The sequence below is a fragment of the Leucobacter tardus genome (assembly GCF_017583045.1).
In the GTDB taxonomy this organism is placed as follows: domain Bacteria; phylum Actinomycetota; class Actinomycetes; order Actinomycetales; family Microbacteriaceae; genus Leucobacter; species Leucobacter tardus.
Genome location: NZ_JAGFBF010000005.1, coordinates 1,084,597 through 1,280,327, shown reverse-complemented (window position 1 = coordinate 1,280,327; position 195,731 = coordinate 1,084,597). Strand labels below are relative to the sequence as shown.

Below are 195,731 nucleotides of genomic sequence, written 5' to 3'. Positions count from 1 at the left end.
GTTACGGTGGTTATAGCGTCAGGGAAACGCCCGGTTACATTCCGAACCCGGAAGCTAAGGCTGACAGCGCCGATGGTACTGCACTCGGGAGGGTGTGGGAGAGTAGGACACCGCCGGACCTCTTCACCGAAGGGTCGTGCAGGATACTGGTACCAGAGACGGTCCAGCGTCCCGCACGGCCCTTCTTTTATTTTCAGCAACTTTCATAGAGCCCCGCGCAATCTGCGCCGTAATCGCCGAGGAGGCACTCATGGACGACCGTTCACGGGAAGACGGACGCTCCGAGCGTCCTCGTCGCGACGATCGCGGAGGCAGCGGGGGCCGAGACGATCGACGCTCCTCGAATGATCGTCCGCGTCGTGATGGTGATCGTCCGCGTCGTGATGGTGATCGTCCTCAGCGTGATGGTGGCTACCGTCGGAATGATGATCGTCCGCAGCGTGATGGTGGCTACCGTCGGAACGATGATCGTCCGCGTCGTGACGGTGATCGCCCCCAGCGGGACGGTGGCTACCGTCGCAACGATGATCGGCCGCAGCGTGATGGTGGGTACCGTCGCAATGACGATCGGCCGCAGCGTGATGGTGGCTACCGTCGGAACGATGATCGGCCCCGTCGTGACGGTGATCGCCCCCAGCGTGACGGTGGCTACCGTCGCAACGGGGATCGGCCGCAGCGTGATGGTGGGTACCGCCGAAATGATGATCGGCCGCAGCGCGATGGTGGCTACCGTCGCAACGATGACCGTCCGCGTCGTGACGGTGATCGCCCCCAGCGTGACGGTGGCTACCGTCGCAACGATGACCGTCCGCGTCGTGACAGTGATCGCCCCCAGCGGGACGGCGGCTACCGTCGCAACGATGATCGGCCGCAGCGTGATGGTGGGTACCGTCGCAACGATGACCGTCCGCGTCGTGACGGTGATCGTCCGCAGCGTGATGGTGGGTACCGTCGTGACGGTGATCGGCCGCAGCGTGATGGTGGGTACCGTCGTGACGGTGATCGGCCCCAGCGCGACGGTGGTGCTGGCGACCGGGGTCGTGGAGGCACCCGCGGGGGTGGCCGGAGCGACCGCGGTGGCATTGGACGCACATTCACCGAAGCGGAGCGTCTGCAGCACGAACTGCGTCCCGTCCGGAGTGAGCACACCGATCCCGAGATTCCGGACTCGGTGCAGCCGAAGGACCTCCACCCGGCCGCTCGCAACGAGCTGAAGACGCTGCAGGCCGACGTGCAAGAGCGGGTCTCTCGTCACCTCGCAATGGTCGCCGCCGTAATCGATGACGACCCGGAGCTCGCACACCAGCACGCGATATCGGCGAGCCGGCGGGCCGGCCGGATCCCGGTGGCACGTGAGACTCTCGCGGTGACCGCATACCGCACCGGAGACTACGCGCTCGCGCTGCGGGAGCTCCGCACCTATCGGCGGCTCACCGGTTCGAACGCTCACGTCGCACTCATGATCGACTGCGAACGTGGTCTCGGGCGTCCGGAGAAAGCGATCGAGACCGGAGCCGAAGCCGATCCGTCGCAGCTGGACCGCGAAGAACGCGTGCAGGTCGCGATCGCCATGTCCGGTGCACGACTCGACCTCGGACAGACGCAGCAGGCGCTCTTCGAACTCGAGATCGATGAACTTGATCCCGACCGTGCCTACTCATGGAGCCCCGATCTTTTCGCCGCCTACGCGACGGTGCTCGAAGACCTGGGCCGCGACGCGGAGTCGAAGACGTGGTTCCAGCGCGCCGATCGTGCTGCCAACGCGCTGCAGGAGCACTACGGTGCGCACGACCTGTTCGAAGTGCTCGAGATCGAGGAGATCGAACCGCCGCCCGCCTCCGGCCCGGTCGCGGGCAGCGACGCATCGACGGACGGCGAGCCCGACGCCGAACCCGAGTCCGAGTCCGAGCCCGACGCCGAACCCGTTGCCGAGCCTGATTCCGTCGCGAGCGAGGAGGACGAGGATGGCACTGTTCGGTAAGCGCTCCGCCGCGCCCGGGCCGTCGCCGCTCGCGGGGAAATCGCTGCTGCTCGCCGACCTCGACGGGGTGGTGTATCGCGGTCCAGGCGCGATTCCCGGAGCCGTGGACGAACTCAATCGCGCCGCGGAATCGGTGCGTCTCGGGTACATCACGAACAATGCCTCGCGCACGGATCGCGCCGTCGCCGCGCATCTCCGCGACCTCGGACTCGAGGCCGACGCCGCCGATGTCGTCACCTCGCCGCAAGCCGCGGTCGAGCTGTTGCGCGACACCGTGGCGCCGGGATCCCGCATTCTCGTCGTCGGCGGCGACGGCATCGTCGACGAACTGACGAAGAACGGGTTCGCGACCACCCGGAGCGCCGATGACGCACCCGACGCCGTGCTGCAGGGCTTCGCCCCCGACGTCGGGTGGGAGCACCTCGCGGAGGCCTCGTTCGCATTGGCGGAGCAGCCGGGGCGTCCACCGTTGCCGTGGATCGCCACGAACACCGACTGGACGATCCCCGTCGCCCGCGGGCTCGCCCCGGGAAACGGCACGCTCGTGTCCGCGGTGCACACGGCGGTGCAACGACTCCCCGTGTTCGCCGGCAAGCCCGAGCCCGCGATCTTCGAGACCGCGTTCCGCCGCTTCGATACCCGGAACGCGCTCATGATCGGCGACCGGCTCGACACCGACATCAAAGGGGCGGTGGCGGCTGGGATCCCTTCGCTGCACGTGCTCACCGGCGTGGATCGGCCGAAGCAACTCGTTGCTGCGTCGAAAGACATGCGCCCGGATTACATCGTGCCCACGCTCGCCGGACTGCACGAGCCGTACCCCGAGACCACGATCCAGAAGGATGGAACCGCTCGGGTCGGGTCCGCCCGGGTCCGCATGGACGGGCACATCGCTCGCGTCATCGACGAGGGGGACTCCGCGATCGACCTGCTGCGTGCCGCGTGCGCCGCGATCTGGAAGTCTGGCCTCGCGATCTACGGGCTGCAGGTGCCCGAGATCCTGTATGAGGATCACTGGGGCTGAACGTCGCGGGACGCGAGTACGCTGGAGACATGAGTGAGCATGACACCGAGGACGTCGCGGACGGACTGCTCGACCGCGTCGAGCTGATCGAGTCGCAGCCGCTCGCAGAGCGCGCCGCGCGCTACCAGCAGGTGCACGACGAGCTGATCGCCGAACTCGAACGCAGCGATCGCGAGGGCGGTCACGCTGAACGCGTCTGAGCTCGAAGCGCGTTCGGCCGAGTGGGTCGGAGCGGCGTCGCGACTCGATCGCGCGCTCTCCGAGCTCGGCCTGGCCCGGTCTCGCAGTCAAGCCGCTGAACTCATCGCGTCGGGCGCCGTCGTCGTCGACGGTTCGGTCGCCACGAAAGCGGGGGTTCGGGTGGGCCCGGGCGCGCGCCTCGCGGTGACGAGCGACCGATTCGTCAGTCGCGCCGCTCACAAGCTGGATGCCGCGCTCGATCGGTTCGGCATCGCCGCATCGGGCCGCGTCGCACTCGACCTGGGTGCATCGACCGGCGGATTCACGCAGGTCCTGCTCGACGGCGGAGCCGAGACCGTGCTGGCCATCGATGTCGGGCACGATCAGATGGTGCCGGAACTGCGGACGGACCCCCGTGTCCGTCTCGTGGAGGGATGCAACGCACGGACCTTGAGCGCGGCGTCGCTCGCCGAGGCGACCGGTGAGACGCGCGCGCCGTCGCTCGTGGTGGCCGACCTCTCGTTCATCTCGTTGACGCTGATCCTGCCGGCGATCGCGCAGGTCGCCGGACCGGACGCCGATCTGATGCTCCTCATCAAGCCCCAGTTCGAGGTCGGGCGTACCGGCATTCGCGAGGGGATCGTGATCGACGCGGCGCAGCGGGCCACGGCACTGCGGACCGTGCTCGCGTCAGCGGCGGCGCACGGATTCCGCGCGGAGCACCTCGACCGCTCGCCGATTCTCGGCGGACACGGCAACATCGAATACCTCGCGCATTTCGTGCGCGATCCCGGGTGCGATCCGACACAATGGGAGGGGCGTGTGGTGGAGCTGGCCAGCGGCCAGTCGGAGACGAGTACGGAGAGGGCGGATCAGGGATGAGCGGCACAGACGTCGAGCGCTCGGGCGAGCGTCGGATCCTGGTGGTCTCGCACACGGCTCGACGCGAGGCGATCACCGCAACCGTGGAAGCGGTCACGGCGCTCCGCGATGCGGGTGTGACGCCCGTGTTCACCCCTTCGGATCGCAGCGAATACGCCCCGCACCTCGATATCTCGCTCACCGAGGAGCTGGGGGAGGACTGCGCGGTCTCCGACCTCGAGATCGCGATCGTGCTCGGCGGCGACGGCACGATCCTGCGCGCGGCGGAGGTGCTCCGCGGTTCGGAGTGCCCGATCGTGGGCGTGAACCTCGGCCATGTCGGATTCCTCGCCGAAGCGGAGCGCACCGACCTGCAGACGACCATCGAGCTGGTGCTCGCACGCACCTACACCGTGGAAGAACGCGTCACCCTCGACGTGCGGGCGACGCTCGGCGACCGGATCATCGCCGAGACGTGGGCGCTGAACGAGGCGAGCGTCGAGAAGTGCCGTCGCATGCTCGAGGTCATGATCGGCGTCGACGGCCGCGCACTCTCCTCGTTCGCCTGCGATGGTGTCGTCATCGCGACGCCCACCGGTTCGACGGCGTACGCCTTCTCCGCGGGCGGGCCCGTGGTCTGGCCCGGCGTGCAGGCGATGGTGCTCGTGCCCATCGCGGCGCACACGCTCTTCGACCGACCCATCGTCGTCGGCACCGACTCGACGCTCCGCGTCCGCATCCTTCCCGAGAACGTCGGTCCCGGCGTGCTGTGGTGCGACGGCCGTCGTCGCACCGAGCTGCCGGCGGGCAGCACGATCGAGGTGCGTCGTTCGCCGCGCTCGGTGCGCCTGGCGCGACTGAACGAAGCGGTCTTCACTGACCGACTCGTGCGCAAATTCCACCTCCCCGTCTCCGGATGGCGGAGGCAGCCGGGGGTGCCGCATGCTTGAGGAGATCAGGATCCGCGACCTCGGCGTCATCGCCGATACGACGCTGCCGCTCGGTCCCGGGTTCACCGCGATCACCGGTGAGACCGGCGCGGGCAAGACGATGGTCGTGACCGCGCTCGGTCTGCTCATGGGCGAGCGCAGCGATGCGGGCGCCGTCAGGTCGGGTGCTGCGCAGGCGCGCGTCAGCGGAGTCGTGCACACCGACGATGGCACGGTCGCCGAACTCGTCGAGGATCTCGGCGGTGACGTCGAGGACGGGGCGCTGGTGCTCGCCCGCACCGTCAGCTCGGAGGGACGCAGTCGCGCGAATGTCGGCGGCACGAACGCGCCCGTCGGAAGTCTCGCGAAACTCGCCCACCGGCTCTTCGCGGTGCACGGGCAGTCCGAGCAGCTGCGCCTCAGGAGCACCTCGGCGCAGCGGGACACCCTCGACCGATTCGGCGGGCAGGAGCTCGCCGACGTGCTCGCCGCCTATCGCGCGGCGCACCGCGAACGCCGTGAGCTCGCCGCCGAAGCCGAGGCGATCACCGCGGCGCGCGACGAACGGGCGGCCGAAGCGACGCGACTGCGCGCCGAAGTCGAAGAGATCTCCACGATCGATCCCCAGGCCGGCGAAGAAGGCGAACTGGCGCGCCGCATCGAGCTGCTGTCGAACGTGGAGGAGCTGCGTGCCGCCACCTCGACGGCGCACGAGGCCATCGCCAGCGATTCGGACGACCCGTTCAGCCAGGATGCCGCAACGCTCGTCGGCACGGCGGAGCGCGAACTCGAACGGGTCTCCGCGCACGACAGCAGACTCGCCGAGGTGCTCGAGACGCTGCGGCAGACGAGCATGCAGCTCGGCGATGCCGCCCGCGAACTGGCGGCCTATGCGAGCGACCTCGATGAGGAGGGGCCCGGCGAGCTCGCGAGCGCGAACGAACGTCTCGCCGCCCTGAACGGTCTCTTCCGCCTCTACGGCTCCGACTCGGCCGCCGTCATCGCGTACGCCTCGGATGGCGCCCAGCGTCTGGCCGAGCTCGAGGGGGACGACGAACGCGTCGAGCACCTGACCGCCCGTGTCGTCGAGGCGACCGAGCGGGAGCGCGAACTCGCCGAGCGCCTGACGGTGCTGCGCACTGCGGCGGCGACGGCCCTCGGCGAACTCGTCACCCGCGAACTCCAGGAGCTCGCACTTCCGGACGCCCGATTCTCCGTCGGCCTCGAGCCCTCCGACTTCGGGTCTTCGGGGGCCGACGAGGTGCGATTCCTGCTGCAGCCGCACCCCGGATCGGATCCGCGGCCGGTGGCGAAGACGGCCTCGGGGGGCGAGCTGTCCCGCGTGATGCTCGCGCTCGAAGTCGTGGTGGCACAGGTCGATCCCGTTCCGACGTTCGTCTTCGACGAGGTGGACGCCGGTGTCGGCGGGGCCGCGGCGATCGAGATCGGTCGTCGGCTGCAGCGCCTCGCGCGCAGCTCGCAGGTGATCGTGGTGACGCACCTCGCGCAGGTCGCGGCCTTCGCGAACAACCACCTCCGCGTCGTGAAGGACTCGGCCGGAGGCTTCACGGAGTCGAGCTGCACGGCTCTGGCGGGCGAGGATCGCCTCGCCGAGATGGCGCGCCTGCTGTCGGGGCTCAGTGCCTCAGACAGCGCGCTCGACCACGCCGCGGAACTGCTGGAGCTCGGCGCGTCGCAATAGCCGACGTCGGTGCTACGCTCGCACCATGATGAGGATTCGGCGCCTGACTCGGCGGGTCTCGGGCGAGGCCCAGGAGGGGCGCATCCCCTCGGACGGTCGCTCCACACCCGCCGAACGGGCCGCCTATCTCGACACCCACCCCGAGGTCGTCCACGCCGATATCGAGGCGATGGATGCCGAGACGCGCGCCATGTACCGCGATGCGCGCGAGGCGGCTGCGGAGGCGGCGGACGACGCCGCGAGCGAGCGCGCGGCCCGCCCGTTCTGGGTGCGCAACCCGTTCCAGCTCGGGTTCGTGATCACCCTCGGCGTGCTCATCGCGCTCGTCGTGGGCGGCATGATCGCCGAGCTGAGCGCGGTCATCATGTACGTGGTGGCCGCCCTGTTCATCGCCCTCGGGCTGAACCCCGTCGTGAGCTGGCTCGAACGACGGCACGTGAAGCGCCCGTTCGGCATCGCCATCGTGTTCCTCAGCTTCATCCTGATCATCGCCGGAGTGATCGCGCTGATCGCTCCCATGATCGCGCGGCAGATCTCCCTGCTCATCCGCAGCGCTCCGAGGCTCGTCGGCGACATCAGTGCGCAGGAGTGGTTTCGCGATGTGAACCAGCGCTTCGGCCAGTTCATCGACTTCGACGGCCTTCTCGACATGGGGCAGGGGCTGCTCACCGATCCCGACAACTGGGCGCAGCTGGTCGGCGGCGTCTGGCAGGCGGGGCTCGGCATCGCGAACGGGGTGACCGCCGCGATCATCGTCCTGATCCTGACCCTGTACTTCCTCGCATCGCTGCGTCAGATGAAGCGCGGCTTCTACTCGCTCGTGCCCCGGTCGGGTCGTGCGAAAGTCATCGACATCACCGAGCAGGTGACGAAGTCGGTCGGCGGGTACGTCAGCGGGATGGTCATCCTGGCCACCCTGAACGCGACGCTCGGCTTCATCATGATGACCATCGTCGACGTGCCGTTCGCGGGGCTCGTGGCGGTCGTGGTGTTCCTCCTGGCGCTGATCCCACTGATCGGGTCGGTCGCGGCCACCGTGCTCGTGACGCTCGTCGCACTGATCGACTCGCCGTCCGCGGCGATCACCGCAGCGGTGTACTACCTGATCTACATGCAGGTCGAAGCGTACTTCCTCACTCCGCGGATCATGAACCGGGTGATGTCGGTGCCCGGCGCGCTCGTGGTGATCGGCGCCCTGGCCGGAGGCACGCTGCTCGGACTCCTCGGCGCTTTGATCGCGATCCCGATCACCGCCATGGTGTTGATGATCGTGAAGCAGGTGTGGGTGCCGCGCCAGGAGCTGCGGTGATAGCATTGAAGCCCGTGGGAGCAGAGCAGAACGCGGATCAGCGTAAGACGACAAAGCACATCTTCGTCACGGGGGGTGTCGTCTCCTCGCTCGGCAAGGGACTCACCGCCGCGAGCCTGGGCAATCTGCTCACCGCTCGCGGGCTGCACGTCGTGATGCAGAAGCTCGACCCCTATCTGAACGTCGATCCCGGAACGATGAACCCGTTCCAGCACGGCGAGGTCTTCGTGACGGACGACGGGGCGGAGACCGACCTCGACATCGGGCACTACGAGCGCTTCCTCGGCATCAATCTGTCGCAGGCGGCGAACGTGACGACGGGGCAGATCTACTCCACCGTCATCGCCAAGGAGCGCCGGGGCGAGTACCTCGGCGACACGGTGCAGGTGATCCCGCACATCACGAACGAGATCAAGCGCCGCATGCGGTTGCAGGCCGAAGAGGACCCGCGCCCCGACGTCATCATCACCGAGGTGGGCGGCACGGTGGGCGACATCGAGTCTCAGCCGTTCCTCGAGTCGGCGCGTCAGGTGCGCCACGAGCTCGGACGCAACAACGTCATCTTCGTGCACGTCTCGCTCGTCCCGTTCATGGGGGCATCGGGCGAGCAGAAGACGAAGCCCACGCAGCACTCGGTCGCGACGCTGCGGTCGATCGGCATCCAGCCCGACGCGCTCGTGCTCCGCAGCGACCGTCCCGTCACCGACGACAACCTCCGAAAGATCGCGCTCATGTGCGACGTCGATGAGGGCGCCGTGGTGAACGCCGTCGATGTGCCCAGCATCTACGACCTGCCGAGGCTCTTCAACGATCAGGGACTCGACCAGACTGTCGTCGAGCACCTCGGCCTCGCCGATCAGGCCCCCGCCGTCGACTGGACCAACTGGCAGCCCGTGCTCGACGCCGTTCACCAGCCGCGCGGCGAGATCACCATCGGACTGGTCGGCAAGTACATCGACTTGCCCGACGCGTACCTGTCGGTCACCGAGGCCCTCCGGGCCGGCGGCTTCGCCCACTCCACGAAGGTCAACCTGAAGTGGGTGCCGTCCGACCTGTGCGAGACCCCCGAAGGGGCGCTCGAGCACCTCAGCGACCTCCACGCCATCTGCGTGCCCGGCGGTTTCGGGGTGCGCGGCATCGAGGGCAAGCTGGGCGCACTGCGCTTCGCCCGTGAGAACGGGATCCCGACACTCGGCCTCTGCCTCGGCATGCAGTGCATGGTGATCGAGTACGCGCGTAACATCGCCGGACTCGAGGGCGCCTCGTCCTCCGAGTTCGACCCGGAGACCCAGGTGCCGGTCATCGCGACGATGGCGGAGCAGGCGCAGCACATCGACGGCGGCGATCTCGGCGGCACCATGCGGCTCGGCCTGTACGAGGCCGCGCTCGCCGAAGGGTCCCTCGCCGAGGAGCTCTACGGCGCGTCGACCGCGAGTGAGCGTCACCGGCACCGGTACGAGGTGAACAACGCGTACCGCGACGAGATCGCGTCAGCGGGACTCTCGTTCTCCGGAACGAGCCCCGATCGACAGCTGGTCGAGTACGTGGAACTGTCGCGCGACCGCCATCCGTTCTACATCGGCACCCAGGCGCACCCCGAACTCCGGTCGCGCCCGGGCACGCCCCACCCCCTCTTCGCGGGGCTCGTGGCAGCGGGCATCGAGCGGCGCGAAGCCGCTCGGCTGTTCAACGACTAGGAGGATCCCGTGACCGACGACGCAGCCGATCGCCTGCTCTCCGACGCGCCCGCACCCGAGATCGAGGTGCGGGAGTCGGAGGTGATCGCCCACGGCGCGGTCTGGGATGTGCGGCGGGATCGCTTCGCGTTCGGTGAGACGGAGCTGGTGCGCGACTACGTGGACCACACGGGCGTCGCGGCGGTGCTCGGGATCGACGATGAGGATCGCGTGCTCCTGCTGCGTCAGTACCGTCACCCCATCGGTGCGCGGGACTGGGAGATCGTCGCCGGGCTGATGGACGTCGACGGCGAGTCCGCACTCGCCGGTGCGCAGCGGGAACTCGCCGAGGAGGCTGATCTCGCGGCCGATCGCTGGGACCTCCTCGCCGATGTGTGCTCGAGTCCGGGCGGCAGCACCGAAGCGGTCCGGATCTTCCTCGCCCGCGACCTGCGTCCCGTCGCGCACGACTACGTGCGCGAGGGCGAGGAGGCGGAGATCGAGGTGCGGTGGGTGCCGCTCGACGACGCCGTCGCCGCGGTGCTCGCGGGACGCCTGCAGAACTCGACCACCATGATCGCCGTGCTGTCGGCCGCTGCCTCGCGCGCTGCGGGCTGGTCCACGCTGCGGCCGGCCGATGCGCCGTGGGAGCGCCGCGCGGCCGTGCGGGGTGAGCGATCCCGCACTCGGACGTGACCCTCGCGCCTCGCGACGGCGCGGCGCGCTTTCTGCGCCACGTCAGTATCGAGCGCGGACTCTCGTCCCACAGCGTCGCCGCGTACCGTCGAGATCTCGACGCGTATGCGGCCTGGCTCGAGCAGAACGGGGTCGCCGACCTCGCGAACGTGACCCCCGAGACGCTCTCGACCTACGTTCGCGAGCTCGGGGCGTCCGGTGCGCTCGCCGCCGCCTCCATCACGCGTCGACTCTCGACGGTTCGCGGCATGCACCGGTTCCTCTTCGACGAGGGGGTGCTGCCGCAGTACGCGGGCAGCGGGGTGCGCTCGCCGAAGCGGGCGAAACCCCTGCCGAAAGCGCTCCCCATCGCCGATGTCGAGGCGATGCTGCAGGTGGTCTCCGGGGACGATCCGACCGCGGTTCGGGATCGCGCGCTGCTCGAGCTCCTCTACGCCAGCGGCGCCAGAGTCAGCGAGGTGACCGCGCTCGACGTCGACGATCTGCTCGCCGGTCCCGGTGGGGGTGAAGTGTGGAGCGACCCGGTTGGCGCGCTGGGAGACGGCGGCTTCCTGCTCGTCAGAGGCAAAGGGGCGAAGCAGCGCCTGGTGCCGTACGGCCGGTTCGCCGGGGGCGCGCTCGCGGCGTATCTCGTGCGCGTGCGCCCCGATTTCGCGGCGCGCGGTTCGGGGACACCGGCACTCTTCGTCGGCCCGCGCGGCGGCCGCGTGTCCCGGCAGACCGTGTGGCTCGTGATCCGCGCTGCCGCCGAGCGCGCCGGGATCACCGCCGAAGTGTCGCCGCACACGCTGCGGCACTCGTTCGCCACGCACCTGCTCTCGGGCGGTGCCGACGTGCGCACCGTGCAGGAACTGCTCGGGCACGCCTCGGTGACCACCACGCAGATCTACACCCAGGTCACGGCAGACACGCTGCGCGAACGGTATCTCGACGCGCACCCGCGCGCTCGCTAGCACCCGGACGGGGTGGCACCCGCGTCATCCGACCTCACGGACCGCCCGGAGTGTTGGCACGTGTGGGGCGCTGAGCCAACGCTTCCCGCGCACGACCCCACGCTGCACCACCGCGAAAGCACACGCGGAGCCCGTCCAAACGGTGAGTCCGCGTCGAACGCGCGATCTCTAACGTGAATGATGTGAGGTCCTCGGCAGCGAGTGACCACGGCGATCGTCCAGGGGAAACACCCGAATCTCGGGAAACGGACGGTGCGCCGACATCGAAAGGGGATTCGTGTGACGCGCTTCGACATGCCGGTCCGCCGCTCGCAGCTTCGCGGGACCGGGCGGCCCGCCGCCAGGTTCGCGGCGCTCCTGCTCGCCACCGTGCTGATCGGGATCGCCGGGCCGGCGGGCGCCTTCGCGGTCGGCGAAGACAGTGCGACGTCGGATGTGCCGGTCGGCGGAGCTGAGGAAGCTCCCGCACCCACGCCGGAGGCGCCAGACGAGACCGAGCCCGCACCGACCGAGACGACGCCGGAGGCGACGCCCGAGGACGCCCCCGAGGACGCCCCCGAGGCTGATGCTCCCGCTGAGGCGCCCGTGAAGCGAGCGCCGAACGCGCGGGTCGCACCCCTGTCCGTGCCGGCGGCGACCGGCACCAGTGCGGTCATCACGGTCAAGGTCGGCGGCGACCGGACGAGTGCCGCTGCGGCCAACGAGCTCGCCGGAGTGAAGCTGCGCCTGCACGACGGCAACGCGAGCGAGCCGGGCGCGGCTCGGAGCGAGTCGTGGGCGAGCTGCACCTCGGACGCGCAGGGCGACTGCTCCTTCACCGTTCCCGAGACGCAGGCGGCGTCGGGGTGCTTCATGTGGTGGTGCACGTCGCCGACGGGTGCGAATCGCGACACCCAGTTCTGGGTCGTAGCCGAGAGCGCCGCGTCGGGCTGGTACCTCAACCCGACGCTCGTGACCGACGGCGGCGCAAATGCGTACCAGTTCCGCACGGGCACGCAGTTGCGCGCGGGCAGCACCTATCGGCTCGGCACGAGCAGCTTCCCGTCGGGCAGCGGCAATCAGACCTCGGGCGGCACGTGGCAGAGCTCGCGGAACAATCCGCAGCTGCCGATCACGTGCGACTCGGGTCTGCGCGTCGCCCTGATCCTCGACCTCTCGGGGTCCGTGGGCAATGCGGGCGCGACGGGCACGCTCAAGAACGCATCGAAAGGTATGGTCGATGCGCTCGCGGGCACCGGATCCTCGCTCGCCCTGTACACGTTCGCGAGCACGGCACCCCGTGGCAGCGGTGCCACCGGCCAGAACTACGCCGCGATGCCGATCGACTCGGGCACCAACCGCCAGACGCTGAAGAACCGCATCGACGGGTACGCGACCGGAGGCGGAACGAACTGGGATCAGGGCATCTGGCAGGTCGCCAACGATCGTGCGTCGTACGACCTCGCCATCGTGGTGACCGACGGCCAGGCGACGTTCTTCGACGGCGGTGGAAGCGGCAATGCGACCCGCTTCGTCGAGACCGAGCGGGCGATCTTCTCGGCCAACGCGTTGAAGGCGAAGGGCACGCGCGTGCTCGCCGTGGGTGTCGGCACGGGGATCAGCGGAAACCCCGCGAACCTGCGCGCCGTCTCCGGCACCTCCGCGTTCGCCGCCGGCACGGCAGCGAACCGGGCCGACTTCTTCCAGGCGGACTGGGGGCAGCTGGCCGGTGTCCTGTCGAGCGTCGCGAAGGGTGCGACCTGCCAGGCCGACATCTCGATCACCACGCACACCCACGCCTACGGCACGAAAGCTCCCGCGATCGCCGGTACCGGCTGGGAGTATCGAGCCACCGCGACGTCGGGCACGCTCGGCGCCAGCGGCACGCAGCACACGACCTCGTCCGGGCACGTGTCATACGACCTCGACTTCTCGTCGCCCACGGGTACATCGACGGTGCGCCTGACGGAGGTCATGAGCACCGCGCAGCAACGCGACGGCTGGGACCTGACGAAGATCACCTGCACGGTGAACGGAGAACCCGTCGACGTCGCTCCGCCGACCGCGAAGCTCGAGGTCGCCGCCGGGGACCAGGTCGACTGCACGTTCCTGAACACGCAGACGCTGAAGCCGGGGCTGACGATCGAGAAGCGCGCGTGGGACACGCCGTCGCGCGCGGGGCTCGCGAACGCGCAGGAGCTCCTCGACGGCGGCTCGGTGCCGAGCGGGACGCGAGTGACCTGGACCTATCTCGTGACCAACACGGGGCAGACGAAACTCGATGGCGTCACCGTCGTCGACGACCAACTCGCCCGGAACGCCGTCTCATGCCCTGCCACCCAGCTCGACGTCGGCGCCTCCATGACGTGCACCGCTTCCGGTCCCGTCAGCGCGCAGTAGCGCCCCTCAACCACTACGTTCACCATCACCCACCTCGCCTCGGCCGATGCGTCGAGCACACTCGAAGGAGACACCCATGAACAAGAAGACCACCGGAATCATCGCCGGCGCTGCCGGAGCGGCTCTGCTCCTGGCCGGATCCACGTTCGCACTGTGGAGCGACAGCGGCAAGGCGCCCGGCGGTGTCATCACCTCCGGTAACCTCGACGTCGAGATCGTGGGCACGCAGTGGACGGACGTGTCGAGCGACCGCTCGGACAGTCCCCACGGGATCGACCTGGCCTCCTTCAAGGCTGTTCCCGGCGACACGATCCAGGGCGAGTACGCCGTCGACGCCGGCCTCGAGGGCGACAACCTCGTCGCCAACCTGGCGTTGAAGAACGGTGGCGCCCTCACGGGCGCGCTGCAGGATGGCCTGGTCGACGTGACCTACACGGTGCTCGATGCCGACCGGAAAACCGTGGCGACCGGATCCTCCACCGGCGTCGACGTCACCCTCGCGTCCGCGGACAACAGCGCGCCCGGAACCCTGGCGCAGCTGCCCGCCGCCGTCGACGGGACCGCCGACTTCTCGGTCGTCGTCTCGGTGACGTTCGACCGGTCGACGAGCGACCGCGACCTCGTGCAGGCCCAGGCGGATCTCGCCGGCGCCACCATCCAGCTGTCGCAGGTCCGGGCCTGACCACCGTCCCACTGAGCCGGGTGCCGTGACGAGTTTCCCCCTCTCCGGCACCCTTCCCCAGGAGCGATCATGAAGAGCACCGCACAGAACCCCCAGCACACCCCAGGACGCGCGATCCGCTCCGGCGCGTTCGCTGTGGTGCTTCTGGCGGTGCTCGCCCTCGCCGCGGCCGTCGCGGTCGTCCCGCGCGTGCTCGGCGGATCGGCATTGACCGTGCTGACCGGCTCGATGGAGCCCACGTACGCGCCCGGTGACATGGTGATCTCGGCTCCGGCCGATCGGTACCGCATCGGCGACGTCGTCACGTTCCAGCCGGTCTCCGACGATCCCACGCTCATCACGCACCGCATCGTGGCAGTGAGCCAGGGTGCCGACGGCCCGGAGTACGTCACCCGAGGCGACGCGAACGGCAACGACGACGAACCCATCGTCGAGGCACAGGTGATGGGGTCGGTCAGGTACCACATTCCCTACCTCGGGCACGTGTCGATGCTGGCCGGCGAACACCGGGGCACGATCATCATCATCGCCGGTGCCGCCCTGATCGGATACGGCGTCTTCGCCACGGCGAGCGCTCTGCTGCAGCAGCGGGCGTCGCGCGGCCGTCACCGTCTGCACACCAGGAGGATCACATGCTGAATCGCACGCAGTGGCGACTGCCGCTCATCGCTCTTGCCGCGCTCGTCGGCGGCGCAGCCCTGTCGGGCGGCACGCTCGCCGGGTGGAACGCCGCTCAACCGGCGTCCGGGATGACGGTCACCTCGGGTGACCTGGACATCGAGAGCGTCGGGGATCCACGATGGACTCAGACGTCGGCCGATGTCGCACCCGCGCCGGAACCCATCGATCCCGACACGTTCCTGGTGCGCCGCGGAGACACGGTGACCGCGACGTACGACTTCTCCGTCGCCCTCGCGGGGGACAACATGCGGGCGCGGGCGACCGTCGACTGGGCGCGCGCACCAGAATTGCCGGCGGGCGTCACCGGCACCTACACGGTCGTCGGCGGGGACGGCACCCAGCACCCCATCGGCGACGGTGCGACGGCGGACACGTTCGACCTGACCGGCACGGGTCGGGAGGACGGCACAGTGTCCCTCGTCATCACGCTCGATTTCGCGGGGCTCGACGACCGCTTCGGCATGGAGAGCGCCACCCAGATCACCGACCTCGGCGACTTCACGGTCGACCTGCAGCAGACGCGCACCGGAGGAGCATTCCAGTGAGTATCGAGACACCGTCGCGGCCGCGCCGCCTGACCCTCGCCGTGATCGCGGGTGCCGCCCTCGCCGGCATTGTGCTCGGAGCCGGAGGAAGCACTCTCGCGCTGTGGAACGACAGTGCGTCGCGAGCGGGGAGTATCGGAAGCGGCGCGGAGTGGTTCGCCGCCGGACAGCCGGGATCGACGAGTGCCGCGCCGGACGGGACGGCAGCCGTCTCGGTGGGCGCGGCCGAAGCGGAGACACTGCTGTCGCAGGGGAGCGTGGCGGTCCCGTTCCAGACCGACTCGATGAGTCAGGGCAACCTGGGCCTGCGATACACCGTCGCTGAGCCGAAGGACTGGGGCGACGGCGTCTTCGGTGCTGCCGACACTGCACTCTTTCCGGTCGCGTCCGCCGCGGACTGCACGGTGTCCGCCGTCCCCCACGACGGATCCTCACTGACATCGACTCCGGTGCCGGCCGACTACTCGGGGTCCGAGACGCCGACGACCGAGTTCTGGTGCCTCGTGGCATCCGTCGAGCAGCTGCCCGGCACCGGCGCATACGCGAACACCGCGAGCGCCACCGCCACAGCCCCCGATTCGGCGAGCGTCACGGCGCAGGATCGCTGGTCCACGCGGGTCACGACGTCGCTCGATGCCGCGGACGAGATCGACCATGAGATCACGTTCACCTACGAGACGTTCCGGCCGGAGAGGTGACCCCGTGAGCACGTTGTTCACTACTCGCACCGGAGCCGGCACGGTCGCCGCGTCCGCCCTCGCGCTGATGCTGGCGGGCATTGCCGCTCCGGCATTCGCCGCACCACCGGTCGCTCCGGGCACTGACGCGATCGGTCTCGCCTGGGAGGGATCAGGGGACGCCGTCGTCACCGCCGAATCCTTCGTCGGCACGCCCGTCGCGGTGCCGGGAGATCACACGAAGCGCACGCTGCATGTGCGAAACGACGGCCCCACCGCGGGCACGCTCCGCGCATCGATCACCGATGTCGAGCTGCGCGACCCGGATGCAGATGATCGGCGACGCCCCGTCGGCGGCGCGAGCGATGCGACCGGTACCGCCGGTGCCGGGGTCGATCAGGGCAACTTCTACGATGACATCGAGGTGAGCTGGCGCGGAGGATCGGCCAGCCTGAGCGAACTCGCCCGCAACGGCGAGACGCCGCTGCTCGAGATCCCGCTCGAACGGGGCGAAAGCACGGAGATCTCGATCGGATACGCCTTCGATCCCGCAGCCACATCGGGCAACCTCGCCAACGTCGCGGCGCGCGAAGCCTCGTTCGACGTCGTCATCAGCCTCGGAGGCGACGCCGATCCGACGCTTCCGGTGGATCCGGTGGACCCCGGAAATCCGACCGATCTCATGAATCCGGTGACGCCGACGGGGTCAGGTACCGCATCGACGGCGACCGTTCCGCGTTCCGAGGGACTCGTCGATACCGGCGGAACACTGCTCTGGGCGGCACTCGCCGCGGCAGTTCTCCTTCCGCTCGGGCTCCTCGCCGGTCGCGAGGGGGTCAGGCGGAGCCGCAGCGGTCGCGAGTGAGGGCTGCGCCGCGGCGTGCTCCCCGGGATCAGGCTGTCGGCAGTGGCCCGCGCATGACGCGGGACACCTCACTGCGACTCGAGACCTGCAGTTTACGCAGCACATTGGCGACGTGGAAGCGAACGGTCGCCGGGGACACGAACAAGGCCTCGGCGATGAACTTCGTCGAACGACCGTCTGCGAGGTAGCGCGCGATCTCGTCTTCGCGAGGGGTCAGCGCGGCCACCAGGTCGAGGTGTGCAGCGCCTCCCGGCTCCGACAATCGGGCGGCGCGTTCCGTCACGTACGACAGGTACGCGCGTGCGCCGATGCGCGTGACGATCTCGCTCGCGAGTTGCGCGTGCTCCTGCGCCTCGGCGGTACGCCCACGATTCGCGAGGTGCACCGCGAAGTCGGAGCGCGTCAGTGCCTCCACGAGCGGCGTGTTCTCGCCGTCGAGCGCGTCCCGGTAGTGCTGCTCCGGGAGATCGGCGCGGTCGCCGTGCTGCGCCGCGCGGACGTCGGCGACTCGCGCGCGCAGCCAGGCGAGGGAGCCCCAGAGCTCCCACCACGTGGTGTTCCGCCACTGCGCGAGGGCGTCGACGAGCTCCTCGGCTTCCGCGAGGCGCCCGGTGTCGAGCAGGGCGTGTGCACGGTACGTCAGGTAGCCGTGCTGCGTGCCGGTGAATTGACCGGTGCGCGAGATTTCGGTCGCTGCGATGATCGCGTTCGGGTCGCGGTTGACGCGCGCCACCTCGCACTCCGCCATGACGGCGAGGTCAGCGCCGTACCCCTCCCACGGCAGGTGGGGCAGGCGCGACGCGACGATGAGCAGCTGATGCGGATCCTCATGTCCGGTCGTCGCCGCGATCGTTGCGCGGAGTGCCGAGGAGGTGAGCCGCACTCCCACCTCGAGCGACCCGTAGATGACTTCTTCCGCCTCGTTCAGCGATGCGCGAGCTTCGTGCAGCGCCCCGAGCAGCATGAGCGAGTGCGCGTGCACGACCCGGATCGTTCCCGCCGCCCAGGGCGGCGCACCCGTCCCGACCGAGGCGATGGCCTCACTCGAAAGCTCGCGCGCGAGCTCGGGATCGCCGACCGACATCGCGAGCTGCGCGAGGGGAGCCAGCGCGTCGGCTCGGTGCGCTCCCGGCGCCAGCTCGCGTGCTCGCCCGATCAGCGCGACGAGAGACTCGCGAGAACGGTCGATGCTCTGGTGCGCGACCATCTGCGCGGCATACCGGCTTTCGAGGATGAGCGCGTACGCCCGTGGTGCGATCATCCAGGAGAGTCGCGGGTCCGACAGCGTCGCATCGTCTTCCGGCGCGAGCTCCCACAGTCGTTTCGCGCGCTCGACCAATTGGGTGGCCTCATCGATCCGTCGGGTCCGCGCCGTCATGATGACCGCGATCGATGCGAGAAAGGCCCTGAGGGTGCGCGCATCGGCGTCGGTGTCGTCGGCGCTGCGCTCGAGGGCGAGATCGAGGCGCTCCGACTCCGGCGGTCGTTCGAACCGGTACATGCTGATCGCGATCACGACGCACTCACGGAGCAGCGACGAGGGGAGCGCTTCGAGCTCGGGGAGGAACTCGAGGACGGCGAAGCCGGTCTTGTTGCGCAGGTTGAGGAGGACGAGGTCGAGCAGCACGCGCTCGCGTTCTGCGCCCGTCGCGAGCCCGAGGGCCCCGCGCAACGCCTCGTACGCCTGTGCGAAACTGCCGCGCTCGACGGCATCGGCGACGTAGGCGTCCACGGTCCGGGCGAGAGCGGCATCCCACTCCACCGCACCGTCGAGCGCGTGGCTCAGCGCGATGAACCCGTCGGTCACCCCGGCGAGCGCCCCGGAGATCAGGCGCGACCGTTCCGAGCTCAGCCGCTGACGCAGCGAATACGAGATCAAGGGATGCGCCGGCGCGAGGGTCGCACCGAATCCGGACTCCACGATCAGAGACGACGCCACCGCGGCAGCGATATCCACTTCGGTGCCGAGGCACTCCGCGACCGATTGCACTTCTGAGGCGCTGAGTTCTTGCGAGGCGAGGCAGACGATCTCCGCTGCGAGTCGGCCGGCCTCGTCGAGCTCGGTGTACGGCCTGAGGGTGGGATCCTCGTCCATCGGAACCCAGTCCCGGATCGGTATGTCCCACGTGAGGTGGAGCTGGCGCACTTCTTCCGGGGTGAGCTGACTGAACACGCGCTCGACGCCCGAGAACGTCCCTCCCGTCGCTCCGAGGATCTTCTCTGCCGCAGTGGTGGAGATGCCGGTGCCGAGGTGCTCGATGGCGAGACCCTTGATCTCAGGCACTGTCAGCGGCGCGAAATCGAGCCGACGGTGCTGCGGGTTCGCGTCGGTCACTCGGCTGAGGTGGGCGGCGAACGACTCGGGGTGATCGCGATAGCGGGTCGCGAAAGCCAGGATGACCCGCTGCTGCACGACGCGGGGGATGATGTACCGCAGCACCCGCACCGATGCCCCGTCGATCCAGTGCGCGTTGTCGATGAGGACCGTGCGCAGGGCGCCTTCTGGCAGTTCGACGAGCGCGTGCAGCAGGCGGTTCGCCACCTCCGCCGACGGCGTCGCGGGATCGATCTGTGCATTGCGGCTCATGCCAGCGCTCAGGATGCGCTCGATGAAGCTGAACGGGATATCGACCTCGAACTCGTCGGCGCTCACGTAGTGGACGGGGCCGACGTTCTCGTGATCGATGTGCTCGCCGAGCGTGCGGAGGAACGTCGTCTTTCCGGTGCCGGTCAGACCGGTGACGAGCAGGAGCATGCCATCGCTGCGCAGTGCATCGGCGGTCAGCTCTTCGGCCTGCCTCCCGCGGATCTGCGAGACGTTCTGCGGCATGCCGCACCCCTTTCGTGCCAGCGGCACCCGGATGGTGCTCGCCGGGTCCGCGTGTCGACGGTGACACCCTGGGCTCGTCGACAGGCGTTGTTGTTCCCCGCTCAGAATTTTACACCGAACCGCCCCGCGGCACGCCTCCGAAGGTCGCCTGCCGTGCACGATAGGATGGAGCGTCAGCGGAACGAAAGGGGCGAGAGTGGCGACGAACGCGGCGAAACCTGGCCCGACGGGGCGGCCCGATCGGTTCATCCCGGTACCGCCGAAGCTCGACCGTCACGGCCCGGCACGGATCATCGCGATGTGCAACCAGAAGGGCGGCGTCGGCAAGACCACGAGCACCATCAATCTCGCTGCCGCGCTCGCGCGCTACGGCCGCCGGGTGCTCGCCGTCGACTTCGATCCGCAGGGCGCGCTGTCCGCGGGCCTCGGCGTGCCGGCGCACGACGTGCCGACCATCTACGATCTCATGCTCGGCAAGGTGAAGGACCCCCGCGAGGTCGTGCAGCAGACGGAGACGCCGCGTCTCGACGTGGTCCCGGCGAACATCGACCTGTCCGCTGCCGAGGTGCACCTCGTCACCGAGGTCGCGCGCGAGCAGATCCTGGCCGGGGTGCTGCGCAAGATCGCCCCCGACTACGACGTGATCCTGGTCGACTGCCAGCCATCGCTCGGCCTGCTCACCGTCAATGCGCTGACGGCGAGCCACGGCGTGCTGATCCCGCTCGCGTGCGAATACTTCGCACTCCGCGGCGTCGCGCTGCTCATCGAAACCATTGACAAGGTGCGCGATCGCCTGAACCCGATGCTCGAACTCGACGGGATCGTCGCCACCATGTACGACCCGCGCACCCTCCACGCCCGCGAGGTGCTCGAACGCGTCGTCGATACGTTCGGCGACAAGGTCTTCGACACCGTCATCGGCAGAACCGTGAAGCTGCCCGACGCGCAGATCGCGGCGAAGTCAGTGCTCGACTACGCCCCGAGCAACGCCGCAGCCGAAGCGTACCTCCGCCTCTCCCGTGAGCTCGTCGAGCGGAAGCTCTGCGCGTAACGTCCATGGCCGCGCAGCAGACCGACGCAGAGCTGGGTGCGGAGGCCGCCCCAGGGTTCCACGTCACCCTCGACGCGTTCGACGGTCCCTTCGACCTGCTGCTGAACCTCATCGGCAAGCACGAACTCGACATCACCGAGGTGTCCTTGAGCCTCGTGACCGATGAGTTCATCTCGTATCTTTCGGGGCTCGAAGGTCAGGGGCTCGCCGAACTCGATCAGGCCTCCGAGTTTCTCGTGGTCGCCGCGACGCTGCTCGACCTCAAGATCGCGAGCCTGCTCCCGCAGGGAGAAGTCGTCGACGCCGACGACGTCGCCCTGCTCGAGGCCAGAGACCTGCTCTTCGCCCGGCTGCTGCAGTACCGCGCCTTCAAGCAGGCCAGCGAGTGGTTCCGCCGGCGACTCGCGACCGAGGCCGCCAGGCATCCGCGTCAGACCCCGCTCGACCCGCAGTACCGCAATCGTGGCCCCGAACTCGTGTGGACGCTTTCGCCCGACGACTTCGCGGCCATCGCAACGCTGGCGTTCACCCCCCGCGAGATTCCGACCGTCGGCCTCGAGCATTTGCACGCGCCGCTCGTCTCGATCCGTGAGCAGGCGGCGATCGTGGTCTCGCTGCTGCGCACCTCCGGCCGTCAGTCGTTCCGCGACATGATCGCGGGAGTCATCGAACAGGGGGTCATCGTCGCGCGATTCCTGGCGATCCTCGAGCTCTACCGGCGATCCGCGGTCACGTTCGAGCAATTGGAGCCGCTCGGCGAGCTGACGGTGACGTGGACCGGCGAGCACTGGTCCGACGACGATCTCGCAACGTTGGGAACCGATTATGACTGATGACGTGCGCACGCTCGAGACGGATGCGGCCGGTACCGAGACCGAACTGGACCGGGCGCGCGGTGAGCACACGCTCGAGCAGCAGCTCGAGGCGGTGCTGATCGTCGCCGATGAGCCGCTCAGTGCGGTGGCGCTCGCGACCGCGACGAACCGTCCGGTGCGCGAGGTCCGACGCGCGGTCGCCGCACTCGTCGCCGATTACGACGGCGAACCCGGCGGGCGAGTGCGCGGCTTCGAACTGCGCGAGGTCGCCGGAGGCTACCGCTTCTACGTGCGCGAGAGCCTCGATCCCGTGATCGCCGACTTCGTGCAGCAGCAGAGTCCGGCCAAGCTCTCGCAGGCCGCGCTCGAGACGCTCGCCGTCATCGCGTATCGCCAGCCCATCTCTCGCGGTGCGATCGCTTCCATCCGCGCCGTCGGCGTGGATTCGGTGGTGCGCACGCTGGTCGGCAGGGGGCTCATCACCGAGGTCGGTCAGGATCCGGAGACGGGCGCGTTCCTCTACGGCACCACCGATGAGCTGCTGCGACACCTCGGCATCGGATCGATCGAAGAGTTGCCGCCCATCTCGCCCCTGCTCGACGACGGCAGCGACGGGTTCGATGCGGAGGGACTGCACGGCGGGCCCCGCGCTGTGCCCGCGCCCGATGAGGCGGAACGGAGTGACGCATGACGGATGACGCACAGGATCCGAGGCCGCGCCTGCAGAAGGCGCTGGCGCACGCGGGCGTCGCCTCCAGGCGCGCGTGCGAGACCCTCATCGCGAGCGGCCGCGTCGAAGTGAACGGCGAACCCGTCTTCGAACTCGGCAGTCGCATCGATGTCGCACACGACGAGGTGCGGGTCGACGGCGTGGTGGTGCAGCTCGACGTCTCCAAACGCTACTTCATGCTCAACAAACCGCGCGGCGTCGTGTCGACGATGAGCGATGAGCAGGGCCGACCCGATCTGCGGGAGTTCACCGATCGCTTCGAGGAGCGGTTGTACAACGTGGGCCGGCTCGACACCGACACGAGCGGTCTGCTGATCCTCACCAACGACGGTGCGCTCGCCCACGCGCTCGCCCACCCGAAGTTCGGTGTCGAGAAGACGTACGTCGCGAAGGTGCGCGGTCGGGTGACGCCCGCGGTGATCCAGCGATTGCGCGACGGCATCGAGCTCGCCGACGGGCCGATCCACGCCGATCACGCGAAGATCCTGCCCGGGGGGCGCGGCGCGAGCCACTCGCTCGTCGAGCTCACCCTCCACTCGGGACGGAATCGGATCGTCCGCCGCATGCTCGCCGAGGTGGGGCACCCGGTCGTCGAACTCGTGCGCCGTCGGTTCGGTCCGCTCGCTCTGGGCACGCTCGGCAGCGGTGAGCTGCGCGAGCTCTCCGCGGGCGAGCGTGGAGCGCTGCTGAGCGCCACCGAGCCGCGCGACGGCAGGTCCGCGACCGGAGGGCGGCCGGGCGACGGTAGGGGAGCGCGAGGCATGCGCGGAGTCGCGGCCCGAGGCAACCCGCACGGCCGGGGGCCGCGCCCCGATGCGCGCGACGCATCACCCGGCAGCATCCAGGGAGGAGCCGACCGATGAGCGAGATCCGAGGCGGCCGAGCCGCGCGCACCGCGGGTCCCGTGCACATCGTGGGTGCGGGCCTGCTCGGCGCGAGTGTCGGACTCGGGCTCCGCGAGCTCGGTGTCGATGTCACGCTCGAGGATCTTTCACCGACCACCGTGGCGCTCGCGGCGGACTACGGAGCGGGCCGCGTCCGAGACGCCTCCGACCCGGAGCCCGCCCTCGTCGTCGTGGCGACGCCGCCCGATGTGACGGCCGACGCCGTCGAAGCCGCGCTCGCGCGGTTCACCGAGTCCACCGTCACCGACGTCGCCAGTGTGAAGCTCGCCCCCTACGAGACGCTGCGCGCGCGCGGCCTCGACCTCACCCGCTACGTCGGATCGCACCCCATGGCCGGTCGCGAGCGCGGTGGCGCCATCATGGCTCGGGCCGATCTCTTCACCGCGCGGCCGTGGATCATCTGCCGCGACGGCGAGACCCCTGCGGCCTCGCTCGCCGTCGTCGAGGCGGTCGCGCTCGACCTCGGAGCGTCGCCGCTCGAGATGACGCCGGAGGATCATGATCGGGCCGTGGGGGTCGTCTCGCATCTCCCGCAGATCGTCTCGAGCCTGCTCGCCGGTCGGCTGCTCGCGGCGCCTGATCCCGCGGTCGGGCTCGCCGGTCAGGGACTGCGCGATACGACTCGCATCGCATCGAGCGATCCGGAACTGTGGGTGCAGATCCTCACCGCGAACCGCGGTCCCGTCGTCGAGCTGCTCGACGGCGTCCACGCCGACCTCGAGTCGTTGATCGCGGCTCTGCGCGACGTGGACGCTCCCGGAGCGAAACGCGCCATCGCCGGCTTCCTCGCCGACGGGAACCGCGGCGTGGCGCGCATCCCCGGCAAGCACGGATCATCCGAGCGGTTCGTCCGCCTGACGGTGCTCGTCGACGACCAGCCCGGTGAACTGGGTCGCCTGCTCACCGAACTCGGAGAGCTGGGGGTTAACATGGAAGACTTGCGCCTCGAGCACTCGCCGGGCGCCCAGATCGGCTTCGCCGAGATCGCGGTCCTCCCGGAAGTGGTCGAGGACGCGAGGCGAGACCTCACCGAGCGCGGATGGAGAACGCTGTGACCGACGCCCCGATCCTCGTCGCCATCGACGGACCAGCCGGCAGCGGCAAGTCCAGCGTGTCGCGAGCGGCCGCCGAGCGGCTCGCGTTCGGCATCCTCGACACCGGCGCGGCCTACCGTGCCCTCGCGTGGACCGCGCTCGAGACCGGAACCGATCTCGATGATCCCGCTGCGGTCGAGATGCTGCTCGCCGCGTGGCGCTATGAGACCGCCCTGCGCGGCGACGCACGGGTGCTCGTTCGGGTGCCGGGTCACGTCGAGGCCGACGTGACCGCTGCCATCCGCGAGCCGGACATCAGCGCGCAGGTCAGCCGCGTATCGAAGCACCCCGGCGTGCGCGATGGACTGAACGCGATGTTCCGACGGATCGTCGCGGACTCGGGTCTGCCCGGCGTGGTCATCGAGGGACGCGACATCACGACGGTGGTGGCGCCGGACGCTCCGGTGCGCATTCTCATGACCGCTTCGGCCGAGGTTCGCGCGCACCGTCGTGCGGGCGAACTGCCGGGATTGAGCCACGAACACGTACTCGCCGATATCGAGGCGCGCGACGCGAAAGACGCGCTCGTCGTCGACTTCTTCACCGCAGCGCCCGGTGTGACCACGATCGACACGAGCGATCTCGACTTCGACGGATCCGTCGATGCCGTGATCGCAGTGGTCCGCGGCGCCCAGAACGAACTGGCGGACTCCGCGTCCGCCGCGAACGGAGACACCCCATGACCGACCAGCACACCGGACCGGACGGGACCGACGCCGAGCAGGCGTTCGACCCGTCGCAGATCGAGGAGAGCGACGTGATCGTCGGAGGCGAGTACAACGCGGCTCTCGACAGCGATGACGTGACCGACGAGGAGCGGCTCGCCGCCATGCGCTCGAACCTCGACGGGTACGAACTCGAGGACGACGACTCCTTCCTGGTCAATGCCGACGGCGAATTCATCGGCTTCACCGAGCCCGCGGCCGAGGCACTGCCCGTGGTCGCCATCGTCGGGCGTCCGAACGTCGGCAAGTCGGCACTCGTGAACCGGATCCTGGGTCGTCGCGAGGCCGTGGTCGAAGACGTGCCTGGCGTCACCCGCGACCGGGTGAGCTACCCGGCTGAGTGGGCGGGCAAGCGATTCACGGTCGTCGACACCGGCGGGTGGGAGCCCGACGCGCGCGGGATCGACGCCGCCGTCGCCCAGCAGGCGGAGGTCGCGATCGAGCTGTGCGATGCCGTGATGTTCGTCGTCGATTCCCGGGTCGGCCCGACGGCGACCGACGAGCACGTCGTCGGTCTGCTGCGCCGCACGCAGAAGCCCGTGTTCCTCGTCGCCAACAAGGTCGACGACGCCGTGCAGGAGCCGGAAGCGGCAGCGCTCTGGTCCCTCGGACTCGGCGAGCCTCGCCCTGTGTCGGCGCTGCACGGTCGAGGCGTCGCCGACCTGCTCGACGAGATCATCGCGGCGCTGCCCGACGAGTCGGCGGTCGCGCAGCCGAAGCTCGGCGGACCCCGGCGGGTCGCGATTCTCGGTCGGCCGAACGTCGGCAAGTCCAGCCTGCTGAACAAGGCGGCCGGCGCCGAGCGCGCCGTGGTCAGCGACATCGCCGGTACCACGCGCGACCCGATCGACGAGCAGGTGGAGATCGCCGGTCGCGTCTGGACCTTCGTCGACACCGCGGGCATTCGTCGTCGCGTGCACCTGCAGAAGGGTGCCGACTTCTACGCGTCGCTGCGCACCTCGACCGCACTCGAGAAGGCAGAGGTCGCGATCGTCGTGCTCGATGTCTCCGAGTCGATCAGCGATCAGGATCTGCGCATCATCGACCTCGTGCTCGAATCGGGTCGCGCGCTCGTGCTCGCCTTCAACAAATGGGACCTTCTGGACGACGACCGTCGACGCTACCTCGAGCGCGAGATCGAGCAGGATCTGTCGCACGTCGACTGGGCGCCGCGCGTCAACATTTCGGCGCGGACCGGTCGTCACCTCGAGAAGCTCGTGCCGGCGCTGGAGACGGCGCTCGAGTCGTGGGACACCCGTATTCCCACGGCGAAGTTCAACGCCTTCGTCGCCGAGCTCGTCCAGGCCCACCCGCACCCCCTGCGCGGCGGCAAGCAGCCCCGCATCCTGTTCGGCACGCAGGTGCAGAACCGGCCCCCGACCTTCGTGCTGTTCACCTCGGGCTTCCTCGACCCCGGGTACCGTCGCTTCATCCAGCGTCGGCTCCGCGAGCGCTACGGCTTCGAGGGCTCTCCGCTCGTCATCAACATGCGCATCCGCGAGAAGCGGCGGCGATGAGTCAGCCACTGCCCCCGAAGAACTTCGACCCGTCGCGCTTCCGGCAGAAGCCGGTCTCGTTCGTGCGCCGCAGTGGACGGATGACACCGTCGCAGGAGCGCGCGTGGGAGGAGCTGCGTCACGGGTACCTCGTCGACGTGCCGCGCGGACCGGCGGCGACCAGTGTCGCCGATGACGCGGCCACGGATCCCGCAGAGCTGTTCGGGCGCGAGGCGAAACTCGTGGTCGAGGTCGGCTCGGGGCAGGGGCACGCGATCCTGCACGCGGCGGAGGCGCACCCCGAGACCAACTTTCTCGCGATCGAGGTGTTCCGCGCCGGCCTGGCACGCACCATGATCCGCGCGGAAGTCGCCGGTCTCACGAATCTGAAACTGGCGGAGGCGAACGCCCCCGAAGTGATCGATCGATTCCTGCCGTCGGGCAGCGTCGACGAGATCTGGGTGTTCTTCCCGGATCCGTGGGCGAAGGCGAAGCATCAGAAGCGGCGGCTCGTCGCCCCCGACTTCGCGGCGATCGCGCATCGGGCGCTGCGGCCGGGGGGCGTGCTCAGGCTCGCGACCGACTGGGAGGACTACGCCGTGCAGATGCGCGAGGTGCTCGACAGTGCACCGGGGTTCGACCGCGGGTTCGCGGGCGAGTGGGCCGAGCGGTTCCCCGGCCGGGTGCTGACCGCGTTCGAGAAGAAGGGTCAGGATCGAGGCCGCGCGATCCGCGACCTCGCCTACGTGCGCGAGTCGCTCTGACGGGTGCGCGCGCCATGCGCGTGATGATCGCGGGGGTTCACGCCGGCGCGCTGCTGCAGCGCGTGCTCGAGCACGGTATCGAGCACGGCCAGACCGTCGCGGACCCCGCCGGGTGAACCCGGCAGGTTCACGACGAGCGTGCGGCCGGCGAAGCCGGCGACGCCGCGGGTGAGGATCGCCGTCGGTACGTGCTGGGCGCCCACGCGGCGCAGCTCTTCGATGATGCCCGGCAGGTGGATGTCGATGAGCCGCTCGGTCTCCTCCGGGGTGCGATCGCTCGGGGATACCCCGGTCCCGCCCGTCGTCAGCACCACCGCCGGCTGCGCGTCGAGCGCGTCGCGGAGTGCTGCGCCCACCGCTGCGCCGTCGGAGACCACGACGGGGGCCGAAGTCTCGAACTCCCGGTCGTCGAGCCAGGCGCGCAGCACCGGACCGGTCGTGTCATCGGCCTCGCCTGCCGCGGCGCTCGTCGACGCGACGATGACGACGGCGTGCCGCCCCGACCGGTTCACTCGACGCTCCAATCGCCGCTCTTGCCGCCCGACTTCGCGAGCACACGCGTATCGGTGATGCTCGCGTGCTTGTCGACCGCCTTGATCATGTCGTACAGCGTCAACGCGGCAACGCTCGACGCGGTGAGCGCTTCCATCTCGACGCCGGTGACGCCCTTCGTCGTGACGGTCGCGGTGACGCGCACGCGGTCGTCTTCCGCGGTGAAATCGATCGCGAGCTTCGTGAGGGGCAGCGGGTGGCAGAGGGGGATCAGCTCCCAGGTCCGCTTCGCCGCCATGATGCCGGCGATGCGCGCGGTGCCGAGGGCCTCGCCCTTCGGCAGGTCGCCCGTCATGAGCTGCTGCACGACATCGGGGCGCGTGACGAGGACCGACTCGGCACTCGCGGTCCGCTTGGTCGTGGCCTTCTCGGTGACATCGACCATGTGGGCGCTGCCGTCGGCGCGGAGGTGGGTGAGACGGTCTTCAGGCATGGAGCCTCCAGGTGGTGACGGGGGTACCGGCAGGTGCGAACGCGACTCCGGCGGGAATCTGCGCGATCACATCTGCCTCGGCGAGGTCGTGAAGCAGATGGGATCCGGGCGGGAGGGGCGTCACGCTGCCATCCGCCTCGATGCGGCCCCGGCGCAGCTGCAGCTTGTGCTCGGGGGAATGCGTGTCGGTGGCCAGGGGGCGCACGCGCGTGCTCGCTTCGCGGGGCATGCCCGCCAACTCGCGCAGCGCAGGCAGCAGGAAGAGCGAGGCCGACAGGACCGTGCTCACCGGATTGCCGGGAAAGCAGAGCGCGGGCAGGGGCCGATCGGCGCGGGGGAGCTGCAGCGATCCGAGCCCCTGCGGCCCGCCCGGCTGCATGGCGACGCCGACGAAGCGTGCGCCGAGCGGTGCGAGCGCATCGCGCACCACCTCGTACGCGCCCGCGCTGATCCCGCCCGATGTCACGAGCAGGTCGGTGCGCGGCGCCTCGACGGCGATGAGGTCCCGGAGAGCATCGGCGCGATCGGCGCTGTGCAGGAGCCGCACGTCGGCCCCGGCGGCCCTGAGCATCGCAGCGAGGATCGGCCCGTTCGCGTCGTGAATCCGCCCGGGCGGCAGGGCGCCCGATTCGACGAGCTCGTCTCCCGTCGTGCAGATGAGCACCCGCACGCGCCGCCTCACCGGCGCGGTCGCGACTCCGGCGGACGCCAGTGCGCCGATGCGGGTCGGCGTGAGCACCGCACCCGCATCGACGATGGCGGCCCCCTCAGGGAGGTCTTCGGCGGCGCGGCGCACGAAGGTGCCCAGGTCGATCGGGGCGGCGAAGGTGATGTCGCTGCTGACGAGGCGGTCGCCGGCGCGGCTGAGCGCGGGGAAGGCCGGGGGCAGCGTGCGCTCCACGGGCACGACGGCATCGGCCCCGAGCGGGATCGCCGCGCCCGTCATGACCGGTGACGCCGTTCCCGGCACGTGACGCACCGGCGGATCACCCGCCGCGATGGTCACCCCGATCGGCAGAGCGACGTGATGGTCCGCGGATGCACCCGCGAGATCGCGCGCACGAACGGCGTACCCGTCCATCTGCGAATTGTCGAACGGGGGGAGCGGGATGCGCGTGCGCACCGGCTCCGCGACGACGCGACCGCACAGTGCGGGATCGCCGATCGCGACGAGCTCCGGATCCGCCGCGCGTACCCGCGCGATCAGCGGCGCCAGCAGGTCGGCGACGTCGGCGAGGTAGCCCTCGACGGAGACCACGCGGCTACCCGCCCGCGAACGGGGGGAGGACGTCGACGACGGGGGACGCCTCGAGCAGCGCCGCACCGTCGCGCCTGACCGTGCCGTCGACGAGGAACGACCCCGCGCGGAGCACCCGCGCCATCTCGGACCCGTAGCGCTCGGCGAGGTGCGCGCGCAGCCCGTCGAGCGACGGTTCGGGGCCGAGGTCGATCTGTTCCTCCGCGACGCCGGCGGCCTCCGCCGCAGCGGCGAAGTATCTCACGGTGATCTGCGCCATACCGACATCGTAGCTGGCCGATACACTGGGCGCATGCGTTCAGCGACGACTCCGCGGCCCGGTGCGCTCGTGGACCCCGTGGCCGCGCTCACGGAGCAGCAAGCTGCACGCGCGGCCAGGCAGATCGTGCTGCCCGGATTCGGCGACGAGGCGCAGCGTCGTCTCGCCGCCGCCCGGGTGCTGGTCATCGGTGCCGGGGGACTCGGCAGCGCCTGCGTCCCCTACCTCGTCGGCGCCGGCGTCGGCGTCATCGGTGTGGTCGACGACGACCGCGTGGAGCTCTCGAACCTGCACCGACAGATCGCCCACGGCACCGCCGACATCGGACGGCCGAAAGTCGACTCTCTCGCCGAGACGGCAGCGCGTCTCGATCCCGGTCCGCGCATCGTGACCCACGACTGCACGCTGACGTCGGACAATGCGCTCACGATCTTCGCCGACTACGACCTCGTGATCGACGGCAGCGACAACTTCCCGACCCGGTATTTGAGCAACGATGCGGCCCAGTTGACCGATACTCCGCTCGTGTGGGGGGCGATCCTGCAGTTCCACGGGCAGGTCTCGGTCGCCTGGCACCGGTACGGACCGGGGTATCGCGATCTGTTCCCGCAGCCGCCGGCTCCCGAAGATGTGCTCTCCTGCGGCACCGGAGGCGTGCTCCCCGGTCTCTGCGGCACCATCGGATCCCTCCTGGCGACCGAGGCCATGAAACTCATCACCGGAGTCGGCGCGCCCCTCATCGGCCGCGCGCTGCTCTACGATGCCCTCGCAGCCACCACGCGTGAGCTGCCGTACACCCGAGATCCGGAGGCCCCGACCGTGACCGAACTCACCGACTACGAACGTTTCTGCAACGGGCCGGGAGGCGGGCCGCAGGGCATCACGTCGGCCGACCTGACGCGGATGGTGCGCGAGGACGCCACGTTCGCCCTGCTCGACGTGCGCAATCCCGATGAGCGCGCGCGACTGCGCATCTCGGGTTCGGCGTTCCTCCCGCTGCCCGACCTCGAGGCCGATCCGGCACTCACGATCGAGCGCCCGGACGAGTTTCCTGCCGACGCCCCGATCGTCGTCTACTGCGGCGTGCAACCGCGGGCGATGCGCGCCGTCACGCTGCTGCAGGAGCGCGGCGTGGAGAACCTCGTCTACTTGCAGGGCGGCATCACCGAGATCGCACAGGTCGCCCCTGAACTGCTCGAGGCCGGCACCGATGACTGAACGGGGCACCGCACCTCTCGCGCGCATCACGAACGAGCCGATCGACGAAGCGGCCGTGCACGCGGCGGTCGACGCCCCCGATTGCGGGGCGGTGCTCGTCTTCCGCGGCGTGATCCGCAATCACGACGGCGGCCACAGCGTCGCATCGCTCGAGTACAGCGCCCACCCTGAGGCCGAGCGCTTCCTCGCCTCCGTGGTCGCGGAAGAGTCGCAGCGCTCGGGCGTCGCGCTCGCCGCCGTGCACCGCATCGGCGCCCTCGAGATCGGCGACGCGGCACTCGTCGCCGCCTCGGCTGCCCCGCACCGCGGCGAGGCGTTCGCGGCGCTCGAGCAGCTCGTCGAGCGCATCAAGCACGAGATTCCGATCTGGAAGCGTCAGCATTTCTCGTCGGGATCCACCGAGTGGGTCGGGTTGTAGTCACCGCCTCCTCACTGATCGCTGCTCCCTGGGTTCGGTGGTCAGCCAGCACGGCTACGGTTGAACCCGCAATTTGTGCATTTTCCAGGTCTTCAACGGAGTACTCATGAACGGAAACGCGGTCAGCCGCTTTGACAACGTCGCGCTGCTGTCGGTGGCGAGCGTTCTGCCGAGCAGGGTCACCACCTCTGAAGACATCGAGCATCGACTCGGCTCGGCGCTGTCGCGGCTGCGGCTGCGGTCCGGCATGCTGCGCCGTGTGGCCGGGGTGCTCGAACGGCGCAACTGGGCCGAGGGCGAGACCGCCGACGATGCGACCATCGCCGCGGGGCGACGTGCGCTCGATGAGGCGGGAGTGGACGCGTCGCAGATCGGTCTGCTCATCAACACCTCGGTGACGCGGAAGCACCTCGAACCGTCGGTCGCGGTCGCGCTCCACCACGGTCTGGGCCTGCCCTCATCGGCGATCAACTTCGATGTTGCGAACGCCTGCCTGGGGTTCATCAACGGTATGAGCCTGGCCAGCGGCATGATCGAGTCCGGCCAGATCGATTACGCGATCGTGGTGAACGGCGAGGACGCCGACGACATTCAGACGAACACCATCGAGCGGTTACAACGCGAGGACATCGATCGCGACGGCTTCATGAGCGAGTTCGCCTCGCTCACACTCGGCTCGGGATCCGCTGCGGCCGTGCTCGGTCGCGCCGATCGGCACCCGTCGGGCCATCGGCTGCTCGGAGGCGTCACGCGCGCGGGCACGCAGTTCCACGGTCTGTGCGTCGGCAGTGTCGAGGGCATGTTCACCGACGCGAAGGCGCTGCTTGAGGGCGGCCTCGATCTCGTCGTCTCGGCCTGGCGCGAAGCGCTGCCCGAGTGGAAGTGGGGCTCGGCCGATCGCTTCATCACCCACCAGGTTTCCTCGGTGCACACGCGCTCGATCATCGGCGCGACCGGGATCGACCGCAAGCGCGTGCCGACGACCTTCGGCAAGTACGGCAATGTCGGGCCCGCCTCGATTCCCATTACGCTGGCGGAAGAGCAGGCGACGCTGCAGCGGGGCGATCGAGTGGTGCTGATGGGGGTCGGATCCGGACTCAACACGGCGATGATGGAGCTCGCGTGGTGAGTCGCCGCGCCTCGCTGCCGCCCGAGGGGCTGCCCGGTCTCGATGCGAGCTGGAGCCGGATCGTCTCGGTGCCGGGTCGCGCAGACGACGCCGGCCGCACGCGCGAGTGGCACCTGCTCGACACCGGTGCAGAGCTCGAGCGCCGCGGGCACACCCCGCGGGGTACGATCCTCGCGGTGCACGGCAATCCGACCTGGTCCTATCTCTGGCGTTCGCTCGCCGCAGCGACCCTGGACGCGGCGGATGCCGGCGCAGTGCCGTGGCGCGTCATCGCGGTCGATCAGCTCGACATGGGGTTCTCCGACCGCACCGGGCGCAGCCGAACGCTCGCGCAGCGCGTCGCCGATCTCACCGGGCTGACCGACGCGCTCGACATCGCGGGGCCCGTCGTCACGCTCGGCCACGACTGGGGCGGTGTCGTGTCGCTCGGGTGGGCCGTCGATCACCCGGAGCAGACCGCCGCTGTCGCTGTGCTCAACACCGCCGTCCATCACCCGGCCGATCGACCGATTCCGGCCCCGCTCAGGCTCGCCGGGCTCCGGGGCGTGCTCGAGACGTCGACGGTCGCTACGAGCGGGTTTCTCGACACGGTCCTGGGTCTCGCCGAGCCCTCCCTCGACCCCGAGGTGCGGCGCGCGTTCCGCAGCCCGTACCTCACTGCGGACCGGCGCGGCGGGATCGGCGCGTTCGTCGCCGACATCCCCGCGGACCCCGATCACCCCAGCTTCCCGGAGCTCGAGCGCATCGCCGACGGCGTCGCAGCGCTCCGCGTGCCGGCGCTCATGCTCTGGGGGCCGAAAGACCCGATCTTCAGCGACCGGTACCTCGACGACCTGGTGGATCGTCTGCCGCACGCGGACGTGCATCGCTTCGAGGGCGCTGGGCACCTCATCGCCGAGGAGCGCCCGTACGCCGCCGCGATGCTGAACTGGCTGGAGGACCGCCGGCCCGACACGTCGAGCGCAACGCCCGATCCCCAGTTCGCACTGACGGACGATGCTGCCGCGGCGGCGCCGTTCGTGCCCTTGTGGGCGGGTCTCGACGCCCGGGCGGGGGACCCGGACGCGGCGATCATCGACATGTCGGCGCGCGGTGGCCGCGACGCGGTCCGGGTGAGCTGGGCACTGCTCGACACCCAGGTGCGTCGCATCGCCGCCGGCCTCCACCGCATCGGGGTGCGCGCGGGCGATCGGGTCTCCCTGCTCGTGCAGCCGGGGCCGACCCTCACCGCCGTCACCTACGCCTGCCTGCGCATCGGGGCGGTCGTCGTCGTCGCGGATGCCGGCCTCGGCATCCGCGGACTGACGCGCGCGGTGCGCGGTGCCTGGCCCGATGTCATCATCGGCGAGCGGACCGGGCTCGCGGCTTCGCGGGTTTTGGGATGGCCGGGCATCCGCATCTCGGCGGAGCGCCTCGCACGGCCGGTCGCCGCCGCACTCGGCGTCTCCCACTGTCTCGCCGATATCGCAGCGCACGGCATGGCCGACCTCGGCAGCGGTGCCGACACGCCCCCCGAGCCGACCGCCGACGACCCCGCTGCGATCCTCTTCACGTCCGGCTCGACCGGTCCTGCGAAAGGCGTGCGGTACACGCACGGCCAGCTCAGTGCGCTGCGCGATGTCCTCGCGCAGCATCTCGACGTCTGCGCCGACAGCGGGTTGGTGACCGGCTTCGCCCCGTTCGCGCTGCTCGGGCCCGCCCTCAGTACACGGTCCGCCACACCCGACATGAACGTATCGGCGCCGCGCACCCTCACCGCGCGCGCCGTCGCCGCAGCGGTGCGGGAGTGCGATGCGGCGATCGTGTTCCTCTCGCCCGCGGCGATCCTGAACGTCGTCGCGACCGCGAGCGCGCTCACCGCTGCGGATCGCGAAGCGCTCGCCGGAGTGCGCACCGTGCTGTCGACCGGCGCCCCGATCGGCGCAGCACTGTTGACGTCGATCGCGGAACTGATGCCGCATGCGACACCGCACACGCCCTACGGCATGACGGAGTGCCTGCTCGTCTCCGACATCACGCTCGACGGCGTGCACGAGGCCGCTGCGGTCGCCGACGACGGCGTCTGCGTCGGAAAGCCGATCGGAGAGAACCGGGTGCTCATCAGTGCACTGGACGACGACGGCCGAGCGACTGGGGAGCCGGATGACGCCCCCGGCCGGCTCGGAGAGATCATCATCTCCGCCCCGCACCTCAAGCAGGGCTACGACCGTCTGTGGCTCACCGACCGGGAGGCCGTGCGCGGCACCGCCTTCGAGGCTTCGCCGGGCGACGATTCGACAGCGTCTCGCTGGCACCGGACCGGCGACGTCGGCCACTTTGACGAGCGTGGCCGCCTGTGGGTCGAGGGGCGCGTGCCGCACGTCATCGTCACTGCGACCGGCCCCGTTGCGCCCGTCGGGCCCGAGCAGGCGATCGAATCGGTCGCAGCGGTTCGCCGCGCCGCGGTCGTCGGCGTCGGGCCGCGCGGCGTGCAGCAGCTCGTCGCCGTGGTCGAGACCGTGTCGCAGACGCGCCGCCCCGGCCTGGCATCGCCCGAGCTCACGGACGAGGTGCGGGCGGCGACGGCGATGCCGATCGCCGCCGTGTACGCGGTGCCGCAGTTGCCGACCGACATCCGTCACAACTCCAAGATCGACCGCTCGCGTCTGGCCGCGTGGGCCGAGGGCTCGCTGGCGGGCCGGACCACGGGAACACCATGATCGTCCTCATCACCGGCGCATCCGGTTTTCTCGGGCGTGCGGTCGCGGCGGAACTCGTGGCCGCGGGCCATGAGGTGCGCGCGCTGCAACGGACCCCCTCCGGAGTAGCCGGGGTGACGGACGTGCGCGGCTCGGTCACCGACGCCGACCTCATCGCGCGGGCCGTCGAGGGTGCCGATGGTGTGGTGCACCTCGCCGCCAAAGTCTCGCTCGCCGGCGAGGCCGCGGAGTTTCAGGCCGTGAACGTGGACGGCACGCGGACGCTTGTGGACGCGGCCGAAGCCGCGGGCGTCACTCGCTTCGTGCAGGTCTCATCGCCGTCTGTCGCGCACTCGGGGAGCGCGCTCGCCGGCGTCGGGGCCGAGCGCGCCGATCCGGAATCCGCGCGCGGCATGTACGCCCGCACGAAAGCGGAGTCCGAGCTGCTCGCGCTCGCGCGCGACTCGGCGTCCATGCGGGTGGTCGCGGTGCGACCGCACCTGGTGTGGGGTCCGGGGGACACGCAGCTCATCGCGCGGATCGTGGATCGCGCGCGACGGGGCAGACTGCCGCTGCTGAGCGGGGGCACAGCGCTGATCGACACGACGTACGTCGAGAACGCGGCTTCGGGTATTGTCGCGGCCCTGCACCGCGCCGATCACGCGCACGGCAACGCGTACGTGATCACGAACGGCGAGCCCCGGCCGGTCGCCGACCTGCTCGCGGGCATCTGTCGCGCCGCCGGCGCGCGGCCGCCGCGGGTGAGCATCCCCGCCGCCGTAGGCCGCGCCGCCGGCGGACTCATCGAGCGCGTGTGGGCGGTGCGCCCCGGGGCCGATGAGCCGCCGATGACTCGTTTCCTGGCCGAACAGCTCTCGACGGCGCACTGGTTCGATCAGCGGCAGACGCGCAGCGATCTCGACTGGCGGCCCACGGTCTCCCTCGACGAGGGTCTCCGTCGGCTGGCCGCGCACCCCGCGTAGGCGCCGCCGTCAGCCCCCGATGTACGACATCTCGATGCGCTGCGGCCGGGAGCCCTCGCCGCGCGCCGTGAACTCCGCGCGGCGCTCGGAGTAGCGGTCGTCCCTTCGCCGCCAGATGCCGCCGAGCGCGTCGGCGAGGTCGTCGTCGCTCGCGTCGCTGCGCAGCAGCGCCCGGATGTCGTGCCCGGAACTCGCGAAGAGGCAGGTGAAGAGCTGCCCTTCGGCCGAGATGCGCGCCCGCGAGCAGTCGCCGCAGAATGCGTTGGTCACGCTCGAGATGACGCCGATCTCACCCGACCCGTCGCGGTAGCGCCACCGCTTCGCCGTGTCGCTCGGGTGCCGCGGCGGCACGGGCTCGAGCGGGTGCACCGCGTTGATGCGGTCGACGATCTCCTGCGATGGAACGACCTCGTCGAGTTGCCAGCCGTTCGAAGAGCCGACGTCCATGAACTCGATGAAGCGGAGCGTGTGCCCGGTGCCCTTGAAGTGCTCGGCGAGCGGGAGGATCTCGTCCTCGTTCGCCGACCGCTTCACGACGGTGTTGATCTTCACGGGGCCGAGGCCGGCGGCGTCGGCCGCCGCGATGCCGTCGAGCACGCGGGAGACGGGGAAGCGGACATCGTTGATCGCCTGGAAGCGCTCCTCGTCGAGTGAGTCGAGCGAGACGGTCACGCGGCCGAGGCCCGCCGCCTTCAGCGCTTCCGCCTTCACCGGGAGAGCGGAACCGTTGGTGGTGAGCGCGAGGTCGAGGGGCTCCCCGTCGAGTGTGCGGAGCTCGGCGAGCATGCTGATGAGCTCTTCGATGCCGCGGCGCAGCAGCGGCTCACCGCCGGTGAGGCGCAGCTTGCGCACGCCCAGGCCGGCGGCCACACGCGCGAGCCGGGTGATCTCCTCGAACGTCAGCAGTTCGTCGCGCTCGAGGAACTGGTAGTCGCGCCCGAAGATCTCGCGGGGCATGCAGTAGACGCACCGGAAATTGCACCGATCCGTGATCGAGATGCGCAGGTCGGTGAGCGGGCGGCGCATCTGGTCAGTCACGCTGCTGTCGGCGATCTTCCGTGCGGGCACCGGCACCCTCCCCTCGTGAAGCGTTAATTTTCCAGCGTAACACTTGCGGGGAACTCGTGGTGGGTTCGAGCAGGACCATGAAATCGGTCACCGACTCGAAGTGCCTCGGGTGTTGAATTGTATGTGGGCATGTTTCAAAACATGAGTCCGCATTTTGAATGATTCCACAGACATTTCGATCAACTCTGTTTCTGTCTCAGGCGAGCGTTTATGTTCGGCATTGAGTTGCTCTGCAACGCTCTGAGGAGCAACGGGGTCCCCAGGGAAGGAGAACACAATGCGAATGGTGTCTGGTCCGAGATCCCCCAAGATGAGACGGCCACGATCACTGCTGCTCACGGGCGTCCTTATCGCGGGCTTCGCTGCCGTGAACACTCATGTGACCGCAGAGCCAGCTGAAGCAATAGGTATTCACTACAGCTACTACGACAACTACTTCAAGAGCTCGGAGACGTGTAAGGCCCGAGGCAGTGGTCAATGGACATCTACTACGACGAGGGCCTCGGGTGCTACCTCGTCAAAGAGGGCGACCGCAGCCGTGGAATCAGCGGCGACGTTGTGAGTCGGGTGAAACACTCCTGATGTGCACGCATTGCTCGCTGAGTTCGTCGCCTCGCACTGCGGGTCGCGTCGCGGTCACGGGGTGGGTGTACCGCGTATCGACTGATCGGTGGGTACTGAGTCCGGATCGACCGGGAGCGGATTCGCCGTCGTGCCAGGATCGCGGCTCGGTTCGCGGGTTGACGTGGAGCGGCGCGGAACCACCGCACGACGCTGCGGGGGTCCGCGTCGTCGGTGAGCTCGGGGGTTCTGAGCTGACGGTGGGCCACTGGAACGTCGAGGATCCAGCGGCGAGGCCTTTCGGCCGCATGCAGACGGAGTACGCGAACCTGCGAGCCCGTGCGACAATGCTGCTCGCCGGGGAGAGTGCATCGCGGTGCCTCACAGCCGACCTCGATGACTGGGTCGCAGGGCTTGCCGGCGATCCGCGCGTCAGCGTGGTGCATCCCATCGTGGTCCGCGAGACGACGGTCTACTCGGTGGTCTCGACTGCGGTGGAGTCGCTTGCGCAGGAAGTCGACGCGCACGGCTTCGGGGCGCGCGTCCTCGTGTCGCCCGTGCGGTGGTCGGCGGAAGACGTCGACCGTGCGGAGCGCATCATCGGAGCGCTCCCGGACTCTGAGGTCGTGTCCGTTGTCGGCGGCGTCTCAGCGCACGGGGACGATATCTGGCACGTCGTTGTGTTCGATCAGCACCCCGACCTCGCACGTGCCGTCGCTCAGTTACCCGAGGGGCTTCTGGTCGTCGACACCTGGATCACCGCAGTCTGACGCGGTTCAGGGGTGCGCCGGTGCGCGGGGCACCGCGAAGGTGAGGTCGCTCTGCGCGAGTGACAAGCCGACGCGGTCGCCCACGGCGATGTGCTGGTGCACGGCGCGGGAGACCGGGATCTCGGCGACGAACTCCGGCCATTCGGTACAGGTGATCCGGACGCCCGTGCGACTCGCGAAGACCGCGCTCACGGTCCCGAGCCATTCCGCGGCGATCGCTGCGTTCGATGCCGCGGTGCTCGTCGCCGCGGGCGATGTCAGACGGACGGCGGCCGGATCAAAGCTCCCCACCGCGGCAGCGCCAGGGCGGGGCAGTTGGCCGGTGCCCGAGACCTCCGATACCGGTGCGCCATTGAGGTGTATCGTGCCGTGATCCGACGCCCGACCGCGGATGAGCGCGCGGCCCGCGAACTCCGCGGCGAATGGACTCGACGGGGCTCCGAGCACGTCGGCGACGGATCCGAGTTGGCCGATGACGCCGTCCTCGAGCACCAGTACGCGATCGGCGAGCGCGATGAGGTCGACCGGGTCGTGCGTGACCAGGATCGTCGGCACGCCGAGGCGACGGACCTCCGAGGCGACGAGGTGCCGCAGGTCGACGCTACTCGCCACGTCGACCGCTGCGAACGGCTCATCGAGCAGCAGGAGCGCCGGATCGGCCGCCAGCGTGCGCCCGATCGCGACGCGCTGCTGCTGGCCGCCGGACAGCGCCTCGGCACGCGCCGAGCCCCGATCGCCGAGTCCGACGCGCGCGAGCCACTCGCGGGCGATGGTGTCAGCTGCTCGTCTGCCCCGGCCCTGCGCCCGTGGGCCGAACGCGACATTCGCCGCAGCGTCGAGGTGCGGAAACAGCCGGGCGCGCTGATCGAGGTACCCGACCCGCCGCGCCGCGCGCGGCACCGATACCGCAGGTGTTGCTGCATCCGTCCGACTGAGGACCCGGTCGCCGAGTGTGATTTGCCCCGATCGGAGGGGGAGCGTCCCGGCGAGCGCACCGAGCAGCGTTGACTTGCCCGCGCCGTTCGCGCCGATCACGCCCAGGATCTCGCCCGGCGCGACGTACACCTCCGCATCGAGGGTGAACGTACCCCGCCCGACCGTGACCCGAGCATCGAGCGCGCCCGTATCGAGCGACGTCTGCTCCACGTGTCCGCTCACCGCGCGACCCCCGTCACGCGCGACCGCATGCACAGCAGCGCGACGATCGCGACCAGCACGAGTACGAGCGACAGGGTGATTGCGACGTCCTGGGTCACGCCGGCGCCGTTGAACGCCGTGTAGATTGCGAGCGGCATGGTGCGGGTGCTGCCTTCCGCGTTGCCGGCGAATAGCGCCGTGGCACCGAACTCGCCGAGCGCGCGCGTGAAGCACAGGATCGCCCCGGCGGCGAGGCTGGGGGCGAGGAGCGGCAGCGTGATCCGCCGCAGGACCGTCCACGGTGTCGCTCCCAAGCTCTCCGCGACCCGCTCCATCTCGGCGTCGAGACCGCGCAGCGCCCCCTCGACGGCGATGACGAGGAACGGCAGGGCAACGAACGTCTGCGCGATGATGACCGCGGGGGTCGTGAACGGCACGCGGACGCCGAGTTCGAGCAACCAGTCTCCGAGCAGACCACCGCGACCGAGCAGCGTCAGCAGCGCGAGCCCGCCGACGAGCGGCGGGAGCACGAGTGGCAGCGTGGTCAGCGCCCTGAGTACGGTGGCGAGCGGTCCGCGCGTGCGCGCGATCAGGAGGGCGAGCGGCACCCCCAGGATGACGCAGAGCACCGTCGCGATCGACGCCGTGAGCAGTGACAGGCCGAGTGCGCTGCGCGTCGCCGGATCGGCGAGCGTCGCGGGAACCGATGACCAGTCGACCCGCAGCACCAGGGCGGCGAGTGGCAGCACCAGGATCGCGATGCCGATCACGGCCGGAACGATCACGCCGAGGGGGAGGCGTGAGCGGACGGTGCGCGCCAGCGCGACGGCCTCGGGATCCCTCATGCGCGTCCGCCTCAGTCGCGCGCCGGACCGAACCCGAGCTCGGCGAAGAGCTGCTGCGCCTCGTCCGAATTCAGGTACGCGATCCACGCTTCGGCGACCTCGGGCGATGACCCGCCCGCGATGGGGGCGATCATGTACGCACCCGCGGCCTCGGCGGCATCGGTGATATCGACGGCCTCGACCTCGCCATCGGTGCTCAGTACGTCGGAGCGGTACACGAGACCCGCGTCGGCCTCGCCCTTGCGCACCTTCGTGAGCACGGCGGTCACGTTCTGCTCCTCGCTCGCGGGGGTGAGGGAGACGGCGTCGCGCTCGAGCAGCTGCTGCGACGCGTTGCCGCACGGCACCTCGGCGGCGCACACGACCGTGACGGGTGCTGCGCCGTCGGGGCCGGGCGCGGCGAGGTCGGCGAGCGATGCGATGTCGAACGGGTTGCCCGGCTGCACCGCGATCACGAGCTCGCTCGTGGCGAAGGTGTCGGGATCACCCGCCGCGAGGTCGGCGTCGGTGACCTTCGCCATGTTCGGCTCGTCGGCGGACGCGAAGACGTCGACAGGGGCGCCGCTCAGGATCTGCGTGGCGAGTACGGATGATCCGTTGAAGGAGAAGGTGAGGTCCGTGTCGGGGTGCGCGGTCATGAAGTCGTCGCCGAGCTGCTCGAAGGCGCCCTGCAGCGACGCTGCGGCATACACGGTGAGGTCGCCCGAGAGGTCGCTCGTGGGCGCCGCCGTATCGGCGCCGGCGTCTGGCGCACCACCGCTGCAGCCGGCGAGCAGGAGAGCGGCGGTGGCGAGCGCTGAGACGGCGAGCGTGCGCCTGGTGCGGAGCATGGGGCTAGTCCTCGGTGTCGACGGGGCGGGCGGCTTCGAGAATGACCTGGGTGGCCTTCACGATGGCGGTGGCGCGGGATCCGACCTCGAGGGCGAGGTCGCTGCACGCCTCCGCGGTCATCAGGGAGACCACGCGGTTCGGGCCGGACTGCAGCTCGATGACTGCCACGAGGCCCTCGACCTGGATGCCCGTGACGATGCCGGTGAACCGGTTTCTCGCGCTCCGCACGATCGGATCGTCACCGGTGGCGTCGGGGGCGAGCTGGGCGATGCGCGCCGCGAGCGAGCGACCCGTCACCACCTGCACGCCCGCACGATCGCGACTGGCCTCGAGCAGACCGTCGTTCGCCCATCTGCGGATCGTGTCGTCGCTCACGCCGAGCAACTGCGCGGCCTCGCGCATCCGAAAGTGCGTCATAAAAGTCACTGTATCGCCGCAAGTGCGGAGTTCGCAACGCGACGCCGCAGTGCCCGGCTGCACATGACGCGACCCCCGGTTGCGGTCCGCAATACCGGAAGGCCGGTGCGGATCGCAGCCGGGGGTCGGACTGCGCGAGCGAGGGGTCAGACCACTGCGGGCCGTCCCACGCCGACGGGCGTGGTCGACGGCTCGAGTCGCACGATGACCGCCTTCGACACGGGGGTGTTGCTCTCGAGCGCGGCGCTGTCGAGCGGCACGAGGACGTTCGCCTCGGGGAAGTACGCGGCGGCGCATCCGCGGGCGGTGGGGTACGAGACGGCGCGGAAGCCGCGCAGCACACGATCCGGCTCATCCTGCCACTCGCTGAAGATGTCGACGATCTGCCCGTCCTCGATGCCGAGCTCGGCGAGGTCGTCCGGGTTCACGAAGATCACCGAGCGGCCCTTCTTGATGCCGCGGTAGCGGTCGTTGAGGCTGTAGATCGTCGTGTTGAACTGGTCGTGCGAACGCAGGGTCTGCAGGATCAGCCGGCCGGGCGGGCACTCCACTGGCTCGAGATCGTTGACCGTGATGCGCGCCTTGCCGGTCTCCGTGTGGAACGTGCGCGAATCGCGCGGCCCGTTCGGCAGCACGAAACCGTCGCGGCGTCGCGTCTTCGCGTTGTAGTCCTCGCATCCCGGCACGACCCGCGCGATACGGTCGCGGATCCGGTCGTAGTTCTCGGCGAACGACAGCCAATCGATGCCGTAGCGATCGCCGAGCGCCGCGTGCGCCATGCCGGCGATGACCGCGACCTCGGAGCGCGCGTCCGGGGCGACCGGCGGGATCTGACCGTGGGAGGCATGGACGGCGCAGACCGTGTCCTCGACGGTGATGTACTGCGGGCCCGACGCCTGCACGTCGATCTCCGTCCGCCCGAGAACCGGAAGGACCAGCGCCTCTTCACCGGTGATGACGTGCGAGCGGTTCAGCTTCGTCGAGAGCTGCACGCTCAGCTGCGTGCCGCGCATGCCGGCCTCGGCGAGGTTGGTGTCCGAGATCGCGCCGAGCAGGTTGCCGCCCAGTCCGACCCACACCTTCAGCTTGCCCTCCGCGAGGGCGCGGATGCCGTCGACCGCGTCGTACCCGTGCTCGCGCGGCGGCTCGAAGCCGAATTCGGCGCCGAGCGCGTCCATGAAGGACTCGGGCATTTTCTCCCAGACACCCATGGTGCGGTCGCCCTGCACGTTGCTGTGGCCGCGGATGGGGGAGGCGCCGGCACCCGGCTTGCCGATGTTGCCGCGCAGGAACAGGAGGTTCATGATCTCGCGGATCGTGTCGACCGCCTTGCGATGCTGGGTGATGCCCATCGCCCAGCAGATGATGGCGCTGTCGGCCTGGATGTACCGGTCGGCGAGCTCGTCGATCTCGGCGGTGGGGACCGCGGTGGCCTGCTCGACCGCGCGCTCATCGAGCTGCGCGATGTGTTCGGCGAACGCCTCGAAGCCGTCGGAGTGCGCTGCGATGAAGTCATGATCCAGCACGGTGCCGGGCGCGCGGCCCTCGGCCTCGAGTACGCGCTTCGAGATGGCCTGGAGCAGCGCCATGTCTCCACCGCTGCGCACCTGGATGAACTGATCGGCGAGTTTCGTCGCCTTGCCGATATAGCCCTTGACGGCCTGAGGATCCTTGTACCCGAAGAGTCCGGCCTCGGGCAGCGGGTTCACGGCGACGATCTGGGCGCCGTTCTCCTTGGCCTCCTGCAGGGCCGTCAGCATACGCGGGTGGTTGGTGCCGGGGTTCTGCCCCATGATGATGATGAGGTCGGACTTGCCGAAGTCGTTGTACGCGATCGTCGACTTGCCGATGCCCACGGTCTCGACCATGGCCGTGCCCGTCGACTCGTGGCACATGTTCGAGCAGTCGGGCAGGTTGTTGGTGCCGAGCACGCGGGCGAAGAGCTGGTAGAGAAAGGCGGCCTCGTTCGACGCTCGTCCGCTCGTGTAGAACGCGGCCTCGTCGGCGCTCTCGAGCTCGCGCAGGTGCGTGCCGATGATGTCGAAGGCGCGGTCCCAGCTGATCGGCGCGTAGTGGTCGGAGCCCTTCGGCTTGTACACGGGCTCGGTGATGCGTCCCTGCATGCCCAGCCAGTACTCGGTCTTGTCCTCGAGCGAGGTGAGGGAGTGCTCATCCCAGAACGACCGCTGAATCTTCAGCGGTGTCGCCTCCCACGTGACGGCCTTCGCGCCGTTCTCGCAGAACTCGGCCGGCTTGCGTCGATCCGGGTCGGGCCACGCGCAGCTCATGCAGTCGAACCCGTCCTTGTGGTTCATCTTGAGCAGCAGCTTCGCGGTGCGCAGCGGGCCCATCTGCTTCAGCGCGGGCTCCATCGAGTGGACGACGCCCCCCAGACCGGCAGCGTAGTCCTTCGGCTCCGTGATCTTCATATCCTCATCGGAGAAGTCTTCACGAGGGGCTTTCGGGGTCATGGCTGCTCCACTTCGTCGAGGGCCACCTCGTGGGCTGAGGCAGCAAGATCAGAGGGGGTCGAGACCGCAGCCTCGAGCTCGGCATCGACCACCCGGTCAGGGCGACTGTATATGACCATGGAGGGTCCGCGCACAAACCCCACCAGGGTGAGTCCCATCTCCTGGGCCAGGTCGGCGGCGAGCGAGGAGGGTGCCGAGACGGCCGTGAGCATCGGGATCCCCGCCATCAGGGCCTTCTGCGTGAGTTCGAAGCTCGTGCGGCCGGAGACCTGCAGCACGAGTCCGCGGCCCGGCAGCCGTCCGTTCTGCAACGCCCATCCGATGACCTTGTCGACGGCGTTGTGGCGGCCGACGTCTTCGCGGAGCACGAGCATCTCTCCGGTCGCGCCGTCGAAGAGCGCCGCGGCGTGGATGCCGCCCGTGCGCTCGAAGACGGCCTGGCCGGCGCGCAGGGTGTCCGGGAATCCGGCGATCATCGCGGCGTCGATGACGAGCGGATCGTCGGCGACGGTGTATCTGGACTGGGTGCGCACGCTGTCGATGCTCGCCTTGCCGCAGAGCCCGCACGAGCTGTTCGTGAGGAAGTTGCGTTCGACACTCGGGTCGGGCGGTGCGACACCGGGGGCGAGCGCGACGTCGAGCACGTTGTACGTGTTCACGTTGTCGACGGCCCCGGCGCAGTAACGAGCGGTCAGCATCTCGTCCGCGGCGGCGATCACGCCCTCGGAGACGAGGAAACCCGTCGCGAGTTCGACGTCGTGTCCCGGAGTGCGCATGGTGACCGCGAGGGAGCGCCCCTGCACGCGAATCTCCAGGGGCTCCTCTGCTGTCAGGGAGTCCGAGCGGGAGTTGCGGTACTCGCCCACCGTGATGCGAGTGACCCGGCGACGGGCCGCGATACGAGACATACTTCCTGGATAGCATTGAACGGGCGCGTAAGCAATGCCACGCTGAAGACCTGGTGCTCGGTGTGCACGGAACGGGGGATGCGATGACCGAATCGACGCAGCGCGGGGTCCTCGCTCCGGCGCACGTTCAGGCCGACGGGCGGCGGACGACATGGTCGGTGGACGACTGGCTCGCCCGCCTCGTCGCCGATGCCCCCAACACCCCCGAGATCGATCTGCCGATCGGCGCCGCGTTCGGGCACGTGCTCGCCGATGACGTCACCGCGGCGCACGCGCTGCCGCTCTGGTCGAACTCAGCGATGGACGGGTACGCGATTCGCGCAGCGGATGCCGCGGGCGACGCCGCGACCGCGCTCCGGATCATCGGCGAGGTGGCCGCCGGCAGTTCGGCTGACCCGGTCATCGAAGCGGGGGAGGCGGTCCGGATCATGACCGGCGCTCCCGTTCCCTCTTCCGCCGACGCGGTCGTGCCGGTCGAGGAGACGAGCGGTGACGATCGCGGGGCCGGGGAATGGGGCGAGTCGACCGTGCGGGTGCTCGCCCCGGTCCGCATCGGGGCCAATGTGCGCGCCGCAGGTGAAGATGTCGGGGCCGGAGCGGTCATCGCGCAGCACGGGTGGCGTCTCACCGCCGCCGGGGTCTCGGCGCTCGCCGCCGCGGGAATCGCAGCGGTCCGCGTGCATCGGCGGCCCCGGGTCGCGGTGGTCGCGACGGGTTCCGAACTGCTGCCGCCCGGATCCGCCCTCGAGCGCGGACAGATTCCGGAGTCCAATTCGCTGCTCATCGCCGGAATGCTGCGCGAAGCCGGCATCGAGCCCGTCGCGGTGAGGCATTCCCGCGATGATGCCGCGGGCCTCGCGCAGATGCTCGCGCAGCTCGGAGACACCTGCGATGCGATCGTCACGACGGGCGGCGTCGGCCCCGGAACCCACGACATCGTCCGCATCGCTCTCGAACCGGAGCCGGACGTGATCGGCGTGCGCGTCGCGATGAAGCCTGGGCAGCTGCAGCGCGCGGGCCGGCTGGCCGGCGGCGCGCTGGTCTTCGCGCTCCCGGGCAACCCCGTGAGCGCCGCGGTCAGTTTCGAGCTGTTCGTGCGGCCGACGCTGCTCGCCATGCAGGGGGCCGCGCGGATCCATCGGCATCGCGTGCAGGCCCGCGCCGCAACGGGGTGGCGTGGTGCCGCCGGGCGTCTCCAAGTGCTGCCGGTGATCCTCGGTGAGGACGACGGTATGCTGACGTGCGCGCCGGCCGTGCACGCGCGTCGGGTGTCGCACTCGGTCGGCGGGTACGGCGCGAGCGATGCCTACGCCATCGTTGAAGCGGGCCGGGGCGACGTAGCGCCCGGCGAGTGCGTGTCCGTCATCCAGGTCGGCGCGTGATCCCGTTCGACGCGGTCATCCTCGCGGGCGGCAGGGGCAGCCGACTCGGGGGAGTCGCGAAGGCGGATCTGCACCTCGGGGGCGCGCGGCTCGTGGACCGCGCGGCGTCTGCGGCCCGCGGCATCGGTGCGGAGCGCGTGGTGATCGTCGGTCCCGATGGGGCCGCGTCGCGCGGAACGGTGCTCGTCCGCGAGGATCCGCCGTTCTCCGGTCCGCTCGCGGCGGTCGCAGCCGCGCTTCCGGAGCTCACCGGCGAGTGGACCCTGCTGCTCTCGTGCGATCTCGTGCACCCCGATCTCGTGTGCCGCCGTCTGGTCCGCGCCCTCGGTGCGCTGACCGCCGACGACTCCGCCGACGGCGTGGTGCTCCAGGACGACGATAAGCGCGCCCAGTGGCTCTCCGGCGTGCATCGCACCGCCGCGCTCCGCTCGGCGGTCGCCGACCTGGGCGGGGATCTCGCCGATCGCCCGATCCGACGCCTGTTCGCCGAGGGTCGCCTGCGTCGCATCGACGCACCGACCTGGGAAACCGCCGACATCGACAGTGCTGACGATCTCGCCGCAGCGCGGAGGGTGACTAGAGTGGATGGCGGTCGCTGAACGCGGCCCCACTGATCCGAGGAGCTGCCCACCGCCATGGATGACGCCGTTTCGAGCCGTGTGCCGACCGATGCGGAGGTCGCGAACGCGTCGTCCCTGATCGAGCGCATCACCCGCGCATACTCCGCCAAGATGGTCGGCCAGGATCGCTTGCGCACCAGCTTGCTCGTCGCCATCATCGCCGGCGGGCACGTGCTGCTGGAGAGCGTTCCCGGTCTCGCGAAGACGACCGCGGCGAGCACGCTCGCCGACACCGTGCGTGCGAAGTTCAAGCGCATCCAGTGCACCCCGGACCTGCTGCCGAGCGACATCACCGGCAACCAGATCTACGACGCGGCGACCAGCGAGTTCCGCACCGTGCTCGGGCCGGTCCACGCGAACTTCGTCCTGCTCGACGAGATCAACCGATCGAGCGCCAAGACGCAGAGCGCCATGCTCGAGGCGATGCAGGAGCACCAGACCACCATCGGCGGCGAGGTGCACCGACTGCCGAAGCCGTTCCTCGTCATCGCCACGCAGAACCCCATCGAGCAGGAGGGCACCTACGAACTGCCCGAGGCGCAGATGGATCGGTTCCTGCTGAAGGAGATCGTCGACTACCCGAGCCCGAACGAGGAGCTCGCGATCCTCGACCGGATCGACTCGGGCGTGCTCGACGCCGACAATCACGTCGCGAGCGAGGTCACGATCGCGGACGTGCTCGCGCTGCAGGAGGTGGCGAGCCGCATCTACGTCGACCCGGCCGTTCGGCAGTACATCGTGCAGCTGGTCTACGTCACCCGTCAGTCCGCCGACTACATCGGCGAGGAGCTCGCCCGGTTCGTCGGCACCGGCGCGAGCCCCCGCGCGAGCATCGCCTTCCTGCAGGCCGCACGAGCGCTCGCGCTGCTGAACGGCCGCAACTACGTCACCCCCGACGACGTGCGCAACCTGCGCTACGTGGTGCTGCGTCACCGCGTGCTCATGAACTTCGAGGCCGACGCCGAGGGTGTGCGCAGCGAGCAGATCATCGACGCGGTCTTCGGAGCCGTGCCGACCCCCTGACGCGCATGCCCACCCTGATCGAGCAGGTGAAGAGCCGCCTCTTCATCGCCTCCTCCCGGCCGTCGCAAGACGCGCTGGAGGGCGCGTACCCATCGATCCTGCGCGGACGCAGTCTCGACTTCGAAGACCTGCACCGGTACGAGTTCGGTGACGACATCCGAGACATCGACTGGCGGGCAACGGCACGACTCGGCACGCCACTCGTCAAGCGTTCGCGCGCCGAGCGCGCGCAGACCGTGCTCTTCGCGGTGGACACCGGCAGGTCCATGGCGGCGCTCGCCGCCGATGAGGCCCCGAAGCGCGATCTCGCGATCCTCGCCACCGGGGCGCTGGCGTACCTGTCGATCCGGCACGGGGATCGCTTCGCACTCGTGCACGGCAATGCGGCGGGTGTGCAGCGCACGCCGGCGAGGCGGACCGAGGGGGCGCTCGAGACCGCGCTCCGCGCGCTCCGGAGCGCCATCTCAGCCGCGAGCGCTCCGAGCGACCGCGATCGCATGCTGGACTTCGTCGTGCGGACGGTGCGCCGGCGCTGCATCCTCATGGTCGTCACCGACCGCGCCCCCGTCACGGCGGAGACGGCGCGACTCGTGCGCCGTCTCCGGGCGCAGCACGACCTGTTGTGGGTGACGATCTCCGACGCCGACCCGGTGCCGGGCGCGCGACCCGCGCGGGGCTTCCGAGCCGATGTCGACACCGGGTGGCGAATCCCTGACTTCCTCGCGGGCGACGACGACGTCGTTGCCGAGATCCGCGCCGCGGATCGCGCGGAGGACGAGATTCGCGACGCCATGCTCGACGGATCACGCGTGACGCACGTCGCGCTCAGCGGGCAGGCGACCGCGGTGCCGACGCTGCTCGCGGCCCTCGATCGGAGGTCCCGTGTCCGAGATCGATGAGCTCTTCCCGCCGGCGCAGTACGGCGCAGGGTGGGTGCTGCTGGCGTTCGGCGTGCTCGCCGCGCTGTTCGCCGCGGCGGTGATCGTGATGTGGTTCACACGTCCCCGCAGGACCCTGACCCGGCGCGTGACCGGTGCCGCATCGACGGAGCTTCCCGACGATGCGCTCGCCGCGCTGCGCAACGAGTACCTCGACCGGCTGCAGCGCATCGAGGACCGCTACCGCGACGGTGCGCTCGACGCCCGCGCGGCCAACCGGGAGCTCAGCCGGGAGGTGCGCGCGTTCGTGCAGGACTACAGCGGGTTCGAGGCGCCCGTGCTCGGTCTGCAGGACCTGGTGGCTCTCGGGGTGCATCCGTCGCTCGTCGAGGCGGTGGGGCGCCACTATTACCCGGGCATGTTCCGCAGTGCCGCCGACATGGACCCGATCGCAGGTGTCGACGCGGGGCGCACGGTGGTGACCTCGTGGCACTGAGTCAGGGGTGGGTGCTGTGGGTCGCGCTGGCGGTCGCGATCGGGGCGGTCGCCGGCGGGATCCTGCTGGCGCGTCGTCGCGATCGCGGCGCCGAAGCCGAGGCGCCCGCGGCCTATGTCTCGCGAGCGGAGCGCGTGCGCGCGCTCCCGAGTTTCGCGCGTGCGCTGCGGCGTCGCCGCGCCGTCCTCGCCGCGCTCGCGGTGGTCGGGCTCGCCGCCCTCGCGACCGCCGCGATCGTCGCCGCGCGCCCCGTCGCGAAGCAGATCGTGCAGCCCGAGAACACGAGCCGCGACATCATGCTCTGCCTCGACGTCTCGGGATCGATGACCGACGTCGATGTCGAGACCATCGAGGTGTTCGAGGAACTGCTGCCCGAGCTGCGGGGCGAGCGCATCGGCCTCACGATCTTCAACAGTTCGCCGGTGCAGGTGTTCCCGCTGACCGACGACTACGCCTTCATCGAGCGGGAGCTCGCGCGGGTCAAGCAGAGCTTCGACTTCGTCGACGCCTATCCCGAGCACTGGGCCGGCACCCTGCTCGGATCCGGGTCCTCGCTCATCGGCGACGGGTTCGCATCGTGCGTCATGCGGTTCGATCACGAGGACGAGGACCGTTCGCGTTCGGTGATCCTGGCGACGGACAACGAAGAACTGGGGGCGCCGGTGCTCACGCTGCCGGAGGCGGCCGACCTCGCCGCGAGCCGCGACGTGCGGGGCTACTCGATCAACCCGGCTGAGGGCGTGAGTGCAGAGCAGGCTGCGGGTCTCGCCGAGGCGATGGAGCGCACCGGCGGGGAGGCGTACGGTCTGGCGGACACCGTCACCGTGTCGGGGATCGTCGCCGATGTGCAGGCGCAGGAGGCGCGCGCGCTGGAGGGGCAGGCGCAGCTCGTCGAGACCGATGCCCCGAACCTGTGGATCGCGCTCTTCGCCGTCGGCGGGCTCGTGCTCGTCGCGGCCCTCTGGAGGTTGCGACTGTGACGTTCTCACCGGTGATCCACCCGCTGCTGCTCGGACTCGTCGCTTTCGGGGCGCTGGCGCTCTGCGGCGTCGCGCTGGCGCGCACCCGCCGCGGCAGGGAGCGTCTCCTCTGGGGCGGCCGGGTGCTGTTCGTGCTGGCGTGCGTCGCCATGCTCGCCCGACCGGGTGTGCCCGGCGGTGCATCCGAGACGTACGCCACCGACGCCGACGTCTTCATCGTGCTCGACACGACTGCGAGCATCGTCGCCGAGGACTGGGGCGACGGCGAACCGCGGTTGACCGGCGCGCGCGCCGACGTGGAGGCGATCGCCGCGCAGTACCCCGGCGCCCGGTTCTCGCTCATCACCTTCGATGCGACGACCGAGGTGCGTCTGCCGCTCACCACCGACACGGCAGCGCTGCACTCGGCGATGGCGGTCCTCTCGCCCGAGGTGACTTCCCGCTCGGCGGGAAGCTCGATCTCGCAGGCGCAGAGCGTGCTGCGCGACGTGCTCCGCGGTGCCGCGGACAGCGGCCAGGATCGGTCCCGCATCGTCTTCTACCTGGGTGACGGCGAGCAGACCGCGGCGTCCGAACCGGGGTCGTTCGCCGATTCCGCGCAGTTCATCGACACGGGGCTGGTGCTCGGGTACGGCACCGCATCGGGCGGTCCGATGCGTGAGACGACGCCGAACCCTTCGGTCTCCACCGACCCGTTCGGCAGCGACGCCCCGGAGAGCGCCGACGGCTACATCGAGTACCAGGGAGCTCCGGCGCTGTCCGTCATCGACGTCGAGAACCTGGAGCAGATCGCGACTCAGCTCGGGGTCGACACGGAGATTCGGACGGCCGGCGCTCCGGTCGAGCTGCCCGAAGCGCCGCCGGTCACGGTGCAGCAGGAGGCCGGGCAGGTCGGCAACGTCATCGAGCTCTACTGGATCCCGGCGCTCGTCGCGGCGCTCTGGCTCGCGGTGGAGATCGCGCGGATCGTCGCGGCACTCGTGCGATTGCGCGACCCGGCGCCCGCCACGGGAAGGTCCGGTGCCGACGCTGCCGACGCGCACATCGCCGGCGGAGAGCGAGGGCGCTCATGAGCGGGGAACCCATGACGGCCATGCAGGAGCTGCTCGCGCGCAACCGCACGCGACGTCGGGTCCGGTTCTGGAGCGGCATCGCCGCGATCCCGATCGCGGTCGTCGCACTGCTGCTGGTCGCGAAGCTGCTCAGCATGGTGATCTTCGCGCAGCAGGCCATGCGCGCGTTCGCCGCCGAAGACGCCGAGGGGACCGTCGCCGCCGCGCAGTGGCAGCAACCGCTGAACTGGTTCGAACCGTACAAGGCGCACTTCAACCGCGGCACCGGTCTCGCCGAGACCGGAGACCTCGACGGAGCGCGTCAGGCCCTGGAACGCGCGGTGCCGCTCGCGCCGGGACTCGAGGTCTGCGCGGTCCGATACAACCTCGCCACGGTCGTGGAACGTCAGGGCGACGTCGCAACGGAGGACGGGGACGCCGCAGCGGGGCAAGACCTGTATCGCGAGGCGCTCGGCATCCTCGCCGAGAACCCGGAGGAGTGCCGCACCGACGCCGCAGATCCGGAGTCTCCCGACCCCGAACGATCCACTCCGGAGAGCATCGACGAGCTCGAGCGCCGCATCCTCGCCAAGCTGCAGCAGGACCCGCCGCAGGAGGAGCAGCCAGACGACGGATCCGAGAACCCCGAGGACTCCGAGCAGGAGCCGCCCGAGGCCGATGAGGGGCCGAGCGACTCGCAATTGGAGGAGCTCGAGCGCAAACTGGAGGAGGGCGAGCGCGAGCGTCAGGAGCGCGAGCAGGGCAGCTCTGACGGTGCCCCGGGGGGAACGGACAGGCCATGGTGAACGAGTACAGCGATGGCGCGCCGCCACTGCCGCCGCCCGGTGGATACCGCGGGGCGAGTCGTCTCGCCCGGGGGTCGGCACCCACGGACGCGGCTGGTCGACACGATGACACCACCACCGCAGTCGAGACCGCGACGCTGGACCGTCCGAGACGACGGCCGCATTGGCTCGGGTGGCTCGCGCTCGGAGGCGCCCTCTGCTTCGGCCTCGCCCTCGCGGTGCTCGCGTTGATCGATCGCGGCGACCTGGTGTTCACCGTGACTGCCGCAGCGGCGCAGGCACTGGTGCTGGCGGCCATCATCGCCGCACTCATCACCCCGCGAGCGCGACGCCTGGGTGCCGTCGCGCTCGGCATCGCGCTTCTCGGCAACATGGCGACCGTCGGTGGTGCCGCGGCGCTGCGCGCTCCGGATGCCGCGGTGCTCGCCGCCGATCAGACACCCGAAGAGCAGCGGTGGGCCGAGTACCCCGGCGTCGAGGACTTCACTGCGGAGGAGATCCTTGCCCAGCCGTCGCTCGAAACCGAGCGCGCGGCGACGGAGTCCCTCTTCACCGACATCCGCGACGCGCTCAGCGACGAGTTCGGATACACCTGGACGCAGGTCGCCGATGAGCAGCTGCGCCCCGAGCGGAACGGGCACGGCGGAGAGTCGATGCTCGTCGATGCGCAGTTCGGTGCGTGGCGCACGAACGAGCCGATCCACGATCTCACCCGGAAGCGCGAGGTGTACAACGCGATCGACGGCGTGCTCGCCGAACACGGGATGCCCGGCCTTCTGCCCCTGAACGAGGCGGGAGGAACGGTTCCCGACACGAGCCTCGAGAACATGTACGGGAGCGCGGACCCGGAGGAGCAGGCTGTCTGGGAATGGGCGACATGGTCGTGGGCCTCGCCGAGCCAGTACTACGCCGTCATCACCGACCTCTCGCGCGACGAGAGCGGCAGCTTCCGTGCGGCCGCCGAAGCGCAACGAACCGACCCCGGTGATCCGCTCGAGGGCCTCACACTGCAGTCGCGCAGTCGTCCGCTGCTCGCCGAGGCCGACGTCGACGCGTTCACCGAGCGCATGAGCGAGTACTGACACGCGTTGTTCGACGCACGTATCGAAGGAGTAGACATGAGCAATCCGAAGCATCTTCCGCCCCAGGCCCTGGACGCGTGGCTCGTCGAGGCGGCCGAGCACCTCGACCTCGCACCCGACTCCGTCTCGATCGCGACGATCCTGAACGTTGCGAAAGAGGTCGCTCACGGGGTCGCGCGGCCGGCGGCGCCCCTCACGACCTTCCTGCTCGGTCTGGCGGTTGCGCGAGCCGAAGACCCGCGCGCGGCGCTCACCGAGCTCGCGACGCAGGTCAACGAACTCGCCCGGGCGTGGGACGGCACGGATCTCGGGGGATCGCCCGCCGGCGCGCGCCCCTGAGACGCGGCTCGCCGGATCCCAGCCGGTGGCATCGAACCCCCACTCATCGGTAGCCTGAGAGAAACGAGCAGAGCAGCCGACGAAAGGTGGGCATCGATGGTCTATCGAGTGCAGGGAGTGGTGGCGCGCGAGAAGAACGCGCCGGTCACGATCGAGACGGTGCTGGTGCCGGATCCGGGCCCGGGCGAGGCCGTGGTCGACATCATCAGCTGTGGCGTGTGCCACACCGACCTGCACTATCAGCAGGGCGGCATCAATGACGAGTTCCCGTTCCTGCTGGGCCACGAAGCCACGGGACGCGTCGCCGCGATCGGTGCAGGCGTCACCGAGGTCGAGGTCGGTGATCGCGTCATCTTGAACTGGCGAGCGGTCTGCGGCGAGTGCCGTGCGTGCGCGAAGGGACAGCCCCAGTACTGCTTCGCGACGCACAATGCCCAGCAGAAGATGACGCTCGAGGACGGCACGGAGCTGTCGCCCGCGCTCGGCATCGGCGCGTTCATCGAGAAGACGCTCGTCGCGTCCGGTCAGTGCACCAAGATCGACGAGGAATCCGACGCAGCAGCGGTCGGGCTGCTCGGGTGCGGTGTGATGGCCGGTATCGGCGCGGCGATCAACACGGGCGAGGTGCGGCGTGGCGAGTCCGTCGCGGTCATCGGGTGCGGCGGCGTCGGAACAGCGGCCATCGCCGGTGCGCAGCTCGCCGGAGCCACGACGATCATCGCGGTCGACATCGATGACGCGAAACTCGAGCAGGCGAAGCGCTTCGGAGCCACGCACACCGTGAACTCGCGCGAGAACGACCCGATCGAGGCGATCCGGGAGCTCACCGACGGGAACGGCGCGGACGTCGTGATCGACGCCGTGGGCCGACCGGAGACGTACCGGCAGGCGTTCTACGCACGCGACCTCGCCGGACGAGTGGTGCTCGTGGGTGTGCCGACCCCCGAAATGACACTCGAGCTCCCGCTGCTCGACGTCTTCGGTCGCGGCGGTTCGCTGAAGTCGTCGTGGTACGGGGACTGCCTGCCGAGTCGCGACTTCGCCATGCTGATCGATCAGTACAAGCTCGGACGGCTCGACCTCGACGGGTTCGTATCCGAGCGGGTCGGTCTCGGCGACGTCGAGGCCGCCTTCGCCAAGATGGGAGAGGGCACGATCCTCCGCTCCGTCGTCGAGCTGAAGGGAGCGGACGCATGAGCGACGCCCGGATCGAGCACCTCGAGACCCACGGCACGTTCTCGTTGGACGGCGGCACCTGGGAGGTCGACAACAACATCTGGCTCGTCGGCAACGATGACGAGGTGCTCGTCATCGATCCGGCGCACGATGCCGACGCCGTCGTGACGGCGGTGGGGGAGCGCAACGTGCTCGGGATCCTGCTGACGCACGGTCACGACGACCACATCCGCTCGGCCGTCGAAACGGCGCGCAAGCTGGATGCGCACCTCTACCTCCACCCGGCCGACCACATGCTGTGGGAGGCCGTGCACGAGACGCTGCCCGACTTCGAGCTCGCGGATCAGGCGGAGTTCGTCGTGGCCGGCACCCCGCTGACGGTGCTGCACACGCCGGGTCACTCGCCCGGTTCGGTGAGTGTCTACGCGCCGGCGCTCGGCGCGGTGTTCACCGGAGACACGCTGTTCCAGGGCGGACCCGGGGCGACGGGACGCTCTTACAGCGACTTCCCGACCATCGTCGACTCCATCTCGAAGTCGCTGCTGACGCTGCCGGGCGAAACGGTGGTCTATCCCGGTCATGGCGCCCAGACCACGGTCGCCGATGAGGCGCCGCACGTGCAGGAATGGATCGACCGCGGGCACTGATCCCGTTCGGAATCGGCGCCCGCGGTCGCGGTCCTCGAGCATTGGCCCCCGGTGAGGTTAGTCCTCGTCGGGGGTCGGCGTCTTTTCGCCCGACTCGGTGTCGCGCACCAGGCCAGGGTCCTCCATGCCGCGGCGGGGGTTGTCGACGTCGTGCTCTTCAGCAGGGGACTGCGTCGATCCGTCCATGATGGGACGACGCTGCACGTCGCCCTCGGGCGGACCCGAGACCGTGCCCTGCCCGTTCCCGGCATCGAACTCGGTGGCCGCGTGCGGTTCCGCGGACTCTCGCTTCTCGCGTTCGTCTGACATAGTGTCTCCCTCCGCTCGTGGTCGGTCGGTCGATCCGACGACACCCTTCCGAATCTACTGGATGGTCGGGGGTGACGCGGGGTTCGCCTGGCGGGTTGACAGGAACGACCGAGGCTACGCGCGACGGTACTGCGCCGTGATGGGGCAGTCGAACGGGTCGCGCGCGGCCAGGCCGACACGGTTGAGATACTCCACCACGATGCCGTACGACCGCCACAGCGACGTTTCGGTGTAGGGCACGTCGTGCTCGCGGCAGAACTCGCGCACGATGCGCCGAGCCCGCGCGAGGTTCGGTCGCGCCATGTTCGGGAACAAGTGGTGCTCGACCTGATAGTTCAGGCCGCCCATGAGCCAGGTCGCCCACCAGCCACCGCGGATGTTGCGGGAGGTGCGCACCTGCTTCGTGAAGAAGTCGAGCCGAGCGTCTGCCGCCACGACCGGCATGCCCTTGTGGTTCGGCGCGAACGAGGCCCCCATGTAGACGCCGAAGACCGCGAGCTGCACTCCGATGAACGCGAACGCCATGCCGAGCGGGAGGAAGAGGAAGACGGGGAGGAGGAGCACGGTGAACCGCGCGGCGATCATCGCGATCTCGATCCAACGGCCCTTCACCGGTCCGCGGCTCGCCAGGTGCCGCGCGCTGTGGAAGTGCAGATTCAGGCCTTCGAGGGTGAGGAGGGGGAAGAAGAACCACCCCTGTCGGCGCGTGATGGCGCCGCGCAGACCGCGTGCCTCGACCGCGTCCTCCTCGATGAAGGAGATGGTGTCCACCTCGATATCGGGATCCTTGCCGACCCGGTTCGGGTTGGCATGGTGGCGGCTGTGCTTCGAATCCCACCAGGAGTAGCTCATGCCCACGAGAGCGGTGAGCACCCGCGCGAGCCGGTCGTTCGCCGGTCCCGTTGACAGGATCTGTCGGTGAGCGGCCTCGTGCGCGAGGAAGGCGAGCTGCGTGAAGATGATGCCGAGCGCGGCGGCGATCAGAAGCTGGAACCAGGAGCTTCCGAGCAGGACGAACCCGGTGACGGCGCCCCCGAAGGCGAGGGCGATACCTGCGGCGACGAGCAGGTAGAAGACGGGCGTCCGGTCGAACAGGCCGGCGCGTCGCACCTCCTGAGATACGCGGGTGAACGCTTTGGCGACCGGCGGGAAGTCGGTCGCTCGTGCCCGAGTCGGGCGGAAGCCCGTCGATGCCGGCGGAGCGTGTGCGGGTATCGCAGTCGTCATGATCGGCGCCTTTCTTCGGGGAGCCAAAGGCGGGTGCCGATCGCTGTTCCGAGGCTAACGGGGAGACCATGGCGCCAGCTGCATGTATCGACACTTGTGGCCAATCTTGAGTGGCACGGGAATGTGAAATGAGTTAGCATGAAACGTCGGGGATTGTCACTTCGTGAGACGGAGAATCGTTCATGGTGAACCCCGTTCGTGCTGCCCTCAGCTTGTCCCTTGGTGCGGTGATCGTATTGAGTGCCCCATTCGTCGCGGGCGCCGCCGCGGCACCACCCGAATTGCAAGAGATCCAGAAGTTCGGCAGCGGTGTCGAACGCAGCGGCGGCCGTGGCATCGACCTCGTCGGCGACTATGCGGCGGTGACGAACACCGTGGGAACCGCGGTGGACTTCGCGCACCGTACGGAATCCGGCAGCTGGGAGACGCAGACCGTCTCCGCGCCGGCATCGGGGACACAATTCGGCGAGGCCATCGTTTTCGACGATGACGCGCGTCACGCATTCGTCAGCGCTCCGCACGCGCAGAGCATCTACGTGTATGAGCGGTCGGGCGCGAACGACTGGTCCTTGCAACGGACCCTCGAGGCGCCGCCGAAACCGAAGCGCGTCTCGAACTACGGGAGTGCGGATCGTAATTTCGCGGAGGCGCTCGACTTCGCGGATGGGCGACTTGCCGTGGGGGTGCCCAATGCAACCGTCGACGGCAAACCGCACGCCGGGTTCGTCTTCACCGTCGATTGGGACGGTTCAGGCGAACCACGATGGACCCCCCGCATTCCCGAACAGGTGATCAGCAAGAGCGTCACAGGTCAGTCGGTCGCGCTGCAGGGCGACCGACTCGCGGTCAGTGCCGTGCAGAATCGCGAAGACCACCTGGGAGTGAGCCAAGCCAACGTCGGCGGGCTGTATCTCTGGGATCTTGCGAGCGGAACGGAGCCCCGTTTTCGGAGCATGCCGAAGGAGGACCAGAAGGTCTGCATCTCGAACGTCGGAGGTGGCCCGGCATTCGGTCTTTCGCTCTCGTTCTTCGACGAGCGACTGGTAGTCGGTTCGCCGAGCGAGGTCAATTACACTGCCGATTCGGCCGCGGAAGGGTGCACGCCGGCCGCCGTGGAGCGCGGGGAGACGACGCAAGGGGCGGTGTACGTCTTCGACGCCGCATTGAACCAGCTCGGCGGGAAGCTCACGCCTCCGGCTACGTCGATGAGCTTCGGCAACAGCACGGCCGTCGACGGGTCGACGCTGTACGCGTACGCCGAGCATGATCCCGTGTATGCCGGTGAAGTCCACGCGTACGATCTCGACTCGCTCACCCTGTCGGGAACGGGTGACGCGAACGGACGGCAGTACGTCGCCCCGGTGCGCACCTACAGCGCCTCGGACGCGACACAAGATCAGATGTTCGGGTCGCACGCCTTCGGGCAGGGGTTGCGTGCGGACAGCGGGAGGCTGCTCGTCGGGTCGACCGAAACCGGATCTGCCTATCTCTTCGCGCAGGCGGTCACCCCTGAACCGGAACCGACCGACCCGCCCGACCCGGAACCGACGGATCCCGAACCGGAGCCGACGGCCCCTCCCGAGCCCGAGCCCGAACCCACGGAGCCCGAAGAGCCGACTGACGACGGCGCGGTTCCGAGTGATGAGCAACCCGCCGGAACATCGAACGCGCGCCAGCAGGATCTCGCGGGCACCGGAGCGGGCGTTCCGCTCGCACTCGGAGCGGCCGGAGTGATCGCCGCGCTCGCCGGAGGATCGCTGCTGATGCTGCGCCGCAAGCGGGCTCAGCAGGACTGACCAGCGGTGTCACGCGTCTTCGTGAGCACCGTGGCCGTGACCGCCGTGCTCACCGTGCCGATGTTCGCCATCATCGGCGGTGGCCCGCGACCGTTGTCCGCGGTGCTGACGCTCCTCGCGCTGTCGGCTGCTGGAGGGTGGGGCATTGTGGCGGTCCGCGCACACACCCGAGCAGTCGTCGATGCTGCGATCCTCGGGGAACGTGCACGCATGGCGGACGAACTCCACGACTTCGCGGCGCACGACATGTCCGTGGTGATGGTGCACGCTCAGGCGCTCGCCGTCGCCACGGACCCGATCGAGGTCGCGGAGGCACGGCGCGCTATCGCTCGCTCGGCCTCGCGGGCGCTCGGCAGCTTGCGTGCGACGATCGACGCGGTGCAGACCGACGGGGGCCTGCGCGAACGGATCGGAGCGCTCGTGGACGATCTGGAGCTGCTGGGGTACCGCGTCGACTGCACCGCTCCAGCCGCATCCTCGATGCCGCACGCATCAAGCGCGGTGTTCGAGCACGTGGTGACGGAGAGCATCACCAACATCCTCAAGCACGGCGGACGCGGCGGGGGTGAGGTGCGCATCTCCGTGTCCGAGAACGCGGATCGCGACGTCATCACCATTTGGAGCAGTGCTGGCGCGCCGGTGATCGCGACACCAGCGGTCGCTCCGCACGACTTCCCCGCAGGCGGCACCGGCCTTCGTCGGCTCTCCGACCTGTTGACGCCGAGCGGGGGCAGCCTCTCCGCGGGTCCCGCCGGTCGCGGATGGTCGGTGACGGCCGCTATTCCACGGTCGCCGGACACCGGCGAGGTGCGTGCGCCCGTGTCTCGGGGTCGGCGTGCGGTCAGCGGTCGCCGAGCGTCGCCGATGGTGCGGTCAGGTTCACGGCTGACTCGATCATCGATGTCGCGTGCAGCAGCTCACGAGCGAGACCATCCGCACGCCTGAGGGGCAGGGCGTTGATCCCCGGACGCGTGAACGCGCCGGCCTGGATCTCGGACGTGAACGGTCCGACGGCGAACTGACGATCCGCCCCGGCGATCCGTCCACGCTCGACCATGACGGTGCCGCTGCCCGGCAGCTCGCGGATCTGCTCGGTCGCGAGGAGCTGCCGGATGAGCGGGTTGTCGCTGCCGGTCGCCTGCGCGGCAGGCAGCCAGGCGTCGATGAGGGCTCGCGCGCGGACGCGCGTGGACCGCGGACCGGCATCGGTGAGCGCAGTGCCCGTAGCGATGAAGCGACGGAGATCCTCGGCGGACTCGAGCCGAACGTCCCCACCGAGGAAGTGCACGATGCCCGCTTCGGAGAGCGCGAGGAGTTCGCGGAGGCGGTCGCCTGGCGGACCACTGGCTACGTAGCTGAAGTAGGTGTGCCACGCGCGGGGCAGCGTGTGCACCCGGCTGTGCTCGTTCCAGCGATCGAGAGGGATGTCGCTCACCGCCATGTGGCATCTGAGGAGTGTGAGGAACAGTGCCTGCGTCGCGCTGTGCTCGGATCGTGTGCGCTGTCGCAGATCCTGTGCGATGTGCGCCTGCACGCGTGCATGGGCGGAGTGCCCGGGACCCGGCACGGTCAGGGGGCGATCGAAGGCCTCGAGGTCGAGACGGTCGTCGATGGCGGGGACCGCGATGCGGGTGAGCGCGGCGAGTTCGTGCGAGCGATGGCCGTCCGGCTCGTCGAGAATGCGGCGCAGCCGGGGTGCGAACCACTCCCAGTCGGCCGCGACGCGGTCCGGGTGACCCGTGAAGAGTTCGCGGTAATAGCCCGTGAGCATCTCGTTCGCGATGAGCGGCCAGACGTCGCGGGTGAAATCGACGGGGTGCGGGGAGCGCAGCAGTCGGTCGCGCCCGGCATGGTCGAGATACTCGAGTGCGACCGGATCGCCGACGGTACGGCTCGTGATCTTCGAGCGATAGGGCACGCCGCGCCGCGAGCCGAGGTGCAATTGGGGCTCTCGCCCGCTCGGCAGGTACCGGAGCGACCCATCGCCCTGCTCGACGAACCGACCGCCGCGGCCCTCCGTCAGGAGGACGGTCAGGTCGACCGCGGCGAGGCCCATGCCGCGGACGATCACCGGTTCCTCCGCCGGAACCCAGTCGAGATCGACGTCGGCGGTGAAGGCGGGGGCGACGTACGAGAGGTCGTGGCGCGCGGCGAAGTCCGCGAGATGCACCGACTCGGGGGACGGCGCGGAGCCGTTGTGGCCCAGAGCGTGCACGACGATATCCGCGTGCAGGGTCGCTCCTGAAGCGAGCCGGACGGTGAAGGTTTCATCGATGGTGCTCGGCTCGACGGCGACCGCGAGGTCCTCGTGCCACTGCACGGCGACCTCGGGACGCGCGCGGCGCAGCGCATCGCGATAGACCCAGGTGAGGTAGGCGTTCCCGAGCCGCCGGGTCGGGAACGCGCGATCGTCGGGGTCGTCGATCTCGGCGTCCAGGATCGCGTCGCTCCAGTCGGGTCGCGCGATCTCGCCGGCTCTGACGGCGCTGACCCACTCCGCGAGCGTCGGGCCCGGCACCACGGGGCCATCGATGATGGAGGAGTCGTCGGTGTACATGGTGACGTCTTCGCGCATCGAGTTGAGCTTGAGCAGCGGGGATTGGGTGCGCCGCCAGATACGGCCTCCACCGGGCTCGTACGGGTCGACCAGGTGGTACTCGAACTTCCGGTCCGGGGCGTCGCGGGTGTGGTGCGCGATGAACCGTTCGAGCAGCATGACCGCCGCGGGTCCGGCGCCGATGCTCACGATGCGTGTCACGGTGCGTTCCCGCCGAGCGTTTTGCGGAACCCGTGCACGCCGAAGCCGCGGGTGCCGCGCTGCGCATCGTCTTCGGGCGTGTGCAGGTGCGTGTACCCGGTCCCGCGGTAGAGTGCGACGGCTTCGGGCTGCCGCGGGCCGGTCGTCAGGAAGATCTCGGCGTATCCGAGCTCTGCGGCTCGTCGCTCGAGTTCGGTGAGCACGCGCTTTCCGAGGCCGCGACCGCGGTGGTCGGTGCGCGTCCAGATGCGCTTGAACTCCGCCGTGCGGGCGTCGAACCGCATGAACGCGCCCCCGGCGACGACCGAGTCGTCATGCACGAGTACGATGAATGCGCCCTCCGGTGTCAGGAAGCGTTCGGCGGGGTAGCGATTCATCTCGGTCGAGGCGGAGTCCCCGCCGACCACGCCGTATCGGGTGTCGTACTCGCGCTCGAGGTCCGCGAGGAGCGGTGCGGCGATCGGATCGCGGGGGTCGACGATGCGGAACTGAGCGGCGGGCGCCGCCACCGTCCGCACCGAGCCGGACGGAGTCGGATCCGGGGACGCGAGGTAACCTGGAGTGATGGCTGACATGCCACTAGATTATGGATATGTCGCCCGCGGGAGTGATCCTCGTGACGAAGAATGACGCGGTCGGGCCGGGTTGTCGGGTTACGTTTTCTTTCACGGCACGTTGCGGAGGTCGCCAGGGAAGCAAATAACCTCTCCGTATGTCTCCCATAACCACACCCAATGCTCCGGCGCTCGAGCACACCCCTGAGACCGCCGGGAACAGCCGCGGCGTGCCGCTGGATGTCGTCCCGCTGAAGCACTGGACGCGCTGGATCCTCAGTGCGATCGCGATCTTCTTGGTCGCTCAGTTGATCTGGACGTTCTTCACGAACGAGCAGTGGCGCTGGAACATCTTTGCCGAGTACTTCTTCGACCCCGCGGTGCTGCGCGGTCTGTGGCTCACGCTCTGGCTCACCGGGGCGTCGGCCGTCATCGGGTTCGTACTCGGGGCCCTCCTCGCGCTCGCACGCCTCTCCGGTTCACCCCTGCTCAGCTCGTTCGCGTGGAGCTTCACCTGGTTCTTCCGGTCCGTGCCCCTGATCGTGCAGTTGGTGATCTGGTACAACCTCGGCTACCTCTTTCCGACGCTCGGCCTCGGATGGCCCTTCACCTACGACTTCTGGATCGTCGAGTTCGATCCCGTTCGTCTGATCTCCTCGACGGTCGCGGCCATCCTCGGCCTCTCGCTGCACCAGGCCGCATACTCCGCCGAGATCATTCGCGGCGGGCTCCTCTCCGTCGATCAGGGGCAGCTCGAAGCGGCGAAGGCGCTGGGGATTCCGCGTGGTCGACGATTCTTCCGCATCGTGCTGCCGCAGGCGGCGCGGGCGATCCTGCCGAACGCCTTCAACGAGGTCATCGGACTGCTGAAGGGCACGTCCGTCGCCTTCATCGTGGCGCTGCCCGAGCTCTTCTACACCGTCCAGGTGATCTACAACCGCAACAGCCAGGTGATCCCGCTGCTGCTCGTCGCCGCCGTCTGGTACACGATCTTCACCACGATTCTGAGCATCGGGCAGTACTACCTCGAGCGGTACTACGCCCGCGGCACCGCCCGCGAGCTGCCTCCCACGCCGCTGCAGCGCGTGCGCCGATCGATCGGTCGGCTGCGCGGCGGACGTCAGACCCCGCCGCCCGCCCAGACGCCAGAGTCCGTCATCGCCGCGATCAACGCCGAGCAGCGCTGAGCCCGGCCCGCCACTCGCCATCCCGTCCGAGGAGAATTCCATGACCATCACCGCACCTCCCCACACACCCGAGACGTCGACGCCGCGCACCACCGAGCAGACCGCGGGACTGGTCGAGATCGTCGGCGTCCACAAGTCCTACGGTGCTCACGACGTGCTGCACGACATCTCGCTCACGGTGCAGCCGGGCGAGGTGGTCGCACTGCTCGGGCGATCGGGCTCCGGAAAGTCCACGTTGCTGCGCGCCATCAACCACCTCGAAACCGTCGACACCGGGTCGATCACGATCGACGGCGACCACATCGGGTACGAGCGACGCGGTGAGCGCCTCTACGAGCTGCGTGAAAAGGACGTGCTCGCGCGGCGGACTCGGGTCGGCATGGTGTTCCAGAACTTCAACCTCTTCCCGCACCTGACGGCTCTGGAGAACATCATCGAGGCCCCACTGGCGCTGAAACGCGCGACGAAAGCAGAAGCCGAAGCCCAGGGCCGGGCGCTGCTGAAGCGCGTCGGTCTGTCGGACCGGGAAGGTCACTACCCCCGCCAGCTCTCCGGTGGACAGCAGCAGCGCGTCGCGATCGCCCGGGCGCTCGCGCTCGAGCCAGACGTCCTCCTGTTCGACGAACCGACATCGGCCCTCGACCCCGAGCTCGTCGGCGAAGTGCTGAGCGTCATCAAGGATCTCGCGCACAGCGGGCGCACGCTCATCATCGTCACGCACGAAGTCGGCTTCGCAGCCGAGGTCTCCGACCACGTCGTCTTCCTCGATGCCGGTCGGATCATCGAACACGGGCCGCCCGACCGCGTGCTGCGCGCGCCCGAACACGCGCGCACTCAAGAGTTTCTCGACTGGGTCATCTGACTCGCCCCCCATCACAGACAGGACAGCAGCACCATGCACCCCTCCACCCGCAGCCACGGACCGCGCACCACGCGGTTCGTCGTCGCCTCGCTCGCCGCACTCGCGTTCGTCGGCCTGACCGCGTGCAGCTCGGCATCGAGCGCCACCCCTGACGACGGGGCGGACACCGCGGCGTCCGAATCACCGTTCGACCTCACCTCGGCGAACGTGGACGACCGCGTGCGCATCGACCCGGTACCGGAAGCCGTGGAGGCGCTCGAGGAGAGCGGCTTCGCGCCGGTGCAGGACGGCAAGCTCACCGTTGCGCACTCGGCGTACGAACCTCCGCTCGGTTTCCTCGCCGAGGATGACAACCGCACGCTTCTCGGCGTCGAGCCTGACATTGCGCAACTCGTGGCAGACGGACTCGGACTCGAGTACGCCCCCGAGAACGTGGCCTGGGCCGACTGGCCGCTCGGCGTCGAGTCGGGCAAGTACGACGCCGTCGTCTCGAACGTCACGGTGACCGAGGAGCGGAAGGACCTCTTCGATTTCGCGGTGCATCGCAACGACGTCATCGCGTTCGCGGTGCAGGCCGACAGCGAGATCACCGAGATCGATGGTCCCGAGGACGTCGCCGGGCTGAAGGTCGCGGTGGGCAGCGGCACCAACCAGGAGAAGATCCTGCTCGACTGGTTCGCGGAGAACGAGCAGAACGGTCTCGAACCGGGCGAGCCGGTGTACTTCGAGGATAATGCCGCGGCGAACCTGGCGCTCGCCTCCGGCCGGATCGACGCGACGTTCGGTCCGAATCCGACGGCGGCCTACCGCGTCGCGACGACCGGCGAGTCGAAGATCGTCGGCTCGCTGAACGGCGGGTTCCCCGAGAACGCCCAGATCGGTGTCACCACCGCGAAGGACAACGGACTCGTCGATCCGGTGTCCATCGTGCTGAACCACGCGATCGAGAGCGGTGACTACGCGAAGGTCCTCGAACGCTGGGAGCTCGAGGACGAGGGCGTCGACGAGGCGCTCGTCAATCCGCCCGGCCTGCCGCGCGAGGACTAGACCGAACCCCGAACCGGGCGGCCCCCGTCCGACGCCGGGCGGGGGCCGCCCGCTGCCCACCCACTGACCGGAGGATTCCCATGTCACACCCCCAGCACACCCCTGCTCGTCTCCCGCGACGACTCAGTCGATGGGCGATGTTCGGCGCCGGTCTCGGCGCGCTCTCGCTCGTGATCAGCGGATGCGGCTCAGCCACGACGAGCTCGGACACGTCCGCGACTACCGCCGCGGGAGACTCTCCGTTCGACCTCTCGACGGCGAACCTCGACGGACGGCCGCACATCGAACCGGTACCCGAGGCGGTGGCAGCGCTCGAACAGAGCGGCTTCGCACCGACGCAGGACGGCAAGCTTACCGTCGCGCACAACGGGGCAGGTGAACCGCCGATCGCGTTCTTCGCGGAAGACGACAGTCGGACGATGCTCGGGAGCGATCCAGACCTGGCATCTCTCGTCGCGGAAGGACTCGGCCTGGAGTACGCGCCGCAGAACGTGGCCTGGGCGGACTGGCCGTTGGGGGTGGAGTCGGGCAAGTACGATCTGGTGCTCTCGAACGTGGGGGTCACGGAAGAGCGCAAGGAGATCTTCGACTTCGCCACGTACCGCGACGCCGTCATGGGATTCGTCGTGGCCGCAGACAGCGAGATCGACGAGGTCGACGACGCCGCAGACATCTCGGGTCAGCGTGTCATCGTCGGCAGCGGCACGAATCAGGAGCAGTACCTGCTCGACTGGATCGCCGAGAACGAGGCGGCAGGGCTCGACCCCGGAGAACCCGTCTACTACGAGGACAGCGCGGCCGGACTGCTGGCGCTCAAGTCGGGTCGGGCGGACGCGTTCATCATGCCGTACCCGCAGGCGGCGTTCCAGACGGAGCTGCTCGGCGAGACGAAGGTGGTCGGCAAGTTCAACAGCGCCTTCCCCGTCGACGGTCAGGTCGGTGTGGCGACGGCGAAGGGCAACGGTCTGGCCGAACCGGTGTCGATCGTCATCGACCATCTGATCGAGACCGGGGTGTACGACGAGGTGCTCGCACGCTGGGGCGAAGAAGAGGAAGCCGTGACGGAGTCGCTCATCAACCCGCCCGGCCTGCCGAAACCCTGAGCCGACGGCGACGTGCACGGCTCGCGGGAATCTCATAGGTTGGTGGGGTGAAGACCCGCATCCGAACTGCGACCCACGAGGACACCCCGCGGGCCGCGGCGACGCTCGCTGCAGCCTTCCGTGCGTACCCGTGGACGCGGTGGAGTCTGCCTGAGGACGAGTACGCGGCGCGGCTCGAGCGGATCCAGGCCGTCTATCTCGCGCACGCGCTCGAACACGGGATCGTGCTCGTGACCGACGACCTCGTCGGGGTCATCGCCGTGCTGCCGCCCGACTGCCCGGCGCCGTCCGCGCATGTGCAGAGCGACGTCGTCGCACTCATGGGGGAGCGCCTCGATGCGGTGTTCGGCGTCGTCCTGCCCGATCGGCTGCCGGGATCCTGGGATCTCGCGACGCTCGGGGTGCGCCCCGACTCCGCGGGACGCGGGGTCGGGGCCGCGCTGATCGCGGAGGCGTTGGACCGCGTGCGGATTTCGCCGTCTCCGCGGGTGTCGCTCGAGACGTCGTCGGAGCGGAACGTCGCGCTCTACGCGCGGTTCGGATTCGAGGTGACCCATGTCACGCGCATTCCCGAGGGGCCGACGGTGCACACCATGGGTGTGGACCTCGGCCCCTCAGATGGCTGACACGCGCCGGTCGTCCGTCAGGCGGCCGTCACCTCCAGCGGTGCCGGCGGTTGCGGCGCGGGCAGTCCGAGGGCGGAGCGGAGTGTCGGTCGCGGGTTTGCCGGCGTCTCGTACGCGGTGCGGTAGACGCCGCGCTCCTGCAGGATCGGCACGACCCGGTCCACGAACGCGTCGAGGCCGGCGGGCACGAGGTGCGGGACGAGCACGAAGCCATCCGAGGCCCCGCCCTGCACGTAGCGGTTGATCTCATCGGCGACGGTCTCGGGAGCGCCGACGAAGGTGTGCTGCGCGGTCTCGGCGATGACGACCTCTCGGGCGGAGAGGCCGTGCGCCTCCGCACGCTCGCGCAGGCGTGCCGCGTGCGCACGGCGATCGATCGCGGTGGAGGTCTGCCCCTGTCGCAGCACCGTCTCGGCGGGTTCTTCGATCGGCAGCGGTCCGTCCAGATCGAGGTCCGAGAGGTCCCGGCCCCAGATCGCCTCGAGCCAGGCCAGTGCGGTCTGCGGGCTGATCTGCGCGTGAGCCACTTCCCGAGACAACTCGAGCGCGTCGGCATCGGTGTCGCCGACGATGAAGGTGGCGCCCGGAAGGATGAGCAGCGAATCGCTGCGGCGTCCGGCCGCGGCGAGACGGGCGTGCACATCCGTGGAGAACGCCAGGCCCTCCTCGAAGGTGCTGTGCCGCGTGAAGATCACCTCGGCGTTCGCCGCAGCGAAGTCACGACCGGCGGGCGAATCACCCGCCTGCACGATCACGGGGTAGCCCTGTGGGCTGCGGGGAACGGTCGGCGTCGTATCGACGCTGAAGTGCGGGCCGCGATGCGCGACTCGTGCGATCCGAGCCGGATCAGCGAACCGCCCGCGTCGCGCGTCGGCGACGAGCGCGTCGTCCGCCCACGCATCCCAGAGGTGCTTCGCGATCCGCACGAACTCCTCGGCCCGTTCGTACCGTTCGGGGTAGGGAAGAAAGCCTCCGCGCCGGAAGTTGCCTCCGTGGAAGGCGTCGGAGGACGTGACGACGTTCCAGCCGACGCGGCCGCCCGAGAGGTGATCGATCGACGCGAGCTGCCGTGCGAGCTCGACGGGCTCGTTGAAGGTGCTGGTGAGCGTGCCGACCACCCCGATGCGCTCCGTCACGGCGGCCATCGCGGTGATGATGGCGAGTGTCGCCGGACGCCCGGCGACATCGAGATCGTGGATCCGCCCGGCGTGCTCGCGCACGCGCAGTCCCTCCGCGAGGAAGATGTAGTCGAAGAAACCGCGCTCGGCCGTCTGCGCGAAGTGCCGGAACGATGCGAAATCGATCTGGCTCCCCGCCGCGGGGTCGCTCCATACGGTCGTGCTGTTGACGCCGGGGAAATGGGCGACGAGGTGGACCTGGCGCTGCGCGCCGGGATGAGCGGTCATGCGTGGACCTCCTGGGGGTCGCTCGAACGGAGTGCGGATGGGCCGGAGTCGGCGGTGCGGGCGGTGGCATAGCGGTTCGGGGCAGTGGGGAGCCCGAAGCGCTGGCGCAGCGTCGGTGCCGGAGCGGCTGACCCGGTCGTGGGTTCGGCGACGAGGTCGCGGCGTCGAAGTTCCGGCAGGAGAGCCTCGGCGATCCACGCGAGATCGCGCGGGAGCCGAGCGGGGCGCAAGCGGATCCCGTCGGCGCCCGCGCGCTGCAGCGCAGCGGCGAGATCTGCGAAGGATCCCGGACCCCGGGTGGCGAGGCGCGCGCCGTCCACCTCGAGGTCGACGACGACGCGCAGCGGAGCGAGCCCGCGCTCAGCTCGGCCGGCGCCGCGCGCGGCACCCTGAACGGCGCGCACGCGCGCGAGAGTGGCGTCGCTGTCTGCTGAAGGTGCGATGAAGACGACGTCGGCGACGCGGATCGCGAGCGATTCGGTCTCCGTGGTCTCGGCGAGCAGGGTGACGGGAAGCTGCCCCTGCGGAGAGCGCGGCACGATCGACGGGCCGGCGATCGAGAACTGATCGCCGACGAAGTCGACGTGATGCACCCGGTCGCGGTCGAGGAATCTGCCGGTGGAGACGTCTCGGATGACCGCGTCGTCCTCCCAGCTGTCCCAGAGCGCACGGGTGACTTCGGCTACGTCTTCGGCCTCGCCCAGGAGAACGTCAGTGGTCAGGGTGTCGGGTGGCCGCCGTCCGAAGGCGGCCGCGTCGACGGGTGAGGGCGAGATGCGGAGCTGCCACCCGGCGCGGCCGAGGCTCACGTGATCGAGCGTCTGCAGGGCGGTGGCGACGTGGAACGGTTCCGTGTGCGTGACGGTCACGACCGGAATGACCCCGATGCGGTCGGTGCGCGCGGCGACCGCGGTGAGCGTGAGCAGGGCGTCGAGACGTCCCTGCAGCACATCCGATCTCGCGCCATCGCTGATGGCCGAGACGCCCTGCAGGTGCAGGTCGTCCTCGAGGGAGACGTAGTCGATGCCCGCGCGCTCTGCGGTGCGGACCAGTTCGGTCCAGTACGCTGCAGTGAACACGGCCGCCGGGTCGGGGAGATCGCGCCAGGCGTTCGGATCCCAGCCCGCACCATCGAGCGCGACGCCGACGGTTAATACGGCGTCATCAAGTTTCGCAATATCTGACATGACCATAGGTTATGTATGTGCCTCGCGACACCGCGAGGTCTGTGACGCAGCATGACAGGAGCCACGATGGGATTCACGCAGTCCGCTCTCGCCGCACCCTCAGGGGTCTTCGATCCGCGCGAGTACCGTGATGTGATGGGTGCCTTCCCATCAGGCGTGACCGTTGTCGCGACCCACGGTCCCGACGGGCCCGTGGGGTTCACCTGCCAGTCGTTCGCGAGCGTGTCGCTCGACCCGCCGCTCGTGTCGTTCGCCGCGACTCGGACGTCGCAGAGCATCGCCGCCGTTCGCGAGCACGGACGGGTGGTCGTGAACGTGCTCAGCGCCGAACAGCAGCACCTGAGCGGGCAGTTCGCGCGATCCGGAACCGACAAGTGGGCGGGCGTCGACTGGGAACCGGACGAGACCAACGGAGCACCGCGCCTGCACGGCGTCACGAGCTGGGTGGCCGGTGAGATCGAGCGCGAGATCGAGGCGGGCGACCACGTGATCTTCCTGGTGCGCGTGTCAGGGATCGGCGCCCACGCGGATCGGGAGCCCCTCGTCTTCCTCCGAAGCGTCTACCGAGAGCTCACAGGAGGTGACCGCCTCCCGTGATCTTCATCCGGTTGACGAGTCCCTTGACGTCTTGCGCGCGACTCTTCGACGTCACGAGCAGGACGTCGGCCGTGTCGACGACGACCATGTCTTCGACGCCGACGAGAGCCACGAGCCGGTCGCTCTCCGAGACGACGATCCCGCTCGAGGCGTCCGAGAGCACCTGAGCTCCGTCGCCCAGCACGGCCAGATCGCTGCTGCGCCCGCGCGTCAGCAGGTTCGCCACCGAGGCGAAGTCGCCCACGTCGTCCCACTCGAAGTGGGCCGCGATGCAGACCATGCGGCCCGCGGCGGCCGCGGGCTCGGCGACGGTGTAGTCGATGGCGATCTTCGGTAGCGTCGGCCACAACCGCTCCCGCACCTGGGCGCCCCGTTCGGTCTCCCAAGCCGCGGCGATCTCGCGGAGCGCCGCCACCATCTCGGGCTGCGACTCGGCCATCTGATCGAGCAGCACGCTCGCCCGGGCGATGAACATGCCGGCGTTCCAGAGGTACTTGCCGCTCTCGAGGTAGCGTGCTGCGGTCGCCTCGTCCGGCTTCTCGACGAACTCCGAGACGTCGTGCACGTCGAACGGGGCGATGTCGTCCCTGGCCGCGCCGCAAGCGATGTACCCGAACGCCGTCGACGGGTGACCGGGGTGGATGCCGATCGTCGCGATCAGCCCGCGATCCGCGGCCTGCACGGCGGTCTTGACGGCGCGTTGGAAGAGGACCTCGCCGCGGATCACGTGGTCCGCGGCGAAGGATCCGAGGATCGCGTCCGGGTCGCGCAGTTCGAGCAGGGCGGCGGCGAGCCCGATGGCCGCCGACGAGTCCTTCGGCTCGCTCTCGGTCACGAGGTTCTCGCTCAGCAACTCGGGCAGCTGGCGGGTCACCGACGACCGATGCGCGGAGCCGGTCACGACCATGACCCGATCGGCCGGTGCCAGAGGCGCGAGACGCATCCACGTGGCGCGGAGGAGGGAATCACCGCTGCCGGTGAGGTCGAGCAGGAACTTCGGCGCGTTCGCACGCGAGAGGGGCCACAGACGCGACCCCACCCCGCCGGCCGGGATCACGCAGGTGAGGCGATCCATGGCGGGCGGGGTGGGGTGTCCGTTTCGTCCGGTACCGCTCGGCGCATCAGTCATGCTCCCGAGTGTACCGAGCGTCGTGCGTCAGACGTTGACCGGTTCTTCCGCCTCGACCTCGCGGGTGCGACGCACGCGCGCCAGTACGCGGTTGAGGACCGCGAAGACCAGGACCAGCGCAAGCAGACCGTAGAGCGTCAGTGAGATCGGGCCCTGCACGAGGACGCTGAAGTCACCGTTGGCGCTCATCGCGGCGTCGCGGAGACTCGTCTCGGCGAGCGGCCCCAGCACCATGCCGATGATGAGCGGCGCGAGCGGGAAGTCGACCGCGCGCATCAGGAACCCGACGAGACCGATCCCGAGCAGCATCAGCAGATCGAAGACCGAACCCGACGACGCGTAGATGCCGAGCGCGCAGAACATGGTGATACCGGCGTAGAGGTACGGGCGGGGGATGAGCAGCAGTTTCGCCCACAGCATCGCGAACGGCAGGTTCAGGATGAGCAGGATGACCATGGCGATGAAGAAGCTGGCGAGGAGCGCCCACACGAGGTCGGGGGAGCGCTCGAAGAGCAGCGGCCCCGGCTGCAGACCGTACTGGCGGAACGCGGCCAGCATGATGGCCGCCGTCGCGGAGATCGGCAGACCCAGCGCGAGCAGCGCGCCCATCGCCATGCCGGTGGTCGAGTTGCCGGCCGCCTCAGGAGCCGCGAGACCACGGATGGCGCCCTTCCCGAACATGGGCTTCTTGCGGCGGCCGTCGAGCTTCTTCTCGAGCCCGTACGCGAGGAACGTCGGGATCTCGGAGCCACCGGCGGGCACGACGCCGAACGGCAGACCGATTGCGGTGCCGCGCGCCCAGGCGGGAGCGGCCTCGCGCAGATCCTTGCGCGAGAGCCACGGTCGGCCGGTGGGCTTGATGAGGTTGCCGCCCTGCACATGACGCTCGAGGCACGCCACGTAGATGACCTCGCCCAGGGCGAGGATCGCGACCGTGACGGTGACGAGCGAGATGCCGTCGAACAGGAACGGGGAGTCGAGGGTGAACCGGGGCGCGCCCGAGACCCCATCGACGCCGACGACCGCGATGCCGAGTCCGATGAAGAGCGAGGCAAGACCCTTCACCGCGTTGTCCGTGACCACGGACGATGTCGCGGCGAAGGCGAAGACCGCGAGCGCGAAGAACTCCGCCGGGCCGAATCGCGTCGAGAAGTCCGCGAGCAGCGGGGCCATGAAGACCACGACGATCGAAGCGATGAAGCCGCCGATGAACGCGCCGATCGCCGCCGTGGCGAGCGCTTGCGCCGCTCGCCCGTTCAGCGCCATCTTGTGGCCCTCGAACGTCGAGGCGATCGCGGACGCTTGACCGGGGGTGTTCATGAGAATGCCCATGGTCGAGTCGCCGAACAGACCGCCGAAGTAGACGCCGGAGAACATGATGAACGCCGCGGTGGGCTCGAGGGCGAACGTGACCGGGAGCAGGAGCGCGACGGCCATCGAGGATCCGAGACCGGGCATCACACCGACCGCGGTGCCGAGGAGACAGCCGACGACGACCCACATGAGATTCTCGAGCGTCAGTGCGCCGGCGAACCCGTCGGCGAGAAGCTGCAGTGTTTCCATGATCAGAACCCCCAACCGAGCAGGCCCGAGGGCAGCGAGAGCCCGAGCAGCATGTCGAACAGAATGTACGAGATCGAACTCGCGGTGAGACCGACGATCAGGCTGTGCACCGGACGTTTCTCTCCGAACCCGCGGGCGACGCACCAGAACAGGGCTGCGGCGCCGACGATCCAGCCGAGGAACGTCAGCAGCAGCGCGAAGGCCAGGAAACCGCCGACCACCCAGGCGAGCGAAACGGGATCGAGACCGACGCGGCGCTTCGGAGCGCCGGTGCCGAGGTGGACCTCATCCTCGTCGACCGCGGGCAGCACGATCGCCCCGGTCCGGATCGCGGTGACGGTCCGCAGCTTCTGCTTGACCGCGCCGATGATGAGCAGGACCGCGAAGAGGGTGAGTCCGCCGGCGATGATCGACGGGAAGAACTCGGGGCCGGGGAAGTCGGTGCCCTCGGGAATCGCCATCGTGACGATGCCGGTGAAGAGGTACCCGGCGAACGCGAGCAGCACCGCGGGCATGATGAGCTGCTTGAGCAGCTCCAGCGTGCCGTTGTCGGCGGGGCCGATCTCGATCTCTTCACCGAGTGTTGCCGAGAGCGACGTCGGATTGTTGGCCGCCATGTCAGAGAACGTCACTGTCCCATCTCCTCATACAGTCGTGCGATGCGCTCGTGCTCCTCTGCGAGGAAGGCGTCGAGCTCGTCGCCGGTCAGCACTTTCTCGGTCCAGTGGTAGCGCTCGACGGCGTCGCGCCACTCCGGGGTGTCGATGCTCTCGGCGATCAGCTCGTCGAGTCCATCGATCTCTGCATCGGTGAGCCCGGCGGGCGCCGAAAGGCTGCGCCAGTTCGAGAGGGTGATGTCGTAGCCCTGGTCGCGCGCCGTCGGGATGTCGATGCCGTCGACTGGCTCTTCGGCGACGAGCGCCAGCGCGCGCAGACGGCCAGACTCGATCTGATCGATGTTGTCGGGATACCCGCCCGAGGCCGCCGCAGCGGTGCCGTTCAGCAGCGCCTGGATCGCCTCACCTCCGCCGTCGGACGAGATGTAGGTGGTGTCGACTGGGTCGATGCCGGCTTCGAGCGCGAGGTCGGTGACCACGAGCTGATCGAACGAGCCGCCGCCGGTCCAGGGCAGCGCCTTCGGGTCTTCCTTCCAGGCGGTCACGAGATCGTCGAGCGTCTCGTACGGGGAATCAGCCGGAACGACGATCACGTCGTACTCCTCGAAGAGCACCGCCAGGTTCGTCACGTCGTCGAGCGTCGCGGCCGACCCGTACTGGATCGTCGCAGCGAGCAGCCCGGTGCCGCCGACGAGCAGATTGTTCGCGGTGCCGTCGAGGGCGGATACGTTGCCGAGTGCGATCGTGCCGCCGGCGCCCGGCATGTTCACGACCTGCACATTATTGATGAGACCGTTCGCCTTCTGAGCCTGCTGCAGCTCGCGCGCCACGGTGTCCCAGCCACCGCCGGCCGCGGCCGGCGCGACGATGGTCATCGACGCGTGGATGTCTTGGCCTGCGGCGGCGGAGGTGATCGAACCGAAGCTCGCCGCCCCGATCGCGGCGACCGCCACCGCGCCTCCGATGACCCTGGCCACGGTCTTCCGGGCCTTCGACCCGGTGTGCTGCGGAGCGCCGTCTGCGGCGTCCACGGATGTCTCCGTCATTACTGTTCACACTCCTTCGTGCGGACGTCCTCGTCCTGTTTCCGCACAGCGTACTCAGGATGACAAGAGAGAGTGGGGGGTGCGGGTGCCGGAGCGAATTGTGCTCATTGATGCTCACGGCTGCGCGCGAGTCGCTGAGCGTCGTCGCGCCGGAGTCGCATGCGATGGGACTCCCGGTGTGGCCCGAGGCAGCCCAGAACAGTGACATAATGGTACGGCAGTTCGATCTGAGGAGGATGTCGGTGTCAGCCCAAACGGCAGAAGTCGCACCTGCGGCGCCCAAGCGGAGCCGCCTCGGCGGCACGCTGTACCGCGGTAACGAAGGCATGTGGTCCTGGGTGCTGCATCGCATCACCGGAGTGTCGATCTTCTTCTTCCTCCTCGTGCACGTGCTCGACACGGCGCTGGTGCGCGTGAGTCCCGAGGCCTACAACGCGGTCATGAGCGTGTACAAGACGCCCATCATGGGACTCGGCGAGGCCGTACTGGTCGGCGCGATCGTCTTCCACGCCTTCAACGGCCTGCGCGTGATCCTGGTCGATTACTGGCGCAAGGGCGCTCAGTACCAGAAGGTCATGTTCTGGGTCGTGATCGCCGGCTGGGTCGTGGTGATGGCGGGATTCCTGCCGCGCCACCTGATGAACGTGTTCGGACACTAGGAAGCGGGCGACAGACATGGCTATGACAGTGGAAGCCCCCCGGTCACCGATCGCGGCGCGCAAGAGCACGAACTGGGAGAAGTGGGGCTGGATCTACATGCGCGCGTCGGGCGTCGTGCTCGTCGTGCTCATCTTCGGGCACCTCTTCTCGAACCTCATCGCGACCCCGGGAGGGGTGCACGCGATCGATTTCGGCTTCGTCGGCGGCAAGCTCGCGAACCCGTTCTGGCAGTGGTGGGATGTCGCGATGCTGTGGCTCGCCCTGATCCACGGTGCGAACGGCATGCGCACGATCGTGAACGACTACATCTCGCGCCCCGGCCTCGCGAAGGGACTCAAGCTCGCGCTGTTCCTCTCGGCCGCGATCCTCATCATCCTGGGCACGCTCGTCGTGTTCACCTTCGACCCGTGCCCCGCCGGTGCGGACCCGTCGCTCGTCGCCAGCTTCTGCCCGGTGCCGTAACGACCGTCCGATCCGCGAGCCGAACATACTCTTCTGACCTGAGATAGGACCAACGTGACCACCAACACCCATGAGGGCGAGGACATCACCGTCAAGGACGGCGTCACCTACCACCAGTTCGACGTCGTGATCGTCGGCGCCGGAGGCGCCGGCATGCGGGCGGCCATCGAGGCCGGGCCGAAGGCGAAGACCGCGGTGATCACCAAGCTCTACCCGACGCGCTCCCACACCGGAGCGGCGCAGGGCGGCATGGCCGCCGCGCTCGCCAACGTGGAGGACGACAACTGGGAGTGGCACACGTTCGACACCGTCAAGGGCGGCGACTACCTCGTCGACCAGGACGCCGCCGAGATTCTCGCGAAAGAGGCGATCGACGCCGTCATCGACCTCGAGAACATGGGTCTGCCGTTCAACCGCACGCCCGAAGGCAAGATCGACCAGCGTCGCTTCGGCGGCCACACCCGTGACCACGGCAAGGCGCCCGTGCGTCGGGCCTGCTACGCGGCCGACCGTACCGGTCACATGATCCTGCAGACCCTGTACCAGAACTGCGTGAAGCTCGGCGTGAACTTCTACAACGAGTTCTACGCGCTCGACCTGGTCATGAACAACGGCCGTCCCGCCGGCGTCGTCGCGTACGAGCTGGCCACCGGCGAGCTGCACGTGTTCCAGGCGAAGTCCGTCGTCTTCGCGACCGGCGGCTTCGGCAAGATCTTCAAGACCACCTCGAACGCGCACACCCTGACCGGTGACGGCGTCGGCATCATCTGGCGCAAGGGTCTGCCCCTCGAGGACATGGAGTTCTACCAGTTCCACCCGACCGGCCTCGCCGGCCTCGGCATCCTGCTGACGGAGGGCGCCCGCGGCGAGGGAGCGATCCTGCGCAACGCATCGGGCGAGCGCTTCATGGAACGGTACGCCCCGACGATCAAGGACCTCGCCCCCCGCGATATCGTCGCGCGATGCATGGTCCAGGAGGTGCTCGACGGCCGAGGCGCCGGTCCGCACAAGGACTACGTCTACCTCGACTGCACCCACCTGGGAGCCGAGGTGCTCGAGACGAAGCTTCCCGACATCACCGAGTTCGCGCGCACCTACCTCGGCGTCGACCCGGTGGTCGAGCCCGTGCCGGTGTTCCCGACGGCGCACTACGCGATGGGCGGCATCCCCACCAACATCAAGGCGGAGGTCCTCTCGGACAACGACACCGTCGTCCCCGGCCTGTACGCCGCGGGCGAGTGCGCGTGCGTCTCGGTGCACGGCTCGAACCGTCTCGGGACGAACTCGCTGCTCGACATCAACGTCTTCGGCAAGCGTTCGGGCAACGCCGCGGCCGAATACGCGCAGACCGCCGAGTTCGTCGATCTGCCCGCCGATCCCTCGCGCGAGATCCGCGAGCTCGTCGACCACTTCCGCACCGGTACCGGGACGGAGCGCGTCGCCGACCTGCGCCGCGAGCTGCAGGAGGCCATGGACCGCGGCGCGCAGGTGTTCCGCACGGAGGAGTCGCTCACCGAGGTGCTCGGCGTCATTCACGATCTCCGCGTGCGCTACACGAACGTCGGCGTGCAGGACCGCGGCAAGCGCTACAACACCGACCTGCTCGAGGCGATCGAGCTCGGGTTCCTGCTCGACCTCGCCGAGGTGCTCGTGTTCGCCGCCCGGAACCGGAAGGAGAGCCGTGGCGGTCACATGCGCGACGACTACCCGAACCGCGACGACGAGAACTACATGCAGCACACCATGACCTACCTCTCGGGCGACCCGCACTCGGCCGATCCTGAGGACCACATCCGTCTCGACTGGAAGCCCGTCGTGATGGTGAAGAACGATGAGGGCGAGCTGAGATACCCGCCGATGGAGAGGAAGTACTGAGCCGTGAGCACAGCAACCGCTGAAGTCGATCAGACCCCCGGCGCGCCGGACGACGCTCCGAAGCCCTTCACCGTCACCCTCCTGATCCGCCGGTTCAACCCGGAGAACGATCGGGGCGTGTACTGGGAGGACTTCGACGTTCCCATGTACCCGACCGACCGCATCCTCGACGCGCTGCACCGCATCAAGTGGGACCAGGACGGCACCCTCGCCTTCCGCCGCTCGTGCGCGCACGGCATCTGCGGGTCCGACGCGATGCGCATCAACGGACGCAACCGCCTCGCCTGCAAGACGCTGGTGAAGGATCTGGACATCTCGAAGCCCATCTACGTGGAGGCGATCAAGGGACTGCCGCTCGAGAAGGACCTCATCGTCGACATGGAGCCCTTCTTCGAGTCGTACCGCGCGGTCCAGCCGTTCCTCGTCGCGAACTCCGCGCCGGAGCCCGGCAAGGAGCGCGTGCAGGACATCGCTTCGCGCGAGCGGTTCGACGACACCACGAAGTGCATCCTCTGCGCCGCGTGCACCTCGTCGTGCCCGGTGTTCTGGACGGACGGCCAGTACTTCGGCCCCGCGGCCATCGTCAATGCGCACCGGTTCATCTTCGATTCGCGCGACGACAACGCCCAGGTGCGCCTCGACATTCTGAACGACCGCGAAGGCGTGTGGCGCTGCCGCACCACGTTCAACTGCTCCGAGGCCTGCCCGCGCGGGATCCAGGTCACGAAGGCCATCGCCGAGGTCAAGGCGGCGATCCGGACCGGCAAGACCTCCTAGAGAGGCGCGCCGAACAGACCCCACATGACGACGCCCCGGGAGCGCCGCGCACGCGCGGACCCCGGGGCGTCGTCCGCGTCCGGGCCGTCTGACCCGCTCGACGCCAGACCGCCGCACGACCAGGAGAGCTCTCCCCGTCCCCGCGCGTGGGTGCAGCGCGGTATCCACGTGTTCGAACGCGCGCGTCTCACGCGCGTGTGGCGAGCCGTGTCTCGATTCACCCAGGTGGGCGGGGGAGTGCTCTCCGCAGGCATGAGCTACCAGGCGCTGTTCGCCGTCTTCGCGGGGCTCTGGCTCGGCTTCAGTGCCATCGGCATCTGGCTGCGCGACCGGACCGAGCTGCTCGACTCCCTCGTCGACCAGATCAACATGTTCGTGCCGGGACTCATCGGTCGCGAGCAGAACAGTCTCGTCTCGCTGCAGGATCTGCTCGGCGCCTCAGCGGTGAGCGTGGGCGGCATCATCGCCAGCATCTCGCTCGCGTTCGTCGCCGTGCTCTGGTTCACCGGCACGCGCCGGGCGATACGGATCACCTTTGACCTGGAGGTGAAGGAGTACCGCAACTGGTTCCTGCTCAAGCTCCGCGACCTCGTGCTCGCACTCGGCTTCTCGCTCGCCATCGTCATCTCGTCAGCGTTGACGCTCGTGAGCACCAACGTCTTCGACACGGTGCTCGACTGGCTGGGCTGGGGGCACGACAGTTGGATCGTCGGCGGACTCGGAACCGTCGCCCGGTACGCCGCGATGTACGCCTTCGACGTCATCGTGCTGATGGCGATGTTCCGCTATCTCGCCGAGGTACGGGTGCCGCGCACCCACTTGCTCGCGGGGTGCGCGCTGGGCGCGGGCGCCACGTTCCTGCTGAAGATCGCCGGCGCGGCGCTGCTGAGCAACGTGACGAGCAACCCGCTGCTCGCGCCGTTCGCGGTCGTCATCGGCCTCCTGCTCTGGTTCAATTTCATCTGCCGCACCCTGCTGCTCACGGCGTCATGGATCGCGACGGGCGAGGATGATCAGCTCGGCCTGCCCGAGGCCGGTCCGCTCGCCCCGACTCCCGGTCCCGTCGCGTGACGACGCGGCCGTCGACCCACACCGTCGCCACATCGGCGGGCGTGCCGAGCGCGAAGAGCTTCGCGAGCGCATCGTCATCGCCGGAAGCGTGACGGAACCCGATATCGAGCGGCTCGCCCGGCGCCGGGCGCACCCAGATGGCGTCGAAGCGCTTGCCGACCGAGAGGTCGCCGATCTGATCGGCGAGATCGAGCGCGTCCGCTCCCGCTGAGGTGGCGAGGTGCAGCAGGTGCGCCGCGCTGAGCGCCACGCCGCCCTCGGGGGCGAGCTGCTGCATGAAGTACGCCTGGACTCCCTCTTTGAAGAGGGAGAACCCCGTGCCGGCGCCGACGTCGGAGCCGAGCGCCACGCGGACCCCGTGCGCGTGGTGTCTGCGGAGCGGGAAGAATCCGCTGGCGAGCGTCGAGTTCGAGGTCGGGCAGTGCGCGACGGCGGTTCCGGTCTCCGCGAGACGCACGAGTTCGGCATCGGTCGGGTGCACGTTGTGCGCGAGCACGGCCCGGGGCTGCAGCAGTCCGGCCCGGTCGTACGTGTCGAGATAGTCGCGCGCCTCGGGAAAGAGATCGGCGACGGCCGCCACCTCGGCGAGGTTCTCATTGATGTGCGAGGTGAAGAAGGCGCCGCCGAGAGCGGCGAGCAGCGCCGCGTCGCTCTGCAGCAGGGCCTCGCTCGAGGACAGGGAGAATCTCGGGGTGACGGCGTAGCGCAGGCGTCCGGTGCCGTGCCAAGCGCGGGCGAGAGCCTCGCCCTCCGCGAAGGCCCGGTCGGGCGTGGTGAGCAAGGGCTCAGGCAGGATCCGGTCGGCCGTCACGAGCCCGCTGGTCACCCGCAGCCCGACTCGGTCGGCCTCGGTGAAGAGCGCGTCGACGGCCGTGGCGAAGTGGGACCCGAACACGAGCGCGGTCGTGGTGCCGCTCGAAGCGAGTCCCGTCACGAATTCGCTCGCGACCTCCCGGGCGTACCCGGTGTTCGCGAGGCGAGCCTCTTCGGGCAGGGCGCACTGATCGAGCCACTCGAGGAGCGGTGTACCGAGGTACCCGATCGCGCGGATCTGCGGGAAGTGGACGTGCGTGTCGACCATGCCGGGCAGCAGGAGCCCGTCGCGGAGGTCGACGAGGTCATCGTCGGGAAGCCGTCGGCGCGCCTCATCGGGCGCACCGCGGAACACGATGGTGCCGTCGGTGTCGACCGCGATGGCGCAGTCGGCGTCGCCGCGGAGGCGTCCGCCGAGGAAGGGGTTCTGCGGGGTGTCGAAGACGCGTGCGCGATAGATGGTCATGAGTGGACTCCTGAATCTGTGGTGCGGAGACTGCTGAGGAGCACGGCTGCGACGCCGACGGCGATGGTCGCCGCGCGCTTCCCCGGCAGGTCCGGAAGCCCGATGGGGCAGGTGATGGTGTCGACCAGGTCGGGCGCGTGCCCGGCCTCGGTGAGGTGTTTGCGAAAGCGCTGCCACTTCGCCGATGAGCCGATGAGGCCCACCGACGCGAGGTCGGGGTGGCGCAGCGCGGCATCGCAGAGGTGCAGATCCTCCGCGTGGTCGTGCGTCATGATGAGCACGTGGCTGCCGGCGGGGAGCTCGGCGACGACCTCTTCGCCGAGCACGGTGTGCCGCAGGTGGATCGTCGCGTCGCCGGGGTCGAGGGCGGCTGCGGCCTCGATCTGCTCGGGACGCGAGTCCGAGAGGAACAGATCCATGTCGTGCCGCGAGAGAATGCGGGTCAGCTCGAGTCCGATGTGGCCGACGCCGAAGATCGCGACGACCGGAGGCGCCGGCAACGGTTCGAGGAGGATCATTACCTCGCCGCCGCAGCACTGCCGTCCGTGCTCTGCCGGTGCGCGGTCGTTCAGCCGCAGTTCGAGCGTCTCCGGCTGCTCCGCGCCCATCGCGATCATCTCGCGCGACCGCGCGACCGCGGTCATCTCAAGATTCCCGCCGCCGATGCTGCCCGTCGTCTCCGTCGCGGCGACCACCATCTTGGCGCCGGCCTCGCGGGGCGCATGCCCGCGCACGGCGATCACCGTGAGCAGCACGCCCGGCCGTCGCTCGGCGCGGAGTCGAGCGACGGCGTCCGTCCAGCTCATGGCGTGCGGGGTGCGACCGACTCGATCGCCCAGAACACCGCTTCGGGTGTCGCGGGCGAGGCGAGTGTGGGGCTGGCCGATTCGGGGCCGAACGCGGCGACGGCCTGCCTGATGGCTTCTCGGACAGAGAACGCGAGCATCAGCGGGGGTTCGCCGACGGCCTTCGAACCGTAGACGGCCCCCTCCTCGTGCGCCTGTTCGAGGAGCGACACGTTGAAGGTGTCGGGCATCTCGGAGAAGCTCGGCAGCTTGTACGTGCTCGCCGCCTGCGTCGCCAGACGCCCGCGCCGCGGACCCTCGCCCGTGTCCCAGCGCAGATCCTCGAGCGTCAACCACCCGGCGCCCTGCACGAAGCCGCCCTCGATCTGACCGATGTCGATGAGCGGCGACAGCGAGTCTCCGACGTCGTGGACGATGTCGACCCGGAGCGTGCGGTACGAACCGTCGAACCGGTTCACCTCGACCTCGGTCGCCGCGACGCCGTAGGCGAAGTACTTGAACGGCTCGCCCTGCATCACCGTGGCGTCCCAGTACAGGCCCTCGGTGCGGTAGAAGCCTGACGCGGAGAGCTGGACCCGCTGCAGGTACGCCGCCCGCACCACTTCCGCCCACGTCAGCGTCTCCGTGGTGCCGAGGCCGAAGACGACGCCGTCGGCGAACCGCACATCCGGGGCGGGTACGCCGAGCAGCGTCGCCGCGACCCCGGCGAGTCGCTCCGAGATCTGCTCGCACGCGTCCTTGACCGCCCCGCCGTTCAAATCGCTGCCGGAACTCGCGGCGGTGGCCGAGGTGTTCGGCACCTTGTCCGTGCGCGTCGGCGCCAAGCGGACGGTCTCGAGCGGTACGCCGAGCGCCGTGGCGGCGACCTGCAGCATCTTCGTGTGCAGACCCTGCCCCATCTCGGTGCCGCCGTGCGTGATGAGCACGGAGCCGTCTTTATAGATCAGGACGAGCGCGCCGCCCTGGTTGAAGGCCGTGAGGTTGAACGAGATGCCGAACTTCACCGGGGTGAGCGCGAGCGATCGGCGCGCGTGCGCATGCTCACGGTTGAAGCGTGCGATCTCGCCCTCTCGGCGCTCGACCTCGGCGCGGTCGAGCAGTTGATCCCATGCCGCACCGAGCCGCTGCGCGTGGCGGACTGGCTGCCCGTACGGTGTGGTCTGGCCGTCTCGATAGAAGTTGCGCCGCCGTAGCTCGCGGGCCGGCACGCCGAACCGGGGCGCCGCCCGACCGAGGATCTCCTCGATCACGAGCATGCCCTGCGGCCCCCCGAACCCGCGAAACGCGGTCTGCGAGGTCTTGTGGCACTGCGCGATCCGACCGTGGACCGCGATGTTCGGGATCCAGTAGGCATTGTCGACGTGGCACATGGCGCGAGCGAGTACGGGTTCCGACAGGTCGAGGCTCCATCCGCCATCGGCGGTGAGGGTCACGTCGAGCGCCGTGAGCAGCCCCTCGTTCGTGAACCCTGCGCGCCAGGAGGAGTGGAACCCGTGGCGCTTGCCCGTCATCGTCATGTCCTGCGTGCGGGTGAGGCGCACGCGGACCGGCCGACCCGTGCGCTTCGCGCCCAGCGCGGCGACCGCCGCGTACCCGTGCGGCTGCATCTCCTTCCCGCCGAACCCTCCGCCCATGCGGAGGCACTGCACCGTCACCTCATGGGCAGGGATCGCGAGCACGTGCGACACGATGTCCTGCGTCTCGGTCGGGTGCTGCGTGCTGCACTGGATGAACACCTGACCGTTCTCGTCGATGTGGGCGAGCGAGGCCTGGGTCTCGAGGTAGAAGTGCTCCTGCCCGGCGAACTCGAACTCGCCCTCCACGATGTGGTCGGCTTCGGCGAAGCCCGCGTCGAGGTCGCCCCGGCGCATGGTGGGGCGCACGCCGTGGAAGCTCTCCGCGGCGATGGCCTCGGGGACGGTGACGAGGGCCGGCAGCTCCGCGCACTCGATCTCGACCGCTGCGGCGCCCTGTCGCGCGGCTTCGAGCGATTCGCCGAGCACCCAACAGACCGCCTGACCGAAGAACATGATCTCGTCCACCGGGAAGAGCGGTTCGTCGTGCTTCGCACCGGCGTCGTTGACGCCGGGAACGTCGTCCGCCGTGAGGACGACCACCACCCCGGGAATCTCGAGAGCCGGTGCGGTGCGCACCTCGAGGATCCGCGCGTGCGCGTGCGTCGACTGCACCGGGTACGCGTGCAGCGCTCCGGGCATGCGGCCCACGAGATCGTCGGTGTAGAGGGCGTGTCCGGTGACGTGGAGCGCAGCGCCCTCGTGCGGCACCGAGGCGCCGACGACCGGGGCAGGGGGACGTTGAGACAGGGAGCTCATCGCGACACCGCCTTCCGGCCGGTCGGGCGGAATCCCGGGGGGAGTGCCCGACCGTCGCGTGCCGTCTCGTCGGTCTCCGCGAAGAACCGCTCGAGCGAGGTGCCGAGCATCGCGGAGCGGTACCGCGCGCTCGCGCGATGATCATCCATCGGTGTGCCTTCGGCGACGAGCGTCGCGGACACCGCGCGTGCGGTCTCCGCCGACCACGGCTGTCCTTCGAGCGCACGTTCCGTCTCGCGAGCACGCAGTGGGGTGGCGGCGACACCGCCGAGTCCGATGCGTGCCCGCGCGACAACGCCGTCCTCGACGCTCAGCGCGTACGCGACGGCCACACTCGAGATGTCATCGAAGCGCCGTTTCGCGACCTTGTGGAAGCGGGTGAGCGGCGCCAGCGGCAGCGGGATGCGGACCGCGGTGATGAGTTCGTCGTCGCGCCGCACCGTCTGCCGGTACCCGGTGAAGTACTCGGCGAGGGGGATCTCACGCTCGTCGTCGGCGGACGCCAGGACGAGCGAGGCCTCGAGTGCGAGCAGCACGGGCGGGGCGTCGCCGATCGGGGATCCGGTACCGATGTTGCCGCCGATCGTCGCGCTGTTCCTGATGAGACGCGAGGCGAATTGCGGAATGAGTTCGGCGAGCAGGGGGAGGCGTCCGGTGGTGGCGCGTTCCAGCTCGGAGAGCGTCAGAGCGGCCCCGAGTTCGATCCGCTCGTCCGACCAGTCGATCCGGCGCAGTTCGGGGAGGCGGTCGATGGCGAGCATCGAGGTGGCGCGCTTGCCGCCGACGCCGACTTCGACGCCCCAGTCCGTGCAGCCGGCGACGACCTGCGTCTCCGGTGCGTCCTGCAGCACCTGCAGTGCCTCTGCCAGCGACTCCGGACGACGGTAGCGGGCGGTGCCGTCGCTGACGTCGATGGCTTCGGGTCGCGGTGCCTGGCTGTCGCGTCGCTCGGCGATCGTGTCACCCGACTCCGGAAAGCCGAGGGCGAAGGCCGCGTCGCGGATCGGTCGGTACCCGGTGCAGCGGCAGAGGTTGCCCGAGAGCGCGTGCAGGTCGAAGCCGTTCTCGCCCTCCTCGACCGGCGGGCCCTGTTCGGCGTGCGTGAGCCCCGACTCCGGGGGTTCGGACTCGTGTCCGTCATCGCCGGCGTGGGCGGCGCGACGATCGGGGCGGTAGTATTCGGCAGCCATGCTGCAGATGAAGCCCGGGGTGCAGTACCCGCACTGGGATCCGCCGCGCTCGGCCATCTCGCGCTGGACGGGGTGCAGGTCGGTCGGGCTTCCGAGGCCCTCAGCGGTGAGGACCTCCTGCCCGGCGAGCGCCGGCGCCGGGACCAGGCAGGCATTGATCGCGGTCCAGCGCGTTCCTTCCTCATCGGGTCGGGCCACCAGGACGGCGCAGGCACCGCACTCGCCTTCGGCGCAGCCCTCCTTGCAGCCGGTCAACCCGAGGCTGCGCAAGAAGTCGAGGGCGCTCGTGTGCACGTCCCCGTCGATCTCGCATGACGTTCCATTGACGGTAGATTTCATCGTTCACCTCTGTGACACATCACTGGGTCACGCTCGGCATGGTTCGTACTGAAATCTCGGCGCCAGGTTATCCATGCGAACAGGTGCCTGAGATTGATGGTAGCGGACGGAGGCTCAGCCGCCTAGGAGTGCGGTGAGGGGCCCGCGGACGAAGTACAGCAGGAACCCGACGGAGACGACCCACAGCAGCCAGTGCACCTGCTTCGCCCGCCCGGTCATGGCGTGGATGACCGCCCAGGAGATGAAGCCGACGCCGATGCCGTTGGCGATCGAGTACGTGAGCGGCATGGTGACCATGGTGAGGAAGACGGGGAGCGACACGCGGAAGTCGGTCATGTCGATCTCGCGGACCTGGGTGACCATCATCGCTCCGACGATGACGAGTGCCGCAGCGCCCGCCTCCATGGGGATCACGCCGATGAGCGGCGCGAAGAACATCGAGAGCAGGAACAGCGCTCCGGTGATGCAGGCGGCGAGGCCGGTCCTGGCGCCCTCGGCGATTCCGGCGGCCGCGTCGACGAAGACCGTGTTCGATGACGCCGATGCACCGCCGCCCGCGACGGCACCGATGCCCTCGACGATGAAGGCGCTGCGGATGCGGGGGAAGGTGCCGTCTGGCTGGGAGAGCCCGGCATTGCGCGCGAGACCCGTCATGGTGCCCATGGCATCGAAGAAGTTCGTGAAGACGAGGGTGAAGACGAGCATGACCGCGGCGAGCATCCCGATGCGTTCGAACGCGCCGAACAGGTCGAACGCACCCACGAGACTGAAGTCGGGGAGCGCGACGATCTGACCGGGGAGTTCGGGGGCGCCGAGGTTCCAGCCCTGGGGGTCGGGGTTCTCGGGATCCCCGACGGTGCCGAGGTGGGCGAACGCCTGGATGACGATCGCGAGGACCGTGGCGACGACCATGCCGATGAGGATGCCACCCGGCACGCGTCTGGCGACGAGCACCCCGATCAGCACCAGCGCGAAGATGAAGACCAACGTCGGGAGTGAGCTGATGGATCCCCCCTGACCGAGCTGCACCGGGGGTCCCTCGGGCGTGCGCGTGACGAAGCCCGAGTTGACGAAGCCGATGAACGCGATGAAGAGTCCGATGCCGACGGTGATGGCGACCTTCAGCTGGGCCGGGACAGCGTGGAAGATGGCGGTCCGGATCCCCGTCGCGCCGAGCACGACGATGATGACGCCGTTGATGATGACGAGACCCATCGCTTCGGGCCAGGTGACCTCCTGCACGACGGCGACCGCGAGGAAGCTGTTCATGCCGAGACCCGCGGCCAGTGCGAAGGGGAGGCGCGCTACGACCCCGAACAGGATGGTGGTCACGCCGGCGACGAGACCGGTGACGGCGGTGAGCTGGGCGAAGTCGAGGCCGTTGCCCTCGACGTCGGCCGACCCGCCGAGGATGAGCGGGTTCAGGACGACGATGTACGCCATGGCGACGAAGGCGACGATGCCTCCCCGGAGCTCTTGGCGCACGGACGACCCGCGATCGGTGATCTCGAAGAAGCGGTCGAGTGCGGATCGACGCCGGTCGGGGTCCCGAAACGTCGTGTCGGAAGCTTTGGAGACATCGGACATCATTGACCTCAGTTCTATTCCATTGTGCGGAAATTTCTTTCTGATTGTGCACTTCGGAGTGAAGCATGAGGTATGAAAGCTGTCAAGAGACGCAGAAAGTTAGAATAACTAACTAGATTTTCGAACTACTTCCGCTACGGTAGCTCTGTGACCGATACCCGCCCCGTGCTCCACGCCGTCCAAGAACTCTCGGACGCCCTCGACCGGATGTTCGCCGGCATGCGCGAAGACATGGACATGCGGCCGACCGACCTCAGCGCGCTCCGCATGCTGGCCATCCGCGAGCGACGTGCAGAAGAGGTGACCCCGCAGTCGCTCGCCCGTCACATCGGCATCACGACGGCGTCGGCCACCGCGCTGCTCGATCGTCTGACGCAGCAGGGGCACGTCGACCGCGTCGTGCACCCCGACGACCGGAGATCCCGGCTCGTGACGCTGACCCCGCACGCGCGAGAGACGTTCTTCGCGCACTTCTGGCCGCGCATCAGCATCATGAACACGGTCGCCGAACGCTACGACGACGCCGAACTCGCGGTCATCACCGATTTCATGCACCAACTCGCCGACGCCGTCGCGCGTCCGACAGACGGAGAACCCCATGCCGCACCCGCACGCTGAACAGACCTCCCGGAGACCGGGAGTCGGCCTGCGCCTCATCATTCCGGCCGTGCTCGCGATCCTCTGGCTCTCCTGGACCGCCTGGGGCGGCCAGGTGTTCGGGGTGATCTCGGAGGTCACCACGAACGATCAGGCGACGTTCCTGCCGGCGGACGCCGAGTCCACGCGCGCGCTCGAGGCGAGCGAGCAGTTCACCGACACCGCGTCGATCCCGGCGACGGTGATCGCCGCCAAGGACGCGGCGCTCGCGCCCGAGGATCTCGCCGAAGCGCAGGAGTTCGCCGACGGTCTGACAGACATCGCGGGCGTGGATCAGGTGATCCCGCCGCAGCCGTCCGAAGATCAGGAGGCCGTGCAGATCCTCGTCCTGCTCGCCGAAGACGCCACCGAGACCGGTGCGCTCGACGACCTGCGCAGCGCGGTGGCGGACGACTTCACGGGTTCGTGGACCGCGCACGTGACCGGCCCGGCTGCGCTCACCGGTGATCTCACGGAGGCCTTCGCCGGCATCGATGGGCTGCTGCTCGTCGTCGCGCTCGTCGCGGTCTTCGTGATCCTGGTCGTCGTATACCGCTCGATCCTGCTGCCGATTCTCGTGCTCCTCTCGTCGATGGCGGCGCTCTGCGCGGCGATCTCGGTAATCTACCTCATGGCGCAGGCCGACTGGATCCAACTCAACGGACAGGTCCAGGGCATCCTCTCGATCCTCGTGATCGGGGCGGCGACGGACTATTCGCTCCTGCTCGTGGCGCGGTATCGCGAGGAACTCCTGGTGGAGCCCTCCCGCTTCACCGCCCTGTGGACGGCGCTGCGGCGCTCGACGCCTCCGGTGCTCGCCTCGGGCGGCACGGTCGCGATCGCCCTCCTGTGCCTGCTGTTCTCCGACCTCAACTCGAACCGCGCGCTCGGGCCCGTCGCCGCCGCAGGAATCGTGTTCTCGATGGCGGCGACGCTGAGCTTCCTGCCCGCCCTGCTCGCCCTCATGGGGCGCTGGGTCTTCTGGCCGCGAATTCCGCGCCCCTCGGGGGCCGCGAACACCGCGGCAGTCGAGACCGCGCACGCGCGGCACGGGTCCCGCCCGGGGCTCTGGGGCCGTGTCGCCCGCGGTGTCGAAGCACGACCGCGTGTGATCTGGATCGTCGTCACGGTGCTGCTCCTCGCGGGCGCCGTCGGTGTCACCGATCTCAAGGCGAACGGCATCGCGCAGTCCGACGTCGTGCTCGGCGAGACCGAGACGAAGGCCGGGCAGGAACTGCTCGAGCAGCACTTCGACGCGGGCACCGGGGCGCCGGCCGACATCTACGCCGATTCCGACTCGGCCGAGCAGGCGCTGGACGCCGTCGAGAGCGTGTCGGGGGTCGCGAGCGCGTACCTCGTCGGCGACTCGGGCGCTCCGGCGCGGAATGCCGACGAGGCCCGGGTCGAGTCCGGCCGAGTGGAGATCTCTGCGACGCTCGGCGACCCGGGCGACTCGCTCGAAGCGGAGCAGACGATCATCGATCTGCGCGACGCCCTCGCGGACGTCGACGGCGAGACACTCGTGGGCGGCACCACGGCGACGCAGCTCGACACCAACGAGACCGCGCAGCGGGATCTCCGCGTGATCATTCCGCTCGTGCTGCTCGTGATCGGCGTGATCCTGGTCATCCTGCTGCGTTCCCTGGTAACCCCGCTCATCCTCATCGCCACGACCGTGCTGTCCTATCTGACGGCGCTCGGCATCTCGGCGTGGGTGTTCAACCACCTCTTCCAGTTCCCCGGCGCCGACCCGACGGTGCCGCTCTTCGGGTTCATGTTCCTCGTCGCGCTCGGGGTGGACTACAACATCTTCCTGATGACGCGCGCTCGCGAGGAGGCGGTCGTCCACGGGGCGGCCGAAGGTCTGCTCCGGTCGCTCGTGGTCACCGGCGGCGTGATCACCTCGGCGGGAATCGTGCTCGCCGCGACGTTCTCGGCGCTCGCGGTGCTCCCGCTGATGTTCATGGTGCAGCTCGCGTTCCTCGTGGCGCTCGGCGTGTTCATCGACACCTTCATCGTGCGCACCCTGCAGGTGCCCGCCTTGGGCGTCGACATCGGCCGCCGCATCTGGTGGCCGTCGCGACTCGGTCGTGCACCGCACGCGGTCGATGCGAGGCCTGCGCGCGAGCCCGCCGACCACGGGTGAGCGGCTACCCGCCCGACCGCTGGTGACGGCTCCGCGAGGCGGTCGGGCGGGTCGCGCGGAGACGCGCGACCGCCTCGGGCACCGCGGCGATCACATCGGCCGCGGTGATCGGGATCCCCGAGGACGCCGACGCGGATCCGCCGCCCGTGGTCTCGGTGATCGTTCCCGAGGCCAGTCGGGCGGCGACATCGTGCACCACCGCGGCGGAGGCCGCGATCGCTCCGAGCAACTCGGGGTCTTCCCGGATCGCATCGCCCTGCGACGCCGCGAGCGCCCCGAGCACGCCCGCCAGCACGTCGCCGGTGCCGGCGGTCGCGAGCCAGGGCGTCGCGGGGCCCGAGAGGAACGCCTGTCCGCCCGGCGTCGCCGTCACCGAGGTCGAGCCCTTGAGCAGCACTGCCGCTCCGAGCCGTTCGGCGAGCTGCAGCGCCGCGGCGACCCTGGCTTCCGTCTTCACGGGACGGGCACGTTTGCTGCGCGTGCGCGCCGGCCACCCTTCGGGCTTCGTGCCGAGTCCGGCCGCCTGCCACAGGCGGGTGAACTCACCGGCGTGCGGGGTCAGGATGGCGGGCGCCGCCGGACGCTCCCCGGTCACGAGGTCGAGCGCACCGGCATCCACGACGACCGGAGCGGCGCCGCCGAGGATCGCGGCGAGCGCGTCGCGTTCGGCCTCCGAACGCTGATCCGGATCCGTCCCCGATCCGATCACCCACGCGTCGCAGTTCGCGGGGTCTGCGGGGGCACCGAACACCGTCTCCGGATGCGCGGCCAGCACGGCGGCGGCGGGGGAGGGCAGCCCGTGCTCGGAGGCACGATCGTCGACGGCCGGCACGTAGCGGACCATGCCGATGCCCGTGCGCCAGGCGGCCGATACGCTCAGCACCGCGGCGCCGGGGAATACCGCCGAGCCGGTGCGGACCGCCAGTACACCGCGGCGGTATTTGTCGTCGGCGAGCCCGGGAGCCGGCAACCACGCGCCCGTCTGGGAATCACCCCAGGCTTCAGCGGGTACCGATTCGGGTGCCGTCGTGGTCGGCGCGGCATTTCGGCGCGTGCGCCGGGACGACGGCGTCACGAGGCCACCGTCGCATTCAAGAAGTCCTGCACCGCGGTCTCCAGCGCGGCGAGGGCGGCGTCCGCCGCCTCACGTCGTTCGCCCGCGCTGCCGGTATCGCTGAACGTATCGATGTAGACCTTGAGTTTCGGCTCCGTACCGCTCGGACGGATCATCACGCGCGAACCGTCCGCGAGGTCGTACCGGAGCACATTGGCCGGTTCGGCGGCGAGACCCGGAGTGAGCAGGTCGCTGGTGCGCTCGATCGCAACGCCGCCGAAACTCGTCGGGGGAGTCGACCGCACCACCTCGGCGAGCGCTGCGACCGCGTCTGCGGAGTCCAGCCGCACCGTGAGCTGCCCGCTCGAGAAGTGCCCGAAGCGCTCGGTGGCGTCGTCGAGCAGGTCGGCGAGCGTGCGCCCCTCGGTCGCGAGCTCCGCTGCGAGCGCGATCACGTCGGCGCTCGCGGAGATGCCGTCCTTGTCGCGCACCACACCCGGGTGCGTGAGATACCCGAGCGCCTCCTCGAAGCCGAAGACGAGGTTCGGCACGCGCGACACCCATTTGAACCCGGACAGCGTCTCGGCGTAGGCGAGCCCGTAGGCGTCGGCCACCACGCTGAGCGCGGGGGAGGAGACGATGGTGCAGGCGAGCGCGCCCGGCGCGTCTCCGTGGAGGGCGCGGTGACGCTCGGCCGCTCGCCAGCCGAGAACGAAGCCGAGCTGATTGCCCGTCAATCGGCGGTATCCCTCGGGCGCGGCATCGTCGGGGAGCGCGATTGCGAGGCGATCCGCGTCGGGATCGTGCGCGACGATGAGGTCCGCCGCGATATCGAGGGCGGTACGGAAGGCCAGGTCGAGCGCTCCGGGCTCCTCGGGGTTCGGGAAGGCCACCGTGGGGAACGTTCCGTCGGGGTGATCCTGCTCGGGCACCGTCGTGACCTCGGGCAGGCCGGCGAGCTTCCACACCCGTCGAGCCGGGGCGGAACCGACTCCGTGCATCGCGGTATAGGCGATCCGGAGCGAGGCGCCCGCGCGGCCGGTCGCCGGCGAGCCGGCCGAGATCGCCTCGGCAGTGGACGCGACGTAGGCGTCCAGCAGCTCGGGGCCGGCGACGCGGAAGTCGTCGGAGCGTGCGAAGCTGTCGATCCGTTGCGCCGCGGCCGCATCGATGCGCGCAGCGATCGCCGCGTCGTCCGGCGGGATGATCTGAGAACCGTTGTCGGCGTCGCCGAGGTACACCTTGTACCCGTTGTCGCGCGGCGGATTGTGACTGGCGGTGACCATCACGCCGGCGGAGGCGCCCAGATGACGCACCGCGAACGCCAGCGCAGGGGTGGGGACGGGTTCGGGGAAGAGGGTGGCCGAGATGCCCGCACCCGCCATCACCGCGGCGACATCGTGCGCGAACACATCGGAGTTGATGCGCCCGTCGTATCCGACGACGATCGACGGGGGTGAGGCGGTGTCGCCGCGCCGCGCCCGTTCGTTGAGGAACTCTGCGAACCCCGCGCTCGTCTGGATGACGACTGCGCGGTTCATGCGCCGCGGTCCCGGGCCGAGTGCGCCGCGGAGGCCCGCGGTGCCGAACGCGAGACGACCGCCGAACGCGTCGGCGAGTTCGCGCATCGCGTCGTCATCACCCGAGGCGGCCGCAGCGAGGAGACGCTCGGTCTCCGAGCGGGTCGCCGGGTCCGGATCCTGATCGGCCCACTGGCGCACCCGCTCGATCAGCGGGTGGTCGCTCGGATCGAATTCTGCCATGCCGATGCTCCGTCCTGACGTGTGATGGAGCCTACGATACCGCTTCGCGCCCGAGGGTTGACCGGACCGGGGGAGCGGTCAATCCTCCATGTTGATCGACTTGGTCTCTTTCGTCAGGATCAGCGAGATCAGCGTCAGCACGGCAGCACCCGAGAGGTAGATGCCGACGAGTCCCGGGCTGCCCTCGGCGAGGGTCCAGAGCCAGACGGCGACGATCGGCGCGAGGGCCGCGCCGAGGATCGAGGAGACGTTGTACGAGATCGCCGAGCCCGTGTAGCGCACGTTCGTGGGGAACATCTCGGGAAGGAACGCGCCCATGGGGCCGAACGTGAGGCCCATCAGGGTGAACCCGAGCGCCAGGAAGAACATCACGACGGCCGTGTTGTCGCTGCCGAGCAGGGGGACGAAGGTGAAGCCGAACAGGATGATCGCCGAGGTGACGACCATGAGGGTGCGGCGACGGCCGAAGCGGTCGGCGAGCGGACCCGAGACCAGCGTGAAGATGCCGAAGAAGACCACGCCGAACACGAGCATCAGGATGAACGAGTTGTACGTGTACCCGAGTCCCGGCACATCGGCGTCGGTCGGACGCGTGCCGAAGGTCAGGGTGTACGAGGTCATGAGGTAGAAGAGCACGTATGTCGCGAGCATCGCGAAGGTGCCGAGGATCAGGCCCTTCCAATGGAACTTGAACGCCTCGGCGAGCGGCATGCGCTTCACCAGGCCCTGCGTCCTGGTGCGCTCGAACGCGCTCGACTCGACCAGTTTCAGGCGAACCCAGAGCCCGACGATCACCATCACCGCGGAGAACAGGAACGGAATGCGCCATCCCCAGCTCAGGAAAGCCTCCGACGGCTGACCGGGATTCGCCGGGTCGGCGAGCACCATGTTGATGCCGTAGAAGAGCAGGTTCGCGATGATGAACCCGAGCGGGGCGCCGAGCTGCGGGAAGGTGCCGTACCAGGCGCGCTTGCCCTCGGGGGCGTTCTCGGTCGCGATGAGCGCCGCACCCGACCACTCGCCGCCGATCGCGAAGCCCTGTGCGAGGCGCATGAGGAGCAGGAGCATGGCCGCCCAGGCGCCGATCGACGCGTGGGTGGGCAGCAGTCCGATGAGGAAGGTCGCGATGCCCATGGTGAGGAGCGACGCCACCAGCGTCGTCTTCCGGCCGATGCGGTCGCCGAGGTGTCCGAAGAACACGGCGCCCAGCGGGCGAGCGAGCATCGCGGCGCCGAACGTCGCGAACGACGCGAGCAGCGCCGTCGTCTCGTTCTCGGACGGGAAGAACAGGTGCGGGAAGACGAGCACCGCCGCGGTCGCGTAGACGTAGAAGTCGTAGAACTCGATCGTCGTGCCGATGAGGCTCGCGAGAACGACGCGCGAACGCGAGTTGCGGGGTGCGGCGGGCGCGCCGGACGCGGCGGGTTGTGCGGAGGCGGAAGTAGACACGAGGTACCTTGCTGCTTGCGGATTGGGCCGCGTGACATTGTACGCCGCGGCTCCCCCGCGCACGAATCCCGCGTCAGGCGGTCGTCAGCCGCGGCACCACTCGCGCGAGGAACTCGCCCAGGCGGCCCTCGGCGGCCTGTCCGGCGGCAAGCACCTCGGCGTGATCGAGCGGCGGCCCGTCATGGTTCGTCGCCGGGTTCGTCACGAGCGTGAGGCCGAGCACCTCCATGCCGGCCTCGCGCGCGGCGATCGCCTCGACAGCGGTGGACATGCCCACAGCCGTGCCCCCGATTCCGTACAGGTACCGCGATTCCGCCGGCGTCTCGTAGTGCGGCCCGCGCACCTGAGCGTAGACGCCCTCGCGGATCGACGAGTCGACCGATCGCACGACCGCGCGCAGGCGCTCGGCGTACAGGTCCGTCAGGTCGATGAAGTGCGCCCCCTCGATCGGGGACTCGCCCGTGAGGTTCAGATGGTCGTTGATGAGCATGGTGTCGCCCGCGCCGAACGCCGGGTCGAGACCGCCCGCGCCGTTCGTCAGTACCGCGATGCGCGCTCCGGCTGCCGCCGCGGTGCGCACTCCGTGCACGACGGCGCGCACGCCGCGACCCTCGTAGAGGTGGGTGCGCGCACCGATGATGAGCGCGTGCCTGCCGTCGGGCATGCGGACCGTGCGGAGGTCGCCGCCGTGGCCGGCGACGCCCGAGGCGTGGAACCCCGGCACCTCGGCGGCCGGGACCGTGCTGATGACCTCGCCGATGAGATCGGCCGCTCGACGCCAGCCGCTGCCGAGCGTCAGTGCGATGTCGAAGCGCTCGACACCCGCGCGGTCGGTGAGGATGCGTGCGGCGTCGCGCGCCAGAGCGGCGGGCTCGTTCTCATGGCTCATGCCTCCAGCCTGGCCGAGCCCGGCGCGCAAGGCAAGATCAGCCGTCACCCGGCGTGGGCCACCGCGCTCTTCAGCACCCGGTACCCGCGAGCCGGGTCGTACCCGTGGATCTCGCGGGTATCGAGCGCGCTCATGAAGTCGAGGATCTCCGCCGTGACCAGCTGGCCGGGGACGAGCACCGGGAACCCGGGAGGGTACGGGGTGACGAAACCGCCCGAGACGGGCCGCAGTCCGGCCTCGACGCGTCGGCGCAGCTCCTCCGGTTGCACGTGCTCGACCGCTCCGCGTCGTTGCCCGGCGAAGAACGCGGTGCGCAGGTCGCCGTCGGGGAGTCCGTCGCCGGCATCGTACCCGTCCGCGAACGCGCTGAAGTCCGGCAACGGCGGCGTCTCGGTCTCGCGCGCCTGCGCGATGTCGGGATCCCGCTGCGCCTGATCGTCCTCGAAACGCTCCGCGAGCTTCACGAGCACCTCGATGAGATAGGCGATGGCGCTCCGGGTGGTGCCGATGTTCGTCATGAACAGCACGGTGTTGCGACTGGTCTTGTTGACCTGGATCCCGTACCGATCCATGAGGTGCTCGTGCTTGAACGTGTCGCCGTCGACACCGGTGCGACTGATCTCGACGGTGATGCGACTCGGATCGACCACGAACTCGTCGGTGTCCCACGCCCGCCACATCGTGGCGAGACCGTCGCGCAGCGGCATCGGCCGACTGGTCTCGCGGTGCTCGGGGGGAATGAGCTCGGTCGCGCTCAGCACCCGGAACGTGCGTCGCAGCAGCGGGTGCCTGGCGATCGCCTGCGAGAGGCTGCTCGCGAGATCCAGTTGGCGCTGCACCAGAGCGAATCCCTCGAGCTCGACCTGTCGTCTCCCGAGATCGAGCGATGCGAGGATCTGGTAGTTCGGCGAGGTCGAGGTGTGCGTCATGAACGCCTCGTGGAACGGCTCCTCGGCGTCGCGCACCCAGTCCTGGTCGTACACGTGGACCATCGACCCCTGACGGAGCGCCGTCAGGGTCTTGTGGGTGGAGTGGGTGGCGTAGACGCGGATCCGTGCGTCCGGACTCGGGATCAGGCGCTCCTCGACCCACACGGCATCGGGCGCTGCGGCGCCGTGCTCGTCGAAGAGTCTGGCCTGCTGCTCGCGGTAGGCGGACGCGTGCGCTGCCGTCTTGAGTCGCTGCTCGAGCCGATGCGCGGCCGCCATCGCCGTGCGACGACGAGTGACGGGGTGGAACGCGGCGAACGCGAACCACGCCTCGTCCCAGAGGAAGACGAGATCGGGCTTGATGGCGAGGCACTCGGCCATGACGCGCTCGGGGTCGTACACGATGCCGTCGAAGGTGCAGTTCGTCAGCGTGATCATGCGGACCTCGTCGAGGCGACCGGCGGCGCGGTAGTCGAGCAGCAGCTGCTTCACGCGGCTGAGCGGTACCGCGCCGTAGAACGCGAACTCGTCGAGCGGGTACGCCTCGAGGTACGCGGTCCGCGCGCCGGTGAGCATCATCGCGTGATGGTGCGATTTGTGACAGTTCCGGTCGACGAGCACGACGTCGCCGGGGGAGACCAGCGCCTGGTGCACGATCTTGTTGGCGGTGGAGGTGCCGTTGGTTACGAAGAACGATCGTCTCGCCCCGAATGCGCGCGCGGCGAGATCCTGGGCCTTCTTGATCGCACCCGTGGGCGCGAGCAGCGAATCGAGACCGCCCGAGGTCGCGCTCGTCTCGGCGAGGAGCAGGTTGAGGCCGTAGAAGTCGACGAGATCCTTGATCCACTTCGAGTTCACCACCGAGCCGCCGCGCGCGATGGGCAGGGCGTGGAACACGCCGACGGGTCGGCGCGCGTGGTACTGAATGGCGGAGAAGAACGGTGCATCGTAGAGGTGGGAGATGCGTCGCAGCAGGGTGAGATGGAGCTCGAGCTGGTCCTCGCGGCGGAAGACACGGCGGAAGCGCCTCGTGAGCACCCCCGCGAGATCCTCGATGTGAGCCCCGGCGACGAGGTAGAGGTCGAGCTCGGGGCGCAGCGCGGCGAGCGTATCGGCGAGCCCGAGCACGCGCTGCACCGACGCGAGCGCGCTCTTCGACGAGTCCGGGTGCAGGCCGGCCGCCTCCCGGGCGAGGTCGATGGTGTCGCGCAGATCGCGACTCAGCGGCTGGTGCGTGCGATCACTGAACCCGGGACGCACGATGCAGGCGAGAATCTTCGGATTCGTGAGCACGGCCGCGATCGCGTCGTCGGCCGACGGCACGATGACGAAGTCGTAGATGAACGAGTCGGCGGGTGCCCTGAGCCGGATCGCCTCCGAGTGGAGTGCGTCGCGATCGGCCACCGTCGTCTCATCGACGACGAGCACCTCGAAGCGCGGGCGGGGGTCGCTGTCGTCCTGCCACTCGGCGCGCTCGGCCTCGTCGAGCTGGTCCTCGCGCGGGTCGTCGGGCACGGAGCTGCCGCGCATGCGCTGCACGACCCGCCCGATCCGTTCGAGGGCGAGCTGGTACTCGCCATCCTCGAGCAGCTCGGCGATCGCCGCGACGTAGCGCTGGCCGAAACCGGCCCAGTACATCTCGATGGTCTCGAGTGCGCGGAGCGAGCGGAACAGCTCGCTGTCGCGGCCGAGCGCCTCGGGTTCGTCGGTGTGGACCAACCGTTTCACCGCGAAGCGGAGGTACTCCCAGGCGTCGCTCCGCAATCGCCAGCTGCTCGCCGGCATTCCGGGGTCTCGCTCGAGTGTCCTGCGTTCCGCCATCGTGATCCCCTCAGCCGCGCTGCTCGATAGTCGATGCCCGAACCATACCGGACCCGTGACGAGTCTACGGAAGCGTGCAATCGTGCTCGCGCATGAACGGTAAACTGGCGGTCATGGCGAGAGCGAGAGACCGCAAGGACAGGATCGTGGTTCTGGGTGGCGGCCCGGGCGGGTACGAGGCGGCGCTCGCCGGGGCTCAGCTCGGCGCAGACGTCACGCTGATCGAGCGCGAGGGCGTCGGCGGAGCGACGGTGCTGACCGATGTCGTGCCGTCGAAGAGCCTGATCGCGACCGCCGACGCGGTGTCCGCGGTCCGGTCGTCGGACATCCTCGGGGTGCAGTCGTTTCTCCCCGGCAGCGAGGGCAAGCCGGTGCGACCCGAAGTCGCCGTGAACCTCGCCGCGGTGAACAAGCGGCTGCTCGCGATGGCCGGTGCTCAGTCCGTCGACATGCTGAACGCGCTGCAGGAGGCCGGGGTGCGCGTCGTGCACGGCGAGGGCCGGCTCGACGGTCCGAACGCGGTCGTCGTCTCGACCGCGGCGGGCGACAGCGGCACCGACTTCGACCGGATCGAGGGCGACACGCTCGTCATCGCCACCGGCTCACGGCCGCGCGAACTGGACTCGGCGAAGCCGGACGGCGAGCGGATCCTGACCTGGAAGCAGCTGTACGAGCTGCGCTCGATCCCCGAGCACCTCATCGTCGTCGGGTCGGGCGTGACGGGTGCCGAATTCGCCAACGCGTACCGCACGCTCGGCGCCGAGGTGACGCTCGTCTCCAGCCGAGACCAGGTGCTGCCGGGTGAGGACGCCGATGCGGCCGCCGTCATCGAGTCGGCGTTCAAGCGGATCGGCATGAACGTGATGTCGAAGTCGCGCGCCGATTCGGTGACCCGCACCGAAGACGGTGTGCTCGTGCGCCTCGCGGACGGGCGCGAAGTGACCGGATCCCACTGCCTCATGGCCGTCGGCTCCCTCCCGAACACGCAGGGCATCGGTCTGCGTGCTGCGGGCATCGAGCTCACCGAGAGCGGCCACATCTACGTCAACAAGGTCGCCCGCACCTCGGTCCCGTCGATCTACGCGGCGGGTGACTGCACCGCCATGCTGCCGCTCGCCTCCGTTGCGTCGATGCAGGGGCGTACGGCCATCATGCACGCGCTCGGCGACTTCGTCCGACCCCTCAACCTGCGCAACGTCTCCGCGAACGTCTTCACGGCTCCCGAGATCGCGACGGTCGGCTGGAACGAGAAGTCGCTCTCCGAAGCCTCCGACATGGCGAAGGCGGTCTCGCACACCATCCCGCTGCCGGTGAACCCGCGGGCGAAGATGGTCGGCATCAAGGACGGTTTCGTCAAGCTCTTCGCTTGGAAGGTGTCGGGCACCGTGATCGGCGGGGTGATCGTCGCACCCCGTGCCTCCGAGCTCGTCTTCCCGCTCGCGCTCGCCGTCGAGCACCGCCTCACGGTCGACCAGGTGGCCTCCGCATTCGCCGTGTACCCCTCGTTGACCGGCGCGATCACCGATGCCGCGCGGGCGATGCACATGCAGTACGGCGTCGAGGTCGTGGAGTGATGGGACGTCGCGCGTTCGCACGCGGCATTGCCGGGGCCGCGGTGGTCTCGCTGCTCGTCGCGATCACCGGCTGCGCCGCGGGCACCCCCGAGGTCGTGCCGTCGGACGACGACGCCGATGCTGCTGTCACCGTGACGGTGATCGACAACCGCTACGAGCCCGCCGAGGTCGAGATCGCCGTCGGCGACGCTGTGACCTGGGAGTTCGCGGGCGGTATGGAGCACGATGTGGTGGCCGACGACGGTTCGTTCGTGAGCGAACTCACGCGATCGGGCACGTACACCCACGTCTTCACCGCAGCGGGGGAGTATGGCTACGACTGCTCGGTGCACCCCGAGATGACCGGGGTCGTGCGCGTCAGCGAGTAAGCGCTCCCGAGACGGTGTCCGGGTGCCGTCAGACGACGGGCGCCGTTATGCGCACCGATGCCAGCTGCTCGGCGCGCGTCGGAGCGATGTGCACCGTGATGAGCTCGTCCGCGCCCGCACTGGCGGCGAACGACTCGAGCTCGCGATGCACCCGCTCGCGCGCGCCCACCGCGGTGTGCTGCATCATGCCGCGGATCTCGCGCCCGGCAGGAGTGTCGATGAGCGATGCCGCCTCGTCCTCCGACAGCGGCACATCGCGGCCGCGCGAGAGGAAGCTGCGCACGCGACTGACTTCGGCGCGGGAGTGGATCGCCTCCGCCGCCGCATCCGATTCGGCTGCGACCACGTTGACTCCGGCCATCACGTACGGCTCGGGATTGCGCTCGCTCGGCACGTAGTGGGAGCGGTAGTGCTCGATCGCGGAGTGCAGCAGCTGCGGGGCGAAGTGCGAGGCGAACGAGTAGGGCAGTCCGAGCTGGGCGGCGAGGCTCGCGCCGAACATGCTGGAGCCGAGGATCCAGAGCGGCACCTCGGTGCCGCGACCGGGGTAGGCGTTGACCTGCGACCGCGGAATCTCGTCGCTCAGGAACCGCTGGAGCTCGATCACGTCGTTCGGGAAGTTCTCCGCTGCGGCGTGACTGCGGCGGAGCGCCCGGAATGTGGCTCCGTCAGTGCCGGGAGCCCGCCCGAGGCCGAGGTCGATGCGGCCGGGGGAGAGCTCGGCGAGCGTGCCGAACTGCTCGGCGATGACGAGCGGGGAGTGGTTCGGCAGCATGACGCCGCCCGAGCCGAGCCGGATCGTCTCGGTGCGCGCGGCGACGTGCGCGATGAGCACTGCCGTCGCGCTCGAGGCGATCGACGGCATGTTGTGATGCTCGGCGTACCAGACGCGCTGGTAGCCGCTGCGTTCGGCGCTCTGGGCGACGGAGACGGAGTGCGCGAACGCGTCGCGGATGCTGCCGTCCGATTCGACGGTGGCCAGATCGAGGATCGAGAGCGGGGGAAGTGCCATACCCGAGTGCAACGCGCGCGCCGCACCGGTATTCCCGCTCAGTGGTGCTGGTGCAGCGTGCCGTGCGGAACCGCGAACTCGCCCGGTCCGGTATTCGCGAGTGCCGGTGTCGTGACGGCGGAGACGACGAGGGCGGCAACGGTCATCGACAGTGCGAATGCACCCGGGCGGGGTGCGCGAGACGCTGCCGCGTCGTCGGAGTGGCGCCGTCTGATGACCAGTGCGGCGATGACGGCGATCACCCAGTGCAGGCCGATGACGGCGATCGCGGGAACGAATCCGATGGTGGAGGTGAAGAGCAGTGCGAACGCGACGAGCATCGCGACGACGCTCCCCGTGATCGCAGCACGCGGGGCGACGACCCGGCCGGCTCTGAGCACCGCGAGCCCGTACCCGATCTCCAGCAGCGCCAGCACGATGAGGGGAGCGGCCAACCACCACTCGCCCCCGGCGGCTACCGCGAAGAAGATGAGTCCGGAGCCGAGCGACGCCAGAGCCGACCAGATCTGCCCGAACATCAGCGGACGGGTCCGGCTGCGACGCGGTTCTTGTCGGCGCCGATGGCGACACCGAGCAGCACGAGCGCGCTGCCGAGGTGGAGCACGTGGTCGGCGGTGTTCAGCGCGAGGATGTTCGCCGCGGTGTCGGCGATGAAGAAGCCGACGATACCGAGCAGCAGGTACGCCGCGCCGATGACGCCGTTCGCACCCTTCGCGGCGGGCACCGATGCGAGGCCGGCGATGAGCAGCACGCCGCCGATCAGGAGGTGGGCCACGTTGTGCAGCGGGTTGACCTCGAAGATGCCGAGGAGCAGACCGCCCTCGGTCGCGATGAAGTTGACCCCGCCCGTGACGGTGAACCCGAGCAGGCCGACGAGGAGGTAGACGGCGCCGAAGACGACGCCGATGAGGCGGTTCGGTGAGTTCTTCATGGTGAGAGTCCCTTCTGGATGACACGAGCACCACCGGTCAGGTGGTGCATACCCTATGGTTCGGAGCCGCATCTGCACCGGATTGGAATAACCTGTGCGATCGCGCCGAAGGGTCCCCACATGTGTACACCGCGGAAGCGCGCGCACGCCAGCCCTTTCCGTCGCTGTTCTCAACCTGCAACAATCGGTCCATGTCTGACGAGAATGCGCGACACGCGGCGCCCGACCCCGGCGGTTCGCTCAGCGACCCCACCGGCCATGAACCAGCCCTCGTCGCGCAGCGCGGCGCGGACGATGCTGCTCCGCGCGTGCTAGTGCTCGGCGCGACCGGGTATCTCGGCGGCCGCCTGACGCCCCGTCTGCTCAACGCCGGGTATCGCGTGCGGGCCCTCGTCCGCTCGCCCGAGCGTCTCGCGTCCTATCCCTGGTCGAACGAGGTCGAGATCGAGTCCGGCGACGCCAGCGACGGCGACGCCCTCGATGCCGCGCTCGACGGCGTCGACATCGTCTACTTCCTCGTGCACTCGATGTCTGGGGGAAAAGGATTCGCGTCGAAGGACCGCGAGATTGCGGAGGCGGTGGCGGCCGCTGCGGCGCGCGCACAGGTGCGTCGCATCATCTATCTCGGTGGGCTCTTCCCGCGTGACGCGGAGCTCTCGGAGCATCTCGCATCCCGCAAGGAGGTCGGCGATATCCTGCTGAACTCCGGAGTGCCGACCATCGTCCTGCGCGCGGGCGTTGTGATCGGTTCGGGATCGGCGTCGTTCGAGATGGTGCGCCATCTCACCGAGGTGCTCCCGTACATGCCGGCACCCCGCTGGGTGCGCAATTTCATCCAGCCGATCGCGGTACGCGACGTGCTCCACTACCTGCTCGCCGCGGCGCGCGTCGACCCCGGGGTGTCGCGCGGCATCGACATCGGCGGTCCCGATGTCCTCAGGTACGGGCAGATGATGAACGGGTACGCGGTCGTCGCGGGTCTGCCGCAGCGGCGGATCGCGGCACTGCCGGTCTTCACTCCGCGCTTGGCGTCGCACTGGGTGGGCCTCGTGACCCCTATCCCGCGCGTCGTCGCCGGTCCGCTCGTGGAGTCGCTGCAGAACGACTGCGTCATGCACGACCACGATGTCGACGAGATCATGCCGCAGCCGTCCGGTGGGCTGACGCGGTACCGCGAGGCCGTGCGGCTCGCCATGGGGCGCATCGACTTCGATCAGATCGAGACGAGTTGGGTGGACGCCCCCGTACCGAGTGCGCCGAGCGAGCCGCTGCCGAGCGACCCCGACTGGTCGGGGCACCTCGTCTTCACCGACACACGATCCCGTTCGACCTCGGCGTCGCGTGCGGCTCTGTGGGCCGTCATCCAGGGCATCGGGGGAGCGAACGGCTGGTACTCGCCGCCGTTGCTGTGGTCGGTGCGCGGGTGGATGGACCGATTCGTGGGAGGTGTCGGCCTGCAGCGCGGGCGGCGCAGCCGGTCCGCCGCGCGGGTCGGCGATGTCATCGATTTCTGGCGTGTGGAGGCGAGCGACCCCGAGGAGGTCTTGCGGCTCCGGGCCGAGATGCGGGTGCCGGGACAGGCGTGGCTCGAACTCGGCATCGCCGAGGGCGACGAAGGCCTCGAGTATCGTCAGCGTGCCGTGTTCTTTCCGCGCGGTCTCAGCGGGCGACTGTACTGGCTCGCGGTCCTCCCGTTCCACGGGCTCATCTTCGCGGGCATGTCGCGGCGGATCGTCGACCTGGCAGAGGCCGGAGACGAGGACGGTCAGTGACGCGACTGCGGCGCACCTCGCCGGACCAGCCCGGGTGGACGCGCAAGCCGCACGGGCGGGGGTTCTCCTATCTCGATGAGGACGGCAACCGTCTCGCTCCCGACCAGGTCGCGCGCATCCGCTCGCTCGCGATCCCGCCGGCATGGCGGGACGTGTGGATCGCCCCCGATCCCCTCGGGCATCTGCAGGCGGTCGGGACGGACGACGCCGGACGCCGCCAGTACCGCTATCACGACGAGTGGCGGCGGCGGAGGGACGATCAGAAGTTCGAACGCGTGACGCGAGCCGCCCTGGCGCTGCCGACGGCACGCGAGGCGATGCTCGCCGATCTCGGGCAGGACGGTATGAGTCTCGAGCGAGCGGCCGCTGCGGCGGTGCGACTCCTGGATCTCGGATACTTCCGGATCGGTTCCGATGCGTACGCCGAGAACGACTCGTTCGGACTCACGACCCTGCTGCGCCGTCACGTGCGGAAACGCGGTGAGGTGCTCGTCTTTTCCTTCGTCGGCAAGTCACAGGTCGAGCACCGCATCGAGATCGACGATGCCGCGGCGATCACGGCGGTGGACACCATGCGTCGGCGTCGCGGCGGGAGCGATCGCCTGCTCGCCTACAAGCGAGTCAACCGATGGTCCGATCTCGGTGCGGAGGCCGTGAACGAGTATCTCCGCCATCAGCTGGGCGAAGAGCTGACGGCGAAGGACTTCCGCACCTGGCACGCGACGGTGCTCGCGGCGGCGGCGCTGGCGCGCACCGACGAGCACGGAGAATCCGCGGCATCACGGAAGCGCGCCGTCGCCGCGGCCATGCGCGAGGTGGCCGGGTACCTCGGCAACACTCCGGCGGTGGCGCGCAGCTCGTATGTCGACCCGAGGGTCGTCGAGCAGTACGAGCGCGGGGCGACGGTGGCTCCCGCGCTGGCGGCTGCGGGTGTGGAGGACGGGCATGACGCCTCCCAGGCGGCGCTGGAGCAGGCCACACTCGAGTTGCTCGGGATCCGCGCCGATCAGTGATCGCTCGACGGCGCTTCGGCGTCGTCGTGGCAGGAGATCATGCGCGCGAGGAACGCCGCGACGATCGCGCGGTCGGACTCGGTCATCTCATCTGCGACGCGGAACAGTCGATCGTGCATGAGCCGCAGCGTTTCGCGCACCTCGCGATCACCGTCGTCCGTCGCCTCGAGTGCGACGGAGCGTCGGTCGTCGGGGTGCGGGACGCGCCGGGCGTAGCCGTCGCGCACGAGTCGATCGACGAGCACACTCGCCGACGGTGTCGTGATGTCGAGCTTCGCGGCGAGATCCTTCTGCCGCACCGTCACGCTCCGGGCGCGAGCGTCGAGCAGGTAGCGCAGTGCCAGGATGTCTTTCTCGCCCATGCCCATCTCGCCGCGTACGCGGGCGCGCATGCGCACCTCGGCCTCCCGATACCGGCGCATGAGGTTCAGCAGATCCACGGCCGACACCGTTTCGGTTCCCGTGCCGTACCAGTATCCTGAGGACTCATGGGGGATGTTGTGGTGCGACACGGCGATGCCCTCCATGAATGTTGCAGTGACTAACAATGACTGTTAGTTTTTATAACTGTTGAACCTCAGAATAGTAACAGCCGATCAGTGAGGAGCTCAAAGGTGAGCGAATTTCTTGCGGAGCACATCGAACGGAGTCTGCGCGTGTACCCCGAGGTCGCCGGCGCGACCGTGACCGTATCGGACCGGCCGGATGAGTGGGAGCTCGCGATCGACATCACCGTCGGCAGCGCCGGCGTCATCGAACGCGTGATCCAGTCGGTCACCCACGAACTGCTGCCGGCGGTCGAGCAGCTCGCCGGGCGTGCGGCGACCTCGCGACGCGTCGACTTCCATCTGCCCTCGGGGGAGACGGTGCACTCGGAACTGCTGTCCAGACGCGGACTCGAGACGGGCAATATCGTTCTCCCTCTGCATCCCGATATCGACCATCACGAGCCCACGGCCGCGTGAACCCCCGTCCATCCGCATCACACCTCAGGAGCCTGTCATGATCGATCTCTCGTCAGCCGCATCGGCCTTCGCCGCAGACCACGCGTCGGGACGCACACTCGTGCTCCCCACGAGCTGGGACGTGTGGTCGGCGTCGCTCGTCGAACAGGCCGGCTTCTCGGGTGCCACCATCGGCAGCCACCCCGTTGCGAACAGCCTCGGATACGAGGACGGCGAACAGATCGACGTGGACACGTACTTCGGTCTGGTGAAGTGCATCACCGCGGCAGTGGGCATCCCGGTCAGCGTCGACGTGGAGTCCGGATACGGGCTGGACGCCCGCGAGCTGGCGAGCCGCGTGATGGAGGCCGGCGCCGTCGGCATGAACGTCGAAGACACGGTGCACTCGCAGGGCGGGCGCATCCGCGACCGCGACGAGCACGCCGACTACATCGCGGCGATCCGCCAGGCGTGCGATGAGGCCGGAGTCGATGTCGTCATCAACGGGCGCACGGACGCCCTGGTGCACGGCACCGCGGCGTTCGCCGATCCGATCGCGGAAGCCGTCGCCCGCGTGGCGGCACTCGAGGCCGCGGGTGCGCGCGCGGTCTACCCCGTCAAGCTTCCGGACGCCGAGGCGGTCTCCCGCCTCGTGGCCGCGGTATCCGTGCCCGTCAACGTCACCGCGGACCCGCGCACCGGATCGCCGGCGGGCGGCCTCCGTGACCTGACCGAACTCGGCGTGCGACGCGTCACCTTCGGCCCGCTGTGGCAGGCCGCACTCGGCGACACCAGCTCGGACTGGCTCGGCAGCTGGAAGGGCTGACCTACGCGTCGTCGACGATCGAGAGCAGGAGGTGTCCATTGGACACCGTCTTGCCGATCGGCGCATCGATGCCGGTGACAACCCCGTCGCGGTGGGCGTAGATGGACTGCTCCATCTTCATCGCTTCGAGCACGGCGACCAGTTCGCCGCTCTCGACGCTCTGACCCTCGTCCACGGCGACCTTGACGACCGTCGCCTGCATGGGGGCGGTCACCGAGTCGCCGCCCGTGCCCGCGACCGACGTCGACTGGGCTCGGCGAGGAGCCGGACCCCGCGTGATGTCCTGATCGGCGAGCGGCACCAGGGTGGCCGGCATGACCACCTCGAGACGGCGCCCGGCGACTTCGACGACGACGGAGCGCACCTTCTCGTGCTGAGCGGGCTGGGCGATCTGGCCCTCCCACGGCTCGATGTCGTTGACGAACTCGTTCTCGATCCACAGCGTGTACACGCCGAATCGCCCGTCCTCGGCGGTGAACGCCGGATCCCGAACGATCTTGCGGTGGAACGGGAGCACCGTCGGCAGGCCCTGGATCTCGAACTCGTCGAGGGCACGACGCGAACGCTCCAGCGCCTCCTCGCGCGTGCGGCCCGTGACGATGAGCTTGCCGAGCATCGAGTCGAACGCACCCGACACGACGTCGCCCGAGGCGACACCCGTGTCGACGCGCACGCCGGGTCCCGAGGGAGCCGTGAACCGCGCGACCGGCCCGGGGGCCGGGAGGAAACCGTTGCCGGGATCCTCGCCGTTCAGACGGAACTCGAAGGAGTGACCGTGGGCCTCGGGGTCGTCGTAATCGATCGTGCCGCCCGCGGCGATGCGGAACTGCTCGCGCACCAGGTCGATGCCCGTGACTTCTTCGGAGACGGGATGCTCGACCTGCAGGCGCGTGTTGACCTCGAGGAAGGAGACCGTGCCGTCCTGCGCCACGAGGAACTCGCACGTGCCTGCGCCGACGTACCCGACTTCGTGCAGGATCGCCTTCGAGGCCCGATACAGCTCGGTGCGCTGCTCATCCGTCAGGTACGGAGCCGGCGCCTCTTCGACCAGCTTCTGGTGCCGGCGCTGCAGGGAGCAGTCGCGCGTCGACACGACGACCACATTGCCGTGCTGATCGGCGAGGCACTGCGTCTCGACGTGGCGCGGCTTCTCGAGGTACTTCTCGACGAAGCACTCGCCGCGTCCGAACGCCGCGACGGCCTCCCGAGTGGCCGACTCGAAGAGCTCGGCGATCTCGTCGCGCTCATAGGCGACCTTGAGACCGCGACCGCCACCGCCGAAGGCCGCCTTGATGGCGACGGGGAGACCGTGCTCATCGGCGAAGGCGATGACCTCGTCTGCTCCGGACACCGGGTCGCTCGTGCCGGCGGCGAGCGGAGCGTTGACCTTCTCGGCAACGTGACGCGCGGAGACCTTGTCGCCGAGACGCTCGATGGCGTCGGGGCCAGGGCCGATCCACGTCATGCCCGCAGTGATGACCGCCCGCGCGAAGTCGGCGTTCTCTGCCAGGAACCCGTACCCGGGGTGGACCGCGTCGGCGCCGGAACGGCGTGCGGCGCCCAGTACCTTCTCGATGGAGAGATAGGTCTCGGCGCTCGTGGCTCCGTTCAGGGCGTAGGCCTCGTCCGCGAGCTGCGAGTGAAGCGCATCGCGATCCTGGTCGGCGTAGATCGCGACCGACGCGATACCGCTGTCTTTCGCGGCTCGGACGATGCGGACGGCGATCTCGCCTCGGTTGGCGATGAGCACTTTACGAATGCGCGACATGACCACCAGCATATGGGAGGGAGTGCGCGGATTCTTGGAGGAGAGATACAAACCTCGACGCGATTCGTTGCCGGAGGCCACAGTTCGGCGAGCCCCGGTCCGCCGCTGTCCACGGGTCTCGGAGACTAGACTGGCTCCGTGGTGAATCCAGAAATCCAAGGCAGGACGTACCCGTCGACCGCCCCCTACCTCGTCGGACGCGAGAAGGTGCGCGAATTCGCGCGGGCCGTGCTGAGCGAAGCCCCGATCCATGTCGACCCCGAGGCGGCCCGCGCCGCGGGGTATGCCGATGTCGTCGCCCCGCCGACCTTCCCGGTCGTGGTGCAGGAGGCGACCCTGGCGCAGCTGCTCGCCGACGCGGAAGCCGGTGTCGACTTCACCCGCGTCGTGCACGGCGATCAGCGGTTCACGTACTCGCGTCCCGTCTTCGCCGGCGACGAACTGACCGCGACACTGACGATCACTGCGGTGAAGCAGCTCGGCGGCCACTCGATGGTCACCGCGTCGAGCGAGATCGCGGATGTCGCGGGCGACCACGTGGTCACCGCGGTGTCCACGCTCGTGGTGCGCGCCGAGGACACCGATGCAGAGGGGAACGACGCATGACCGCTCCGGACTTTGCGAGCCTCACCGTCGGCGACGTCGTCGCCGAGCGCACCGTGCTGCTGCAGCGCGACGAGCTCGTGCGCTACGCCGGTGCCTCGGGCGACTTCAACCCGATTCACTACCGCGATGATGTCGCCCAGTCCGTGGGGCTGCCCGGGGTGCTCGCGCATGGCATGCTCACGATGGGCATTGCGAACACGCCCGTCGCCGAGTGGCTCGGGACGGCAGGCTGGATTCAGGACACGCAGGCCCGATTCACGCGGCCCGTCCCGGTCGATGCGCGTTCCGGAGCGGAGGTCGGCGTCACGGCGACCATCGGGGCGATCGACGCGGACGCGCGCTCCGCCCGCATCGACGTCACGGTGCTCTTCGACGGGCAGCGGGTGCTCGGCAAGGCGCAGGTGCGGGTGGCGTTCGCGTGACCCCGGTCGCCGATGCCACATTCGCCGAGCTGACCACGATGCGGGTCGGCGGGCCGGCCGACGAGGTCATCACCGCGGAGACGTCGGACGATCTCGTCAGGCATGCGAGCCGGCTCTGGGCCGAGGACGAGCCGTGGATGCTGCTGGGCGGTGGTTCGAACACGGTGGTATCCGACGACGGCTTCCCCGGTACGGTGCTGCTCGTGCGCAATACCGGCATCGAGGTCGTGGAGAGCGACGCGACGCCCGCGGGTCGCGTCCGCCTGCGCGTGCAGGCCGGACACGACTGGGATCAGCTGGTCGAGGCCTGCGTGGAGCGCGGATGGTCGGGGATCGAGGCCCTCTCGGGCGTGCCCGGTCGCGCCGGAGCCGCGCCGGTGCAGAACATCGGTGCCTACGGCCAGGAGCTGTCGGACGTGCTCCACTCCATCACGTTCCTCGACTTCGCGTCCGATGAGGTGCGCCGCATTCCGGCGGCCGAACTCGCGCTCGGCTACCGGACCTCGGCGATCAAGGAGGGGCTCGCCGGGGTCGTTCTCTCGATCGACCTGCTGCTGTGGGCGAACGAGGACCGGAACAACCCGATGAGCGGGCCGGTGGCCTACGGACAGCTGGCCGACGCCCTCGGGGTCACGGTGGGGGATCGGGTGTCGATCCGCGAACTGCGCCGCACCGTGCTCAGGCTTCGCGCCTCGAAGGGCATGGTGCTCGACGCCGACGACCACGACACCTGGAGCTCGGGTTCGTTCTTCACGAATCCGATCGTGACCGAGCACTTCGCGCGATCGCTGCCGCTGGACGCGCCGAAGTTTCCTGTGCCCGGCGCGGAGCCGGCGCCTGCAGTGACCTCCCTCGAGGATCTCGCGGCCGGGGCGCCGTTGCGGATCCCCGACGCGGCACCGGAACGCATGATCAAGCTGTCCGCGGCCTGGCTCATCGAGCGCTCCGGCATCTCCCGGGGGTATCGACTGCCCGGTTCGGGCGCCGCAGTGTCTTCGAAGCACACCCTGGCGATCACCAACCGCGGTGCATCATCCGCAGCGGACGTCGCCGAGCTCGCCCGCTTCATCGTGCAGCGGGTGCAGCAGGAGTTCGGCGTCGTTCTGGCACCCGAGCCGAATCTGTACGGCCTCGAGGCCTAGCGGAGTCGAGCGTGCGCATCCAGATCGTGGGGCGCGGTCGAGTGGGCCGTGCGCTGACTGCGGCCCTTCGCGACGCGGGAGTCGACGTCGCGGCGCAGCCGGGCGGGCGCGGAAGCGACGGGGCGGCAGCCGACGTCGTGATCCTCGCGGTGCCCGACGCCGAGATCGCCTCCTCCGCGGCGTGCGTCGCACCCGGGCGCGTCGTGGCGCACCTGTCAGGAGCGACGCCGCTGGCACCGCTCGCACCGCACGAGGCATTCAGTCTGCACCCCCTCATCACCATCACGGGTGCGGGCGGGTCGCCGTTCGCGGGCGCTTCGGCCGCGATCGCGGCCACGACGCCCCACGCCCTCGCGATCGCCGAGCAGTTGGTGGCGGCGCTCGGCATGCGCGCGTTCACGGTCGCCGATGAGGATCGCGCGGCGTATCACGCCGCGGCATCGATCGCCGCGAATTTCCTGGTGACCGTCGAGGGGGTCGCCGAAACTCTCGCAGCGACGGCCGCGGTGCCCCGCGACGCCCTCGTGCCCCTGGTGCGCGCTGCCGTGGCGAACTGGGCCGAGCACGGCGCCGCCGGAGCATTGACCGGGCCGGTGGTGCGCGGCGACGAGACGACGGTCGCCCGTCAGCGGGCGGCGCTCGCGGCACGTCTGCCGGATGAACTCCCGCTGTTCGATGCGCTGGTCGCGTCGACCCGGACGCTCGCCGCGCGCGTGAATGACACCGGACCGCCCGAACCGCCCGAACCGCCCGAACCGCCCGAACCGCCCGAACCGCCCGAGCCGGAGGACGCATGAGAATCGCACGGACCGTCGCCGAATTGCGCGAGGTGCTGCACGGCGACCCCGACGTCGGACTGGTGCCCACGATGGGGGCGCTGCACGAGGGGCATCTCTCGCTCATCCGTCGCGCGCGCGACGCGCACCGCGTCGTCGTGGTCTCGATCTTCGTGAACCCGACGCAGTTCGGTGACACCGCCGACCTCGACGCCTACCCCCGCGACGAGGCACGCGATCTCGAGCTGACCCGCGCCGCCGGCGTCGATGTGGTCTTCGCTCCGACCGCGCGCGAGATGTACCCGGACGGCTTCGCGACCACCGTGCGCGTGTCCGGGCCGCTGACGGCGTCGCTCGAGGGCGCCGGTCGCGGCAGCGCCCATTTCGACGGCGTCGCCACCGTGGTCGCGAAACTGCTCATCGCCACCGCGCCCCGCGCCGCGTACTTCGGCCAGAAGGACGCGCAGCAGCTGCTCGTGGTGCGACGGATGGTCGCCGATCTCCGCCTGCCCGTCGACATCGTGGCGTGCCCGACGTCGCGTGATGCAGACGGTCTCGCGCGGTCGAGCCGCAACGTTCGACTGAGCCGTGCGGATCGGGGGCGCGCCCGCGCGGTGCCGCGAACGCTCGAGGCGACCACGGCAGCGGTCGCTCAGGGAGCGCACGATGTCGACGATCTCCGCGCTCGCGCGCTCGAGGTGCTGCTCGCCGCGGAGCTCGAGCCCGAGTATCTCGCCTTCGTCGAACCGGATACGCTGGAGCCGGTACGCGAGGTGGTCGCGCCCACGCTGTGCGCGCTGGCCGTCGCCGTCGGCGATGTCCGCCTCATCGACAACACCGTGCTCGATCCCGGACCCGGGTTCGCGGCGCCCGCCCGCATCGAGGAGTGACGACATGACCCGGATGACTCTCACCCGCTTGACGGAGATGCCTGCGCAGGGCGAGCCGATCGTGATGGTCACCGCGTACGACTATCCCGGTGCTCGTGCCGCCGAGCGCGCGGGCGTCGACATGGTCCTCGTCGGCGACTCGGGAGCGCAGACGGTGCTCGGCTATGACAGCACCGTCGGGGTCACGGTCGACGAGATGCTCGTCCTCGCTCGTGCCGTGCGGCGCGGCACGGAGACCGCGTTCATGGTCTGCGACGTGCCCTTCGGGTCGACCGAGGTGTCCGATGAGCAGGCCGTCGAGACGGCGATCCGCTTCGTCACTTCGGCCGGAGCCGACGCCGTCAAGATCGAGGGCGGCGGCGAGGCACGGCTCAGTCGCCTGCGCGCCGTCGTCGCGGCGGGGATCCCCGTCGTCGGACACATCGGCCTCACCCCGCAGACCGCGGTCGCGCTCGGCGGGATGCGGGCGCAGGGCCGCAGCGTCGCGAGCGCCGAACGACTCGTCGACGAGGCGCTCGCCGTGCAGGACGCCGGAGCCTGCTGCATCGTCATCGAAGCGGTGCCCGCCGAGATCACCGAGGTGCTGCGCTCGATCCTCGACGTGCCGCTCATCGGCATCGGCGCCGGGCCGGCGGACGGTCAGGTCCTGGTGCTCCACGACCTGCTCGGGGTCACCGAGGGTGCGACGGCCAAGTTCGTGAAGCAGTACGGTGCGGTCGGCGACGCCACCGTCTCCGCGATCGCCGAGTACGCGTCGGAGGTGCGCTCCGCCGCGTTCCCCAGTGACGAGCACCGGTACGCGGCACGCACGGATGCGCTCGAAGCGGCGCGGAACCGAGCGGGCGTGCTCGCCGCGCACCGCGACAACACCCGCTGACGGAACGCCGGAGACGACCCGGAGCGCCTGAGCGGGCTCGGTCGCCCCGCTCAGACCGCGTCGAGGCCGCGCCGCAGATCGGCGATGAGGTCGTCGACCGTCTCGAGCCCGACCGAGAGTCGCAGGAGTCCCGGAGTGACCCCCAGTCGCTCGCTGATCTCCGGGGCGAACGTGGCGTGCGTGGACGTCAGCGGATGGATCACCATGGACCGGGTGTCGCCGATCCCCGTCATGCGCGAGAAGACGCTGAGGTGGTTCACGAACGCGCGAGCGCCGTCGATCCCGCCCCGCACCGTGAGCGCGAACACCGACCCCGTTCCGGCCGGGTAGTCGCGCTCGGCGATCGCGTGCAGGGGACTCGAGGGGAGGCCGGCGTAGTCGACCGCGACGACCTCGGGCTGCGATTCCAGCCAGGCCGCGATGCGCGCGGACGAGGCGACGTGCCGCTCCATGCGGAGCGACAGCGTCTCCATGCCCTGGTGGAGCAGGAAGCCGTTGATCGGAGAGAGTGACGGGCCGATGTCGTTGACGACCTGCTCCCTGACGGTGCGAGCGTACGCGCACGGACCGAAGCGCTCGAGCAGCGACCCGAGACCCGGCCGCGGCGAAGCGGTGATCAGGGGATAGGACCGGCCGGCGCGTTCGGCGGCCTCCCAGTCGAACCGGCCGCCGTCGACGATGGCGCCCCCGATGGCGGCACCGTGCCCCGTCAGGAACTTCGTCGTGGAGTGCACCACGATGTCGGCCCCGTGCTCGAACGGGCGGATCAGCGCCGGGGTGCCGACGGTGTTGTCGACGACGAGCGGCAGGTGGTGGCGGGCGGCGATCTTGGCGATGCGCCGCAGGTCGGTGATGTCGTTCCGGGGATTCGGGATCGTCTCCGTGTAGATCGCCTTCGTGTTCGGGCGGATCGCCCGTTCCCATGCCTCGTCGCTGTCGGCGTCCCACACGTAGTCGACGTCGATGCCGAAACGTCGGAAGCTGCGACCGAAGAGAATGCGCGTGCCGCCGTAGATCGATGCGGTGGAGACGATGTGGTCGCCCTGCTGAGCGATCGCGAAGAGCGCGGAAGAGATGGCGGCCTGGCCGCTGGACACCGTCACCGCGCTCGTGCCGCCCTCGAGGGACGCGAGACGGTCCTCGGCGACCGCATTGGTGGGATTGCCCTGTCGCGAGTAGATCGGGTCGACGGAGCGACCCGCGAATCGGTCGACCTGGTCGTCGAACTCGTCGAAGACGTACCCCGCCGACAGTGCGATCGGGGGAACGCGCAGGCCGGTGTTCCGGTCGGGGACTTCCCCGGCGTGCACCTGCCGGGTGTCGAATCCGAATCCGTCCCAGTCGAAGTTCGGCGGGACGACGGCGCGGGTGCTGGGTGAGGTCATCGGCTGCGGCTTTCTTCGGGGCGTGACGGGGTCGGCAGGATGCCGGCGATCCGGGAGACGGCTTCGCGGAGGGTGTCCGGCGCGCACGCGAGGTTCACGCGGACGTGCCCGGCGCCGCCGAGTCCGAACGATGCCCCGTTGCCGAGCGCGACGCGGGCGTCGGTCAGGATCCGGTCGTACGGGTCATCGCCGAGACCGGCGTCGCGCAGATCGACCCAGGCGAGGTACCCGGCTCGTGGGCGGTGGTGGCGAGCGCCAGGCAGGTATACGGCGAGCAGCTCGGCGAGCAGCGCGTCGTTCGCCTCCACGGCGGCGACGGTGGCGTCGAGCCACGGACGGGCGTCGCTGAACGCGGCCACGTTGGCGTGCAACCCGAGGATGCTCGCGCGGCACGCGACTTCGGGAGGCAGGTGCGCGAGGAGTGCCGCGGCGCGGGCGTCCGCGGCGACGATAACCGAGCACTTCACGCCGGCGAGGTTCCAGCCCTTGCTCGCCGAGGTGGTGACGACGGCGAGCGCACCCGCCGCTGCGGCGAGCGGCCCGAACGGCACGAACGTCTCATCATGATGGGTGAGCGGTGCATGGATCTCGTCCGAGACGATGCAGACATCGTGCGCCGCCGCGAGCCTGGCGATCTCGGCGAGGTCTTCGCGCGAGTGCAACAGCCCGTGCGGGTTGTGCGGATTGCAGAGGAGGAACGCGTCGATCCCAGCCTCGCTCGCGAACTCGCGCTCGATCGCGGCGAGGTCGAGCCGCGCGGAAGGGCTCCCGTCGGCGGCTTCGGCGGTGAGTAGGGGCACCTGCACGATCTCGACCGGCAGTTCCTCCAGCATCTCGAAGAAGGAGGGATAGACCGGTGTCGTGATGAGCACTCTGCCGGGTCCGGGTCGGGCGAGCCGGAGCGACTCGACGATGCCGGCGCTCACGTCGGTGGCGAGGAAGACGTGCGGCTCCGGCACGTCCCAGCCCCAGCGGTCGGCGGCGAAGCTGCTGAACGCGGTGGCCAATGGCCCGGCCTGGTCGAGGTACCCGAAATCTGATGCCGTCACCCGTTCGACGATCGCGTTCCGGATCTCGGGGGCGACGGCGAAGTCCATCTCCGCGACGAAGAGCGGCAGCACGTCATCGGGGAAGCGGGTCCACTTGATGCTCGTGCGCGTATCGCGGAGGAGCTCCAGGCTCGGACAGTCGGGGAAGTCGGACATGGGACCATGGTCGCTCACGGTCACGACGACGCGCGAACCGACCGCGTAAACCGCCGTCATACGCCGGACGCATGCTTGAATGGGCACATGACTGTGCGGGCCACGAACGATCGGGAATCCCGGCGCTACACCGAGCGCGAGACGTCGCAGCACCGTACGGCGGACCCCGGTGCGGCCGCGCACGAAGCCGAGGCCGAGTCGCCCGCGTGGGGCCCCGAGCCCGAGGAGTACCGGGTCGACCTCGAGCGGATCAGGTTCTCGCCGTACTTCGCCCGTCTCTCCGCCGTGACCCAGGTGATCCCGCAGTCGGGAGTCGGGCCGGTGATGCACAACCGACTGACCCACTCGCTGAAGGTCAGCGCGGTCGCCCGCGTCATCGCGGCGAATCTCGCCGGTCGGCAGGCGCAGCACGAGGCCTACCAGCGGGGTGAGGCCGAGCACGACGACCGCACGGGGGCGATCGTGTCGCGCCTCGGCGGATGCGACACGATCGTCGCTCAGGCGGCGGGGCACGCCCACGACCTCGGGCACCCGCCGTTCGGGCACCTCGGCGAGCAGGCGCTCGACCGCATCGCGCGACACCGCCTCGGTCTCGTCGAAGGATTCGAGGGGAACGCGCAGACCCTCCGCATCCTCACCACCCTCGACACGCTCGGCCGTGACTTCCCGGGTCTCAACCTCACGGCCGCGGCGCGCGCCGCCGTGCTGAAGTACCCGTGGACGCGGGGCGACTGGCGCGGCACGTCGCTCGACGCCGTCCCGGCGAACGAGCGCCCGCGCGGCGTCGGGGTCGACGTCGACGGGGGAGCGGAGAAGTTCTCGGTCTACGCCTGGGAACTCACGGAGTTCGCCGAGGCCCGTGCCGCCTTCCCGAATATCGAGGACGGACAGCAGACCGTCGAGTGCGCGGTCATGGACCTCGCCGACGACATCGCCTACGCGATCCACGATCTCGACGACTTCGCGCGAGCGGGCGTGCTGCAGCGCGCGCAGGTCGAGCGCGAACTCGGTACCTGGCTCGGCGACGACGCTCGCCTCGCCGCTGCGGCGCAGCCCGAACTCGAGCGGAACTGGCGCGATCCGGGGGCGTCACTCGAGCTGCTGTGGCGGGGACTCGCGATGAAGGACGGCTGGATGGCGGATCGCGACGTGTTCCGCGCCGCCGTCGAGCGCGTCCACGAGTCGATGGGTGAAGAACTGCTCGCGGCACCGTACGACGGGGGCATCGCGAGCGAACGCGCCGTTTCGGGGTTCACCCGACGGTGGATCGAGCACCTGCGGACCTCGATCGTCGTCGACGAGCACCCAGCGGTACGCGGCGGTCACGTGCGGCTCGGAGAGCGCGCCTGGCACGAGGTCGCCGTGCTGAAGTTCGTGCACGCGCACTTCGTGCTGCAGCGTCCCGAGCACGCGCAGGCGCAGCGCGGCATGGCGCAGGTGATCGAGGGTCTCGCGCTCGGTTTCGACGCCTGGCTCACCGACCCGGACGACCAGGGGCGCGCGCCGCGCGCGCTCCTCGAGTGGGCGGAGGGCGCCACGGAAGCGGCGTTCGTGCTCGAGCGGGAGCGTCCCGGCGTGCTCGGGGGCGACACCAGTGATGCCGGTCTGCGGCGGCAGGGTCGCGCTCGGGCGATCCTCGACTACGTCGCGACCTTCACCGATCAGCAGGCCTACGCAACGCACGCGGCGCTCACCGGCCGCTGAGGTGCGCCGGGTCACCGGATGCGGAGCGCCCCCGGGTGGATCGTCACCTCGAACTCCGTGACTGTGCCGATCTGATCACCGTCGATCTCGAAGGGTGTCGCTGCGGGAAGCGCGCAGTGCACCTTCCGTCCCCGCAGGTGCAGCGTCGAATCCGAACTCTCCGCGGCGCGTCCCGTGCCGACGGCGCCGGTGATGAGGCGCTTCAGGCCGTTGTCCCACACCATGTTGCCCATGGCGTTGAACCACGATGCGGCGTTGTCGGCGCGGAGCACGAGCAGATCGAGCTCCCCGTCATCGGGCTGGGCGGCGGGCAGCAGGGTGATCCCGCCCTGAATCGTGCCGCAGTTGCCGACGAGCATGGTGTGCGCACGCTCCTCCCGTGACTCACCGTCGTCGATGGTGAGGGAGAAGGGCACCACCTCGGTGGTGTTCGCCACGCGCCCGAACGATTCGACATAGGCCAGCCATCCGGCACGGGCCTTCAACTCCTCATCCGTCTCGGCGATCATATGGGCGTCGATGCCGAAGCCGACCATGACCACGAATCCGTGGCGCACCCGCTCTCCCGACTCCAGCGTGGCGGTCACTTCGCCGAGGTCCAGGGCTTTCGACGTGCCCTTCAGTGCGCGGCTGAACGCGGCGGCCGGGCGCACGAGCGGCACCCCGAGGTTGCGCGCGAGCAGGTTACCGGTGCCGAGGGGCACGATTGCGAGGTCGGCCGCGCCGCCCGCGTCCCCGAGCCGTTCGGCGACCGCACGCACCGTGCCGTCGCCGCCGGCGGCGATGATGAGATCGCACCCGGCGTCGAGCGCCTGCGTGGTCATGCCCTGACCGGGGTCGTCCGGGGTCGTCTCGAACCACATCGTCCGCGGCACGAAGCCGAGACGAGCGGTGCGCAACGCCGACTTGAACGCGTTCTTCAGTCGTCCACCATCCGTCTTCGACGGATTCCACACGATCCCGATTCTCTCTGACACAGCCCTATACTCTCAGAGCGCTGCTCGGAACTCCCGCTGCTCGGCGTCGCGTCGCGCCGGAGTCGCCGGCGAGGTCGCGTGATCGCTCAGTCGGAGTCGGACTGCCGCCAGGCGCCGTCGGGGTCGGTGAGCAGCCTGAAATCGTCGTCCGGGGTCGCGGGGGAGCGCAGCAGGAAGAGCGCCGCGGCCTGTTCGATGCTGCCGCGGACGCGTTCGCGCACGTCGGCGAGGGTCTGATCGTATGCGTCGCGGGTACGCTCGGGTGCCGTGTGCACGGCGCCGGGCACGTTCCGGATCGTGCACTGCATGGCGTTCTGCGCCGCGTAGGAGCAGATGTTCGCCGACGAGACGGCGTCGTCCACCATGTAGTCTCGGCCGGGCGCACCCGTGCCGAGATACAGCACCGAGGGCCGGGGACCTTTCGGCGTGGTGTTCTCCGAGATGGTGCGCAGTTCGCCCGCCAGATCGGCCGAACCGATCGCGAACGCCTGGTCGACGAGCAACCAGGTTCCGGGAAACGTGGGACCGCTCAGGTTGACGCGCGCCTGCGTGAGGGCGCCGAAGAAGCGGTCGATGCGCTGCAGGGGTCCACCGGTCGTGTATCGATCGCGCATGAAGTACATCTCGCCGACGAAGCGCAGCGCCGTGGAGTACTGTGCGCCGGGGATCTGCGAGACGAGTTCGGCCGCATCCATCTCCTGCCGCTGCAGCGGACGAAGGCCTTCGATGCCGTCGGGGGAGGAGATGAGCGTGATGCTGCGTACCGTGACCTCGGGTGATGCCGACAGGATCGCCGCGACCTCGAGATTGATGATGCCGCCCATGCTGTACCCGACGAGGTCGAGTTCTCGCTTGTCGCGCTGCTCGGCGAGATCGAGCACGCGCTCCGCAATGGTGTCCGAGGCGAGCGGAGCATTGCCGTAGCTCACCGACCAGGTCTCCCCGCCGTAGAGACTCTGCACCCCCGGGCCGAGCGTCCGCGCCAGATGGTCGGAGTTGTAGGTGCCGAATCCGTCGAAGAAGACGGCTGCGCTGCGGTCGTCGTCGGCGTACTCGGGGTGATCGGCCGCCTCCTGGACTGCGACGCTCACACTGGCATTCGCCTGCGCCAGTCGGTTCTTCGCCACATCGGACTCGTATCCCACGACGAGGATCACGATGAGCGCGATGACGAATTGCGCCGTCCCGACGCGCCGGTGCCTGCGGCGGGAGATCCGGCGCAGCTCGCGCGGTGCGACGTCTGATCCGAGAGCGTCAGGACGGTCGACGGCGGCGGAGTCCCGCGTCTCCTCCAGCGGCCCACCTGTCATCCGTGCACCGGGGCTTCCCGACTCGGATCCCACGGCACGGCCCACCCCAGCTGTTCGAAGAGCGAGGACAGCACGATACCGGTGAAGCCCCAGACGATGCGTCCGCCGAAGCGTTCGCCGAGCACGAAGGCCGGACCGCGATGGTGATGACCGTCCCGATCGAGCACGGAGGTGACCCGGTGCGCCGGGTCGAGCAGCTCGGCGACGGGAACCCGGAAGACGTCGACCGACTCGCTCTCATCCGCGGCGACCTCGCTGGGTCGGCACCACCAGCCGATGACCGGGGTCACCAGGTTGTTGCTCACGGGAATGTGGAGTTCGGGCAGCACGCCGATCACCGAGACACCCGCAGGGTCGAGTCCCGTCTCTTCGACGGCCTCACGCAGCGCCGTCGCGGCGGCATCCGCATCCTCGGCCTCAGCACGGCCACCCGGAAACGCGATCTGCCCGGCGTGGTGCCGCAACGCGTCCGATCGTCGCAGCAGCAGCACATCGAGTTCCGGCGGGACCCCGGCATCGCTCGCGGCATCGATCCTATCGAGTTCGCCGAAGAGGATCAGTACCGAGGAGCGGCGCACCGTCGACACCTCGGGCCGCACCTGCGGGAGGCCCTCGATGACCGTTCCCCGCTCGACCAGTGCTTGGAGGTCGGCGCGGGGGTGCATGCCTCCCGACATCAGTCGCTCAACTGTCGAGGAGGTCGTCGATGCCCTCGGGCACCCGCTGGGAGCGCGCCCACGGCTCGCGGTCGCGACGCGCGACCCACTTCACCTGGCGGGTCTCATCCGAGCGAGCGGCCGTGAGCACCGCGATCACCGCGGCGCGCTCCTCGTCGCTGACGTTCGACGTGAGAAACCGGATGTCCTCACCGTGCAGCGCGTCATCGACCTCGCCGAGACCCTCGCGCTTCGCGGCGTCACGCGCCGCCGCGTCAGGCGGCAGCTCGGTATCGAGGAGCGCGTCGCGCTCCTCGGGATCCTCTGCGATGCGCGCGTGCTTCACAGCGGAATGTTCCCGTGCTTCTTGGCCGGCTGCTCCGTGCGCTTGCCGCGCAGACCGCGGAGCGCCTTGATGACGGCCAGGCGGCTGCCCGCTGGCTCCAGCACGTTGTCGAGCTCGCCGCGCTCGGCCGCGAGGAACGGGCTCGTGACATCGGCCGTGTACTTCGCGGTGAGCTGTGCGCGCAGCGCCTCGACATCCTCACCGCGCTCGGCCGCAGCGGCGAGCTCCTTGCGGTACAGGATGTTGACGGCGCCGGCACCGCCCATGACCGCGATCTCGGCGGTGGGCCAGGCGATGTTGAAATCGGCGCCCATCTGCTTCGACCCCATGACGATGTACGCCCCGCCGTACGCCTTGCGCGTGATGATCGTCACCAGCGGCACGGTGGCTTCGGCGTACGCGTACAGCAGCTTCGCGCCGCGGCGGATGACGCCCTGGAACTCCTGATCGGTACCCGGCAGGTAGCCGGGCACGTCGACGAGCGTCAGGATCGGGATCGAGAACGCATCGCAGAACCGAACGAAGCGCGCGGCCTTCTCGCTCGCATCGATGTTCAGGGTGCCGGCCATCTGCGCCGGCTGGTTCGCGACGACGCCGACGGTGCGGCCCTCGACGCGGCCGAAACCGATGACCATGTTCGGGGCGAACAGCGGCTGGACCTCGAGGAACTCGCCGGAGTCGAGGATGCCCTCGATCACCGCCTTCATGTCGTACGGCTGGTTCGGGCTGTCGGGAATCACCGAGTTGAGCTTGCGATCGGCATCGGTGATCTCGAGTGCCGTGTCGCTGTCGTACACCGGCAGCTCGGCCAGATTGTTGTCGGGGAGGTAGCTGATCAGCGCCCGAGCGTAGTCGAGCGCGTCGTGCTCGTCGCTCGCGAGGTAGTGGGAGACACCGCTCGTCTGGTTGTGCGTGAGGGCACCGCCGAGCTCTTCGAAGCCGACCTCTTCACCGGTGACCGTCTTGATGACGTCGGGTCCCGTGACGAACATGTGGCTCGTCTTGTCGACCATGATGACGAAGTCGGTGAGTGCGGGGGAGTAGACGGCGCCACCGGCGGACGGTCCCATGACGATCGAGATCTGCGGGATCACGCCGGAGCACATCGTGTTCAGGCGGAAGATCTTCGCGTAATTGCTGAGCGCGACGACCCCCTCCTGGATGCGGGCGCCGCCTGAATCGAGAATGCCGAGGAGCGGGGCGCCGGTCTTCAGCGCGAACTCCATCGCCTTCACGATCTTCTCGCCGGCGACCTCGCCGAGCGAGCCGCCGAAGGTCGTGAAGTCTTGCGAGTAGAGCACGACCTGACGCCCGTGGATCGTGCCGGCACCGGTGACGACCGAGTCGCCGAACGGTCGGCTGGCATCCATGCCGAACGACTGGGTGCGATGCTTCACGTACTTGTCGAACTCGACGAACGAGCCCGGGTCGAGCAGCTCGACGATGCGCTCGCGCGCCGTCATCTTGCCGCGGGGGTGCTGCTTCGCAGCGGCCGCGGTGTCGCGGTCGCCGACGGCCTCCTGGTACTTGCGGCGGTGGTCGGCGATGCGCCCGGCCGTGGTCGCGAGGGCGTCGGCGCTGGGGGCGTGCGTGGTCGCTTCTTCTGCAGTCACAGAGGCCAGCCTACCGCGGGGTGCGACGCACGCGTGTGAGGAGACCTCCAAAGGTTCCCGGGAAACTCTGGGAGGTTCCCTCCACACGGGGCCGCGTCGTTAGGCTCGGACCATGCATCTTCCTCGCACGCGCGCCCTTCTCCCGCTCGTCGACTGGCGTGAGCGCGTGGGCAGCACCAACGCCGCGCTCCGCGAGCGCGCCGCTGCCGAACCGGACCTGCCGAGCGGCGCGCTCATCGCCACCGCGGACCAGACCGCGGGTCGCGGGCGCGCGGGGCGCGGATGGGAGCTCCCGCCGGGCAAGGCGGTCGCCGCGTCGATCCTGATCCGCGATGCCGCCGGGCTCGGGATCGGCGCCGGGTGGCTGCCGCTCATCGCCGGTTCCGCCGTGGCGCATGCGCTGCAGCCGTACTTCACCGCAGCGGACGACGACGCCGACCGCGAACCGCGCCGCGTCGTGGTGAAGTGGCCGAACGACGTGCACGTGCGCACCGTCGACGACGCGCAGGCCGACCGGCCAGGACTCAAACTGTGCGGCATCCTGTGCGAACTCCTGCCGAACGGGTCAGTCATCGTTGGAACCGGCATCAACCTGCTGCTCGCGCCCGAGGAGCTGCCGACCGAGCGGGCCGCCTCGCTGCTCTCCGCAGGTGCCCACGTGGACGGGGCGCGCCTGGTCGCCGTGGACGACGCCGCCGGTGCCGCACTCGTCGACCACGTGCTCGCCGACACGGAGGAGGAACTGCTGCGTCTCGTGCGGCTCGCAACCGAGGATCCCGATGCCGTGCGCGCCAGGATCCTGCGCGACTCGGCGACCATCGGCGCCGAAGTCAGGGTGCACCTGCCAGGGGACCGCGTGGTCGACGGTCGCGCACGCGCCCTGGCCGACGATGGCGCACTGGTCGTCGATCTGCCGACCGGTGGCCGGCTCACCGTCAACGCTGGAGACGTCGAGCACCTCCGCTGAGGGTCAGGCGGCGCGGTGGCGCTCCTCGCCGAGCACGAAGGTGCGCTGCACCTTCGCCTCGAGCAGCGCGCTCGGCTCGACCGTCAGCGGGTCGATGTCGAGCACGATAAAGTTCGCGTGCAGGCCGGGCCGGATGCGGCCGCTCGTCTGGTCCATCTCGCCGGCGTAGGCGCTGCCCGCGGTGAGTGCGGTGAGCGCCTCCTCCGCGGAGAACGCGCGCTCGGGGTGGTAGGCGGGAAGCGTCGGCGTGATCGCCGAACCGCCGGTGAGTGCGATGAAGAGGTTCGCCAGCGCCTGGTGCGGTGCCGTCGGCGCGTCGGTGCCGAGCGTGACGGGGACGCCGGCCTGCCGGAACTTGTGCCAGGGGAACCCCTGCTCCTGGCGTTCATCGCCGAGTACGGCCTTCCAGTTGGCGAGGACGGCGGGATCGCTGTGCACCGGCTGGAGCGACGCGGTGACGCCGAGCTCGCCCATGCGCTCGATGGTCGCGTCGGTCACCGACTCCAGGTGTTCGATGCGGTGCCGGCGCGGCCGCAGTTCGCCGGCGCGGATGCAGTGCTCGATCGTGTCGAGGGCGAGTTCGCTCGTGCGGTCGCCGATGGCGTGCATGGCGATCTGCAGGCCGGCGGCGTCCGCCGCCTCGGCCACGGGCCTGATGCTCTCGGCGCTCCAGATCGGATCGCAGTTGCTGCCATCGGCGTAGGGTGCGCGCATGGTCGCCGTGCAGGCGTCGATGACGCCGTCCATGATGAACTTCACACCCGCGATGCGGAACCAGCGGGCGTCCTCGCTGGCGGCCACGAGGTCGCGCAGTGCGGCGACCTGTGCGACTGCAGCGAGATCCTGCGCGGTGTCGCCGGTCGGTTCGAGGATCCGGTGGCCCGTGATCGGGAAGGGCAAGCGCCCGTCCCGAGCGATCAGCGCGCGGATCGCGTCGACGTCGGCTTCGCTGAGCGCCATATCGGTGACGCCCGTCACTCCGGATTCGAGGTAGGCGGCGAACGCGTGCTCCAAGAACCGGACGGTGTCGTCCTGCGTCCGCGCGCGGCTCAAGAAGTCCCAGGCGAACTGCGTCCCTGCGGTCTCGTAGAGCATGCCGGTCGCGTTGCCGTCGGCGTCGCGCGCGATCTCTCCGCCGATGGGATTCGGGGTGTTCCGGTCGATCCCGAGTTCGGCCAGTCCGGCGGTGTTCGTCCACACCGAGTGCAGATCGTTCGCATCGAGGTAGACGGGAGTGTCGGGGAAGATCTCGTCGAGCATCGCCGCCGTCGGTCGTCCGCTCTCGATGGCGTCGAACATCCAGCTCACCCCGAGCACGCGCGGAGCGTCCGGGTGGGCCTCGTGCCACGCGAGCAGCCGCTCCTGAATCTCGGCGACGGAGGTGCAGTCGCGCAACTGCGCCTTGCCGAGCGCTTCACCGAACATCGTGAGGTGGGTGTGGGAATCGATGATGCCCGGGGCGACGAACGCTCCATCGAGATCGATCTCGGCGACACCGTTCGTCTCCGGGTCTCCGGTAACCGCGCCCACGGCGGCTCGAACATCGGTGAGTGAACCCACGGCGGCGAACAGGCCCTCCGTCACGGCGAACGCCTCGGCGGGAGATGATCCGGTTTCGGCCGTGAAGACGGTACCGTTCCGGTAGATCGTGGTCGACATCGGACTGCTATCTCCTTGGAGTGAATGCTGGGGAGCGAGTCGATTCCTCCCTCGCCTGAATTGAGTCGCAGGTGTTGCTCAGCGATACACGGTGTGGAGAAAAGACCGACATCAGAGTAGTACGACTTTCAAGAATCTGCGAACCGCCGCTCGGCCTCTGCAGACCCAGTCGGCGCGCAGTGCATTGGCTGGGTGAAGGCCGCGTGTACAGTGTTGAACCAAGAAGAGCAGCGTCGCCCTCCTGGCCCGCCCCGGCAGTGCGGCTGCATCGTGATGGACGAACGAACCAGGAGACCGCACGCATGTCCGCTTCAGACACGTCGCACGGTGCCGCGATCGAACCCGATCCGGCCCTGCCGCCAGTGGCGCTCACCGATGAGCAGCATCTCGAGGACAGCCGGCGTCGCCGCGGTCTGAAAATCGCCATCTGGATCGGGATCGCGCTGCTCGGTGCGACCGGGTGGACCATGCTCGCTCTGGCGCGTGGAGAAACCGTCAACGCCATCTGGTTCGTCTTCGCCGGTGTCTGCACCTACCTCATCGGCTACCGCTTCTACTCGAAGTTCATCGAGGCGAAGATCGTGCGGCCGAACGACTTCCGGGCGACCCCGGCAGAGTACAAGGCCAATGGAGCCGACTACGTCGTCACCGATCGTCGGGTGCTGTACGGTCACCACTTCGCCGCCATCGCCGGCGCCGGGCCGCTGGTGGGCCCGATCCTCGCGGCTCAGTGGGGCTTCCTGCCCGGCACGATCTGGATCGTGGTGGGCGTCATCGTGGCGGGAGCGGTGCAGGACTACCTCGTCCTCTTCTTCTCCACCCGACGCGGGGGCCGGTCGCTCGGGCAGATGGCGCGCGATCAGCTCGGACGCGTCGGCGGCACCGCGGCGATCATCGCGACGCTCGTCATCATGGTGATCATCGTCGCGATCCTCGCGCTCGTCGTCGTGAACGCACTGGCCGAAAGCCCGTGGGGCGTCTTCTCGGTCGGGCTCACGATCCCGATCGCCCTCTTCATGGGGGTCTATCTGCGGTACCTGCGCCCCGGACGCATCACGGAGATCTCGATCATCGGTTTCGTGCTGCTCATGATCGCGATCGTCGCGGGCGGATGGGTCGCGGAGACTGAGTGGGGCGTCGCGCTCTTCACTCTCGACAAGGTGACGCTGGCCTGGTGCGTCATCATCTACGGCTTCATCGCGGCGGTGCTGCCGGTCTGGCTGCTCCTCGCACCGCGCGACTACCTGTCGACGTTCATGAAGGTCGGCGTCATCTTCCTGCTCGCGGCCGCCGTGATCATCGTGATGCCCGAGGTGCAGGCCCCGGCGCTCAGCGAGTTCGCGTTCACCGACACCGCGCCGGTCGTGACGGGCAGCATCTTCCCCTTCCTCTTCGTGACGATCGCCTGCGGCGCGCTCAGCGGGTTCCACGCGCTGATCGCCAGCGGCACGACGCCGAAGCTCGTGCACAAGGAACGTCAGACGCGCGTCATCGGATACGGCGGCATGCTCATGGAGTCGTTCGTGGCCCTGATGGCGCTGGTCGCTGCGGTCACACTCGATCAGGGTATCTACTACGCGATGAACGCCTCCGCGGCGGCGACGCAGGGCACCGTGCAGGGAGCGGTCGATTTCGTGATGGGCCTCGGCCTCGCGGGTGTCGATGTCACGGCCCAGCAGCTCACCGATATGGCCGCGGCCGTGGGCGAGGAGAGCATCGTCTCGCGCACCGGGGGAGCGCCGACGCTCGCACTCGGTCTCGCGAACATCATGAAGGATCTCATCGGAGGCCCCGCCATGATGGGCTTCTGGTACCACTTCGCCATCATGTTCGAGGCGCTGTTCATTCTGACCGCCGTGGACGCCGGCACTCGCGTGGCGCGCTTCATGCTGCAGGACTCGATCGGCAACATCATCCCGAAGTTCAAGAACAACTCGTGGCGTCCCGGGGTGTGGATCGCGACGGCCGTCATGGTGGCCGCGTGGGGCTCCATTCTCATCATGGGCGTCACGGATCCGCTCGGCGGCATCAACACCCTGTTCCCGCTCTTCGGGATCGCCAACCAGTTGCTCGCCGCCATCGCTCTGGCGATCGTGATGGCCATCGTCGCGGCGCGTAAGAACTTCCGGTACATCTGGGTCGTGGTCGCTCCGCTCGCGCTCACGGCGGTCGTGACCATCACCGCCTCCATGTACAAGATCTTCTCGCCGAAGCCGGCGATCGGGTACTGGGCGAACCACTTCGCGTTCAAGGACGCGCTGGCGGCGGGAGAGACGTCATTCGGCACGGCTGAGGGCGTCGCCGCGATGGAGGCCGTTGTGCGCAACACCTTCATCCAGGGCATCCTCTCGATCGTGTTCGTGACCCTCGCCATCGTCGTGATCATCACCGCCGTGCTGGCCGTGCTCCGCTCGCGTCGCACGACCGAGGTCATCGATGCCGAGGATCCGGAACTCCCGTCTCGCACCTATGCTCCGGCGGGCATCTTCGCCACGCGCAGCGAGAAGGCGCTCGAGCGGCGCTGGGCGGAGGAGCAGCCGGACATCCTGCGCGGGGGCGGGCACTGATGTCCGCGCTCGTCACCGCCTGGCGTCGGCTGCGCTGGTACTGCAGGGAAGTGCTCGGCGATGCCAGCTACGAGCGGTACGTCGCGCACCTGCGACGCACGCACCCCGACGCGGCGATCCCCGACGAGCGCACGTTCTGGCGCGAGAAATATGCCGCGGAGGACCGCAATCCCGGATCGAGGTGCTGCTGATATATCTCTGTCTGCGCACCATTCCCGCGACGGGGTCTCGCTGGTAGGATCGATGCGTCGTGACTGGCGTGCAGATGGTTACCATCGGGAAGCGACAGCTGAATCTATGGCCGCTCGCCTGGGCCGCACTGTCCTTGACCTGTGCGCGTGCGCACTGAAACGGAGCAAGCATTGACTCATCAGCCTGACTTTCTTACCGATCCGCTCGAGGTCGTCGACCCCGAGATCGCCCAGGTGCTGGCCGACGAACTCGGTCGCCAGCGCGGAACGCTCGAGATGATCGCGAGCGAGAACTTCGTTCCGCGCGCCGTGCTCGAGGCGCAGGGCTCGGTACTGACGAACAAGTACGCCGAAGGGTACCCGGGACGCCGGTACTACGGCGGTTGCGAGTTCGTCGACGTCGCGGAGGAGCTGGCGCGCGACCGCGCCAAGAGCCTCTTCGGCGCCGCGTTCGCGAATGTGCAGCCTCACTCGGGCGCGTCGGCGAACGCCGCGGTGCTCTCGACGATCGCCGAGCCGGGAGACACGATCCTCGGCCTCGAACTCGCGCACGGCGGCCACCTCACCCACGGCATGCACCTGAACTTCTCGGGCAAGCTCTACAACGTCGTCTCATACGGCGTCGATCCCACGTCCATGCTCGTCGACATGGACGTGGTGCGCGAGAAGGCCAGGGAGCACCGCCCGAAGGTGATCATCGCCGGATGGTCGGCGTACCCGAGGCAGCTCGACTTCGCCGCGTTCCGCGAGATCGCCGATGAGGTCGGCGCGACGCTCTGGGTGGATATGGCCCACTTCGCAGGTCTGGTCGCCGCGGGACTCCACCCGAACCCGGTGCCGCACGCGCACGTCGTCTCCTCGACGGTGCACAAGACGATCGGCGGCCCGCGCTCCGGCTTCATCCTGTCGAACGACAAGGAGCTCGGCAAGAAGCTGAACTCGAACGTCTTCCCCGGCCAGCAGGGCGGCCCCCTCATGCACGTCATCGCCGCGAAGGCCACCGCGTTCAAGCTCGCCGCGAGCGACGCGTTCCAGGAGCGTCAGCGTCGCACCCTCTCGGGCGCACGCCTGCTCGCCGATGCACTGACGACGGACGCCTCGCGCGAGGCCGGCGTCGACGTGCTCACCGGTGGCACCGATGTGCACCTGGTGCTCGCGGACCTGCGCAACTCGCAGCTGGATGGTCAGCAGGCGGAGGACGCGCTGCACGCGGTCGGCATCACGGTGAACCGCAACTCGGTGCCGTTCGACCCGCGTCCGCCGATGGTCACGAGCGGTCTGCGGATCGGTACCCCTGCACTCGCGACCCGCGGGTTCGGCGACGCCGAGTTCGCCGAGGTCTCGGAGATCATCGCGCAGGTGCTGCAGCAGACGGGTGACACCGAGGAGCAGCGCGGACGCGTGTCCGCGCTCGCCGAGCGCTTCCCGCTGTACGCCGGCCTCGAGGAGTGGTGATGATGGGCGCGCAGGTGCTCGACGGCACCGCCGCCGCCGCGGACATCAAGCGTGAGCTCACCGAGCGCGTCGCCTCCCTCGCCGAGCGGGGCGTCGTCCCCGGCCTCGCAACGGTGCTGGTCGGGGAGGATCCCGGCTCGCAGTGGTACGTCGCTGGCAAGCACCGCGACTGCGCTGAAGTCGGCATCGCATCGATCAAGCGCGAACTGCCGGAGTCGGTGAGGCAGGACGAGCTCGAGGCCGTCATCGACGAGCTCAATGAGAACGATGCGTGCACGGGGTACATCGTGCAGTTGCCGCTGCCGAAGCACATCGACACCCACCGCATTCTCGAGCGCGTCGCGCCCGAGAAGGATGCCGACGGCCTGCACCCGATGAATCTCGGACGCCTGGTGCTGAACGCGAACTCCGAGATCACGTCTCCGCTGCCGTGCACGCCGAGAGGGGTCATCGAGCTCGTGGAGCGGAACGGCCTGTCCTGGGAGGGGAAGCACGTGGTGGTGGTCGGTCGGGGAGTGACGGTCGGGCGCCCCATGGGGCCCCTGCTGACGCGACGCGAGTTCAATGCGACGGTCACGCTGACGCACACAGGCACCCGGGATCTCGGCGCGGTGCTGCGCACCGCCGATGTGATCGTCGGTGCCGCTGGTGTCGAGGGAATCGTTCAGCCCGAGCACGTGCAGGCGGGCGCGATCGTGCTCGACGTCGGGGTGTCGCGCAAGACGGACCCGGAGACCGGCAAGAGCCGTGTCGTCGGCGACATCGACCCAGGTGTCGCCGAGGTCGCCGGATGGGTCTCGCCGAACCCCGGTGGCGTCGGACCCATGACGCGCGCGCTGCTGCTGAAGAACGTCGTCGAGATGGCGGAGCGCGCGGCCGGCTGATCACTGAGTCGACCGCGGACGCCCCGCCCTCCCGCTACAGGGTCTCCTGAGCTTCGGCCAGGAGACCCTGAAGCGTTTCGATGACGCGCGCCAGGCTCTCGGTCGTGACCTCGAGAGATGCGTCGCCATCGATGCCGAGGCTCCACCAGAGCTCGCGGTCGCCATCGCGCTGCCATCGGCCGGTGACGAGCGACGCCTCGACGGTCTGATCGGCCATGCGGCCGTCGACCACCGTGCGCGTCCGCATCACGATGGGAACGGGGACTCCGTCATCGCGATGGGATCGATCGTCGGGGTGATCGTGATCGGTGTGCTCGACCGTGCACCACGCGGGGCACGGTTGCTGCTGCCATTCTGCGGTCTCCAAGGCACCCTCTTTCATGGGTAGGGGTGGCGTGGCACTGCCACACTATCTTGGAGGTCTGACATCACCGCCCGCGCAGGTCGGGCCAGGGCTGGGGGAGGAGTTCGTCGAGGGTGACATCGAGCTGCTGAGCGATCGCCATGAGATTGCGCAGCGTCGGGTTCGCGGGCGTGCCCGGAGCCGATTCGCCCTTCTCGAGCTTCTGGTAGGTGTACCGAGTGATGCCGGCGGAGTACGCCAGGCGCTCTTGACTGAAACCGTGCTCGATGCGCAGACGATGGAGTCGCGATCCGAGGTCTCGGGTGTACGTGGTCCAGTCGGGGCCGGAGGTCTGCTCAGTCACCGGACAAGTATCGCGGGGCTGGGCGACCGATGTGGCCTAACTCATGTGGTAATCGACGAATCATTCATGCATCTTCTAGGAGTCATACCGTGCCCGCCGGAGTGCTCCGCATTTGCATTCCGGCCGGTGCGCGATGCATAATGCAAGTGGCAACCAATCGCCGCACACAACTCTATACAGCCACCATCACCCCGTCGTGGAAAGGGTTCTCTCGACACCCCGTTCGAGGTCTCGCGACTCCTGAGTGCGATATCTCCCCCTCACATTGCACGGATCGCCGTGACCTCGTTCGGGTGGCGTGATGGTCGTGGTCGAACGCCCTGGGTGCGATGGTGGGTGTTCGGCCTCGGTGGGCCTGTCCATGCGGGCCCGAACGGTGGTCGTGCGGTTTCCAGTGCCCGCACGACCACCGTGCCGACCGCACCGGTGTCAACGCAGGCGCTGGCGGCGGCTCAACCGTGCATCGACGGCCGAGAGAATGGCGACGATCGCGAATCCGGCCACGGCGAGACCGAGTGCCAGGGGCCAATTGTCCGCCGGCGCGGCCAGGTCGCGGGCGTCCGACTGCCAGGGCCACAGGGTCCGCATCGCTCCGACCATCACCCCGGTCAGCACGACGAGCGTGATGCGTCGGCGATGGTGCAGCAGCCACTCGAGTCCCTTCACGATCGAGACGACACCGATGAAGAGCCCCAGGGCGAACACGCCGAGGTATCCGAGGTCTCGCTCATCGACGGCGCGGAGCGTCGGTTCGTACAGACCGAAGGTCAGCAGCAGAAACGAACCGGAGAGCCCGGGGAGGAGGAGCGCGCTCACGGCGATGGCCGCGGCGACGATCAGGACGAGGGGCGAGGGCTCCAACGTCGTCGGCGGAATCGAGACGAGCCAGAACGCGAGCGCTCCGACAGCGAGGCCGGCGACAATGTGGGACCACCTGATGCCCGAGATTCCCGCCATTCGCAGGGGGATCGAGATGGAGGCCAGCACCATCCCGAAGAACGCGGCGCGCGTCAGTTCGGGGAAGGTCTCCACGAGATCGGCGACCGGACCGGCCGCGGTGAAGAGCGCCAGCGCCATACCGATGACGACGGGCACGATGAGCTTCCAGTCGACCTGCGCGAGATGCGACTTCATGTTCGCGGCGCGATCGGGACCGGTCACCACGCGTCGACCGGCCGACACCACGTGCGACGCCGAGTCGATGAGGCGCGTGTAGATGCCGACCACGAGGGCGACCGTGCCGCCGGAGACACCGGGAACCGTCTCCACCACGCCGATCATCGCGCCGCGCACGAGATTGCCGACGATCGACGTGCGGCGCTCACCGGCACTGTCGGCGTGCACCCACTCGACGGGGTGCTCGGCCTGGCTCGTGGTGGGGGTCGTCTGCGCGTCATCCATCGCATTCAGTGTAGAGGGGCGCGCCTTCACAGCGGATCCGGGGCGCTGCCCCCGACAATGGAGCCATGGAGATCGCCGCATGACCGCCCTCGCCGGCGTCGCCCCGTTCATCCACGTCGCCGAAGTATCGGGCAGCGGTGAGTACGACGGGTTCATCGGGTGGGTGCTGAGTCTCATGGAATCGATGGGTGAGCTCGGCGTCGGTCTCGCAGTGCTGCTCGAAACCTTCATCCCGCCGATCCCGTCGGAGGCGGTGCTCCCGGGCGCCGGATTTCTCGCCTATGACGGGCGCATGAACTTCTGGTGGGCGTGGGCCCTGGCCACACTCGGTGCCCTCGTCGGTGCGTGGATCTGGTACTGGATCGGGGCGGCGATCGGTCGCACCCGCACCCGCACCCTGGTCGGCAAGGTGCCGCTGATGGACACGGACGACTTCGACAAGGCCGAGGCGTTCTTTCTCAAATGGGGTGGCGCCGCCGTCTTCTTCGGTCGGTGCGTTCCGCTGGTGCGTTCGTTCATCTCGATCCCCGCCGGCATCGAGCGGATGGGGTTTCTGCGGTTCACGCTCTACACGCTGGCGGGATCCGGCATCTGGAACGGCATCTGGATCGGGCTGGGGTTCGCGTTCGGCCCCGCCATCCGCCCCGTCCTCGAGCAGTGGAGCGGCGTCCTGTCGAACGCGGTCGTCGTCGTCATTCTCGCGCTCGTGCTCTGGTTCGTCGTGGCGCGGATCCTGCGCCGTAAGCGGCGCGTCGCGTAACGCGCCCTCAGCTCGTCTGCTTCGCCTTCGCCGCGGCCTTGGCGGCCCGCTTCGTCTCGCGGACCTTGACGAGCGACTCGGGGGAGTCGATGTCGGCGACACTGCGGAACGAGTCCTCTTCGCCGTACGCTCCGGCCGCTTCGCGCCAGCCGTCTCCGGAGAATCCGCACTGCTTCCCGAGGAGGGCGAGGAAGATCCTGGCCTTCTGATCGCCGAAACCCGGCAGGCTCTTCAGTCGCTTGAGCACGGTCGTGCCGTCGGGGTCGCCCTCGGTCCACAGGTGCTCGGCGCGACCGCCCCAGTCGTCGACGAGCGTCTGGCACAGCGTCTGCACACGGCCCGCCATCGAACCGGGGAACCGGTGCACCGCCGGAGTCTCGCGGAACAGTTCGATAAACTCGTCCGGATCCGCTGCGGCGATCTTCTGCGCGTCGACCGCGCCGAGACGCTGTTCGATCTTCAGCGGTCCGATGAACGCGACCTCCATGGCGATCTGCTGGTCGAGCAGCATGCCGATGAGGAGCGCGAGCGGATTGTCGGTGAGCAGCCGATCGGCCGCGGCGTCGTCGGTGAGGTGCAGAGCCATAGGTCCAGTATCGCACCGCATCGACGGGCGGAACAGGACGCCCGCTACTCGAACCCGCCGGTCAAGCGACGGTGCATGTCGCCCCCGCGCGGATCCACCCCAACGAGCTCGACGGCGATGCCCCGATGCGCGTACTTCGTGGTGATGGCGTCGAGCGCGGCGACCGAGGACGCGTCCCAGATGTGGGCGCGACTCATGTCGATGACGACGCGGGCGGGGTCCGCTGCGTACGCGAAGAGCGTGGTGAGGTCGTTGCTCGAGACGAAGAAGAGCTCGCCCGTGACGGTGTAGTGCGCCGTGTCGTCGGCGACGGTTCGGTCGACGGTGACGAAGTGAGCGACGCGTCGCGCGAAGAGCACCGAGGCCACGACCACACCCGTGACGACGCCGATCGCGAGATTGTGGGTGACGACGACGACGGCCACGGTCGTCACCATGACCGCGGTCTCGCTCCGCGGCAGGCGTCGCAGCGTCGACGGTCGAACGCTGTGCCAGTCGAAGGCGGCGACGGACACCATGATCATCACCGCGACGAGCGCGGCCATCGGGATCGCGCTCACGACATCTCCGAGAGCGACGACGAGCACGAGGAGGAAGACGCCGGCGAGCAGCGTGGAGATGCGCGTGCGCGCGCCCGAGACCTTCACGTTCATCATCGTTTGACCGATGACGGCGCAGCCACCCATGCCTCCGAAGCATCCCGACAGGATGTTCGCGACGCCCTGCGCCCACGATTCGCGCGTCTTGTCCGAGTGGGTGTCGGTGATGTCGTCGACGAGTTTCGCCGTCATCAGCGACTCCATGAGCCCGACCAGTGCGACGCCGAGCGCGTAGGGGGCGATGATGGTGAACGTCTCCCACGTGAGCGGCACCTGCGGCAGGAAGAACTCGGGCAGACTGCGGGGGAGCTCGCCCTGGTCGCCGACCGTCGGAACCTGCAGCGCGAACACGACCGTGATCCCGGTGATGACGATGACGGACACCAGGGGTGCCGGAATCGCGGTGGTGAGCTTCGGCATCACGATGATCACCGCGATCCCGGCCGCGACGAGCGGGTACACGAGCCAGGGGACCCCGACGAGGTGCGGCACTTGCGAGATGAAGACCAGGATCGCGAGCGCGTTCACGAAACCCACCATCACGCTGCGGGGAATGAACCGCATCAGTTTCGCGACGCCGAGCACGCCGAGCAGGATCTGGAAGAGGCCGGCGAGCAGAATCGTCGCGATGAGCATATCGAGCCCGTACGCCGGCGCAATCGGGGCGACGACGAGCGCGACGGCTCCGGTCGCCGCCGTGATCATGGCGGGGCGACCGCCGAGCACCGCGATCGCGACCGCCATCACGAACGAGGAGAAGAGACCGACCTTCGGGTCGACCCCTGCGATGATCGAGAACGCGATCGCCTCGGGGATGAGCGCGAGGCCGACGACCAGTCCGGCGAGCGCCTCGCGGGTGAGCATCCGCGGGGAGCGCAACGCCGCGAGCACGGACTGCGCGGACGCAGCGGTCACGGGAGGATCAGCGGATCGGCGAGAGGTCGGCACGAACTCATACTGTACTCGCCCCGGACGCGAGGTCAGACGGCCAGGAGCGCCTCACGCTGCTGGGCGAGCCGACCGAGCAGACGAGTGAGCTGTCCCTCGGGTGCTCCGGCGTGCTCCGGGTGCCACTGCACGCCGGTGAGCGGGGCCTCGGCGCCCACGACGGCCTCGATGGTTCCATCGGGTGCGCGAGCCGCGACACGGAGGGCCCGCGCGACCTGACCGAGTCCCTGGTGATGGGTGCAGAGGATCGGCTCCGTCGCGATGACGTCTTCGACGAGCGAGCGCTCGCCGAACGCGGTCGGATCGAGATACTCCGGCTCCCAGACGATCGATCGGTGCACCCCTCGATGCGTGCCGGGAGCGGTGCTCCGGTGTCGGTCCGCATGCGGCAGGTGCGGCACCAGATCGCCACCCAGAGCGACGTTCATGATCTGCATGCCCCGGCAGATGCCGAGGATCGGGATGGATCGCCGCATCGCGCCGTGCACGATCGCGATCTGCGTGCGGTCCGCGCGCGGCTCGTGTGCGCTCGCCGACTCGTAGTCGCTCGTGCCGGCGTAGAGTCTCGGGTCGACGTCCTCTCCGCCGGCGATCACGATGAGGTCGGCCCCGAGCGCGTCGTCGACCACGCGCTGGGCTCCGACGCGCGCCGCCGGAACCAGGAAGGGGATCCAGCCCAGGGCTGCTGCGGCCCTCTCGATCCGCTCGTTCCAGCGATCGAGCTGCGCCTGGAATGCGCCGTCACCCCGCTTCGCATCGCGCATGTGGACGACTGCGAGTCTCAACTCGTTCGGCACGCCGGCTCCCTCGTTCCCGCGGTGCCGCACGCGGAAGCGCGCGGCACCCCTCACGTTAGGGATCGCGTGAGCCAGACGCGTTTCCCCGCCGTTACGACTCCGAGAACGTCCGTTACCGGGGTGTTTCCCGGGGACTAGCGCCGTGCGGGGGTCAGCTCGGCGCTGCCGGCCGACACATCGGCTGAGATGATCCGCGGCGCCGCCTCCGAGGTCCGCAGACGATTGTCGAGCGATCCGGCGCTCACCTCGGAGCGCACGGCGTAGACCTCATCGGGCAGTTCGAGTGCGAGTCGTCCGGCGCTCACCTCCAGATCGACCGCGCGCGGTGCGGTGCCGGTGAGCTGCGCGTCCGTACGCCCCGCCGAGATGCCGAAGGTCGCTTCGTGCACATCGTCCACTGTGAGGTTGGCGCGCCCCGCCCCGACCTCGGCGGAGAGGATTCTGGCGCTGCCGTCGAACGTGAGCGAACCCGCGCCGACGCTGAGATCCAGCGACCGGAAGTCGCCTTCGGCGTTCGCCGATCCGGCCGCGACCCGCACGTTGCTGTCGAGCGTGCCGTCATTCATGTCGTCCGGCAGCGTGAGCGTGACGCGCTCGTTGCCCGCCGCGCACCACCCGATGCAGAAGTCCCAGAATCGCTGGTTGCTCTCCACGACGAGTCGGTCGCCCGTCGTCTCGATGCTCCAGCGCGCGCGGGACTGACCGACGACCTCGAGCTCGGCCTCGTCGACATCGCCGAACGCGAGCGTGAACGCCGAGGCGCTCGAATCGACATCGACGGACGTCACGTCTGCGACGTCGGCCGTCTGGGTGCCGGGACTCGTCCCGCCCTGCGGTGCGGCGAACGCCTGCACGGCGATCGTGGTCGTCGCGGCGCCGACGAGGACCACGCCGCCGACGATCGAGGTGATGAGCGTCACGGTGCGTGAGGTGGAGGAGAAGGCGTTCATCGCTGCGTTCCTGTCTGCGTGGGGTTGGGGCGGGTGTGTTCGAGATGGACGAGTGCGGCGAGCACGCGGCGATTGCCCGACTCGTCGACGTCGAGCTCGAGTTTCTGGAAGATGGAGGTGATGTGCTTCTCGACGGTCGCCTCGGACACGTGGAGCAGCGTCGCGATCGCCTGATTGGAGCGTCCCTCGGCGAGTGCCGCGAGTACGGTGCGCTCGCGGTCGGAGAGGCGCTGCAGCCGATCGTCCTGGCGGCGGCGCGCGAGGAGCTGGGAGACGACTTCCGGGTCGAGCACGGTCGCGCCGGCATGGATCCGCTCGACCGCGTCCACGAAGTCGGCGATGTCGGCGACGCGATCCTTCAAGAGGTAGCCGATCGCTCCCGATCGGGTGCCGCCCGTCGTGCCGATCAACTCGCTCGCGTACTGCTCTTCGACGTACTGCGACAGCACGAGCAGTGGGAGGGCGGGGCGCGCTCGCCGCAGGTCCAGCGCCGCGCGAATCCCCTCATCGGTGAACGAGGGCGGGAGGCGCACATCGAGGATGCAGAGCTCGGGATCGGTGTGGGCGACCGCCTCGCGGAGCGATTCGGCGTCGGGAAGCGCCGAGACCACCTCGTGCCCGGAGTGCTGGAGCAGACGAACGAGCCCCTCGCGCAGCAGGACGGAGTCTTCACAGATCAGGATGCGCACGGGACGCTCACCTCCACAGCGGTCGGCCCGCCCTGCGGGCTCTCGATTCGAATCGTGCCGCCGGCGGCGAGCACGCGGTTGGTGAGTCCGTCCAACCCGCCGCCCGGCTGCACCTGAGCGCCGCCGATGCCGTTGTCCTCGACGCGCGCCCACAGCACCCGAGCCGGACCCTCCGCAGGATCGGGATCGGTGTCGCGCAGCCGAACCGCCACCCGGCACTCACTGGCACGGGAGTGCTTCGCGGCGTTCGTCAGCGACTCGGCGACGACGAAGTAGACGGCGGACTCGGCGTCGCGATCGACGCGGCCGGTAAGGCGCACGTCGAGCGCGACCGGAATGTGGGATCGACCGGCGAGAGCGGACAGTGCGGCGTCGAGTCCGCGATCGTCGAGCACAGAGGCGTGGATGCCTCGAGCGAGCTGACGCAGCTCCGTGATCGCGGCCTTCGTCGAGGTGTGGGCTTCGGCGATGAGCTCCTTCGCGGCACGCGGATCCTGATCGATCTGCTGCTGGGCGAGACCGAGGGTCATGCCGACGGAGACGAGGCGCGGTTGCACTCCGTCGTGCAGATCTCGTTCGATCCGAATGCGCTCCACATCCGCGGCGCGGACCGCGCCGGCGCGCTGCTGCGACGACTGCTGCACCTGCGCCTCGAGGCGCTCCTCGCGGGCCTGCGACCCGATGATCGCGGTCGCGATCACCCGGTGCAGCAGGGCGAGGCCCACCATGAGGCCGAGCGAGAGCACGGCGCCGCCGATGGCGAGCAGCACCGAGGACGAGCCGTCGCTGCCGGCCGGGAGAATCAACGTGAGCCAGTTCGTAGCAGCCCCTGGAGTGATGAGCAGCACGAGCGAGTCGAGGAGCGTCTGCACGGTGCCCACCAGCAGGGCGCCGAGCAGCACCGACAGTGCGAAGCTGGCAGCCGCCCACCACATGCGACCGTTCTTCAGCTGCGCGAGGAGGGACTTGAGCCACCCCGCGAAGCCGCGCTGCACGGGACGCCGCATCGCGAGCGGTGCGGCATCGAGGCGGTACAGGCCGTTCACGCGGGCGATCTCGAACCAGGCGAGTCCGTAGAGCGCGTAGACGAGCCCGACGAGGATCACCAGCCCGAACCCCAGCACGGGGAGCAAGCCGATGCCCGTGGCGAGGAGCGCGAAGAAGGCACTGAGGATGCCGATGCCGATGGTGCCGTACACGGCAAGGTGGAGCACCGTCGCGACGAGGCGGAGCGGAGGAGCGGAGGTCGTCATGGTTCAACCGTACGAGTCGGAGGGCTCTCGGGGCAGCGAGGAATCCACCGACTTCGCTTCGGGATATCCCTACCTTTTCGACGGATTCGGCCCATCGGCCGAGTTTTCGCGGTCCGATGAACGGAAACCTGCGAGAATCGCAGCTATGTCGAACACGCACGAACCCCCCGAGAACGGACGCGGCGCCGAGGGCGCCGAGTCGGACCCGTCAGTCGAGCCGGGCGTGCGCCCGAACGGTCAGGGGGCTCCGTCCGAGTCGCCCGCGACCCCGGAGATGCCGCCGCAGTACGCGCCGCCGCAGGGCGATGTGCCGCCGCAGTACGCGCCGCCGCAGGCGTACGGAGCGCCGCCGCAGGACGAAGCACCGCAGTACGGCGCACCGGGGCAGCAGTACGCTCAGCCGCAGTACGCGCCGCCGCCGCCGTACGCGCAGGCAGGCGCGGGGACGAACCCCGGTCAGCCGGGCGCCGCGTTTCAGGGATACCCGGGGCAGCCGGGGCAGGGTCCGTACGGTGCGCCGCAGGGACCGCGGGAACCGAAGCAGCCGAACATGGTGGGCCTCATCGGGTTCATCGTGGCGATCGTCGGCTTCGTCTTCGCCTGCATCCCGCCCGTCGTCTGGGCGAGTTGGATCCTGCTGCCCGCAGCCCTCGTGCTCGGCATCGTGGCGCTCTGCCTGAAGAACAAGAAAAAGGGTCTCGGCATCGCCGCACTCGGCATCTCCGTCGTCGGGTTCATCGTGAGCATCGTGGTCTTCTTCGTGAGCCTCGCGATGATGTTCGGTCAGGTCGTCTCCGACACCTCGAACCTTCCCGACATCTCCGAGCTCGAGGAGGAGTGGGGCGACGCTCTTCCCGATGCGACCGAGAGCGACCCGGGTGCGCCGGTCGACCCCGCCGATGCGCTGGCGCTGGGCGAGTCGATCGACGCTGGCGACTGGGCGTACACGGTGAACGCGGTGGACGTCGACGCGGTCGACGAGATCTCGGCGGAGAGTTCGATCAACGGTGAGCCGGACGCGGGGATGACGTTCATCCTGGTGAACATCACCGCTGAGTACACGGGATCCGGCTCCGGTGCCGGCATGTCGGCGCCGCCGCTGCTCGTCTCGTTCGTGGACGAGGACGGCACCCGGTACACCGAGCTGCAGAAGACGCTCATCGCCCCGGATGACCTCATCACGCAGGGACCTGCCGAGTCGGAGGGCACGGTGACCGGAAACCTGGCGCTGCAGGTGCCCGCGGACACGGCCGAGCAGGGCGTACTCGCGGTCGACACGTCGATCGCCGACCCGAACGGTGGCGAGCACTTCGTCGCGGTGAAGTAGCTGACACACTGCGCGGCCCCGAGCAGCACCGAAACCGGTGACGCTCGGGGCCGTGCGGCGTTCGGCGCTCCGCTGGTCAGGTCAGGGGCGTGTGCCCCTCCGGCACGCGCTCGTCGTCAGCGATCGGCTCCGGGGGCGTGCCGTCTCCGAAGGGGGAGCCGCCGAGACGTTCGCGTCCGTGCGGCTCGAGCCAGCTCGACAGGTCGGGCCCGACCGGCACGATCCCGGTCGGATTGATGTCCTCGTGCGTGATGTAGTAGTGCTGCTTAATCTGTACGAAATCGATCGTGTCACCGAATCCGGGAGTCTGGAAGAGTTCTCTGGCGTAGCCCCAGAGATGCTCCATCTCGTCGAGCTTGTTGCGGTTCGCCTTGAAGTGCCCGTGGTACACCGGATCGAACCGGGCGAGGGTCGTGAAGAGCCGCACATCGGCCTCGGTGATCGTGTCGCCGAGCAGGAAGCGGTGCGTGGAGAGACGATCCTCGAGCCAGTCCATCGCCTCCCAGAGCCGCCCGTACGCGGCATCGTAGGCATCCTGGCTGCCGGCGAAGCCACAGCGGTACACGCCGTTGTTCACCTCCGTGAACACGCGCTTGATGATCGGCCACATCTCATCGAGCTTTTCCTCCGGAAGCAGGTTCGGCGCGCCCTCGCGGTGGAACTCGCGCCACTCGGTGGAGAAGTCGAGCGTGATCTGCGGGTAGTTATTGGTCACGACGCCGCCCGTCGGCACGTCGACGATCGCGGGCACTGTGATCCCCCTGGGGTAGTCGGGGAAGCGGGCGAAGTAGTTCTCCTGCAACCGCTCGGTGCCGAGCACCGGGTCCCGGTCGCCCGCGTCGAGATCGAAGGTCCACGACCGGGCATCGTGCGTCGGTCCCGGCCGCCCCAGCGATAGGGCACCCTCGAGTCCGAGCAGGCGACGCACGATGACCGTGCGGTTCGCCCACGGGCACGCCGGAGCGGCGACGAGACGGTAGCGGCCGGCTTCGACGGGCCAGGCCTGCGCCCCCTCGCTCAGTCCGAACCCGAGCACGCCGATCTCCGATTTCGGCGGCGCCGGCAACGCGCGCACCGCGTCGGGGTCTGCCACGATCCGGTCTTCGATGTAGCTCGTGTCGCGGGTGAACTCCTGGCCCTCGGTCACGTACGCGCCCCTCGTCGAGTGGCTGTCGGTCTCAGTCGTCTGCTCAGTCAAGCGGGGCCTCCCGTGCGCGAGTGTCTCCGGCGCGTGCCGCCGAATCATGTGCCCCGAGTCTAGAGGGTGCCCCTGCGACGGATCAGAACCAGCGTCGCCTGCGCGTCGACCGGTTCGATGTCGCCCGACGCTTGCCGCGGGCGCTGAGCGAGAACGGGCCGACCCGACTCGACAGTGCGGTGCGGCGGCGCCCGCGTCCGAGGCTGAACCGCAACCGGTTCCTGCCGCGCCGCCCGCGCGTGATCGTGAATCCCATGATGCGTCTCCGTTCGTCGTCGGGGTTATTCCTCGACCAGGATCCCGTCCTCGTCGCACCACACCATCGCTCCCGGCCGGAACGTCGCTCCGCCGAAGCTCACCGGGACGTCGGCCTCGCCCGCTCCGGTCTTGCCCGACTTCCGCGGATTCGAGCCGAGTGCCTTCACGCCGAGCGGCAGTGTGCCGACGACGACGCGATCGCGGATGGCTCCGTGGATGATGAGGCCGGCCCAGCCGTTGTCGACGCCGAGCGTGGCGATGAGGTCGCCGACGAGCGCGGACTCCAGCGACCCCCCGCCGTCGACGACGAGCACGGCACCCTCGCCGGCAGTGCTCAGGATCTGCTTCAGCAGCGCGTTGTCTCGGAAGCAGGAGACCGTGCGGATCGGGCCGGAGAACATCGTCTTGGCGCCGAGGTCTTGGAACTGCAATGACACGGACTGCAACTCCTCACCTCGCTCGTCGTACAGGTCTGCAGTGGCGATCGGTTCGGTCATCGCGGTCCCTTCATGACGGATGTGCAGAGGAGCGCCGGCGCTCCGGTCCGGCCCAATGTACACGCCACCGATGACCGTGTCGTGAGTCGTTACCGCGGTTGACGACGCGGTCGCAGTCGGGCGTTCGGCAGCTTCGGCGCCGGAAGCGGCGCGTCGGGTTCGTGCGCGGGCAGACCGAACCTGCCGGGTCCGGGCGTGTCGCGTTCCGGGGAGGATTCGACCCCGTGGGTGCTCGGATCCCCGACGCCGACGGCCGCGAGTTCGGCCTGCCACGCCGACCGCGCCTGCGCGACCTCCTCGTGAGAGCGACCCACGAGGTTCCACCACATGATGATCTCTTCGTCGAACCGGGGACCGCCGATCAGGAGGATCCGGCTCCCGGCCTCGCCGGCGGATACGCGGATCGTCCGCGCACCTGGTGCGAGGTAGGCGAGCTCGTGCGGCTGCACCGGGCAGGAGTGCGCGGAGTCGTCACCGCTGCTGCGGACTGCCGCGACGGTGACGGACCCGCTGTCGACGAGCACCCCGTGCTCGAACGCGGCGTCGACATCGAGCGTCAGTGCCGCACCCGGATCGAGCCGGATCTCGGCCCCCACGAGCGGCGTGTGCGTCGCGACGGGGGAGGTGTCGCCGAGCAACGATCCGAGGAACACCTGCGCGCTCCAGTCGTCCCCGCGGAGCACGGGGGGAGCGTAGTGCTCGAACCCTTTCGGCCCGTTGCGCGTCGCATCCGGCAGGGCGACCCAGAGTTGCGCGCCGTGCAACACGCGGGTGTCCGGGGTCGAGCGCTCGGAGTGACTGATACCGGCGCCCGCCGTCATGAGATTCAGTTCTCCGGGACGGACGGTGGCGTGGTATCCGGCGCTGTCGCGGTGCTCGATCTCGCCCGAGAAGAGCCAGCTCACCGTCTGCAACCCCGTGTGCGGGTGCGCGGGGACGTTCATGCCACCGGTGGCGGCGACGTCGTCCGGTCCGTAGTGGTCCAGGAAGCACCAGGCGCCGATCAGCGACCGCGCCCGCTGGGGGAGGGTGCGCCGCACGTTCATGGCGCGCAGACCGCCGAGCGGCACGTCGCGCGGTGCGAGCAGCTCGACATTGTGCGTACCGGATGCTCCGGCGGTGCAGCGCGTCTCGGTGGGGTGCGGATCGGGGTTGCTCATATCCGCACCATAACCGATCGGGTCGTCAGCGCACCCGCACCCGCAGGATCGTGTCGAGCAGTCCCTCGGCCGCCTGCCGCTTCGTGCCGGACACGGTGCGCAGCACGTCGTCGTGCGCGTCGATCAGGTGCAGAGTGTTCTGCTCCTGTTCGAAGCCGGCGCTCCACCCCACCTCGTTGACGGCGAGCAGGTCCACGCCCTTGCGCTCGCGCTTGCGGCGTCCGCGCTCGAGCAGTTCGTCCGTCGAATCCGCGGTCTCCGCGGCGAAGCCCACGATCGTCTGCCCGGGCCAGCGGTCGGCGGCGAGACCCTGCAGGATGTCAGGGTTCTGCACCAGCTGCAGGGTGGGAGCCCCGTCGGGGTGATCCTCTTTGCGGATCTTCTGATCGGACGCGCCGTCGACCCGATAGTCGGACACCGCTGCGGTCATGACGATCACGTCGGCGCTCTCGGCGCGGGCGGTGAGCTCGCGCTCGAGGTCATCGGCCGAACTGACGGCGGTCACGGCGATGCCCGGGTGCGCCTCGACGTCGGCGAGGATCGCCGCGTCGATGTTCGCCGCGAGGAGCGTCACGTCGGCACCCCGGTCCGCTGCGGCAACGGCGATGGCGACCCCCTGCCTGCCGCTCGAACGGTTGCCGATGAAGCGCACCGGGTCGATGGGTTCTCGCGTTCCGCCGGCGCTCACGAGCATCGACATGCCGTCGAGATCGAGGATCGCGCGTGTTTCTCCGGCGTCCGGGGCCGGGGCGGGGGCCGGGGTCTCAGGTTCGGCAGCGACGTGCGGCTCCGGGGTGGCGACGCCGTCGAGCAGCGCGAGCGCGGTTTCGGCGATCCGGTCGGGTTCGGTCATGCGTCCTGGCCCGCTGTCGGTTCCCGTGAGTCGCCCGACCTCGGGACCGATCACGTGCACGCCGCGCGCACGCAGAGTGGCGATGTTATGCACGGTCGCGGGGTGCTCCCACATCTCGGTGTGCATCGCGGGTGCCACGAGCACGGGCGCTCGCGTCGCGAGCAGGGTCGTGCCGAGCAGGTCGTCGGCGATCCCCGCGGTCATGCGCGCCAGCGTGTTCGCCGTCGCCGGTGCGACGACCACGAGGTCGGCTCGCTGACCGAGCGCGACGTGGCGCACTTCGGGAACATCATCGTGCACGGAGGTGGTGACCGGGTTCCGGCTGATCGCCTCCCAGGTCGGGGTGCCCACGAACCGCAGGGCGTCCTCGGTCGGAACGACGTGCACGTCGTGGCCGGCCTCGACGAACGCGCGGGCGAGCATCACGGACTTGTATGCGGCGATGCCGCCGGTGACTCCCAAGACGATGAACACGTCCCTATTCTTGCATCAGGGTCGAGTGCGGGCGTGGTACTGAGCGATCACGCCCGATGGGCGCGGGTGCATCGTGGCGACCGTGGGCACGGTCCACCGCGGCAGGTCGCCGGTGAGCGCCCAGGTCGCCTGTCGTGCCGCACCGATCGCGACGTACTCCGCCTGCTCGGGCACGTCGATCGGTGCGGTGAAGATGTGCCGCGCGACCTCGCGCACCGCGGGGTTGCGGGCGGCACCGCCGATGAGCATGAGCCGGTCGGCCGGGACGCCGAGGCGCAGCAGCGCCGCGAGCCCGTCTGAGAGTCCGCACAGCATCCCCTCGACGAACGCTCGGGCGAGGTGCTCGGGTTGGGTGTTCGCGAGAGTCATGCCCTCGAGCCTGGCGGTCGCATCGGGCAGGTTCGGGGTGCGCTCGCCTTCGAAGTAGGGGATCACGGTGAGGCCGGCGGCACCGGGCACGGAACGCAGCGCGAGCGCGGCGACCTCGTCGTGATCGGCCCGGAGCGCCCGGGACGCCGCGGTGAGCACCCTGGCTGCGTTGAGGGTCGCGACGAGCGGCAGGTGCCCGCCGGTCGCCGACGCGAATCCGGCGACGGTGCCGGTCGGATCCTGGATCGTGCGGTCCGTCGAGGCGAAGACGGTTCCGGAGGTGCCGATGGACACGACGACATCTCCGGGACCGGCGTCGAGTCCGAGTGCCGCGGCGGCGTTGTCGCCGGCACCGGCGCCGACCAGGATCCCGTCGGGCGTCGTGCCCGCGCTCTCGTGCGGGCCGAGGATGCGAGGCAGCACGACGTCATGCGCGTCGGTCGCCGGTGACCCGGCGGCACGGCACGGGCGACCGAACGCCTGCTGGAACAGTTCAGCGTCGTACGCGCGCCCGAATGCCGAGAAGTACGCGGTGCCGCTCGCGTCGGACGCATCGGTGGTGAGTGCCTCGAGATCCGCGCCCCGCGGACTCCCGTCAGGGCCGTAGCCGAGCAGGCGCCACGTGAGCCAGTCGTGGGGGAGCGCGACCGCGGCGATGCGATCCGCATTCCGGGGTTCGTGGGTGCGGACCCACCGCAGCTTCGCCGCGGTGAACGACGCGACCGGGACCACGCCGCTGCGCGACGCGTACTCGTCCGCACCGACCTCGTGGACGAGCTGTTCGGCGCTCTCCCCGCTGCGCGTGTCGTTCCAGAGCAGCGCATCGCGCACGACGCGTCCGTCGGCGTCGAGGGCGACCAGACCGTGCTGCTGCCCGGCGATGCTCACCGCCGCGACGTCGTCGAGTCCGCCGGCTGCGGTGCAGGCGGACGTGAGCGCCTGCCACCAGGCGTCGGGATGCACCTCCGTGCCTTCGGGATGCACCGCGGTGCCGTCGCGCAACCGCTCCCCGGTGACGGGATCGATGATGACCACTTTGCAGCTCTGCGTGGACGAGTCGATCCCTGCCACGTACCGGCGTCCAGCGCTCATGCGAGAGCCTCCTCGGATGTCTGGTCGGTCTCGGCGAGCGCATCGGCGAGCGCCGCGTCCATGATGACGACGTCGAGAATGCCGGCCGCCGCAGCCGCACGCACCGCGGTCGCGCGTTCGCGCCCGTATGCCACACCGACCGTCGTGCCGGCGCGGCGCAGCTGTTCGAGGGTGACCGCGATGACTCGGTCGTCGATCGTGGGCACGGGGCTGCCATCGTGTGCGATGAGTCTGCCCGACGTCTCGGCGACCGCTCCGGCGGCGCGGGCCGCCTCGCGATCCGCCGGCCCGCACTTCTGCCAGACGGAGGAGAGGCCGGCCTCCCAGGAGCCCACGGAGACGACCGCGATGTCGAGGTCGTCGGCCGCCCGCTGAGCGCTTGCGATCTCGGGCAGCGCGACGAGATCGGCGGCGGTCTCGGGCGCCGAGACCAGGAGCGGCGCGTACAGGCGTATGACCTCGATGGCCGGATCCTGCCCGAGTCGTGTGAAGAGGTTCTGGCTCGGCGGGGTGTCGACGAGTTGCAGGGCGCCGGCGATCTGCACGACCGTGCCGCGCGGAAGCGCGGGTGCGTACGCGGCGGCGGCATCGAGGGTGCGCGACCAGGCGATGCCGAGTCGTTGACCGGGACGCGCGTGCCGGTCGAGATACCCGAGCGCCGCCCGCCCCATGGTGACGGCGGTGTCCTCGCGCGCGTCGTCGATGACGATGACGTCCCGAACCCCGAGATCGGCGGCGAGGGCGCGTCCGCGCTCATCCGCCTCGGCGGCCCCGGATTCGATGGAGATGGTCACCACTCCGGTCTCGACGGCCTCCTGGAGCAGTCGGGCGACCTGGAACCGGCTGAGGTCGAAGTCGTCGGCGATCTGGACTTTCGAGCGCCCCTCCACGTAGTAGGCGCGCGCGAGTTGGGTGAGTAGGCGGCGCTGCTGCGCGCTGGGTGTCGCGACCATGCGACCTCCTGCTCGAAGTTGGGGGATCGGGAAGTGATCAAATGATACCTCTTGCACATCTGAGGTCCAGCTGACAACATGGATCTCACTTGAGCGCTTCATCTCAGGTGTGCATACGTGTGAATCCGAGGAGCGCGGCGGCAGCGAGGCCGGGTCCCCGCCGTGGTCGTGCGGACGAGAAAGGTTGGGACATGCAACGCAGGAAGTCGACGGTGGTCGCCTCGGGAGCCATGCTGGGAGTCGCCGCACTCGCGCTGACCGCATGCGGTGGCGCCGGCGGTGCCGGTGGAGGCAGCGGCGACGGGGGAACCGTCAATGTACTCATGGTGAACAACCCTCAGATGGAGGATCTGCAGCGACTCACCGCGGATCACTTCACCGAGCAGACCGGCATCACCGTGAACTACACGGTGCTGCCCGAGAACGAAGTCCGCGCCAAGATGGGGCAGGAGTTCTCCGCGCAGGCCGGACAGTACGATGTCGCCTCGCTCTCGAACTACGAGATCCCGAACTATGCGGCGAACGGCTGGCTGACGCCGCTCGACGAGGGCGTCGCCGACGCGGACGGGTTCGATCCGGACGACATCCTGCAGCCCATGACCGACTCCCTCACCTACGAGGACGAGCTCTACGGCGTTCCCTTCTACGGCGAGGGCTCGTTCCTGATGTACCGCACCGACCTCTTCGAGGAGGCCGGTGCGACCATGCCGGAGAACCCGACCTGGGACGAGGTCGCCGACCTGGCCGCCCAGCTCGACGGATCGGGCGACGGCGTGAGCGGCATCTGCTTGAGAGGGCTTCCGGGGTGGGGCGAGATGTTCGCACCGCTCACCACTGTCGTGAACACCTTCGGCGGCACGTGGTTCGACGAGGACTGGAACGCGCAGGTCGACAGTCCGGAGTTCACCGAAGCCGTCGAGTTCTACGTCAACCTGGTGAAGGAGCACGGGCAGGCCGGGGCGGCGCAGTCGGGGTACACCGAGTGCCTCACGAACCTTCAGCAGGGCAATGTGGCCATGTGGTACGACTCCACCGCCGCGACCGGCACGCTCGAAGCGGATGATTCACCGGTCCAGGGCCAGATCGGATACGCCCCCGCTCCCGTGAAGGAGACCGAGTCGAGCTCCTGGCTCTACACCTGGGCGTGGGGCATCCAGGCCGCGGGCCAGAACCAGGACGAGGCGAAGCAGTTCGTCGCCTGGGCGTCCTCCAGCGAGTACGAAGAGCTGGTCGCCGAGGAGCTCGGCTGGCAGCACGTTCCGGCTGGCAAGCGGCACTCCACCTACGAGAACCCGGAGTACCAGGAAGCGGCAGCACCGTTCTACGCCCAGACCGAGGCGGCGATCGAGTCGGCCGACCCCATCGACCCCGGTGTGCAGCCGCGACCGACGCTCGGCGTGCAGATCGTGGCGATCCCCGAATGGGCGAGCCTGGCCACCGGGGTGTCCGAGAGCATCAGCTCCGCGATCGCCGGCGATTCCTCGATCCCGAACGCGCTGTCGCAGGGGCAGTCCGAGGCCGAGAAGATCGCCGAGAAGTACCGCGACGCGGATTCCTGATCACCTCGGGGGTGCGCCGGGCAATGACCCGGTGCACCCCCGACCCATGGAGGTTCTGATGACCGTACTGTCGAGAGTCGAGTCGCACGAGACCGGCACGCGCCCGGCCCCGACGAGCGCACCGCCGCGGGCGCCCCGTCGGTCCGATGGGCGGGCGCGCTGGGCGCGTCGTCTCCCCATGCTCCCCGCACTGATCTTCGTCATCGTCGTGACCCAGGTGCCGTTCCTCGTGACGATCCTGATCTCGTTCACGAACTGGCACGCCGCGTACCCGAACGACATCTTCTTCGGCACGCTCGAGAACTATCGGACGGTGTTCACGAACGCCAACCTGCTCCGCGCCGTCGGTGTGACGGCCGGGCTCACCGCCGGCGTCGTCGTCGTGTCCGCGGTGCTCGGCATGGGGATCGCCCTGCTGCTCGACCGGAAGTTCTTCGGGCGGGGCCTCGTCCGCACGCTCATGATCACGCCCTTCCTGGTCGTACCGGTCGCCGCGGCCCTGCTCTTCAAGCACGCGATCCTGAACCCGTCGTACGGGCTGCTCAACGGCATGCTCACGCTCGTCTTCGGTGAGAACGCGCCGCAACCCGACATCATGAGCACGCAGCCGCTGCTCGCGATCGGCGTCGTGCTGGTGTGGCAGTGGACGCCGTTCATGATGCTCATCATGCTCGCCGGCCTCCAGTCGCGACCGCTCGATGCCTATGAAGCGGCCGTGATCGATGGTGCGGGGCCGTGGCAGGCGTTCCGGTTCATCACGATGCCGCACATGCGCCGCTACATCGAACTCGCCGCGCTGCTCGGCACCATCTACATCGTGCAGAACTTCGACACGGTGTTCACCATGACGTCGGGCGGTCTCGGCACCGCGAATCTGCCCTACGTGATCTATCAGGAGTTCTTCGTCGCGCAGAACTACGGCGTCTCGTCCGCCGTCGGCGTGATCGTGGTGATCGCCTCGCTGCTCATCGCGATGTTCGCGCTCCGCACCGTCTCGACCCTGCTGAAGGAGGAGCACGCATGAGCGACTCACTGGGAACGGCGACCTCGGTCTCGCTGCGTGTGCCCGGACGGTCGGCGCCGAAGCGGCGCCCCGCGACCGGTGCGCCCGGCCGACGTCGCGTCGGCGGTGCGCTGCTCGGCCTGCTCGCCTGGGTGGTGGCGCTCATCTTCGTCACCCCGCTCCTCTGGATGCTGCTCACGAGCCTCCACGCGGAGACCGACGCCTCCACCAATCCGCCGAGCTTCTTCGCGCCGCTCACCCTCGACTCGTACGCGAACTTCTTCGGGGCGAACGGCGGGGTGAACCCCTGGCCGTTCATGATCAACTCGGCGGTCGCCGCCGTGGTGTCGACACTGATCGTGCTCGTCCTCGCGACCATGGCCGCCTATGCGCTGGCGATCCGCCGCATCACCCGGTGGTCGGACGTGCTCTTCTTCCTACTCTCGACAAAGATGCTGCCGATGGTGGCGGGCCTGCTCCCGGTCTACCTCATCGCGCGTTCGATCGGGATCCTCGATACCTGGTTGCTGCTCATCATCATCTACTCGGCCATGAACCTGCCGATCGCGGTGTGGATGATGCGGTCGTTCCTCGCGGAGGTGCCGGTGGAAGTCCTCGAAGCCGCCGAGCTCGACGGCGCCAGGCTGCCCCGTGTCTTCGTGCAGATCCTGCTCCCGTTGACCGGTCCCGGCCTCGCCGCCACCGCGCTCATCTGCTTCATCTTCAGCTGGAACGAGCTGCTCTTCGCCTCGGTGCTCACCTCGACGTCGGCCGCGACCGCTCCGGTCTTCCTCACGAGCTTCGTGACCTCGCAGGGCCTCTTCCTGTCGCAGGTGTGCGCGGCCTCGCTCATCATCTCGGTGCCGGTGCTGATCGCCGGCATCGCCGCCCAGGACAAACTCGTGCAGGGCTTGTCCATGGGCGCCATCAAATAAGCCACGACCCCTGGAAGGTGCTCATGACCACTCCGCACGCTGCAACGACCGCAGCACCGATCCGGCTCGACTCGTCCGCGCTTCCCGAACTCGAGCGCCGGGGCATGCGCGTGCCGGGCTACGACCGGACCGCGCTCACCCCGGGCATCGTCCACTTCGGGGTCGGCGGGTTCCACCGGGCGCACATGGCTGCGGTGCTGGACGACCTGCACGAGACGGGCGCCGCGACGGAATGGGGGATCGTGGGTGCCGGCGTGCTGCCGGCGGACGCCCGCATCCGAGACGCGCTGCAGAGCCAGGACTGCCTGTACACGCTGACGCTCAAGCACGCCGATGGCACGCGCGAGCGACGGGTCGTGGGCTCGATCATCGACTACCTGCTGGGTCCCGATGACCCGGAGGCCCTGCTCGGTCTGCTCAGCGACCCCCGGATCCGCATCGTGTCGCTCACCGTGACCGAGGGCGGGTACAACGTGCACCCGGTCACCGGTGCGTTCGTCGCCGACGACGCCGCGATCGTCGCCGATGTCGCCGCGCTGACCTCAGGCGAGGCGCCCGGAACGGTGTTCGGGTACGTGACCGAGGCGCTGCGGAGGCGCCGTGCCGCGGGGATCGACGCGTTCACCGTGCAGTCCTGCGACAACATCGCCGGCAACGGCGACGTCGCCCGCACTATGTTCGGCGCCTTCGCGCGACTCGTCGATCCGGATCTGGCCGACTGGATCGCGGATCGCGTCGCCTTCCCGAACGCGATGGTCGACCGCATCACGCCGGTCACGACCGATGCCGACCGTGCGGAACTCGTCACCGCCACCGGCGTCGAGGACGCGTGGCCGGTCGTCGCCGAACCGTTCTTCCAGTGGGTGCTCGAAGACCGTTTCGGCGTGGGGCGGCCTCCGTACGAGCGGGCGGCAGTCCAGGTGGTCGACGAGGTGGAACCCTACGAGCGGATGAAGCTCCGCCTGCTCAACGCCTCCCACCAGGGCATCGCCTACTTCGGCACGCTCGCCGGGTTCGCGCTCGTGCACGAGGCGATGGCATCCGAGGACTTCCCGAGGTTCCTCCGCCGCTACATGCGCGAGGAAGGGGTGCCCTCGCTCGACCCGGTGCCCGGGATCGATCTCGACGACTACGTCGAGACGCTGCTCGCGAGGTTCGCGAACCCCGAAGTGCGCGACACCACCGCGCGGCTCGCCGCCGAATCCTCGGATCGGATCCCGAAGTGGCTCGTGCCCGTGATCGTCGACAACCTCGACAGCGGTGCCCCGGTGGACGTCTCCGCGGCGATCTGCGCCTCGTGGGCGCGATACGCGGAGGGCGTGGACGAGCACGGACACGGGATCGAGATCGTGGACCGATATGCGGACTCGGTGCACGCCGTGGCACGCACCCAGGAGGAGGATCCACTGGCCTTCCTGCGCCAGGAGCAGTTCTTCGGTGATCTCGCGACGAAGCCCGCGTTCACCGAGCCCTACCTGACGGCGCTCGCATCAGTGCACGCGCGCGGCGCGGCGGAGACGGTGCGACGTCTCGGAGACGGCGAACCGCTCTGACCGGGCGATAGACTCGCGGCGTGTGCACGGTCATCGTCGAGGTTCCGCATCGCGTGGACGCGCCGACGCGGGTGCTGGCGGTGCGCGATGAGGATCCGGGACGTGCATGGGACCCGCCGGGCCCGTGGTGGTCGGACCAGTTTCCCGGGGTGGTCGGCGTGCGGGATCGCCTGGCGGGCGGCGCGTGGCTCGCAGCCGCACCCGAGTCTGGGCGGCTGGCCGTGATCCTGAATCGATCGGAGCCGGTGGCGCCGCCGATCGGGGCTGAGCTCGGCTCGCGCGGCGCGATTCCGCTCGATGCGGTCACCGGTCGTCCTGTCGCCCATCCTCCGCTGACCCAGAGTTTCAACCTCGTCGAGGTGCATGCCGGGTCGACGCGGGTGGCCGTGTGGAACGGCGTGCAGATTGCGGCGCGGCAGCTCGCTCCCGGGGTCCACATGCTCGCGCATCACGCGGTCGATGATCCGGGCACGGCGCGCATCCGTCGCTGGCTGCCCGACTTCCGCGCCGTGGCGGGTTTGCCGCCGCACGCGTGGCGCGACGCCTGGGTCGACGTGCTCGCGCGCAGTGCCGAACTGCCAGCCGACGACGACCGCGCGATCGTGCGCGACAATCGGACGCACGGGTTCCCGACGCAGACCCTGCTCGCTTGCACTGCCGAGGTCCGCACGGATGCGGTCGACCTCGGAGTGGTGCTGAGCGGGGATGCCGCCGAGGCCGAGCGGCTCAGCCTGCGGCGATGAGCAACTCGGCGAGTGCCGCGGCGTCGCCGACGATCGCGTCGGGCCGTCGCAGCGCGGGGAACGGCAGATCCCAGGTGCCCGACGCCTCCATGAGCACATTGCCGCCGACACCGGCCCGCCAGCCGCACAGCACATCGCGGTCGAAGTTGTCGCCGACGTACCAGCAGTCGTCGATGGAGAGGTCGAGCGCCGCGGCACCCCGCGACAGCAGATCGGGGTTGGGTTTGCGGAGGCCCGCCTCGTCGCTGTAGATCTGCGCGCCGAACAGGGGAGCGAGCCCCGCGTCGTCGATGAATGCGCGGTAGACGGAGGCGCCGAGCGTGTTGCTCACGATGCCGACGGCGTGCCCGCGCTCGACCGCCATCGACACGAAGTCGACCATTCCGGGACGCAGTGCACGGTCCTCGCGCAGTCTCACGAGGTCTGCGCACAGCGCCTGCGCGTGCGTCACGACCTGCGCGCGCAGCGACGTCGGCCAGTCGGCCGCGATGAAGTCGCCCCACAGCGTCGCGTAGGGGAGCTCGGTCGGGTGGCGCGGTCGCGACATCGCGTTCTTCCAGCGGGAGTCGGCTCGAGTGCCCGCGAGAATGTCGGTACGCACCCGCTCGGGTGAGAGTTCCGAGTGCCCGTCGATGATCGCGAGCCGGTCGCACACGATGCCGGTGAGCTCATCGACCCAGTGCGGCCGTGCAGCGGTTTCGGCGATGACACCCCCGAAGTCGAGGAGGATGCCGGCCGGGCGGCGGAGGACGCGCCCGCTGACGGATCGGTCGTGAACGGGAGCGTGGTCGTCGGTGCTCATGCGTGTCGGTCCTCTCACCGGTTGTGAATGCGCCAGAAGTCGGCCCAGTCCTGAGCGCGGAAATAGTCGCTCTCGAGACTCGCCGAGTCGAAGACCAGGATCTCGTCCCAGACCGCCGCGACACCCGAGGGCTCGTCGTCGGGTATCGGCACCGTCGTGTTCGTCGAGATCTTTCCGTCCGCCACCTGCGGTCCGATGCCCGCCTCGGTGAGCATGTACCTGATGAAGAGCTTCGCCGCGTTGGGCGACGCCGTTCCGGTCGCGATCACGCCGGCCTTCGTGTACGCGAGCCCGGCCCACGGGTCGAGACCCGAGCAGATCGCCAGCGCGTACCCTTTCTCGGCGTTGTCGCGGAACTTCGCCGCGCTCATGATGCCGATGAACGGGTTCTCCTGGCCGGGTGCTCCCACGGCCGCCGCGGAATCGTCATCGTCATTCGTCACGAGCGGCTTCGACTCCGCGAGCCGTTTCACCCACTCGGCCGTCGCGCTCTCCTCCACCGTCTCGAGCGGTTCACCGTATGCATCGGCGTAGGCGTCCGCGACCTCGGCGTCGTGGTTCTCCTCCATCTGGTTGTACCAACTGGTCTGGTACGCGTAGAGCAGCGGGTCAGGAGTGACGAATCGATCGCTGAACGGCCCGTCCGTGAGCTGCCAGATGTTGTCGATCGGACACCCGTCGGGGGAGGCCTCGGTGTTGTAGGCGATAAGCATGGGCTCCTGAGTGACCATGAGGGGTTCCTGGAACTCGGCGGGAACCTCATCGACGAGATCGGGCGGCATCCACGACGTGACGACCTCCTGCGGAATCAGATCGGCGACGGCGGCCTCCGAGGCGGTCATGAGCAGCACATCGGTGCGCACCGATCCGGCCTGCGCTTCGCGCGAGGCGATCTCGACCTGTTCTTGTCCAGTGAGCTTCGTGCCGGTGGTCGGGATGCCGTACTCCGCTTCGAAGGCGGCCGCGATGTCGACGATCTTTCCCGTGGTGTCCGAGACGACGAGCGGTCCCTCGTCCTGCGCCGCCGCGATGAGCGCCTCGAGCGAGTAGTCCTCGTCGGGAATCCCGAGATCGACCGTCCGCACCGAGATCTCCTGGGTCGACGACGGCGCGCAGCCGGAGAGCGCGAGCATCACGATCGACGCCGAGGCGAGCGCGCAGGAGGCATGGGCGCGACCGGTCCGCCGCCTCACGCGCGATCACCCGATCGGTCGAAGACGTGCACGTCGGCGGCGTCGATGCCCAGCCGCACACGCGCACCGACCGGTGCGCCGAGCGGCACGCTCGTGGTGCCGAACACCCGTCGTCCGTCCGCGTCGAATTCGAGGATCCAGCTGCCTCCGGTCGGCAGCACCGCCGTGAGCGTCGCGGGCATCGCGAGGGCTCCCGGCGCGGACTCCGCACCCGCGTCGATCACGCGCACGGACTCCGGGCGGAATCCGATGGACGCAGCATCCGAGACATCGCGGTCGGCGACGCACTGCGCGGCCGCAGCGCGTGCGGCGTCCGCGGTGCCCGTGCCCGCGTCCTTGCCCGCGGGTGCGCTGTCCGGGTGCGCCAGCTCGACGATGTTGATCGGCGGATTCCCGACGAACTCGGCGACGAAACGGTTCGCCGGGCGACCGTAGATCTCCTCGGGGCTGCCGACCTGCTGCAGAACCCCATCGTTCATCACCGCGATCGAGGTCGCGAGCGTCATCGCCTCCCACTGATCATGGGTCACGAATACGATCGTCGTTCCGAACTCGTCGTGCAGCCGTTTCAACTCCGCGCGCATTTCGAGACGCAGACGCGAATCGAGGTTCGAGAGCGGTTCGTCGAGCAGCAGTACCTCGGGTTGCACCGCGAGCGTGCGGGCGAGCGCGACGCGCTGCTGCTGTCCACCCGAGAGCTCAGAGGGGTAGCGGTCTGCGAGCGCGTCGATCCCGAGCGTGCGCATGACCCGCTGCACGCGGTCACCGCGTTCTCGGCGACCGCGGCGCTGCAGGGACAGGCCGAAGTCCACGTTCTGGGCGACCGTGAGATGCGGCCAGAGCGCATAGCTCTGGAAGACGAGACCCATCCCGCGGCGCTCGGCCGGAACGAACACGCCGGCGTCCACGTCGTCGAGCACGCGGTCACCGACGGCGATGCGTCCACCGGTGGGGTGCTCGAGGCCCGCGATCATGCGCAGCGTCGTCGTCTTGCCGCACCCCGACGGACCGAGCACGCACATGAACTCGCCGTCGGCGACCGTGAGATTGAGGTCGCGCACCGCGAGCGGGTCGCGTGCGGATCCGTATCGCTTCGCGAGGCGGGTGAGCGTGATGTCGGGCATGGGAGTCCTTCGATCAGATGCCGTCGGCGAGGCTGCTGCGGGTCAGGCGCTGTCCGAGCAGCGTTCCGAAGAACGCGACCGCAGCGATGATGAGCACGACGGCGTTCGCCGCCTGGGTGAAGCCGTAGTCGACGAGTCGCAGCGAGTACGTCGTGAGGAGGTCCGTGCCCGGCACAGCAAGCACGACCACCAGACTGAGCCCCTTCACGCCCGAGATGAAGGGCATGAGCACCCCGGCGGCGAGCGAGCTCCGCTGCACGGGCACCACGATGCGGGTCATGCGGCGCCACCACCCGGCTCCGGCGACCTGCGCCGCCTCTTCGAGGTCGGTGCCGAGCTGCGTCATCGAGGTGATGCCCGCACGCGACGCGAACGGCATCTGCTCGGCCGTCAACGCGATCACGAGGATGAGCGCGGTCCCGTACAGTGCGGGAACGGGGCCGCGCGGGACCGCGAAGAGCGAGAGGTACGCCACCGCGAATGCGATGCCGGGCACGAGGTAGGGGAGGAAGGTGACCTGACGCAGGAAGCCGCCGAGCAGCCGGAAGGGCGAACGCACGACGACGTACCCGACGAGCAGGCCGAGCAGACCCGCGCTGAGGGAGGCCGTGCCGACGATCCAGAGCGTGTTCCACGCGGCGGCCCAGAGCTCGGGAGTGCGCAGGACGCCCTGCGCGAGGCCGACGGTGCCGATGTCGGTCCCCGCCCAGAAGTCGAGCGTGAAGTTGTCCCAGCGGAACACGCCGGGCCGGCGCATGACCGTCGACAGGAGCAGGGTGAGGATCGGCACGGCGACGCTCACGACGAACACCGCGGCGGCCCAGGCCCCGAGCGGGGCGCGGAAACGGCCGAGGGCGATTCGCCGGTGCTTCGCGCTCTTGCCGCCGATCGTGACGAAGCGCTTCCCTTCGCGCAGCAGGAGGAGATCGACGAGGAGCGAGATCATGCCGATCAGGATGATCGCGCCGGCGAGCACCGCGGACGTGCCGATCTGCCCGGTCGCGAACGCCTGGTAGAGCGAGGTGGAGAGCACGGTGAAGTCCGCCGGGCTGCCGAGCACGTAGGCGACGCCGAAGTCGCCGATGCACTTCGCGAAGATCAGGGTGATCGCCGACAGCAGGGCCGGGCGCATGAGGGGAAGGGTGATGCGTCGCGCGATGGTCGCGGGACGAGCCCCGAGCATGCGCGCCGACTCCTCGAACTGCGAGTCGAAGCTGCGCAGGGCGTTGCCGAGCAGCAGGATCACGAACGGCGCGTAGTGCAGTCCGAGGACCACGGAGATCGGGAACCAGCCGTAGGCGAGCCAGTCGGGCGGCGTGAGGCCGACGGCTTCGAGCCAACCCAGTTGACCGCCGGTCGTGCGGTTCTTGAAGAGCGTGGTCCATGCGAGAGCGAGCGTCCACGAGGGCAGCATGTAGGGCACGATGAGCGCGGTCGAGAACCACCGTCTCCCGGGAAGGTCGGTGCGGCTGAGCAACCAGGCGAGTGACCCGCCGACCGCCAGCGCGATCGCGATGGCCGCGACGGCGATGCCGAGCGTGCCGAGGAGCGGACCCCAGAAGATGTCCGCTGCGAGCGGCGAGGTGAACACGCGGTCGAGGTAGTAGGTCGTGGCGCTCGCGAACTCGGCGCCGGCCCGCGTTTCATCCCGTGCCTGCACCCGGAAGGCATCGCTGAGCATCGCGATGATCGGCACCACGATGAGATAGGTGAACAGTGCGGCGGCGAGCAGGCCGATCACCGTGGTCGGCTGGCTCAGCGCGATGCGGGTGCGGTAGCGGGCGCGGCCGGCGGGTCGAGTCGCCGATGCATGGGGCTGCACGTCGTGCGTCATCGCGCCACCTCTGACCCCACCCGCTCCGCTCGACCGTGATTCCGGGGCCCGCGTGGCCGCACCGGCGAAAACCTCAGCCTACCAAGCGGGCCCCGCGATCCGAGCGGGATCACGGGGCCCGTGAGGGGTCTGGCTAGTCCGTGCGCGTCTGCGCCGGGTGGCGTCGCTCGACCGAGGCGCCCTCCACGTCCACGTCGGGCAGGATGCGCGAGAGCCAGCGCGGCAGCCACCAGGCCGACTTGCCGAACAGGTGCATCAGCGACGGCACGATGAGCATGCGCACGACGAAGGCGTCGAACAGCACGCCGATCGCGAGACCGAACCCGAGCGGGCGCACCATCGCCATGTGCGAGAAGATGAACCCGCCGAACACGGACACCATGATGATCGCGGCCGCGGTCACGACGGCGCGGCCGTTGCGGAGCCCCTCGGTGACGGCCACCCGGGCGGGGGAGCCGTGGGCGTACGCCTCGCGCATGCCGCTGACGAGGAACAGCTGATAGTCCATCGCGAGGCCGAAGAGCACGCCCATGATGATGATCGGCGCGAAGCTCAGCAGGGGCCCGGTCGTCTCGACGCCGAACACCGGACCCAGCCAGCCCCACTGGTACACCGCCACCATGGCGCCGAAGGCCGCAACCAGGGAGAGCACGTAGCCGCCCGTGGCGATGAGCGGGACGAGGATCGAGCGGAACACCAGGATCATGATGAGGAGCGACAGCCCGACGACCACCGCGAGGTAGATCGGCAGCACGTTCGCGAGCTTCTCGGAGATGTCGATGTTGGCGCTCGCCTGCCCGGCGACGCCGAGTTGCGCGTCGCCCGCCTCACCCGCCTCGAGCGAGCCGAGATCGCGCAGGTCGTGCACGAGGGTCTCCGTGGATTCGCTCGACGGACCATCCGTCGGGATCACCTGGAAGAGGAGGAAGTCGCGCGCATCACTGGTGGACGCGGGTGCCACGGCCTGCACGTGCGGCTGCGCGAGCAGTTCATCCGCGAGGTCGGCCTGCACCGTGGTCAGATCGTCCTCGGCGATGGGGGTGTCGGTCTGCGCCGTCACGATGATCGGCCCGTTCTGGCCGGCACCGAACGCCTCGGTCGTCGTCTCGTAGGCGCGGTACTGAGTCGTATCGCTCGCCTCGACGGAGGCGTCGGGCAGTCCGAGACGCATGTCGAGGGCCGGAATCGCCACGATGAGCAGGCCGGCGGCTGCGCCGATGAGTCGGAGCCAAGCCGCGCCGGTGCGCATCGGCTTGGCCTCGCGTGCGACGTGATGAGCGGCGCCGATCTGGGCGCGGGCGCGCCGGTTGAGCAACCGCGTGCCGACGAGTCCGAGCAGCGCGGGTGTGAGCGTCACCGAGATGAGCACGGCGACCAACACGCAGACGGCGCCGACCGTGCCCATGACGCCGAGGAAGCCGATGCCGGTGACGTTGAGCGCGAGCAGGGCGACGATGACGGTGGATCCGGCGAACACGACCGCGTTGCCCGACGTGCCGTTCGCGAGCCCGATGGATTCGCGCACGTCCATGCCCTGCAGCAGCTGCCGTCGATGCCGGTTGATGATGAAGAGGGAGTAGTCGATGCCGACCGCGAGCCCGAGCATGACGCCGAGCACCGGGGTCACCGAGGACATCTCGATGAGGTCGGAGAACGCGAGCGCTCCGGCCACGCCGACGCCGACGCCGATGATGGAGGCGAAGAGCGGCATGAGGGCCGGCAGGATCACGCGGAGCATGATGACGAGCACCAGGAGTGCGACGACCACGCCGATGATCTCGCCCGGTCCGAGGAGACCGTCGGTGGTCTGGTTGATCTCGCTCGACGAATCGATGGCGACACCATCGACCGAGGTCGCGGCGAGGGTGTCGACGACCGAGGTGCGCACCTCTTCGGGCAGGTTGAACTGGTCTTCACTGAAGAGCACCATGCCGAGCGCGACATCGCCCTCGGTGGAGACGGTGCGGATCTCGGCGGCGGCATCGAAGAGGCGCTGCCCGGCATCGAGCTGCGCGGCCTCGGTCTCGAGATCCTGCGCTCCCGATTCGAGTTCGGTGCGGTTCTCATCGATCTCGGTCTGCTGCGTATCGAGCGCGTCGAGCTGCGCCTGCACCTGCGCGGCTGCTTCGGGTCCCGCCTGCTCGGCCTGCGCGAGCGCGCCCTCGAGCTGTTCGCGCCCGGAGTCGAGCTGCTCCTGTCCCGATTCGAGCTGTTCCCGACCGTCCGCGAGCTGCTCGCGCGCGTCGGCGATCTGCTGGGCCCCGTCGTCGAGCTGCTGCGCCTGATCCGCGCGATCCGCCTCGGTCTCGAAGGGGTTGATCACCGATTCGACGCCGTCGAGCGCGGCGATATCGGTGAGGAGGTCGTTGATCCCGGACTGCTGCTGATCGCTGAACTCGCCCCCGTTCTCGGTCTCGAAGACGACAGTGCCCTGCACACCCGCGGTCTCGCCGAGCTCGTCCTCGATCACGTCGCTCACGCGAGTGGTTTCGGTGCCGGGAATGCTGAAGCTGGTCGCGAGCGCCCCGCCGAACGCGAAGAACGACCCGGCGGCGACGCCGAGTGCGAGGAGCCAGCCGACGAGGACGAGCCACGCGCGACGTGCGGAGAACTGGCCGAGTCGGTAGAGGAGTTGTGCCACGCGGGGGCGCCTTTCGGGACGGGTGCGGAGTGCGGAGTCTGCCGGCGAATGCACCGGTCGCAGCGGACCGGATTTGAGACGGTTGTACACTAATGGACGCGTGTCCGAAAACACTGAGAGGGGCCCGGACATCGTGAAAGGATGAGCGTATGGATCCTCGCATTCTGCGCACGCGCGGCGCACTCCAGCGCGCGTTGCTCGGTCTCGTGCGCGATCGGGATCTCGACGACATCACGGTCGCCGATATCGTCGAGCGGGCGGGGGTGACGCGCAGCAGCTTCTATCTGCACTACGCCGACAAAGACGGGCTGCTCGCCGACGCGCTCGACGCGTTCGCCGAGGCGGAGGGCGCCGAACTGCCCGCGCTGCTCGAGCTGCTGGGTGAACCGCCGCAGGCGCTCGAAGCGTACCTGCGCCACTTCGATCAGCACGCCGAGCTCTATCGACGCGTGCTCGGGGACCACGGGTCCGCCGTCGCCGTCGCGCGACTCAGTCGGCGCATCGAGCAGCTCGCATTCGGCGCCCTCGAATCCACCGGCACCGACGCATTCCCCGGGGTGCCGATCGACGTCGCCGCAGCGGGACTCGCCGGGACCGTGGTCGGCGTGCTCCGGGCGTGGGTGGCTCGGGATCCTCGGCCTCCGGTCGAGGAGTGCGCCGAGTGGCTCTGGCAGGTGCTCATCGGTCCTGGCGGGGCGTGGGAGTCGATGGCGGGCGCGCGGGTCTGACCGACCTACTTCGCCAGCACGGCGCGCAGCTCCTCGGTCACGGCGCGGACGCGGGCACTGCGCTGAGACTGGCCGAGTGAGAACAGGGAGATGTTCAACGTCGGGACGGGATCCGAGATCTCGAGCACGACGACCGGGTCGCCGCCGTAGGTCCGGTCCGTGAGCGGGCGTTGATTGAGGATCGAGGATCCGAGCCCCTTCGCGACCATCGAACGGACGGTTTCGTAGTTCGAACTCCGATACCTGACGCGAGGCGTGACGCCTGCGTGCAGCAGCACGCCGAGGAAGTAGTCGAAGCTGCCGGGCAGGTCGAGCAGGATGAGGTCGTCGTCCGCCAGCTCGGCGAGTGCGACCGACCCGCGGCTCGCGAGGGGGTGATCCGCGTGCACCAGCACGTGGGGGCGCGCCTCACCGACCACCTCGGAGGGCAGCCCCTCGCGGTGGGTGTAGTCGTAGTTGATGGCGAGGTCCGCCTGGCCGGCACGGAGCGCCGCGAGATTCTCGGCGTAGTCGCCCTCGGTGATCTCGATCGTCAGTCCGGGGTGACGTTCGCTCAACCGCTGCACGAGCGTCGGCAGGATGAACGGTCCGAACGTGGTGAAGCAGGCGAGGCGCAGCGTGCCGCGCACCTCCTCCTGATCCTCCCTGATGGCATCGATGGACTCCGTGAGGAGATCGAAGATGTCCCGACTGTCCTGCAGCAGCTTCTCACCGGCGCGGGTGAGCACCAGCCCTTTCGAGTGCTGCCGCACGAACAGGGTCGCGCCGAGCGTCTGCTCGAGATGACTGATCGCCGTCGACACCGCGGACTGCGCGACGTGCAACTCCTGACTGGCGGCCGTCATGTTGAGGTGACGGGCGCAGGCGGTGAAGTAGGTCAGCTGGTTCAGGGTGATGGAAAATCGGTCGGCCACGGGGCTCCTTCGCTCGCCGACTCAGCGTACCAACGTCACGCGATGCGGGCCGCCGACCCTTCGTAGGCCTGATAATCGCGCTGGATGCCGATCTGATCGGTGACGTACTTGGCGTCGTGCCACACCCCCCAGATAAAGCTCGAGCCACGGTTCGCCAGCCACGGGAGGCCGACGTAGAAGATGCCGGGTGCTCCCGAGACGCCGCGGTCGTGGACGGGGCGCCCGTTCGCGTCGAGCGCTCCGGGCACGTGCAGCCAGCTGTAGTCCACACCGAATCCGGTGGCCCACACGATCGAGGTGATGCCCGCCCCGGCCAGGTCGAGCTCGCGCACGGGGTGGGTGACGCAGTCGGGGTCCGGTCCGAGGATCCGGGCCTCCGGCTCTTCGGGCAGGTCGAGCCCCCGACTCGCGATGTACGCGTCGGCCTCGTCGAGGACCGAGAGATAGTTCGCGTCGCCGTTGCGGATGTTCGTGCCGAGGTCGTCGCCGAAGCGCATCACGCCGCTCTCGAATGCGTTCGCGCGGCCCACGAGCGTGATGCCGCGGTCGGCGAGATCGCGGAAGTCGATCGTCTCTCCGCCCCGGGCGCCGCTCACGGCGATCGTGACGTGCTCGGCGCCGGCGGGGGGAGCGGAGGCGCCCCACTTGCCGAGTACTCCGAGCCACCACACGTTGTCGCGCCCGCGGTAGCGCCGCGGCGGACGGTCGTGGGGGCCGACGGCGAGGACGACCTCGCGGCCGGCGCTGCGGAGCTCATCGGCGATCTGCACGCCCGAGGATCCGGCGCCGACGACGATCACACCGCCCTCGGGAAGTTGTTCGGGGTTGCGGTAGGAGCTCGAGTGGATCTGGTGGATCCCCGCTTCCTCGTGGACGACGGCCGGGATGGCGGGCTTCTGGAACGGGCCCGTGGCAGCGACCACGTACTGGGCCTCGATGGCGCCGGCCGAGGTGGCGACGCGGAAGCCGGGGCGGCCCTCGAGGCGCGTGACCTCGGTCACCTCGATGCCGCAGTGGATCGGCATCTGAAAATGGGCGGCGTACTGGGCGAAGTACTGGGCGACCCGTTCCTTGGGGGCGAAGGCGTCGGGGTCGACGTCGTCGAACTCGAGTGCGGGGAAGCGGTCGTGCCACGCGGGGCCGTTCGCGACGAGGGAGTCCCAGCGCTCGGACTGCCATCGCTCGGCGATGCGTCCGCGCTCCAGCACCACGTGCGCGATGCCGCGCGTCGTGAGGTGCTCGCTCATTGCGACGCCGGCTTGTCCGGCGCCGACGACGACGACATCGGTGGCGTCGGGGATCTCGGGGTTCGTCATGTGGGGTTCGCTCCGTTCTTCGAATGCGACTCCAGCAAAACCGACGGAAGCGTCCTCGTCCAATAGTCGTTCGCGGTCAACTGCATCGGATAAAACGAACGCAAACCAATGTCGCATCTGAATGACTGATTCGGGCGCCCTGCCGACTGCATCACTTTTCGAGATGCTCAGGTTAGTTTTTGGCTATTTTGCAGATAGCCGACGGGTGCGAACAATGGTGGCTATGACCACGCACACCCGCATCCGCAAGTTCAATACGCAGGACACCTACCCCGAGCAGAATCTCGACAACGATCTCTGCCAGGCCGTCGTCGCGAACGGTGTCGTGTACCTGCGCGGCCAGATCGGGCAAGACCTCGACACCCGCGAGTCGGTGGGCATCGGCGACGTCGCCGCGCAGACGGAGCAGGCCATGGCGAACATCGCGATGCTGCTCGAAGAATCGGGCAGCCGACTCGCCGACATCGTCAAGGTGACGATCTACATCATCGACCCGCGGTACCGCGAAGACGTGTACCGCACCGTCGGCAAGTGGCTGAAGGGCGTCTACCCCGTATCGACCGGCATCGTGGTCCAGGCGCTCGCACGCCCCGAGTGGCTCGTCGAGATCGACGCCACCGCCGTCATCAGCGACCCCGCAAACGATCAGGAGTGATCCTATGACCTTCTCCCTGCTGCTGCGCGACCCGGACACCGGCGAATTCGGCGCAGCCATCTCCTCCTCATCGCCCGCCGTCTCCGCGCGTTGCGTCAACCTCGCGGATGGCATCGGCGGCGCGAACTCGCAGAACGTCACGGACCCGCGCCTCGGGTTCCGTCTGCTCGATGAGTTGCGGTCGGGTGCCGATGCGCAGTCCGCGCTCGACACGGTCGTCGACGGCGCCGATCCCGAGACGATCGACTTCCGACAACTGCTCGTCCTCGATCGCGAGGGTCGCACGGCCGCGTTCTCGGGCGGACGCGCGCTCGGCACGTTCGGTGCCGTCACACGTGACAACGCGGTGGCCGGCGGCAACATGCTCGCGAGCCTCGACGTGCTCGACGCGTTCGTGGACACGGCGCTCTCGGCTTCCGGACGTATCGAGGAGCGGCTCTTCGCCGCATTGAGCGCCGCGATGGACGCCGGAGGAGAAGCGGGGCCGGTGCATTCTGCGGGCATCGCGGTCGTCGACGATGCCGGGTGGCGCGCGACCGACCTGCGGGTGGACTGGGACGATCAGGATCCCATCGCGGCGCTCGGCCGCGCGCTCGACGTCTGGATGCCCCAGCGCGACGACTACATCAGCCGCGGCATCAACCCGGCTGCCGCACCCTCGTACGGGGTGCCCGGGGATGAGTGACGTGTCGAGCGACGTGCAGAAGCAGCGGATCGCAGATCGCCTCGCCGCCGTCGACGGCGACCTCATTGCGCTGTCCACCCGACTGCACGCCGACCCCGAGATCGGATGGCAGGAGCACCGCTCCTCCGCCGACGTCGCCGGCGTGCTCGCAGCGCATGGTTTCGCCGTCGAACAGCCCTACCTCGGACTCGACACCGCGTTCCGTGCCGTCATCGGGACCGGAGCGTTCACCATCGGGTTCCTCGCCGAGTACGACGCCCTGCCCGGCCTCGGCCACGCCTGCGGGCACAACCTCATCTCGGCGATGAGCACGGGCGGAGCGATCGCGCTCGCCGCGGTCGCCGACGAACTCGGCCTCACCGTCGAGGTCATCGGCACTCCGGCGGAGGAGGGCGGTGGCGGCAAGATCGAACTCCTCGAGCGCGGCGCGTTCACCGAACTCGATTTCGCCCTCATGGCGCATCCGGCGCCCGTCGATGTCGCCGAAGCCCGCCCGTTCGCGGTCACCCACTGGCACGTCGAGTACCGGGGGCGTGCGGCGCATGCCGCGGCCTACCCCGAGCGCGGCGTCAATGCGAACGACGCCTTCCTCGTCGCCCAGCTCGCGATCGCGCTCCTGCGTCAGCAGCTGCCCGGGTCGGTGCGGGTGCATGGCGTGCAGACGAACGGCGGCGAAGCGCCGAACGCGATCCCCGAGCGGACGGAGGGTCGCTGGTACGTGCGGGCCGAGACGACGGAGCAGCTCATCGCGCTCGAGCAGCGCGTGCTCCACTGCTTCGAGGCGGGCGCCCTGGCGACCGGTGCCGAACTCACGGTCACGCCCGAAAGCCAGCGGTACGCCGAGATGCGCACCGACGAACGCGCGCTCGATCACTATCGCCGCAACGCCCAGGCGCTCGGGCGCGACTTCGACGTCGACCCGGTCGCCGCCACCATGAATCGCGCCTCGACCGATATGGGCAACGTCTCGCAGCTGGTCGACGCGATCCACCCCTACATCGGCGTGGGCGGTGACGCGAGCAACCACCAGCCCGCGTTCGCCGCGGCCTGCGTCGGTGCGCGCGCCGAGCAGGCGCTCCGCGACGGAGCTCTCGCCCTGGCATGGACGGCGCTCGACGTCGCCCGCGAACGCACCCCGTAACCGACAGCACCCCGAAGGAACCCGTCAATGTCGACACCCGAAGCCCCCACAGAACTCAGCGACCTCGTTGATCGCAAGAGCCTGCGCAAGAGCGTGGTCGCCGGATCGATCGGTGTGCTCGTGCACTGGTTCGACTGGGCCGTGTACGCCTACATGGCCGCCACGATCGCCGTCATCTTCTTCCCCGAGTCCGACCGCACGGCCGGCCTGCTCGCCACATTCGCGGTGTTCGCGGTCTCGTTCCTCGTGCGTCCGATCGGCGCGATCATCTTCGGGCGACTCGGCGACCGCCTCGGCCGCAAGCAGACGCTCTCGATCGTGATCCTCGCGATGGCCGTGTCGACGCTCGTGCTCGGTCTGCTGCCCGGCTACGCGACGATCGGCATCCTCGCACCGATCCTGCTCATCGCCACCCGCGTCGTGCAGGGACTCGCCGCCGGCGGCGAGTTCGGCAGCGCCGCCGCATTCCTCGGCGAGTTCTCCCCGGCGAAGCGTCGCGGCTTCGGCGTCAGCTGGCTCGAGTTCGGCAGCCTGCTCGGCTTCCTCCTCGCCTCGTTCGCGGTGTTCCTGCTGAACCAGGCGTTCACGCCCGAACAGATCACCGATGGGGCCTGGCGCATCCCGTTCCTGATCACGGTGCCGCTCGGGTTCATCGGACTCTACATTCGCCGCAAGATCGAGGACACACCCGAGTTCGAGGCGCTGCAGAAGCTCGAGACCGTCTCGCACGCCCCGGTCAAGGAGGTGTTCACCCGCAACCGGCGGCAGTTCATCCAGACGTGCGGCATGGAGATCTTCATGAACGTCACGTTCTACGTCGTGCTCGTGTACCTCCTCACCTACCAGGAGACGACCGTCGGGTTCGATCCGAGCCGCGCGGCACTGCTCTCCACACTCGCGTCGGCGCTCGGACTCATCATCGTTCCGCTCGCGGGCATCGCCTCCGATCGTGTCGGGCGCAAGCCGGTGCTCTACACCGCCGCGATCGCGCTCACGGTGCTCTCGATCCCGCTGTTCCTGCTCATGCAGATGGGCACCGGCTGGTCCGCGTTCGTCTCGACACTCGGCCTCGCACTGATCCTCGCGATCATCCTCGGCACGCACGCGGTCACGGTGGTCGAACTGTTCCCGACGCGGACCAGGCAGACCGGCCTATCGATCGCCTACGCCGTGACCGCCGCCCTGTTCGCCGGCACCGCCCCCTACCTGCTCACCTGGCTCATCGACCGCACCGGCGACGAGCTGGTGCCCGGGTACTTCCTCGCCGTGGTCGGCGTCATCGGCATCGTCACCGTGGTCTCGATCCCCGAAACCCGCGGGGTGCGACTCATCAAGGAGCAGGATCTCGAGACCTCGACGGTCGAGTTGCCACCCGAGCTGCACCAGCGCTGACGGCCCGTGCCGCGCAGCCGAAACCTTCCCCGTTCCCGACACCCAGACCCCGCCTCAGGAGGTACCCCATGACCCGCACGCGCGACGAGTGGACGTCAGCAGCACGCGACCTGCAGCTCGACGGACGCGCCGTCATCGACGGTGCTCGCGTCGACGCCATCTCGGGAGAGACGATCGCGAAGACGAACCCCGCGACCGGTCAGACGATCTCGCACATCGCCGCGTGCGGCGAGGCGGACCTGAACCGCGCGGTCGCTGCGGCCCGCCGCGCGTACGCGGCGGGTGAGTGGTCACGTGCCGGCGCGGGTTTTCGACGCGAACGCCTGCTCGAGCTCGCCAGGCTCATCGAGGAGCGCGCCGACGAGTTCGCGCTGCTCGACACGCTCGACATGGGGAAGCCGGTGCGCGAGACGACGACCATCGATGCGCCGGGTTCAGCCGCGCTGTACCGCTTCTACGGTGAAGCGATCGAGAAGCACGAGGATCGCATCCCCGTCACCCCACCCGGCTCGACCGCGCTCGTGACCCGCGAGCCGCTCGGTGTCGTCGGGGTCATCGTGCCCTGGAACTACCCGCTCGAGATCGCGACCTGGAAGCTCGCGCCGGCGCTCGCCGCCGGCAACGCGGTGGTCGTGAAACCCCCGGTGGAGGCCTCGCACTCCGCGCTGCTGCTCGCCGAGCTGGCCGTCGAGGCGGGGATCCCCGCGGGGATCGTCAACGTGGTCCCCGGCCGGGGATCCGTCATCGGCAAGGCCCTCGCACTGCACCCCGACGTCGACATGGTCGCCTTCACCGGTTCGACCGAGGTCGCGAAGCAACTGCAGCGGTACGCCGGGCAGTCGAACATGAAGCGTCTCGCGCTCGAAGCCGGAGGCAAGAGCGCGAACCTCGTCTTCGCCGACTGCGACGATCTCGCGCTCGCCGCGCAGAAAGCCGCATTCGGTGCCTTCTACAACCAGGGCGAAGTCTGCTCGGCGAACTCGCGCGTCTTCGTGGAGCGCACCATCGTCGACCGCTTCCTCGAATTGTTCGCGGAAGCGGCGCAGGCGTACCGTCCGGGCGACCCGCTCGACCCTGAGACCGGTGTCGGGTCCCTCGTCTCCGAATCGCACGCGGACACCGTGTGGGCGACGATCGAGCACGCGCGTCGCGATGGACGCATCGTCAGCGGAGGCGAGCGGCCCGAGATCAACGGATCGCGCGCCTTCATCGAACCCACCATCGTGACCGACGTGCCCGACGATCACGAGGTGCACACGCGCGAGATCTTCGGCCCGGTAGCTGTCGTGACCCCGTTCGACAGCGAGGACGAAGCGATCACCCGCGCGAACGAGACGCCCTTCGGGCTCGCCGCCTCACTGTGGACAGGCAGCCTGGCGCGCGCCCACCGGGTCTCCTCGCAGCTCGTCGCCGGCACCGTCTCCGTGAACACGGTCGACGCACTCGGATTCACCACCCCGTTCGGCGGGTTCAAACAGTCCGGTTTCGGACGCGACCTGTCGATCCACGCCCTCGACAACTACACCGACTTCAAGACCACCTGGATGCAGTGGTCCTAGACCACGGAAAGGACGAGACCATGACTCAGAACGGCACCCTCGAGGAGCTGGCGAAGCGCCACCTCGTCATGAACTTCACACCGGCGGGCAAGTATCGCGACGACGAACTGCCCATCTACGTGCGCGGCGAGCACTGCTCGGTCTTCGACGAGCACGGCAAGCGGTACTTCGACGGACTCGCGGGCCTCTTCTGCGTGCAGCTCGGGTACACCCACGGTGCCGAGGTCGGCGATGCGGTGCGCGAACAGCTGACCGAGCTCCCGTTCCAGACGACCTGGAGCGTCGCCCATCCGCCTGCGGCGAAGCTCGCGGCGAAGATTGCGGAGCTCGCCCCGGGCGACCTCAACCGCGTCTTCTTCGCGTCGGGTGGTGGCGAGTCGAACGAGGCAGCGATCAAGCTCGCGCGCCAGTACCACCAGACTCGCGGCGATCACGCCCGTCGCAAGTTCATCGCCCGCCGTGTGGCGTATCACGGCACCAGCTTCGGGGCGATGTCCCTGAACGGCATGACGGGTGTGCGCGCGATGTTCGAGCCGCTGATGTCGGGTGTGCGCCACACGCATAACACGAAGCGCTACCGCCGCCCCGAAGGCGAGACCGAAGAGCAGTTCACCGCATTCCTGCTGGGCGAACTCGAATCGCTCATCGTGCAAGAGGGCCCCGATACCATCGCCGCGATCATCATGGAGCCGATGCAGAACGCGGGCGGCAGTCTCACGCCGCCGAAGGGCTACTTCGCCGGCGTCCGCAAGATCTGCGACGCGCACGGGATCCTGCTCATCGCCGACGAAGTCATCACCGGGTACGGGCGTCTCGGTGCCTGGTTCGGGTCCGAGTTCTACGGCTTCCAGCCCGACATGCTGGTCTTCGCGAAGGGCATCGCCTCCGCCTACATGCCGCTCGGCGGCGTGGTGGCGAGCGACCACGTGGTCGATACCGTACTCGACGGGCCGGTCGGCATGTTCAACCACGCCCTGACCTACGGCGGACACCCCGCGGCTTGCGCCGCCGCGTTGAAGAACCTCGAGATCATGGAGCGCGAGGGCGTCGTGCAGAACGTCGCCGAGCAGAGCCCCTACCTGGCCGAGAAGCTGGGCGAGATCAAGGATCGATACGCGTTCATCGGAGACCTGCGCGGTGAGGGATTCCATCGTTCCTTCGAGCTGGTGACCAACCATGAGTCGAAGCGGTGGGAGAGCGACGGTCTCAGCGCCGACGAGTTCGTCGGCCACCACCTGAACCCGGCCCTGAACGAGGTCGGGCTCCTCGCACGCGTCGCGATCGACGCCGAAGGGAACCCGCTCGTGCAGTTCTCGCCGCCGCTCGTCATGACGCGCGACGACATCGACGAGCTCGCCGATCTCATCGATCGCGCCTTCGCGGCGGCAGCACGAAGCGCCGGCATCTGATCCCCCGGAGTGCGGGGCCCCGCCCCGCACTCCACCCCAGTTTTCCGTTCTGCACGAGGAAGTGACCATGAGCGACTCACCCCCGAAACTCGCCACGTCGACCACGAAGATCATCACATTCGAGCGGCGTCACATCCGCCCGATCCCGCTCGACGAGCGTCAGGGCACGACACGAGGGCTGTTCTTCGTGTGGCTCGGCATCAACATGCTGCCGCTCACGGTCGTCACTGGGGCGCTGGGGCCGTCACTGTTCGGGCTCTCCCTCGGCTGGACGGTCCTCGCCGTCGTCCTCGGCAATGTCGTCGGTGGGATCGGGGCTGCACTCCATGCCTCTCAGGGGCCGCAACTCGGTATCCCGCAGATGCTTCAGGCTCGCGGTCAGTTCGGTTTCTACGGCGGCAGCCTGCTCGCGCTCATCGCTGTCATCATGTTCCTGGGGTTCTTCGCTTCGAACCTGGTCGTCGCGGCCCAGAGCTTCTCGGCGGTGTTCTCATCGATCTCGGTGACCGTCGGCATCATCGTGTGCGCGGCGATCGCCCTCATCGTTGCGATATTCGGGTACGACCTCGTGCGCAAGATGATGGGGATCTTCTCCGTCTTCATCGGGGTGCTCGTCCTTATCTCGCTGATCGTCGTGGTGTCGAACCCGGCGACGTTCGACACCACCGCTGACCTGGGGTACAACACCGCTGGCTTCTTCGGCATGCTCGCGATCGGTGTCACGTGGCAGCTGGCGTACGCGCCGTACGTCTCCGACTATTCCCGGTACATGCCCAAAGAGGGCGGGGCGAAGCAGGCATTCTGGGCGACTTACATCGGATTGGTGCTCGGCACCGTGTTGGTGATGGTGCTGGGCGCCTTGGTCGGCCTCACCCTGGCGGACGGAGACGCGATGGCGACGCTCGGCTCGCTGCTCGGCGGCTTCGGCCCGATCGTCCTCTTCGGGTTCGGTGCGGCTTCAGCCGTCATCAACTCGGCGAACATCTACTCCGGAGTGATGTCGTCATTGACGGTCTTCGAGACGATCTCACCCAGGATCCGCATCGACACCGCCAAACGCGTCGTGATGACGATCGCCTACGCGCTGATCGCCCTGCTCGCCGCGGTCTTCGGCAAGGACGACTTCTTGCTCGTGTTCAAAGACTTCGTCACCATTCTGCTCTACGTGCTCATTCCCTGGTCGGCGATCAACCTCGCGGATTACTTCATCCTGCGGAAGGGGCACTATCGGGTGGACGATATGTTCCGACGCGACGGCGGCATCTACGGGCGATGGGACGCGATCGGCCTGATCGCGTATGCCATCGGACTCGCCGTGCAGATCCCGTTCATGGTGACCGTGATGTTCACCGGTCCGCTCGCAGAGCCGCTCGGACTCGTCGACGTGGCGTGGATCGTCGGGTTCATCGTGCCCGCTGCGGTGTACATCGTGTGGAAGCGGGCGGCTCATCGTGCTTGAGACGCATCTTCAATCGGCGACAGCGCCCGACCTCGTCGTTCTCAGCGCCGGGATCTGGGCGCCAGAGCCCTCGCTCTCCAGCGCCATCGCGGTCACCGACGGTCGGATCAGCGCGGTCGGGGACGACGACAGCATCGCCGCACTCATCGGCCCGGCGACGGAGCGCATCGACGCCGCTGGGGCGGCGCTGCTGCCGGGGTTCCACGATGCGCACATCCACGTACTCGCCGGCGGACTCGGTCTCACCGGGTGCGATCTCGACAGCGCGCACTCACTCGACGGGTACGAACGACTCATCCGCGAGTACGCCGACTCCCACGCGGGGGAGTGGGTCGTGGGTGCCGGATGGTTCGGCGACGTGTTCCCCGGAGGCTTCCCGGATCGGGCGCTACTGGATCGGCTCGTTCCCGATCGGCCCGCCGTGTTCACGAGCCACGACGCGCACGGCGTCTGGGTCAACACGCGCGCACTCCAGCTCGCGGCAATCGATCGACACACTCCCGACCCGGCGGCCGGGCGCATCGTGCGCGATGCTTCGGGTGAGGCGACGGGCATGCTCATGGAGTCGGCCGGGGAGCTCGTCACCGCGCTCATCCCGCCGCACCGACCTGCGGACCTGCGTCGAGCCATGCTCACCGCTCAGGATCACCTGTTCTCGCTCGGCATCACCTCCTGGCACGATGCGATTCTCGGACGCTATCTCACACTGCCAGATTGCGTGCCCACGTACCTGGAGACGATCGGCGACGGTTCACTCCGCGCTCGCGTGACCGGCTCCGTGTGGTGGCCGGCCGGTGCCGGACTCGAGGCGCTCGACAGCGTGCTCGGCACCGTTGCCGAGTGCCGCGCTGCCGGTTTCCCCGTGGACAGCGTGAAGATCATGCAGGACGGCATCTGCGAGAACTGCACCGGAGCCCTCCTCGCGCCGTACACGGGTGTCACGCCGGAGACGTCGGGGGAGTCGGTGATCCCGCCCGAACTGCTCACCGAGATCGTGACTGCGCTCGACGCGAGAGGTCTGCGCGTACATTTCCACGGAGTCGGGGATCGCGCGGTGCGCGAGTGCCTGGACGCAGTGGAGGCCGCGCGTCGACACAATGGTGCCGGAGTTTCGCACCAGATCGCGCACATCGATGTCGCAGACCCGGCAGACCTCCCGCGCTTCGCTGAGCTCGGTGTCACCGCGAATCTCCAGCCGCTCTGGGCTCGAGCCGATCAGGAGATCCTGGAGCGGAAGCTCCCGATGCTCGGCGAGCAGCGTGCACGCTGGCACTTCCCGTTCGGCTCCCTCGAGCGCGCGGGTACCCACCTCGCGATGGGCAGCGATTGGCCGGTCACGAGCCCCGACCCGCTGTGGGGCATTTACACGGCCTGTACGCGGACGGCGCCGCCCGCCGACTCGCACGCGCGCAATCCGGAGTCGCGAGAACCGATGACGCCCTCCGAGCGGTTGAGCCTGGAGAGCGCGGTGCGCGCCTACACTCTCGGGGGCGCCGAGATCGCCGGTGTCGCCGATCGACGAGGACGCATCGCGATCGGGCAGGACGCCGACCTGGTGCTGCTCAGCGGCCCACTTTCCCAGCCTCAGGATCTTCCTTCCCTGCGCGTCGCCAGGACCATTCTTGGCGGCACGACCGTGCACCGCTCCAGCCGCAGCTGATCACCACCCACACCACCCCTACCGTCTCGAAGGAGAGTCCGATGAGTACCGAGCCGCCACCGGTGACCCAAACATTCAAGAAGTTCGAACAGCAGCACATCCTGCCGATCCCCGAAGACGCCAGGACCGGCACGCACTGGTCGCTCGGCGCCATCTGGGTGAGCCTCAACATGATGCCCCTGACCGTGGTGACGGGCGCGGTGGCGAGCGGGGCCTACGGGCTGCCGATCGGGTGGAGCATCGTCGCGATTCTGAGCGGCAACATCATCGGTGCGTTCGGTGCTGCATTGCACGCGTCCCAGGGCCCGCATCTCGGTATCCCGCAGATGCTGCAGGCGCGCGCACAGTTCGGATATCTGGGCGCGAGCATCTTCGCGCTCATCGCGCTCATCATGTTCATGGGTCTCTTCACGAGCATCCTCATCGTTGCGAAGGATTCGCTGCTCGCGGTGTTCCCCGAGTTCAACGGGACGGTCGCGATCCTCATCTTCGCGGCGATCGGCATCGTGCTCTGCATCTTCGGTTACGACCTGCTCAGCAAGACGATGACCTGGCTGTCGATCGTCATCGGGCTCGCCGTCGCGCTCTCGATGGTGCTGTTCTGGGCCGCACCCGATGTGCCGCTCGTTCGTGCCGAAGCGGCATTCAGCTTCGAAGGCTTCTTCTCGATGCTCGCCATCGGCATCGTCTGGCAGCTCGCATACGCGCCGTACGTGTCGGATTACACCCGGTACCTGCCGAAGGACACCGGCCCGAAGGCCGCGTTCTGGGGGACCTACATCGGGCTCGTCGGCAGTTCCGTGTTCGTCATGACGCTCGGCGTGCTGCTCGGCGCCGCCAATCCCGACAACCCGCTCGCGGCGCTCGGGGAGTACCTCGGGCCGATCGGACTCGTCGTCCTCGTGGTGTTCGCGGTCAGCTCAGCGCTCATCAACGGTGTGGAACTCTACTCCGCGGTCATGAACGCGCTCACCGTCATGCAGTCGAACTTCAAGATGATCATCACGTCGGGCACCCGAGTGTGGACGACCGTCGTCGTCGGAGTGCTGGCCACGCTCCTCGCGATCCTCGGCCAGGGTGATTTCATCACCATGTTCGAGAGTTTCTTGACGCTGCTGCTGTACGTGCTGATTCCGTGGTCGGCGATCAACCTCGCCGACTACTTCGTGATCCGCAAGGGCGACTACTCGGTCGGCGACCTCTTCGACCCCGAAGGCGAGCGTTACGGCAAGTGGAACGTCATCGGTCTGGTGAGCTACGCCATCGGACTCGTGGCTCAACTGCCGTTCATGGTGAACCCGCTGTTCACCGGACCTCTCGCCACACTGATCGGCGGCATCGATATCGCGTGGATCGTCGGGTTCGTGGTGACCGCGATCGCGTTCCTGCTGCTGGTGCGCCTGTGGGCTCGCCGGGAATCGGAGGTCGTGACTCAGCGGTAGTCGACAGCGGGGTCGGAGCATGGTTCGCTCCGACCCCCTGCCAAACGTTCAGTGCAAGTGGATCTTGTTGAGTGGAATCTCCACGCCGCAAACGGTTCGTTCCCAGAAATCGAACCTTACGCAGGTCGCAGACCCGAAATGTCTCTCGAGAAGATCGCGCAGGCGAACACCCTCTGCGTACTGCGCCCGGCATAACTCCAGAGATGGCCATCCGGAGTCGGTCGCGTAGTGTTCGTCGAAGACGTCCGACCAAGAATGTAACAGCTCTTCCAGCTCACGGGGGAGCACACCCGCGGTATCGATCATCCCATTTTCGCCCCAGAGAGGCACCGCCGCAGAATAGTCCGCCATAAGCGTCACGTGCGCTCCAACGCTGCGGCTCTCAGTAATCGACTCAGTTGCTGCCACATCGCTTGTCTCTCGGAGCTCATCACCGATAGAAAAGCCCGACGAGTCAGATGAGGCAGCATTCGCGTCAGCTCGATACCGCACTGGCCCGAAGCGACGCTTACGGAGAAACTTCATCTCGCACCCTTGCACTTCCCTGGGTAGGAGGTAATGACAGTCTTGGCGTTCTTAGACACCACTACTGCGGTGAACCATGTCTTCTGGGAGATGATTTTCTTTCCCTTTTTCTTCCAAGATGTCACCTTTGCGCTGTAACAGAGTTTACTGCCCTTCTCGGAGTAGATTTTGTCTGGATGCTTCAGCGTTGCCGCCGTAGTCTGAAGCATAAGGTTGTCCCAAGAACTCGCGCTGCCGCGACCATCCCACGTGATTACCCTCACCCAGTCTTTACTGTGGCGGGAATTGATGTGTCGGTATCAGACGTCCCCGTTACCGCAGAGAAGCTTCACTTTGCCGGAAAATGAGCCGTTGCGCTTCACCGGATACTTCCCGATCTGTCGCTTGACCTCTCCGTAGACCATGCAGTGGAGATGGCTGGAGGGGGAGAGCGAAAAGGTCGATGCGCCACCATTCGGAGCAGAGCCGGAGATTTCGGTTCCATTCACGCGAAAGCCTGTCGTTTCGCCTTCTTGCAGCGGGGAAACGCTGCGGGGAGGATGTAGCGGTGAGGAGACTGAGGTCGTGATATCGCGAGAGTCTTTCAGTTCCATAGTGTCGGCACGTACTGAATTTGATGAGAAGTTTGCGGCAACAAGGCCTGGTGGGAAGAGAAGGACCAGGGAGGTCACCAGACCGATCATGACTCGCAAGACTGATCTCTGCGGCCTCCAATTCATGATGCTCCACGATTTGAATCGCAACAATAATTGCTTAAATAATACATAGGTTTAGTTTACATTCATTTCTGATCATATTTGTAGGTGGAGTATGTCGAGACTTCTCGACGGAGAGAGATCACACCTGCGCCCTACGGCGCTGATTCCGTTGCGATATGCTCCTAGAGCTGGCGTTTTCGCGTCTGAGAGGTGTGACTCCACTGGTCCCTCCGCGGCGCCGGCCCTTCAGGAGTGATACCCGTGACCCTCGCAGGCCACACCCCACGCACCTCGGTGCCCGCCACCCCGTCCGTCACGACGACCGTCACCGCCGCAGTCGATCTGCGCGCGCGCAATCGTCAGCGGACCTTCGCGACGCGGCCGGTGCTGCGACGCATCGTCTACGTCGCCGGCTACGAGGGCTTGAGCGTCCTGTTCACCGTCGTCGTCCTGAGCGTTCTGCTCGGGCACGGCGGCGGGCAGTCGACGGTGACCGCGATCCTGGTGTCGACGACCGCCACGCTCTGGAACTACCTCTGGAATACGATCTTCGAGGCCGCCGAGCGTCGCGTCGGGTCGCACGGGCGCGGCTTCAGGGCCCGCGCGATCCATGCGATCGGCTACGAGGGCGGAGTCCTCCTGTTCACGATCCCATTGGTGGCGTTCCTGCTCGGCGTCTCACTGCTCGAAGCACTCGCGATCGAAGGCGGGCTGCTCGTGTTCTTCCTCGTGTTCACCGTGATCTACACCTGGATCTTCGACCGCGTGTTCGGACTTCCCGCGTCGGCGCAGTGACCCCGGTTCACCGTTCGAGCACCCGCGGCTTCTGGTGCATTGAGCCGCGACGGAGTGCGACCACTGCGGCGGTCACGGCGCCCGCAGCGAGGATCGCCGCGAGCACGATGAGTTGAAACCGCCCGGCCTCGAGCGGTGACAGCCCGCCGAAGATCGCGCCGACGAACGCGCCGGGCAGTACGACGAGTCCCGTGGTCTTCGACTGGTCGATCGACGGAATGAGGGACTCGGCGATCGACCGGCGTGTCAGCTCCAGTGTCGAACGCCGAGGGGTGGCACCGAGTGCGAGCCAGCCTTCCACCTCGGACCAGTGATCGTGCGTCTGACGTCGCACGTTGCGCGCCGTCAGGGTCGCGATACTCATGGCGTTCCCCACCGTCATCGCCCCGAGCGCGAGCACATACCGGGAGCTGAACTCGAGCGCCCCGGTGGCGAACACGATGCTGCATGCGATCGCCGCACCGCCGCCGATCGCGAGCAGCATCAGCGGGGCGTCGCGCATCGGTTCACCCGATCGCTGCGCCGAGACGAGCGCCGCCGCGACGCACATCACCAGGAGCGCCACGGCGATCCAGAGCGGTGAGGCGATGATCCCCGTCAGGATCAGGCTGAGCGCAGCGAGCTGCACGGCCGCGCGGGCAATGGCGACTGCCGGCGCCCATGGGGCCGGAATGCGCAGGCTCGACATGACAGCGGTGGCGATCGCGATGAGTATCGCGACCGCCACCGCTGTACGCAGTACGACGTCCGAGTCCACGGATGCAGCCTACGGCCTCATCACGCCCGGTCGTCGAAGCTACTCCTCCTCTTCGCCCCGCTGAGCAGGGGAGGATGAGACGTCCTCGCCGAATTCCTCGAGCACTTCGCTCTCGTCATCGATGATGGTTTCGACCGAGGTCTCATCCTCGGGGTCGACGAGTGGTCCATCCTGATCGCGAATGTCGGTGACCACGAGTTCCTCGTCGCCGCCGATCTCGTCGGTCGGCTCTCCCAGCTGTGCCATAACGCTGCTCCTCTCGATGGGTGACTGCCCCCAATGATAGGTGCGGCGAAGTCGTCGAGGCGACGGGTTGACGGCGCGCCTCGGCGCGTCGCCGGATCAGGCAGTCTGGCGTGCGAGCGCCCGGTACCGACGGTTTCGAATTCCCAACAGGATCGAGGCCAGCAGCGCCGCGATCACCGAGGCGGTCAGGATCGCCACCTTCGCGATGTCGTGCGCGGGGGAGCCCTGATCGAAGCTCAGTTCCGCCACGAGCAGTGACACCGTGAAGCCGATACCCGCGAGCAGTCCGATGCCGACCATGTCGATCCAGCGAATCGTCGGATCGAGCGGCGCCCGCAGGGCTTTGGTCATGACCCAGGTGGTCGTCACAATGCCGAGCGGCTTGCCGACGACGAGCGCCGCGATGATCGCGAAGGTGAGCGGGTGCGTGGCGGCCTCCGCGATGCCCTCCGCGCCGCCGACGGCCACGCCGGCGGCGAAGAACGCGAAGAGCGGCACGGCGAACCCCGCCGAGAGTGGACGGAACCGATGCTCGAACTTCTCGGCGAGACCCGGCTGGTGGCGGTCGGCGACGCGGTCGGCACGTCGATGCAGAACGGGAATCGTGAATCCGAGGAGCACGCCCGCGATCGTCGCATGGATTCCGGACGCATGCATGAGGGCCCACGCCACCGCACCGATCGGCAGCAGGATGAACCAGGCGGTGCCCGAGTGGAGTCCGAAGAACTTGCGGTACCGCTGTGCGATCAGCCCGTACAGGGCGATGGTGGCGAACGCGAGCACCAATGGCACGACCGCGATGTGGTCGGAGTAGAACACGGCGATGATGCTGATCGCGATCAGATCGTCGACCACCGCCAGAGTGAGCAGGAAGATGCGGAGCGCCGGCGGCAGGTGCGAACCCACGATCGCGAGCACCGCGACCGCGAAGGCGATGTCTGTTGCGGTCGGGATCGCCCACCCCTGCAGCAGTTCGGGGTACTGGCGGACGATGACGGCGAAGATGATCGCCGGGACGACCACACCGCCGGTGGCCGCCGCGATCGGCATGATCGCGGTACGGAACCGACGCAGGTCGCCCGATACGAACTCGCGCTTGAGCTCGAGTCCGACGAGGAAGAAGAAGATCGCGAGCAATCCGTCGGCCGCCCACGCACCCAGACTGAGGCGCAGGTGCCAGGGCTCGTATCCGATCTCGAAGTCGCGCAGCGCGAAGTAGGAGCCTGCCGCGGGCGAGTTCGCCCAGACGAGTGCGATGATCGCCGCGCCTGCAAGCAGAAGACCACCGACGGCCTCGTTGCTGAGGACCATGGCGAATCGTCTGGTGCGATGCTGCGCGTCGCGAGCTTTGGGTTCGGGGTGTGCGGATACGGGGGCCATGGCCTCTCCTCGGGTCGTTCGCTTCAGGGTGTGCCGACTCGAGGGCACGAGAGTGTGCGGCCGAATCGGGTCTACCGAGCGGCGCGTGTGGGCGTCGTGCCTGACAGCATCTCGCCCCAGGTGGAGATGTACCCGTTCGTGCCGGGATGGGTGAGTACCCACCGCACCGGGGTGAACGTCGGCGGGTGCGCCGGAGAGGACGGGATCGATCGCATCGTCCAGCAGGATACCAGGAGCGCGGACCCCGCGCCTGGCCCGTCAGACCGTCGTCGGGATCGCTTCCGCGACCGATACGCCACCGATGGTGACGACCCGCCAGTCCTCGTCGTGGGCGAAGAGCGAGATGGACGTGTTGTCCAACCGCGGCACCTGCTTGTACGGCGTGCGCATCAGCCGTGCGATGGTGCCGCGAATGAGCGACCCGTGCGAGACCGCCAGAACCCGGGTGCCCGAGGGATGCGCACCGACGATCTCGTCGAGCGTGCGCACACCGCGCGCGCCGAGTTCGTCGTCGTGCTCGCCACCGGGGAAGTCGCGGTTCGGCCAGCGGTCGTAGAACTCGGCGACGACCATGCCCTCACCCTCACCGAAGTTCTGCTCGATCAAGCCGTCGACGACGCCGCCGAACGGCACCGCGGTCGCCTCGGCGATGATCTCGGCGGTCTCGCGGGCGCGCTGCAGCGGCGAGCTGAGGATCAGATCCCAGTCCGCCCCGTCGGCGCGAATCAGTTCAGCGGCGGTGCGCGCCTGCTCCCGGCCGGTCTCGTTCAACGGGATATCGGTGCGCCCCTGCACACGCTCGTCAAGGTTCCAGTCCGTTTGCCCGTGGCGGATCAGCGCGAGTTCCATACCCCCAGCCTACTTCTGCCACTTCGCGCGCGGCGGGCGCCACTCGCGGAGGCTCGCGAACAGGCCGGCGGGAGTCTCCGCGACCACGATGCGCTCTCGGAACTCCCGGGCCATGAAGCCGTGCTCGACCATGTCGTCGAGCATGCGCAGCTGCGCATCCCAGAACCCGCCCGAGTTCAGCAGCGCCACCGGACGATTGTGAATGCCGAGCTGCATCCAAGTGAGTGCTTCGAAGAACTCCTCGAGGGTGCCGGGTCCGCCTGGCAGCGCGACGAAGGCGTCACCGAGCGCCGCCATGCGGTGCTTGCGCTCGTGCATGTCCGCGACGACCTCGATGCGGTCGATGTTCGGGTGTGCGAGCTCGCGATCGACGAGCCCCTGGGGGATCACGCCCACGACTTCGCTGCCGCCCTGCCGCGTCGCGTCGGCCACGACACCCATCAGGCCGACATGTCCGCCACCGTAGACCAGACCGATACCCTGCTCCGCGAGGGCGGCACCGAAGTCGGACGCGATCTCCGCGAACCGGGGTGAGGCTCCAGACGAGGAGCCCGTGAACACCGTGATGCGTTGCGGCAGCGCCCCGTCCACGTCTCGACGCACGAGCTCGGGGTAGACGTGCTCCGTGTTGAGCGGCGCCTGGGGGATCGGCCCTGCGTCCGCTCCTGGATCCACCCATTCGAGATGGTCGATCTCGGCCATCGGGCGGCTGACGGCGACGTACGGATGCTCGAATACGTGCGCGACGAGTCGATGGCCGGGTTCATTGGCCGCATCGGTGATGAAGGTGCCCAGCCCGCGCAGCTGCAGCGGATCGAGGTCGATGCCGAGCTCCTCACGGAACTCGCGGATCGCCGTGTCCCGCGGATCCTCGGCCGACTCCGGCTTGCCGCCCGGCAGCATGAGGGCCCGCGTGCCGCGCTTCCGTACGTTGAGCACGCGCCCCGCGCCGTCGCGAATGACAACGGCGCTCACCTCGATCGTGCGGTTCTGCGGTCCGGGGTCTGTTGTCGCGTCACTCACCCCTCCACGCTACCCCGTCGAGGACACGGTGACGCCCGGCCGCGTGCCGCGCCGCGCCTGCCCTTCCCCGCCGTTGAGTGCGGGATTCTGTGCAGTATCCGCTGGTATTCCGCACAGAATGCCGCACTCGAGCGGTGCCACCCGCGGTGCCACCCGCGGCGCCACCCGCGGCCCGGGCCGGTGGTGCCCGCTCTGAGCGTGGGTTAGACTCGGATCCACATGTGAATATCGGCTACCAAGCTGCAGCGGGAGAGTTCGAAGCCCGCCTTCGGCGCCGTAGGAGCAAACCCTCCCCGGGAATCTCTCAGGCACCCGTACCGTTGCAGCGCGGCCACTCTGAAAAGCAGCGCGCGAGCGCTCACCGACGGTGCAAACGTATCGAGCCGAGGCTCGGTGCCGGAATCTCTCAGGTCCCATCACAGAGCGGGGAGGATCCCGACCGTCCGCTGGTCCACCGGCGGCACCATCTAGGAGATCCTCGTGAGTATCACCCCGAAGACCACCACATTCACTGACCGCCACATCGGCGTCACCACCCCTCAAGACCTCGAGCGGATGCTCGGCGAGCTGGGCTACGACGACCTCGATGCACTGGTCGATGCCGCGGTGCCGGCCGACATTCGCGCCGCCGACGCGCTCGATCTCCCGGCTGCGCTGTCCGAGCAGGGCGTGCTCGAAGAGCTGCGCCGGCTCGCGGATCAGAACGTGCTGCGGACGCAGATGATCGGCCAGGGCTTCTCCGACACGATCACTCCACCGATCATCCTGCGCAAGGTGCTCGAGAACCCGGCCTGGTACACGGCGTACACCCCGTATCAGCCCGAGATCTCGCAGGGCCGCCTCGAGGCGCTGCTCAACTTCCAGACGATGGTGTCGGATCTGACGGCGCTGCCGATCGCGAATGCGTCGCTGCTCGACGAGTCGTCGGCTGCCGCGGAGGCGGTGCTGCTCATGCGCCGCGGCAACAAGAAGAAGGGCGACGCTAAGACCGTCGTCGACCAGAACCTGTTTCCGCAGACGATCGCGGTGATCCGCGGGCGTGCCGAAGCGCTCGGCTTCGAGGTCGAGGTCGCAGACCTGAGTGCGGGCCTGCCCGAGGGCGACATCTCGGGCATCGTGCTGCAGCAGCCGGGCAACGACGGTCTGGTCGCCGATCATTCCGAGGTCATTGCAGCGGCGAAGGATCGCGGCGCCCTCGTCACGGTCGTCGCCGACCTGTTGTCGCTCACGCTCATCACTCCTCCGGGCGAGCAGGGCGCCGACATCTCGGTGGGCAGTTCGCAGCGTTTCGGGGTGCCGCTCTTCTTCGGCGGTCCGCACGCCGCGTTCATGGCCATCCGCAAGGGACTCGAGCGTTCCCTGCCGGGTCGCCTCGTGGGCGTCTCCGCCGACGACGCCGGGACCCCCGCGTACCGCCTCGCTCTGCAGACCCGTGAGCAGCACATTCGCCGCGAGAAGGCGACGAGCAACATCTGCACGGCGCAGGCGCTCCTCGCGATCACCGCGTCGATGTACGCCGTCTACCACGGACCGAGCGGGCTGCGCGCGATCGCCGAGCGCACCCATGCCCACGCGCGCACCATTGCCGCCGCACTCGGGGCGGCAGGGGAGGCGGTGCGACACGAGTCCTTCTTCGACACGGTCGTCGTATCGGTGCCCGGTCGGGCGGACGAGGTGCTCGCGCGCGCAGAAGAGGCGGGCATCAATTTCCGGCGCATCGACGCCGACACCGTCGGCATCTCCACCGATGAGAAGACGACCGACGCGGTGGTCTCGACGGTGGTCGGCGTCTTCGGGGCCGGTGATCCGGATCCCGCCTCGCCCGGCGACCTCGCGTTCGACGCGGCGCTCACCCGTGAGAGCGAGTACCTGTCGCATCCGATCTTCAATTCGATCCGGAGCGAGACGCAGATGCTCCGCTACCTGCGACGCATGTCGGGGCGCGATCTCGCCCTCGACCGCACCATGATCCCGCTCGGGTCCTGCACCATGAAACTGAACTCGACGGCCGAGATGGAGTCGATCTCGTGGCCGGAGTTCGCCGGGATTCACCCCTACGTTCCCGAGCACCAGAGCCGCGGATGGCGCACGCTCATCGCGGATCTCGAGGCGCGGCTGGTGGAGATCACCGGCTACGCCGGCATCTCGCTGCAGCCGAACGCGGGCTCGCAGGGCGAGTACGCCGGGCTGCTCGCGATCCGCGGCTACCACGAGGCCAACGGCGACGCCGAACGCGACGTCTGTCTGATCCCAGCTTCGGCGCACGGAACGAACGCTGCCTCCGCAGTGCTCGCCGGCATGCGCGTCATCGTCGTCTCGAACGCCGATGACGGCACGATCGACCTCGCCGACCTGGACGCGAAGATCGAGGCGAACGCGGGTCGCATCTCCGCCATCATGATCACGTACCCCTCGACGTATGGCCTGTACGACGCCGACGTGCGCGAGGTCTGCGAGCGCGTGCACGCGGCCGGCGGCCAGGTCTACATCGACGGCGCCAACATGAACGCGCTCGTCGGGCTCGCGAAGCCCGGAGAGTTCGGCGGCGATGTGTCGCACCTGAACCTGCATAAGACGTTCGCGATCCCGCACGGCGGTGGCGGCCCCGGCGTCGGACCGGTCGCGGTCGCCGAACATCTGCTGCCGTTCCTGCCGGGCGACCCGGTGACCGCGGCCGACTCGGGCGCCTACACGGCGCGCGACGGCGTGCCGGTGGTGTCGACGCTCTTCGGGTCGGCGGGAGTGCTGCCGATCTCGTGGGCGTACATCGCGATGCTCGGTGCCGATGGGCTCACCCAGGCCACGAAGACCGCTCTGCTCAGCGCCAACTACCTGGCGGCGCGTCTGCGCGATCACTTCCCGATCCTCTTCACCGGTCGCGGGGGACTCGTCGCGCACGAGTGCATCCTCGACCTGCGCGAGCTGACGCAGCGCACCGGCGTCACCGCCGAGGACGTCGCGAAGCGGCTCATCGACTTCGGTTTCCACGCGCCGACACTCGCGTTCCCCGTCGCGGGCACGCTGATGGTCGAGCCGACCGAATCGGAGGATCTCGGCGAGATCGAGCGCTTCATCGAGGCGATGGTCGCGATCCGGGCCGAGATCGAGCAGGTCGCAGCTGGCGACTTCACGCTCGAGACCTCCCCGCTGCGCCTCGCGCCGCACACCGCTGCCGCTGTCGTGTCGAGCGATTGGGATCGCGCCTACTCCGTCGAGCAGGGCGCGTTCCCCGTGCCGCGACTCCGGGTCGACAAGTACTTCCCGCCGGTCGGGCGCATCGACGGGGCTGCGGGGGATCGCAACCTGGTCTGCTCCTGCCCGCCGCCCGAGGCGTTCGAACCGGCGGCCGACGCCATGGACGGAGCGGATCGATGAGCGCGACCACGCAGACGCCGCGGCACACCGCGCTGCACGATGAGCACGCGGCGCTCGGTGCCTCGTTCACCGACTTCGGCGGATGGGACATGCCCTTGAAGTACGGCTCTGAGCTCGAGGAGCATCGAGCCGTTCGCGGGGCGGCGGGCCTGTTCGATCTCTCGCACATGGGCGAGGTGCGCGTCACGGGCCCTGATGCCGCGACGTTCTTGAACTCGGCGCTGGCGGGCAATCTGTCCCGCGTCGCCATCGGCCGCGCGAAGTACTCCCTCATCTGCGCCGAGGACGGCGGCATCATCGACGATCTCATCACATATCGTCTGGGCGAGACCGAATACCTCGTGGTGCCGAATGCCGGCAATGCGCCCGCCGTGTTCGCGGCACTGCAGGAGCGCGCCTCCGGCTTCGACGTCACGGTGTCCGACGAGTCGGCCGAGACCAGTCTGATCGCGGTTCAGGGACCGAACGCGGTGGCGATCCTCGCGGAGATCATCCATCCGGATCAGCGTCCCCTGCTCGACAGGCTCAAGTACTACGCCGCCGAGCCCGCGGTGCTCGCCGGAACGCCGGTGCTGCTCGCCCGCACCGGGTACACCGGCGAGGACGGGTTCGAAATCTACCTCGGCAACGCCGAGGCCCCGGAACTCTGGCGCGCGCTGCTCGCCGCCGGGCAGACGCACGGGCTGGTTCCCGCCGGGCTCGCCTCGCGCGACTCGCTGCGTCTCGAGGCAGGAATGCCGCTGTACGGCAACGAGCTCAGCCGGGACATCACCCCGTTCGACGCGGGGCTCGGCCCGGTCGTGTCGCTCACGAAGCCCGAGGATTTCGTGGGGCGAACGGCACTCGAGGCGGCGCGCGAGCAGACGGAGCGGCGCACGCTCGTCGGGTTGCGGGGACTCGGTCGTCGTGCCGGACGCGGAGGCTACGACGTCGTACTGCCCGTCGAAGGCGACGCGGAGCCGACGGTGGTCGGTGTCGTCACCAGCGGGCAGCCGAGCCCGACGCTGGGCGTGCCGATCGCGTTGGCGTACGTCGACGCATCGCACGCCGCTCCGGGCACCCGGCTCGATATCGATCTGCGCGGCAAGCCGCAGCCGTTCGAGGTCGTCGAGCTCCCGTTCTACCGCCGCGGCGCAGCCGGCTGATCCGGTTCGCGTCCGCACCCATTTCCCTTTCTCACCACGCTCTCACCGAAGGAACATCATGGCACTCAGCACCGATCTCAAGTACAGCGCCGAGCACGAGTGGGTCGCCGCGGGCGACCCCGCGACCGTCGGCATCACGCACGTCGCGGCGAACGCTCTCGGCGACGTCGTCTACGTCGATCTTCCCGAAGTCGGTGACACCGTGACCGCAGGTGAGACCTGCGGTGAGATCGAGTCGACGAAGTCGGTCTCCGATCTGTACGCCCCCGTCACGGGCGAAGTCACCGAGATCAACGAGAGCGTGGTCGACGACACGGCTGTCATCAACTCGGATCCGTACGGCGCCGGATGGCTCTTCAAGGTCGCCGTGTCCGCAGAGGGTCCGCTCCTCTCCGCCGCCGAGTACGCCGAAGCGAACGGCGAAGAGGTCTAGCCGGGCTCGCTCCGGCAGGCATCTGTCACCCGAATCGCAGAACAGGACTGAGCAATGGCGATCAGTGTCTTCGATTTGTTCTCCGTCGGTATCGGACCGTCGAGTTCGCACACCGTCGGTCCGATGCGCGCTGCGCAGCAGTACGTGAGCATGCTGCGCAAGAACGGTGTGCTCGGGCAGGTGCGCGGCCTCGGAGTCGATCTCTACGGCTCGCTCGCGGCCACCGGCCTCGGGCACGGCACCTTCACGGCGGTGCTGCTCGGACTCGAGGGATACGAGCCCGAGACGATCCTGCCCACCGAGGTGGATCGTGCACTCGCACGCATCACCGAGTCGGGAACGGTGCGGCTGGGGGCGGAGCTCGCCGCCGACAGCGGGGGAGCGGGCGGTGTCGAGTTGCCGTTCTCCGTGAACGACATGGTGCTGCGTCCGTTGACCGTGCTCGAGCGGCACACCAACGGCATGCGATTCACCGTGTTCGACGAGGCGGGGGAAACGCTCGAGCAGCAGACCTACTTCTCGGTCGGCGGCGGGTTCATCGTGCGCGAGGGGGCGGAAGAGGCCGTGCTCGAGAATCTCGAGACGACCCTCGCCGAGCTGCCGTTCGCCTTCACGACGGGCAGGGAGCTGCTCGCGCACTGCGCTGAGAACGACATGAGTATTGCGCGGGTGATGCTCGAGAACGAACTGACGCTGCGACCCGAAGACGAGGTACGCGCCGGCCTCGTGCACATCTGGGAGGTCATGGAGGAGTGCAAGGACGCCGCGCTCACCCGGGAGGGTCCGCTTCCCGGCGGGCTCAATGTGCGCCGTCGTGCCCCGGAGTGGCATCGGAAGCTCAGCGAGACCGACCCCGACCGCAACCCGATCTTCTGGCAGGAGTGGGTCAACCTCGTCGCGATGGCGGTGAACGAGGAGAACGCTTCAGGTGGTCGGGTGGTGACCGCACCGACGAACGGTGCTGCCGGCATCATTCCCGCCGTGCTGTTCTACGCCACTCATTACACGCCGGGCGCGTACGAGTGGACGCGGGAGGAGCGTCTGCGCGTGGTCGCCGAGTTCTTGCTCGCCGCGGGAGCGGTGGGTGTGCTGTACAAGGAGCAGGCGTCCATCTCGGGTGCCGAGGTGGGGTGCCAGGGCGAGGTCGGTTCCGCATCGTCGATGGCGGCTGCGGGCCTGGCCCAGATTCTGGGTGGCACGCCGTCGCAGGTGGAGAACGCGGCCGAGATCGCGATGGAGCACAACCTCGGGCTCACGTGCGATCCGATCGGGGGTCTGGTGCAGATTCCGTGCATCGAGCGGAACGCGATCGCGGCCTCGAAGGCGATCAATGCGGCGAAGATGGCGTTGATGGGCGACGGCGAGCATCACGTCAGCCTCGACGAGGTCATCATTACGATGCGTGAGACCGGCAAGGACATGAGTGACAAGTACAAGGAGACCGCGATGGGCGGTCTCGCGGTCAATGTGGTGGAGTGCTGAGCGGGCTCGTCCGACGGGAACACTCTGGAGAGGGACGCGCGCTCGGTCGCGCGGGGAAATGACGAAACGGGCGGAACCTCGTGAAAGGTTCCGCCCGTTTCGTGCGCAGGGTGTGCGCGGTTCCGCGTCTTAGATGGCGCGGATGTTCGCTGCCTGCAGGCCCTTCTGGCCCTGCTCGACGTCGAACTCGACGCGCTGCTCTTCGAAGAGATCGCGGCGGCCGGAGCCCGAGATCGCGCTGAAGTGCGCGAACACGTCGCCCGAGCCGTCATCGGGGGCGATGAAGCCGAAGCCCTTGTCGGAGTTGAACCATTTCACGGTGCCAGTGGCCATGCTGTACTTCCTTGCGTATTGCACACCGACGGGGTTCCGCCGATGATCTTGGTGTGCCACGGCGACGTTGCCGACGTGGAGGCTGACGTGCTCGCCTCAATACAAGTACTGAGATTCCCACGGCCGGCGTTTACTACGAGTACTACCTGAATGCCTGCGACCAGCCTATCCCACTTCTCATGCCGCCACGCGGGGGTTGCGCAAATGAGGGTGGATCGAGTTTCGCCCTGCGCGATCAGCGAGCCCATCGACGAGCTGCGTGAGCTGGCGCGCGGGAGCGGCCGGGTGCTCGGGATGCCACTGTACCCCCAGTACGGGGGCGTCAATGTGAGCGATCGCTTCGACGACGCCGTCGTGGGCTGTCGCGACGGCCGCGAGGCCGGTGCCGAGTCGCCCGACGGCCTGGTGGTGCGAGCTCTGCACGGGGTCCGCTGCATCGATGGCATCGGCCCAGTCGGAGTCGTGCAGTTGCACCCGGTGCGGAGTGAAGCTGTACTTCTTGGAACCGTGCGGCAGGTCGAGGCGGTGCGCTCCGTCCTGCGGCAGGTGCTGCACGAGATCGCCACCGAGTGCGACGTTGATGATCTGGTGACCGCGGCAGATGCCGAGGAGCGGGGTACCGCGGTCGACGGCGTCGCGCACGAGACTGATCTGCGCGTCATCGGCGTGGATGTTGTGCACCCCGGAACGCGGGTAGTCGTGCGCTCCGGCGTAGAAGCTCGGGTGGATGTCTTCCCCGCCCATGAGCACGATGAGGTCCGCATCGCGCGCCGCCGTGAGCGAGGTGGCGATGGACGCGTCTCCCGCGGCGTGCACGGTGGGGTCGTACCCGTGAGCACGGAGGGTGCGCAGGGCGCGACGGTTGAGGCTGTCGGCGAGGCGCTGGTAGGCGGGTGCCGCCGGGCGGTGGTCGCTCACGTGGATCAGCGCGACGCGTGTGTGATGTCCCATCTGAACCTCCCCGAGCTACGCGATACCGGATGTGCCTGCGTTCCTATGGTTTCGAAGATCTCTCTGGAGCGCAGGAATGTGACGGAGTGCTACGCGGGTGCATCACCAGCCGGGTGGGGCCGAGTCGCGAACGATGCGGGTGACCATGCGGGCGAGTGCGGAGTCGGAGCCGGGTTCGCTCTGCAGCGCGACCAGGTGCTGCTCGGCGATGCTCTGCAGACCACGCATCCACCAGAGCAGCGCGAGTAACGCGAGCGGACCGCTGCGCCAGGTGCTCGGCGCTGCGCTCGCGAGGTCTGCGACCACGCGACAGGCGGTGCGGAGTCGCTCGAAGTCGAGTGCCTCCGCGGGCACCGCCGTGACCATGCGGGCGACCGACCAGCCGCTGGACGGCGAACGCCGGCCGGGGGCGTCGATATCGAGGGTGAGGTGCTGACGATTGTCGCCCGGGAGGTCTGCGCAGAGGTCGGGCACCACGGCTGCGGGCGCCAGCACCGTCAGGAACAATACGAACCAGCGTTCGGGGCTCGCAAGCGCCTGCAGGAGGCGGGCACTCTCCGCATCTGTGCCGGGGACGGCGGTGTCGAGGCGCTCGTCGAAGCATGCGGCATCGGCGCGGATCGCCGCCTCGTCGGTGAGGCTTCCGGGGCCCGGGGTGAGTGGGGAGGGCTCGTCGGGCCCCGGAAGATGCGGACCGTCGAGCACGGCGGCGAGCGTTCGGCGTCGCTCGGGCTCGACGGACGGAAGGGTGCCGATCTCGCGCAGCGGAACGGGAGCGTTCAGATCGGTGCGCATCTGGTCGATGGCGTTCCGACGGATATCACTCTCGGTGATCTCGCGGAGGGGACGGCCGCCGCTGGGCGTGTTGGCGTCGAAGAAGCTCGCCCTCCCGTCGGGCGCCAGGCAGCAGAAGTCTCGCAGCGGGTACCCGTCGCGGCGAAGCCGGCGTTCGATGCGGTGCGCGAGTCGCCGGTGCGGGGTGCCTCCGGCAGCGGCGAACGTCTGTGTCGTGCAGATGACGATCCCGGCACCGGCGGTCAGCCCGTCGCGACGCGAGATCGCACGGAGTCGGTCGGACAGGAGGTCGAGCAGCGGTCGGATCGTGTGCGGGTCCTCCCGATCAGGAAGGTCGATTCTCATGGCGCGTCCGGCACGCCGCCCGCTGAAGAAGACCACGAAGAGACTGTCGTCTGCGGTGAATCCGGTGAGCAGCGGAAGCGCGGCGAGAAAGTCGGCGCTCGACGAGCAGTGGAGAACGGTCGGCTCGGGAGAAATCGTGGCGCACGCGGACCCCGTGCGAGTTCCGCGCGAGCGGGGACGCGTTTCCGGCGAGCCGGGAACCGCACGGGCAACGGGGCGAGAGTCTGATGCAGGTTCGGGCATGCAACGATCCTCATGCCCGCGACACACGTGAGATGTCTTATCCCCACGCGCGCGCGACGTTCTCGCAACGAATCAGCTTGTGGACGAGTGGACCCAAAGCGTCGAGCAGAGCACGGTGCGCGCGACGACGGGTGACCTGCCTCGTCGGCGAAGTCCGCCTAGGCCCGCTGCGCTTCGATGTGCCGCAGATCGGCTTCGAGCGCGACCCAGCCGAGCATGGCGCACTTCACGCGCATCACGAACTTGGAGACGCCCTGGAAGGCGATCGCGTCGCCCAGGAGGTCCTCGTCGGGTTCCGACTCGCCACGGGTCTGGATCATCTCGCGGAAAGCGTCGATGCGTCGCTGCGCCTCTGCGAGGTCGATCTCTTCGTCGCGCACGAGCTGGGCGAGCACGGAGGCCGAGGCCATCGAGATCGAGCATCCCTGACCCTGCCAGGCGAGCTGGTCGATCTTGCCGGTGTCGGGGTCGACCGCGATGCGCACGTCGATCTCGTCGCCGCAGCTCGGGTTGAACTCGTGATGCGACGCGGTGAGTGCGCTCGCGTCTGCGGCGAGTTCGCCCTTGCCGATCGGGCGGCGCGAGTGGTCGAGGATGAGCTCTTGATAGAGGCTGTCGAGACCGCTCATCGGGCGACCTCCGCTCCGAAGTACCGCTGGGCGCCGCGGACGGCATCGACGAAGCGATCGACCTCGTCCTCCGTCGTCGTGACGTGCACGCTCGCACGGGTGCTCGACGTGATGCCGAGCGCTCGGTGCAGCGGCTGGGCGCAGTGGTGGCCGACGCGGACGAGCACGCCCTGCTCGTCGAGGAACTGCCCGACGTCGTGCGCGTGCACCCCCTCGACGACGACCGAGGCGAGCGCGACGCGTTCGGCGGGATCGGCGGGTCCGAGCAGTCGGAGGCCAGGGGTCGAGGTGATGCCGGCGATCAGTCGCTCGACGAGTTCGTGTTCGCGCGCCGCGGTGCGCTGCATGCCGACGGCGGTGAGGAACTCCGTCGCCGCGCCGAGACCGACCGCCTGCGAGACCGGCTGCGTGCCCGCCTCGAACCGCATGGGGGGCGGCATGAACTCCGCGCGCTCCATCGTGACCCGGGTGATCGCCGACCCGCCGGTGCGCGCCGGCGGCAGCGCCGACAGCAGTTCGGCTCGGCCGTACAGCACGCCGATCCCGTTCGGGCCGAGCATCTTGTGACCCGAGAAGGCCGCGAAATCGACACCGAGTTCGGCGAAGTCGACCGGCAGGTGCGGCACCGACTGGCACGCGTCGAGCACCGTGATGGCGCCGACCTCGCGCGCGAGGGCGACGAGATCGGCGACGGGCGCGAGCATGCCGGTCACATTGGAGACGTGAGCGAAGGCGAAGATCCGGGTGCGCGGCGTGAGCGCCTGCCTGGCATCGTCGAGGGTCCAGGTGCCGTCTTCACGGGCGGGGATCCAGCGTAGCGTCGCCCCGGTCTTCGCCGCGAGGCGCTGCCACGGGATGAGGTTCGCGTGGTGCTCGGCTTCGGTGATGAGGATCTCGTCGCCGGCCTCGAGCGCGAATCGCTCGGACCCGTCGACACCGAGCGAGGCGTCACCGGTACGCACGGCCGCGGTCGCCTCGGCGATGCCGAGCGCGACGAGGTTGAGGGCATCGGTGGCGTTCTCGGCCCAGACGATCTGGTCGCTCGACGGGGCGCCCAGGAAGTCGGCGACGAGCGCGCGCGCCCGCTCGAACTGCTCGGTGGCCGACCCGACGGCCTGACTCGTCCCGCGGTGCACCGCGGCGTTCGCTCGCTCGAGGAAGGCGCGTTCAGCGTCGAGCACCGACGCCGGGCGTTGCGAGGTCGCTGCGGCATCGAGGTAGGCGACGGCACCCGACTGCGGGAGACCCGCGAAGTAGGGGAACGCCGCCCGCAGCTGCGACACCTCGGACTGATCGATCGCGTTTTCCGGCATACCATCCATTCTCTCACGAGCGTTGCCGACCGGGCGGGGTCGTGCCCCGCTCACACTCCCGTCAACGGGACGACGGCGTCGTCTATTCCTGTGCGCGCCCCGGGGCGTCGACGCGGTCCACGGACTCGGGCACCTGCACCTCGACGGTGGCGGTGTGGGGCGACGGTTCGAAGCCCGATGGCGTCAGCACCCAGTTGATGAGTCCGGCGATCGCGGCGAGCGCGCCGGCGCCGGCGGGGAGCCACATGGCCGTGTCCGTGCCGATCTGCTCCGCGACGAACCCGGTCAGGGCGGACGCTCCCGACTGGCCCACGATGACCCCTGAACCGAGCATCGTCATGACGGTGGCCGAGCGCCCCTCGGGGCTGCGGTGGGTGCCGAAGCTGTAGAGCGTGACGAGGAGCGGGCCGATGCCGATGCCGGTGATCCCGAGTCCGAGAGCCACCGAGCCGAGTCCGCCGCCGCTCGCCATGACGAATTGCCCGGCGAGGATGAAGACGACGAAGACGAGCCACCGGTACCGCAGCGTGAAGCGCGGTGAGAACCAGACGACGCTGATGGCGAGGATCGCCGAGCCGAGGCCCATGATGCCGTAGAAGAGGCCGGCGCTCTCGGGGCTCCCGAGATCCTGCGTGAGGGCGGTGAGCGCGGTGAGCGTGGTGCCGAAGACGAGGCCGACGCAGAAGATGCCGAACACCGTGACGAGCAGCTCCGGCCGCGCGAGTTCGCGAGCCGGTGCGAGGGTCGCCGCGCGCTCGGCCGCGGTCTTCGGCGGTGCGCTCGTGCGGTGCAGGGCGAACGCCACGACGAATACGAGGGTCAGCGCCGCGGCCGCGGCGATGGGCGCCCAGGCGCCGAAGAAGGTGGCGAGCAGCCCGACGATCACCGGTCCGAAGACGAAGACGACCTCGTCGGCTGCGGACTCGTACGCGAGGGTGGCGCTGAGCGTGCGGGGGCGGCGTTTCGACGGCATCGCGGTCTTGATGATCATCACGAGTCGCGATCGCGACATCGGCGACGTCTGCGGCCCCGAGGCGCCCACGAGGAACGACACGGCGAAGACCGCCCACACGTCGAGCGGACTGTAGGCGATCCAGGCGAGCGCACCGAGCGCGATGCTGTTCGCGATCGCCGTCACGAGCAGCGTCGGCCGCTGTCCGAAGCGGTCGGCCGCCGCGCCCACCAGGGGGCCGATGAGCGCCGAACCGATGCCGACCGACGCCGAGGCGAGTCCGCCGAGCTCGACGGACCCGCGCGCGGACACGACGAGCGTCAGCACGCCGACCACCATCATGGCGAATGGGAACCGCGCGATCAGGGCGAGCGGGAAGTAGCCTGCTCCGGTCAGAGAGACGAGCGACGGGCCGTCATCCGCTTGCCGGGTCGCCGCCGCGCGCTGCGTGCTGCCGCTCACCGCGCCCCCTGCAGACCCTGCTCGGCGAGGAACGCGGCGAACGCGTCTCCGTCGCTGGCTTCGCCCTCGTAGACGGCGCCGCCGGCGATGACGAACGGGGTGTGCGCGACCGTGGCGTCGGCGTCATCCGCTTCGACGATCGGCGTGCTCGACGCCCACGCGTTCAGCGCCTGCGCGAACGGGGCGAAACGCTCGTCCTCGATGCAGGATCGCGTCGCGCCGTCCAGTTCACCCGTGGCGCGCTCGATCACGCCGACGATCTCGTCGTTCTCAAGGCCCGGATCCTCGTGTCCGGGCTGGATGCGCGGATCGAGGAGCGCGGTATGCGCGTTCCAGGCGAGCTCCGGTTCGCCGTCCACGACGCACGCGACCGCGCCCGCGGCCCGCGACGAGTACTGCGTGTCGTCGTCGAGGAACGTCATCGGACGGACCTCGAGCGTCGCGTCGCCGTTCGTCACGGCCTCCTCGAGCGTCGCGTCGCCGTTCGTCACGGCCTCCTCGAGCAGTGCCGCGTTCTCCAGCTCGAATGCGGCACAGGCCGGGCATCGGTAGTCCACGTACAGCTGGATATCGAGCGGGCCGCTCGCGCGATCGGCCTCCACCGGTTCGGGCACGGCCCCCGCCTGCGGGGCGTCCGAGCGCACCGGCGTGAGACCGCCCGATCCGCTCTCGAACAGGATGCCGCCCGTGCGCATGTTCGCCGGCCACTCGACGCCGTCGGCCTCGGACGGCTGATCGTCGAGTCGCGACATCACCAGGAACACGCAGAACGCGGTGAACGCGAGCGCGAGAATCGCGGCGACCGTCCAGATCGTCACCTTGCGCGACGAGCCGCCCTGCCCGGGCTGCGGCACGCTGCGATCCACCGGAGTGTAGTGAGCGTGCGGATCGTGCGGGGTGGGATCGGTCATGCTCCCATTCTCCCAGCTGCGGGACGGTCGGGTGCACCCGCGTACGATGGGGGCATGATTCTGCTCGCGGCCACGCCGATCGGCAACCTCGGTGACGCGTCCACCCGGCTCCGCGACACCCTCGCGGGCGCCGCCGTCATCGCGGCGGAGGACACCCGCACGACCGCGAAGCTGCTGCGGCTCCTCGGCATCGATGCGCGACCGGAACTGCTCGCGCTTCACGATCACAACGAGCACGAGCGCGCGGCCGAACTCGTCGATCGGGCGCGAACGGAAGACATCGTGCTCGTGAGCGACGCCGGGACGCCGACCGTCTCGGACCCGGGGTTCCGCGTCGTGCAGCTGGCTGCCGAGCAGGGAGTCGAGGTGACCGCGATCCCCGGTCCGAGCGCGGTCATCACGGCGCTCGCCGTGTCGGGTCTGCCGACCGACCGGTTCGCCTTCGAGGGGTTCCTCTCACGGAAAGCGGGGGAGCGGGATCGCTTCCTCGGCGTCCTCGCCGATGAGCGGCGCACGCTGGTGTTCTTCGAAGCCCCGACCCGTCTCGCCGCAACGCTCACGGCGCTCGCCGCCGCGTTCGGACCGGAACGCCCCGCCGCCATCTGCCGCGAGCTCACCAAGCTGCACGAGGAGGTGCGTCGCGGGTCACTGGAAGAGCTGGCCGCTTGGGCCGCCGACGGGGTGCGCGGCGAGATCGTCGTGGTCGTCGGCGGAGCGCCGGAGCGATCGGTGTCGCCCGAGACCGCGCTCGCCGAGGTGCAGGCGCTGGTCGCGAGCGGCGAACGATTGAAGGATGCGACGCGCGCCGTCGCCGCCGCATCCGGGCAGTCGAGTCGGGAGCTCTACGCCGCGGCGCTCGCGTCGCGCCCCTAGTGCTGGGCGTAGCCTTCGGCGAGCTCCTGGCCGGTGAGGGCGTGGATCGCGGCCATGATGCGCGCGGTCGCCTCTCGTCGTGCCCGCCCGCTCGGCAGGTCCGCGAGATCCGCGAGCTCGACCGGTGCCCCGAAGCGCACCTCGACGCGCGGCGCACGCCCCGTCCGAGGGTTCCGCAGCCGCCGATTCGTGCCGATCAGCCCCACCGGGATCACCGTCGCTCCGGTGGCGAGCGCCATCCACGCCGCCCCGCCGCGACCGCGGTACAGGCGGCCGTCCCGGGACCGGCTGCCCTCCGGGAACACCGCGAAGACCTGCCCGTCGGCGAGTACGGCGCGGCCGGCGTCGAGCGCCGCTTGGGCCACGGATCCGGCACCACGGTGCACCGGGATCGCCCCGATCTGCCGGAAGAACCAGCCCAGCAGTCCGCGCTTGAAGAGCGACTCCTTCGCGAGGAACTGTACTTTGCGCGTCGAGAACGAGGGAATGAGCACGGTGTCGAGACCGGCCAGATGGTTGCTCGCGAGCAGCACAGGGCCGCTGTCGGGAATCCGGTCGGCTCCGCGGATCACCGGGCGGAATCGCAGCTTGAGCAGGGGTCGCAGCAGCGCCCGCCCGATGACGAACACCGGACCCGGACGAGCGAGTGAGACCGCAGCCGACATGGTGCCGAGCCTACCGCCGTCCGGATCCTCGTCGGAATCTCGGGCG

Annotated in this window: 183 protein-coding genes, 1 rRNA gene and 3 riboswitches (1 of these 187 running past the window's edge); of the genes, 99 read left to right on the top strand and 85 right to left on the bottom strand. The window is 69.0% G+C overall.

What is annotated here, in order from left to right; translation table 11 throughout:
* The first annotated feature begins 2 nt into the window (after positions 1–2).
* A 5S ribosomal RNA gene (gene rrf / locus J4H85_RS13005) occupies positions 3–119 on the top strand.
* A 143-nt stretch (positions 120–262) separates the two neighbouring features.
* Here the strand turns inward: rrf and J4H85_RS13000 are convergent.
* Positions 263–1,255, bottom strand: a complete 993-nt coding sequence (locus J4H85_RS13000) for a hypothetical protein (protein WP_208240517.1) — start codon at positions 1,253–1,255, stop codon at positions 263–265.
* 111 nt (positions 1,256–1,366) lie between these two features.
* Between J4H85_RS13000 and J4H85_RS12995 the strand changes: the two genes are divergently transcribed.
* From J4H85_RS12995 to J4H85_RS12920, 16 genes are all read left to right on the top strand, one after another.
* Complete coding sequence (locus tag J4H85_RS12995) at positions 1,367–1,981, top strand: hypothetical protein (RefSeq protein ID WP_243893632.1); 615 nt, start codon at positions 1,367–1,369, stop codon at positions 1,979–1,981.
* Positions 1,965–3,005: an HAD-IIA family hydrolase gene (locus J4H85_RS12990; protein WP_208240263.1), complete on the top strand. Its 1,041-nt coding sequence runs from the start codon at positions 1,965–1,967 to the stop codon at positions 3,003–3,005. Before J4H85_RS12995 ends, J4H85_RS12990 begins: the two co-directional genes overlap by 17 nt.
* A gap of 29 nt (positions 3,006–3,034) precedes the next feature.
* The gene (locus tag J4H85_RS12985) at positions 3,035–3,205 is read left to right on the top strand and encodes a hypothetical protein (RefSeq protein ID WP_208240258.1); all 171 of its coding nucleotides are present in this window, start codon (positions 3,035–3,037) and stop codon (positions 3,203–3,205) included.
* The gene (locus tag J4H85_RS12980) at positions 3,174–4,067 is read left to right on the top strand and encodes a TlyA family RNA methyltransferase (protein WP_372440206.1); all 894 of its coding nucleotides are present in this window, start codon (positions 3,174–3,176) and stop codon (positions 4,065–4,067) included. The genes J4H85_RS12985 and J4H85_RS12980 overlap by 32 nt, the downstream gene beginning before the upstream one ends.
* Positions 4,064–4,996 carry an NAD kinase gene (locus tag J4H85_RS12975; RefSeq protein WP_208240257.1) on the top strand — a complete coding sequence of 311 codons (933 nt, stop codon included), beginning with the start codon at positions 4,064–4,066 and terminating at the stop codon, positions 4,994–4,996. The genes J4H85_RS12980 and J4H85_RS12975 overlap by 4 nt, the downstream gene beginning before the upstream one ends.
* Positions 4,989–6,677, top strand: coding sequence for a DNA repair protein RecN (gene recN, locus J4H85_RS12970; RefSeq protein ID WP_208240256.1), 1,689 nt, complete (start codon positions 4,989–4,991; stop codon positions 6,675–6,677). Before J4H85_RS12975 ends, recN begins: the two co-directional genes overlap by 8 nt.
* Positions 6,678–6,702: 25 nt before the next feature.
* The gene (locus tag J4H85_RS12965) at positions 6,703–7,986 is read left to right on the top strand and encodes an AI-2E family transporter (protein WP_208240255.1); all 1,284 of its coding nucleotides are present in this window, start codon (positions 6,703–6,705) and stop codon (positions 7,984–7,986) included.
* A gap of 14 nt (positions 7,987–8,000) precedes the next feature.
* Complete coding sequence (gene pyrG, locus J4H85_RS12960) at positions 8,001–9,683, top strand: CTP synthase (RefSeq protein ID WP_208240254.1); 1,683 nt, start codon at positions 8,001–8,003, stop codon at positions 9,681–9,683.
* A gap of 9 nt (positions 9,684–9,692) precedes the next feature.
* The gene (locus J4H85_RS12955) at positions 9,693–10,358 is read left to right on the top strand and encodes an NUDIX domain-containing protein (RefSeq protein ID WP_208240252.1); all 666 of its coding nucleotides are present in this window, start codon (positions 9,693–9,695) and stop codon (positions 10,356–10,358) included.
* Positions 10,355–11,311 (top strand): site-specific tyrosine recombinase XerD, encoded by a 957-nt coding sequence (locus tag J4H85_RS12950; protein WP_208240249.1) that lies wholly within the window; start codon positions 10,355–10,357, stop codon positions 11,309–11,311. Before J4H85_RS12955 ends, J4H85_RS12950 begins: the two co-directional genes overlap by 4 nt.
* 279 nt (positions 11,312–11,590) lie before the next feature.
* Positions 11,591–13,690, top strand: coding sequence for a vWA domain-containing protein (locus J4H85_RS12945; protein WP_208240247.1), 2,100 nt, complete (start codon positions 11,591–11,593; stop codon positions 13,688–13,690).
* 76 nt (positions 13,691–13,766) lie between these two features.
* Complete coding sequence (locus tag J4H85_RS12940; protein ID WP_208240245.1) at positions 13,767–14,372, top strand: alternate-type signal peptide domain-containing protein; 606 nt, start codon at positions 13,767–13,769, stop codon at positions 14,370–14,372.
* Positions 14,373–14,441: 69 nt separating this feature from the next.
* Positions 14,442–15,011: a signal peptidase I gene (locus tag J4H85_RS12935; RefSeq protein ID WP_208240243.1), complete on the top strand. Its 570-nt coding sequence runs from the start codon at positions 14,442–14,444 to the stop codon at positions 15,009–15,011.
* Positions 15,005–15,598: a hypothetical protein gene (locus J4H85_RS12930; protein ID WP_208240241.1), complete on the top strand. Its 594-nt coding sequence runs from the start codon at positions 15,005–15,007 to the stop codon at positions 15,596–15,598. Before J4H85_RS12935 ends, J4H85_RS12930 begins: the two co-directional genes overlap by 7 nt.
* Positions 15,595–16,296, top strand: coding sequence for a hypothetical protein (locus J4H85_RS12925; RefSeq protein ID WP_208240239.1), 702 nt, complete (start codon positions 15,595–15,597; stop codon positions 16,294–16,296). Before J4H85_RS12930 ends, J4H85_RS12925 begins: the two co-directional genes overlap by 4 nt.
* A gap of 4 nt (positions 16,297–16,300) precedes the next feature.
* Positions 16,301–17,140 carry a hypothetical protein gene (locus J4H85_RS12920; protein ID WP_208240237.1) on the top strand — a complete coding sequence of 280 codons (840 nt, stop codon included), beginning with the start codon at positions 16,301–16,303 and terminating at the stop codon, positions 17,138–17,140.
* Between the two features lie 28 nt (positions 17,141–17,168).
* On the opposite strand, the gene J4H85_RS12915 is transcribed toward J4H85_RS12920, so the two are convergent.
* Positions 17,169–19,970, bottom strand: coding sequence for a helix-turn-helix transcriptional regulator (locus J4H85_RS12915; protein ID WP_208240235.1), 2,802 nt, complete (start codon positions 19,968–19,970; stop codon positions 17,169–17,171).
* A gap of 196 nt (positions 19,971–20,166) precedes the next feature.
* Between J4H85_RS12915 and J4H85_RS12910 the strand changes: the two genes are divergently transcribed.
* The 8 genes from J4H85_RS12910 to trmB are packed head-to-tail and all read left to right on the top strand — an operon-like array spanning position 20,167 to position 27,550.
* The gene (locus J4H85_RS12910) at positions 20,167–21,021 is read left to right on the top strand and encodes a ParA family protein (protein ID WP_307863683.1); all 855 of its coding nucleotides are present in this window, start codon (positions 20,167–20,169) and stop codon (positions 21,019–21,021) included.
* A 5-nt stretch (positions 21,022–21,026) separates the two neighbouring features.
* Positions 21,027–21,854: a segregation and condensation protein A gene (locus tag J4H85_RS12905; protein ID WP_208240233.1), complete on the top strand. Its 828-nt coding sequence runs from the start codon at positions 21,027–21,029 to the stop codon at positions 21,852–21,854.
* Positions 21,847–22,527: an SMC-Scp complex subunit ScpB gene (gene scpB / locus J4H85_RS12900; protein ID WP_208240231.1), complete on the top strand. Its 681-nt coding sequence runs from the start codon at positions 21,847–21,849 to the stop codon at positions 22,525–22,527. Before J4H85_RS12905 ends, scpB begins: the two co-directional genes overlap by 8 nt.
* A complete protein-coding gene (locus J4H85_RS12895) occupies positions 22,524–23,429 on the top strand; it encodes a pseudouridine synthase (protein ID WP_208240228.1) in 906 nt (301 codons plus the stop codon). Before scpB ends, J4H85_RS12895 begins: the two co-directional genes overlap by 4 nt.
* Positions 23,426–24,526, top strand: a complete 1,101-nt coding sequence (locus J4H85_RS12890; RefSeq protein ID WP_208240226.1) for a prephenate dehydrogenase — start codon at positions 23,426–23,428, stop codon at positions 24,524–24,526. The genes J4H85_RS12895 and J4H85_RS12890 overlap by 4 nt, the downstream gene beginning before the upstream one ends.
* Entirely contained in the window at positions 24,511–25,248 is a 738-nt protein-coding gene (gene cmk, locus J4H85_RS12885) for a (d)CMP kinase (RefSeq protein ID WP_208240224.1), read from the top strand. Before J4H85_RS12890 ends, cmk begins: the two co-directional genes overlap by 16 nt.
* Positions 25,245–26,807, top strand: a complete 1,563-nt coding sequence (gene der, locus J4H85_RS12880; RefSeq protein ID WP_208240222.1) for a ribosome biogenesis GTPase Der — start codon at positions 25,245–25,247, stop codon at positions 26,805–26,807. The genes cmk and der overlap by 4 nt, the downstream gene beginning before the upstream one ends.
* Entirely contained in the window at positions 26,804–27,550 is a 747-nt protein-coding gene (gene trmB / locus J4H85_RS12875) for a tRNA (guanosine(46)-N7)-methyltransferase TrmB (RefSeq protein ID WP_208240220.1), read from the top strand. The genes der and trmB overlap by 4 nt, the downstream gene beginning before the upstream one ends.
* On the opposite strand, the gene J4H85_RS12870 is transcribed toward trmB, so the two are convergent.
* The 4 genes from J4H85_RS12870 to J4H85_RS12855 are packed head-to-tail and all read right to left on the bottom strand — an operon-like array spanning position 27,529 to position 30,052.
* On the bottom strand, positions 27,529–28,062 hold the full coding sequence (locus tag J4H85_RS12870; protein WP_208240218.1) for a MogA/MoaB family molybdenum cofactor biosynthesis protein: 534 nt from the start codon (positions 28,060–28,062) through the stop codon (positions 27,529–27,531). The genes trmB and J4H85_RS12870 overlap by 22 nt on opposite strands.
* Complete coding sequence (moaC, locus tag J4H85_RS12865; protein ID WP_208240216.1) at positions 28,059–28,535, bottom strand: cyclic pyranopterin monophosphate synthase MoaC; 477 nt, start codon at positions 28,533–28,535, stop codon at positions 28,059–28,061. The genes J4H85_RS12870 and moaC overlap by 4 nt, the downstream gene beginning before the upstream one ends.
* Positions 28,528–29,793, bottom strand: coding sequence for a molybdopterin molybdotransferase MoeA (locus J4H85_RS12860; RefSeq protein ID WP_208240214.1), 1,266 nt, complete (start codon positions 29,791–29,793; stop codon positions 28,528–28,530). Before J4H85_RS12860 ends, moaC begins: the two co-directional genes overlap by 8 nt.
* Positions 29,794–29,797: 4 nt before the next feature.
* Positions 29,798–30,052: a MoaD/ThiS family protein gene (locus J4H85_RS12855; protein WP_208240212.1), complete on the bottom strand. Its 255-nt coding sequence runs from the start codon at positions 30,050–30,052 to the stop codon at positions 29,798–29,800.
* A gap of 33 nt (positions 30,053–30,085) precedes the next feature.
* On the opposite strand from J4H85_RS12855, the gene J4H85_RS12850 reads away from it, so the two are divergent.
* From J4H85_RS12850 to J4H85_RS12830, 5 genes are all read left to right on the top strand, one after another.
* The gene (locus J4H85_RS12850) at positions 30,086–31,270 is read left to right on the top strand and encodes a ThiF family adenylyltransferase (RefSeq protein ID WP_208240211.1); all 1,185 of its coding nucleotides are present in this window, start codon (positions 30,086–30,088) and stop codon (positions 31,268–31,270) included.
* Entirely contained in the window at positions 31,263–31,688 is a 426-nt protein-coding gene (locus tag J4H85_RS12845) for a molybdenum cofactor biosynthesis protein MoaE (RefSeq protein WP_208240210.1), read from the top strand. Before J4H85_RS12850 ends, J4H85_RS12845 begins: the two co-directional genes overlap by 8 nt.
* Positions 31,689–31,794: 106 nt before the next feature.
* Positions 31,795–32,817, top strand: coding sequence for a 3-oxoacyl-ACP synthase III (locus J4H85_RS12840; RefSeq protein WP_208240209.1), 1,023 nt, complete (start codon positions 31,795–31,797; stop codon positions 32,815–32,817).
* Positions 32,811–35,516, top strand: a complete 2,706-nt coding sequence (locus J4H85_RS12835; protein WP_307863681.1) for an alpha/beta fold hydrolase — start codon at positions 32,811–32,813, stop codon at positions 35,514–35,516. The genes J4H85_RS12840 and J4H85_RS12835 overlap by 7 nt, the downstream gene beginning before the upstream one ends.
* Entirely contained in the window at positions 35,513–36,478 is a 966-nt protein-coding gene (locus tag J4H85_RS12830) for an NAD-dependent epimerase/dehydratase family protein (RefSeq protein ID WP_208240208.1), read from the top strand. Before J4H85_RS12835 ends, J4H85_RS12830 begins: the two co-directional genes overlap by 4 nt.
* A gap of 9 nt (positions 36,479–36,487) precedes the next feature.
* Here J4H85_RS12830 and moaA read toward each other — a convergent pair whose 3' ends face one another.
* Positions 36,488–37,546 carry a GTP 3',8-cyclase MoaA gene (gene moaA / locus J4H85_RS12825; RefSeq protein WP_307863679.1) on the bottom strand — a complete coding sequence of 353 codons (1,059 nt, stop codon included), beginning with the start codon at positions 37,544–37,546 and terminating at the stop codon, positions 36,488–36,490.
* Positions 37,547–38,415: 869 nt separating this feature from the next.
* On the opposite strand from moaA, the gene J4H85_RS12820 reads away from it, so the two are divergent.
* Positions 38,416–38,877, top strand: a complete 462-nt coding sequence (locus tag J4H85_RS12820; RefSeq protein WP_208240207.1) for a hypothetical protein — start codon at positions 38,416–38,418, stop codon at positions 38,875–38,877.
* Positions 38,878–38,883: 6 nt separating this feature from the next.
* Here the strand turns inward: J4H85_RS12820 and J4H85_RS12815 are convergent, their stop codons facing one another.
* The 6 genes from J4H85_RS12815 to fdhD all read right to left on the bottom strand — a co-directional run bounded on the left by J4H85_RS12815 (position 38,884) and on the right by fdhD (position 45,486).
* Positions 38,884–40,035, bottom strand: coding sequence for an ABC transporter ATP-binding protein (locus tag J4H85_RS12815; RefSeq protein ID WP_208240206.1), 1,152 nt, complete (start codon positions 40,033–40,035; stop codon positions 38,884–38,886).
* Positions 40,032–40,859 (bottom strand): ABC transporter permease, encoded by an 828-nt coding sequence (locus J4H85_RS12810; RefSeq protein WP_208240199.1) that lies wholly within the window; start codon positions 40,857–40,859, stop codon positions 40,032–40,034. The genes J4H85_RS12815 and J4H85_RS12810 overlap by 4 nt, the downstream gene beginning before the upstream one ends.
* An 11-nt stretch (positions 40,860–40,870) precedes the next feature.
* The gene (modA, locus tag J4H85_RS12805) at positions 40,871–41,689 is read right to left on the bottom strand and encodes a molybdate ABC transporter substrate-binding protein (protein ID WP_208240191.1); all 819 of its coding nucleotides are present in this window, start codon (positions 41,687–41,689) and stop codon (positions 40,871–40,873) included.
* A gap of 4 nt (positions 41,690–41,693) precedes the next feature.
* The gene (locus tag J4H85_RS12800) at positions 41,694–42,107 is read right to left on the bottom strand and encodes a TOBE domain-containing protein (protein ID WP_208240189.1); all 414 of its coding nucleotides are present in this window, start codon (positions 42,105–42,107) and stop codon (positions 41,694–41,696) included.
* Positions 42,108–42,253: 146 nt separating this feature from the next.
* Positions 42,254–44,578 carry an FdhF/YdeP family oxidoreductase gene (locus J4H85_RS12795; protein ID WP_208240187.1) on the bottom strand — a complete coding sequence of 775 codons (2,325 nt, stop codon included), beginning with the start codon at positions 44,576–44,578 and terminating at the stop codon, positions 42,254–42,256.
* On the bottom strand, positions 44,575–45,486 hold the full coding sequence (gene fdhD / locus J4H85_RS12790; RefSeq protein WP_208240185.1) for a formate dehydrogenase accessory sulfurtransferase FdhD: 912 nt from the start codon (positions 45,484–45,486) through the stop codon (positions 44,575–44,577). Before fdhD ends, J4H85_RS12795 begins: the two co-directional genes overlap by 4 nt.
* Before the next feature lie 83 nt (positions 45,487–45,569).
* On the opposite strand from fdhD, the gene J4H85_RS12785 reads away from it, so the two are divergent.
* From J4H85_RS12785 to J4H85_RS12730, 12 genes are all read left to right on the top strand, one after another.
* The gene (locus J4H85_RS12785) at positions 45,570–46,868 is read left to right on the top strand and encodes a molybdopterin molybdotransferase MoeA (protein ID WP_208240183.1); all 1,299 of its coding nucleotides are present in this window, start codon (positions 45,570–45,572) and stop codon (positions 46,866–46,868) included.
* Positions 46,865–47,467, top strand: coding sequence for a molybdenum cofactor guanylyltransferase (gene mobA, locus J4H85_RS12780; RefSeq protein WP_208240181.1), 603 nt, complete (start codon positions 46,865–46,867; stop codon positions 47,465–47,467). Before J4H85_RS12785 ends, mobA begins: the two co-directional genes overlap by 4 nt.
* Positions 47,468–47,503: 36 nt before the next feature.
* The gene (locus J4H85_RS12775; RefSeq protein ID WP_208240179.1) at positions 47,504–48,511 is read left to right on the top strand and encodes an AAA family ATPase; all 1,008 of its coding nucleotides are present in this window, start codon (positions 47,504–47,506) and stop codon (positions 48,509–48,511) included.
* A 5-nt stretch (positions 48,512–48,516) separates the two neighbouring features.
* Positions 48,517–49,410, top strand: a complete 894-nt coding sequence (locus J4H85_RS12770; protein ID WP_208240177.1) for a DUF58 domain-containing protein — start codon at positions 48,517–48,519, stop codon at positions 49,408–49,410.
* The gene (locus J4H85_RS12765; protein WP_208240175.1) at positions 49,394–49,885 is read left to right on the top strand and encodes a hypothetical protein; all 492 of its coding nucleotides are present in this window, start codon (positions 49,394–49,396) and stop codon (positions 49,883–49,885) included. Before J4H85_RS12770 ends, J4H85_RS12765 begins: the two co-directional genes overlap by 17 nt.
* Positions 49,876–50,865 carry a VWA domain-containing protein gene (locus J4H85_RS12760; RefSeq protein ID WP_307863677.1) on the top strand — a complete coding sequence of 330 codons (990 nt, stop codon included), beginning with the start codon at positions 49,876–49,878 and terminating at the stop codon, positions 50,863–50,865. The genes J4H85_RS12765 and J4H85_RS12760 overlap by 10 nt, the downstream gene beginning before the upstream one ends.
* Positions 50,862–51,938: a vWA domain-containing protein gene (locus tag J4H85_RS12755; protein ID WP_208240173.1), complete on the top strand. Its 1,077-nt coding sequence runs from the start codon at positions 50,862–50,864 to the stop codon at positions 51,936–51,938. The genes J4H85_RS12760 and J4H85_RS12755 overlap by 4 nt, the downstream gene beginning before the upstream one ends.
* Positions 51,935–52,723 (top strand): hypothetical protein, encoded by a 789-nt coding sequence (locus J4H85_RS12750; RefSeq protein ID WP_208240171.1) that lies wholly within the window; start codon positions 51,935–51,937, stop codon positions 52,721–52,723. Before J4H85_RS12755 ends, J4H85_RS12750 begins: the two co-directional genes overlap by 4 nt.
* A complete protein-coding gene (locus J4H85_RS12745; RefSeq protein WP_208240169.1) occupies positions 52,717–53,805 on the top strand; it encodes a hypothetical protein in 1,089 nt (362 codons plus the stop codon). Before J4H85_RS12750 ends, J4H85_RS12745 begins: the two co-directional genes overlap by 7 nt.
* Before the next feature lie 36 nt (positions 53,806–53,841).
* Entirely contained in the window at positions 53,842–54,144 is a 303-nt protein-coding gene (locus tag J4H85_RS12740) for a DUF6457 domain-containing protein (RefSeq protein WP_208240167.1), read from the top strand.
* 96 nt (positions 54,145–54,240) lie between these two features.
* Entirely contained in the window at positions 54,241–55,341 is a 1,101-nt protein-coding gene (locus J4H85_RS12735; protein WP_208240166.1) for an S-(hydroxymethyl)mycothiol dehydrogenase, read from the top strand.
* On the top strand, positions 55,338–55,967 hold the full coding sequence (locus J4H85_RS12730; protein WP_208240165.1) for an MBL fold metallo-hydrolase: 630 nt from the start codon (positions 55,338–55,340) through the stop codon (positions 55,965–55,967). The genes J4H85_RS12735 and J4H85_RS12730 overlap by 4 nt, the downstream gene beginning before the upstream one ends.
* A 57-nt stretch (positions 55,968–56,024) precedes the next feature.
* On the opposite strand, the gene J4H85_RS12725 is transcribed toward J4H85_RS12730, so the two are convergent.
* Positions 56,025–56,276, bottom strand: a complete 252-nt coding sequence (locus J4H85_RS12725; RefSeq protein WP_208240164.1) for a hypothetical protein — start codon at positions 56,274–56,276, stop codon at positions 56,025–56,027.
* A gap of 114 nt (positions 56,277–56,390) precedes the next feature.
* A complete protein-coding gene (locus J4H85_RS12720; protein ID WP_208240163.1) occupies positions 56,391–57,503 on the bottom strand; it encodes a fatty acid desaturase family protein in 1,113 nt (370 codons plus the stop codon).
* A 236-nt stretch (positions 57,504–57,739) separates the two neighbouring features.
* Here J4H85_RS12720 and J4H85_RS12715 point away from each other — a divergent pair, with 236 nt between their 5' ends.
* Together J4H85_RS12715 and J4H85_RS12710 are read left to right on the top strand one after the other, a co-directional pair.
* The gene (locus J4H85_RS12715) at positions 57,740–59,299 is read left to right on the top strand and encodes a hypothetical protein (protein ID WP_208240162.1); all 1,560 of its coding nucleotides are present in this window, start codon (positions 57,740–57,742) and stop codon (positions 59,297–59,299) included.
* A gap of 6 nt (positions 59,300–59,305) precedes the next feature.
* Positions 59,306–60,244: a sensor histidine kinase gene (locus J4H85_RS12710; protein ID WP_208240161.1), complete on the top strand. Its 939-nt coding sequence runs from the start codon at positions 59,306–59,308 to the stop codon at positions 60,242–60,244.
* Here the strand turns inward: J4H85_RS12710 and J4H85_RS12705 are convergent.
* Positions 60,141–62,057 (bottom strand): FAD/NAD(P)-binding protein, encoded by a 1,917-nt coding sequence (locus tag J4H85_RS12705; RefSeq protein ID WP_208240160.1) that lies wholly within the window; start codon positions 62,055–62,057, stop codon positions 60,141–60,143. The genes J4H85_RS12710 and J4H85_RS12705 overlap by 104 nt on opposite strands.
* A complete protein-coding gene (locus tag J4H85_RS12700) occupies positions 62,054–62,632 on the bottom strand; it encodes a GNAT family N-acetyltransferase (protein WP_208240158.1) in 579 nt (192 codons plus the stop codon). The genes J4H85_RS12705 and J4H85_RS12700 overlap by 4 nt, the downstream gene beginning before the upstream one ends.
* 137 nt (positions 62,633–62,769) lie before the next feature.
* On the opposite strand from J4H85_RS12700, the gene J4H85_RS12695 reads away from it, so the two are divergent.
* The 5 genes from J4H85_RS12695 to J4H85_RS12675 all read left to right on the top strand — a co-directional run bounded on the left by J4H85_RS12695 (position 62,770) and on the right by J4H85_RS12675 (position 67,436).
* Complete coding sequence (locus J4H85_RS12695) at positions 62,770–63,798, top strand: amino acid ABC transporter permease (protein ID WP_208240156.1); 1,029 nt, start codon at positions 62,770–62,772, stop codon at positions 63,796–63,798.
* 40 nt (positions 63,799–63,838) lie between these two features.
* Positions 63,839–64,660 (top strand): amino acid ABC transporter ATP-binding protein, encoded by an 822-nt coding sequence (locus tag J4H85_RS12690; protein WP_279592041.1) that lies wholly within the window; start codon positions 63,839–63,841, stop codon positions 64,658–64,660.
* A gap of 33 nt (positions 64,661–64,693) precedes the next feature.
* The gene (locus J4H85_RS12685) at positions 64,694–65,707 is read left to right on the top strand and encodes an ABC transporter substrate-binding protein (protein WP_208240154.1); all 1,014 of its coding nucleotides are present in this window, start codon (positions 64,694–64,696) and stop codon (positions 65,705–65,707) included.
* A gap of 80 nt (positions 65,708–65,787) precedes the next feature.
* Positions 65,788–66,810, top strand: coding sequence for an ABC transporter substrate-binding protein (locus J4H85_RS12680; RefSeq protein ID WP_208240152.1), 1,023 nt, complete (start codon positions 65,788–65,790; stop codon positions 66,808–66,810).
* A gap of 47 nt (positions 66,811–66,857) precedes the next feature.
* Entirely contained in the window at positions 66,858–67,436 is a 579-nt protein-coding gene (locus J4H85_RS12675; RefSeq protein WP_208240149.1) for a GNAT family N-acetyltransferase, read from the top strand.
* Between the two features lie 17 nt (positions 67,437–67,453).
* On the opposite strand, the gene J4H85_RS12670 is transcribed toward J4H85_RS12675, so the two are convergent.
* Positions 67,454–68,842 carry an NtaA/DmoA family FMN-dependent monooxygenase gene (locus tag J4H85_RS12670; protein WP_208240148.1) on the bottom strand — a complete coding sequence of 463 codons (1,389 nt, stop codon included), beginning with the start codon at positions 68,840–68,842 and terminating at the stop codon, positions 67,454–67,456.
* On the bottom strand, positions 68,839–70,029 hold the full coding sequence (locus tag J4H85_RS12665) for an LLM class flavin-dependent oxidoreductase (protein ID WP_208240147.1): 1,191 nt from the start codon (positions 70,027–70,029) through the stop codon (positions 68,839–68,841). Before J4H85_RS12665 ends, J4H85_RS12670 begins: the two co-directional genes overlap by 4 nt.
* A 66-nt stretch (positions 70,030–70,095) precedes the next feature.
* Between J4H85_RS12665 and J4H85_RS12660 the strand changes: the two genes are divergently transcribed.
* Positions 70,096–70,626: a flavin reductase family protein gene (locus J4H85_RS12660; protein WP_243893631.1), complete on the top strand. Its 531-nt coding sequence runs from the start codon at positions 70,096–70,098 to the stop codon at positions 70,624–70,626.
* On the opposite strand, the gene J4H85_RS12655 is transcribed toward J4H85_RS12660, so the two are convergent.
* The 4 genes from J4H85_RS12655 to J4H85_RS12640 are packed head-to-tail and all read right to left on the bottom strand — an operon-like array spanning position 70,601 to position 74,981.
* Positions 70,601–71,755, bottom strand: coding sequence for a mannose-1-phosphate guanylyltransferase (locus tag J4H85_RS12655; protein ID WP_208240145.1), 1,155 nt, complete (start codon positions 71,753–71,755; stop codon positions 70,601–70,603). The genes J4H85_RS12660 and J4H85_RS12655 overlap by 26 nt on opposite strands.
* 27 nt (positions 71,756–71,782) lie before the next feature.
* Positions 71,783–73,318, bottom strand: coding sequence for a tripartite tricarboxylate transporter permease (locus J4H85_RS12650; RefSeq protein WP_208240144.1), 1,536 nt, complete (start codon positions 73,316–73,318; stop codon positions 71,783–71,785).
* Positions 73,319–73,320: 2 nt separating this feature from the next.
* Positions 73,321–73,950, bottom strand: a complete 630-nt coding sequence (locus J4H85_RS12645) for a tripartite tricarboxylate transporter TctB family protein (RefSeq protein ID WP_307863673.1) — start codon at positions 73,948–73,950, stop codon at positions 73,321–73,323.
* On the bottom strand, positions 73,947–74,981 hold the full coding sequence (locus J4H85_RS12640) for a tripartite tricarboxylate transporter substrate binding protein (protein WP_208240143.1): 1,035 nt from the start codon (positions 74,979–74,981) through the stop codon (positions 73,947–73,949). Before J4H85_RS12640 ends, J4H85_RS12645 begins: the two co-directional genes overlap by 4 nt.
* Before the next feature lie 242 nt (positions 74,982–75,223).
* Here J4H85_RS12640 and sdhC point away from each other — a divergent pair, with 242 nt between their 5' ends.
* From sdhC to J4H85_RS12615, 5 genes are read left to right on the top strand one after another with little or no spacing between them, the layout of a single operon-like run.
* Positions 75,224–75,640: a succinate dehydrogenase, cytochrome b556 subunit gene (sdhC, locus tag J4H85_RS12635; RefSeq protein WP_307863671.1), complete on the top strand. Its 417-nt coding sequence runs from the start codon at positions 75,224–75,226 to the stop codon at positions 75,638–75,640.
* A 16-nt stretch (positions 75,641–75,656) separates the two neighbouring features.
* Positions 75,657–76,103: a succinate dehydrogenase hydrophobic membrane anchor subunit gene (locus J4H85_RS12630; protein ID WP_208240141.1), complete on the top strand. Its 447-nt coding sequence runs from the start codon at positions 75,657–75,659 to the stop codon at positions 76,101–76,103.
* A 54-nt stretch (positions 76,104–76,157) separates the two neighbouring features.
* The gene (gene sdhA / locus J4H85_RS12625) at positions 76,158–77,978 is read left to right on the top strand and encodes a succinate dehydrogenase flavoprotein subunit (protein ID WP_208240140.1); all 1,821 of its coding nucleotides are present in this window, start codon (positions 76,158–76,160) and stop codon (positions 77,976–77,978) included.
* Positions 77,979–77,981: 3 nt separating this feature from the next.
* A complete protein-coding gene (locus tag J4H85_RS12620) occupies positions 77,982–78,755 on the top strand; it encodes a succinate dehydrogenase iron-sulfur subunit (RefSeq protein ID WP_208240139.1) in 774 nt (257 codons plus the stop codon).
* Between the two features lie 24 nt (positions 78,756–78,779).
* Positions 78,780–79,826, top strand: a complete 1,047-nt coding sequence (locus tag J4H85_RS12615; protein WP_208240137.1) for a YihY/virulence factor BrkB family protein — start codon at positions 78,780–78,782, stop codon at positions 79,824–79,826.
* Here the strand turns inward: J4H85_RS12615 and guaD are convergent.
* From guaD to J4H85_RS12590, 5 genes are all read right to left on the bottom strand, one after another.
* Complete coding sequence (guaD, locus tag J4H85_RS12610; protein WP_208240135.1) at positions 79,735–81,105, bottom strand: guanine deaminase; 1,371 nt, start codon at positions 81,103–81,105, stop codon at positions 79,735–79,737. The two genes, J4H85_RS12615 and guaD, sit on opposite strands and share 92 nt — an antisense overlap.
* On the bottom strand, positions 81,102–81,911 hold the full coding sequence (xdhC, locus tag J4H85_RS12605; protein ID WP_208240133.1) for a xanthine dehydrogenase accessory protein XdhC: 810 nt from the start codon (positions 81,909–81,911) through the stop codon (positions 81,102–81,104). The genes guaD and xdhC overlap by 4 nt, the downstream gene beginning before the upstream one ends.
* On the bottom strand, positions 81,908–84,244 hold the full coding sequence (gene xdhB, locus J4H85_RS12600; protein ID WP_208240131.1) for a xanthine dehydrogenase molybdopterin binding subunit: 2,337 nt from the start codon (positions 84,242–84,244) through the stop codon (positions 81,908–81,910). The genes xdhC and xdhB overlap by 4 nt, the downstream gene beginning before the upstream one ends.
* On the bottom strand, positions 84,241–85,773 hold the full coding sequence (locus J4H85_RS12595; protein ID WP_208240128.1) for a xanthine dehydrogenase small subunit: 1,533 nt from the start codon (positions 85,771–85,773) through the stop codon (positions 84,241–84,243). The genes xdhB and J4H85_RS12595 overlap by 4 nt, the downstream gene beginning before the upstream one ends.
* 114 nt (positions 85,774–85,887) lie before the next feature.
* Positions 85,888–87,360 carry an NCS2 family permease gene (locus tag J4H85_RS12590; RefSeq protein WP_372440203.1) on the bottom strand — a complete coding sequence of 491 codons (1,473 nt, stop codon included), beginning with the start codon at positions 87,358–87,360 and terminating at the stop codon, positions 85,888–85,890.
* A gap of 147 nt (positions 87,361–87,507) precedes the next feature.
* On the opposite strand from J4H85_RS12590, the gene J4H85_RS12585 reads away from it, so the two are divergent.
* Together J4H85_RS12585 and J4H85_RS12580 are read left to right on the top strand one after the other, a co-directional pair.
* Positions 87,508–87,978, top strand: a complete 471-nt coding sequence (locus tag J4H85_RS12585; RefSeq protein ID WP_307863667.1) for a MarR family winged helix-turn-helix transcriptional regulator — start codon at positions 87,508–87,510, stop codon at positions 87,976–87,978.
* Complete coding sequence (locus tag J4H85_RS12580; protein WP_208240124.1) at positions 87,959–90,142, top strand: MMPL family transporter; 2,184 nt, start codon at positions 87,959–87,961, stop codon at positions 90,140–90,142. Before J4H85_RS12585 ends, J4H85_RS12580 begins: the two co-directional genes overlap by 20 nt.
* 4 nt (positions 90,143–90,146) lie before the next feature.
* Here the strand turns inward: J4H85_RS12580 and J4H85_RS12575 are convergent, their stop codons facing one another.
* From J4H85_RS12575 to J4H85_RS12555, 5 genes are all read right to left on the bottom strand, one after another.
* Complete coding sequence (locus J4H85_RS12575; protein WP_307863666.1) at positions 90,147–91,217, bottom strand: ADP-dependent NAD(P)H-hydrate dehydratase; 1,071 nt, start codon at positions 91,215–91,217, stop codon at positions 90,147–90,149.
* Complete coding sequence (locus tag J4H85_RS12570) at positions 91,214–92,959, bottom strand: phospho-sugar mutase (RefSeq protein ID WP_208240122.1); 1,746 nt, start codon at positions 92,957–92,959, stop codon at positions 91,214–91,216. Before J4H85_RS12570 ends, J4H85_RS12575 begins: the two co-directional genes overlap by 4 nt.
* 78 nt (positions 92,960–93,037) lie before the next feature.
* The gene (locus J4H85_RS12565) at positions 93,038–94,408 is read right to left on the bottom strand and encodes an MFS transporter (protein ID WP_208240120.1); all 1,371 of its coding nucleotides are present in this window, start codon (positions 94,406–94,408) and stop codon (positions 93,038–93,040) included.
* A gap of 73 nt (positions 94,409–94,481) precedes the next feature.
* Positions 94,482–95,297, bottom strand: a complete 816-nt coding sequence (locus J4H85_RS12560; protein WP_208240118.1) for a purine-nucleoside phosphorylase — start codon at positions 95,295–95,297, stop codon at positions 94,482–94,484.
* Positions 95,298–95,341: 44 nt separating this feature from the next.
* Positions 95,342–98,047: an aminotransferase class I/II-fold pyridoxal phosphate-dependent enzyme gene (locus tag J4H85_RS12555; protein WP_208240116.1), complete on the bottom strand. Its 2,706-nt coding sequence runs from the start codon at positions 98,045–98,047 to the stop codon at positions 95,342–95,344.
* 113 nt (positions 98,048–98,160) lie between these two features.
* Between J4H85_RS12555 and J4H85_RS12550 the strand changes: the two genes are divergently transcribed.
* Positions 98,161–99,621, top strand: coding sequence for an NAD(P)H-quinone dehydrogenase (locus tag J4H85_RS12550; protein WP_208240115.1), 1,461 nt, complete (start codon positions 98,161–98,163; stop codon positions 99,619–99,621).
* Positions 99,621–99,989, top strand: coding sequence for a plastocyanin/azurin family copper-binding protein (locus tag J4H85_RS12545; protein WP_208240485.1), 369 nt, complete (start codon positions 99,621–99,623; stop codon positions 99,987–99,989). The genes J4H85_RS12550 and J4H85_RS12545 overlap by 1 nt, the downstream gene beginning before the upstream one ends.
* Positions 99,990–100,017: 28 nt before the next feature.
* On the opposite strand, the gene J4H85_RS12540 is transcribed toward J4H85_RS12545, so the two are convergent.
* From J4H85_RS12540 to J4H85_RS12530, 3 genes are read right to left on the bottom strand one after another with little or no spacing between them, the layout of a single operon-like run.
* Complete coding sequence (locus J4H85_RS12540) at positions 100,018–101,001, bottom strand: LLM class flavin-dependent oxidoreductase (protein ID WP_208240114.1); 984 nt, start codon at positions 100,999–101,001, stop codon at positions 100,018–100,020.
* Positions 101,002–101,039: 38 nt separating this feature from the next.
* Positions 101,040–101,519, bottom strand: coding sequence for a hypothetical protein (locus J4H85_RS12535; protein ID WP_208240113.1), 480 nt, complete (start codon positions 101,517–101,519; stop codon positions 101,040–101,042).
* Positions 101,519–101,932, bottom strand: coding sequence for a DUF4383 domain-containing protein (locus J4H85_RS12530; protein ID WP_208240112.1), 414 nt, complete (start codon positions 101,930–101,932; stop codon positions 101,519–101,521). Before J4H85_RS12530 ends, J4H85_RS12535 begins: the two co-directional genes overlap by 1 nt.
* 191 nt (positions 101,933–102,123) lie before the next feature.
* Here J4H85_RS12530 and J4H85_RS12525 point away from each other — a divergent pair, with 191 nt between their 5' ends.
* Both J4H85_RS12525 and J4H85_RS12520 read left to right on the top strand, forming a co-directional pair.
* Positions 102,124–103,704, top strand: coding sequence for an SDR family oxidoreductase (locus J4H85_RS12525; RefSeq protein WP_208240111.1), 1,581 nt, complete (start codon positions 102,124–102,126; stop codon positions 103,702–103,704).
* On the top strand, positions 103,701–104,717 hold the full coding sequence (locus tag J4H85_RS12520; RefSeq protein ID WP_208240110.1) for a DNA topoisomerase IB: 1,017 nt from the start codon (positions 103,701–103,703) through the stop codon (positions 104,715–104,717). The genes J4H85_RS12525 and J4H85_RS12520 overlap by 4 nt, the downstream gene beginning before the upstream one ends.
* Here the strand turns inward: J4H85_RS12520 and J4H85_RS12515 are convergent.
* Positions 104,711–105,265 carry a MarR family winged helix-turn-helix transcriptional regulator gene (locus tag J4H85_RS12515; RefSeq protein ID WP_243893630.1) on the bottom strand — a complete coding sequence of 185 codons (555 nt, stop codon included), beginning with the start codon at positions 105,263–105,265 and terminating at the stop codon, positions 104,711–104,713. The genes J4H85_RS12520 and J4H85_RS12515 overlap by 7 nt on opposite strands.
* 66 nt (positions 105,266–105,331) lie before the next feature.
* Between J4H85_RS12515 and J4H85_RS12510 the strand changes: the two genes are divergently transcribed.
* Positions 105,332–105,682: a hypothetical protein gene (locus J4H85_RS12510; protein WP_208240109.1), complete on the top strand. Its 351-nt coding sequence runs from the start codon at positions 105,332–105,334 to the stop codon at positions 105,680–105,682.
* A gap of 37 nt (positions 105,683–105,719) precedes the next feature.
* Entirely contained in the window at positions 105,720–106,487 is a 768-nt protein-coding gene (locus J4H85_RS12505) for an isocitrate lyase/PEP mutase family protein (RefSeq protein WP_208240107.1), read from the top strand.
* A gap of 1 nt (position 106,488) precedes the next feature.
* Here the strand turns inward: J4H85_RS12505 and J4H85_RS12500 are convergent, their stop codons facing one another.
* On the bottom strand, positions 106,489–108,255 hold the full coding sequence (locus tag J4H85_RS12500; RefSeq protein WP_208240105.1) for an acetyl/propionyl/methylcrotonyl-CoA carboxylase subunit alpha: 1,767 nt from the start codon (positions 108,253–108,255) through the stop codon (positions 106,489–106,491).
* Positions 108,256–108,393: 138 nt separating this feature from the next.
* Here J4H85_RS12500 and J4H85_RS12495 point away from each other — a divergent pair, with 138 nt between their 5' ends.
* Genes J4H85_RS12495 through panB form a run of 6 tightly spaced genes read left to right on the top strand, consistent with a single transcriptional unit; the run spans position 108,394 to position 112,968 of the window.
* Positions 108,394–108,861: an FAS1-like dehydratase domain-containing protein gene (locus J4H85_RS12495; RefSeq protein ID WP_208240103.1), complete on the top strand. Its 468-nt coding sequence runs from the start codon at positions 108,394–108,396 to the stop codon at positions 108,859–108,861.
* Positions 108,858–109,283 (top strand): MaoC/PaaZ C-terminal domain-containing protein, encoded by a 426-nt coding sequence (locus J4H85_RS12490; RefSeq protein WP_208240102.1) that lies wholly within the window; start codon positions 108,858–108,860, stop codon positions 109,281–109,283. The genes J4H85_RS12495 and J4H85_RS12490 overlap by 4 nt, the downstream gene beginning before the upstream one ends.
* A gap of 38 nt (positions 109,284–109,321) precedes the next feature.
* The gene (locus J4H85_RS12485) at positions 109,322–110,425 is read left to right on the top strand and encodes a UDP-N-acetylmuramate dehydrogenase (RefSeq protein ID WP_208240483.1); all 1,104 of its coding nucleotides are present in this window, start codon (positions 109,322–109,324) and stop codon (positions 110,423–110,425) included.
* Between the two features lie 11 nt (positions 110,426–110,436).
* Positions 110,437–111,222, top strand: coding sequence for a Rossmann-like and DUF2520 domain-containing protein (locus J4H85_RS12480; RefSeq protein WP_208240101.1), 786 nt, complete (start codon positions 110,437–110,439; stop codon positions 111,220–111,222).
* The gene (panC, locus tag J4H85_RS12475; RefSeq protein ID WP_208240100.1) at positions 111,219–112,091 is read left to right on the top strand and encodes a pantoate--beta-alanine ligase; all 873 of its coding nucleotides are present in this window, start codon (positions 111,219–111,221) and stop codon (positions 112,089–112,091) included. Before J4H85_RS12480 ends, panC begins: the two co-directional genes overlap by 4 nt.
* 4 nt (positions 112,092–112,095) lie before the next feature.
* Positions 112,096–112,968: a 3-methyl-2-oxobutanoate hydroxymethyltransferase gene (gene panB / locus J4H85_RS12470; protein WP_208240099.1), complete on the top strand. Its 873-nt coding sequence runs from the start codon at positions 112,096–112,098 to the stop codon at positions 112,966–112,968.
* Between the two features lie 50 nt (positions 112,969–113,018).
* Here the strand turns inward: panB and J4H85_RS12465 are convergent, their stop codons facing one another.
* Both J4H85_RS12465 and J4H85_RS12460 read right to left on the bottom strand, forming a co-directional pair.
* On the bottom strand, positions 113,019–114,353 hold the full coding sequence (locus tag J4H85_RS12465; RefSeq protein WP_208240098.1) for an O-acetylhomoserine aminocarboxypropyltransferase/cysteine synthase family protein: 1,335 nt from the start codon (positions 114,351–114,353) through the stop codon (positions 113,019–113,021).
* Positions 114,350–115,558 (bottom strand): MalY/PatB family protein, encoded by a 1,209-nt coding sequence (locus J4H85_RS12460; RefSeq protein WP_208240097.1) that lies wholly within the window; start codon positions 115,556–115,558, stop codon positions 114,350–114,352. The genes J4H85_RS12465 and J4H85_RS12460 overlap by 4 nt, the downstream gene beginning before the upstream one ends.
* 87 nt (positions 115,559–115,645) lie before the next feature.
* Between J4H85_RS12460 and J4H85_RS12455 the strand changes: the two genes are divergently transcribed.
* The gene (locus tag J4H85_RS12455; protein ID WP_208240096.1) at positions 115,646–117,262 is read left to right on the top strand and encodes a deoxyguanosinetriphosphate triphosphohydrolase family protein; all 1,617 of its coding nucleotides are present in this window, start codon (positions 115,646–115,648) and stop codon (positions 117,260–117,262) included.
* 11 nt (positions 117,263–117,273) lie between these two features.
* Here the strand turns inward: J4H85_RS12455 and J4H85_RS14305 are convergent, their stop codons facing one another.
* From J4H85_RS14305 to J4H85_RS12430, 5 genes are all read right to left on the bottom strand, one after another.
* A complete protein-coding gene (locus tag J4H85_RS14305) occupies positions 117,274–118,239 on the bottom strand; it encodes a diacylglycerol/lipid kinase family protein (RefSeq protein WP_208240094.1) in 966 nt (321 codons plus the stop codon).
* Positions 118,240–118,325: 86 nt separating this feature from the next.
* Positions 118,326–119,549: a lipase family protein gene (locus tag J4H85_RS12445; RefSeq protein WP_208240092.1), complete on the bottom strand. Its 1,224-nt coding sequence runs from the start codon at positions 119,547–119,549 to the stop codon at positions 118,326–118,328.
* A complete protein-coding gene (locus J4H85_RS12440; protein WP_208240090.1) occupies positions 119,546–120,226 on the bottom strand; it encodes an NUDIX hydrolase in 681 nt (226 codons plus the stop codon). Before J4H85_RS12440 ends, J4H85_RS12445 begins: the two co-directional genes overlap by 4 nt.
* Positions 120,227–120,233: 7 nt before the next feature.
* On the bottom strand, positions 120,234–120,551 hold the full coding sequence (locus tag J4H85_RS12435; protein WP_307863662.1) for an acyl-CoA carboxylase subunit epsilon: 318 nt from the start codon (positions 120,549–120,551) through the stop codon (positions 120,234–120,236).
* Positions 120,548–122,164 carry an acyl-CoA carboxylase subunit beta gene (locus tag J4H85_RS12430; protein WP_208240088.1) on the bottom strand — a complete coding sequence of 539 codons (1,617 nt, stop codon included), beginning with the start codon at positions 122,162–122,164 and terminating at the stop codon, positions 120,548–120,550. The genes J4H85_RS12435 and J4H85_RS12430 overlap by 4 nt, the downstream gene beginning before the upstream one ends.
* 112 nt (positions 122,165–122,276) lie before the next feature.
* On the opposite strand from J4H85_RS12430, the gene J4H85_RS12425 reads away from it, so the two are divergent.
* Positions 122,277–123,131, top strand: coding sequence for a biotin--[acetyl-CoA-carboxylase] ligase (locus J4H85_RS12425; protein WP_208240086.1), 855 nt, complete (start codon positions 122,277–122,279; stop codon positions 123,129–123,131).
* Between the two features lie 3 nt (positions 123,132–123,134).
* Here the strand turns inward: J4H85_RS12425 and J4H85_RS12420 are convergent, their stop codons facing one another.
* Complete coding sequence (locus tag J4H85_RS12420) at positions 123,135–124,790, bottom strand: amidohydrolase (RefSeq protein WP_208240084.1); 1,656 nt, start codon at positions 124,788–124,790, stop codon at positions 123,135–123,137.
* Between the two features lie 302 nt (positions 124,791–125,092).
* Here J4H85_RS12420 and J4H85_RS12415 point away from each other — a divergent pair, with 302 nt between their 5' ends.
* The 4 genes from J4H85_RS12415 (at position 125,093) to J4H85_RS12400 (ending at position 129,887) form a co-directional block, all read left to right on the top strand.
* Entirely contained in the window at positions 125,093–127,357 is a 2,265-nt protein-coding gene (locus J4H85_RS12415) for a carbon starvation CstA family protein (protein ID WP_208240083.1), read from the top strand.
* Positions 127,357–127,548: a YbdD/YjiX family protein gene (locus tag J4H85_RS12410; RefSeq protein WP_208240082.1), complete on the top strand. Its 192-nt coding sequence runs from the start codon at positions 127,357–127,359 to the stop codon at positions 127,546–127,548. Before J4H85_RS12415 ends, J4H85_RS12410 begins: the two co-directional genes overlap by 1 nt.
* Before the next feature lie 49 nt (positions 127,549–127,597).
* A riboswitch (ZMP/ZTP riboswitch) is annotated at positions 127,598–127,679 on the top strand.
* A 40-nt stretch (positions 127,680–127,719) separates the two neighbouring features.
* The gene (gene glyA, locus J4H85_RS12405; protein ID WP_208240081.1) at positions 127,720–129,003 is read left to right on the top strand and encodes a serine hydroxymethyltransferase; all 1,284 of its coding nucleotides are present in this window, start codon (positions 127,720–127,722) and stop codon (positions 129,001–129,003) included.
* Between the two features lie 2 nt (positions 129,004–129,005).
* Positions 129,006–129,887 carry a bifunctional methylenetetrahydrofolate dehydrogenase/methenyltetrahydrofolate cyclohydrolase gene (locus tag J4H85_RS12400; RefSeq protein ID WP_208240481.1) on the top strand — a complete coding sequence of 294 codons (882 nt, stop codon included), beginning with the start codon at positions 129,006–129,008 and terminating at the stop codon, positions 129,885–129,887.
* 34 nt (positions 129,888–129,921) lie between these two features.
* Here J4H85_RS12400 and J4H85_RS12395 read toward each other — a convergent pair whose 3' ends face one another.
* The 3 genes from J4H85_RS12395 to J4H85_RS12385 all read right to left on the bottom strand — a co-directional run bounded on the left by J4H85_RS12395 (position 129,922) and on the right by J4H85_RS12385 (position 131,995).
* Positions 129,922–130,254 carry a DUF6907 domain-containing protein gene (locus J4H85_RS12395; RefSeq protein WP_208240080.1) on the bottom strand — a complete coding sequence of 111 codons (333 nt, stop codon included), beginning with the start codon at positions 130,252–130,254 and terminating at the stop codon, positions 129,922–129,924.
* 61 nt (positions 130,255–130,315) lie between these two features.
* Positions 130,316–130,594 (bottom strand): helix-turn-helix domain-containing protein, encoded by a 279-nt coding sequence (locus J4H85_RS14090; protein ID WP_208240079.1) that lies wholly within the window; start codon positions 130,592–130,594, stop codon positions 130,316–130,318.
* Between the two features lie 429 nt (positions 130,595–131,023).
* Positions 131,024–131,995 (bottom strand): DUF368 domain-containing protein, encoded by a 972-nt coding sequence (locus J4H85_RS12385; RefSeq protein WP_208240078.1) that lies wholly within the window; start codon positions 131,993–131,995, stop codon positions 131,024–131,026.
* Between the two features lie 79 nt (positions 131,996–132,074).
* Here J4H85_RS12385 and J4H85_RS12380 point away from each other — a divergent pair, with 79 nt between their 5' ends.
* Complete coding sequence (locus J4H85_RS12380) at positions 132,075–132,755, top strand: DedA family protein (RefSeq protein WP_208240077.1); 681 nt, start codon at positions 132,075–132,077, stop codon at positions 132,753–132,755.
* 7 nt (positions 132,756–132,762) lie between these two features.
* Here J4H85_RS12380 and J4H85_RS12375 read toward each other — a convergent pair whose 3' ends face one another.
* The 6 genes from J4H85_RS12375 to J4H85_RS12350 form a co-directional block, all read right to left on the bottom strand.
* Positions 132,763–133,341, bottom strand: a complete 579-nt coding sequence (locus tag J4H85_RS12375; protein ID WP_208240075.1) for an HhH-GPD-type base excision DNA repair protein — start codon at positions 133,339–133,341, stop codon at positions 132,763–132,765.
* A gap of 44 nt (positions 133,342–133,385) precedes the next feature.
* Positions 133,386–134,804 (bottom strand): SulP family inorganic anion transporter, encoded by a 1,419-nt coding sequence (locus tag J4H85_RS12370; protein ID WP_208240480.1) that lies wholly within the window; start codon positions 134,802–134,804, stop codon positions 133,386–133,388.
* Between the two features lie 116 nt (positions 134,805–134,920).
* Positions 134,921–135,685 carry a gamma-glutamyl-gamma-aminobutyrate hydrolase family protein gene (locus J4H85_RS12365; RefSeq protein ID WP_208240073.1) on the bottom strand — a complete coding sequence of 255 codons (765 nt, stop codon included), beginning with the start codon at positions 135,683–135,685 and terminating at the stop codon, positions 134,921–134,923.
* Positions 135,686–135,819: 134 nt separating this feature from the next.
* On the bottom strand, positions 135,820–136,635 hold the full coding sequence (locus J4H85_RS12360; protein WP_208240071.1) for a hypothetical protein: 816 nt from the start codon (positions 136,633–136,635) through the stop codon (positions 135,820–135,822).
* Positions 136,632–137,324, bottom strand: a complete 693-nt coding sequence (locus tag J4H85_RS12355; protein ID WP_208240069.1) for a response regulator transcription factor — start codon at positions 137,322–137,324, stop codon at positions 136,632–136,634. The genes J4H85_RS12360 and J4H85_RS12355 overlap by 4 nt, the downstream gene beginning before the upstream one ends.
* Positions 137,312–138,577: a sensor histidine kinase gene (locus J4H85_RS12350; protein WP_208240068.1), complete on the bottom strand. Its 1,266-nt coding sequence runs from the start codon at positions 138,575–138,577 to the stop codon at positions 137,312–137,314. Before J4H85_RS12350 ends, J4H85_RS12355 begins: the two co-directional genes overlap by 13 nt.
* A gap of 145 nt (positions 138,578–138,722) precedes the next feature.
* Here J4H85_RS12350 and J4H85_RS12345 point away from each other — a divergent pair, with 145 nt between their 5' ends.
* Entirely contained in the window at positions 138,723–139,904 is a 1,182-nt protein-coding gene (locus J4H85_RS12345) for a hypothetical protein (RefSeq protein ID WP_208240067.1), read from the top strand.
* Positions 139,905–139,980: 76 nt separating this feature from the next.
* Here J4H85_RS12345 and J4H85_RS12340 read toward each other — a convergent pair whose 3' ends face one another.
* The 7 genes from J4H85_RS12340 to J4H85_RS12310 all read right to left on the bottom strand — a co-directional run bounded on the left by J4H85_RS12340 (position 139,981) and on the right by J4H85_RS12310 (position 146,758).
* Positions 139,981–141,102 (bottom strand): glutathione S-transferase C-terminal domain-containing protein, encoded by a 1,122-nt coding sequence (locus J4H85_RS12340; protein WP_243893629.1) that lies wholly within the window; start codon positions 141,100–141,102, stop codon positions 139,981–139,983.
* Positions 141,103–141,184: 82 nt separating this feature from the next.
* On the bottom strand, positions 141,185–141,358 hold the full coding sequence (locus J4H85_RS12335; RefSeq protein WP_208240065.1) for a hypothetical protein: 174 nt from the start codon (positions 141,356–141,358) through the stop codon (positions 141,185–141,187).
* A 25-nt stretch (positions 141,359–141,383) separates the two neighbouring features.
* Positions 141,384–141,857, bottom strand: coding sequence for a ribonuclease E activity regulator RraA (gene rraA / locus J4H85_RS12330; protein ID WP_208240064.1), 474 nt, complete (start codon positions 141,855–141,857; stop codon positions 141,384–141,386).
* An 89-nt stretch (positions 141,858–141,946) separates the two neighbouring features.
* Positions 141,947–143,017, bottom strand: coding sequence for a pirin family protein (locus J4H85_RS12325; RefSeq protein WP_208240063.1), 1,071 nt, complete (start codon positions 143,015–143,017; stop codon positions 141,947–141,949).
* A gap of 25 nt (positions 143,018–143,042) precedes the next feature.
* Positions 143,043–144,344, bottom strand: coding sequence for a bifunctional phosphopantothenoylcysteine decarboxylase/phosphopantothenate synthase (locus J4H85_RS12320; protein WP_208240062.1), 1,302 nt, complete (start codon positions 144,342–144,344; stop codon positions 143,043–143,045).
* A gap of 15 nt (positions 144,345–144,359) precedes the next feature.
* Positions 144,360–145,805 (bottom strand): xylulokinase, encoded by a 1,446-nt coding sequence (locus J4H85_RS12315; protein WP_208240060.1) that lies wholly within the window; start codon positions 145,803–145,805, stop codon positions 144,360–144,362.
* A complete protein-coding gene (locus tag J4H85_RS12310; protein WP_208240058.1) occupies positions 145,802–146,758 on the bottom strand; it encodes a sugar-binding domain-containing protein in 957 nt (318 codons plus the stop codon). The genes J4H85_RS12315 and J4H85_RS12310 overlap by 4 nt, the downstream gene beginning before the upstream one ends.
* 191 nt (positions 146,759–146,949) lie before the next feature.
* On the opposite strand from J4H85_RS12310, the gene J4H85_RS12305 reads away from it, so the two are divergent.
* From J4H85_RS12305 to J4H85_RS12285, 5 genes are read left to right on the top strand one after another with little or no spacing between them, the layout of a single operon-like run.
* Positions 146,950–148,317, top strand: coding sequence for an ABC transporter substrate-binding protein (locus tag J4H85_RS12305; protein ID WP_208240056.1), 1,368 nt, complete (start codon positions 146,950–146,952; stop codon positions 148,315–148,317).
* Between the two features lie 58 nt (positions 148,318–148,375).
* Positions 148,376–149,341, top strand: a complete 966-nt coding sequence (locus J4H85_RS12300) for a carbohydrate ABC transporter permease (protein ID WP_208240054.1) — start codon at positions 148,376–148,378, stop codon at positions 149,339–149,341.
* On the top strand, positions 149,338–150,255 hold the full coding sequence (locus J4H85_RS12295) for a carbohydrate ABC transporter permease (RefSeq protein ID WP_208240052.1): 918 nt from the start codon (positions 149,338–149,340) through the stop codon (positions 150,253–150,255). The genes J4H85_RS12300 and J4H85_RS12295 overlap by 4 nt, the downstream gene beginning before the upstream one ends.
* A 23-nt stretch (positions 150,256–150,278) precedes the next feature.
* Positions 150,279–151,808 carry a mannitol dehydrogenase family protein gene (locus J4H85_RS12290; RefSeq protein WP_208240050.1) on the top strand — a complete coding sequence of 510 codons (1,530 nt, stop codon included), beginning with the start codon at positions 150,279–150,281 and terminating at the stop codon, positions 151,806–151,808.
* A 20-nt stretch (positions 151,809–151,828) separates the two neighbouring features.
* Complete coding sequence (locus J4H85_RS12285; protein WP_208240048.1) at positions 151,829–152,551, top strand: NRDE family protein; 723 nt, start codon at positions 151,829–151,831, stop codon at positions 152,549–152,551.
* Here J4H85_RS12285 and J4H85_RS12280 read toward each other — a convergent pair.
* The 5 genes from J4H85_RS12280 to J4H85_RS12260 all read right to left on the bottom strand — a co-directional run bounded on the left by J4H85_RS12280 (position 152,535) and on the right by J4H85_RS12260 (position 160,145).
* Entirely contained in the window at positions 152,535–153,353 is an 819-nt protein-coding gene (locus J4H85_RS12280) for an HAD family hydrolase (protein ID WP_208240039.1), read from the bottom strand. The two genes, J4H85_RS12285 and J4H85_RS12280, sit on opposite strands and share 17 nt — an antisense overlap.
* Before the next feature lie 14 nt (positions 153,354–153,367).
* On the bottom strand, positions 153,368–154,546 hold the full coding sequence (locus tag J4H85_RS12275) for an ABC transporter substrate-binding protein (protein WP_208240037.1): 1,179 nt from the start codon (positions 154,544–154,546) through the stop codon (positions 153,368–153,370).
* Positions 154,543–155,670 carry an ABC transporter ATP-binding protein gene (locus J4H85_RS12270; RefSeq protein WP_208240035.1) on the bottom strand — a complete coding sequence of 376 codons (1,128 nt, stop codon included), beginning with the start codon at positions 155,668–155,670 and terminating at the stop codon, positions 154,543–154,545. The genes J4H85_RS12275 and J4H85_RS12270 overlap by 4 nt, the downstream gene beginning before the upstream one ends.
* Before the next feature lie 13 nt (positions 155,671–155,683).
* Positions 155,684–157,504 carry an ABC transporter permease gene (locus J4H85_RS12265; protein WP_208240034.1) on the bottom strand — a complete coding sequence of 607 codons (1,821 nt, stop codon included), beginning with the start codon at positions 157,502–157,504 and terminating at the stop codon, positions 155,684–155,686.
* Between the two features lie 133 nt (positions 157,505–157,637).
* Entirely contained in the window at positions 157,638–160,145 is a 2,508-nt protein-coding gene (locus J4H85_RS12260; protein ID WP_208240032.1) for an MMPL family transporter, read from the bottom strand.
* A gap of 149 nt (positions 160,146–160,294) precedes the next feature.
* On the opposite strand from J4H85_RS12260, the gene J4H85_RS12255 reads away from it, so the two are divergent.
* Positions 160,295–160,873 carry a TetR/AcrR family transcriptional regulator gene (locus tag J4H85_RS12255; protein ID WP_208240023.1) on the top strand — a complete coding sequence of 193 codons (579 nt, stop codon included), beginning with the start codon at positions 160,295–160,297 and terminating at the stop codon, positions 160,871–160,873.
* Between the two features lie 5 nt (positions 160,874–160,878).
* On the opposite strand, the gene J4H85_RS12250 is transcribed toward J4H85_RS12255, so the two are convergent.
* Entirely contained in the window at positions 160,879–161,787 is a 909-nt protein-coding gene (locus tag J4H85_RS12250; RefSeq protein WP_208240020.1) for a LysR substrate-binding domain-containing protein, read from the bottom strand.
* A gap of 35 nt (positions 161,788–161,822) precedes the next feature.
* Positions 161,823–163,103, bottom strand: a complete 1,281-nt coding sequence (locus J4H85_RS12245; RefSeq protein ID WP_208240017.1) for a flavin-containing monooxygenase — start codon at positions 163,101–163,103, stop codon at positions 161,823–161,825.
* Between the two features lie 223 nt (positions 163,104–163,326).
* On the opposite strand from J4H85_RS12245, the gene J4H85_RS12240 reads away from it, so the two are divergent.
* The 9 genes from J4H85_RS12240 to J4H85_RS12200 all read left to right on the top strand — a co-directional run bounded on the left by J4H85_RS12240 (position 163,327) and on the right by J4H85_RS12200 (position 174,505).
* Complete coding sequence (locus tag J4H85_RS12240) at positions 163,327–163,758, top strand: RidA family protein (RefSeq protein WP_208240015.1); 432 nt, start codon at positions 163,327–163,329, stop codon at positions 163,756–163,758.
* Between the two features lie 4 nt (positions 163,759–163,762).
* Positions 163,763–164,443 (top strand): DUF1028 domain-containing protein, encoded by a 681-nt coding sequence (locus J4H85_RS12235; RefSeq protein ID WP_208240013.1) that lies wholly within the window; start codon positions 163,763–163,765, stop codon positions 164,441–164,443.
* Complete coding sequence (locus J4H85_RS12230; protein ID WP_208240010.1) at positions 164,436–165,584, top strand: M20 family metallopeptidase; 1,149 nt, start codon at positions 164,436–164,438, stop codon at positions 165,582–165,584. Before J4H85_RS12235 ends, J4H85_RS12230 begins: the two co-directional genes overlap by 8 nt.
* A gap of 27 nt (positions 165,585–165,611) precedes the next feature.
* Complete coding sequence (locus tag J4H85_RS12225) at positions 165,612–166,976, top strand: MFS transporter (RefSeq protein ID WP_208240008.1); 1,365 nt, start codon at positions 165,612–165,614, stop codon at positions 166,974–166,976.
* 68 nt (positions 166,977–167,044) lie between these two features.
* Complete coding sequence (locus J4H85_RS12220; protein WP_208240000.1) at positions 167,045–168,535, top strand: aldehyde dehydrogenase family protein; 1,491 nt, start codon at positions 167,045–167,047, stop codon at positions 168,533–168,535.
* Between the two features lie 20 nt (positions 168,536–168,555).
* Entirely contained in the window at positions 168,556–169,944 is a 1,389-nt protein-coding gene (locus J4H85_RS12215; RefSeq protein WP_208239998.1) for an aspartate aminotransferase family protein, read from the top strand.
* A 67-nt stretch (positions 169,945–170,011) separates the two neighbouring features.
* Entirely contained in the window at positions 170,012–171,403 is a 1,392-nt protein-coding gene (locus J4H85_RS12210) for a purine-cytosine permease family protein (protein WP_208239996.1), read from the top strand.
* The gene (locus J4H85_RS12205) at positions 171,396–173,063 is read left to right on the top strand and encodes an amidohydrolase (RefSeq protein WP_307863655.1); all 1,668 of its coding nucleotides are present in this window, start codon (positions 171,396–171,398) and stop codon (positions 173,061–173,063) included. The genes J4H85_RS12210 and J4H85_RS12205 overlap by 8 nt, the downstream gene beginning before the upstream one ends.
* 41 nt (positions 173,064–173,104) lie before the next feature.
* Complete coding sequence (locus J4H85_RS12200; RefSeq protein ID WP_208239994.1) at positions 173,105–174,505, top strand: purine-cytosine permease family protein; 1,401 nt, start codon at positions 173,105–173,107, stop codon at positions 174,503–174,505.
* 48 nt (positions 174,506–174,553) lie between these two features.
* Here J4H85_RS12200 and J4H85_RS14380 read toward each other — a convergent pair whose 3' ends face one another.
* Both J4H85_RS14380 and J4H85_RS12195 read right to left on the bottom strand, forming a co-directional pair.
* Positions 174,554–174,856 carry a hypothetical protein gene (locus J4H85_RS14380; RefSeq protein WP_502552229.1) on the bottom strand — a complete coding sequence of 101 codons (303 nt, stop codon included), beginning with the start codon at positions 174,854–174,856 and terminating at the stop codon, positions 174,554–174,556.
* A gap of 473 nt (positions 174,857–175,329) precedes the next feature.
* Positions 175,330–175,713: a hypothetical protein gene (locus J4H85_RS12195; protein ID WP_208239992.1), complete on the bottom strand. Its 384-nt coding sequence runs from the start codon at positions 175,711–175,713 to the stop codon at positions 175,330–175,332.
* A gap of 276 nt (positions 175,714–175,989) precedes the next feature.
* Between J4H85_RS12195 and J4H85_RS12190 the strand changes: the two genes are divergently transcribed.
* Positions 175,990–176,523 (top strand): PACE efflux transporter, encoded by a 534-nt coding sequence (locus tag J4H85_RS12190; RefSeq protein WP_307863654.1) that lies wholly within the window; start codon positions 175,990–175,992, stop codon positions 176,521–176,523.
* Between the two features lie 7 nt (positions 176,524–176,530).
* On the opposite strand, the gene J4H85_RS12185 is transcribed toward J4H85_RS12190, so the two are convergent.
* The 6 genes from J4H85_RS12185 to J4H85_RS12160 form a co-directional block, all read right to left on the bottom strand.
* The gene (locus tag J4H85_RS12185) at positions 176,531–177,280 is read right to left on the bottom strand and encodes an ABC transporter permease (RefSeq protein WP_208239990.1); all 750 of its coding nucleotides are present in this window, start codon (positions 177,278–177,280) and stop codon (positions 176,531–176,533) included.
* 39 nt (positions 177,281–177,319) lie between these two features.
* Complete coding sequence (locus tag J4H85_RS12180; protein WP_208239988.1) at positions 177,320–177,526, bottom strand: hypothetical protein; 207 nt, start codon at positions 177,524–177,526, stop codon at positions 177,320–177,322.
* Positions 177,527–177,622: 96 nt separating this feature from the next.
* Entirely contained in the window at positions 177,623–178,906 is a 1,284-nt protein-coding gene (gene nhaA, locus J4H85_RS12175; RefSeq protein ID WP_208239986.1) for a Na+/H+ antiporter NhaA, read from the bottom strand.
* Between the two features lie 71 nt (positions 178,907–178,977).
* A complete protein-coding gene (locus tag J4H85_RS12170) occupies positions 178,978–179,121 on the bottom strand; it encodes a hypothetical protein (protein WP_208239984.1) in 144 nt (47 codons plus the stop codon).
* Positions 179,122–179,164: 43 nt separating this feature from the next.
* On the bottom strand, positions 179,165–179,755 hold the full coding sequence (locus tag J4H85_RS12165; RefSeq protein ID WP_208239982.1) for a histidine phosphatase family protein: 591 nt from the start codon (positions 179,753–179,755) through the stop codon (positions 179,165–179,167).
* Between the two features lie 9 nt (positions 179,756–179,764).
* A complete protein-coding gene (locus J4H85_RS12160; protein WP_307863653.1) occupies positions 179,765–180,778 on the bottom strand; it encodes a TIGR00730 family Rossman fold protein in 1,014 nt (337 codons plus the stop codon).
* Positions 180,779–181,014: 236 nt separating this feature from the next.
* Positions 181,015–181,108: riboswitch (glycine riboswitch) on the top strand.
* Positions 181,109–181,210: riboswitch (glycine riboswitch) on the top strand. It abuts the riboswitch before it with no gap.
* A 123-nt stretch (positions 181,211–181,333) separates the two neighbouring features.
* On the opposite strand from J4H85_RS12160, the gene gcvP reads away from it, so the two are divergent.
* The 4 genes from gcvP to J4H85_RS12135 are packed head-to-tail and all read left to right on the top strand — an operon-like array spanning position 181,334 to position 187,213.
* Positions 181,334–184,153, top strand: a complete 2,820-nt coding sequence (gene gcvP, locus J4H85_RS12150) for an aminomethyl-transferring glycine dehydrogenase (protein ID WP_425561477.1) — start codon at positions 181,334–181,336, stop codon at positions 184,151–184,153.
* Complete coding sequence (gcvT, locus tag J4H85_RS12145; protein ID WP_208239978.1) at positions 184,150–185,298, top strand: glycine cleavage system aminomethyltransferase GcvT; 1,149 nt, start codon at positions 184,150–184,152, stop codon at positions 185,296–185,298. The genes gcvP and gcvT overlap by 4 nt, the downstream gene beginning before the upstream one ends.
* Positions 185,299–185,356: 58 nt before the next feature.
* Entirely contained in the window at positions 185,357–185,731 is a 375-nt protein-coding gene (gene gcvH, locus J4H85_RS12140) for a glycine cleavage system protein GcvH (protein ID WP_243893627.1), read from the top strand.
* Between the two features lie 54 nt (positions 185,732–185,785).
* Complete coding sequence (locus J4H85_RS12135) at positions 185,786–187,213, top strand: L-serine ammonia-lyase (RefSeq protein WP_208239976.1); 1,428 nt, start codon at positions 185,786–185,788, stop codon at positions 187,211–187,213.
* 129 nt (positions 187,214–187,342) lie between these two features.
* On the opposite strand, the gene J4H85_RS12130 is transcribed toward J4H85_RS12135, so the two are convergent.
* From J4H85_RS12130 to J4H85_RS12100, 7 genes are all read right to left on the bottom strand, one after another.
* Positions 187,343–187,546 (bottom strand): cold-shock protein, encoded by a 204-nt coding sequence (locus tag J4H85_RS12130; protein WP_208239973.1) that lies wholly within the window; start codon positions 187,544–187,546, stop codon positions 187,343–187,345.
* Between the two features lie 177 nt (positions 187,547–187,723).
* Positions 187,724–188,497, bottom strand: coding sequence for a gamma-glutamyl-gamma-aminobutyrate hydrolase family protein (locus tag J4H85_RS12125; RefSeq protein ID WP_208239972.1), 774 nt, complete (start codon positions 188,495–188,497; stop codon positions 187,724–187,726).
* Between the two features lie 102 nt (positions 188,498–188,599).
* A complete protein-coding gene (locus J4H85_RS12120; RefSeq protein WP_208239970.1) occupies positions 188,600–189,880 on the bottom strand; it encodes a DUF4192 family protein in 1,281 nt (426 codons plus the stop codon).
* Between the two features lie 158 nt (positions 189,881–190,038).
* Entirely contained in the window at positions 190,039–190,509 is a 471-nt protein-coding gene (sufU, locus tag J4H85_RS12115; RefSeq protein ID WP_208239968.1) for a Fe-S cluster assembly sulfur transfer protein SufU, read from the bottom strand.
* The gene (locus J4H85_RS12110; protein ID WP_208239966.1) at positions 190,506–191,831 is read right to left on the bottom strand and encodes an aminotransferase class V-fold PLP-dependent enzyme; all 1,326 of its coding nucleotides are present in this window, start codon (positions 191,829–191,831) and stop codon (positions 190,506–190,508) included. Before J4H85_RS12110 ends, sufU begins: the two co-directional genes overlap by 4 nt.
* A 73-nt stretch (positions 191,832–191,904) precedes the next feature.
* Complete coding sequence (locus J4H85_RS12105; RefSeq protein WP_307863650.1) at positions 191,905–193,236, bottom strand: MFS transporter; 1,332 nt, start codon at positions 193,234–193,236, stop codon at positions 191,905–191,907.
* Positions 193,233–194,147: a DsbA family protein gene (locus tag J4H85_RS12100; protein WP_208239964.1), complete on the bottom strand. Its 915-nt coding sequence runs from the start codon at positions 194,145–194,147 to the stop codon at positions 193,233–193,235. The genes J4H85_RS12105 and J4H85_RS12100 overlap by 4 nt, the downstream gene beginning before the upstream one ends.
* Before the next feature lie 54 nt (positions 194,148–194,201).
* On the opposite strand from J4H85_RS12100, the gene rsmI reads away from it, so the two are divergent.
* Positions 194,202–195,020 (top strand): 16S rRNA (cytidine(1402)-2'-O)-methyltransferase, encoded by an 819-nt coding sequence (rsmI, locus tag J4H85_RS12095; protein ID WP_208239962.1) that lies wholly within the window; start codon positions 194,202–194,204, stop codon positions 195,018–195,020.
* On the opposite strand, the gene J4H85_RS12090 is transcribed toward rsmI, so the two are convergent.
* A protein-coding gene (locus tag J4H85_RS12090) for a lysophospholipid acyltransferase family protein (RefSeq protein ID WP_243893626.1) crosses the window boundary here: on the bottom strand, positions 195,017–195,731 show its 3' portion. The gene runs 95 nt beyond the window's last position; 715 of the gene's 810 nt are visible here — the last part of the coding sequence; its start codon lies off the right edge, out of view — the gene reads right to left on this strand; the stop codon is at positions 195,017–195,019. The genes rsmI and J4H85_RS12090 overlap by 4 nt on opposite strands.

Bases quoted from the DNA above. Each gene is read 5' to 3' on its own strand.
- J4H85_RS12990 (WP_208240263.1), top strand. From the start codon at position 1,965: ATGGCACTGTTCGGTAAGCGCTCCGCCGCGCCCGGGCCGTCGCCGCTC.
- J4H85_RS12985 (WP_208240258.1), top strand. From the start codon at position 3,035: ATGAGTGAGCATGACACCGAGGACGTCGCGGACGGACTGCTCGACCGC.
- J4H85_RS12975 (WP_208240257.1), top strand. From the start codon at position 4,064: ATGAGCGGCACAGACGTCGAGCGCTCGGGCGAGCGTCGGATCCTGGTG.
- recN (WP_208240256.1), top strand. From the start codon at position 4,989: ATGCTTGAGGAGATCAGGATCCGCGACCTCGGCGTCATCGCCGATACG.
- J4H85_RS12965 (WP_208240255.1), top strand. From the start codon at position 6,703: ATGATGAGGATTCGGCGCCTGACTCGGCGGGTCTCGGGCGAGGCCCAG.
- J4H85_RS12940 (WP_208240245.1), top strand. From the start codon at position 13,767: ATGAACAAGAAGACCACCGGAATCATCGCCGGCGCTGCCGGAGCGGCT.
- J4H85_RS12935 (WP_208240243.1), top strand. From the start codon at position 14,442: ATGAAGAGCACCGCACAGAACCCCCAGCACACCCCAGGACGCGCGATC.
- J4H85_RS12930 (WP_208240241.1), top strand. From the start codon at position 15,005: ATGCTGAATCGCACGCAGTGGCGACTGCCGCTCATCGCTCTTGCCGCG.
- J4H85_RS12915 (WP_208240235.1), bottom strand. From the start codon at position 19,970: ATGCCGCAGAACGTCTCGCAGATCCGCGGGAGGCAGGCCGAAGAGCTG.
- J4H85_RS12905 (WP_208240233.1), top strand. From the start codon at position 21,027: ATGGCCGCGCAGCAGACCGACGCAGAGCTGGGTGCGGAGGCCGCCCCA.
- scpB (WP_208240231.1), top strand. From the start codon at position 21,847: ATGACTGATGACGTGCGCACGCTCGAGACGGATGCGGCCGGTACCGAG.
- J4H85_RS12895 (WP_208240228.1), top strand. From the start codon at position 22,524: ATGACGGATGACGCACAGGATCCGAGGCCGCGCCTGCAGAAGGCGCTG.
- J4H85_RS12890 (WP_208240226.1), top strand. From the start codon at position 23,426: ATGAGCGAGATCCGAGGCGGCCGAGCCGCGCGCACCGCGGGTCCCGTG.
- cmk (WP_208240224.1), top strand. From the start codon at position 24,511: ATGGAGAACGCTGTGACCGACGCCCCGATCCTCGTCGCCATCGACGGA.
- der (WP_208240222.1), top strand. From the start codon at position 25,245: ATGACCGACCAGCACACCGGACCGGACGGGACCGACGCCGAGCAGGCG.
- trmB (WP_208240220.1), top strand. From the start codon at position 26,804: ATGAGTCAGCCACTGCCCCCGAAGAACTTCGACCCGTCGCGCTTCCGG.
- moaC (WP_208240216.1), bottom strand. From the start codon at position 28,535: ATGCCTGAAGACCGTCTCACCCACCTCCGCGCCGACGGCAGCGCCCAC.
- J4H85_RS12855 (WP_208240212.1), bottom strand. From the start codon at position 30,052: ATGGCGCAGATCACCGTGAGATACTTCGCCGCTGCGGCGGAGGCCGCC.
- J4H85_RS12850 (WP_208240211.1), top strand. From the start codon at position 30,086: ATGCGTTCAGCGACGACTCCGCGGCCCGGTGCGCTCGTGGACCCCGTG.
- J4H85_RS12845 (WP_208240210.1), top strand. From the start codon at position 31,263: ATGACTGAACGGGGCACCGCACCTCTCGCGCGCATCACGAACGAGCCG.
- J4H85_RS12840 (WP_208240209.1), top strand. From the start codon at position 31,795: ATGAACGGAAACGCGGTCAGCCGCTTTGACAACGTCGCGCTGCTGTCG.
- J4H85_RS12830 (WP_208240208.1), top strand. From the start codon at position 35,513: ATGATCGTCCTCATCACCGGCGCATCCGGTTTTCTCGGGCGTGCGGTC.
- J4H85_RS12820 (WP_208240207.1), top strand. From the start codon at position 38,416: ATGCAGACGGAGTACGCGAACCTGCGAGCCCGTGCGACAATGCTGCTC.
- J4H85_RS12810 (WP_208240199.1), bottom strand. From the start codon at position 40,859: ATGAGGGATCCCGAGGCCGTCGCGCTGGCGCGCACCGTCCGCTCACGC.
- modA (WP_208240191.1), bottom strand. From the start codon at position 41,689: ATGCTCCGCACCAGGCGCACGCTCGCCGTCTCAGCGCTCGCCACCGCC.
- J4H85_RS12800 (WP_208240189.1), bottom strand. From the start codon at position 42,107: ATGACGCACTTTCGGATGCGCGAGGCCGCGCAGTTGCTCGGCGTGAGC.
- J4H85_RS12795 (WP_208240187.1), bottom strand. From the start codon at position 44,578: ATGACCCCGAAAGCCCCTCGTGAAGACTTCTCCGATGAGGATATGAAG.
- fdhD (WP_208240185.1), bottom strand. From the start codon at position 45,486: ATGTCTCGTATCGCGGCCCGTCGCCGGGTCACTCGCATCACGGTGGGC.
- J4H85_RS12785 (WP_208240183.1), top strand. From the start codon at position 45,570: ATGACCGAATCGACGCAGCGCGGGGTCCTCGCTCCGGCGCACGTTCAG.
- J4H85_RS12775 (WP_208240179.1), top strand. From the start codon at position 47,504: ATGGATGACGCCGTTTCGAGCCGTGTGCCGACCGATGCGGAGGTCGCG.
- J4H85_RS12770 (WP_208240177.1), top strand. From the start codon at position 48,517: ATGCCCACCCTGATCGAGCAGGTGAAGAGCCGCCTCTTCATCGCCTCC.
- J4H85_RS12750 (WP_208240171.1), top strand. From the start codon at position 51,935: ATGAGCGGGGAACCCATGACGGCCATGCAGGAGCTGCTCGCGCGCAAC.
- J4H85_RS12745 (WP_208240169.1), top strand. From the start codon at position 52,717: ATGGTGAACGAGTACAGCGATGGCGCGCCGCCACTGCCGCCGCCCGGT.
- J4H85_RS12740 (WP_208240167.1), top strand. From the start codon at position 53,842: ATGAGCAATCCGAAGCATCTTCCGCCCCAGGCCCTGGACGCGTGGCTC.
- J4H85_RS12735 (WP_208240166.1), top strand. From the start codon at position 54,241: ATGGTCTATCGAGTGCAGGGAGTGGTGGCGCGCGAGAAGAACGCGCCG.
- J4H85_RS12730 (WP_208240165.1), top strand. From the start codon at position 55,338: ATGAGCGACGCCCGGATCGAGCACCTCGAGACCCACGGCACGTTCTCG.
- J4H85_RS12725 (WP_208240164.1), bottom strand. From the start codon at position 56,276: ATGTCAGACGAACGCGAGAAGCGAGAGTCCGCGGAACCGCACGCGGCC.
- J4H85_RS12720 (WP_208240163.1), bottom strand. From the start codon at position 57,503: ATGACGACTGCGATACCCGCACACGCTCCGCCGGCATCGACGGGCTTC.
- J4H85_RS12700 (WP_208240158.1), bottom strand. From the start codon at position 62,632: ATGTCAGCCATCACTCCAGGTTACCTCGCGTCCCCGGATCCGACTCCG.
- J4H85_RS12695 (WP_208240156.1), top strand. From the start codon at position 62,770: ATGTCTCCCATAACCACACCCAATGCTCCGGCGCTCGAGCACACCCCT.
- J4H85_RS12690 (WP_279592041.1), top strand. From the start codon at position 63,839: ATGACCATCACCGCACCTCCCCACACACCCGAGACGTCGACGCCGCGC.
- J4H85_RS12685 (WP_208240154.1), top strand. From the start codon at position 64,694: ATGCACCCCTCCACCCGCAGCCACGGACCGCGCACCACGCGGTTCGTC.
- J4H85_RS12680 (WP_208240152.1), top strand. From the start codon at position 65,788: ATGTCACACCCCCAGCACACCCCTGCTCGTCTCCCGCGACGACTCAGT.
- J4H85_RS12670 (WP_208240148.1), bottom strand. From the start codon at position 68,842: ATGACCGCTCATCCCGGCGCGCAGCGCCAGGTCCACCTCGTCGCCCAT.
- J4H85_RS12665 (WP_208240147.1), bottom strand. From the start codon at position 70,029: ATGTCAGATATTGCGAAACTTGATGACGCCGTATTAACCGTCGGCGTC.
- J4H85_RS12660 (WP_243893631.1), top strand. From the start codon at position 70,096: ATGGGATTCACGCAGTCCGCTCTCGCCGCACCCTCAGGGGTCTTCGAT.
- J4H85_RS12655 (WP_208240145.1), bottom strand. From the start codon at position 71,755: ATGACTGATGCGCCGAGCGGTACCGGACGAAACGGACACCCCACCCCG.
- J4H85_RS12650 (WP_208240144.1), bottom strand. From the start codon at position 73,318: ATGGAAACACTGCAGCTTCTCGCCGACGGGTTCGCCGGCGCACTGACG.
- J4H85_RS12640 (WP_208240143.1), bottom strand. From the start codon at position 74,981: ATGACGGAGACATCCGTGGACGCCGCAGACGGCGCTCCGCAGCACACC.
- J4H85_RS12630 (WP_208240141.1), top strand. From the start codon at position 75,657: ATGGCTATGACAGTGGAAGCCCCCCGGTCACCGATCGCGGCGCGCAAG.
- J4H85_RS12615 (WP_208240137.1), top strand. From the start codon at position 78,780: ATGACGACGCCCCGGGAGCGCCGCGCACGCGCGGACCCCGGGGCGTCG.
- guaD (WP_208240135.1), bottom strand. From the start codon at position 81,105: ATGACCATCTATCGCGCACGCGTCTTCGACACCCCGCAGAACCCCTTC.
- xdhC (WP_208240133.1), bottom strand. From the start codon at position 81,911: ATGAGCTGGACGGACGCCGTCGCTCGACTCCGCGCCGAGCGACGGCCG.
- xdhB (WP_208240131.1), bottom strand. From the start codon at position 84,244: ATGAGCTCCCTGTCTCAACGTCCCCCTGCCCCGGTCGTCGGCGCCTCG.
- J4H85_RS12595 (WP_208240128.1), bottom strand. From the start codon at position 85,773: ATGAAATCTACCGTCAATGGAACGTCATGCGAGATCGACGGGGACGTG.
- J4H85_RS12590 (WP_372440203.1), bottom strand. From the start codon at position 87,360: ATGTCCGATGTCTCCAAAGCTTCCGACACGACGTTTCGGGACCCCGAC.
- J4H85_RS12580 (WP_208240124.1), top strand. From the start codon at position 87,959: ATGCCGCACCCGCACGCTGAACAGACCTCCCGGAGACCGGGAGTCGGC.
- J4H85_RS12570 (WP_208240122.1), bottom strand. From the start codon at position 92,959: ATGGCAGAATTCGATCCGAGCGACCACCCGCTGATCGAGCGGGTGCGC.
- J4H85_RS12560 (WP_208240118.1), bottom strand. From the start codon at position 95,297: ATGAGCCATGAGAACGAGCCCGCCGCTCTGGCGCGCGACGCCGCACGC.
- J4H85_RS12555 (WP_208240116.1), bottom strand. From the start codon at position 98,047: ATGGCGGAACGCAGGACACTCGAGCGAGACCCCGGAATGCCGGCGAGC.
- J4H85_RS12550 (WP_208240115.1), top strand. From the start codon at position 98,161: ATGGCGAGAGCGAGAGACCGCAAGGACAGGATCGTGGTTCTGGGTGGC.
- J4H85_RS12545 (WP_208240485.1), top strand. From the start codon at position 99,621: ATGGGACGTCGCGCGTTCGCACGCGGCATTGCCGGGGCCGCGGTGGTC.
- J4H85_RS12540 (WP_208240114.1), bottom strand. From the start codon at position 101,001: ATGGCACTTCCCCCGCTCTCGATCCTCGATCTGGCCACCGTCGAATCG.
- J4H85_RS12535 (WP_208240113.1), bottom strand. From the start codon at position 101,519: ATGTTCGGGCAGATCTGGTCGGCTCTGGCGTCGCTCGGCTCCGGACTC.
- J4H85_RS12530 (WP_208240112.1), bottom strand. From the start codon at position 101,932: ATGAAGAACTCACCGAACCGCCTCATCGGCGTCGTCTTCGGCGCCGTC.
- J4H85_RS12525 (WP_208240111.1), top strand. From the start codon at position 102,124: ATGTCTGACGAGAATGCGCGACACGCGGCGCCCGACCCCGGCGGTTCG.
- J4H85_RS12505 (WP_208240107.1), top strand. From the start codon at position 105,720: ATGATCGATCTCTCGTCAGCCGCATCGGCCTTCGCCGCAGACCACGCG.
- J4H85_RS12500 (WP_208240105.1), bottom strand. From the start codon at position 108,255: ATGTCGCGCATTCGTAAAGTGCTCATCGCCAACCGAGGCGAGATCGCC.
- J4H85_RS12490 (WP_208240102.1), top strand. From the start codon at position 108,858: ATGACCGCTCCGGACTTTGCGAGCCTCACCGTCGGCGACGTCGTCGCC.
- J4H85_RS12485 (WP_208240483.1), top strand. From the start codon at position 109,322: ATGCGGGTCGGCGGGCCGGCCGACGAGGTCATCACCGCGGAGACGTCG.
- panC (WP_208240100.1), top strand. From the start codon at position 111,219: ATGAGAATCGCACGGACCGTCGCCGAATTGCGCGAGGTGCTGCACGGC.
- panB (WP_208240099.1), top strand. From the start codon at position 112,096: ATGACCCGGATGACTCTCACCCGCTTGACGGAGATGCCTGCGCAGGGC.
- J4H85_RS12465 (WP_208240098.1), bottom strand. From the start codon at position 114,353: ATGACCTCACCCAGCACCCGCGCCGTCGTCCCGCCGAACTTCGACTGG.
- J4H85_RS12460 (WP_208240097.1), bottom strand. From the start codon at position 115,558: ATGTCCGACTTCCCCGACTGTCCGAGCCTGGAGCTCCTCCGCGATACG.
- J4H85_RS12455 (WP_208240096.1), top strand. From the start codon at position 115,646: ATGACTGTGCGGGCCACGAACGATCGGGAATCCCGGCGCTACACCGAG.
- J4H85_RS12445 (WP_208240092.1), bottom strand. From the start codon at position 119,549: ATGACAGGTGGGCCGCTGGAGGAGACGCGGGACTCCGCCGCCGTCGAC.
- J4H85_RS12440 (WP_208240090.1), bottom strand. From the start codon at position 120,226: ATGTCGGGAGGCATGCACCCCCGCGCCGACCTCCAAGCACTGGTCGAG.
- J4H85_RS12425 (WP_208240086.1), top strand. From the start codon at position 122,277: ATGCATCTTCCTCGCACGCGCGCCCTTCTCCCGCTCGTCGACTGGCGT.
- J4H85_RS12420 (WP_208240084.1), bottom strand. From the start codon at position 124,790: ATGTCGACCACGATCTACCGGAACGGTACCGTCTTCACGGCCGAAACC.
- J4H85_RS12415 (WP_208240083.1), top strand. From the start codon at position 125,093: ATGTCCGCTTCAGACACGTCGCACGGTGCCGCGATCGAACCCGATCCG.
- J4H85_RS12410 (WP_208240082.1), top strand. From the start codon at position 127,357: ATGTCCGCGCTCGTCACCGCCTGGCGTCGGCTGCGCTGGTACTGCAGG.
- J4H85_RS12400 (WP_208240481.1), top strand. From the start codon at position 129,006: ATGGGCGCGCAGGTGCTCGACGGCACCGCCGCCGCCGCGGACATCAAG.
- J4H85_RS12385 (WP_208240078.1), bottom strand. From the start codon at position 131,995: ATGGATGACGCGCAGACGACCCCCACCACGAGCCAGGCCGAGCACCCC.
- J4H85_RS12380 (WP_208240077.1), top strand. From the start codon at position 132,075: ATGACCGCCCTCGCCGGCGTCGCCCCGTTCATCCACGTCGCCGAAGTA.
- J4H85_RS12375 (WP_208240075.1), bottom strand. From the start codon at position 133,341: ATGGCTCTGCACCTCACCGACGACGCCGCGGCCGATCGGCTGCTCACC.
- J4H85_RS12370 (WP_208240480.1), bottom strand. From the start codon at position 134,804: ATGCTCACCCGCGAGGCGCTCGCCGGACTGGTCGTCGGCCTCGCGCTC.
- J4H85_RS12360 (WP_208240071.1), bottom strand. From the start codon at position 136,635: ATGAACGCCTTCTCCTCCACCTCACGCACCGTGACGCTCATCACCTCG.
- J4H85_RS12350 (WP_208240068.1), bottom strand. From the start codon at position 138,577: ATGACGACCTCCGCTCCTCCGCTCCGCCTCGTCGCGACGGTGCTCCAC.
- J4H85_RS12345 (WP_208240067.1), top strand. From the start codon at position 138,723: ATGTCGAACACGCACGAACCCCCCGAGAACGGACGCGGCGCCGAGGGC.
- J4H85_RS12335 (WP_208240065.1), bottom strand. From the start codon at position 141,358: ATGGGATTCACGATCACGCGCGGGCGGCGCGGCAGGAACCGGTTGCGG.
- rraA (WP_208240064.1), bottom strand. From the start codon at position 141,857: ATGACCGAACCGATCGCCACTGCAGACCTGTACGACGAGCGAGGTGAG.
- J4H85_RS12325 (WP_208240063.1), bottom strand. From the start codon at position 143,017: ATGAGCAACCCCGATCCGCACCCCACCGAGACGCGCTGCACCGCCGGA.
- J4H85_RS12315 (WP_208240060.1), bottom strand. From the start codon at position 145,805: ATGAGCGCTGGACGCCGGTACGTGGCAGGGATCGACTCGTCCACGCAG.
- J4H85_RS12310 (WP_208240058.1), bottom strand. From the start codon at position 146,758: ATGGTCGCGACACCCAGCGCGCAGCAGCGCCGCCTACTCACCCAACTC.
- J4H85_RS12305 (WP_208240056.1), top strand. From the start codon at position 146,950: ATGCAACGCAGGAAGTCGACGGTGGTCGCCTCGGGAGCCATGCTGGGA.
- J4H85_RS12300 (WP_208240054.1), top strand. From the start codon at position 148,376: ATGACCGTACTGTCGAGAGTCGAGTCGCACGAGACCGGCACGCGCCCG.
- J4H85_RS12295 (WP_208240052.1), top strand. From the start codon at position 149,338: ATGAGCGACTCACTGGGAACGGCGACCTCGGTCTCGCTGCGTGTGCCC.
- J4H85_RS12290 (WP_208240050.1), top strand. From the start codon at position 150,279: ATGACCACTCCGCACGCTGCAACGACCGCAGCACCGATCCGGCTCGAC.
- J4H85_RS12280 (WP_208240039.1), bottom strand. From the start codon at position 153,353: ATGAGCACCGACGACCACGCTCCCGTTCACGACCGATCCGTCAGCGGG.
- J4H85_RS12270 (WP_208240035.1), bottom strand. From the start codon at position 155,670: ATGCCCGACATCACGCTCACCCGCCTCGCGAAGCGATACGGATCCGCA.
- J4H85_RS12265 (WP_208240034.1), bottom strand. From the start codon at position 157,504: ATGACGCACGACGTGCAGCCCCATGCATCGGCGACTCGACCCGCCGGC.
- J4H85_RS12255 (WP_208240023.1), top strand. From the start codon at position 160,295: ATGGATCCTCGCATTCTGCGCACGCGCGGCGCACTCCAGCGCGCGTTG.
- J4H85_RS12245 (WP_208240017.1), bottom strand. From the start codon at position 163,103: ATGACGAACCCCGAGATCCCCGACGCCACCGATGTCGTCGTCGTCGGC.
- J4H85_RS12240 (WP_208240015.1), top strand. From the start codon at position 163,327: ATGACCACGCACACCCGCATCCGCAAGTTCAATACGCAGGACACCTAC.
- J4H85_RS12235 (WP_208240013.1), top strand. From the start codon at position 163,763: ATGACCTTCTCCCTGCTGCTGCGCGACCCGGACACCGGCGAATTCGGC.
- J4H85_RS12230 (WP_208240010.1), top strand. From the start codon at position 164,436: ATGAGTGACGTGTCGAGCGACGTGCAGAAGCAGCGGATCGCAGATCGC.
- J4H85_RS12225 (WP_208240008.1), top strand. From the start codon at position 165,612: ATGTCGACACCCGAAGCCCCCACAGAACTCAGCGACCTCGTTGATCGC.
- J4H85_RS12220 (WP_208240000.1), top strand. From the start codon at position 167,045: ATGACCCGCACGCGCGACGAGTGGACGTCAGCAGCACGCGACCTGCAG.
- J4H85_RS12215 (WP_208239998.1), top strand. From the start codon at position 168,556: ATGACTCAGAACGGCACCCTCGAGGAGCTGGCGAAGCGCCACCTCGTC.
- J4H85_RS12210 (WP_208239996.1), top strand. From the start codon at position 170,012: ATGAGCGACTCACCCCCGAAACTCGCCACGTCGACCACGAAGATCATC.
- J4H85_RS12200 (WP_208239994.1), top strand. From the start codon at position 173,105: ATGAGTACCGAGCCGCCACCGGTGACCCAAACATTCAAGAAGTTCGAA.
- J4H85_RS14380 (WP_502552229.1), bottom strand. From the start codon at position 174,856: ATGGCGGACTATTCTGCGGCGGTGCCTCTCTGGGGCGAAAATGGGATG.
- J4H85_RS12195 (WP_208239992.1), bottom strand. From the start codon at position 175,713: ATGATCGGTCTGGTGACCTCCCTGGTCCTTCTCTTCCCACCAGGCCTT.
- J4H85_RS12180 (WP_208239988.1), bottom strand. From the start codon at position 177,526: ATGGCACAGCTGGGAGAGCCGACCGACGAGATCGGCGGCGACGAGGAA.
- nhaA (WP_208239986.1), bottom strand. From the start codon at position 178,906: ATGGCCCCCGTATCCGCACACCCCGAACCCAAAGCTCGCGACGCGCAG.
- J4H85_RS12170 (WP_208239984.1), bottom strand. From the start codon at position 179,121: ATGCGATCGATCCCGTCCTCTCCGGCGCACCCGCCGACGTTCACCCCG.
- J4H85_RS12165 (WP_208239982.1), bottom strand. From the start codon at position 179,755: ATGGAACTCGCGCTGATCCGCCACGGGCAAACGGACTGGAACCTTGAC.
- gcvP (WP_425561477.1), top strand. From the start codon at position 181,334: ATGCTCGGCGAGCTGGGCTACGACGACCTCGATGCACTGGTCGATGCC.
- gcvT (WP_208239978.1), top strand. From the start codon at position 184,150: ATGAGCGCGACCACGCAGACGCCGCGGCACACCGCGCTGCACGATGAG.
- gcvH (WP_243893627.1), top strand. From the start codon at position 185,357: ATGGCACTCAGCACCGATCTCAAGTACAGCGCCGAGCACGAGTGGGTC.
- J4H85_RS12135 (WP_208239976.1), top strand. From the start codon at position 185,786: ATGGCGATCAGTGTCTTCGATTTGTTCTCCGTCGGTATCGGACCGTCG.
- J4H85_RS12130 (WP_208239973.1), bottom strand. From the start codon at position 187,546: ATGGCCACTGGCACCGTGAAATGGTTCAACTCCGACAAGGGCTTCGGC.
- J4H85_RS12125 (WP_208239972.1), bottom strand. From the start codon at position 188,497: ATGGGACATCACACACGCGTCGCGCTGATCCACGTGAGCGACCACCGC.
- J4H85_RS12120 (WP_208239970.1), bottom strand. From the start codon at position 189,880: ATGCCCGAACCTGCATCAGACTCTCGCCCCGTTGCCCGTGCGGTTCCC.
- sufU (WP_208239968.1), bottom strand. From the start codon at position 190,509: ATGAGCGGTCTCGACAGCCTCTATCAAGAGCTCATCCTCGACCACTCG.
- J4H85_RS12110 (WP_208239966.1), bottom strand. From the start codon at position 191,831: ATGGATGGTATGCCGGAAAACGCGATCGATCAGTCCGAGGTGTCGCAG.
- J4H85_RS12100 (WP_208239964.1), bottom strand. From the start codon at position 194,147: ATGACCGATCCCACCCCGCACGATCCGCACGCTCACTACACTCCGGTG.
- rsmI (WP_208239962.1), top strand. From the start codon at position 194,202: ATGATTCTGCTCGCGGCCACGCCGATCGGCAACCTCGGTGACGCGTCC.